This window comes from Pseudovibrio sp. FO-BEG1, from assembly GCF_000236645.1.
GTDB lineage: Bacteria > Pseudomonadota > Alphaproteobacteria > Rhizobiales > Stappiaceae > Pseudovibrio.
In genome coordinates this window covers 4,772,216-4,989,571 of sequence record NC_016642.1, presented here as the reverse complement: position 1 = coordinate 4,989,571, position 217,356 = coordinate 4,772,216, and the positions used below count along the sequence as shown (strand labels likewise).

The following is a 217,356-nucleotide window of genomic DNA, read 5'->3' as shown; positions in this document are numbered from 1 at the left end:
CGCCTTACTGATCCTAACCAAACTCCGAATACCAGGAAGTACTGCAGGGCAGACACACAGTGGGTGCTAACGTCCATTGTGGAGAGGGAAACAACCCTGACCGCCAGTTAAGGTCCCTAAGTTATGGCTAAGTGGGAAAGGATGTAGAGATCCCAAAACAACCAGGATGTTGGCTTAGAAGCAGCCATCATTTAAAGAAAGCGTAACAGCTCACTGGTCTAAATAAGGGTCTCCGCGCCGAAAATGTACCGGGGCTAAAGCCATACACCGAAACTGCGGGTGCGTCTTATGACGCGCGGTAGCGGAGCGTTCTGTAAGCTGATGAAGGTGGACCCGTGAGGGCTGCTGGAGGTATCAGAAGTGCGAATGCTGACATGAGTAACGATAAAGAGGGTGAGAGACCCTCTCGCCGAAAGTCCAAGGGTTCCTGCGCAACGCTAATCGGCGCAGGGTTAGCCGGCCCCTAAGGCGAGGCCGAAAGGCGTAGTCGATGGGAACGGGGTTAATATTCCCCGGCCAGTGGGTAGTGACGGATGCCGTGTATCGTATCTCCTTATTGGATTGGAGATGCGGTGAAGGTGTTCCTGGAAATAGCTCCCACGCTAAGACCGTACCCGAAACCGACACAGGTGGACAGGTAGAGTATACCAAGGCGCTTGAGAGAACTGTGCTGAAGGAACTCGGCAAATTGCTCCCGTAAGTTCGCGAGAAGGGAGCCCGGTACGAAGGCAACTTTGTATCGGGGGCACAGAATAGGGGGTTGCGACTGTTTATCAAAAACACAGGGCTCTGCGAAGCCGCAAGGCGACGTATAGGGTCTGACGCCTGCCCGGTGCTGGAAGGTTAAGAGGAGGTGTGCAAGCACCGAATTGAAGCCCCAGTAAACGGCGGCCGTAACTATAACGGTCCTAAGGTAGCGAAATTCCTTGTCGGGTAAGTTCCGACCTGCACGAATGGCGTAACGACTTCCCCGCTGTCTCCAGCACAGACTCAGTGAAATTGAATTCCCCGTGAAGATGCGGGGTTCCTGCGGTCAGACGGAAAGACCCCGTGCACCTTTACTACAGCTTCACACTGGTATTCGTGATGACATGTGTAGGATAGGTGGTAGGCGTTGAACCCCGGGCGCCAGCTCGGGTGGAGCCATCCTTGAAATACCACCCTTGTCCTCATGGATATCTAACCGCGGTACTACAATATCCGGGACCGTGTGTGGCGGGTAGTTTGACTGGGGCGGTCGCCTCCCAAATGGTAACGGAGGCGCGCGAAGGTAGGCTCAGAGCGGTCGGAAATCGCTCGTTGAGTGCAATGGCATAAGCCTGCCTGACTGCGAGACTGACAAGTCGAGCAGAGACGAAAGTCGGTCATAGTGATCCGGTGGTCCCTCGTGGAAGGGCCATCGCTCAACGGATAAAAGGTACGCCGGGGATAACAGGCTGATGATGCCCAAGAGTCCATATCGACGGCATTGTTTGGCACCTCGATGTCGGCTCATCGCATCCTGGGGCTGGAGCAGGTCCCAAGGGTTTGGCTGTTCGCCAATTAAAGCGGTACGTGAGCTGGGTTCAGAACGTCGCGAGACAGTTCGGTCCCTATCTGCCGTGGGTGTAGGAAATTTGAGAGGATCTGTCCCTAGTACGAGAGGACCGGGATGGACGTACCTCTGGTGGACCTGTTGTGGCGCCAGCCGCATTGCAGGGTAGCTATGTACGGAATGGATAACCGCTGAAGGCATCTAAGCGGGAAACCAACCTCAAAACTAGATATCCCTTGAGAGCCGTGGAAGACCACCACGTCGATAGGAGGCATGTGGAAGGGTGGTAACATCCGAAGCTGAGCCTTACTAATAGCTCGATCGATCTTGATCACTCCCATTAAGCTATAATCATAAAAACTGCTAAAACGCAGAGCTTGAAAAAAACAAAACAGACCAGTTCATATGTGACTTATTCCTGCCCGGTGGCTATGGCGGGGCGCCCCCACCCGATCCCATCCCGAACTCGGAAGTGAAACGCCCCTGCGCCAATGGTACTTCGTCTTAAGACGCGGGAGAGTAGGGCGCCGCCGGGCATGAATAAGACACACAACTCCTCAAAATCAAACAGAACACAAAATCACACAAAAGCCCCCGATGCACACCGCGCGGGGGCTTTTGTGCGTTTGAAGGTGGATGCTGTAAGCCGGGGCTTCGCGTCATAAATCTGATGCGGCGGAAAATGTAAGTTCTAAAGCCCTCAAAACAAAGCACTCCCTCGCAGAGAAACTGGCTGCGATTGCAACTTACTGTCAGTCAAACGCCAAATTGATGATGGCGTCAGCTACCAACCCGCACTCATATTTCTCTTTCTTCAGTTGTCAAAGAACCCGGACTTGTCCGTCTGCGTTGTTGCATGTCTGGAGCATGAGGCATGTTTTGGTCGTGGTCTATTCCCGTAATGTTCTCCTTGAGACTTTGGTGCTGGGGAGTTGTGGGCTGGATTTGAGCTTCGGTTTGCGATTGGCGTGAAGTTGGGGCTTGAGGTGGAGTTGGTTTGAGCGTTTGGTGGGATGGCTGGATGTTGGGAAAAGTGGATGTTTGGTGGTTGAGAGGTGGGCCTTTTAGAGATTGGCGGCTTTGCGTTCTTATGTGCGTTGGTTTGAAAGATTTGCGTTCAGATAGCGTTGTTGGGTTGAAGCTGGGGCTAAGCAGTGATCTTTGGGAGTGCTGGTGGGGCTTATCGGTTACGGGGACAACTCAGAAGGTGACGCCATAAGAAATGGTACTAGGTGAGGACCGCTGCAACGAGATATCACCGCTCCACGGAGGTCTCTGAGAGATGGCCTTCTGTAGGCCCTCGGGGATACGGAGGGAATATCTCTTATGCGAAGTGAATGCAGCTGCTGATCACGCAAGCTCGGCTGAAGTTGGCTCAAACACGATAGCAGGCCAACTTATCCCTCTTGCAACCCACGCACTTGCGACACTGCCTACTCAGAGTTATCCCCTTTGATCCGGCAACCAGAGCGCACCCGTCGGTGATGTATTCCTAGTCATCCTCTACCGCATCTGCGGAGGTCAACTGTGGCATGGGGGCTCTCAATAAGTGCGCTTTGCTCCAGTTGTGCGTTGAGCAGATCCCGGCGTAGTCAACGCTTGGGACGATGCTGTAAAGCAAGGTGGGGATGGACTTGTCGTAGGTGATCGACAAGTTATGGTCCCTGCGGATGGTAACCATATAGGTGCTCGTACCGCTGCTCTGAACGACCTGCCATCAGCGCATGTGGAACAGGTCGACCCAACCCTCGGGAAGCTGATAGGCGCTCACTGCAAGCTGGGTCCAAAGATAAAGCTCTGAAACAGGCAGAGGGTTCTGAAGGGCAAGTTCGATGTATTTGAACAGGCTGATGTTGTTACGGGTGCAGGCGAGGTTCTTGTGCCAGCTAACGTCGCTCATGATCTCTTCCCGCAGCCTGTCGGGAAACAGGGCGATTTTGCTGTCCGAATAGCATGCTAGCTTGTGAGAACTGGTTTGTTGAACGGCTGATACTTCAATATCTGCCAGATGCCAGATGCCAGATGCCAGATGCCAGATGCCAGATGCCAGATGCCAGATGCCAGCACCGAGCTCCCCATCCTTATCTAAATGGGCACCGTGAAGTCAGATCATGTTAGCCGTGAGGAAGATGCTTCCGGAAATGATGGTTACCAGCAGCAGTTTGTCGGTGAGGAGGAGCTGTGTGTGTCGGAAGGTCAAGTAGGCGGTTGGGGCTATGGTGGCTGGGAGGAGGAGTTTGTAGTGGGTCTGGAGGAAGGTGGTGACTGGTTGCCAGTAAGGATGTAGGGCTTCTAGGCCTTTGGTGCTCAGGGCGCCGTAGAGGCAGAATTGGCCTACGCCTAGGAGGACGCCACCTGTTGTTGCTGGCAGGAAGCGAGAGGCGGGGATGTTGCTGGCGCCGCTGAGAAAAGGTGTGATCCAGGCCAGTGGTCCAAGGATGCGGGCGGAGATGATGAACGGGACTGCGTGCTTTTGCAGGGCAGTGCGGGCCTTGTGCCATGCGCGGCGTCGCTTCAAGGGTTTGAGAAAGCGCAGAATGGCTCGAGTGCCGTACACTCTGCCGAGTATGTAGCTTGTGATGTCTGCCAGTAATGCGGCGATCATAACCACTATGATCGGCCAGGGATCGCCAGAGGTTGCATAGAGGGCTCCGGCTGCGAGGAATGCGATTTCGCCAAAGACAAAGAAGCTTGGGCCGATGAGAGCATCACCGAAGGTAATGGCTGCCAACAGGGCATAGCTGAGGGGCCCGTTGAAGGTGGTGACAAGATCCTGCATGACTTACGTGTTGCTGTAGTGGCCGAACTCGTAGGAGACTTCGTTTTTGTAAAGTTCGCCTTTGAAGAAGCGCAGCATGTTGGCTTTGAGATAGGTCCAGCCCGTTCGCAGGATGCCATCCTGATTGAGGCGGCGCGGATTGAACATGAAGCGGGGCTTGATGATTTGCCCCGAGAACCGGCCAGTTTTCTGAGCTTTGAGGACGTAGTTGCAGTCTTCGCAAAGCTTCAGCTTTTCATCGAAACCACCAATGGCTTCGTGGGTTTGCGGTGTTGAGAACAGGCATGCGCCGACTGCGGTTGGGAAGAAACGTCGGCTGAGGGCTATGCCGAGGTTCATCAGTTCATAGCCGATCACCTGTTTGGCTGGCAGGCGATAGCTGGACATGAGGACGATGCCGATGTCGAGGCTGCGATACTCCAGCTCCCACATGGATTCAGCCAGAAAGTTTGGTGGCAGTCGGGTATCTGCATCCAGAAACAAGATGCGGCGGCCTTTGGCCTGCGCTGCACCCGTGTTGCGGCCTAGGCTGACACCGCGCTTTTCCATTTGCACGATACGATAGTGCTTGAAGTTTTTGGCATGGTGCTTTGACAGAGGCACCGTGTTGTCTGTGCTGGCACTGTCCACATGGATGATCTCGAAGTTCTGCCATGTTTGCAGGTTCAGATCTGCCAGCAGACGCGGGAGGTGGTGTTCCTCATTCAAGGTGATGATGACAATTGAGAGATCGATCGTGGTCATGAGCGTGCCTTCCAAGCCTTTCTGAGCATTGGTTTGCGCGGTCAAACTGAAGAGCACCTGAACCTGATTTCGAAACTCTTTGCCTTTGGTGGTTAAAAGGGAGGTCAGGTTCTTTGGATGGAGGTTTGTGATGACTCTGTTTGATCATAATACGCAGGCACTGGAAGAGTGGCGGGGTGGGGTGATGACCCAGATGCGGGTTTCAGCGGTCAATGGATCTCGTCAGCTTTGTATTTTTGACCAGTGGTGTGAGCCGGGAAGTGGGGCGCCGCGGCACTTGCATGCGGTTGAAGAACTGCTGGAGGTGATTGAGGGCACTGCGGAGATCACCTGCGGAAATGAAACCCATGTTGCCATGACCAATCAGAGTGTTTTGATCCCTGCCGGGTGTTTGCATGGGTTTCAGAATATTGGAGAAGGCAAGCTGCACGTTCGGGCGACTTTGGCAGCACCGATTTTTGAGGCCAGTTATGAGAATAGCACGGAGGTTTCCCGGCGCTGGGTGCCGGATGGGAAATCGTGATCAGCTCAGCTCTCTGGAGGCAAGTTCAATAGATTTGGCCGTAATTCTGCTTTAGTCGTTATTTCTGCGTATCTTTGTCCGAAAACCAGTTTCCACTTTTCGGAGATACACTTTAGCTTGCTGAGACCTTATGTGAGCTGCAGGATGCTGGGAGGCTTTATCTGCCTGGCTCACACATAAAAGAATATCCGGAAAGCGGGGGAACAGGATGTTTGCCAAAGAACACATCAAGTATGAGCCGGTGGATCTGCCGGACCGTATGGACCTGAGCGATGAACAGATGCTTGAGGCTGTGAAAGCCTTTTATGACAAGATGAAGCGTCGCCATACGGTGCGGGACTTTTCTGACCGCCCTGTCGTCCGTGAAGTGATTGAAGAATGCATCCGCACTGCGGGGACCGCGCCTTCCGGTGCAAACCATCAGCCATGGCATTTTGTGGCGATCTCTCAACCTGACTTCAAGAAGCGTATTCGTGATGCGGCGGAAGAAGAAGAGCGCCGGTTTTATGATGGCGGAGCTGGTGATGAATGGATCAAGGCGTTGGAGCCGATTGGGACCAATGACCATAAACCTCATCTGGAAGAAGCGCCGTGGCTGATCGTGGTGTTTGCGCAGCGCTGGGGCCAGTTTGAGGATGGCACGCGCTACAAGAACTATTACGTGCCTGAAAGTACTGGTATTGCCTGTGGCTTCCTGCTGACCGCGCTGCACCATGCCGGATTGGTTTCACTGACCCACACGCCGAACCCGATGAAGTTTCTTAACGGCATGCTGGATCGTCCGGACTCTGAAAAGCCGATCATGATTATTGCGGTGGGACATCCGGCAGAAGATGCAAAGGTGCCTTCGGTTGCGAAACTGAAGAAGCCGCTCTCGGAAATCCTGACGGTTGCTGATTAGAGCTTCAGGTTCTTCAGCCGCAGGGAGTTCATGACCACGCAGAAGGATGAAAGGCTCATGGCCAGCGCTGCGATCATGGGTGAGAGCAGGGCTCCGGTGAAGGGGTAGAGAATGCCTGCTGCGATGGGAACACCTGCAGAATTATAGACAAACGCCAGGAACAGGTTCTGGCGGATGTTGCGCAGTGAACCGATGGCGAGCTTGCGGGCACGGACGATGCCGGTGAGGTCGCCATTGAGCAGGGTGATGCCTGCGCTTTCAACGGCGACGTCGGCGCCTGTTCCCATGGCCAGACCCACATCCGCGGAGGCCAGAGCCGGTGCGTCGTTGACGCCGTCACCTGCCATGGCCACCATGGCGCTGGAGGTGTGGAGCTGATCGATCAGGGTTTTCTTGTCTTCCGGCAGGGCTTCTGCTTTGAACTCATCAATGCCCACAGTGGCAGCCACGGTTTTGGCTGTGAGGGCGTTGTCTCCCGTTGCCATGATGACTTTGATGCCTGCCTCATGCAGCTGCTTGATGGCTTTACTTGCGTTCTCTTTGATCGGATCAGAGATGGCGATGAGGCCGATGACTTTCTCTTTGTTCGAGATGTAGATGCTGGTGTTGCCCGTCTCGCTGAGGGATTGATGCTTTTGCTTCATCTCTTCGGAGATCTTGTCGGTCAGGCCGAAGATGGCCGGGTTGCCGATGGCGTAGACGTTGTCGTCTACCTTTGCGCTGACGCCTTTGCCGGTGTGCGCCTCAAAGTCATCTGAGTTGGAGAGCGCCATACCTCTGTAATTAGCCGCGTTGACGATGGCTTCTGCCAGCGGGTGTTCTGAGCCTTTTTCAATGGAGGCGGCGACGTGGAGCAGCTGGTCTTCGGTGTACTCCTCCGAGAACGCATGGATTGAGGTGACGGTTGGTTTGCCTTCCGTGATGGTGCCGGTCTTGTCGACGATGAGGGTGTCGACTTTGGACATGAGCTCCAGAGCGGTGGCGTCTTTGATAAGGACGCCGGCCTGTGCACCTCTGCCGCTGGCGGTCATGATGGACATGGGGGTGGCGAGACCCAGTGCGCACGGGCAGGCGATGATGAGCACGGAGACGGCGACGATGATGGCGTAGGAGAGGGATGGCGCCGGGCCGACGATGAGCCAGATGAAGAAAGACAGGATCGAGATGCCAACGACTGTTGGGACGAAGTAGGCGGAGACCTTGTCTGCCATGCCTTGAATGGGCGCGCGGGAGCGTTGTGCGGAGGAGACCATGGCGACGATCTTGGAGAGCATGGTATCAGCGCCGACGTTGATAGCCTCGATGATGAGCGTGCCGTTTTTGTTGAGTGTGCCGCCGGTGACGGTGTCGTCGACGTTCTTCTCAAGGGCGATGGGTTCGCCGGTGATCATGCTTTCGTCCACGTAAGACTGGCCGTCTATGACGCGGGAGTCGACGGGGATGGCCTCGCCGGGGCGGACGCGGAGCTTGTCGCCGGTCATGATGTTTTCAAGCGGGGCGTCGTACTCGGTGCCGTCGTCGAGGACGCGGCGGGCGGTTTTGGGGGCGAGGTCCAAGAGGGCGCGGATGGCGTCACCGGTGCGCTCGCGGGCGCGCAGTTCCAGCACCTGCCCCATGAAGATCAGCGCGACGATGACGGCAGCGGCCTCATAGTAGACGGGTGGGTGACCGGTGGCGGCACGGATGCCCGGGGGGAACAGGCCGGGCAGGAACGTGGCGACGAGGGAGTAGAGATAGGCTGCCCCGACACCGAGGGTGATCAGGGTCCACATATTGAGGTTCCATGTGGTGATGGATTTGATGCCGCGCTTGAATAAAGGAACGCCTGCCCAGAGGACAACTGGAGAGGCCAGGACGAACTCGACATAGATGGCAGTTGGTTCGCCGATCCACTCGCGGAAAGGAAGGCCGATGAAAGGGCCCATAGTGATGGCGAGGAGTGGGATTGCGAGGACCGCGCTGAGCCAGAAACGGCGGGTGAAGTCAACGAGTTCGTGGCTGGGCTCATCACTGCTGGTGACGGTCATGGGCTCCAGTGCCATGCCGCAGATGGAGCACTCACCGGGGCCTTTCTGGACGATCTGCGGGTGCATAGGGCAGGTGTAGTCGATGTCCTGCGCGTTGGCGTCCTGCTGCTTTTTGCTGTTGCCACTTGCGTAGAAGTAGGGATCGCCCTCGAACTTACGGGAGCATTTTTCGGAGCAGAAGTGGTAGGACTTTCCAGCGAAGTCAGCGGCAAGGGTTTCAGCGGTGACGGTGACCTGCATACCGCAGACCGGGTCTTGTTCTGTGGTACCGGAGGTGGGTGTGTTTGATGCCTCGTCCATCGGTCAAAAGGCTCCCTGATCCAACAAGCTCGCGTTTCACCAGCGCAGATCATAAGCCTTTGCCCTGCCTGAAAGGATTAATGCCTAGTGAGAACTCGCAGCATCCCTAGGCAGAGCTTAATGGGATCGATTGGATTTGGCTCAAACTGCCCAAGCCGGGTGTCAGGCAGCGATTGTGAGGCGTTCTGTGAGAGCTTCCGGGAAGGCCAGTTCATGCCGTGCACGCCATTCTGAGGTGACGTAGTTGATGATGAGGCTCTTGCGTGGAGCGCTGATCTCACGCTTCTCAAAGCCGTGCCAGGAGTCATCGGAGGGGATGAAGAACATGGCCCGGTTGGGAGACCATGGTGTGTTGGAGTGGAAGGTCTCTTTATCGGAGTACAAAGAGGTGCCCCATTCTTCACCGAAGGCTTCTGAAAGGTAGATCATCAGGGTGAACTTCTTGGCGCCAATGTCGGTGTGTGGTTCTAGCCAGAAACCTTCCTGATCGCATGTATACTCGATGCGCAGGTAGGTACCTGTGAGATCCACTCCGCATTTCTCATAGAACAGCTCGATCATTTGCGGGGCCTGAAAGGCGGAGGCGAACTCCTGCTCAGCTTCAAACTTCATGAAGCTGTCGCTGTGCAGATATTGGCGCAGCTTGTTGTTGGTCGCCCGTTGGCCTTCGCTGTAGTCCATCTCACGTATGCAAGTGGGTAAGCTTTGAAAGTCCGTCAGAATGGGCTGGGGCAGCAGGTTGTCTGCTGTCCAGTGCAAAAACGGGGCTTTGTGAGGTGTTGCTTGGCGAAGTGCATGAAAGATGGACGCGCTGATGAGGCTTGCTGAGTTTGGGCGATTCATAAAGTCCTCCTCCTGCGCTGCCGTGCTTTTGTTGCATGGGCGTTACTGCAGGTGGTTGTTGGCTTGGAACAGGCGGGAGGTACTTAATGCCAGCTTAGGGGCTGAACAATGTCGGCTTGCAATCGTCGAAAATGCCCAATGAAAAACAGCAGTTCGTTTTAACGCGAATTTGAGCGTAATTGGTGCAGTTGAAAGCTCATCCACGCAAGAAGTTACGTTGCTTACTCGTCTCATTTGCACCCCTGAATTGCAGTAATGTTGAATGCAGCTCACATACCGTATGGTGATCTCGTTGTTTTGATAATTTGTATCTTTTTGCAGCGTTAAGGGGAGCTCCCCGATGAGAGTACGTGGTTCTGTTCCATTTTTGAAAACAGTGATTGGTGCCATGCTGGCATGTCTGGTTGCTAATCCCGCGAGTGCCGATGGCGCTAATTATTGGATTGACGAGTCGACAGATTTTACTGGTAATGGCTGTCAAAATTCCGACTTGAACGATGTTACGTCAAGCCTACGCAGCGAGCTTAACAATCGGGGGTGGACGGGTACACGCTGGTCCAATGCAAACGCTTGGCCTGAAGATTTCATTGAGCAGAACTTAGGTGGGATTGACCACGTTGCCGGGGATGCACGCACATTGTCCGTCTATGCCGGGCATGGTTGGCGAGCGCTTATTCAATTCGGTTTTCAGCGCAATGGTGTTTGCACGGTCAGTTTTCCGAACTCTACGCGACTTGGCACTCAAGGCGGTGACGAGGCCGTTTATGCGATGTGGGTTACAAGTTGCACGGTCAACCTGGACAGCCTGTCGAGCCATTTCGACCAAGCGATCCGGCAGACCTTTGGGTATCACAACTCGCCATCGGTCAAAGATGACCAGCCTCGTGACTTTTTCCGTGAAACGGATGATCTGAGAAATGAACGCGCCTGGATTGAAGAGATGGAAGATCGGCCTGGCTGGTTTACCGGTGACAACTCCCCAATCGCTCTCACTTTTGGTCTGTCGCCGAACCATTGTGATTGGGTGCAGGATACTGCGAAGTTGCGCGATCAGACACTTCTTTATCAGGCTCCAAGCCCGGATACTCACTACTGCTACCTGATGTTTGACAATGGCCAAAGTGGTTGCTGAGGGGGGGTGAGATGTTGATGAGACGTATTTCTTTGTCCGTTGTCGCCTTGGCTGCTCTGACCTTAACGGCGACTGCCCAGCAAGAACAGAAGCGTATTGATAACAGGAATACAGCGCCGCTGCTTCGGGAACGGAACGAACAATACAAGGCCCCGGCATTTGAGGTTGGGCTGGAGCTTCCGGTGATCCGGATGACCTGGCGCGATGATCGTGACGCCCAACAAGTGATCGATGCAACCGAAGCTGCGATAGCGCTCATGCTTGACGGGTACCGTTCTGAAAAGATGGACGCCGCACTGAAGGAAGTGCTTTATGGAGACGAGGCTGGCACGTGGGCACGTGTGCCCGCAGCCCCTCGGATCCTCGCCCGGTATGACGCAGATTTTGATGAAATTCGGCTAATTAATGAAGAGATTGACGTGATCCGTGAACCTCTTGGACGGATCAGCGTGGATGAAGCAGTTGCCCGAGCCAACAAGGTGATCGACGCGTTATCGGAGCAGGGGATCCTGACCCGTCGCCTCTATAGCAATGCAGCGATTCAGATCGGCTACCGCCGCGTTGGTAGTGGCTCGCGGAAAGCACAGCCAGGTCGCAGTCAGATCCTAGAGTACCGCGTTACTTATCGACCACGGATTGAGGGTGTCGAACTGGCTAATGCTGGGGTTCGTGTGGGTGTCATGGCCAACGGCCAAATTGGGTCGATGCGGTTTGGCGGTGTGACACCTCTGGTCAAGTTCACCGATGAGAAGGTTGAGCCAGAGGAAGATGGCAAGCGCCTGCCAGTGGAAATCGATCCTAACCGTCTTACTGTGCGGTTCTACCAGACGCTTAGCGCCAACGTGTCACCGCAAGTGGCCTGGAGCCGGGTGATGTACGCCATGCCTGATGGTGAACGTAGTGCCTTGCTTGAACCGATGTTAGTGGTTTCTTTCTCTGAAGGTACGACCACGGACAAGGGACAGCGTGTTAGTAGCCGGCGCAGAATTCTCGGTTTCTCTCTGGTGGATGAGAAGGCAAAGCCATTCGACTTTACCGCGCCGACTCCTGTGAAAAGCAATGAACCCAAACGCAGCAAGTAGGTGCATTCAAGCGCCTATTTCCTCTCACAGTTTGATCAGTCGTTCTGGGACTGAACCATCTTCAGGTGTGGTTCCATGATCGTGGCGAATTTGCGGATGATTTTTTCGACGTAGGCGGGGTCGCTGTGGAACTCTTGCTGGAAGATCATGCCGCGGATGAAGGAGCGCCAGATGAGGAGGGTGAGGGTCATGTCCTCTTCCGCTGCTTTGTCCAGACCCGGAGGCAGGAAGAACTGGTTGAGCTGGTCGTTCCAGTCTTCCAGCTTTGGCGAGATGCGCTGTGACAGTGCTTTATCGGTGCGCGTTGCCATGATGATTTCAGAGAATGCCCGGCCTTCCGGTGTGTCGATGATGTTTCGCCAATAAGTCACGAGAGCATCTGCCAGTGTGCCACCCTCAGCTTGCGTGATCTGTGCGAACGGGAAGGAGCTTGGGCTTTCCTGCTGGTAGTGGCGCAGAATTCTTGAGAGCAGAAAGTCCACCGTACCAATGACCAGATCTTCCTTTGAGGGGAAGTGGTGCATCAGCGCACCGCGGCTGACATCAACGCCTTCCAGCACCCGGTTGATGGAAGTTTCCGCATAGCCAAGCCGGTCGAGGCAATCGATGGTCGACTTAATGAGGGCCTTGCGTGTGTTTTCACCGCGCTGCTTCTTCATGTCCAACTTGCTTACCATGATCAACCTTAGCCTTAAGACGGGGTTCTTGCTGAAATACTTGACGTATTGGGAAGGAGTATATACCGTACGTTTGGTATGTAAAAGAGGTTTCCGTCAAAATGACCATGAAAAACACGGAAAATCAAAGCTCTAGTAAACGTAAGCAGCCCATTCGCATTGGGGGTGCTTGCGGGTTTTGGGGTGACTCCAACGCGTCTACGGGGCAATTGTTGCGCGCTGGCGGGCTCGATTACATCGTCTATGACTATCTGGCAGAGATCACTCTTTCCATCATGGCAAGGGCGCGTCAGAAGTCTCCTGATCTTGGATATGCGACGGATTTTGTTGAGCAGGTGCTTGGGCTCAATCTGAAAACGATCGCGGCTTCCAAGACAAAGATTTTAAGCAATGCAGGCGGCGTGAACCCGGAGAGTTGCGCTGCCAAGATCCGTGAGTTGATTGCTGCACAGAAGCTGGATCTGAAAGTTGCTGTTGTGACCGGTGATGACCTGCTGGCGGAAGCCTCTGCCTATAAAGAGGCCGGTGTCACTGAGATGTTCTCCGGTGAAGCCTTCCCGAAAGCGGAGAAGGTTGCTTCCATCAACGCCTATCTTGGTGCGCAGCCCGTTGTTGCTGCTTTGGGGGCGGGTGCAGATATTGTGATTACGGGTCGATGCGCTGACAGTGCGTTGACGCTTGCGGCTTGTGCGCATGCTTTTGGCTGGGACTGGGCGGATTATGATCGCCTCTCAGCCGGTAGCCTTGTTGGGCATTTGCTGGAGTGTGGAACGCAAGTGACTGGCGGCAACTTTACTGACTGGCGGGATGTGCCAGATGTGAAGAAGATCGGTTATCCGATTGCGACTGTCTATGAAGATGGCAGCTGCGATCTGAGTAAGCCTGAAGGCAGCGGTGGCCTTGTGAGTGTTGGCACGGTTGCGGAACAGTTGGTTTATGAGATCGGCAATCCGCAAGCTTACCTGCTGCCAGATGTAACCTGCGATTTTTCCCAGGTAATGATTGAGGCGAAGACCTCTGAGAGTGTGCATGTTTCTGGTGCGAAAGGGCGTGCTGCGCCTGAGAGCCTGAAGGTTTCTGCCACGTGGGCGGATGGGTTCCGCATCGGATTGATGGTGCCATATGTGGGCTTTGATGCAGGTGAGAAAGCGAAGGTTTTTGCTGACCTTGCCCTTGGCCGCGCTGAGACAGTTATGAAGAAACTTGGTGCGCCCGGCTATCAGGAAGTTTCCGTTGAGATCGTGGGGGCAGGATCTCAGATAGGGGAAGCCCCTGTCAGCCGGGGCACTTACGAAGAAGTTGTTTTGAAGATCGCCGCACGGCACGTGGACCAGCGGGCAGCTGGTTTGTTGCTGCGGGAGCTGACCGGCCTTGGCCTTTCTGTTGCGCCGGGCATGACGACCTTTAACGGCGGACGGCCTAAGCCTTCTCCTGTTGTGCGGTTGTTCTCTTTCCTTGTTGAGCAGTCTGCCGTGTCTCCCAAAGTTTCGCTGGAAGGTGAGACTGTGGCGTTTGAGCAGGTTGTTGCAGCAGAGGCTGCCGCCTCAGTTGAAGCTGCTGAAGTTTCGGGTGCGCCTGCTTCAGATGACGCGCTTACAGAAGTGCCATTGATCAAGCTTGCTTATGCCCGCAGCGGTGACAAGGGCGATAAGGCAAACATTGGCGTTATCGCGCGAAAAGCAGAGTGGCTGCCATGGATTGTAGCGGCTTTGAGTGAAGAGGCGGTTGCCAAAACCTTTGCGCATTTCAATCCGGGCAAGGTGGCCCGTTTCTATCTGCCGGGCTGTCATGCACTCAACTTCCTGATTGATGATGTGCTGGGCGGTGGTGGCATTGCCAGCTTGCGGCTGGACCCGCAGGCGAAGGCCTATAGCCAGATCCTGTTGAGGCACAGTGTTTCCGTTCCGCACTCCATCGCGCAGGAGGTGATGTGATGACTGATGCACCAACCACGGATGCTGTGCTGGTTGCGCAGCAAGATGGCTGGATGACTATCACGTTGAACCAGCCGGAAAAACGGAATCCGCTGACTGGCGAAGTGATTGCTGAAATCTCTAAGGTTCTGCGGGATGTGCAGGATGACCGCAGCGTGCGTGGCATTACGTTCACCGGTGCTGGTGGTGTGTTCTGTGCTGGTGGTGATCTGAAGTCCTTCCAGCAGATCATGGCTGGTGGTGATGAGGCTGAAGCCATCGCGCAGAAGATCAGTCTGGAAGCTGCCGCGTTTTTTGGAATGATCGCTCATCAGCCACAAGTGACCATTGCTTTGGTGGAGGGCGCAGCCATGGCTGGCGGCCTGGGCATGGCGTGTGCCTGTGATTTTGTGGTGGCCACGCAAGATGCCAAGTTTGCTTTTACTGAGACGCGGATTGGTTTGCCGCCGGCTCAGATTGCTCAGTACGTGACCAAGCGGCTGGGCTACCAGAAAGCCAAGAAAATGCTCGTGTTGGGGAGCAAACTGACCGGTGACGAGGCCTTTGACATCGGTCTGGTGGATCAGGCTGTTGCCAGTCAGGCAGAGCTTGAAGCAGCAGAAGCTGAGATAAAACAACAGGTTCTGGCCTGTGCGCCGGGTGCTGTTGCAGCCACGAAGAAGGTGGTTGAAGAGACGCGTTTCCTTGAACAGGAGGAATTGCGCCAGAGTGCAGCTGCCTATTTTGCGAGAGCAATTGTTGGGGACGAGGGACAGGAAGGTGTGAAGTCGTTTTTGCAGAAACGCAAACCGTCCTGGGCTCCATAAGTCGCCCCTCAAATTTAGGGGTATGCGTTTACCCGATAACAGATGTTCGAATGCGGTGAAGGAAGAAGAAATGCAGGGTATGCTCATATGCGTATGAGCTGATTATAATGCCGAAGTCTATCGCGCAAAAAAGATAGTGCTGGAAGCAGCGGGGAGGCTGAACCAGCACATCAGAGGAGGGAACATGGGTACACAGTACGCACTGCCAATTGAAATGCTGCAAAAATGGGCCACAGAGAAACCAAACTCGGTTTATCTGCGACAGCCTGTGAACCGGCAGTTCATCGAGTTCACCTGGAAGGAGTGTTACGACACGGTCCGGCGAATGGCTGCTGCGCTCCAATCAATGGGTTTCCAACCGGGAGACCGGATTGGTATTCTCTCCAAAAACTGCGCTGAATGGTTTCTGGCTGACTTTGCAATTCAGGCTGCCGGTTACATCTCTACGCCGATCTATTACACCGCCTCAGCAGATACGATCAGCTACATCATTGACCATGCGGACATCAAAGCTGTGTTCATGGGCAAGCTGGATGACTTTGCGCCGAGTGAGCAGGGTATCCGTGATGGTGTGATGAAAATTGCGCTTCCCTATAAAACGATAGATTGCGAGTACAGCTGGACGGAGCTGCTGAAACAGAATGAGCCGCTGCCAGAAGACCAGCTTGCTAAGCCGGATCTGGATGAGCTGTTTTCCATTGTTTACACCTCTGGTTCCACCGGGAATCCGAAAGGGGTAGAAGTCTCCTGGCGCAACATTGCTTATGGGGCATGGTCTCCAACCCAGTCTCTTGAGCTGGGCCGTGAAGAGCGTCTGATTTCCTATCTGCCGCTGGCTCATATCACCGAGCGTGCGCTCATTGAGCATGTGAGCCTTTATGCTGGTGTGGTGGTGAGCTTTGTGGAGTCGCTGGATACGTTTGCAGAAGATTTGCGTGCTGCTGAAGTGACCATGTTCATTTCTGTGCCGCGGCTCTGGATGAAGTTCCAGTCTGGGATTTTGGCCAAGGTGCCGCAGAAGAAGCTGGACCGGCTTTTGAGCATTCCGATCCTGAGCTGGTACGTGAAGCGGAAGATCCGCGCGCAGCTTGGTTTGACCAATGCGAAGCTGATCGGCAGTGGATCTGCGCCGATCTCCAAGGCCGTGCTGGAATGGTATCAGAAGCTGGGCATCAACATTACTGAAGGGTGGGGCATGACCGAGACGGCTGGTCTTGCGTCCTCGCACTTCCCATTCCGTGCGGACAAGGTTGGTACCATCGGTACGCCGCTTGCGGGGCTGGAGATTAAGATCACCGATGAGGGGGAGCTGCTTATTCGTGGGGATTCCGTCACCAAGGGTTACTACAAAGACCCTGAGATGACTGCGGAGACCATTGAAGAAGGTGGCTGGTTCCATACAGGTGACAAGGTGGAACAGGATGCTGATGGGTTCTTGCGCATTACAGGCCGTGTGAAGGAGATCTTCAAATCCTCCAAGGGCAAGTACATCGCGCCGGTGCCGATTGAGGCGATGCTGTTTGACAATACCTATGTGGAGCAGGCCTGCGTGATGGGGTCTGAGTTGGCTCAGCCTGTTGCTGTGGTGTTCCTCTCCTCCGAGATTACTCATGGTCTGTCGCGTGAAGAGGTTCGCACGAGCCTTGAAGAGACCTATCACAGCATCAATCGTTCCGTTGAGAGCCATCTGAAGCTGAGCTCGATCATTGTCGCCAACGACATGTGGACCATCGAGAACGGTTATCTGACCCCAACCATGAAGATCAAGCGGACGCGTCTGGAAGATCGCTATCAGGACGTGGTGCACTCCATGCCGGATCGTCCTGTGGTCTGGGAAGATGAATGCGGAGCCGAGGCAACTGCTCCGGCCTGAAAGGATGATGATGGTTTGGGGTGACATGGTCACCTCGGCCGGGATTTTCTGAGGTGAGAACCTCTGTATGACTAAGCCGCGCTTGTGGCAGGGAGACTTTTGGAATGAGCAATGAACCGTCCCGTTACGCATCAGTTCTGCGAGATGGGTTGTTTGATGGGCAAACTGTGATTGTGACTGGGGGAGGCAGTGGCATTGGTCGCTGCATCGCCCACGAACTTGCCGCGCTGGGTGCCCATACCGTTCTCCTTGGCCGCAAGCAGGCAAAGCTGGATGCGGTGGCTGATGAAATTCGTGAGGATGGCGGAGACGTTTCCACCCATTCTCTGGACATCCGCAATGAAGACGCTGTTGCGGAAACTGTTTCAAACATCGTTGCAGAACGTGGTGTGATCCATGGTCTGGTGAACAATGCTGGCGGGCAGTATCCAAGCCCGGCGGCGGCGATCAAGAAGAAGGGCTTTGATGCGGTTGTTGAGACCAATGTGACCGGCGGGTTTCTGATGGCGCGTGAGGTTTACAATCAGGGCATGCGCAAGAGCAAAGGCGGTGCCATTGTCAACATCGTTGCGGATATGTGGCGCGGTATGCCGGGTATGGCGCACTCTGGTGTGGCGCGGGCTGGCATGCAGAACCTGACCATGACGCTGGCCGTTGAATGGGCGGAAGCTGGTGTGCGCGTGAATGCTGTGGCTCCGGGCTGGATCGCGTCGTCCGGCTTTGACACGTATGATGAGAACTTCATCAAGCACATGTTTGCGCGGATGTCTGAGAACAATCTGGCGCGCCGTCTGGGCACTGAGGCTGAGGTGGCGTCTGTGGTGAACTTCCTGCTGTCTCCGGGTGCTGCGTTTATCACTGGCCAGTGCATTGGCGTGGATGGTGGTGCGCCGCTCTGGACTAATCTGATGCCGGTTGGCGACAATGCAAACATGAAGGAATACCAAGGCTTTCATCGCTATGAGAAGCCGAAGGCCCTTAAAGCTTGGGAGAAAGACAAATGCCCAAGTTAACCTCCGCCGTCGATAGCGGCAGTGCCGCGTTTGCCCAGAACAAAGCCTTCATGGAAGCTCTGATTGAGGAGTTCCGTGGATATGAGGCTAAGGTTCGTGAGAACTCGGAGAGCAAGCGTGGGAAGTTTGAGAAACGTGGTCAGTTGCTGCCACGTGATCGTGTGAGCTTGCTGCTGGACCGCGGTGCGCCGTTCATGGAAATCTCCACGCTCGCTGGGCTGAAGATGCATGATGACGATGGCAAGAAGAACGCCGCAGGTGGCGGTTCGATTGCTGGCATCGGCTATGTGGCAGGCAAGCGCTGTCTTATCGTGGCGACAGACTCTGCCATTAAGGGCGGTTCCATTTCTCCGATGGGTTTGAAGAAGACGCTTCGCCTGCAGGAGATTGCCAAGAAACAGAAGCTGCCGATTGTTGCGCTGACGGAAAGTGCGGGCGCGAACCTTATGTACCAGTCCGAGCTGTTTGTTGAAGGTGGCCGGGCGTTTGCCAATCAGGCGCGTTTGTCTGCGGCAGGCATTCCGCAGGTGACGGTGGTGCATGGGTCCTCAACAGCTGGCGGTGCGTATATGCCGGGGCTGTCGGACTACACGGTTGTTGTTCGTGGCAAGACGAAGATCTTTCTGGCTGGCCCTCCGCTGCTGAAGGCGGCGACGGGTGAAGTTGCGTCGGATGAAGAGCTGGGTGGTGCAGAGCTGCATTACAATACAGCTGGTACGGCGGAATACATGGCGGAAGATGATGCGCATGGCGTTGAGACCGCGCGTGAAATCGTCGACCATCTGCCATGGGAAGCCCCGTTGGAAGCTGAGGGCGGCAAGCAGCCCTTTTATGATGCTGAGGATTTGCTTGGGATCGTGCCGGAAGACACCAAGAAACCATACGATGTACGCGAGATCATCGCGCGTATCACGGACGGGTCCGACTTCCTTGATTTTAAGAAGGAATTTGGCGGTTCCACGGTTTGTGGTCATGCGCGCATTGATGGGCAAGCTGTTGGCATTCTTGGCAATAACGGTCCGATTGATCCGCAAGGTGCGGTGAAGGCGGCGCAGTTCATTCAGCTGTGTTGCCAGAGCAATACGCCACTGCTGTTTCTGATGAACACCACTGGGTATCTGGTGGGCCGGGATGCAGAGACGAGCGGTATCGTCAAGCATGGGTCCAAGATGATCCAGGCGGTTGCCAATGCCACGGTTCCTAAAGTGACCATTGTTGTTGGTGGTGCCTGGGGTGCCGGTAACTACGGCATGTGTGGCCGTGGGTTTGATCCTGATTTCATCTTCTCATGGCCCTCTGCCAAGGTTGGTGTGATGGGGCCAGAGCAAGCGGCGACGGTGATGAAGATTATCACCGAAGAGAAGTTTGCGAAGATGGGACAGCAGATCCCTGATGGCATGACCGATCAGATGGCGCAGAAGATCATCGACCAGATGTCACCGGAGACAACAGCGCTGTTTGCGACAGCGCGGCTTTGGGATGATGGGATCATTGACCCTAGAGATACGCGCCGCGTTGTCTCAATGGCCCTATCTGTTTGTGCAGATGCCAAGAAACGTCAGCTTAATCCAACAGCATTCGGAGTTGCGCGCGGCTAGGGAGAGCTGCGCATTACGGCTCCCGGAACACAGTTCAACATGAGGGTTTCACGATGGAATATACTGAAGAACATCGGAAAATGAAAAGTGCGGTGGTCAAGTTCGTCGAGGCCGAAATCAACCCGCATGTTCAGGAATGGGAAGAGGCTGGAATCTTCCCGGCTCATGAGCTTTTCAAGAAGATGGGTGATCTCGGTTTTCTTGGCGTCAACAAGCCGGAAGAGTATGGCGGGATGGGCCTGGATTACTCTTATCAGGCCATGACCATTGAAGCGCTGGGCGCGTGTGCCTGCGGTGGTGTGCCAATGGCGATTGGCGTGCAGACCGATATGGCAACCCCGGCACTCTCCCGGTTTGGTTCCGATGAGTTGCGCCGCGAATTTCTGACCCCGGCGATTGCTGGTGACATGGTGGCCTGTGTTGGTGTGTCTGAAGCCCATGCGGGGTCTGATGTGGCGAACATCAAGACCACAGCGCGTAAGGATGGTGATGACTACGTCATCACCGGATCCAAGATGTGGATCACCAACTCCACGCAGGCGGACTACATGTGCATGCTGGCAAACACCAGTGATGGGCATAAGCACCAGAACAAGTCTCTGATCATCGTGCCGATGGACAGTGCAGGCATCACCAAGTCGGATCGCCTGAACAAGCTGGGTCAGCGCTCCTCCGATACGGCGCAAATTTTCTTTGATGATGTGCGTGTTCCTCAACGCAATCTGATTGGTACTGAGGGGGCTGGTTTCATGTACCAGATGCTTCAGTTCCAGGAAGAGCGCCTGTGGTGTGCGCTGTCGCTGATTGACGGTATGGACCGCATCATTCAGATGACGGAAGATTATTGCCGTGAGCGTGCTGCGTTCAACCAGAGCATTCTGGACTTCCAAGTGGTTCACTTCCGCCTGTCAGAGCTGCGGACTGAGGTTGAGCTGCTGCGTGCGCTTTCTGAGAAGTGCGTTGAATCCATGGTGCGCGGTGAGAATGTGACCCGCCTTGCTTCCATGGCGAAGCTGAAGGCTGGCCGTCTGTCTCGTGAACTGGCGGACTCCTGTCTGCAGTTCTGGGGCGGCATGGGTTACATGTGGGACAGCCCTGTGAGCCAGTTCCTGCGTGATAGTCGCCTGACCTCCATTGGTGGCGGTGCAGATGAAGTGATGCTCTCCATCATCTCCAAGCTGGATGGCACTTTGCCAAACCCAAAGAAGAACCGTGCAATGCAGAAGGAAGCAGCTGAATAAGCTGCCTCCTCGGCCATTATTTGAAAGGCGTATCCTTATCCGAAAACCGGTTCCCACTTTTCGGGGATACGCTCCATTTTGGCAGTGTGAAGGGAATTTTCGATGTTTGATAGCGTCCTGGTCGCCAATCGGGGGGAGATTGCTCGCCGAGTGTTCCGCACTGCGCGGCAAAAGGGCTATCGGAGTATTGCTGTTTATTCCGAGGCTGATGCAACCGCTCCGCATGTTGAAGACGCTGATATTGCGGCGTGTATTGGCGGTGCGACACCAGCTGACTCTTACCTCAAGATTGAAGCTATCTTGGAAGCGGCCCGCAAAACCGGCGCACAGGCTGTGCATCCGGGCTACGGGTTTCTTGCGGAGAATGCGGAATTTGCGCGGGCTTGTGCGGAAGCTGGGCTGGTGTTCATTGGTCCGCCTGCAGAAGCCATTGAGCTGATGGGCTCCAAGCGGCTTTCCAAGCTGCGGATGATTGAGGCAGGCGTGCCATGCGTGCCGGGCTATTCCGGGTCTGATCAGTCGACCGATACATTGGCGGCGGAAGCTGCGCGCATTGGTGTACCGTTGATGATCAAGGCGTCTGCCGGTGGCGGTGGGCGTGGTCTGCGCTTGGTTGAAGACCTGACTGGGCTCGAAGACAAGCTGGCGGCTGCGGCTTCTGAAGCTGAGAATGCATTTGGCAATGGCGAGCTTATTTTAGAAAAGGCCGTCATCAATCCACGCCATGTGGAGATACAGGTGTTTGCCGACAATCACGGCCACGTGGTGTATCTGGGTGAGCGTGATTGCTCTGTGCAGCGTCGGCACCAGAAGGTGGTTGAGGAAGCGCCGGGACCATCTGTGACACCGGAGATCCGGGCTGCGATGGGGCAGGCTGCTGTGGATGCGGCGCGGGCCATTGGCTATCGCGGGGCAGGCACGGTTGAGTTTCTGCTGGCTGAGGATGGCAGTTTCTACTTCATGGAGATGAACACCCGCTTGCAGGTGGAGCATCCGGTGACGGAAGAGATTACCGGCCAGGATCTGGTCGCCTGGCAGCTGGATGTAGCGGCTGGCAAACCTCTGCCACTGGAGCAAGATGAGATTTCCTTCAGCGGTCACGCCATGGAGCTTCGCCTCTATGCAGAAGATGCGGATGCAGGTTTTCTGCCGCAGACAGGGACTGTGCTGGCGTGGAACGGCAATGAGCTTTCTTTGCGCGTTGATAGTGCCATTGAGCAGGGCAGCGAGATTTCATCCTATTACGATCCGATGATTGCCAAGCTGATTGCGCATGGCAGTGACCGGGACGAAGCACGCCGCAAATTGTTGCGCGGGTTGGATGAGCTGGTTCTGCAGGGATTGGTGCACAACGGCGCGTTTCTGAAGAGCGTGTTGCAGGACGAAGTATTTGCGGCTGGCAATGCAACGACTGCTTTCTTGAATGATCGCGAGCTTGGATCGGTTGCGGCAGATGCCACACGAGAGTTGATGCGTGACCTCGCTGTGCATCTGTTTGCCCGCAGCAAAGGCCAGAACCGCTGGACCACAGCAACGCCCTTACCCGTGAAAATCAAGCTTGATGGCGAAGAGACTTCAGCGCGTGAGGATCTGACTGTCCTCAGTGGCGGTGACAGTGGTGCCATTATCTTTGAAGCGGATGGTGTTCGGCGCTCTGCCTTTGTGAGTGAGGCTCCTGAGGGTGGTCTCTGGATTTCATTGGAAGGGCAGACGCAGTTCTTTGAAGAGCAAAGCTTCAGCACCAAGAAGGACGATAGTTCAGCCGCTGGCAGCTCCATTATTGCTCCTATGCCGGGTGCCGTTGTGGCGTTGAAGACAGAGCAGGGCGCGCAGGTTTCCAAAGGGGATGTGCTGCTGGTTCTGGAAGCGATGAAGATGCAGCATGAGCTGACAGCTCCCCGTGATGGCGTTGTTGCTGAGCTTGGAACGCAGGAAGGCGCGCAGGTGAACAGCCGTGATGTGCTGGTTCGTCTGGAAGATGAAACCGCCTGATTGAGTTGATGGAATCCGCTTTTGAAGGCGGTGGAGAATATGATGAGTTTGAACCTTCCTGACTTCGGATTGAAGCGTAAGTCCACCATGTTCACTGAGGAGCATGAAGCGTTTCGCGATGTGCTTTCCCGCTTCATTGCCAAGGAGATTTCGCCTTACGTCTCCCAATGGGACGAAGCTAACGAGTTTCCGCGTGAGCTTTACAAAAAGGCGGCGGATGTTGGGTTGCTCGGCATCATGTTCCCTGAAGAGTACGGCGGGACGGGCATTGATTATCCGCTGTCTTATCTATCGGCTGTTGAGCTTGGGCGTGCAGGAAGTGGTGGCATCAATGCGGGTTTGATGAGCCACACCATTGGCACGCCTCCGATTGCCCATCTTGGCTCTGATGAGTTGAAGGCACGGGTGATCCCTTCTGTGCTGGCAGGTGAGAAGATTTCTGCTCTGGCGATTACTGAGCCGGGTGGTGGGTCTGATGTGCAGAACCTGAAGACCGTGGCACGCCGTGAGAATGGGCATTATGTGCTGAACGGGGAGAAGACCTTCATAACCTCCGGTATGCGGGCGGACTACTATACGGTTGCTGTGCGGACGGGTGAAACAGGCATGGGCGGTATTTCGCTGATGCTGGTTGAGAAGGGCATGGAAGGTTTTACTCAGACACCTTTGCACAAAATGGGATGGTGGGCTTCTGACACCGCAACGCTGCATTTTGATAATGTGAAGGTTCCCGTAGAGAACTTAATTGGCGGGGAGAACGCCGGGTTCATGGGCATCATGATGAACTTCAACAATGAGCGCTTGTTCCTTGCGTCTGCCTGTTACGGTCACATGCTGGGTGTGTTTGAAGAGGCGCTGGACTGGGCACAGCAGCGTGAAACGTTTGGGAAGCCGCTCATTCACCGGCAGGTTATCCGGCACAAGTTCGTTGATATGGCGATGAAGATGCAGGCTGTTCGGGCTGTGTTGGAAGAACTGGCGCAGCGGTTGCAGCTGGGAGAAAGCCCGATCACTGAGATCTGTATGGCGAAGAACCTGGCAACGAGCACACTGGAATATGTGGCCAACGAGTGCCTTCAAATCCTGGGTGGTGCAGGTTACATGCGCGGAACCAAGGTTGAGCGCATCTACCGTGAGACCAAGGTGATGACCATCGGTGGCGGTTCTTCTGAGATCATGAAGGATCTGGCCAGCCGGCAGATGGGTATCTAAGAGCAGTTTTGTCGCAATGAAAAAGCCCCGCTCAATGGCGGGGCTTTTGTTGTTGTGGTTAGGCTTTTTCTTCGGTCGCGACCGATTTGGCAATCTCGTTTGGCGTTGCGCCGGAGATGCCCAGCTCTCCAAGGAGACTGTCGACCAGTGGTGCCTGAGAACGGTATCTCAGAGCTGAGTTGACTAGCTGATCGGAGAGGCCTGCGGAAGATCCTTCTGCCGGTGCTCCATTCGCAACCGGAGCAGCGCCATTTAGGCCATCGACCTGAAGGATCTTGATCTCGTCGATGTTTTCCATCGGCTTCACGCTTGCGCCGATGACCTGCGGCAGAGCTTCGATCAGTGCCAGTTTGACCTGCATCTGGATCTGCTCAGGAGACAGCAGGTTCGCCGCTTCGTTGAGGATGCGCTTACCTTCTGCTTCCACTGCGAGGCGAAGTTTGTCTGCTTCTGCGCGTGTGGTGACAGCATCAGCTTCCGCGTTTGCCGCGATACGGATCTGGTCCGCGTTACCGCTTGCTTTCAGGCGGACGGCTTCTGCGTGGTCTTCCGCTGCCTGCTTTTCAGCTTCCGCACCAACGGTGACGGAGATTGCAGCACGTTCCGCTTCCTGAGCTGCAACAACCAGCTCAACCTGCTTCTGACGTTCCGCCACTTCGATTTCGCGGGCGGTGACAACCTGTTCTTCTGCCTTGATGGCAACAGCACGGGCTTCGTTTGCAGCAGCATCCGCTGTTGAGAGTGCTTTGGACTTTTCAGAGACCGCGATGGAGCGATCCTGCTGGGTCAGCTCAATGACCTTTTCCTTCTCAATGCGAGTTTCTTCCAGAGCGCGATCCTTGAGGATTTCCTGCTCTTTCACCTGACGTTCAGATGCGATAGATGCCTGCTTGATTTCCAGATTGGATGTGATCTCGGCTTGCTCTGCATCGCGGCGGCGTTCTGCCTGTTCGGTGGCGATCAGGGCCTGCTGTTTGGCGCGGCGGATTTCAAGATCGCGCTGCTGTTCCAGACGGGCGTACTCTTCTTCACGGGAGATATCGAGCTTCTGCTGTTCGGCATCCAGGTTTTTACGCTGGATCTGAACTTCGGTGTCCTGCTCGATGTCGTTCCGCTTTCTGCGGCGCTCTTCGATTTCCTGTGTAAGCTTGGTTAGACCCTCCGCGTCGAACGCGTTGTTCGGGTTGAAGTATTCCATGCGGGTCTGGTCGAGACCGGTCAGGGAAACGGACTCCAACTCCAGACCGTTTTTCAGCAGGTCTTCGGAAACAGCTGCCTGAACTTTCTGCACGAAGGAGACGCGTTGCTCGTGGAGTTCTTCCATTGCCATTTCTGCGGCCACAGCACGCAGGGCATCAACGAACTTACCTTCGATGAGATGCTTCAGGTCTTCCGGGTGCATAGTCCGCACACCGAGGGTCTGAGCAGCGTTTGCGATGGACTCGATGGTTGGCTGAACACGCAAGTAGAACTCGGCCACCACGTCGACGCGCATGCGGTCGCGGGTGATGAGGGCTGCTTCGTCAGCGCGACGGACTTCCAGACGCAAGGTGTTCATGTTGACGTTGATGATATCATGGAGCACCGGCAGGACGATTGCGCCGCCGTTCATGATGACTTTCTGGCCGCCAAAACCAGTCCGTACGAAGGCAACCTCTTTTGAGGAGCGGGTATAAAGGCGTGAAAAGACAATACCGATTGCAAGAAGTGCAACGAGGATAACACCGGCGAGTACGAGCAGCTCCATAAAGCTGGTAGACGTAGCTACGACCGCGTTTTGAGTATCTGAAAACATATTTGACCTCAAACTGAGAGATTAGTTTGTAAGCGTGTCTTGGCGAGGTGATAAATTTGCGTGTGGGTTAGGAATTGCTGTGAAAAGGGAATCTTTTAAGCCGACAAGCAAGACTTCGTCTCCCTGCATTAATGTTGTGTCTGGCTGGTCTGGAATGACCTGCACATAATGGCGTGTGCCGAAGCTATCCGTGACGCGGGCTTCTGCCTGCAGTGCCTTGGTCGCATTGCCAAGTGTCAGGACTGCAACTTCGCCAATCAAGGCGTCTCTGGAGCGGGCGTCCGTCTCTTCCTTGGGCATGACGCGACTAATGGCGTGACCGGTTTTTGCCGTAAACCAGAAGCTGACAATGACTGTCGGGATCAGCGCCATCCAGAATGGTAGTGTTGCACCAGCGATAGATGCGGCGGCATATTGGACAAGAATGCCTGTGATGCCGAAGCTGGTGAGCAGGATGATCAGCAGAACAATGAACGGAACCTTGCCCACTGCCAGCCATGCCAGGAACCCTTCGATAGGGCCAAGGCCTGCGGCATCGACTGAGACATCGGCGTCGATGTCTGCATCTATATCGAGGTCAGCGTCGACCTCCAGATCTGGCAGAGCGTCATCTACAAGACCTGATAAAGATAGTCCGAAGATCATGCCGACAACTTCGAGCAGTGCCAGAGCAAGCATTACGAAGATGGCGAGTGTGAAGAGATAAGTCTCACCCGAAAAAATAAGTTCTGCCAATTCATCCCCCAATGAACATAATGGTTTTTGTTGCTGTTATTCCAGTTCAGCTTCCAAGGCTGCGAGGCGTTCTTCCACACGGTGATCGCGTGCCATCTGGTCCAGTTTTGCCAGTTTGGCATCGTCTGCCATAGAACCAGAGTTTGCTACGCCCGGAACGCCGGTTGCTGCCTTCATTGCCCGTTCGAAAGCAGAGTTGGCGTTGTCGACGGCGCTGTTCAGTTTGCGATCTGATCCACCATCTGTGGTTGTGCTTTGTGATGCTGCCGCATTTTTCTGCGCAATGTAAGCATCTAATTGGTCTGACATTTCGCGTTTACGGCCCTGAAGCGCGAGAATGGAGTTGTTGAGCTCCAGCTCTTCATCGCCAGCGTCCGCAATGGTCTTTTCGAGTACCGGAATCTGGGCTTCCAGATCCATCTGGCGGGCAACTGCTGCGCGTGCGAGATCTTTCTCTCCAGCGCGCAGGGCTATGGCGATTTTCTCTGAGAGTTCCTCGTGGGATTTGTTGGTCTCAGCAAGGCGCTGGCTTGCGACGTGCTTTTTGACTGCGGTTTTGCCAAGGGCATCGCGGACATCCTCAACGGCGCTGTCGAGTTCGCGAATGGCCTGTTTCATCACCAAGTCTGGCGCTGTGCTTTCGACAGCATCAACGATCGAGTTTGCAGTTCCGGAGACCAGACGACCTACGCGAGATAAAAGAGATTCAGACATAAAATCCTCCAATTCTATGGCGTATCTTTCTCCGAAAACCGGGTTCCACTTTTCGGAGATACGCTGATTACTTCGAGTTCAAACGGGTGCGCAAAAGGTCGGTGGAGCTGCGCATATCATCGACAAGCTCTTTGAAAAGCTCTGGGTTTTGAAGGCGTGGGTTACGTCTCAAACCTGCTTGGAGCACCAGTTCAATGAGCTCAAAAAAGTCTTCCGTAATAGCGGCTTCTGCTTCTTTCAGATCCGTATCACCAGCTTTACCGGCCAGTTCTCCCAGAAGAAGCGGAAGACGATCTGTCAGCAGTCGTAGTACGTCTGACTGACGGTCGCTCTGGTCCAGCATGTCACTTGCTGGTTTCACCAGTTTCCGCGCTGCGAAGGTATGGGTGCCATCCCCCAAGGATGCGAAGCTGCTTTCCGGGGCAGCTATGAGAGCTCTGATTTTGTCGCTTGGCGTTTTGGCGTCCGGAAAGTTCAACCGGGCCAAGCGCTCCGACTCCTCTTGCGTTAATCGCACACTTAGCGAAATGGATCTGGATGGCATGTTGCACCTTTGCATTACAAATGTATTTCTAATGTAATTGCAATTTGTGATTGTTCAAGAGGTAAAGCTAAAATTTTTTCGAGTGACAGGGAATGACATTGGCCAAACTGTCAGGATCTACCTGTGGTTTTGGTAAATGAACTCCGAAATCTCACAGGTCGGCGTAAAGCGGGTCTTCTTAGGGAATAAGTGGTCTTTGTGACTTGGAGCTCTGAGATGGCGAAAGCGCGAACTGGTGGATGTGATTGTGGGCGTGGTGAGGAGAGCCGGGAGGGCGATGTCTGGGATGAGCCGGAACGTTTGCAGGTGCGCAGAACTCTGATCCCGGAGGGGGATAACACCGCGTTTGAGCGCATTATGGGTGTTTCCGATATCTTCCCAATCAACTACCTGAGCAGAGGTGTTGCAGCAGCGCGGGCGGTTTGCAAGGTTCAACTTTATCGGGGAGGGCGTATCCCGGCAGGGGCGGGATCTGGCTTTCTTGTTGGGCCGAACCTGTTGTTGACCAACAATCATGTGATCCGGTCCCGGAACTCTGCTGCGTTGGCCAAAGCCATTTTCCGCTATGAGATGAGCGAGGATTTCTCGCTGGACAGGACAGCAGAGTTTTCGATCACTGACGAGCTTTTCTTCACCAGCCCCAGCAATCAGTTGGACTTCAGTTTTGTCTCTGTTGAGGGGGATAATGAGGGGAAAGTGGCTCTGGCGGACTTTGGGTTCCTGAGGCTGCTGCCTCAGTCCGGTAAGGCGGTGAAGGGTGAGCCGGTTTCAATCATTCACCATCCCAATGGTGGGCTGAAGAGCCTTTCGCTTCGTAATAGCAGCATCCTGAGTGCACATGAGCAGTTCATTACGTATACCAGTGATACTTTGCCGGGATCGTCAGGTGCGCCGGTGCTGAATGACCAATGGCTGCCAGTGGCGCTGCACCATCGCAGCATTCCGCATCCGTCACATCGCAACAAGTGGATTGCCAATCGGGGCATCCGGATCAGTGCTATTCTTGCCAACCTGAAGCTGCATGCGTCAAAGCGCAACACCGACGCTGTGAGGATTGCTGAGCTGCTAGAGCTGTAATTGCACAGCAAGATCAGTGCACTAACCAAAGTGTTATGTTGATATACGTAGTTCAAAGTGACTAATGGGCAAAACGCATATATCAATCCCATTTTTTCAGAATGCTGATAGATAGGCGACCATAAATAGAAGAATAAATCTACATGATAGATCGATGAAAAGATCCGGCGTTATAACCAAAACATTTATGGGACTTCTGGGCAGCGTACTCTTCGGTGGCGCGGCTGTTGCACAAGTGTGTCCAACCGCTGACACGATGAAAACCGGCATGGTCCTGATCAATAGCAGTATTCCTGCACGGCTGTTTGTTCGGCTTGATAATAACGGGCAGATCACAGAGCTGCATTTGAACGAGCGGTATGTGGTCGTGCGCGACCAGATCCATGTTCACGAGCGGGGATTGTTTCTCTCCTACGAACGCGGTTCCCATATCAATCGCACCTATGTGCCTGATGTTCCGTTTTCCGAGTTCTTTCCGCTGGAAGTGGGTAAGACCTGGACGGCATCTGTCGATGTGTTTGAAAATGAAGACCTTGTGCGCAGGGATGTGCCCTACAAGTTCTCCGTTGGTGAACCGGGCAGACTACAGGTTGGCAGCTGCGCATATGATGTACTTGATGTGACGCTGGAAACTGTCGGCACTGAGGGCGAGGATATCGTCACCAAATATGCTTACAGCCCTGAGTTGGGAACCATCTTGAGAGGGGAAGGCCAGCATCTATGGACATCTGAAGATGGTGTCATGCAGTTTGATGAATTGCGGGTCGTCCGCAACAAGTTGGTGCAGTGATGAAAGGGGAGACTCGTGCCTCCCCTTGAAGAAATTTATGCCAACACTTCGCGGCTGATCAGTTCCTTCATGATCTCTGAAGTACCGCCGTAGATGCGCTGAACGCGGGCGTCTACGAAGGCGCGGGAAACGCCGTATTCTCTCATGTAGCCGTAACCACCATGGAGCTGGAGGCAGCCGTCGACGACGCGGCCCTGCATTTCCGTTGTGCCGAGTTTCGCCATGCTGACGGTGGTGTTATCGAGCTTGCCTTCCAGGAACAGGCGACAGCATTCATCAACGAACGCGCGGTGAACGCGGACGTCTGTAGCCATCTCTGCCATTTTGAAGCGGGTGTTCTGAAGGGTTGCGACCGGGCGACCGAATGCCTGACGTTCTTTGACGTAATCAGCGGTCATTGCCAGCACGCCTTCAGCGCCTGCAACTGCGCCAACTGCGAGGGTAAGCCGTTCGCGTGGCAGCTCGTTCATCATGATGTGGAAGCCGGTGTCCAGCTTGCCGAGGCAGGCACTGGCCGGGACGCGGAGGTCTTCGAAAAACAGCTCAGATGTGTCTGAGGAATGCAGGCCGATCTTGTCCAGGTTCTGGCCGCGCTTGAAGCCTGGGTTGTCTGCATCGACGAGGAAAAGGCTGGTTCCCTTGGAGCCGGAGACGTCCAGATTTGTGCGGGCCACAACGATCACAACATCGGCATGCTGGCCGTTGGTGATGAAGATTTTGCTGCCGTTGATGATGTAGTCATCGCCATCTTTGCGGGCGATCGTGCGGATGCCCTGAAGGTCAGAACCGGCTGCTGGTTCGGTCATTGCGATGGCGCCGACGCATTCGCCGCTGACCATTTTCGGCAGGTACTTTTTCTTCTGCTCTTCACTGCCGTGATTGAGGATATAAGGGGCAACAATGTCGGAGTGCACGCTCAGGGACACGCCCAGACCGGAGCAGTTGGCACGGGTGAACTCTTCAATGATGACCATGGAGAACAGGAAGTTGGTGCCGAACCCGCCATATTCTTCGGGGGTGTCTACGGAGAGCAGGCCTTGCTCACCCATCTTGTTCCAGATGTCACGTGGGAAGATATCTGCCTTCTCCCATTCGTCGTAGTGCGGGAGAATCTCTGCTTCGATGAACCGCTTTACATTATCGCGAAAAAGCTCAAGTTCACCCTTCAGGTCTTCGTCAATCATATCCATCCCTTTGTATTTCCAAGTGAAACGACAGGATCCCCACGTCATCTCCCAACAGCGATCCAGGGTCGTTTCTTTACGTATACGGCAAGCCTAAGGGAGGGGATCAATCAGCGCAACTGGCGATGAGTATTAGGTGATTGGCATAATTGCTGTTGGTAGCGACTTGACACTCAGAATTCGGCTTATATATTAGAAATAACTAAATTAGAAAAATATATTATTTTTGATCGTGGTGTTGCGCACCCTTCGGTCAAATTCTCCATCAACCGAACTTTCCTCTGCAGGGGAAAGCACGAGTATAAAACATGACTGAGTTTACCCCATATGCCTCGTTAGCCGGAGGCGTTTTAATCGGCTTGTCTACGGTCATCCTGCTGCTCGCCAATGGGCGTATCGCAGGGATTAGCGGTATTTACAGCCGCTTGTTTGAGCCGGGTACGCTTGCCAATGGCAAGTCGGCCTGGGTGCATGGTGAGAAGGGCTGGCAGCTGTCGTTTGTTGTCGGGATTGTTCTTGCGCCTCTGCTGCTTATGGCAGCAGGTTTTGAGATTGAGCGGGTGTTTACAGGAGACCTGACGCTGATTGCGGTTGCGGGGGCTCTTGTGGGCTTTGGCTCGGTGTTCGGTAGCGGATGCACGAGTGGACATGGGGTTTGCGGATTGTCGCGCCTGTCTGTTCGCTCTCTGGCTGCGACGATCACCTTCATGTCTGTCGGCATTGCAGTTGTGTTTGTTCTGCGCCACGTGGTGGGGGGATAACATGCAACGGATTATCGCTGGATTATTCGCCGGTCTGACCTTTGGGGCTGGTCTGGTTATTGCGGGAATGAGCAACCCTTTGAAGGTGCAAAACTTCCTTGATGTGTTTGGAAACTGGGACCCAAGTCTCGCCTTTGTGATGGGCGGTGCCATTCTGGTGGCGGCTCCGTTCTTCCGTCTGGCGCGCTTTCTGCCGCGCCCGTTTGTGGCAGATGATTTCCGGATCCCGACGTTTCAGCAGATCGATAAACGGCTGATTTTCGGGTCAGCCACGTTTGGTGCGGGATGGGGATTAATCGGTTTGTGTCCGGGGCCTGCACTGGTTTCAGTTTCGTTGTTGTCGCCTCAGGCGATCGTGTTTGTTTTATGTATGACGGGAGGGATGCTCTTTGCGAAGTTCGTTGCCAATCTCTCGATGCGAAGAGCCCTCAAACAGGCCTGATCTGTCATGCATTTCTTAGATAAATCATAGATTTAAAGCGGAGAAGGTTATGAGCAGCTATCCTGTGCAGATGGACCAGAAGGTGGAAATCAAGGACTTCTTTGATCCGGTGTCAAACACGATCACCTATGTGGTGACAGATCCGGAAACAAAGGCATGTGCGGTTGTCGACAGTGTGATGGATATCGACTATCCCGCTGGCCGCATCAGCTTTGAGCATGCCGATGAAATCATTGAGTACATCCGCTCTAATGGCCTGAAGCTGGAATGGCTGCTTGAAACCCATGTACATGCGGATCACCTGTCTGCAGCGCCGTATATTCAGGAGAAGCTGGGCGGCAAGATTGGTATTGGTGAACAGGTGACAGTTGTTCAGGGCGTGTTTGGCAAGGTGTTTAATGCTGGCACTGAGTTTGCCCGTGATGGCAGCCAGTTCGACAAGCTGTTCCAGGACGGGGATACCTATCAGATCGGGAATCTGAAGTGCTTTGCGATGCATACGCCGGGCCATACGCCAGCGTGCATGGTGCATGTGATTGGTGATGCGGCGTTTGTGGGGGATACCTTGTTTATGCCGGACAGCGGCACTGCGCGTGCTGACTTCCCGGGTGGGGATGCTTCTGTGCTGTATGACTCCATCCATAAGGTGTTGAGTTTGCCGGATGAAATGCGTTTGTTCATGTGCCACGACTATGGCGCAAACGGGCGTGATATTCTGTTTGAAACAACCGTTGGCGCTGAGAAAAAAGAGAACATTCATGTAGGTAATAGTACTAGTCGTGAAAAGTTCGTCGAAATGCGCGAAGCTCGGGATGCAACGCTTGATATGCCTAACCTGATTGTGCCGAGCATTCAGGTGAATATGCGGGCCGGTCGTTTGCCTGAGGCAGAAAACGAAACCGGTCAAACCTACTTGAAAGTGCCAGTTAATGTTCTCTAGTCTACTTCAGAAAATTTCAGGCGGCGGCGGTGGTCAGCTGCGTGCGCGTCAACTTGCCGAGGATTACTGGGTTGCCGGGCAGCTCTATCCGGAGGACATGGAGAAGGCGCGTGAGCAGGGTTTCCGGTCTATCGTCTGTAACCGTCCTGATGATGAAGCGCCGAACCAACCGACTTATCTGGAGGTTTCTGGTGCTGCTGAGGAACAGGGGCTGGAGCACATTTACATTCCGATTGGACCGGGGACAGATTTCGCAGAGGCTGGCCAGGAGCTGATCGATTTTCTTGCGGAAGCTCCAAGACCTGTTTTGGCATATTGCCGGAGTGGGAACCGGTCTACCATGCTGTGGCGCTCCATTAATATGTAAGCGTTGCCAAGCAGTTAGATTTGAAGATGCCAGTGAGGGAGACCTTGCTGGCATTTTTGTTGAATGAGGAGGATTGAAAGCGTCTGAGGGGGATAAGCCTCAGACATTGAGAGCGATCACGCCCAGTGCGATCAGCGTGATGATGGTGGCTGTGATGCGTACGCCGAGGTAGTTTCGCGACGTGATTTCCAGGTTCTGAAGATAGAAATCAACAAACAGCATGCCTGAGAAGAGGATGATAAGTCCGAGGATGAAGATGATCGGCGCGGTAAACAGGAACAGGCACCAGCCGGAAAGTGCGACAAAGTTGCTCCATAGCAGCAGCCAGGCGCGTCTTGGGTGAGGGGCGATGAAGAACATGCCCCATTGGCTTCCGGCCATGAAGGAGAGGATGACAAGGGCATAGAGACTGACCGCGATGACCGTTGCGCCAACCACCGGTAGAAACGAGTAACCCACTGATAAACCTATAGCTCCGGCGATAAATGGAATGGTTCCGGCCAGAGCGAGGCAAGCATAGAGCACGGGGAGTTCTCGGTTCATCAGGTTTTAGTCCAGCTCATTTCTACTCCTGATAAAGGCTAGCGGTTAAGGCTGAAGGTAGTCCTGATACGAAGTTGCTCTTTTGAATGAACTGCTCAATACCTAAAGGCAGTTTGCGATAAAACTGCTTTAGGCCTTGTTTTTGCGTATCTTAATCCGAAAACCGGTTCCCACTTTTCGGAGATACGCAGAAAGGGCACCACCTGACGGTCATAACCAACGAAAGTGCTCACCATGCAGCAAGAGATACTCACCACAGCCAGACTGATTGCAGAGGAGGTTGGTGCTTATGCTCTTGAGGTGTTTCATGACCGAGACAAGCTGCAGATTGGCAGCAAGGGCTTGTTGGATTACGTGAGCGAAGCGGACTGTGAGGTTGAGCGGCGTATCAAGCAAGCGCTGTCAGAGGCCTTCCCGGAGCATGGGTTCAAAGGGGAAGAAACCGGCGGAGTGCTGGAGCCACCGTGCTGGGTTATTGACCCGATTGATGGCACGACCAATTACCTTTATGGCCGGCCAGACTTTTGTATTTCCATGGCTTTTGTTGACGAGCAGGGACCAGCTGTTGGCGTTATTCATGCGCCTTTTCACCGGCGGACGATTTATGCCGCGCGGGGGATTGGGGCGTTTGAGGATGGCAAGAAATTAAGACCCCGGCAGGCTTGTGATCATGAGCTGGTGGTAAATCTGTGCTTCAATTACAAGCAAGAGAATAACCTCGATTTCCTCAATAAGGTCAATCAGTTGGTGGCTGAGCAGCATCAGATCCGGATTTGCGGATCTGCGGCCTGGGCATTGTGTCAGGCGGCGACGGGGCAGGTGGATGGCTGTTACAACGGCTGCGTGAACAGTTGGGATGTGTTGGCCGGGCAGCTCATCTGTGCTGAGGCTGGTCTTGAGGTTGGGCCTTACGTTTATGAGCGCGGTAGCGTCTTCGCTTATCCGAAGGGTTCAGTGCTTTCAGATATTCTGGTGCCGTACCTTTGAAGCTCAACGGGCAGAGCGGGGATATCTGCTTTTGCGTTGTTTTGTGCGTTCGTTTGCGTTCTTAGCGTTTTTTCTGCGTTGTTAAGGGCTGATGGTCTCGTGGCACCACCAATGCCCCTCCGCTAGCTTTCCAGCAAAAGTTATTCCCCTCGCACCTGGCCGGGTTAGGTTGGTTTGAGCGATGCTTTCCGGCGGTGTTCTTTCTGCATCATGTAGAGGGCAGAGAAGATGATGGTGGCTGCTCCAATGAGGGTGAAGGCATCTGGCAGCTCTGAGAAGAGGACAAGTCCGAGCAGGGCGGCGTAGATGAGGGAGAAGTACTCCGTGCTGCTGACAAGGCTGGCCTCGCCCAGTCTGAGCGCTTTGATGCCGATCCATTGGCCCAGTGTGGCGATGAGGGCCATGGAGATGAGCAGGACGAAGCCGAAGAGGTCTGGTGTCTTCCAGAGCCAGAACATGGGCAGGCCCGCCATGAGACCGACAAAGACGGCTTGATAGCCGAGCAATGTGGCTGTGCTTTCTGTCTGTGAGAGTTTGCGGACACACACGACAGCAACGGCAGCGCCCAACGCCCCGGCAAGGGGGACAAGGGCATAGAGGCTGGCAAGGCCATCAAAGCCCGGGCGGACAACGATCAGCACGCCAAGGAAACCGAGGGCGATGCCGAGCACGCGGGTTTTTGTGGTGGCTTCCCCCAGGAACAGGGAGGCGAGAAGAGCGACAAAGAAGACCTTGGCGAAGGCGAGCGTGGTTGCGGTGGTGAGAGGCAGCAGGGCAACGGCCCAGATGCCAGTGGAGAGGGCAACAAAAGCACCGCCTAACCGCAGTGCGTGGGGCAGTGGGTGCTGAGTTTTGAACCCATGGGGGAAGGTTTTGAGCAGCACTGGCAAAGCAGAGGCAAACACAATGCATTGCCTGACAAACAGGATTTGCAGCACGTGATACTCAATAACCGCGATCTTGGCGAGCGCTGACACGAGCGTGAACAGCGCAGCAGAAAGAAGGCCCCAAAGGACCCCTTTGATGTTGTTTGACATGGGAGAACCGCCAAGATATGAATTTGGTAACTTGGTACCATGTTACCAGATTCGTTTGTGACGTAAACCATCCAGTGAGCGAGGAGTTGTCATGGCACGACGTAAGATTGAACGGGTGCAGACCGGCGTGCGGTTGGAAAAGCGGGTGCTGAAGGTGCTGAAAGCCGTGGCTGCTCATCATGAGATGGGGCTGGGGGATCTGCTTGAGGGCATCGTGCTGCACAGCTTTGAAGGCAAGGCACCATTTGGCCCGGATACACTGGCCTTCATCGCCAGCATGCGCGAGGCCTATGGGCTCGACCTAACAGCTGAAGACAGCCACAAGCTGATTGAAGCGGAAGACTGACGCTTCTTTGAGAGGTTCAGCGGTATGCGGGAGGCGTCTTGATCGCTCTGCGCTGAATAGAATGCAGCACACTCCCGGTTCGACCGGGAGTGTGCATCGTGTGGTGGTTACTTGTTCAGGAACGGACGCAGTTGCTGTTCCAGCGCTTCTGCGTTGTTGAAGTGTGGGAAGTGGGCGGCTTCTTCGATTTCAACCAGCTGTGCGTTTGGGATGGCTTGTTCGTAAAGCTCTGAGACGGCGAGTGGCTGGAAGTCCTTGCTGCCGTGGATGATCAGCGTGTCGGCGGTGATGTTGCCCATGTGTGCGCTCCAGTCATGGCGTCTGCCAAGGCCGAAGAACTGGGCGCGGGTGTACCAACTGCCGAAAAGATCCGGTGAGACTGGCGGAGCGCCTTCGATGGTGTCGCCAGTTGCCTTGATGAAGAACGGCAGGAAGTCTGCATCCAGCTGTTGGAGGCTGGCTTCATCTTCCTTGAAGATTTGCATGAGGTCGAGATAGCGACGCTGCCATTTATCGTAGGCTTTGTGGTCGCGCTCTGGCAGGCGTTCGCGGACATTCTCAAACAGGCCCTTGTTGCCAGAAGGGAAGACGAGCAGGTCTGCCGGATTAAGCAGGATCAGCTTGTCGACGTTCTCCGGAAACTCCGCGGCATAGAGCGATGCGAGTAGGGCGCCGTAAGAGTGTCCCATGAGGATGAGCTTGTCATCGCCCAGCAGTTTGCGGATGCGTTCGATATCTGCCAGCTGTTGGCTGATGCCGAGGGTGTTTTCCAGCAGCTGGATCTTTGTCCATGAACTGTCTTCTGCCGGGAAACGGTCGAAGGGGCGTGTGGAGCGGCCTACGCCGCGCTGGTCATAGTAATTGACGCGGTATTCATCTGAGAGCAGGTCAAAGCCTGGTGCGCTCTCCATTGTTGGAATGCCAGGCCCGCCGTGCACGAAGAGGATGTTGCGGCCTTCACCAGTTGAGAAGTGCTTGAGCTTCACGCCCGGAGAGACTTCCCAGAAGTCATCAAAAATGCCGACAGGCGTCAGGTCTGTGCGCTGGGCAACGGTGCCGAGTTTGAACATCGGCTGTTGCATCATCCACCAGACAAAGGCGCCACCACCGGCGAAAAGCAAGCCAACCAGAATAACGATAAAGAGAAGCATCTTTTTGCCGCTTACCCTCATAAAACCACTCCTTCATTGCAGCGGAGCCCAATGAATCATATGTGCACCTATCCGGTCTATAGCGGAGACAACGTGCACGGTGAAAAATGTCGTTTCAGGACTGTACTCAACTGAATTTCTTCATGCTTCGCATTTCTTGCGGAATTTCGCTCATGAATGCGTTTTGTAGCTTTTGTTCTGAAATGCGGGCTTGTCTGACATAATTGTGCGTCAGGCGCGTCTGGAATGACTTAGAATTATATTTTCTTGCGCTTGCCTACGAAAAATCTCGTATTTCGCTTGCGATCTATGGTTGAAGAGTGTTTTCTAATTCGCGTGAATATTTTTTGTTCACTTCATCACACCAGCCGCGCGTCCGCTTAGCTTTTTTCAGTGACTGCACCGGCTTTTCTTAGTGTTTGGGGCAGACGATTTTATGGCGCGTGCGTGTTGTAGAGCTTCCTGCTTCTCTTTTATTTTTCCGGGGGGCTTATGACGCTTCTTTCTTCCATTACCAAACTGGCGACGGCTGCAGCCATTGTTGGCAGCGCGGCGCTGTTTTCTGGTCAGGCTCTGGCGCAGGATCTCAAGTTCTTCACCATCGGCACAGGTGGTACGGCTTACACCTACTATCCGGTTGGCGGTATGATCGCCAATGCGATCTCCAATCCTCCGGGTTCCCGCGCCTGTGATGCAGGTGGTTCCTGTGGTGTGCCGGGCCTGATTGCTTCTGCGGTTTCTTCCCGCGGTTCCGTTGATAACGTGAACGCGATCAACTCCGGTCTGCGTAACTCCGGTTTCGCGCAGTCTGATGTGGCGTACTGGGCGTTTTCCGGTACTGGCACCATGGAAGGCAAGGAGCCTATGAAGGATCTGCGTTCCATCGCGGCGCTGTTCCCTGAGCACATCCACCTTGTTGCAAAAGCTGACAGCGGCATCAACTCCGTTGCTGATCTGAAGGGCAAGCGCGTGTCTTTGGATGAGCCGGGTTCAGGCACATACACCGACGCGAACCTGATTCTCGCTGCTTATGGCCTTTCCACTTCCGACATCACTGCTGAAGCGCTGAAAGGTTCTGCGGCTGCGGAAGCTCTGCGTAATGGCAAGGTGGATGCGTTCTTCGTGGTGGCTGGTTTCCCAACCGGTGCGGTGGTTGAACTAGCGTCTGCGGAAGACATCAAGATCGTTCCAATCACTGGCCCTGAAGCAGAAGGTCTGGTTGAGAAGTACGGCTTCTTTGCAAGCTCTGACATTCCGGCGGGTGCATACCAGGGTGTTGATGCCACAACCACTTTGACCGTTGGTGCGCAGTGGATCACCAGTGCGAAGGAAGATGATGAGCTGATCTACAACATCACCAAGGCGCTTTGGAACGACAAGACCCGCAAGCTGCTGGATGTTGGCCATGCGAAGGGCAAAACCATCACCATGGAAACTGCAATGGACGGCCTTGGCGTGCCGCTGCATCCGGGTGCTGAGCGTTTCTACAAAGAAGCTGGCTTGCTGAAGTAAGCTGAGACCTTCTTTGAGAATTTTGTGGTGCCCGGTAGACCTCTGCCGGGCGCTGCTGTTTTCAATCTAAAAGAAACGCAGGGCTGATGTCTCACAATACGACAGATCAAACCCTTGAGGATCTGGAACGCAAATACGATCCGGATCTAACCTTCAGAGCGGCTGGGCCAGTGCTGGCTGTTGTTATAACAGCGGCACTCGTTGCCATGTCGCTCTACCATTATTATGCGTCCGGCTTTGGGCTTATTCGGGAGCTTGTCCATCGCGGCATTCACCTCTCGTTTGTGCTGGGGCTGGTGTTTGTTCTTTTTAGTTTTATCAAGAGCACGAGCAGCCAACCGGCGCCGTCTGCTTGGTGGCGTCCCAGTGGTGTGCATCTGTGGGATGTTGTGCTGGCGGTGATGGCTGTGGCTGCGGCAATGTATTTACCGTTGTTGCCAGCTGAGGCGGTCGCCTCCCGCGTTGGGGCACCTGCGCCGATTGATGTGTTTATGGGCACGGTGTTGCTGGTGCTGGTGCTGGAAGCTGCGCGCCGATCCGTTGGGCCGACCCTGCCGCTTATTGCGCTGATCTTTATCGGTTATGCCGTGTTTGGCATGTTTGCACCGGGGGCGTTGAAGCATCCGGGGGCGAGCTGGACGGGGCTGATCAATCACCTTTACATGACGAACCAGGGCATTTACGGCATCGCCATCGGGGTGGTGGCCAAGTATGTGTTCCTCTTTGTTTTGTTTGGAGTTTTAGCCACTCGCATTGGCCTTGGGCAGCTGTTTATTGATCTGGCTTCTGTGATTGCCGGGCGTTACGCAGGCGGGCCTGCCAAGGTTGCGATCTTCTCCTCCGCTATGCTGGGTACGATCTCCGGCAGTTCCATTGCCAACACGGTGACCACGGGTTCGCTGACCATACCGGCCATGAAAAAAGTTGGCTATCCGCCGCATTTTGCTGGCGCGGTTGAGGCGACGGCATCAACAGGTGGGCAGATTACGCCGCCGATTATGGGGGCTGCTGCCTTCATCATGGTGGAGTTTCTGGAGATCCCATACCGTGAGGTTTTGCTGGCAGCGATGTTCCCGGCACTGCTGCATTATTTCGGCATCTTCGTGATGGTGCATCTGGAAGCCAAGCGGCTTGGGCTGCGTGGTCTTTCTGCGGATGAGCTGCCGAAAGCGCTGTTGGTGATGAAGCAGCATTGGCTCTCGGTCATTCCGCTGGGCATTCTGGTCTATCTGATTGTCTCCGGCAAAACGCCGGACTTTGCAGCGGTTTGGGGCATCACGGCCTGTGTGGTTGTTGGCTTCCTGAACCCGCATAACCGGATGGGCCTCAAGGATCTGATTGAGTCTCTGGCGACGGGTGCAAAGTACTCGCTGGCCGTTGGTGCGGCTGCGGCGGCGGTGGGCATCATCGTTGGTGTGGTGACGCTAACGGGCACTGGCTTCCGGCTGTCATTTGTGGTGACGCAGGCGGCGTCTGATCTGGGTGGGTTTATTGCCTCCGGTATGCTTGCAGAATACGTAACGCAGAATGCATTGACGCTGTTCTTCACCCTGCTGTTTACGGCCATTGCCTGCATCATCATGGGGGCGGGCATTCCGACAACGGCGACCTACATCATTCTGGTTTCCATTGCAGCACCGGCTCTTGGCCTGTTGGGCGTTCAGCCGCTCGTGGCGCACTTCTTCGTGTTCTATTACGGTGTGCTGGCGGATGTGACGCCACCTGTAGCATTGGCAGCGTATGCAGGGGCTGGCATTGCAGGGGCGAACCCGTTCAAGACCGGTAACACCGCGTTCCGTCTTGGTATCGCGAAGGCCTTGGTGCCGTTTGTGTTTGTCTACTCACCAGCCTTGCTGTTGGTGACGCCTGAGTTCACCTGGTACGACTTCCTGATCACCCTTTCCGGTGCCATGGTTGGCATTGGTCTGCTGGGTGTTGCGTTCTCTGGCTACATGCTGGCCGGGCTGAACAAGCTGGAGCGATACTGGACAGCTTTCGCAGCCATGTTCTTCGTGGCTCCGGGCATACAAACCATGGCGATTGGCGGGGTGTTGATGCTACCGGTTATCGTGCGGCAAATGCTCGCCCGCAAGAACCAACAGTTGGTGATGCAAGACGCTTAGTGCTGGTGATTGTTTTGTGAGAATAACCTTGCCGGATGAATGGGTTCGGCAGGGTGGTATTGAGGAATGGTTTGAGTGACTGAGAGTGATACGAAGAGTTTGCTTGGGGTGAGCCTTCCCCAGCTGGCGTTGCGGGCGACGAGTGGCGAGATGGTGGATGTTTCGGCGTTGCCCGGCATTACTGTTATCTATGCGTATCCGAGAACAAGTCCTCCTGATGAGGGACCAATCGAAGGGTGGGATCTGATACCGGGCGCGCGCGGATGCACGCCTCAGTCCTGTGCGTTTCGGGATCACTTCAGTGAGCTGAAGGATGCTGGTGCGCAAGCGGTGTTCGGGCTTTCGACTCAATCAACTGTGTTTCAGAGAGAAGCGGCCGAGCGTTTGCATCTGCCGTTTGCTCTTCTTTCTGATGAAGATCTGGCCCTGACCAAGGCGATGGAGCTGCCGACCTTTGAAGCGGGTGGCATGGTTCTGCTTAAACGGCTGACCATGATCCTTAAAGATGGGGTGGTTGAGCACATCATGTATCCGGTGAGCGATCCGGCGAAAAATGCTGAAGATGTGATTGCTTATCTGAAGCAGGCTGAGTGATAAACCCCGCCGGATGCACCAATCCGGCGGGGTGTTTTGTTTATGCGGCTTCGGTTGCCTCCTCCGGGTAGGCCTCTTTGATGCGGTTGGCGTAGGCGACAAGGTTGGGGAACTGCTCGACGGTTTTTCTCCAGCCCGAGAATGGCAGATTGGAGAGAGCACAGAGGATCTGGGCACCAACGGCGGCATCAGCAAAGCACGGGCGATCGCCGAGCAGGTATGGCTTGTCACCGAGCTGGGTAGAGATGGCTTGCAGATCTGCACGGCCCAGTGCGAGGCGCTCTTCCCATGTGTGCTGGCCGTAGCCGTGGTTGTTGACTTTGGTGATGACGCTTTTGCGGGACTCGTTCGCAAGGGCGCTGCGCATTTCCGGTGGCAGAATGCCGAAGAACTGATCTTCGATGACAGCGAAGTTCTCATCCGGCAGCCAGCGGGTGCAGACGGTCACGAAGTAAAGAGAATGCTCTGCCATGCGCATGAAAGCGTGGGCGACAGCCAGCTCTGCCTCAGAATAACCGCCTGAGAAATCAGCGTTATAGTTGATCACCAAATGCCGTCTGATGAACTCGGAATCAGCAATAAGTTCCTCCTGATCCTTCATCACGGGCAGCTTGCCTTTTGGCGCGGTCTGTAGTGCTGCCGGGCCTTCCAGAACGTCATAGGATAGACCTGCCATTGCGAGCAGGATATCTACCTTCAGGCAAAATGGGCTTGCACTGACACCGTCGAGTTTAGCGCTGAATTTGTGATGTGTGAGCATTTGCTTTCTCCGCTTGTGTTTGCTGGGGGATTGGTAGCAAGGTGCTCCTGACAGCATGGTGTCAGGAGTGTTTGGCTTCTGACAAATTTCTGGAGGATTTCATGCGCAGGGCAGATCGGTTGCTGCAGATCGTGCAGTTGCTGCGGCGTCATCGGGGGCCGGTGACCGGGGATGTGATGGCAGAGGAACTAGAGGTTTCTGTGCGCACGCTCTATCGCGATATCGTCAGCCTGCAATCAACCGGAGTGCCGATCCGCGGAGAAGCGGGTGTCGGCTATGTGCTGGATGAGGGCTATGATCTGCCGCCGCTGATGTTCAACAGTGATGAGCTGGAAGCGGTGATGATGGGTCTGCGCCATGTGCAGGTGCGTGGGGATGAGCAGCTTATCCGCACGGCCAGTGACGTGATTGCCAAGATCGCAGCGGTGCTTTCTCCAGAAGCGCGGGATGAGTTTATTGAAGCACCGCTGTATGCGCCGGACTTTGGGGTGGAGCCTATTCCCACAGCGCGTATTGAACTGAAGGATGTTCGGCAGGCCATTCGCGGGCAGAACAAGTTGCGGCTTACTTACGAAGATGCGCAGGGGGAGATGAGTGAGCGACTCATATGGCCGTTGAGCCTGACGTTCTTTGCGCAGTCTCGAATGATCGTGGCGTGGTGTGAGCTGCGCAAGGACTTCCGGGCCTTCCGGACAGACCGTGTCACCCACATGGAGGTGCTGGAAGACCGCTACCGCGAAAACCGTGTCACCCTACGTGATCGCTGGTGGAAGCTGGAACTGGCACGACGGGAGAAAGAGGCGGCGGAGAAGGCTGCGAAAGAAGGCTTGCCTGTTGCAACGAGTTAGTGTGAGCCCTATCAATACTATATGTATTTTTTCATTCTCACTCTACTCGTCGTATCCTTGATTTCAGCCGGAATTTCAGAGGGAATTTTTCTTCGGTTCAAAGCTGACGACTACTTTGAAAATAGGCAATCCGCACACATCTTTCATTTTCTAGTTGCAATGCTAGCTGGATTTGCTGCGATGTATTATGCGTTATGGGATTACCATCAGGCTGCTGCTGATGAGCCACGAGCTTTCCAATACCTAGGGTACATCGTCAGTCTACCTACCGGCATTTTGGCGTATGCCGTTTGCAACCTCTTCTATGAGTTCTTCCGGTATGTGAGAGGAGCGTGAATATGTGCTGAGATATGCACCTTAAGGTTGTGTTTGGCCGTTTTGTAAGTGAGAATGATTGCGTTTTGAAATTGCTTTTTTGAACGCGTGCGAGACTCGCTTTGCATTATATGATCTGGGACAGTCTTCTTTTGCTCGTTACCGCCTTCGCTTTCACGGGGTTTGCTGAGCTGCTTATTATTGGGCGTAATGCTGAGGGATACTTCCGGTTTAATAAACTGGCGCGCGTGCTGTTGTTTGCTGGTGCGATGGCCGTATCGTTTGCGACGACGCTTTGGGTGCTACTCAGTTATGGCTTCGCTGATCCCGTTATGTACAGGGCAAATGGATACATGGCATTTGTTGCAGTTGTTTCCAGCTCGTTTCTCTCATACTTGGCGCTCTATCTGATCTATAAGTTTGTCGAAGATATCTTCAACTAAACAGCGACTTATCAGAGGTATTCAGCACTCATTGCTTCCTTGATTTTTCTGAGTATCTTCAGCTGCTCGTCGTGGGGTGGGCTGGGTCTATCCTGAAAAGTAAGGTCCTCATTGAGGATGTAGCGGCGGGAGGTGATGTCGGTTTTCTCAAACATCGGGACCAGATGTGCGTGGGCGTGGGGGATGTCTCCGCCGGTGAAGAGGAACGCTACTCTTTCTACTCCCGTGATTTGCTTAAGTGCTTTGGCAAGGCGTTGGCCGAGTTCCATGATGTTGGTCGCAAGTTCGAGCGGCAGGTCATCAAAGTAGTCGTAATGCTCCAGTGGGATGATCTGAGTATGACCGGGACGGATTGGGCCATTGTCGAGAAAGGCCATGATCTTGTCATCGCGGTAGACCTCAAAAACGCGATAATGCTTCTGAGCTATTTTGCAAAACGAGCAATCCGTTTGTTCGGTCATCCTTACTCCGCTACCACTGCTGTGCCGTGAGAAACTGTGTCTCCGGGGAACTGGATCACGGTGTCGTTCTGGGTCAGGCCGGAGTGGACTTCGGCCATGTCTTGATTGAAGGCACCGATTGTGAGGAGTTGGAGGTGGGCTTTGCCGTCGACGACTTTGAAGGTGGCCCAGTCGTTACCTTCCCGGAAGAGTGCTGTCATGGGAATGCGCAGGACGTTTTGTCCGTGCCAGGTTTCGATGGCGGCGCGCAAGTGGAAGCCGTGGCCGAGTTCCAGTGCTGGGGTGTCCAGATCCAGAATAGCGTTGACGCGCTGCTCTTCGATGCCAAGGGCTGAGACCTTGGTGAAGCCAGCCGGATCAATGCGGCGGACGGTTGCCTTCAGCGTGTTGCCGCCCCAGTCGACCAGCGTTGCTTTTGCCCCTTCAGCGATTTTCACGGCCTCGGTGGAGAGCAGGTCCACGACCACTTCGATATCCGCAGGATCACCCAGTTCCATCAGGAGTGCGCCGGACTGGATGGTTTGCTCGCTTTCAACGGCCAGATTGAGGACTACACCATTGATCGGGGAGATCATGCGCACGGCCAGTTCCTCTGAGCGTTCAGGATCCTGAGCAATGTGCGGTTCGATCAGACGGGCTTTAGCGCTTGCAAGGTCGCTATTGCGTTGGGCGATCTGAGCTTCTGCGCTTTGGATTTTGGCGGCTTTCAGAGTGACGTCAATTTCCACGCGCTCCAGCTGAGCATCTGAGATGGTTTTAGAGCGGTTGAGGCGCTGGGCGCGGATGAGCTCTGACTTGGCCAATTTGTGCTCTGCCTTGGCGGAGGCGAGCTGAGCTTCTGCCAGTGTGATGGCGGCTTTGGCGGTTTCAACACCGGCCAGTGCTTCTGCCTTGGTGCGGGCATTCATGAACGGGGTGGTGAGCGGGTTGATGGTGGCAACGGTGGTTTCACCACGGGATACCTTATCGCCAACTTCCAGCAGGGAACGATCCACCCGTCCAGCGATTGGGGCGGAGATTTTGTAGATCTCCTTCACGCGGGTTTTGCCGTCTTCTTCCACGGTAACCACCAGATCGCCGCGGGTGACCTTAGCGGTTTCAACGGAGATTGGCTTTTCCTGCAAGGCCCAGCCGAAGAGGAGGAGAACGACCAGAGCGATAGCGATGTAAGCGCCTCGTTTGACGTATTTACCGTTCATTCCTATTCCCTCGTTTTTAAGGTTTTGATGAGATCAAGTTTGCCCACACGGCGGCGCACGATGAGTGCGCAGGCCAATGCGGCTGTGAGAATGACAAAGCTGGCGATGGCGTAGGTGCTTGGCAGCACCACAAGCGGTACGCGGAAGAGATCGCTGGCGAAGCCCTGTATCATGCCCGCTGCCATGCCGTAGCCGATGAGCCAGCCCATGGGCTGAGCCAGAAGGACGATCATTGCCATTTCCACCAGAATGACATGGAAGACTTCCTGTTTGGAGAAGCCAATAACGCGGAGGCTGGCGAGCTCGCGGCCCCGCTCGGACAGCTGAATGCGGGCGGCGTTGTAGACCACGCCAAAGGCCACGATGACGGCGATGGTGATGTAGGCCACCAGCATGGAGGTGAAGCTCTGATCCATGAGCTCGCGGAATTTCTCGCGGGAGAGCATCTGCATGGCGATGCCGCCAAGGCCCGGCGTTTCCTTCACGGCGTCGTAAAGGTCATCCAGCCGCGTGCGGTCAATGTTGATGGCCAGATCAGAGATGCGTGGACCTGTTGGGACGAGGGCGTTCAGTGCGTCAATGTGCATGGAGGCGGAGATGCCCATGTAGCTGGTGACGGTGCCGGACACGCGAACCTGACGTTCAACGGAGTTGTGCTTGGTAAGCTCTACGGTGACCATCTCCCCCGGCTTAACGCCCAGCTGGTTGGCGAGATGGGTTGGCAGCATGAGGCCCGTGCGGGGCATCTGGATAGCACGTTCATCAAGGTCCAGAATGCGAGAGAGGTTGGCGTTGGTTGGGCGGCCTGTGATGGCGACGCGCTTTTCCTTTGGACCGAAGCGCAGGATGACGGGTTCTTGTCTATAGGCTTCTGCAGTGAGCACGCCGGGCAGGCGCAGGATATCATCGAGCACACTGGGGGCTTTGTCGTCGGCGAGTGTCAGGCGGGCATCTGCGGTTTCTGCTTTGTTGAAAGCCACGTTGATCATGTGGTCCATGGAGTTGGTCAGGAACAATGCAGAGACGAGCAGGGCCAATGAGAAGGAGACGCCAAGGCTGGTGAGCAGGCTGCGCACCGGATTGTGCATGAGATGGCGCAGGCCCATGGTGCTGAGCTGGGATAGGATGCGTACACGTCTGGACTTGAGTGAGAGGAAACTGCGAAACCGCGGTGGTGCTGGTGGGCGCATAGCCACAGCAGGCGGCAGGCGCGCGGCCTTCATGATGGAGGAGAACGCGCCACCCAGAGCTGCGGCCAGTGAGATGACGGCTGCGATGAGATACAGATCCGGGCTTTCATCGAAGACGAGGAATGGGAACGAGAAGTACTGCGCATACATCTGTGTCATCAGGCGGCCCATGTAGTTGCCTGCAATGGAGCCTATGCCGACGCCGAGGAAAGCAACGATGGAAACCAGTTTGGCGTAGTGACCGGCAACGGACCATGAAGAGTATCCGCAGGCTTTCAGCAGTCCGATCTGTTCCCGTTCCAGAGCGATCAGGCGAGACAGGATCATGTTGACCAGAAAAGCGGAGACCAACAGGAATATGGGAGGGAGCACCTTCGCCATGGCAGAGAGCTGGGTGAGTTCTGCATCCAGAAACGCGTGAGATTGCTGGTCTTTGCGTTTGTATGCGCCGGTGCCGCCATAGGGTTTCAGAAGGCGATCGAGCTTTTCCAGAACGCAAGGTGTGCAGGCCCCTCTGAGCAGTCTCAGGGAGATGTCGTTGGCGGCGTTCTTCATGTCGAACAGGCCTTCCATGGCGGATTGGGCCATGAAGAAGACAGCGAAGCGGCGGTCATCGGGAACCAGATCTCCCGGGCCTAGGGCGTAGATGAACTCAGGCGAGAGGATGATGCCGGTGATTTCGAGGTTAAGCTTTTTGCCGTTCAGGGTGGCGCTGAATGTGTCTCCGGGGGTGAGGCCGTGTGCTTTGGCGAAGCGTGAGTCGAGCGCGACCTCGTTGGTGCGGGAGCCTTCCGGCAAGCGGCCAGCTCTCAGATAGAGGCGGTTGACGGCTGGCTTTCTGCCGGAGGGCAGGGAAAGGGCGATACCGGCAGCGGGTTCTGCCATCTGCGGGATGTCGAGAATGGCGGAGCGAACGATGCGCATTTCAACGGCTGCTACACCATCAATGGCGGCGATGCGGTCTTTCAGGTGGTCCGGTGCGCGGACGGCTTGCGCAAAGATGTGGCCGAAGCGGTATTGATCGTAATAGGTTTTCTGGGTTTCGCTGAGAGAACGGTAGGCTCCCTGGGCGAGGATCAGCGTCATCACTCCGCAGGCCATGACCAAAGCAATCGCGAGGACTTGTGCCCACAGGCGTTTCAAGTCGCGGATGACTTTCCGGTCAAGGACAGGCAGAGCTACCATGCAACCTCCGAGGGCTGCTTTGGGGTCTCATTTTCGTGCGTGCTCTCAATGGCGCCGTCTTTGAAGACGTAGACACGGTTTGCCATTTGCTGGATGGCCGTGTTGTGCGTGATGATGGCCGTTGTGGTGCCGAGCTCTTTGTTGATGCGCTGCAACGCTTCCAGCACCAATGTGCCGGTTTTGGTATCGAGCGCGCCGGTGGGCTCATCACAGAGCAGGACTTCCGGTCGCTTGGCGATGGCACGGGCGATGGCAACACGCTGCTGTTCACCGCCGGACATTTCTGCTGGGAAGTGGGAGGAGCGTTTGCCTAGGCCGACCAGTTCCAACGCCTCCTGCGGGTCTATCGGGTTCTTGGCGATCTCGGTTGTCAGCGCCACGTTTTCCCATGCGTTGAGGCTGGGAATGAGGTTGTAGAACTGGAAGACGAAGCCAACGTAGTCGCGTCGGTAGCGGGTCAGCTCGCTCTCGCTGAAGTCGGTGAGGTTCTTGCCCATGAAGGAGACTGTGCCGGAGGTGGCATTGTCCAGCCCGCCGAGAATGTTCAGGAAGGTGGATTTGCCGGAGCCGGATGGTCCGAGCAGCACAACCATTTCGCCTTCAAAGAGTGTCATGGAGACACCGCGAAGTGCGTGCACCTCAACCTCGTTGGTGACATAGGTTTTGGTGGTGTTTTCAGCGATGAATACTGGCGTTGGCATAGGGGCCCCAACCTGAATGTGCAGCTACATTACACTATAGCCTCAAACTCAAGTTGTATGGCAATGATCCCACTCAAGGAATTGAGTAAATTCCCTAGGTCAGCTGCCGTTGCGTGGCGGAGCGCCTACAGATTTGCGGAAAATCAGTTCAGGGTGCCAGAGGCATTGCAGCTCTTTAATGTCTGCGCCTTTGAGGTAGTTCATCGCCATGATTGCGATCTCGCGGCCTGCATCGCGCAGCGGTGAGCGAGTGACCGTCAGTGGCGGGTCCATATCCGCTGCTTGTGCAAGTGGTACGTTATCATCGTGCGCAACAATGGAGACTTCTGAGCCGATCTTGATGCCAAGTTCATTGCAGGCTCTGTAAGCACCTTTTGCCATGACCACGCTTGAGCAGAGCAGGGCGGTTGGGCGATCTTCCAGCTGCAGGATCTCCATGGCGAAGGTGTAGCCGTTCTCCTCAGACATGGCGCCAGCGCGCACGTAGTCGGGGTTTGGAGTAACGCCTCGTTCCTTCAGTGCATCCTGCCAGCCATTGAAGCGGTCAATGGCGTAGACGCGGTTAGGATGACCGTTGAGGATTGCGATCTTGTCGTGGCCCATCTCCAGCAGCATCTTTGCTGGCTCATGGAAGACGCCATAGTTGTCGATGTCGATGTAGGAATAGCTGTCGCAAGTGGCGGTTCGGCCATGCACGATGAATGGCATGTTGAGGTCTTGCAGAAGACGGATGCGCTCTTCGCTGAGGTCCACGTTGGACAGGATCACCAGATCGACGGTGCCTTTTTCTGCAAAGCGGCGGTAGACGTCCACTTCCTCGCTCTGAGAGGAGGAGATCATGATGTCGTAGTCCAGCTCGGATGCCTTTTCCGAAAGACCTGTCAGAAACTCGATGAAGTGTGGATCGAGGAACATGTTCATGTCAGTTGGGAAGGCGATGCCGATGACGCTGGAGCGGCCTGTTGCCAGACGGCGCGCGTTGACATTGGGACGATAGCCATAGGTCTTCGCTGCTTCAGCTACCCGGTTTCGGGTGGCAAGCGACACATCAGAATACCCGTTGAGGGCTCTGCTGACTGTGGTTTGTGAAAGACCGAGATGATTGGCTAACGTCTTAAGATTCATAATTATTCAATGGCTCAAACTTGCTATGCGCCGCGTTTATAGCCCCTTTTTCTCCCGCATGCTTGTGAGAAATGTAGACCATAAACTTCAGGAAAATCCAGTGAGACCTTTGTCTTTTCCAAAGCGCTTTGGGTCCGATGCCGGAGTCAGTGGAAAACTGATATTTTTCAGAGATGCAGTAAAATACCACATATGGGGTGCTCTAAACTTAGGAGAATTCAGCTATTTTGCAAGTGTTGCATCGCAAAATTGGGCCTTTGGCGGGCAGGGTCACAAATGTTCCTACGGATTTTTACTATTGACTTAGACCGGTGAGTAAACTTTGCTGGTCTCAAAGCGCTTTGGGAATCTTTCAATAGATTGCCAGTGTTTGGGGAGCCCTTCGCTCTGGAGGGTTAATTACTGGCCGGACAACGATTGGGAATTCGTTGAATGAGGGCCAAGGACGAAACAGGGAGGCGTCCCATTATGGGTATCCGTCGTACATTATTAGGTTCTGCTGTTGCACTTGCTGGTATGGCTGGCGTTGCGGGTTATGCAATGGCTGCTGAAGTTACTGTTGTTTGCGGCAGTGTTGGGCAGGGCGCTAAGCTTTGTAAGGGCGCAGCAACTGAGTGGGCCAAGGAAACCGGCAACACCGTCAAGTTCTTCGCTGCACCTGCATCTTCTACCGAGCAGCTGGCTCTTTACCAGCAGATCCTGAGCTCTGGTTCCTCCGATATCGACGTCTTCCAGATTGACGTTATCTGGCCTGGTATTCTTGGAAGTCACCTGATCGATCTGAAGCCATACTCCAATGGCGCAGAAGACATGCACTTCCAGCCAATCGTTGCGAACAACACCTACAAAGGCAAGCTGGTTGCTATGCCTTGGTATACCGACGCTGGCCTGCTGTTCTACCGCAAAGACCTGCTTGAAAAGCACGGCGAAAAAGCTCCTGAAACCTGGGGTGATCTGACCGCGACTGCGAAGAAAATCCAGGATGCTGAACGCGCAGCTGGCAACGACAAAATGTGGGGCTTCGTTTATCAGGCGAAGGCTTACGAAGGTCTGACCTGTGACGCTCTTGAGTGGGTTGACAGCTTCGGCGGTGGCGATGTTGTAAATGCAGACGGCGACATCACCATCAACAACGAAAAAGCTGCAAAAGCTCTTAAACTGGCAGCTAGCTGGACCGGTTCAATCGCACCTGCTGGTGTTCTTTCCTATCAGGAAGAAGATGCACGCGGTGTGTTCCAGTCCGGTAATGCGGTGTTCATGCGTAACTGGCCTTATGCATGGTCTCTTGGTCAGGCTGATGACTCCCCGATCAAAGACAAAATCGGTGTGATGGCTCTGCCTAAAGGTGGGGAAGACGGAAAGCAGACCGGTACTCTTGGTGGCTGGCAGCTTGCTGTTTCCAAGTACTCCAAAGCGCCTGAAGCAGCTGCAAGTCTCGTTATGCACCTGACCAGCAAAAAGAGCCAGAAGCAGCGCGCTATCGAAGGTTCTTACAACCCAACCATTGCTGATCTGTACACCGATGCAGACGTGCTGGCAGCAAGCCCATTCATGGGTCAGCTGAAAGACACCTTCACCAACGCCGTGGCACGTCCATCCCGTGCAACTGGCTCTAACTACAATAAAGTTTCCAACGCATTCTACAATGCAGTGCATGATGTGCTTTCCGGTAAAACCGAAGCAGAAGCATCCCTTGCGAAACTTGAAAAGAACCTGAAACGCATCAAGCGTAAAGGCTGGTAAGTCTCCTCCCTAGACTTGCGATCTGTGTTGCGGCCTCCCGATGGCCGCAACACTGAACCGAGCTCCGGGGTGGTTCCTTGGAGTTTCCCTGAAATAAAGAAACCAAGGATCAGAGGATGACCCTTGCTCTGCAGCAGGATGGTACTGCCACACGTAAGGCAAAACGCTCTAATCTGAGTTCTGCCAGATTACGCGCCGCGTGGCTTTTTCTCGCCCCCATGATGATCGCATTGGCCGCTGTTGCAGGCTGGCCGTTGCTCCGCACCATCTGGTTGGGTTTTACCGACGCAAACCTTATAGATCTCAGTGAATCCCAGTTCATCGGCTTTGAGAACTATCTCGCCTTTTATGATGGGGAAGCCTATGGCGTTCTTGTTGATGCCGAGTGGTGGAATGCGGTTTGGAATACACTCTGGTTCTCTGTCATTTCTGTTGGTCTTGAAACCCTGTTCGGGCTCATCATTGCGCTGATCCTGAATGCGGAATTCAAGGGACGCGGCCTTGTGCGTGCTGCTGTTCTGATCCCATGGGCGATCCCGACAATTGTTTCCGCCAAGATGTGGGGCTGGATGCTTCACGACCAGTTTGGCGTGATCAACGAAATTCTCCTCGGTGTTGGCATTCTGTCTGAGCCTGTTGCCTGGACCGCTGATCCTTCCACCGCGATGTGGGCTGTGATCATGGTGGATGTGTGGAAGACCACACCATTCATGGCACTGCTGACCCTTGCTGCGCTGCAGATGTTGCCCGGCGATATCTATGAAGCAGCCCGCGTGGACGGCATCAATCCGATCCGCGTGTTCTTCAAAGTGACGTTGCCGCTGATCCGTCCAGCGATCATTGTTGCGGTGATTTTCCGCAGTCTTGATGCGCTGCGTGTGTTTGATTTGATTTATGTTCTGACGTCTAACTCCACCTCGACCATGTCCATGTCTGTCTATGCAAGGCAGCAACTGGTGGACTTCCAGGAGGTTGGCTATGGTTCCGCAGCTGCAACGCTGCTGTTCATTGTGATTGCCTTGTTGACGACCATTACTGTGGTGGCAGGCGGATTGAAATCCGGTGAAGGAGATCAGGCATGAACCGTCAAATTAAAACCTTTGTGTTCTATGCGCTGGTTGTCGGAGTTGTTCTCTTCTCTGTCTTTCCGTTCTACTACGCGATCATAACCAGTTTCAGAAGCGGGCAGGAGCTGTTCAATCCGTCTGTGTTCCCGACCAGCTTCAGTATTGGCAACTACTTCTCGATCTTTAAAGAGCAGCCGTTTGGTTTGAACATTCTGAACTCGGTGATCGTGGCGACATCCGTTGTGATCTTGTCGCTGATCATTGCGGTGACAGCATCTTATGCGCTGGCACGCATCCACTTCCGTGGTCGTGGCCTGCTGCTGATGACTATTCTGTCTGTCTCCATGTTCCCGCAGGTGGCAATCCTTTCCGGCATGTACGAGCTGATCCGCTCCATGGGGCTTTATAACTCCCTGCCGGGTCTGATTATTCCAAACACCGTGCTGACGCTGCCGTTTACCGTGTGGGTGCTGACCACCTTCATGAAGGAGCTGCCAAAGGAACTGGAAGAGGCTGCTGTTGTTGATGGTGCTTCTCCGCTGACCATTGTGCGCCGGATCTTCCTGCCGCTGATGTGGCCAGCCATGGTGACCACCGGTCTGCTTGCTTTCATCGGTGCGTGGAACGAGTTCCTGTTCGCGCTCACCTTTACTCTATCCAACGAAGTTCGCACCGTGCCAGTGGCGATTGCCCTGATGTCCGGCGCAACTGAATACGAGCTGCCATGGGGCAACATCATGGCTGCTTCTGTACTAGTGACCGTTCCGATCGTGGTCTTAGTGCTGGTGTTTCAACGAAAAATCGTCGCTGGTCTTACTGCTGGTGCGGTTAAAGGATAACTGGAATGAACCTCTCTACCCCAATAAACGAAAACACAAGCCATCGAGTTCTGGCGAACGATCCGGATTGGTGGCGGGGCGCAGTCATTTATCAAATCTATCCGCGCTCCTTCGCTGATAGCAACGGTGATGGCATTGGTGACCTTCCAGGAATTACCGAGAAGCTGGATTACATCTCTGATCTTGGTGCCGATGCGATCTGGATTTCGCCTTTCATGAAGTCGCCGATGGATGATTTTGGCTATGACGTTTCTGATTATGAAGACGTTGATCCAATGTTCGGCTCTCTGGACGACTTTAAAGAGCTGATTGCCAAAGCGCATGGCAAGGGCATTCGTGTGCTGATCGATCTGGTGATCTCGCACACCTCTGATCAGCATGAGTGGTTTGTTGAAAGCCGGAGCAATAAGACCAACAGCAAGTCTGACTGGTATGTGTGGGCTGATCCGAAGGCTGATGGGTCTCCGCCAAACAACTGGTTGTCCATCTTTGGTGGTTCTGCTTGGCAGTGGGATAGCCGTCGTTGTCAGTACTACCTGCACAACTTCCTGCGCTCCCAGCCGGACCTAAACTTCCATTGCGAAGAAGTGCAGCAGGCTGTTCTGGATGCAGCGCGCTTCTGGCTGAAGCTGGGTGTTGACGGGTTCCGTCTTGATACTGTGAACTTCTACGTTCACGACAAGCAACTGCGTGACAACCCTCCTTATCCGGATCCAGATAGCCTTGCGGATGTGACCGGTGTGAACCCTTATGCGTTCCAGGATCACAAGTTCGATAAGTCTCAGCCTGAGAACCTGAAGTTCCTTGAGCGTCTGCGTGAGGTGATGAATGAGTTCCCGAACACCACCACAGTTGGTGAGATCGGTGCGGGGCACGAAGCCAGCGAGATCATGAAGCAGTACACCTCAGGTGATGGTCGTCTGCACATGGCTTACAGCTTCGATCTGCTTTCCAATACGCCAACCGCGAAGTACGTGCGTGAGCGTGTGACCAATCTGCAGAACATCGTGACTGAGGGCTGGCCTAGCTGGGCGATGTCCAACCACGATGTGAAGCGTATGGGCTCTCGTTTGCCAGAGGATGTTGATCCTCAGGTGGCAACTCCGGCTCTGCTGGCTCTGAGTGCTTCACTGCGTGGTAGCCCTTGCATCTATCAGGGTGAGGAGCTTGGCTTCAACGAGGCTGATGTTGCTTTTGAAGATCTTCAGGATCCGTATGGCATTGAGTTCTGGCCTGAGTATAAGGGGCGTGATGGTTGTCGTACGCCCATTGCCTGGTCCAAGGACGGTGGTTTCACCACTGGCAAGCCTTGGCTGCCAATGGCGCAGGATCATCTGGATCACAGTGCTGAAGCTCAGGTGGGCGATGAGGCTTCTCCAATGCGCCGGACTGCGAAGTACCTGCATTGGCGCAAGGACCAAAAGGTTCTGCAGAAGGGCTCTCTGGACTTTGTTGATCTGGGTGAAGATGTGCTGGCATTTGAGCGTGAGCATGATGGAGAGAAAGTGCTCTGCGTCTTCAACCTGACAAATGATGATATGCGTGTTGCTCTGGGAGCTTACAGCTCTGCTGCGTTGCTGGAGGGGCATGGATTTAGTGCGGAAATGGACGGCGAGGCACTCAACCTGCCTGCATGGCAAGTGGCTTACTTGCAAATCTCAAAGAACTAAGCTGAGGGCAACACCATGGCAGATGTAACACTTAAGGGTATCGTCAAGGACTTCGGGTCAACCCGCATCATCCACGGCGTTGATTTGCAGATCAAAGATCGTGAACTGATCGTGTTTGTCGGACCATCCGGCTGCGGTAAGTCGACTTTGCTGCGCCTGATTGCCGGGCTTGAAGATATCACTGATGGTGAAATGTTCATTGATGGAGACCTGGTGAACCAGCGCACTCCTAAGGAACGCAAGATTGCCATGGTGTTCCAGAGCTATGCTCTTTATCCGCACATGAGTGTTTATGAGAATATGGCGTTTGGCCTTGAGCTCTCCAAGCATTCTAAAGAGGATATCAAAGAGAAGGTGATGGAGGCAGCTCGTATTCTTGAGCTGACTCCGTTGCTGGAACGTAAGCCAAAGCAGTTGTCCGGTGGTCAACGTCAGCGTGTGGCGATTGGCCGTGCGATTGTTCGTAACCCGAAGGTCTTCCTGTTCGACGAGCCTCTGTCCAACCTTGATGCGGCGCTGCGTGTGCAGATGCGTATCGAGATTGCCAAGCTGCATCAGGACATGGATGCCACCATGGTGTACGTGACACACGATCAGGTGGAAGCAATGACGCTTGCTGATCGGATTGTGGTGCTGAATGCGGGCCGCATTGAGCAGGTTGGTAGCCCGCTAGAGCTGTATCACCGTCCACGCAACAAGTTCGTGGCTGGCTTCATCGGATCGCCAAAGATGAATTTCATTGAGGCTCAGGTGACAGGTGTTGCTGAAGATGGTGTTGAGCTGTCTGTTGTTGGCTCCGCGCCGGTGAAAGTTGCTGTTGACCCGTCCTGTGTTGCTGTCGGCGATAAGGTGGAGTTCGGCATTCGTCCTGAGCATATGGTGAGTGGCGGCGAAGGCGAGCTGACCGGTAAGGTGGAAGTCATCGAAGAGCTTGGTGAGAGCCACTTCTTGCATGTGCGCCTGACGGATGGTTCTCTGGTGACCGTTCAGGGTAAGGGTGATGCGCAGGCGAAGGCTGGCGAGAGCTGTCAAGTGAAGCTGGAATGCGGTCATTCGCACGTGTTTGGCGGTGACGGATTCGCGATTTCCAAATTGGGGACGTTAGGTCAGCAAGAAAAGGTCGCAACTCTTGAGAGTGTTTGATAAATAAAATTTCTCACAGGCTCAGTCCAATTTGGCATTTTGTTCCAGTGCCGCACCTTGTGTGCGGCACTTGTCGTTTGAGGAGTCGCCAGCGCATCCTTAAAACGATTAAATAGCTGATTTTTTTAGGCTGAATCAGGTCTGATCATACCAATTGACTACTCCGTTAGGGGAGGTTGGATTACTGGCAGAAACCGCAAGGTTAGTCTTTCAGGATCAAGCGAAGATTGAGCTCCTGCATGGTATTCTTGGGCTGAGCTCAACCAAGGGTACTTGTTCCCTTTCCTAAAAAATGAAAGAATTTAATCAGTGATTGCACTTATGCGCGATTACAATTCTTTTTGCCTTTGCCAGTCCAACGATGCGAAGGCCTTTTATAAATAGGGGAGCATTTTTAAATGCAATTTAAGCGTAGTCTTCTCTCGCTCGCGCTTGCTGCAAGCGTGGCGATGCCAATTTCCGGCGCTATCATCACTGAGGCAGGTGCTGCAACACCACCTAACATGCTCATCATTGCTGGCCGTATCGACGACCTCATCTCTCTTGACCCGCAAGAGATGTTTGAGTTCTCCGGCACAGACATGGCGAACAACATCTACGACAAGCTGGTTATGCTGGACCCATCCGACCTTTCTAAAGGTTATGGCCCAGGTCTGGCTGAGAGCTGGGAGATCTCCGAGGATGGCAAGACCTTTACCTTCAAAATGCGTGAAGGCATCAAGTTCCACTCCGGCAACCCTGTAACTGCAAAGGACGCTGAGTTCAGTATCCGCCGTGCAGTTGCTCTGAAAAAGACACCTTCCTTCATTCTTACTCAGTTCGGTTTCACCGCTGAGAACATGAATGACACCATCAAGGCTGTTGATGCGAAAACCTTCCAGATCACCACAGACAAGAAGTACGCTCCTTCTTTCGTACTGAACTGCTTCACCGCTGCAATCGCTTCCATCGTTGACTCCGAGCTGGTTAAGTCCAACGAAGTTGACGGTGACTGGGGTAACGGCTGGCTGAAAACCAACTCTGCTGGTTCTGGCGCATTCAAGCTGCAGAACTGGAAGCCAAATGAGTCTTACTCTCTGACAGCTGTTCCAGGCTACTGGCGTGGTGAAGTTGCGATGAAGCGCGTTATCGTGCGTCACGTGATGGAATCTGCTTCTCAGCGTCTGATGCTGGAAAAAGGCGACGTTGATATTGCTCGTCATCTGTCTCCAGAAGACATTGCATCCATCTCCACCAACGAAGACCTCAAGGTTGAGGACACTCTTCGCGGTCGTCTGATGTACATCTCCTTCAACCAGAAAGATAAGGCTCTGTCCCATCCGAAGGTTGCGGAAGCTCTGAAGTACCTGGTTGACTATAAAGGTATGACCGGATCCTTCCTGAAAGGTCAGTACACCATTCAGCAGGCGTTCCTGCCACAGACCTACATGGGTGAGTTAAAAGACACTCCTTACTCCCTGAACGTTGAAAAAGCGAAAGCTCTGCTGGATGAAGCTGGTTATGCTGATGGCTTCGACGTTGAGTTCATCGTTCGTAATGCAACAGAGCGTCTCGAAATTGCTCAGAGCTTGCAGAACACCTTCGGTCAGGCTGGCATCAACGCGAAGATCTCAACCGGTACTGGTAAGCAGATCCTCGGTCGTTACCGTGCTCGTGACTTCCAGATCTACGTAGGTGCATGGGGTCCGGACTATCCAGATCCACACACAAACGCTGACACCTTCGCGAACAACCCTGACAACCGCGATGAAGCAAAACTGACAGGTAAACTGGCATGGCGTAACGCTTATCCAGCAAAAGACCTGACTGTTCTGACTGATCTGGCTGTGCAGGAAAGTGACCGTGAGAAGCGTGCTCGCATGTACGTTGAAGCTCAGAAGACCTTCCAGAAAGAAGCTCCATTTGCAGTTATGTTCCAGAAAATCGAACAGAACTCCATGCGTGCAAACGTATCTGGCTTCAATCCGGGTGGCGCGATCACAAGCGTATTCTACTGGCCTGTTAAAAAATAAGATTGGCTGATACAAAATGAGCATCGCTGACTCTACAGCGACTGTGGCGCGGCGAGGGACTTCCTCGCCGCTCTACAAAATTTTGAAAGGTTTGATCGCTGGCCTTTTCTCCATCACCCTCACCATGGTGGGGCTGCTTTTCGTAACCTTTATCATTGCGCGCGTTATGCCCGTCGATCCGGTTCTTGCGGTTGTCGGTGAGCGTGCTTCCCAAGAAATTTATGAGGCAGCCTACAAGGCCATGGGTCTCGACCAGCCACTGATTGTGCAGTTCTGGCTGTTCCTGAAACAGGTGGCTATGGGTGACTTCGGGATGTCGACGCTGACAGCGCGGCCCGTAGTTGAAGATGTTGCCCGTGTATTCCCGGCAACCCTTGAGCTTGCAACCCTGGCGACGATTGCCGGTGTGGGCCTAGGTGTGCCGATGGGTGTGATTGCAGCTGTGAATGAAGGCCGGTGGCCTGACCAGCTGATCCGCCTTGTTGGATTGTTTGGCTACTCCATGCCGATCTTCTGGTTCGGTCTGATGGGCCTGCTGATTTTCTACGGCATTCTGGGTTGGGTTGGTGGCCCAGGCCGTATTGATATCTACTATGAAGATATTGTTCCTGTCGTTTCAGGGATGATCCTGATTGATAGCCTGCTTGCCGGTGAGATCGAGATCTTCTGGAATGCGGTGAGCCACATCATCCTGCCTGCCAGCATTCTTGGCTATTATTCCATCGCCTACATTTCACGCATGACTCGGTCTTTCATGCTTGAGCAGTTCTCTCAGGAGTACATTACAACTGCGCGCGTGAAGGGTGTTTCTGAGACTGCTGTGATCTGGCGTCATGCTTTGCCGAACGTGATGATACCGCTGATTACCGTTATTGCGCTTTCCTATGCGAACCTGCTGGAAGGGTCTGTGCTGACTGAGATCATCTTCTCCTGGCCGGGGCTGGGCAACTACATCACCAACGCTCTGCTTTCTGCGGATATGAACGCGGTTCTGGGTGGAACGGTTGTGGTTGGTGCGATCTTTGTTGGTCTCAACCTCTTCTCTGACTTTATGTACAAAGTGGTGGATCCGAGGGCACGATGACAACAGCACCTGTAAAATCAAACGTGCCTGAGAAGACTGGTTTGAAGGCATGGCTCACCTCTGATGCACCTGAATCGCGCGGTCATGCGCGTGCTGTGCAGCTGTATCTGGGGTGGCTGAAACTCTACGAAAACAAACTCGCTTTCCTTGGCTTCCTGATCATTCTTGGTCTGGTGCTGATGGCTGTCTTCGCGCCGCTGCTGGCGACCGCTGAGCCGAATGCACAGGATTTGAGTAAGCGCCTGCTGTCACCGGGGACAGATGGGTATCTGCTAGGTACGGATGAACTGGGTCGTGACATTTACAGCCGGCTTGTTTATGGCTCCCGTATCACTCTCTTGATTGTAGGCATTGTTGCCTTCACCGCACCGGTCTTCGGTTTGCTGATTGGTACAGTGGCTGGTTATCTGGGTGGTTGGGTTGATCAGGTGCTGATGCGCTTGGTGGACATCTTCCTTGCCTTCCCACGCCTTGTTTTGGCGTTGGCGTTTGTTGCTGCGATTGGCGCAGGTATTGAGAGTGCCATTATCGCGATCAGCCTGACAGCCTGGCCTCCTTACGCCCGTATTGCACGTGCTGAAACTCTGACCATTCGTAATGCGGACTACATCAGTGCTGTGCGCTTGCAGGGTGCGGGTGTCATGCACATCATCGTTGGTCATGTGTGGCCGCTGTGTTTGTCCTCCATCATCGTGCGTGTGACACTGGATATGGCTGGGATCATTCTGACGGCTGCTGGTCTTGGCTTCCTTGGTCTTGGTGCTCAACCGCCAGAGCCAGAGTGGGGTGCGATGATCTCTGCTGGCCGTAAGTTTGTTCTGGACCAGTGGTGGGTTGCTGCCATGCCGGGTATGGCGATCTTTATCGTGTCTTTGGGCTTCAACCTGCTGGGTGATGGTCTGCGCGATATTCTTGATCCGAAGAAAAGCCAGAGCTGAGGGAGAGGGCCATGAGTGATACGCTTTTAAGCGTTGAGGACCTTTGGGTTCGCTTCCCAACCCGCAATGGTACCGTTGATGCTGTGCGGGGAATTTCATTCTCTGTCGGGCGTGAGCGCGTTGGCATTGTGGGTGAGAGTGGTTCTGGTAAATCCATGACCGGCCGCAGTATTCTGCGTCTCATCCGTTCTCCGGGGCAGATGGAAGCCAAGTCCATCCTGTTCAATGGTGAGAACCTGCTGGACTATTCTGAGAAGCAGATGCGCAAGATCCGTGGACACCAGATCTCCATGGTGATGCAGGACCCGAAGTTCTCGCTGAACCCGGTTCACACCGTTGGTAAGCAGATTTGTGAGGCTTTGCGCCTTCACACCAAGGCGTCTCGCCGTGAAGCTCGTCAGGGTGCGTTGGAGATGCTGGAAGCGGTGCAGATCCGCAATCCCGAGCGTGTGTTTGACAGCTACCCGCATGAGCTTTCAGGCGGAATGGGCCAGCGTGTGATGATCGCGATGATGCTGATCACCGATCCCAAACTGCTGATTGCTGATGAACCGACTTCTGCATTGGATGTGACCGTTCAGATGAAGGTGCTGGCGATTATGGACAAGCTGGTGCAGGAGCGCGGTATGGGGCTGATCTTTATCAGTCACGACCTGAACCTTGTCTCGTCTTTCTGTGACCGCATCATCATCATGTATGCAGGCCGTATTGTTGAGACCTGTAAGGCCAGTGAGCTGCATAAAGCAACGCATCCTTATACTCGTGGGTTGCTGAACGCTTTGCCGCGCATTGAGGAGCCTAAGGGACGTCTTGAAGCGCTGCAGCGTCAGGGCAGTTGGAAGCAGGAGGCCAGTGTCGATGCAAGGGTCTGATAGTGCTGTGATGGAACGTAAGCCATGGGTTGCGGAAGCAACGAATGATGCGCGCCTCGAAATCAAGAATCTCAATGTTTACTTCGGTGATGGCCCGGATCGCTTTCAGGCCGTCAAGAATGTGAGCCTCAAGGTTCAGCAGGGCGGTAGCTTCGGTATCGTTGGTGAATCTGGCTCAGGTAAATCAACTGTTCTGCGCGCTGTGTGCGGACTGGTTGAGAGCTGGGATGGTGAGATCGATATTGATGGAGCCCCTGTCTCTCACAAGCGTGACAAGGCCTTTGCGCGTAAGATTCAGATGGTGTTTCAGGATCCTTACGCATCGCTACATCCGCGTCATACGGTTGATCGAGTTTTGTCAGAACCACTGAAATTACATGGGTTTGATGATATTGATGGCCGTGTGCTTCGTGCGTTGGATGACGTGGGGCTGGGCGCTGATTTCCGCTTCCGTTATCCGCATCAGCTTTCTGGTGGTCAGCGGCAACGTGTGGCGGTTGCACGGGCTTTGATGCTGGAGCCGGAGATCTTGTTGTTGGATGAACCAACCTCAGCGTTGGACGTGTCCGTGCAGGCAGAGATCCTGAACCTGTTCGCGGATCTACGCAAAGAGCATAACCTGACTTATGTGATGGTGACGCACGACTTGGCTGTTGTGGCTCATATGTGTGATGAGATCGCGGTTATGCAGCATGGTGAAGTGGTTGAGGTGATGGATGTTGAGGCTATGCGCCAATCCAAACCAGAGACTGCGTACACTCAGGAACTGCTGAAGGCCTCTATGGGATATGATGCTGAGTTCTTTGGAGACAGCTGATCTGCCAATGAGTTAGATGACTTTCGAAAGCCCTGCCATCTTGGTGGGGCTTTTGTTGTTCTGGGGCAGGAACTCTACTAGGATCGCCTTATTGCTTTTGAGATTATGAGCTGCGGAGCCGCAGATGAAATACTTTTATGGTGTTCTTTGTATTTTGGGATTTCTGCTGCCCTACGGGGCATTTATGCCATGGCTGCTTGAAAATGGCCCGGATCTGTCACTGCTTTTAGCAGAGGCTTTTTTCAGGTGAGATTTCTGCATTTGCCTGGCTGGATGTTGTGGTTTCTGCTGTGGTTTTGACCGGCTTCATCTTTGCCGAAGGGCAACGACTTGGAATGAAGTTTCTTTGGCTGCCGATTCTTTCCGTGTTCACCGTTGGTGTGTCACTCGGCCTGCCATTGTTCTTGCTGCTGCGGGAATTACACGTTGAAAAAACATCGAAAACAGGTGCGGTTAGCGGAAAAAACGTAGCGCGTATATGATAGTTGGAACTCATGTGCAGAAAATAGACTACGCCAATGAGTTCACTGTGAATTTCTTAATGTTTTCTGCTATAAACAAGCCGCTTAATCCTACGAGTTCATGAGCTGAAACACTCGCAGATTAGCTTGGGTGTTTCTAATTTATCTACGGTGTCTTCTTTGAGAAGTCTTGACGAAAATCTTATTTCGCATATTCCTCCGTTCCGAAAGCTGGAACGCGTTGATATTAGAGAGATTTTGGACGCAGCAACGCCAAAGCGTTTCAGTGCGGGTCAAGCTATCTTTGAAGAGCATGAGCCAGCAGAGCGGTTCTTTCTGCTTCTCGATGGCCATGTGCGGGTTATTCGTACCACGGCAGCTGGTGATCAGGTGATTGCACGCCACATCGTCAGCGGCGAGCTGATGGGCATTGCGCCTGCAATCGGGCGCACTACTTACCCTGCAAGTGCTGTCGCTATTGATGATTGTCTTGTGCTGTTCTGGCCTACGAACCTCTGGCAGACGTTTGTAGCGAAGTATGATGGCTTTGCCACGGAGACCTACAAAACCGTCGGTGAGCGCATCTCAGAGGCCAACAACCACATTCTGGAGCTGGCGACCCAGCAGGTTGAGCAGCGTGTTGCACGTGCGCTTCTGCGTCTGGCTATTCAAAGCCATCGTGACACGGAAGAGGGTATGGAAATCGATTTTCCGCTTACCCGTCAAAATATCTCCGAGATGACAGGCACAACTCTCTACACCGTGAGTCGTTTGCTAAGTGCTTGGGAGAAGCAGGGAATTGTAACCAGCGGTCGTAAAAAGGTTGTTGTGACAGACCTCGGCAAGCTGAAGACTCTGGCTGATTTGGACCCTATGGGTGACTCCTAAGCCGGGTAGGGTACTCACGCGTGTGGTACTAGGCATAAGTACCAGTATTCTCGATTTTGTATCTAATTGTTTTATTTGAATTATTTCTTACATATCCGGTAATTACCGAATAGGTTGTTCTAGCACAAACTTCGCCACTGGCGTCAATTTTATCATCTTCGGGACCGTAACCACGATAGGATTCCGTAGATGTCAGAATTCCTTACAAAATCGCGGGCACGAAATATTTTTTATGGGGGATCCTTATTCTTCATAGGCATATTTGCCGTGCTCTCAATCGACAGCCACCTTTACGTCGTGAATGAATCGACTGCTAAGGCTCCGCTTACGGACGAAGTCGTCCTTGGTAAGCACGTTTGGGAAAAGCATTCTTGCATCAACTGTCACACACTGCATGGTGAAGGTGCTTACTTCGCACCGGAAGTTGGCAACGTGATGACACGTTGGGGTGTTCTGGATGATCCAGATGATGCTGCTGAAACTCTTGGCTCATGGATGGAATCTCAACCTAGCGGCATCGAAGGGCGTCGTCAGATGCCATACTTCAAGCTGACAGAAGAAGAAGTCCGCGGCCTCTCAGAATTCTTGCGTTGGGCTGACAAGACCAACACGCAAGACTGGCCACCGAACGACGCTGGTTAAGGGGTGGTATTATGAAATACAGTTCTCAAAAAGTTGCGTATGCTTACTTCGTAGCTGCGCTTGGACTATTTGCAATCCAGGTTCTCGTCGGTTTGATCGGCGGCTGGATTTACGTTTCACCTAACTTCCTTTCGGAGTTGCTGCCGTTCAACATCGTTCGCATGTTGCACACCAACGCGCTGGTCGTCTGGCTTCTGCTCGGCTTCTTCGGTGCGGCTTACTTCATCATTCCTGAAGAGAGTGAGCGGGAAATCCATTCCGTAAAACTCGCTTACATCCAGTTGCTTATTCTGGTTGTTGGTACTCTGGGTGCTGTTGTCAGCTATATCTTCGGCATTCACGAAGGTCGTGAGTTCCTTGAGCAGCCGCTCTGGGTTAAAGTCGGCATTCTTGTTGCTGCACTGATCTTCCTGTTCAACATCTCCATGACTGTGCTGAAAGGTCGTAAGACTGCAATCACCAACATCCTGGTGATCGGTCTGTGGGCTCTTTCCCTGCTGTGGCTGTTTGCATTCTACAACCCTGCAAACCTCAGCCTGGACAAAATGTACTGGTGGTATGTTGTTCACCTTTGGGTGGAAGGTACCTGGGAACTCGTGATGGCTTCCATCCTTGGCTTCCTGATGCTGAAACTCACCGGTGTTGACCGCGAAGTTATCGAGAAATGGCTCTACATCATCGTAGCAACCGCTCTGTTCTCCGGTATTCTTGGTACAGGTCACCACTACTACTGGATTGGCTTGCCTGGCTACTGGCAGTGGATTGGTTCCATCTTCTCAACTCTGGAAGTTATTCCATTCTTCCTGATGATGACCTTCTCCTTCGTCATGGTCTGGAAGGGTCGTAAGAACCATCCAAACAAAGCAGCTCTGCTGTGGTCTCTGGGTTCCGCAACTGTCGCGTTCTTCGGCGCTGGCGTATGGGGCTTCCTGCATACTCTGCACGGTGTGAACTTCTACTCACACGGTACTCAGATCACTGCAGCGCATGGTCACCTTGCCTTCTTCGGCGCATACGTTGCTCTGAACCTTGCAGTATTCACCTACGCAATGCCAATGCTGAAGGGTCGTAACCCATACAACCAGGTTATCAATATGGGCAGCTTCTGGCTCATGACCGGTGGTATGTCCTTCATGACCTTCGTGCTGACATTTGCTGGTACCATCCAGACACACATGCAGCGTGTTGTTGGTGAAGACTTTATGACCGTTCAGGATCAGCTGACAGTGTTCTACATCATGCGCTTCGGTGCTGGTGCAGCTGTTGTCCTCGGTGCAATCCTGTTCATCTACTCCGTGCTCGTACCACGGAAGGAACTGTTCACCGAGACATCTGGTTCCAAACCAGTAACCGGAAGCAACCCTGAAGCCCAAGCAGTTCTGGAAGGTGGTCGTTAATGACTGTACAGAACCACGTTTTTGATGTGCCCTATTATCAGCCAATCGCCGATGAATGTGCATTATTTGAAACGGCTTTTAACAAAGGTCTGCCCCTTCTTTTGAAGGGGCCGACGGGCTGCGGCAAAACCCGCTTTGTGGAACACATGGCCGCGAAGCTGGGTCGTCCGATCTACACCGTGGCTTGCCACGATGATCTTTCCGCAGCAGACTTGATTGGTCGTTACCTGCTCAAAGGCGGCGTGACTGAGTGGGTTGATGGCCCGCTGACCCGCGCTGTTCGTGAAGGTGCGATCTGCTATCTTGATGAAGTGATTGAAGCACGGAAAGACGTTGCGGTTGTTCTGCACCCGCTGACCGATAACCGTCGTCGTCTCATCATCGAGAGAACTGGCGAAGAGCTGCAAGCTCCTCCGAACTTTATGCTCGTTGCCAGCTATAACCCCGGCTATCAGAACGTTCTGAAGCAGATGAAGCCTTCCACACGGCAGCGCTTCCTCTCAACCACCTTCGATTTCCCTGATGCGGAAACTGAAATTCAGGTTGTTGCTAAAGAAAGCGGACTTGATGTTGAGCGTACCAAGAACCTGGTTCGTCTCGCCGGCCATATCCGTGGTCTTTCCAGCCTGGATCTGGAAGAGGGTGTTTCAACCCGCTTGCTGATCTATGCAGCATCCCTGATTGCTGGTGGTATGCCAGTCGACAAAGCACTGCAATACTCTGTTGTTGAACCGCTGAGTGATGAACCTGATGTTCAGGTTGCGCTTCGTGATTTGATCGCAGTTGTTTACGGGTGAGCCTGATGAAAGAGCAAATACTGGAGTTTTTAGAGCCTGAAGAAGCCGTAGGTAATCTGTGGCATGACTATGCTTCAAGCCTGGGTGCTCCAGTGCACTACGAAGATATGGAGGTCGAGCTGGCTAAGCTTCGTACCTCCGTGCAAGTGGTGTTTCGCGGGTTAGGTGGTGAAGCGAAAGTCGAGATCAGTCAAGCTCCGGCGACCGCTTCAACCTACCGTATGCCCGTCAAACGCAAACTGGGTAACGCGGCTGAGACTATTTTTCTCTCCGAGTTTGATGGTGAGCGTTTAAGACTTCCGCCGGTTCTCGGTGTTTTCCCAAGTGCGGAGATGAACCGCGCGCATTACATCTGGCTTGCTGCTTTTGCGGCCAACTGTGATGTTCAGAAAATGCCGGAAGATCCATTGCAGGCGGATGTTCAGGCGTTGGCTTTGGCCAAGCAAGCTATTGAGCGTGTTTGGGAAAAGTGCAGCGGCCTGCAGAAGTTCTTTCGTGAATCCTGCGAGTTTTTGTTGCAAACTCGTAAGCGTCCAAGTCTTCCTGAATGGGAAGCTGCGGTTGAAGCTATTGTTCTGGAATTGCTTGGTGGACCGCGTGCGGTGACCAGCACAAGTGCAACTATTCGCAAGGCGATGGAATGTGTAGATGAGCGTTGGAAGCTGCAAGCTCCACGTGGATATTGCACCTTTGCGCCTGTGCCGATCTGGGTTTCCAGTGAGTTGGTCAACGGTGAACGGGGTGAAGAGCGCTCAGACGAACAGGCTCCGCCAACACCGCAAGGTGCCAACGCGACGTCGAAACGCAAAGCGAAACGTGAGAAGCGTGAGCAGGCGGATCGAAAAGACAGTTTTATTCTGCACCGGTTTGAGGCGATCCTCTCCTGGGTAGAAAGCATGAACCTCAATCGCAGTACTGACGATGATGAAGAGGAAAATGCGCAGAAAGCAGCTGATGATCAGGACTACATCAGCCTTTCTAAAAATCAGCGGAAAGCCGCGACGCGATTGCGTTTGCATCTGGATTTGTCTCCGGAAGATGCAGATCACGAACGCCTTTCCGACAAATACACTTATCCTGAATGGGATCACCGACAGCGCAAGTTTTTGGAAGATCACTGCCGCGTTCTTGAGAAAGACGCCGAGCCTGATTACGAAAGCGTGCTGCTGACAGATGCCTATCACAGACGCCGTATCCGGCAGGTGAAACGTCAATTTGAAGCTTTGCGTCCGAAGCGGATCATGCAGATGCGTCAGGCGGAAGGTTCTGAGCTGGATCTGGATGCGCTGGTCACTGCGCAAGTGGATCTGAAGGCATCCGGTTATGCGTCCGATCGGATCTTCCAGGATGCCCGCGCTGTTGAGCGTGATCTTTCCGTTGCGATGTTGCTTGATACATCCCGCTCCACCGAGAGTGCGGTTGGTGATTCTAGCGTGATCGAAATTGCTGGCGCTGCTTTGGCTGCATTGTCTGGCGGTATTGATGCAAGTGGCGATCATCTTGGCGTCTGGGGTTTTTCGTCCTTGAAACGAGACCGCGTTTTCATGAACAAAGCCAAAGGCTTCGATGAGCCGATGACTGACGAGGTGATTGCGAAGATTGGTGGTCTCAAGCCTTGTTATTACACGCGTCTGGGTGCTGCGATCCGGCATACAACCGCGCAGCTTGCCTTGCAGCAAACACAGCGGAAGCTTTTGCTTGTACTAACAGATGGAAAGCCAAACGACCTGGATCACTATGAAGGCATTCACGGCATTGAAGACAGCCACATGGCTGTTCGTGAAGCGCGTCGCCAAGGCATGGCCGTTCATGGTGTGATTGTTGATGAGGATGGGCAGGACTGGTTTGCCCGGATCTTCGGCAAGGGTGGTTACACATTGTTCCCAAATCCGGAGCGTCTTACTCGCGCGCTACCTGATATCTACAGAAGCCTGACAAGGGAGTATTAGATTATGAAGCTTTTCTATATGGTTATGGGCTTTATGGCGGGTCTGCTGCCTTTGTCCGCAATGTCGGCGGTTTCCGGGTATCAGCGCCCTGTGCCTCAGCCGCAAAGTGCGACCGCTGAACTCTGGTTTTTGCTGGCAACAGTTATGCTTGTTGTTTCACTTTATGTCGTTCACAGGGTCGTTAAAGGCAGATGACTGAAGACGAACTCCGCAATCGCATCAGCGTAAGAAGGCTGGCGCTCTATCTTTACCCGTTGGGTATTGGAGCAGTTGGCATCAACCTCTTCTTTTTGTCGCTGATCTTCTCATGGGTTGGGCTGCCAGTTATGTCGCCCTATCTCGCGATGGCTGGAGGTGTTGTGTTCGGCTATCCATTTGCATATCCCTTCGCGAAGCATATCCGATACCTGATGGATAAATCGGACGGATTGCTGGACTGATTGAACAGTTCAGTGAAGGTTGAATCTCAGCGCGGCCTCTTCAGGTCGCGCTTTTTTTGTGAGAAGTGGTCACTGCGTTGATCTGATTGACAATTCTGTCAATTCAGGACTGCTGATTATTATGCCAGCATAGTGCTGATTTGCTGGAGTTGTTTTGCGTTCCTTCTGGCCTGGACTTCTGATTGAGAGAGGCAGCAGTTGCGAGCGTTTTCTGCCCGTACATTTTCGAAGGAACTGAGGTTGTGTTGCTGGCTGACAGCAGCATGCTTTGGGCTTTGCTCGGGATTTGGGGGAGAGGCTTACGCTCAATCGGGCCGCTGGCCTTTGGACTGGAACAGCTGGGAAACTGCGACTGGAGACTGGGGCGGATATCGCACCAAGCTCAATAACATGGGCATTGATCCAGAGCTGAACTACACGCATGACATCATGGCTAACCCGGTTGGTGGCGAACGGCAATCTTTGGCTTACGCTGGGGCGCTTGATGCCAGCGTCGATCTTGATCTTGAGACATTGCTGGGATTGAACGGAACCAGTTTCAGCTTGGGTTTGTACCAAGGTCTTGGACGTGATCTCTCCGGTGAAGACATCAATAACTTCTTCGATGTGGCGCAAATCTTCATTGGTGATGTGTTTGGCATTTCGCAGATGAATTTTCTGCAGACATTGGCCAATGATCGGATTGAGATTGCGCTTGGCCGATTGTCGGCTGGTACTGACTTTGCCTTCAGTGAAGCATTCCCGCTTTATGTGAACACGGCGGTCAACGGCAACCCGGCTCAGTTGCTTGAAAACGTACCTTCTTTTACGACACCTCCCTTCAGCCAGTGGGGAGTGCGAGGAACGGTTAAGCCGGAGGAGTTCCTGTATCTTTCGGTTGCCGCTTATAATGCTGATGTGAATGCTCAGGACAATGACACGCAAGGGCTGAACTTCAAGTTCAATCCCGAAGATGGCGTGCTGGCGATTGCTGAAGGTGGGGTGCTTGTTGGGCAGGAAAGTAATGGCCCATATCTTCCCGGGCGTTACATGATTGGTGGGTACTATGATACCAGCGATTACACCAGTTTTGTGGATCCAGATGACATCATTGAGGGGAACTGGGGGCTCTACTTCATTGCCAATCAAATGGTCTATGAAGAGCAAGAGGATCAGGGACTTAACGTCTGGGGTGTTTTCACGTTGGCCCCGCGTCAGAGCATTAACAGTTTCCCTTATGGAGTGAGCGGTGGCGCCTATTACAAAGGGCTGTTTGACAGCCGAGATAACGACATCACGGCAGGTGCACTTTACTTAGGCATCTATAGCGAGGACCTGCCCGGTCAGACCTTCGAACTCGTTTTCGAACTGAACCATCGTTTTCAGTTTAATCAGTGGTTCTATACGACGGTGGATGGCCAGTATGTTGTGAACCCAAATGGGCAGACGAACATCTCTGATGCATGGGTTGTTGGCCTCGAAATGTCCGTCGATTTCTAAGTAATTTCCCTGTGATTTTGAGTGTGATTTGGCCGTATCTGATAGTGCAAATCAGTTGCATAAAACATGTAGATTTACGGAAGAAAAAATACGCGGAAATCCACTGTAAACTTGGAGTTTTTGCGGCTCGGATAGCTGTTCTGCATGGGGGAGTGCTCTGCAGTGAAGCAGTACAAAATTTCAGCTTTAAAACAAAGGTATTCAAGCGCTGATTTTGTCTTATTGAGTGGAACGTACTGACTCTACATCAGAATTCTCTAAATTAGTTTGGTTTGATGTAATTTGAAATATGGACGAAAGCTAAATCATCACGGAAATGTGAGATGTAAACTCAAGTTAATTTTAAATCTTGAGTTTTCTGTACTAGTATTTCTCAAGCTTTCAAATTGATTGCAATCAAAATGTAAAAGTAATCTCGTTGATATATTTTTCTCAGTTCAGTTGAGAAGTTGATTCTATCATGCAGGCGCAGATGGAGAGGCGGCATTTTCTTGGCATATCCAAGTATGCGGAGGATAAACCGTGTCCACCCTACAGTATTAGCATAGATAAATTTTCGGATGCTTGCACCGGTTGCGGCGATTGTGTTTCTGCGTGCCCTGAAAAGATCCTTCTCATTTCTGAACGGAGCAGATTGGCTGTTGTCGATTTCGGCATGGGATCCTGCACGTTTTGTGAGGAATGTGTCGACGCCTGCAGGGAGGGAGCGTTGGTCAAGACTGATGGGGCTCCCTGGGCGATGAAAGCTACCATCGGTTCCAACTGCCTCTCTTTTCAAAAGATCGCGTGCCGGGCCTGCGCAGACTTTTGTGAGATGAGGGCAATCCGGTTTCATCTTGGCCTTGGCGGCCAGCAAATTCCTGATTTGGACAGTGAAGCCTGTACCGGCTGCGGTGCCTGCCTTGTTGCCTGTCCCAATGGATCCATCGAAATGCGTGAAATTAAACTCCAAGAGGAGGTTCTATGAACATTTGCGGCGTTCTTGTGACCTGCGAGCCGGGCAAGACCCAAGAGGTTTCCGAAGCAATCACAGCCCTTCCGGGCGTGGAAGTTCATATCACCAATGAAGAAACAAGGCAGCTCGTTGTCACAGTGGAAGACACGGATGAGACCTTTGCTGATCAGCAAGTGGTCGAGCTCCACCGGACACCAGGCGTTGTTTCTGCAGCACTTACTTACCATCAATTCGAACCAAACACCGACCCTGACTTGAAGGCGGCCTAACGGGAGGCAAACCATGTCAATCACGGCATCTCGCAGAGATATAATTAAGTCAGCAGCGGTTGCAGCAACTGCTTCTGCAGCTGGCATCGCTCTACCAAAGTCCGCCGAGGCTCAGGGAAAAGCCTCCGACATCCGCTGGGATAAGGCTGTCTGCCGCTTCTGCGGTACTGGCTGTTCACTCCTTGTTGGTGTGAAGGATGATCGCGTTGTGGCAACGCAGGGCGATCCTGATGCGCCTGTAAACCGTGGCCTGAACTGCATCAAAGGCTATTTCCTTTCCAAGATCATGTATGGTCAGGATCGCCTGAGAACACCTCTTCTGCGTAAGACTGGTGGCGTTTACGACAAGAATGGTGAGTTTGAGCCTGTTTCCTGGGATGAAGCCTTCACCGTTATGTCTGGCAAGTTCAAGGACGCGATCAAGAAGACTGGTCCGTCTGCGGTTGGTATGTTTGGCTCTGGTCAGTGGACCATCTGGGAAGGTTATGCTGCCTCCAAGTTTATGAAGGCAGGTCTGCGTTCCAATAACATCGATCCAAATGCGCGCCACTGTATGGCGTCTGCTGTGGCAGCGTTTATCCGTACATTCGGTATTGATGAGCCAATGGGCTGCTATGATGATCTGGAGCTAGCTGACACGTTCGTGCTGTGGGGCGCGAACATGGCAGAGATGCACCCAATCCTCTGGTCACGCCTGACAGATACACGCCTGACTAAGCCGGGCTGTGAAGTGCATGTTCTTTCCACTTTTGAGCATCGCAGCTTTGAACTTGCTGACAACGGTATGGTGTTCACACCACAGACCGACCTGGTGATCCTCAACTTCATCGCGAACTACATCATTGAGAATGATGCGGTGAACTGGGACTTCGTCAACAAGCACGTCAACATTACCAAGACTGCTACAGATATTGGCTATGGTCTGCGCCCAAATGATGAGCGCGAGACAAGTGCTGAAAACGCTGGCTCCGGCAAGATTTCTAAGATTGACTTTGAAGAATATAAGCAGCTCGTTTCCAAGTATACCCTTGAGTATGCAGAGGAAATGTCTGGTGTGCCTGCAGAGAAGCTTCTGAAACTGGCACAGGCATATGCTGATCCAAACCGGAAAGTTATGTCCCTCTGGACCATGGGCTTTAACCAGCACTCACGTGGTACATGGGTTAACAGCCTTTGCTATAACGTGCACCTGCTGACAGGTAAGATCTCCGAGCCAGGTAATGGTCCATTTTCTCTGACTGGTCAGCCATCTGCTTGTGGTACTGCACGCGAAGTTGGAACATTTGCGCACCGTCTGCCTGCAGACATGGTTGTCAAAAATCCAAAACACCGTGAGATTTGTGAAAAGGCTTGGGGCATTCCTGAAGGTACGATCCCTGGTAAGCCTGGTTACCACGCTGTTCTGCATCACCGGATGCTTAAAGATGGCAAGCTGAATGCCTATTGGGTTCAGTGCACCAACAACCTGCAAGCTGCTCCAAATATGAACGAGGAAGGCTGGCCGGGTTATCGGAACCCAGACAACTTCATCGTGGTGTCTGATCCGTATCCAACCGTTACTGCAATGGCTGCTGATCTCATTCTGCCAACTGCTATGTGGGCGGAAAAAGAAGGTGCTTACGGCAACGCGGAACGTCGTACTCAGTTCTGGCGTCAGCAGGTGAAGGCTCCGGGTGAAGCTATGTCAGATGTTTGGCAGGTTATGGAGTTCTCCAAGTACTTCAAGACAGAAGAAGTCTGGCCTGAAGAACTGCTTGCCAAGAAGCCAGAATTACGCGGCAAGACATTGTTTGAAGTGCTTTACGCAAATGGTGTTGTCGACAAGTTCCCGGTCTCTGAAGTTGCAGAAGGCTTCAACAACCATGAGTCTGAGGACTTTGGCTTCTACGTACAGAAAGGTTTGTTTGAGGAGTACGCTCAGTTTGGTCGCGGTCATGCGCACGATCTGGCTGACTTTGACACCTATCACAAGGCTCGCGGTCTGCGTTGGCCAGTGGTTGATGGCAAGGAAACACTCTATCGCTTCCGTGAAGGCTACGATCCTTATGTTCCAAAAGGAGAGGGCGTCCGCTTCTACGGTAAGCCAGATGGTCGTGCGAACATCATCTTTGCTCCTTACGAGCCGCCAGCAGAAATGCCTGACAAAGACTTCGATCTCTGGCTGTGCACCGGTCGTGTGCTTGAGCATTGGCACACAGGTTCTATGACCCGCCGTGTTCCTGAACTGTACAGAGCATTCCCTTCCGGCGTCGTGTTCATGCATCCGCAAGATGCGCGTGAGCGTGGTCTCCGCAGAGGGCAAGAAGTCACTGTATCTACCCGTCGTGGTGAAGTGCAGACACGCGTTGAAACCCGTGGCCGCAACAAGGTGCCTAAGGGCTTGGTCTACATGGCTTTCTTTGACGCAAGTCAGCTGACCAACAAACTCACGCTCGATGCCACTTGTCCGATCTCGAAAGAGACCGACTACAAGAAGTGCGCATGTAAGGTGGTAAGCGCTTAGAGCAACCCTCTGAGCAGCAATGGATAAGAACCATGTCTGATCTCAAAAAGACAGGCCTCAGCAGTGCAAAGCGTCGTCAGTTTCTTGGCGACGCAGCCCGCACGGCGTGTGGCTGTGCTGTTGCTGCGACGTTCCTGACGGTCTATCAGGCGCAGGCCAAGGCTTTGCCTGCCGACGCCATCAGACCGCCCGGGGCTCTTACTGAAGAAGAGTTTTTAAGTGCATGTGTGCGGTGCGGACTGTGTGTTCGTGACTGTCCTTATGACACTTTGAAGCTCGCCGAGCTTGGTGAAACTGGCCCGGCAACCGGAACACCATACTTTACAGCTCGTGATGTGCCTTGTGAGATGTGTGAGGACATTCCTTGTGTTGCTGCCTGTCCAACAGGGGCACTGGATCATTCTCTCACCGACATTGATGATGCTGATATGGGTGTGGCTGTCCTGATCGATCAGGAGAACTGCCTCAACTTCCTCGGTTTGCGTTGTGACGTTTGCTATCGGGTTTGTCCGCTGATTGATGAAGCGATCAAACTTGAGATGACGCCAAACACGCGAACGGGCAGCCATGCTGTCTTCTCGCCAACTGTCTATGCAGATGCCTGCACAGGCTGCGGTAAATGTGAGAAGGCGTGTGTTCTGCCAGAGTCTGCGATCAAGGTTCTTCCTCGCCGTATCGCCAGAGCTGAGAGTGCTGAGCACTACCGGCTTGGTTGGGAGGAAAAAGCCAAGGCAGGAAATGCGTTGGTGCCAGGTGTGATCGATCTGCCGGATCGTGTGCCGGATGCAGGTGCCTTCAAGCCCGAGTTCCAACCAGGGAAGGGGCAGTGATGACTACACATGCATTAGACGCCCAAAGCCTCAAGGAAAAGAAGCGGAGTTGGGTTCTGCGTAACCGCTTTCTGCTGCTTAGACGAAGCACTCAGTTGCTGGTTCTGGCTCTTTTCCTTGCTGGTCCCTGGGCCGGGATCTGGATTGTCAAAGGAACGCTGACGTCCAGCATGACGCTGAACATCCTTCCGCTGTCAGATCCGTTTTTGCTGTTGCAGACAATGGTGACGGGACACTGGCCTGAGCTGACCGGTTTGATCGGTCTGGCCATTGTAGTTGCTTCTTACGCTATGTTTGGTGGTCGGCTTTACTGCTCATGGGTCTGCCCCATGAATGTGGTGACTGACAGTGCAAACTGGCTGCATCGTAAGCTTGATCTGAAAAAGGGATGGCAACCGAAAAAGCATACCCGCTATTGGGTGCTGGCGATGACGCTGCTTGTCGCCGCCGGGTCTGGTTCTCTGGCTTATGAGCTGGTCAATCCGGTGACCCTGCTACACCGTGGGCTGGTGTTTGGCATGGGCTTCGCCTGGACTGCGGTTTTGATGGTGTTTCTGTTTGACACTTTCGTCTCCCGGCATGGCTGGTGCGGACATCTGTGCCCTATGGGTGCGGTGTATGGACTGCTCAATACCAAGAGCTTGCTGCGGATCTCTGCCAAGAACCGCGAAGCCTGTGATGACTGCATGGACTGCTTCGAGGTTTGCCCTGAGAACCATGTGATCTCGCCAGCTCTGCGAGGTAAAGGGGATGACACCCCTCTCATTCAACATCGGGACTGTACGTCTTGTGGTCGCTGTATCGACGTATGCGATCTGGACGTTTTCAGTTTCACCCATCGTTTCGATACTCAACTTATTCAACCTACTTCAATCGAACCGGGCCCCCGCGATCCGGTCGCGACCAAAGCTATGGGAGGTCACAAATGAAAACGGGAGTGCCTTGGAAGGCTATCACCATTATGGCGGTTTTGAACCTTACCGGCTTTGCTGCCTTGAACGCACATGCCGAGGGGGTAAAGTCCTTGCGGGGTGTACAGGTCGATGAGCCCGTGTTCGTAGAACCGATTGCTCGTCCTCAAAACACCCGGGTGAACCGCGAGTTTCGTCAGCAGCCACCGTTGGTGCCGCACAAGACTGAAGCCTATCAGGTGGACCTGAAGGTGAACCAGTGCCTGACTTGCCATGACTGGGCAAATGCAGGTGAGAAAAAAGCACCAACCCTTTCCATGACACACTATGCGGACCGTGAAGGGCGTCAGCTGGATCAGGTTGCTGGTACACGCTGGTTCTGCACGCAATGCCATGTTCCTCAGGTCGAAGCTGAGCCGCTCGTGGAGAATGAATTTACTCCGTCAAGCAAACGCTAGATGGCACTCTGACTGGAGGAACTAAATATGAGCAATCAAGGCGCAATTCCCAATAAAGATCAGGGGCCTGGCCTGATCAAACGGATCTGGCGTTTTCTGAGACACCCTGCTGCGACGATTTCTGCAGGTGCTCTGTTGCTGATTGGTGTCGTTGTTGGTGTGGCTTTTTGGGGTAGCTTCAACTGGTCCATGGAAATGACCAATACAGAAGAGTTCTGCATTGGCTGCCATGAGATGGAGGCAAACGTCTACGCGGAATACACTGAGACAGCGCATTACAACAATGCTTCAGGCGTACGGGCAACCTGTCCTGACTGTCATGTGCCTAAAGAGTGGGTGCATAAGGTGGTTCGGAAGGTGCAGGCAACCAGAGAGCTTTATCACAAAGCTTTGGGTTCCATTGATACCCCTGCGAAGTTTGAAGAGAAACGTCTTGAGTTAGCAACCAACGTATGGACTGCAATGAAGAAGACAGACAGCCGCGAATGCCGCAACTGTCACGAGTTCGATTCTATGGACTTTGTTCTTCAGGAAGGCCGCGCATCCGCTGCTCACTCTGATGCATTCAAGGAAGGCAAGACTTGTATTGATTGTCACCAGGGCATCGCACACAGCCTACCAGCAAACGCTCTGGAAGCTTACAAAGAGAAGGTTTCAGCTGTTTACGACTAAACATCGCATTTGCTGACGTCAGACAAGACAATTGGGAAAACCCACCTTCAAGCAACCTTGAGGGTGGGTTTTCTTTGTCTCATGCACTGTGAGATGAGCGAATCAGCATTCGGCCTTGGCAACTGAAATACAGGAAGGAAGCGCAGCATGGATGTGTTTGCTTGATCCAAATCAAAGGAGAAAGGGAGCAGTTATGTTGGATGTGATCAAAATGACACAAATATGAGCATTATATTCATATTTATTTTTGAATGGTCATTTTTACATTGATAGATATCTCTACTCAATAATATGAGTCATTAACTCATATTAAAAGGGTGTAGGGATGTCCAAGGGTTTTGTCTCCGGCTTGATGACCGGAATCTGCTATCTCGCACTGCAAACCGGTGCATATTCTCAAGAACAGAAAGAACCAGAAGAGCTCGGTCCGATCATCGTAACCGCTGCCCGCGGTGAACAAAGCCTCGACGAGGTCACACGCTCCGTCGCTGTCGTCGATAGCGAGCAGATTGAGCGTGCCTCCACGAACAGTGTGGCTGAGATTTTGCGTGATGTGCCGGGTGTTAAGATCATCGATAGTGGCGTGCCGGGAATGCAGCGTATCAGTATTCGAGGAGAGTCTTCTATTCGTAACGTTGTGCTGATTGATGGACAGGAGATCTCTGACCACACCTCTTATGGTCCGCTGTTTTTGATTGCGGCTGAAGATATTGAGCGGATTGAAGTTGTGAAAGGTCCAGGCTCCGTTCTTCATGGTTCTAAGGCAATTGGTGGTGTTGTAAACATCATCACCAAGAAAGGTGCAGATAGACCATTGGAGGTAGAGGTTGGCACGAAATTTAATTCCTCGACCAATGGCATAAGTGGTTTTGCTTCTGCTGCCGGTACGATCGATAAATGGGATTATCGAGTTTCTTTTTCACGAGCATATGATGGTGACAGGGAGACACCAGCTGGCACTTTAGACCCCAGCGCATCTTCGGAGCAAAGTGCGACCGCTTACATTGGATACCGCGGTGATCAACATAGTTTTAGCTTGAAAGCTGAGCGCTATGAGTTGGAAGCAGATGTTTACACCGGTGATCCGGATTTTCCTTTTGACTTGCCTAAGCGTGATCGCTCTAAGCTCTCTATTTTTTATGATTTTGAAGATGTGAATGAATACATCTCCAAGATACATCTTGATGGATTTTTCCAACAAATCGACCGTGTTGCTGAAAATGGCTACACGATTCCGGAAATTGCTTTCCCCCCTACCAATCCTCCCACCATCACTAAGATGAAGCAGCGTGACAATCATATCGAAAGTGAGCTGCAAACTTTGGGACTTAATGGTCAGGTGGATCTAGCACTTTTCAATAATGTTGTGACCTTGGTTGGTTTCCAAGCTGTTCAGGATCGTCTGGATCGACAAAGCTCTCAAACTGGCATGGACATTCCATTTCCACCAGGTCCACCGAACTTCCCAACACCAATCACTCCAACCAGTACTGATGATGAAGGAAAAGTAACAACACTTTCTGCGTTTGTACAAAATGAGTGGGATGTGACCGATGATCTGACACTCACTTCTGGCAGCCGTTATTATTTTGTGAAAACCGAGAACAAAGGATCAGCGGGCGATCGGGATGAAACTGATCAGGCTGTCGTGGGGGCTGTTGGCCTAAACTACACTGGCTTTGACGATTTCGCACTAAGAGCGAGTGTGGCCCAAGGATATGTGTATCCGACACTCATCCAGACTATGATTGGTACTAACTTTTCACCAGCTGGTATGGTTTTCTCCAATCCTGACTTGGAAGCGGAAACATCCGTGACTGCTGAGCTTGGTGGGCGTTACGATGACGGGCAGCTCATGTTGGACGCCGCTGTCTTTTATACTCAGGCAAAAGATTACATCACGACGGTTTCTTGTGACAATGTTGCCTGCCCAATAGGCTCACTGATGTATGATAACATTAATGAGGCACGGACTTGGGGGCTTGAGCTATCTGCTTCTTACAGAATTTCTGATTGGAGTTTGACACCATATGCGAACCTGACATTGATGCGTCGTCAGTTTGAAGAGGCTGATCTTACGACATTTCATACAAACACACCGTTAGTTTCTGGTTCTGTTGGTGTGAAGAAAGACTGGAGCCTCTCAAACGGAGTTGAAGCACACGCTGATATGTATGCCCGTTTTGCTAGCAAACACACCGATCTTGATCGCAGTAATGAGGTGGTCACAGAAGACGCCTTCGCAACTCTTAACCTAGCAGGTGGGTTCTCTTACGACTTTGATGATGAGCGTAAGTTGAAGGTAAATGCTGCGGTCGAGAACATTTTTGATCTTGAGTATAAGCCTTCTCTGGATGAATTGACTGCGCCAGGGCGGACCTTCAAGCTTTCTGCAAGCGTGATCTTCTAAGTCATTTAAGCCCTGTCGTGATTACGGCAGGGCTTTTTAGTAAGGAAACAACAAAATGAAAACTGTGCTTCTCATGTTTCTGCTGAGTTCAGTGGGGGCTGATGGGGAGGTTGGTGCCTCCTATGTTGAGAAAGACAGCCACGAAGAATGCCAGGAAGGCATTGTTGCTCTTAAAGAAATTCTCAGTGAGCCACGTTTCAAGATCCACTATGCTGGATGTCATGAAAGTACTGCAAATATCTCAGAGTTTGAGCATCCAGGGGCTGAAGACGAGGTTGATAAAGCGGAGAGGCTTGTGTATCTGAATGCGCTTCAAGATGGAAAACTCTTGGTTTCTCAAGCTGAGAGCCTTTCTCTCTGTGAAGCTCAGCTAGAGGGCTCTGACAGCTGGTGTGCTATCAGCACGCAGAAGTTATTGCCGTAACAAAGTGATCTATGCTTTGCTCTCCCTTAGAAGTTTTGCTTTTGGGGGGAGCACGCATGTCATCACATACTAAGATAGCCTGGATCATTGGAGCGACTTCAGGAATAGGTGAGGAGCTATGTAAGCTCTATGTTGCAGATGGCTGGAAAGTTGTGGCGAGTGGCCGACGTGCTGAGCGCCTTGAAACACTGACGAAGGCGCACAGCACAGTGAAAGCTTTACCAGTTGATGTAACCGATAAAGAGCAGATTGAGCATGCTGTTCAAAGACTAGAAACCGAAGACTTGCTGCCGGACCTTACAGTGTACTGCTCTGGCGTGTTCCATGTAGGCGGACTATCCACTTTGACGGAGGATGTATGTATCAACGCAATGGATACCAACTACTTTGGTGCTGTTCGTACCATCCATAATCTGTTTCCTCTACTGAAAGAGCGTGGCTCAGGCCAGATAGCAATCATTTCCTCATTGAGTGGATATGGGGGGCTGCCTTATGCGGCAAGTTACGGCCCAACAAAGGCTGCCTTGATCAATCTCTGTGAGGCGTTGAAGCCGAGCTTTGATCGGGCAAATCTTTCTCTGTCGGTGATCAATCCGGGCTTTGTTAAAACCGCAATGACGGAGAACAGCAGGTTGCCTATGCCGTTTATAATTGGGGCTGAAGGTGCGGCGCGGCGGATCAAGAAAGGTCTTGATCGAAAGAAGTTTGAGATCGCATTCCCATTCCCGCTGGTAACTGCGCTGAAACTGCTCCGATTTATGCCCTACTGGGCTTACTTCCGACTAGTTGGTTTGTCTGCAGGTAAAAGAGGGCGAAGCTGACCTGCCTTTAGGATGGCTGAAATTGCGGTGAGCCTTGGTGTTGAGGCTTCTCTACTGTTTGTGACATAGCGTGTTGCAGCTCAGGTATGAATGCCCAGATCTCGCGGTTAAGCTTGACCAGTTTTTCGATTGCCTTCCCCATTTGGGCGATACGCGCATCATCCAGTGCTTTGATTTCTCCAAGTTGAATTTGCCCATTTTTGCGCTGAATGCGCATTGAATGGGTGTGCGTTATCTCACCCTGCTGGTTTTGCCTGAAGGTTGCGTGACTGAACTCATTTCTCAGGCGCGTGCTTTCGTTGAAGATGCGCAGGATACGGCGAAGTTTCTTTTTGAGAGTGTCATCTTTGAGCTTTGCATCAGCCAGACGCTCGATCAGGTCTACGCGGGCCCTCGTTGTATTGAGTGTACCAAAGACCAGCGTTGCGGTGAGTTCATCTGTCTCCATCAGGTGTTGGAGGATGTATATGAACGTGCTCTCATTATTTGACCAACTGTAGTTGATGTTGCCAATCAAGGCGAACAGCAGGTTGCGCCTGCCTGCTTTGTTGGGGGCCAAGCGATCCAGCTCGTCAAAGTCAGGCGAATGAGGGATCTGTTCATCATCCATGGAGCTTACCCGTCTAAGAAGATACGTTGATGTGCATGGTCTCTATATTCTGACGTCAGGGTAGCAAAGCTGTAGGCTCATTGACAGGGGCTGTCAGATTGATTTTTGCTGGCGACTCCTAGGATGGGTGTAATGCATGCTTTCGTGAAGTATATGAAGCATCAAAAGGAGAAATGCTGGAATCTTGAGGGTTATAAATCTCAGTGAGGCCAAATAATCTTGAATTACCTGTGAAGAAATTTATGCGATCAGAAATACAAATTAAGTGCCGTATTGTGTCCTTAAATTGGAGTATTACGTTCTTTTATTAGTCGGCGAAGTATGGTTATGGATCCATAACTTTTACACTGAAACAGTGTTTGGGGCGTACTGTAATTTTACTGCATATTGCATGAGTTCTTGAAAACCTGTTTCCCGATCAGCTTGCTAGGCGATTTAGATGAGACTGGCATTATTGAGACCAATAAACATACCCCTGTGAGGGGTGCTCAATTAGTTTTCAGTGATATTTAAAACATTAATTTGCAAATACTAACGTTAACTAGCTATTAATATCCTAGATAATCATAGTAATTTCTATCTAGTTCAATTGAATGTATTGTTTGTTTTTACCCAATATTACTCTTGGTTTGTCTGATTTTTAGGCCGTGTTATAGCTTCCGCCGCTTCCGTGAGGAATTTTCTTTCTTGTCTTTGCTGGAGCTTTGTTTGAAGGAATGGAGTCAATTCGTTTTAGCAAGAGCATTTAGTTAGTAATTAGAGCGGAAACCCAGAACCAAAGCATTTTATCGGTTCCTTCGCTTTCTGAAGCCGAAATCATGTTTATCGTGCAGATACCTTGTTTGTGCGGGCTGGACCCTTGCGCCTAAAATTCGGAGTTTTCCGGGTATGCGAGCCATATGCTCTCTTTGGTCCCAGATCGAAACGCTGAACCGAAAAGACAGCCTTCAAATCATGGAATGAAACATTTTTTCAATCCTCAGGGGAACCTGTGGCAACCAGCTGACGTAAATGATCGGCTTTTTGCAGGGCAGTTCTCCGAATATTTGGAGACGATATGTCTGGTTATAATCCATTTAGTGATGGCACCGATACACGTATCCGCGCGGAGCAGGATAACACGCTCGGTGATAAGGACGTTGTTGAGCACAACGGTGATAGTAGTGCTGAGGTCCTTAATGACGGTTCGTTAGATCAAAGCATTGAAGTGAACCGTACTGATGATGTTCGGACCTATGCTCAGGCCGGCGATGGTATTCAAGATATCAATGCTGCTCTTAAGATCGGCGACGACCTAACCATTGATGCTAGTTCGGCTGCATCTGCTAATGGTAAAGGTGTTGCGCTTGCCTTTGATCAGGGTATTGCAACTGGTGCGAACCAACAAAGCAACGATGTTTCTGGCAGCGTAACTGGCGGTAACTTTGATGCCTCTTCAGTTGGTGGTGATGGAACTGGTGTGAATGCACACCAAACTGGTGCAGCTGCAGAAGACAATGACACCGATACTTTTCTTCGCGCCAACCAATCAAACTATGCAAACGATCTTGATACACTGGACAATGTAACCGTCACGAATGATGGTGATCTTGAACAGCGTGTCAAAGTTAAAGGTGGTGACGCAGATTCCGGTAACGGCATCATTGGTGCTGGTCCTACTGACATTGCTGGTTCTAATGTTGGCGTAGGCGATGATGAAAGTATCACTGGCTCTACTGCTGCTCAGGCAGATGCTTCTGGTCTTGCACGTAGTTTCAACCAGACACTGCAAACTGGTAACAACGAGCAGGGCAACAATGTCGATCTCTCGATCACCGGTTCTGACGTAGATGTCTCAGGTGCTGGTGGTTCCGGTGCAGAAGCTGTTGTTGGTGGTGCGGACGTCACCTCTGGTAACTCAGACACAAACACTCGCGCTCGTGTCACACAGTCAAATGAGCTGAATGACGGCGTTGGCGGTGGTTTTGGTGGCGGCAACATTGACGGTGCCATTGCAAATCCTGAGGTTGCGAACCTTGATGACTCTCATCAGGTTGTAAAATCTAAAGCTGGTGAAGCAACCAGTGAAGATGGCATTAACTCCATAGACCAGATCGGCACTTCCGCTTCTGTTGGTGGTGATGGCAGTGTAAATGGTAGTGCCGCTGCTTCAGCATCTGCAAGTGCTGTCGGCGTTGGTTTCCAGCAAGATATCTCTGCTGGCAGCAATGCACAGACCAACTCTGCTAGTCTTGGTATCACCGGCACTGGTGTCGGACAGGCTACTTCCGGTGAAGATGACGCGACTGCGGATATCAAGGTTGCTGCAGATGATGGCTTCATGGAATCTGAAACTGGTACGAATGCGAGATTCAACCAGTCTAACGATGCCTATGATGGCGATGCGATAATTGAGCCGAGCCTTCATAACGATGGTCATGCCAATCAGAAAATTGAAGCCTTCGGCAATGATGCTATTGCTGGTGACGGCATTGATATGAATGGTGGCCGTCTTGGTGCGACACATGTTGTTGATGATGGTTCTATCACCGGTTCTACGCTTGCTAAATCTGATGCATTGGGTGTTGCTGCAAGCTTTGAGCAGAAGGTTAGCACGGGTGGCAATGCGCAGAGCAATGCATCTGACCTGGATGTAACTGGGGCAAACCAAGTTACTGCTTCTGCTGGTGAAGATGGTGCTGCCGCTTCTTTGAATGCAGATGATCCATCTGTTTACGGTGAACATCAGACAGGCACTCGTACATCAAGCGATCAGACTAATGCTCTTGGTGATCAAGACGACATTGATGATGCGAATGTCTGGAATGAGCATGAAAGCACACAAACTGTTGATGTAGATGGTGGCACTTCAAGTGCTGGTAACGGTATCTCGTTTGATTCCGGTACTTCTGCCGCGGTTCACAGCAACTTTGATATGAGCGGTTCGGCTGCGGCCTCTGCGAATGCTCAAGGTGTTGCTCAGTCCTTCACACAGTCCCTGACATCTGGTGGTAATGCGCAAAGCAACTCCGCTGAAGTCTCTGTGACAGGCGCTGAAATGACTGCATCTATGGCGGGTGAAGACGGTGCTGGTGATGACACAGGACCAGTTTCACTTCTTGCTGGCAGTGGTAACACCAATACAAATACCAACTCCAATCAGTCTCAAGACAATGAGATGTATGATGGAGATTCCCTATTTAGTCCTGATGTCCTCAATACTGGTGGGGCAGATGCAGTGCAGACTGTCACCGTTGATGGTGGCAATGCGACTGCAGGCAACGGTATTGAAGCTTTAGGTGGAAACCTTGGTCCAGACACCGTCGGTGATGATAGCTCCATCTCCGGTAGCGCATCTGCAAATGCAAACGGTACGGGTGCTGCAATCAACTTTGGGCAGACGCTCAAAACTGGTGGCAATGCTCAATCTAACTCTGTTGATGTAGACGTTGTTGGTGGCAATAAAGCACTTGCATCTGCGGGTGAAAGTGGAGCTGTTGCTGGATCAAATACTGATACTCCAGTTGATCACGACACCACAACTACCTCATGGAGTGAGCAAAGCAATCAGCTCGGTGATGTAGATAATATTAGTCGTGCTGACGTAGCTAACTGGGGCCATAGCACTCAAACTGTTGATGTCGACGGTGGAACTGCGTCTTCTGGAGCTGGCATTGTTCAGACTGGTGGAAGTTCTACCAACATCGATGGCAATGAAAGCATCTCAGGCTCTAGTTCGGCTTCTGCAGATGCGACCGGTGTTGCTCAATCCTTCACGCAGACACAAGTGACAGGTGGTAATGCTCAAAGCAACTCCGCATCTGTCTCTGTTACTGGCGCTGATGTGAACGTTGCTTCAGCAGGTCAAGACAATGCAGAAGTGAATGGTACTTGGGCTGGAACCACGAACACGGATAGCTTCTCAGGTGGCCTCCAGGGTAACACTGCATACGATGGTGACACCATCCGGGATAGCGATGTTCGCAACCACCACGATTCCGTTCAGGACGTAACTGCTACTGGTGGCACAGCAACTGCAGGTGATGGCATTGAATCTACCAGCGGTGGTCAGATTGGTGCTCAGGGTGCTCCTGGCGTTGAAGAAGATAGCACCATTAGTGGCCTTTCAAGTGCTGGTGCTGATGCGACTGCTGCAGCTGCCTCGTTTGAACAGGTTCTGAGCACTGGTGGTAATGGGCAGGGTAACTCTTACGATGCGAGCATCGTAGGTGCGAACTCAGGCGTTGCTGCATCTGGTGAAGACAATGCAACTCTTGGCCAGTTTGGCCAGGCTGCTGCGGCAGGTCAAGCTGATACTGATACTGCTGCTGGTGCCTGGCAGGAAAACACGCTCGGTGACAATGATGAGTTGCTTGGCCCGGACGTTGAGAACCATGACCTAGTTGATCAGGATGTTTCCGCTACTGGTGGTACAGCCACAAGTGGTGCTGGCATTAGTGTTGCTGGGTTTGGTGGCGACGTTGGAGCAGCGCGTGTTGGTGACGACTCATCTATCACTGGTGTCACCCAAGCGACAGCGGATGCATCAGCATCTGCGTCTTCCATGAACCAGAAACTGTTTTCTGGTGGTAACTCGCAGGGTAATGATCTTGATCTGAGTGTGACCGGTGGAAGTAGCAATGTGCAGTCTGCAGGTGAAGATTCAAACGTAACGTTTGCATCTGTGGCTGGTACTGGTCCGGCTGATAATGGTGGAGTGGATTCTACTGACTCTCTCCTAGGCGGATATCAGAGCAATACTCTTTATGATGGTGATGAAGTTTCTTATGCAGATGTTGAGAACCATCATGAAGTTTATCAGGATGTAACCGCCACTGGTGGTTCTGCGAGTGCTGGTGTTGGTTCTGGTGGGATTGATGGCACCGATGTGAAAGGTGCATTGAATGTTGGAGATAACGCATCTCTCACCGGTAAAGCGTTGTCATCAGCTGATGCTGTTGCAGAAGCTTCTGCCTTCAATCAGGTAGTCTCTACAGGTGGCAATGCTCAGGTTAACTCTGCTGATGTTGACATTGTTGGAGACAACAAGAATGTCATCTCTGTTGGGGATGACAGTGAAGGTGGAGCTGACAACTCAGTTCGCTCCGGCACCATTGCTGGAAACGCTGATAGTCTTGCTTTGTTCTCACAAAACAACACAGCGGGTGACAATGATCTCATAGATGAGATGGATGTTAAGAACTGGGAAGACGTTAACCAGACTGTGACTGCGGTTGGTGGCGATGCTCAATCTGGTGACGGCATTACTGATCCTGTGAGCACCTTTGTTGCCAATGGTTCCGTTGGTGATGATTACACCGTAACTGCGGAAGCTGTTGCTTCTGCCGACGCTACTGCGAAGACATCTGCCTTCAACCAGAGCCTGTATTCAGGTGGTAACAAGCAGGTCAACTCAACTGAGCTGGATGTTACTGGTCAGAACGACACTCTGCTCTTTACTGGTGAAGATGACGGTCTGGGTGCTTTGGACATCACTCCATCTGGTAGCCCAGATGTTGCCGGTGGCTTCTTCGGTACGCTGGACTCCAACGGTACTGACACCATCTTCGGTGCTGAGCAGGCAAATGCATTGTATGATCAGGATGTGATCACCAATGTCGAAGTTCACAATCATGGCACACTTAATCAGACGGTGACTGCTGATGGTGGTGAGGCGATCTCTGCAGATGGTATCCATGATGCAGAAAGCCTCTTCGACTTCGGTACAGGTGATGACTACAGCGTGACGGCTTCTACGGCTGCGACTGCTGATGCTCTGGGTGTGGCGAATGCCTTTAACCAGACGATCGTCATGGGTGCGAACGTTCAGGCCAATGCTGTTGATGTCAACGTTGTTGGCGGTTCTTCAACCGTGAACGTTGTTGGCGAAGACGACCTTGCATAAACAGATCTAAACAAGACCTGCGCGGAGCAATTCGCGCAGGTCATTTTATATATCCATATGAAATTGTTAGGATATTTTATGCTGTCGCAGGCTATAAATGAATTAAGCTGGCACTTTATCGGCTATATGAAGATCTTTGATAGTATCGCTACAGCCGAACAGAGCTTTGACGAAGCCTGGTTTGCTCAAGACACTATTGTTATTACCCCAGTGGAAGTTGTTTATTCTCGCGGAGATACCGCTGAGCTTCCCTATGAGAAATTCTATAATCTTCCGTCATTGCTGCCAGAGGTTGGCGCAGTCTCTCAGGCTCGTCTCCCATATTCGGTTGAGACGCTTGTAAATGCTTCGGACTTTACGCTGCCTTCTGAAGGTGTGTTTTTTGAAGATGGTGGTGAAACAGATCTGCCGCAAAATGGCGACGTTGGACAGTCTCTCGATTACACCTATACAATCACCTTCACCTATCGTGATATTTATGCTCCTGACATCGAAATCAACCTTGCTCAAGAGAATGCCCTGACAGATGACGATCTGTTGCTGTCCAAGAGCGAGTTTGGTGATGATATTCCAGAGAGCAATGCCGATGAGGTGTTAGAACAGCTTCTGGATGCTGCCAATGAAATAGAGCTCGATACTCTTGATCAGATTTTTGAGGAGGAGGATGCTCAAAGTGCAGCTGATGCTATCGGTGAGGCACTGGTTCAACGTGCTGAAAATGATGCACCGAACCCATCATTCACCAGCGGTGACAACATCGGTGAGCTGCCTGAAGAAGAGCAAGATAATGATGAGAGCTCTGATGATGACGAAAATGACAGCAGCTATGTGACGACTGGCGATAATGAGGCCGTGAACGTGGCTTCAATTGTGGATCTGAGTGAGCTGAAGTGTTCGACCGTTGTGATGGGAGATTACTACGCTACAAACTCGATTATTCAGAGTAACCTTTATTATGGACCAACTGAGCAACCTACCGATGTCGTTAATGGGCAAGGCCTCTCCGACACGGTTGTCTACAACGATGCCAATGTGAGTTCAGAAGGGGAGTATCTGATCTCCTCTCACGTGTCCTACGATAATCCAGACTACTCGTTCACCGTCGATGTGGTGAGTGGCAACTTCTACGATTTGAATATTGTAAGCCAGAAAAACTATCTGTCAGATGATGATTGCGTGTCCTATCAGCTGAACAACAACGGCTACTATGTTCAAACTGGTGACAACACCCAGGTGAATGCAGCGCAGTTGATTGATAGCATTCAAAATTATGACGTCATTGTCGTGCTGGGCAACTATTACGACGTCAACTACATCAGCCAGAAAAACATCCTTCTTGATACCGATTACGTCGATACAACAGGTACTTCGATTAACGGTACGGGGCGGCACAATGTTCTGACCAATGAAGGCACCATTAAGAACATTGGTGGTGGGTCGCTGATGAAACCCATGACTTCTGAGGTTCATGGTTTGGTTGACGCAATGGATGGTCGGGCTGGTGAACATGAGTACACCGCTTCTTCGGCGACAGGCGGTTTGCCAATTCTGCCCAGTACTGATCTGAAAGTCCTTTATATCACAGGCGATTACTATCAGATCAATGCAATTGAACAGATCAATGTTCTTTCAGATGCTGATTACGTGAAGATCCATAAGGAATCTGAAGATAGCGGAGTGCTGACGCAGACGATCAATGGTGAAGTTGTTGAGGCTGATGAGGATGGTTATCTGGATTCGTCGAGCAACAAGACAAGCAATAAAGCAACCATCATCGATTACGACAGTCAGTCGGGTTTTCAATATTTAGATGGCGAATACTCAGAGGAAGACATTGTCATAAAAGTCAATATCGTAGTCTCTGAAGAGGAAGATCTCGAAACAGCATTGAATGGAAATACTGATCTGGTTTCGGAGGTTGTTGCGTTTACTGGCAATGACGTTGGTAGTGAAGCCGGATCATCTCCCGCATTTGTTCCTTACGCGGGTGAGAGTGACTTGGTCTCAGATATAATTGTTTGATTTTAATGTATTTTTATAGAGAGAATGTATGTTTAAAGCTCGAGAGACTAAGAATAATAGCCGACAGCGTGGAGGGCACGCGAGCAAAACATTGCAGGTGGATGGCATTTCGCAGCAACCTGCACATGGAGAAAAGCTCGCTGGCCAAAAAGGCAATTTTGCCTCCAGAAAAAATGGCGGCCCTTATGAGGATATTGATTTTCGAAAGTTGATGCAAAATGGTCTGGCACGGGCGAAGATAAACCTGTTGTATGTCGGGTTCTTCTCCTTCTGTGCCAGCCTTCTGATCCTTTCCGTTCCTATTTATTTGTTCCAGATTTCTGACCGTGTGTTGACCAGCCGAAGTGTCGATACACTTGTTATGCTTACTGCTATCGTCATCGGCCTTGTGTTGGCTCATGTGCTGCTGGATATGTTCCGCCGCTTTATGCTTATGCGGGTTGCTGTGGATGTTGAGACGCGACTCGGTGGGCCTGTGCTCAGTGCAGCGGCAAGGGCGTCTCATAATGGTAGTAGTCAGGAGTTTCAGGCTCTTTCTGACTTGCAGCAGTTGCGGAGTTTTTTGACGGGTTCCGTGCTTCTGACCATGATGGATGCACCTGTGGCTCCGATCTATCTGCTCGTCGTTTACATGGTGCACCCGCAACTTGGAATGATCGTCACAACGACTATTTTGCTGCTGCTCGTTCTTGCGCGGATCAATCAGCGATTAACCGCTGTTCCATTTGGAAAGGCCAATGCATTTTCCTCCCGTGCAAACCTGCAGGCAGAAGCGATGGCGCGGAATGCTCAGGTAATGAACGCAATGGGAATGATTCCTGAAGGTGTGATTATTTGGGGCAAGGAGACGGCTGAATCGTTGAAGGCTCAGATATTGGGGCAGGATCGAAATGTCTTGATTTCAGCTGTATCCAAGTTCATTCGCTTGTCTACTCAGATCACGATGCTTGGTTGGGGCGCGTGGCTTGCGCTTTCTAACGAAATTACTGGCGGGATGATCATTGCAGCGTCCATTATTGGTGGTCGTGCTCTAGCTCCTGTTGAAGGCATTATTGATGGCTGGAAGAGCTATGTGGGAGCGAAGAACGCGTATGGGCGCATCCAGAAACTGCTGCATACCTCTCCGCTCAATGTGCATCGGCTCCGGTTACCAAATCCTGCTGGCCGACTAAGTGTTGAGCGGCTGCTGTTCGTGCCGCCCCCAAACAAGCGGGTGATCCTGAATGGTATTTCGTTCCAGCTCTCTCCAGGAGATTCTCTGGCTGTTGTTGGTGCATCTGGTTCCGGGAAGAGTACGCTAGGAAAAATGTTGGTTGGATCTCTCATCCCAACAGCAGGCAATGTTCGCCTTGATATGATGGATTTGAGGAACTGGGATAGTCGGCAGCTCGGTGAGAATATCGGTTACTTGCCGCAGGATGTTCAGCTCTTTCCGGGCACGATCAAAGAGAATATTGCACGAATGAACAGAGAAGCCAAAGATGAGGACGTCTTTAAGGCCGCTCAAATGGCAGATATTCATGAGATGGTCTCGCAGTTTTCTCAGGGCTATGAGACGCAAGTTGCCATGGATGGAGCGCCACTTTCTGGCGGGCAGCGGCAGCGGATTGGTTTGGCTCGGGCATTCTATAATAACCCTCGTTTGTTGGTGTTGGATGAGCCAAACTCCAATCTGGACACCATCGGGGAACATGCTCTGGCAGAAGCTCTCGGGCGTGCCAAGCAAGACGGAATGACTGTCATTGCTATTACACAGAGGCCTGCGCTGCTGCGCTGTGTCGATAAGATCATGATGCTCAAAGATGGGACTGTGGCGGCATTTGGCAGCCGTGATGAAGTGATGCCTTTGATTATAGGAAAACGGCCAGGCATTTCACAGCATCAAAACGCCCCGGGGCATAACCTTCCGGCAGCGCAACCAGCTGAATAGTTTAAGCTTTTGATATTTGGTGATTTTAATGTCTACTAGAGCACTTATACTTGATGGGAGCTGGTATGAGGATGTGCCTCGCACAACTCGCTCTCCCATATTGGCTAGTTTAATCATTATTGCGCTTACCTTTGCCGGATTTGGTTATTGGGCTTCCAGCGCTCCCATGGCAGGTGCTGTGGTTGCATCCGGCTCTTTTGTTGCTACAGGTCAGAACAAGATTGTCCAGCACTTTGAAGGTGGGATCATCAAAGAGATCCTCGTAAAAGAAGGGGATGTGGTTTCTGCTGGTGATGTTCTGGTGAAACTGGATGAAACCGCTGCTGAAGCAAATCTGGAGCGGCTGGTGATCCGGCAAGCACGTTTGCAAGCTATTCAGGCGCGCCTAACACAAGAAGCCAAAGGGCATAAGACGCTGGTTCTTCCTGAGATGCTTACAAGCACAGCGCACGATCCGAAAATCAAAAGTATCATCTTGAGCCAGTCACTGACCTTTAAAGCCAGAACGAGAAAGCTGCAGAGTGAGATTGATATTCTTGCGCAGGGTATCGATGCTCTGAAGGAACGCATACAGGGTGGTCAATCTCAGTTGGTTGCTGTGAAGCAGCAGATGGAGTTGTTCCAGGAAGAGCTGGATGCCAAGAAGAAGATTTTGGGTAAGGGATTGATCCGAAAATCAGATGTGTTGCGTATTGAGCGTTCGCTTGCGAACCTGAAAGGTGAAGAAGGACGCATCCTTGCTGAGATTGGAGATGCGACTGAGCGGATTGCACGAGCGCGTGCTCAGATTGTTAAAGTGGAGAATGAAGCCTCCCAAACAGCAGTCGGTGAGCTGCAGGTTGTTAATGCGGATCTTGATGATGTGAGTGAGCAGATACGGGCGGCGCAAGATGTCTTACAGCGTGTTGAGATTGTTGCTCCTGTACGCGGCATTGTCGTTCGGATGCGTTATCACACTGCTGGGGGTGTTGTAGAGAGCGGGAAGGACCTGATGGAGATCCTACCTCTGCAAGATGAGTTGATCATTGAGGCTTCCATCCAGACTACGGAGATCGACAATGTGAAGGAAGGGCAGAAGGCTATGGTGCGGCTGACAGCCTTAAACCAGCGCATTACGCCAATGCTGGATGCCAAAGTCATTTATGTCTCAGCAGATGCCTTACGAAATGAAGATCCGATGAGCAGTGTGGGGGACGTTTACAAAGCGCGGGTGCAATTGGATCGTGAGAAAATCCCCGGGCATCTGAACTTCAAGGCAACTCCCGGTATGCCTGCTGAAGTGTACATCACGACGAGAGACCGAACCTTTTTTGATTATCTCATGGAGCCTGTGCGTGACAGTATGGCCAGAGCCTTCAGGGAGCCATAAAACCTGAAGTGGTACAGGCCAGTTCGTTAAGCCCATTTAATGATTGGCGCTTTCTACCGGGTTATACTTCTTGGCAGAAAGTTTAATGTTTGAAAGTCTCTTCTAAGAATGATTCAAAGGAAAATAAAAGAGTTTGGGTGACTTTTTTAGTCAGACTCAGTCTTGTTACTAGAATCTTATTTGCTCGGTTGTGCTGGGGTGCAAGCTTTAGGCGAGTGTGTGTGGATCTATATTCACAACTGTTCAGTGTAATTTGAAGAAAATTTTTTATTGTGTTTTCAATGTTTCAGTAACTAATTGAAGACCCAACTGTTTTGTCGTGCAAAACCTCGCAAACTACCGCTTACGTTAGCTTTATTCCGTTGATGAAGGAAATTAAAGGGTCTGTGCACTGACGGTGGACGAACCGTGTATGCCTATAGGTAAATAGAACCATTAGTTTGATACTAGGCATTTAATGATAACTATTTGGCATTTCTTAACACTGTCTCCTTAAGCGAAGATAACCATGGGGTGAATTTGTTCAACTGCTGCGGGTATTTGATACCTTCGGCAGTTAGGCTCGTGGTGGTAGCTGCATGACAACAATCGTTATTGTCGATGACAGAGCAATTAATAGAAGTATCTTTGAGAAGCTTGCACTCGCTGTAGATGCATCTGTCAAAGTACAATGTTTTGCCTCGCCGATTGATGCTCTCGACTATATGGAGAGCAACGTCCCCGACTTAATCATTACCGATTACAGCATGCCAGAGATGGATGGGGCTGACCTGACGCAGAAGGTGCGCGCGCTGGAGCATTGCAGTGATGTGCCGATTGTCGTCATTACGGTCTTTACAGACCGCTCGTTCCGCATTCGTGCTTTGGAAGCAGGCGCAACTGATTTCTTGCAGAGCCCGGTTGATCACAATGAGTTTGTAAGCCGAGCGCGAAATCTGCTTGCTCTGCGAGAAGAGCAGAATGCAGTTAAGCGACATGCGCGTTTTCTTGAGCAAGAGTTGGTCAACGTAGAACAGCAGAGCAAGGAAGCTCTGAGGGATTCTCGTGAGCAGCTGGCTCAGGTTATCGACAGCGTTCCTGCAATGATCACCACCAGTACGCGGGATGGCCTTTGCGCTTTCTCCAATGCAGCATGGGCCCGGTTCCTGAACTCAACAACTGCTGAGCTTGTTGGTGAGGACACCTATGGGAAGTTCGATAAGTTTACCCGTGAGCGGAATCGTCGACTGGACCGCAAGGTGTTTATTACTGGTAGGGCATTGCCACCTTACGAGATTGAGCAGCGTAACCATGCGGGGGACATCTTCCATTTCATCGTTACCAAAAGCCCTTTGCTGGATGTGGAAGGAAACACGACGCATGTGGTGACGACTGCGACCAACATTTCTGATCGCAAGCGTGCGGAAGCTCATTTGCTGCATATTGCGCACCATGATGCTCTGACTGGTTTGCCAAACAGGACCATGCTTGGTGAGCGGATTGATGAAGAAATCTTCCAGTGTCGCAACAGCGGACGTAGCTTTGCGCTGCATTTCATCGATCTGGACCGCTTCAAATCCATCAATGATGCATTGGGTCACCGCACAGGTGATCGCTTGCTGGAGGTGCTCGCAGAGCGTTTGCTGCGCTGTGTAGATGGTTCTGACTTGGTTGCACGGCTGGGTGGTGATGAGTTTGCCATTCTTCAGACTGATTTGAAGAGCTCTGAGGAAGCCATGCGCTTTGCTCAGCATCTGGTGAGTGTGGTGGAAGAACCGTTCCACATCAGCGGGAAAGAGCTTCAAACCAGCGCCAGTGTCGGGATTACGAAATATCCGGAAGACGGCTTGAACAGTGAAGAACTGTTGCGCTGTGCGGATATGGCTATGTATCAGTCTAAGGCTGATGGCGGGAACACGTTCCATTTGTTCTCAACCAAGATGGATCATCACGTCAAAGAGACTGTCGCGCTGGAAGCTGAACTGCGGAATGCGATTGAGCATGATCAGTTGGAGCTGTTTTATCAGCCGCAGATTGATTTGCGGACTAACGAGATTGTTGGGGCCGAAGCTCTGCTGCGCTGGAACCGTCCTGACTATGGTGTAGTGGCGCCGAATGTTTTCCTTGGTACAGCTGAAGAAGTTGGTCTCATCTTGCCGATCGGGGAGTGGGTGATTTTTGCCGCGTGTCAGCAGGCGAAAAAGTGGATGGATATGGGGCTTGAAACGCCGCGTATTGCCGTCAACATCTCGCCAACGCAGTTCCGCAAGCAGAATGTGCCGCAGCTTTTGAGGGATGCGTTGGTTTCTTGCAGCTTGCCAGCTGACAAACTTGAAATCGAGATCACTGAAAATATCGTGCTGCATGGCTCAGACGCCACAGTGCGCGATCTACGTGAGATCCGCGAGATGGGGATCGCGATCTCCATTGATGACTTCGGAACAGGTTATTCTTCACTTGCATATCTGAGCAGATACTCCGTTGACTGTCTGAAGATCGATCGCTGCTTCACGCGCGATATGATGACGGACCCGAACAACACCGTAATCATTAAGGCAATTGTCGGTCTCGGTAAGAGCCTTGATCTCTCCATCATTGCTGAAGGTGTCGAGACACGTGAACAGGCAGAGTATCTGACGGATGCTGGTTGTGAGATGGCGCAGGGTTATCTGTTTGGCAAGCCTGTGCCTGCTGAAGATTTTGCTCGTCTGTTGGAGGAGCAATCCTCAAATTTGCAAGGACATAGCCAGCAACGAGCTCTGGCGGGGGCGGAGTTTGAGCTATGAACGATAACAGAAAAGTAAAGCTGCAAATGCTTCCATTGGGCAAACTGAAAGAGCTGTATTCCCGCATCACTCAGCTGGGTGGTGGTGAAGGTGAAATGTCTCTGAACCGGTTTATGTTCACACTGCTGATAACCCCGTATCTGGCATCGAACATCACCTTTGGCAGTGCCGAAAACTTCCAGACCAACGTTATCATGACTACCTTTGCATTGGGCTCCGTGGCACTGCTCGCGCACTTGCTTTACTCGAAGCAAGTCAGCTCATTGCGGCGGGTTCTGGCAATTTTCCTGGATGTGGGAGCCGTTTCTGCTGGCCTTTATGCAGGTGGTGAGTATCTCTCCATTCTGTTCCCAATTTATCTTTGGGTGATTTTCGGCAATGGATTCCGGTTCGGACTGGATTATCTTGCGTTGGCCACGATCGCTTCTGTGAGTGGATTTGCAGTGGTGCTGACGACGCCATATTGGCAAGGTGAGTTTATCCTTGGACTTGGTTTGCTGGGGTGTCTGGTGGTGGTGCCGCTATACGCCAGCAAGCTTATTCGCTCGATGACCGCTGCGCAGCAAGCAGCTGAAGCTGCCAATAAGGCAAAAACTCAGTTCTTGACTGCTGTGAGCCACGAACTGCGGACGCCGCTCAATGCGATCATCGGTATGGGTGATCTTATTCAGGATACCAAGTTGGATCCTGAGCAGCGGGATATGGCTAAGACCATCCAGTACTCTGGCAGCTCACTGCTTTCCATGATCAATGGCATTCTTGACTTCAGCCGGATCGAAAGCGGACGCATGATCGTCAATCGGACGGTCTTTGATATGAACTCGATCCTGCGTGAAGTGACACAGATTGTTCAAGGGCAAGCGCGCGGCAAAGGCTTGATTATTTCGCGCTACGTAGACAGTAAGTTACCCCCGTTCCTCGTAGGTGATGCGCGTCATATCCGTGAAGTGCTGTTGAATATTGCCGGCAATGCGGTCAAGTTTACCGAAGAGGGCTCTGTTTCCATTAGTGCAATTTGCAAGGAAATGGATGGCGGTAAAGTCAGTTTGTTGCTGGAGGTGAAAGATACCGGCATTGGTATCTCTGAGGATGCTCAAGGTCGCATTTTTGAGCGCTTTACTCAGGCCGATGAAAGTATCGTTGATCGCTTTGGTGGTACAGGTCTCGGTCTTTCCATTGTGCGTGAAGTTGTTCGCGCAATGGGCGGTGAAGTTAAGGTAACCAGCCAGCCTGGGCAGGGAAGTACGTTCAGCATTGAGCTTGAAGTTGGTCGTGCTGTTGGTGATGAGACTACACTTCTTGAAGTGGCTGATGGTGCTGTTGCAATTGTCTCTAAACGCAAAGATCTGCGAGATGTATGCGCTGAGTCTCTGGTCGCGTGTGGTATTGAGCCTGAGTGCTTTGAAACAGTCGGTAGTGCCTTTAGTTCGTTGCGGCAGCAGACGTCTACTGATGGCGGTAAGATTGTTCTGTTCGTTGGTGAAGATGTTTTGGCTGCGACCTCTGACAGCCTGCATTATGCGTTGAAGTCAACCGGGCAACATCACAACGTCAATCTTATTCCGATGTACTCTTCTGCTTCGGAAAAAGAGTGTGAGGATGTGTTCCAGCCGAGCATTGTGTCTTCCATCAAAGTCCCCGTTACTACTCAGTCCGTTGCATGGGCTTTGAGAGCGGCTGGTGCTGAAGACGCTAAGTCTGGCATGGAGCTGAAGGAAGAGCTTCAGGCTTACTTCAGTCGCTACATCGGCCTTAACATTCTTGTTGCTGAAGACAACAAAACCAACCAGCGTGTGATTGAGAAAATCTTGCAGAAGGGCGGGCACACCTGCACGCTCGTCAGTAATGGTGAGCTGGCGCTGGATGAGCTTGAAGAGAACTCCTACGATCTTGCGATCATGGATATCAATATGCCAGTTCTGAATGGCATTGAGACCATCAAGCTGCATCGTATTACAGAGCTTGGGCAGGATCGCTTGCCTATCATTGCATTGACGGCAGACGCAAGCCGTGCTGCAGCTCGTAATGCACAGGAAGCTGGTGCTGATGCGTGTGCAACGAAGCCAATTGAACCGCAGAAACTTCTGACATTGATTGATGATGTGATTGCTGAAAGCGGTGTTTACGAGAACATCACGCGCAGGCAAATCGCCAACAGTCAGGTGACTTCCATCTCGGAGCATCCGCGTTTCTCTTCTGAAGTGTCTTCAGGGATTGACTATGGAAGCCTGTCTCAGCTGAGAACGCTTGGTGGTCTGGACTTTGTGATTGGGGTGATCGAGGATTATCTGAAGGACACCACGCAACTGCATCGCGATATCAAAGCTGCTTATGAGGCTGGCAATACTGAGCTATTCCGTGCAAGTGCACATGCCCTGCGGTCTGCTTCAGTCAATCTTGGGGCGACTGAAGTTGCCAAACTAAGTGATGACATGGAGAACATGCCTCCACACCAGATCCATGTTCTGGGTGAAGACATGGTGCGAAAGCTGTCCGGTAAGGTGAAGCGAGATCATGATAATCTTAGTCGCTACCTGCAGCAGCTCAAGCAGGAAGGGCATAACCCTGTCAACCGCTTGAGCACTTTGGATTTTTCTTAGAGCTAAGCTCTAGAAAGCTTGTTTGCGAACGGATGGAGTGCCGAGACGGTCCTGAGCTTTTGTCAGGCGTTCCATCTTTTTCAGGTCCTGATCGGACAAAGACAGTGCGGCATCTACCCAAATCTCAACCACGTCAATCAGCTCTTCATAGCTCACTGGTTGCACGGTGCGACCTGCACGGTAGATTGCTGAATGAGCGGTGTGTTTGCGTGAGTTTTTGGTGATGTACTGCTGAACTGCGAACGGTGCTTGGCCTTCTTCAACCACTTCATGGACAATGCCCATTTCGTGAAGCTCTTCTGCTGAGTACAAGCGGCCGCTCATGAGCATCTTCTCAGCGACGCGACCATCCACCATGCGAGACAGGAAGCTATAGGCACCCATACCCGGGAACAGGTTGAACAAAACCTCTGGCAAGCCGAACTTCGCCTGCTTTTCTGCGATGATGACGTCACAAGAGAGGGCTGTTTCAAAGCCACCACCCAAAGCATCACCCTGGATCATGCCGATGGTAATGATTGGAAGATTGGAAGAGACAGCGTTGCGGTATACAACGTCAATGCAATCAACTGCATATCTGTGAAGCTTCTCACGATTCTTTTCGCGGATCAGCTGAATGAAGAGATTGAGATCTCCACCCAGATTGTAAACGCCCGGAATACGTGAAGCGACGACCTTAAAGTTGATCGGACATGGATCTGCTGGCTGATAGGTCTCGAAGAGGCGCTTCATCACGGCCTGAGACTGGGCCAGTTCACCCAATAGCTCTGGCGTGAAGCAAGGACGACCTTCGCTCTTCATGTAAAGCCAGAGTGCTTTGTTGGTTTCGTCAAACTCCAGATCAACCCAATTCAACTGAACTGATGCAAATTGCTGTGCAATTGAAACAGTTGAGACATCCATTGCTGGATGCGCATTGGACTTCAGGGATGGCTTCGTGGTTCCACTAAAGGAAGGAAAGTTGGATCTATGCCCCGTTAGATCAGACATCTCAGCCCCTACAAATTTTGGTCTACGCGTTTACAGTGGTTATGGCACACCCCAGATCAGTCTATTTTTTGTTTCCGACTGTATTATGTGCAATCAAACATGGTAAATAATATATTAATGCTAATATGTATGTCGAGTAAAAAAGTTTCCACACTGCTTAGGTAAAGTAGTTACCTAGCGGCATTGTGGCTAAAATTTTAGCTTTATTGTTAACCATAAATATTAACTGTTAGATTAGCGAAAGTTATATCTATGATTACTTAAGAGCTGAAGTGGGGGTTACCAATAGGTAATGCGATGTTAAGCTGAAGTTTGTAGTAAACAATTCAGTTGGAAGCGGAATTTGCTTAATGAGATACAAGCATAAGTAGTTATGGATTTCTGTAAAATTAAAGCGTTACTTAAATCTAAATATAAAACATAAAATGTGACCTGTTTACACATTGCTATGGGCTGAGAAAACTTACCTTCTGTTTTAGTTTTGCATGAGGCATAGAGATCTATTCTAAACTGCGCTTGAGTTTAAACTGGGAAACTGGATTTGGGTTGATTACCTAAAGTGGTAAAAATTTTGCTACTATCTTAAAAATACTTTTTATTACAGGTGCTTAATTGCATTTTATGTGTTTGATGCATGTTATGTCGTGGCTACTCTAAAGAATTGCGATTTGTAAGATTAAAACTGTTCTTCTAAGGTTTTTTGCCTAAAAAATCGGCAATTTCATCTAGGTGGACTTTTCCCAAGCCCTTGGTTGAAATTTGGGTGTGAAGTGGGGGAAAACTGCTGAAACGTGCTGAGTTTGAGGTGATAACCAGCAAAAATGTATGATGAATCGATTTCGCGCAGGCAAGAAAAAGGCCGCTCTGGGGGTAAGTAGAGCGGCCTTAGATTTTAATTATGCACCTTTAGGAGCGTCAAATGCTGTTACGGTTGGTGCGTCTCCTTCCAGCTTAGCGATGTCTACAAGACAGGTGTTTGCGATGGTTGCCTGAGACAGTTTTGAGGCGCCTTTGTCGATGGTCAGAACGTTAGCGTGACCATACTTACAGCGGGAGCCGATCTTGCCTGGCTCTTCCGGATCGTACCAACCGCCTTCGCGCAGACGAATGACACCCTTACGCAGGTCTCCTGTTACGTATGCGCCCGCGAGTGTCTCACCGCGTTCGTTGAAGACACGAACCACATCACCGGTTTTAATACCGCGTGAAGATGCATCTTCCTCAGATATCCAAACTGGCTCGCGATCTGCGATGGTGTAGTTGTCGCGGGTGGAGATGTTGTTGGTCTGAGAGTGAATGCGCTCCACTGGGTGCGGTGAAAGCATGTGTAGAGGATACTGTTTGGCTTTCTCAGAACCAAGCCATTCAGCTGGTTCGATCCAGGTTGCGTGGCCTTTACAGTCGTCGTAGCCCATGTCCGCAACAGTCTTGGAATAGATCTCGATGAGACCAGATGGTGTGCCCAATGGTTCAAGGAGAGGGTCTTCGCGGAACTCGCCGTGACGGGTGTACTGTATTGCTTCATCCGTTGTTGGGAACTCGACGTAGCTTGTTGGGTTGGACCAGAACTCATCAAAGTCTGGCATTTCAAGGTTCTTGGCTTTGCCCTGTGCCAGTGCTTTGCCATAGAGTTCGCGTAGCCAGTCTTCTTCAGATTTGCCTTCGAGGTACTTGTCACCAAAGCCAAGCTTGTCTGCGATGCCCTGATAAATGTCGAGATCGTTCTTGGATTCAAACTGAGGTTCAACAACCTGGTGCATCGGGAAGAGGTACTTGCCGGAAGCGCCGCCACCCATTTCCATGTCGTTGCGTTCAAATGCAGTGGTTGCAGGCAGAACGATATCAGCGAACTTGGCGGATGCAGTCCAGAAGATGTCCTGAACGATGATGGTTTCAGGGCGCTGCCATGCTTTGAGCATACGGTTACGATCTTGCTGGTGGCTGAGCGGGTTGCCGCCTGTCCAGTAGATCAGCTTGAATTCAGGATAGGTGTACTTGCGGCCATTGTGGTCGATGGTCTCGCCCGGGTTGAGGAGTGCGTCCGTAATACGAGCCACAGGCATTGCAGGAGGCATGTTTTCTGGTGCTTTGCCGCCAGACAGGCCCGGGACGATTGCGTTGTTTGCGGATGGTACGCCTGCACACTCGTAGTGCCATGAATAGCCGAAGCCGCCACCCGGTTTGCCGATCTGGCCAAGCATTGCTGCGAGGGTGACCATCATCCAGTGCGGTTGCTCACCGTGGTCAGCACGCTGCATGGACCAGCCGCCCATGATCATGGTTGTGCCGTTTGCCATCTGAGCTGCGATGTCGCGGATATCGCTTGCCGGTAGCTCGGAGAGTTCAGAGGCCCATTCAGGTGTTTTCTCAATGCCGTCTGTTTCGCCGAGCACATAGGCTTTGAGTTCTTCATAGCCAACAGCAAATTCAGAGAGGAAGTCTTCGTCTACTTTCTCTGTTTTGATTAACTCATGAGCGATTGCCAGCATGGTTGCAGTGTCAGAACCGGGGCGTGGCGCATACCATTTGGCGTTAAGATGCTTTGCGGACTCGGTCATCAGTGGATCGATGGAGATGACATTCTTGCCTGCGTCACGCAGCTGGTCCAGATAAGTGAAGCCTTTGTGATCTGGAATGACCCAACCCATGTTGAGGGTTTCCTGCGGGTTACAGCCCCAAAGAATGATGTTGTCTGTGTGCTCCAGAACGGTCTCGTAACTGGACATCTGAGCGTACACTTCCGGGTTACCCATGATGTGGGTCATGATGACCTGAGCTGCACCAGTAGAGTAATCACCCACGCCTTTTGTGTAGCCACCGTTCATGTTGAGAAGGCGATAGAGGCCTGCGCGGCAGTTGTGGAAGCGACCAACACTCTTCCAGCCCGGAGAACCGCCATAAATTGCTGCAGGGCCAAAAGTGTCACGCACGCGGTTCAGTTCTTTTGCAACCAGTTCGAATACCTGATCCCAGGTTACGCGTACGAACTCGCATTTACCGCGGTCTTCCGTGTTGGCCTGAGGGCCGTTTTCAAGGAAACCACGGCGGACCATTGGGTACTTGATGCGGCTTGGTGAGTATACAAGCTCAGGAGTGTTGGCGATGTTTGATGTTGGGCGAATGTCGTGTTCGAAAGGTTTTGCTTCAACAAAGCGACCATCCTTTACAACAGCACGGAACAGCCCCCAGTGCGCGCCGTTGAGCACTTCCTTAGTTCCAGCTGCTGCAGCATGAGCAACCTTCATCAGAAGTGGTGAGCCCATGAATGCAATGGCAGAGGTGCTGAGCAGCGTAGACAGAAAGCGTCTACGTGTCATCCCTTTGGTTGGGCTTGTGTTTTCGGTGATCGTGTTATTTTGAGTGGACATGATGTCCCTCCAATTTCCCAGTTTTATGTGTTTAGTGCAGGGTGCTAAGGTCGCGCTCGATCAGAGCGCGGAGTAAGTTGGCGCAAGCAAGATAAAAGCCATCGTTGTCGTAGGATGAGCAGTCCTCGCTGAAACCTTGCGAGAAGGTTTTCAGGTGCGTTTGCAGGAAGGCTTTCAGTTCAGCCTGCTGTGTTGGTTGCAATGCCAGTTCGGAGCAGAAGCTCAGCATGGCTGCGATGTGGTCAGCAGGCTCGGAGAAATTTTGATGGGGAGCCAGCTGGTGCTTGCGATAGGTTGTTTCTATTTCTGCAACACAGGCATGGCTGAGAGAAGTTTTCTCGGTGGCGTAGTAAGAGGCGTACGGTGGGGCGGATTTGCGACCACCGGCACCGAGGAACAGGCTTGAGAAGATAACACGCAGATCCATGATTGCAGAGGCATCGTGACTGCGTTGATCCAGATTGAACTTCAACAGATCAACAGCATCTTTCAAATCAACTTCGCATTGAAGATCATCCAATAACTGGCGGAGTTCTCCGGAGGTTGCTGACTGCAGGAAGGCGGTATCCACTTCTGTTCCGAAAACACCTGCAAGGAAGCGATAGGTTGCGGCTCTTGAGAGATTTTCTGTGGTGATGTCCGTTAGATCATACATGGCATATTCCTTAGACAGAGACGGGAGTGACAGGGCGGCTAGTGTTGGCCTTTGCCGCCCGTGTCCTGTGCGTTGAGCTGCAGGTATTTTTGAAGAAGGCGCTGTTCGTCTTTGCTGAGTGCGGTGTAGCGCACCATTGATTTCAGAACGCCAATCCATTGGTTTGCCAGGAAGTGGCTAGGTGATGGCGCGTTGTGACAAACTGAGCAGGAGTTCTCGTAAAGCTCACCGGAGTAAGACCAAAGGGCATCTGCGTCCGAGATCATGTCTTTCTTGTCCATGAAGCCGGTGAAGCTGACTTCAGTCCAATCCTGACCTGTGCTTTCGAGAGTGATGGTCTCACCGCGCTTAACCATTGGCACTGCTGTTTTACCGAGGGCTGTGTTGAAGATTCGCTGGCCCTTCATTGCATAGATGATTTTCTCTGCACCCTTCTGGCTCCAGCCGCTCACTTTCACTTTGACACGCTCACCACTTGCATCGACAGGTTCAACTGTGGTGGCAGGGAGGATGCGACCTGCTGCTTTGCTGTCATCTTCGTTGAGGTAGATGTTTGCTGTTGCCAGAGTGGTGAGATGATCTGCGTTGTAGCTGACAGTTCTGGACTGTTCTTTCAACATCTCGAATGCTTGCTTGGAAGCCGCTGAAAGATCAGGAAGTTTGTGCGCGATGCCTTTGTGACAATCGATGCAGGTGCTGCCTTCTTTGATGGCTTTTGGGTGCATCTTTTGTGCTTTTTCGCGCTGGCCATCGATCTTCATCGTGTCGAAGGCATGGCAGTTGCGGCACTCGCGGGAGTCCGTTTCCTTCATGGCATGCCAAACGTTCTTGGCAAGGCGCAGACGATTGGCTTCAAACTTCTCCGGTGTGTCGATCGAAGGATCAATGAACTTATGATAGAGCTCGTTTGTTGCCTGAATTTTGCGGATGACCTTAGGCCCCCACTCACGTGGGACGTGGCAGTCCGGGCATTCTGCTCTTATGCCTGAGTTGTTCTGGTAGTGAACTGAGGTTTTGTATTCTTCATAAACTGGTTGCATCTCGTGGCAGGAGACACAGAACTCCAGATTGTTGGTGACTTCCATTGCTGTGTTGAAGCCGCCCCAGAAGATGATGCCCCCGATACCACCTATGATGATGAGAACCGCGAGAGGAAGTGGACTTGCCGTCCACATGCGTTGCCAGAGCTTTTTAATCATTATTGTTGTTCCTGAGTGCCCTACAGGAAAATGTGATCCTGCTGTCGGATTGGTCGCATTCCCAGCGACTGATTTATCTCTATGGTAGCGGGCGGATATGAACTGGGTTCTGGCTTGCTATGAACAGACCGAAAGAAATTGTAAGAATTTGTAAGATCCTGATGGCGGCTCTTGTTGGGGTGTTTCTAACGGGGTATGCGCATGCAGAAACTTGGTCTGCAGTGACATGGGAGAAGCTGCTGGATTTCACTTCACCGCGGAAAAGCATTTCTTATGAGCCGCTTAAGCAGGCTGAAAAGGCCTGGAGCATCTGTGCGCTCTATCCGCATCTGAAGGATTCATACTGGCTTAGCGTCAATTACGGGATGGTCAAACAAGCCAAGAAACTGAACATCAATCTGCGTGTTTATGAGGCAGGTGGCTATTATCAGCTGGAGCAGCAGCGCAAGCAGTTGCAGGCCTGCGCGGACAGCAAGCCGGATGCAATTCTGCTGGGCACAGTTTCCTTTGAAGGACATCACGATCTGTTAGAGGAGATTGCAAAAGATACGCCGGTTATTGCGCTAGTGAACAACATACGTAGCGACTTCATTGCGGCTGCGACTGGTGTTGATTGGGACGAAATGGGGCGCCGAACAGCGCAGGTGATTACAAAGAGGCACCCTGCTGGAACGGCTTCAGTAAATGTGAGTTGGTTTCCTGGTGCTGGGAAGCCGGGGATCTCTTCAACCAAGTTGAGTGCCTTCAAATCAGAGCTGACAAAGTCCTCCGCCAATCTGCTGAAAACACGCTACGGAGATACAGGCAAACTGATCCAGCTTTCGCTGATTGAAGAAGAGTTGGAAGGTGGAACTGCTCCAGATTATCTGATTGGAACTGGAGTTTCGGCAGAAGCGGCAATTGGCGCACTTAAAGTTCGTGGACTTTCAGAGGATATTGAGGTTGTTTCCGGTTATCTAACCCATGGCGTGTTTCGTGGCATCAAGCGTGGCAAAATCATTGCTTCGCCCACTGATCAACCGGTCATGCAGGGCATGATGGCCATCGATCAAAGCATTCGTCTTTTGGAAGGCAAGCCATATCTCAAGCACTATGCACCAGAGATTTTGATGGTGACGAAAGACAACATTGCTGAAATCGATTTGGAATGTGCATTGTCTCCGGCGTCTTTCAGTCCGACTTACACGGTGGAAGCGCAACGCAATGCAGAAACTAAGAGCAACTAGGTGATCCGTTGAATACTCGCAAAACCCGCATACTCGTTGTTGAAGACGAAGCGATCTCTCGCAAGAAGCTGGTTGCCTATCTGCAAACCGAAGGTTTTGATGTGCTGGAGGCTGCTGATGCTGGTCAAATGCATCAAGCGCTAGAAGAGTTTACGATTGATCTGGTGTTGCTGGATATCAACCTGCCGGATGATGATGGGATCAATCTGGCAAGAGCATTACGTGCACAGTCAGATATCGGGATTATTCTGGTAACTGGCCGGACAGATGAGATTGACCGGATTATCGGGATTGAGGTTGGGGCAGATGATTACATTACAAAGCCCTATAATCCCAGAGAGTTGCTGGCGCGGGTGAAAGCTCTTTTACGTCGATCCGGGCAGGTGCAGCCTTCCAAGGATGAAGCCCATGCGCATCGGTTTGGCCGTTGGACGTTGAACCTGATGAAGAGGGAGTTAGTTGCTGAAGGTGAGGAAGGTGTTGCTCTTACACGAGGAGAGTTTCAGCTGCTCAACACCTTTACATCCAAGCCGGGTACTGTTTTGAGCAGAGATTACCTGATGGATCATATCAGCCATCGCAGTTGGTCACCGAATGACCGCTCGATTGATGTGTTGGTCGGGCGGCTTCGCAAGATCCTTGAGGATAATCCGCGCAAACCAACCATGATCCTGACGTCTCACGGAGAGGGCTATATCTTCGCTGAGAGTGTTGAGGCTTTGTAGCTCGCAAGAGCGTTTATGGCTCTGTCTAGAGCATCAGAGAGACCTTCTGGTAGTCGCTTTGCGGCTTCAACATTAGCAGATAACTCTCGCAGTTCCTGAAGACCCAAGCTGGCGGCAGCGCTCTTCAAGGCGTGCGCTGCTTTCTTTTGTTGTTCAGGTGTTTGAGCGGAAAGTACGTTGCACAGCAACTGTTTGGATTCCACTTCAAAGAGCTCAATGATTTCTGCCACAGCAGCTTCCCCGAGCATTTCGACATCTTGATCCAGTGTTTCTAGATCAAGCACTTGAGTGTGGTTTGTGGCTGCTTGGGAAGGTGCGCATTGTTGGGCGCGAGCTTTGCCATCTCTCTGTAGGACGGAGCGCAAGATCTGGTGAAGCTCTGCTTGTTCAAATGGCTTGGCGAGGAAGCCATCCATGCCTGCTTCTTTGCATTTGTCAGCGTCCACTCCGATGACATGAGCGGTAGTTGCAATAATTGGAGTGCTTGCAAGTGTCGTATCTGCAAGCTTGCGGATTTGTCGTGTCGCTTCAAGGCCATCCATCTCTGGCATGCTGACGTCCATCAGCACCAAGTCTGGCCGTTCACGTTGCAGTTGGTCGAGAGCTTCCAGTCCGTTATGGGCTTCGAACACGGACATACCCAGTTTGATCAGCATGCTGCGAAGAATAAAGCGATTGGTTTCAATGTCTTCGGCAATCAGAACGTTTGCAGCGGGAAGGGTTTCCTGCTCTGAAATCACTGGGCTTTCTGCTTTGTAATCGCAAGTTTCCATGGGGAGTGTGAAGGTGAATGTGCTGCCTATGTGAAGTTCACTATCAACTGAAACTGTTCCTTGCATTCCCTTTATCAGCTTATCGCAGATTGCCAGGCCAAGGCCGGTTCCACCATAGCGGCGGCTGGTTGAATCTTCAGCTTGCGAGAACGCATCGAACAGAGAGGAAATTTTGTCTTTTGGAATGCCGATGCCACTGTCTATTACTGAGAAACTCAGCTCTGATTGTTTTTTGCTTGCAGTGACTTGCAGTTGGATGCCGCCGACCTCCGTAAACTTGATTGCATTGCTGAGGAGGTTGGAGAGCACTTGATAGAGGCGGGCTGGATCACCAAGGCTGCCATCAGGCACATTGTCTGCCACATGATAGGTGAGGCTCAGGTCTTTCTCCTGTGCCAGAGGGGTGAACAGTGTAATCAGACGCTCGATGACTGTGTGTACGGAGAATGGGATTTGCTCGAAGGTGAGCTGGCCTGCTTCAATCTTTGAGTAATCCAGTATGTCATTGAGAATACAGAGAAGTACGTTGCCGGACTCTGCAATGGTGCTTGTCAGACGTTGTTGCTCGGTGTTGAGCTGAGTGTCTTTCAGGAGTGAGGTGGTGCCCAGAATACCGTTCATAGGTGTTCTGATTTCATGGCTCATAGTAGCGAGGAAGGTGGACTTGGCACGGTTGGCTTCTTCGGCTTGCTTGCGTGCTTTTTCCAGTCGGATAGCTTCTTCTTCGAGTTGCTGGTTGACTTCCACCAGCTTCTCCGTGCGGTCTTCAACGAGTTGCTCCAACTCATTCTGATAGCGTTGAAGCTCTTGATTTACCTTCACTTGTTGTTCTTCGAGCTGACCTCGCACAACGGCCGTCTGGCGGAACACCTCAAGGGTTTTAGCCATGGTGTGTAGCTCGTCGGAGCCGTAGTCGTTTATGGTAGAGGATAGGTTGCCCGACGCCAGAGTTGCCATGCCTTCGTGGAGGCGGGAGAGGCGTTTGAGAAGATTGCCCTGAACGTAGAAGTACACGACTGCGAATGTGACAAGCAAAGAGATCGCAGCCAGTGCAACAAGTGTGATCTGGCCCGCTGTGATGGCGAGTCCAGAGTCTTTGATGGCTTGGTTGATCCAGTCCTGAGAGGAAGCCGTAATGCGCTCAACGGCTGCTGTCAGCTCGGTACTATGTTCCGCTGCTTCCTTCGTAAGTGCTTCAACTTGCTTATCTAATCGCACTAGTTGCTCACGAAAGGCAAACACATCAGCACCAGATGAACCAGTGGATTCGACCTGTAGTTCCTGAAGAAGCTGTGTTGCCTCTGACTGCCTTCCGGGATCGCTTGCAAAGCGGAGGCGGCGTTCGATAATCCGCCAGGATTGCGCGAGGTCTTGCTTGAGTTGACTGATCTTTGCGATGTCTAACTCACGGGCAACGGTGTTGAGCTTGTGTGTGAGCAGAATGGAGAGCAGGCGGAGCTCTGTCATACGCTCCAACTGGTCCAAATTGTCTTCTGCAATGCCGTCCAAAGCGGCTAGAAGTTGTTCTTCTTCCTGCGTTTCTTCGACCAGGTCATAGGTGCGGACGATCGCTGCCATCGAGCGGGTGTACGCGTTCTCGACCAGCGTTCGGGAGATTTGCGTTAATCTGTCCGAAGTTGTGAGCGCTTTTGTAAAAGATGCGTTGAAATGTGCTGAAACACGCACGCGCTCGGCCATCAGCACCTCTTGCTTCATGGTCACATCGAACAGTGCGCTGGCTGCGATATTCACCTCATTAAGCTGCGGGCCGAGTATCTCGCGCTGGGTGAGATGGGTGATTTTATCCTGAATGCTGGATTGAGCCTGAGAGAGGCGTCGGCTTTGCTGAGCGAGCTCTTCCAGATTTTGAACGCGAGCGAGAGAAGGTAGGGAGGAGACGACGGCTTTGCTGGTTTCGCTGATCTCTTGTGCGAGGAGGAGGTTGGGAAGGGCTTCTTGCGTGATGCGGTCATTAGCGTCTTCAACGGCGCTGAAGCCGAGCCAGCCGGTGCTGGCGGAGAGCAGCATACATAAAACGATGGCGCCAAACGCCAGTAAAAGCCGTCCTCTGATGCCCATCGCAATCATCGAGTCATCCACCTGTTCCTCATCATTCCTGACTATCTGTGAGGAGGGGATAAGGGCAACTCTCTACATAGCCGCAAGACAACATGTCTCAGGGGGAGAGCTTGTCCCAATACTCGGGTATGGTCTCCTCATGCCTTGCGCCCTACCTTTTTCGGAAATCAATGAGTTCCTTTGAAGGGAGAGCGAGAGATGAGGGTGCGGTTGGTGTTGGGGGATCAGCTGAGTTTGTCGCTTTCCAGTTTGCGGGACGCGGAGCCGGGTGTGGATGTGATTTTGATGGCGGAGGTGCGTGAAGAGGCAACGTATGTCCGTCATCATAAGAAGAAGATTGCGTTTCTGTTTTCGGCCATGCGGCACTTTGCAGAGGAACTGAAATCACTCGGACATCGCGTTGTTTACAGGCGGTACGACTGTGCTGAGAACACGGGCAGCTTGTTTGGGGAAGTTCTTCGTCTGACGAAGGAAGAAGCTGTCTCCGGTGTCATTGTGACAAAGCCGGGAGAGTATCGACTGCTGCATGATATGAAGAGTTGGCAGGAGCGGCTGGGTGTTCCGGTGGAACTGAGGGAGGATGACCGATTTCTTTGCAGCTCTGATGAGTTCCAGCGCTGGGCCTCTGGTCGCAAGAATTTGCGGTTGGAGTACTTTTACCGGGATATGCGGCGCCAACATGCGGTTTTGATGGAAGGTGACAAACCGCTGGGTGGCCAGTGGAACTTTGATCACGATAATCGCAAGAGTGCTCCGGATGCACTGGAGGTGCCTGCGCCCTTTGCGGCTGAGCCAGATGAAGTCACGACAGAAGTTTTGGCCCTGGTGGATGAGGCGTTTCCGGATCATTTTGGAGACCTACAGCCCTTCTTTTTTGCGGTTTCCCGTGAAGATGCGTTGAAGGTGTTGGATCAGTTTGTTGCTGAGCGACTTGGCAAGTTTGGTGATTATCAGGATGCGATGGTTCAGGGGGAGCCCTGGATGTTTCACAGTCACATCAGTTTCTATCTCAATTGCGGCTTGTTGCTGCCGATGGAGTGTGTGAGGGCAGCGGAACGTGCTTACTTTGAAGGGCGTGCGCCGTTGAACTCCGTTGAGGGCTTTATTCGCCAGATTGTCGGATGGCGTGAGTTTATCCGGGGGATCTACTGGCTCAATATGCCCGAGTATGCAGAGCTGAACTTCTTTGATGCCTCACGAAATCTTCCAGAGTTTTATTGGAGCGGTGAGACTCAGATGAACTGCCTGCGCCAGTGTATTGCGGAGACCAAATCCAATGCCTATGCGCATCACATCCAGCGTTTGATGGTGATTGGGAATTTTTCGCTGCTTGCCGGGTTAACGCCCAAACAAGTGAGTGGATGGTATCTTGCTGTTTATGCAGATGCTTATGAGTGGGTGGAGTTGCCCAATGTGAGCGGTATGATCTTGTTTGCAGATGGCGGCATTTTTGCCTCCAAACCCTATGCAGCCAGCGGTGCTTATATCAACCGCATGTCCAATTATTGCCAGCATTGCTGTTACTCCGTCTCTGCCAAGACCGGAGAGAAGGCTTGTCCTTTCAATTATCTTTACTGGAACTTTCTGGAGAAGAACCAGGAGAAGCTGCGAGGAAATCCGCGGGTTTCGATGATCTATCGCAGCTGGGATAAAATGAGCGACGCGAAGAGGGACCAGATTAAGCAGGATAGCCAACGGTTCTTTGCTGAGCTGGACGCGCCGCAGGCGTGATCTGAAAACTGTTGGGTAGCGTAAGAGCAGACAGAGAGGGCGTTATGGCAGAACATCAAAAGCTTGTCTGGATTATTGGAGCGAGTTCCGGCATCGGAGCCAGTCTTGCTCAGCTTTATGCGCAGTCTGGTTGGCGTGTTGCGGTGAGTGCGCGAAACGAGCAGAAGCTTAAAGAGCTTGCTCAGGATGCAGTTCAGTTCGACGTAGTCCCGCTGGATGTGACTGACAGTGGACAGGTTACCGCCGTGATCCAGCAGTTTCACGATGCAGGGAAGCTGCCTGATCTGACAGTGTATTGTTCTGGCCTTTATTATCCCGGCGGTATTGATGTGCTGACGGAAGAGCACTCCGTGGCATCTATGGATACCAACTATTTTGGTGCCGTTCGTGTGATTGAAAGGCTGTTTCCTTTGCTGAAGGAACAAGGTAGCGGGCACATTGCGATCATCAGCTCCCTTAGTGGTTATTGTGGTCTTCCAGAGGCTGCATGTTATGGGCCGACGAAAGCAGCGCTGATCAATCTTTGTGAGAGCCTGAAGCCCGATTTTGATCGGGTTGGACTTGAACTCTCATTGGTGAACCCCGGTTTTGTGAAAACGCCAATGACGGACAAGAACACGTTCGATATGCCGTTTCTTCTTACACCCGAACAAGCGGCCAAGGATATCTATGAGGGGCTTCAGCGAAAGTCGTTTGAAGTCTACTTCCCGTTCCGTCTGGGTGCCATCATGAAAGTGCTTCGGATGTTGCCTTACGCTCTCTACTTTCCCGTCATGAGAAGGATGAGTAAGAGATGACCGAGAGAGCTGAACTGGAGAGTACTGCCCGGCAGTATGCGCTTTTCTTTGAAAACGTCACGCCAGAGCGCATCAAAGAAGTTCATGAGCTCATCAGTGATGATGTGCACTTCATCGATCCATTTAATGATGTGAAAGGTCGTGAGAACTTTGAGAAGGTCTTTCACAAGATGTACGAGGATGTTCAGGAGCCTCGGTTCAAGATCCTCGATCTGGCGTGGTCTGGCGACCTGTGCTTTATGCGATGGGATTTTACCTGTAAGCAAAAGCATCTGGGGAACTGGAGCGTGCGGGGACTCACTGAGGTGCATTTTGATGCGCAAGGCAAGGTGAGTGCGCATTACGATTATTGGGATGCATCGCGGCACTTTTATCGCAAACTGCCGATTGTTGGGGCGATGATCAAATGGATTGCGGGCAGAGCTGCTATCTGAGGGATGAGTTGGGCCGGTGTGGCCCAACTTTTTTGGCTATTAAGCTGGCTTCTTAATCTGAAACAGACCTACATTGATAGTGCCTTGGGCAAAGCCTGCTTCGCAATAAGCGAGATAGTAATGCCACATGCGCTTGAAGCGACTGTCGTATCCAAGCTTTGAGATTTCCGACCAGTTTTGGAAGAACGCTTTTCTCCATCGAACCAGAGTCTGCTCATAGTCGGCGCCAAAGAACTCGCGGGTGATCAGTTCCAGTTTTTGCTCTTCTATCTTCCGTGCCATTTCGCGAGCTGAAGGAAGCAGCCCTCCCGGGAAAATGTAGCGCTGAATGAAGTCAACGTTTTTGCGGTAGGTGTGGAACTTGTCATCAGCAATCAGGATTGCCTGAATAACGGCTGTTCCACCGGGCTTCAGTCTGGACTTCAGCTTTTCGAAGTAGCTGTTCCAGTTTTCCTCTCCGACTGCTTCAATCATCTCGATAGAGACGATGGCGTCGTATTGGCCGTCGGTCTCTCTATAATCTTTCAGCTCAAAAGAAGCGTTGCCGTTTGTTTGTTGGGACTGAAGGCGAGACTGGGCAAACTTCAGTTGCTCCTGTGACAGTGTGATGCCGTGAACGTTTCGTCCGGATTGGCAGGCATGTTCTGCAAACCCGCCCCAGCCACAGCCGATCTCGAGGATCTTTTGATCTGGCTTGGTGTCGGTCAGTTGCAAAACTCGATCGTATTTTCTGCGCTGGGCCTCATGCAAGGGCTCATGCTGTTGCAGTTTGTAGGCAGAAGAATAAGTCATGGTTTCGTCCAGCCAATGGCTGTAGAAATCATTGCCCAGGTCGTAATGGAACGCGATGTTGCGTTTGCTGCCTGCAAGTGTGTTTGCATTTGCCAGATGGCGCAGGCGTGCGAGGGCTCGTGAGAAAATACCGCGTTTTGTGACAGACTGCATGATGTGTTGGTTCGCAACCAGTAAATCAAACAGGGAGCGAAGATCACTGCACCGCCAGTCTTCTTCCAAATACCCTTCGGCAAGAGCCAGAGAGTTTCCGGAGAGAAGCCGCCACAACAGGCGGGTGCGTAGGATCTTTACGGTGACGATGGGGCCGTGATTGGCTTGGTTTCCATAGGTCAGTAACTGGCCGTTGGGCAGAACAACACCGAGATGTCCTTCTTTGAGTTTGCTGAGCATAGGATCCAGCAGGGACTTCCAAAGTCTGGAGGTCAGGTTGAGATCCGTCATACTGGCGCCTGCCAATGGACTGAGGGAGGAGTTGTCTCTGAGTGTCATGGGTGTCTCCCTGAGTTTGCTTTGATTTTTTTGAGTGCAGGGCCTTGCTTATGCATGCCTGTTACGATGGAAGCGGGTGGAGTAGGGCGCTTGTAAAACTTGGCGCCTTTGATCCAGAGCTTGAGCGCTTCATAATGGATCAATCCCAATATCTTGGCGGAGTTCTGGAAGTAGCGCAGCCCGATTGCCAAGAGGCGGGCTGTTGTTGCGGGTTGCTCCTTGCCCTGAAAACTTGCCGTGAGTACGGGTGCGCTTTCCTGAGTGAGGCGGATAATGAGTGAAACATCATCTGCCGGAGGGCGCGCTATGAAGTGATAGTGGCCGGAGAGTTCCAGAAATGGAGAGACATGGAAGTTTTTTGGGCATGAGTGCCGGAACACTGGCTGAATGCCTTGAGCTTCAGATGTATCGATCTCGACGGCGTAGTGATGCATGTCTCCAAAGGTGTTTCTGACCTGATACAGGATCGCTTGAAGCTTCTCCTTGGAGTAGCAGTAGAACACACTGATTGGATTGAAGGCTCGTCCCAAAAATCTGGGGTAAGTGAGCAGTTGGATCTTGTCCGGGAGGGCGTCGATCTTTGCCTGCTTCAGGACTGCTTCTACATATCTCCGCAGGTCTTTATGGCCGCTCTCCATGTGATCTGATGGGTGGAAGCTGAAGAGGTTGAACCGGCCAACGGATAAAAGCGACGACATCTGATCTATGTCCTGCAATCGGTCGATGTCGATTGAGAAGGACAGAGCCTTGTAGCTCAGCTTGTGTTTGATCTTGTCATGACGACAGTGCACGACATCGCCCAGATAAATTCTGAGCGGTGCGTTTTCTGCTTTATGCTGTCGTCTGGTCAGGATCATTCCGCAGCCTCCTGCTGGCCGCCAAACTGCCAATCCTCAGGTAAGCCAATGCGACCGTTCGGATTATTGCAATCCCATGGGCGCTTCACATCTCCAAGTGCTTCGGCCACAGCGAGGCCGGACTGAAGTCCATCCTCGTGGAAGCCGTAACCGAGATATGCGCCACAGAACCAGGTTCTTCGCTCGCCCTGTATCTGCCAGAGTTGCTTTTGCGCGGTGAGCGCTGTCTGATCAAACACAGGGTGCGCGTAGTGGAAGGTGCGCAATATGGACCCGGCTGCTGGCTGATGGTTGGGGTTGAGGGTGACAAACACATCTTCAGTGGTGTTCAGCTGTTGAAGTGCGTTCATCCAATAGGTCACACAAAGGGCGTTGTTGCCCATTTGTGAGCCGATGAAGTTCCATGCTGACCACGTTGTTTTGCGCTTTGGCATGAGCGATTTATCGCGGTGCAAGATGGCGATGTTGCGCTGATAACGAATTGAGCCAAGGATCTTTCGCTCTGCGTTGGATGCATTGCCTTCCGCATTGAGAATTGCCAGCGCCTGATCTGAGTGACAGGCAAAGACCACGTGATCGTAAGTGTCGACCTGGCCATTTCTGGAGAAGATGGTCACAGATCCGGGCTTACGCTGCACATCTGAGATATTGGCATTCAGGATAATCTTGCCGGAAATCTCTGCGGCCAGTTTCTCCACGTAGTTGCGAGAGCCACCTGTCACCGTACGCCATTGTGGTCGGTCCTTCAGTTGGAGGAGACCGTGGTTGTTACAAAAGCCAATGAAGGTCTGGAATGGGAATGCAAGCAATTGTGCTGGCGGCATAGACCAGATCGCCGCTCCCATTGGGAGCAGGTGGTCGTTGATGAACGTTTCTGAGTAGTTGTTTTGAGATAGGTAGCTGCCGAGTGTGGTTGTCTCGTACTCTGCTTTTGCAGCATCTTCTGGGGCGTCTTTATAGAAGCGCAGGGTTTCAGCGATCATGCGCAGGAAAGATGGCCGTAGAAGATTGGTCTTTTGAGCGAACAGCCCTTTCAATCCTGAACCAGAGTATTCTTGCTGTCCCTCATTGAGGGAGACCGCAAACGACATTTCAGTAGGATTGGTGTCGACGTTGATATGGTCGTAGAGAGCAGTGAGGTTTGGGTAGGTGCGCTCGTTGTAGACAATGAAGCCAGTGTCTACAGGGACCTCGACATTATTGATCACAGGGTACTGCGTGTTGGCATGACCACCGAGGCGATCGTCCTTCTCATAGATGTCTACCTGATGCTTTTGGGAAAGAAGCCAGGCGGCTGAAAGGCCAGAAATTCCGCTCCCAATCACTGCTATTTTCATTGCTTTCGTCCAATCTAAAGTTTCTCTTTTTAGGAGCGCTGATTGGAAATGGATCACCCTAGGCAGGAAAAAGTGATCCAAATGACAAACTGTTTGGTAAAAAGACGTGTGATACAATTCGGCGGTTTGCAGAGCGATGGTTACGATGCAACTTAAAAGTAATGATGGTGAGAGTGAAAACTGCCTGACCTCTGCGGAGTTAAGCGCCTTGCTTCAGTCGCTGGGCGAGCACCGTTCGCGGGATGTGTTTAGGCAATTGTTCGAGTTCTTTGCTCCACGCCTGAAAACGTACTTTCTTAAAGGTGGAGCAACAGCAGAGCTTTCCGAAGAGCTTATTCAGGAAACCTTTGTCATTGTCTGGCGCAAAGCCGAGATGTTCGACAGCCGGAAGGCCTCTGCATCGACCTGGATTTACACCATCGCCCGTAACCTGCGGATTGATCGGTTTCGTAAAGAGCGGCGGTATCTTTACAAAGACGATCAGTTTTTTGCCAATGAGTTGGTTGGTGAGGGATCGCAGCTGGATGACCATCATCAATCGCAATTGAGTGAACAGGTAGAGAAAGTGCTTCCACTCTTGCCGGCAGAGCAATCAAAGATAATTAAACTGGCCTTCTATGAAGATGCCAGTCACTCAAAAATCGCCCAGCATCTGGAACTTCCACTGGGTACTGTTAAGTCCCGAATGAGACTTGCTTTAGCGCGACTACGGAAACTTTTGGAAGGGGTGGAACTATGATCAACCATCACCTCAGCGATGAAATTCTTTGGGCCTATGCGACAGGTTCGCTGCCTGCCGGACATGCCCTGCTGGTTTCCTGTCATCTGGAGCTTTGTGAGGGATGTAAAGGTCGCCTTGCTGAAGCTGAAGCGCTCGCAGGGGCTATGTTGCAGACAACAGAGCAGCAAAAGCCGTCCGACGATATGTTTGACCTGCTGATGGCGCGTGTAGAAGATGAGCCTGCCGTTCCCGCTGCTGCCTACATTGCCGAGCCGAGAGCTGAGAAGGGCGTTCCGTCAGCCCTCTGGGATGTGCTTGGTCATGGCTTTAACGACATCAAGTGGAAGATGGTTGGCCCGGGTATCCGCCAGTTCATCTTGCCGATTAAGCCAAGTGAAGGTGAAAGTGCGCGCTTGCTGAAGCTGTCTCCCGGCTTCGTCACCCCGGAGCATTCACACCATGGCTCAGAGATGACGCTTGTCCTGCAAGGCTCCTTCAGCGATGAGACCGGCCGTTACAAGATCGGTGATGTTCAGGAAGCTGACGAACACGTGCATCACCAGCCCGTCGCCGACACAGAAGAAGACTGCATCTGCCTCGCCGTAACAGACGCCCCCCTCGAATTCAAAGGCTTTCTCCCCAAACTGTTGCAGCCGTTGTTCCGGATTTGATTTTGAGTTGGAGGCGTCTGGTTTGTTCAGTCGCCTCCGTCCCTTTCCGCCGGAAGACCTGAGAAATTTTCATAAGAAAGAATAGGCATAGCGCTTTGTTTTAGGTGGGAATATGGTGTGGGGCCTGCTGCATGGAGCGCCGATGTTTTACCTCAGGTTTGTCCTCGCCGTTGTTGCGTTCTCTCCTCTTGTTTTTCTTTTGAGCTGCTCCAGCGATAAGGTGGAAGAGATGCAAGCGCCTTTGAGTGACGTGTCAAAGTGGGGCGTTCAGCTTCAGGATATTGAGATCAAGAAAATCCATCAGTCTGACCTTGATCTGGTGGTGATTGACTACTCCAAGGATGGCACTGCGCTGGGGCGTTTTTCCCGTTATGAAGTGGCTAAAACCAAGCAGAAGCCTGATGGATCGCGTCGGCTTGTGCTTGCTTATCTGAGCATTGGTGAAGCTGAGGATTATCGCGATTACTGGAAGGATAGCTGGCAGGCAAATCCGCCGGGCTGGCTTGGTGATGAGAACCCGAACTGGCCTGGCAATTACACCGTCAAGTTCTGGCAGCCTGAGTGGCAAGGGCTGATCATGGCCTACCTCAAGCATATCATTTCAGCTGGTTATGACGGCGTGTATCTGGATGGCGTTGATGTGTTCCAGCGGTACAAAGACCGGATGGATGCGCAGGCGAATATGGTTGAGTTTGTTGGGAAAGTTTCCCGGCTGGCGAAGGCGCAGGCTCCCGGATTTATTGTTGTTTCCCAGAATGGCGAGGAGCTTCTGAAGTATCCCGAATATCGTGGTGAGATCGATGGCATCAGCAAGGAAGATTTGCTTTATGGCGCTTATCATGATGGAGCACGAAATGGCTCTCAGCTGATCGATTGGAGTTGGGGTTTTCTGAAAGAGGGGCGTGATGATGGTCTTTCGGTGTTTGTTATCGAATACCTTGAGGAGGCCGACAAACGCCAACGTGCACGACTAGAGCTAGATGAGCTTGGCGTGATTTCCCTCTTCACACGCAGACCACTCGATACATTGGTCGCCTTTTAGCGCAGTGCCTCATACCAGCTGTTAGGCCGCAAGGAGAGACGTGCCTGAAAGAAGATGTGCTGGTCTAGCCTGCCAAATGCATTTTGAAGTGTAGCTACTGCGAGGAAACTGGCAGATAGGCAGGCAACGAAATAGCCAAACCCCAAATACTCAGCTGGCAGGTATAGCGTGGCATAGGTGCAGACTGCGTTGAGCAGCAGAAATGCCAGTTGCAGCAGCATGTTCTCCATATTTCGATTGATGAAAATGAGTGTGGTTGATGCCGCAAAAAACACGAATTGAAAGAGAACACTGGCAGTGGCAATGCGAATGATCGCAGCTTGCCGATACTCGAAGTTCAGGTACTCGACGACCAGTGGTGAAAACAAGATCAACAGTGCGCATAAGCCCAACTGGATTAAGGTGAGGCGGCTAAGGGTGTAGATTGCTTCTGTCTTCAGTTCCTGTGATTTGGCGCGAATGTCAAATAGTGTGCCGTGGCCGGTGATCGTTCGGATGTAAGACCTGAAGTTGCGGAAGAAGTTCGTTTCCTCCTCGATCAGGAAGAGAGCGAGCGGTGGGATGAGGATGAGCTGAGCGATAAAAATAGAGCTGTCGTAGGCAGGAGCATGTCGCAAGCCGCTTGGAAGCAACTGCCCTTCATGACTTTGCCAGATGATGATCTTATCCACCCACAAGGCGCTGATGTTGAAAGTCGCAGCCAAAGCTAGTGGCCAATAGCGTTTGAGAGCGCCAGTCAGATACTCCCGGGTCTCTTTGAAAATGTAGCTGGATGCTGGGAACGTGAAGAGGACTTGGATGGATAGCCATATGAAACAGAGCAGGAAGCCGAGACTGAAAGCCAGCAGTAAGTGAAGCTTGCTGGGATGGTGGGCGGTGCTGTAGATGACCAATGATATCGTCAATAGCAGCCCTGTTGCGAAGGAAAGGCTTACGCTTTTGTAGTTTTGAAGGCTGGAACTGAAGCCCAGTGCGATCCAAAGAAGATTGGCAATGATGCAAGAGATGATAATCGCCAGCAGTTCTATGAGTGGAACGTTCAGCAGCACGAACAGAATTGGGGCAGCTACAATGGCAGTCAGGATGGTGGAGGCGTAGAGGGCGCTCAGGTAATGCTGTGGGATGAGGTGGAACTTTCCGAAGTAGATGGCGTCTGAAGCCATTCTGATTGCAAGGATCAGAACAGGTGCGCTCGTCAGCAACGAAATCCCCAAAATGTAAATCAGCTTGGTTCTGAAACCGGTCAGCACGGGCAGGCCGAGTTTCTGCTCTGTCAGGAGTGAGATGAACAGAATGCAGAAAATGAACATGAGCCATGGGCCAGCGATAACCATGCTTGCGTGAAAGATCGCTCGCATATGGGATGTCATGTCGCCTTTGTGTGTTAGTCGCTGCAGCTCAAAGCCTATGCCTGCCATCTGAAATCTCCGGAAAAGGGTTGGTATTGGGCTTTAAGCGAACAGTCGGCTTTCTTGCTCTGCTGCCTTGTTAAAATTGCGGGTGTACAAGTCTCTGTAGGAGCTGAGGGCCTGATGCTCGTTGTAATCCCGCTCAATGCGCTTGCGCAGCTGTGCACCGAATTGCTGGCGTAAGTTGTGATCTTTCAGCAGTTTGGCCATGGCCTTTGCGGTAGCAAAGGGGGAGACTAACTCTGTGATGATGCCGCCGGAGCCAAGCGGGGCCGGGTCATCTGAGCGCCCTTCGAGAACTTCCCGGCAAGAGCCGACATCTGTGGCAACACAAGGAATGCCTGCTGCGCCTGCCTCCAGAAGGACAAGAGGTTGGGCTTCGCTGAGGCTGGTTAAAGCGACAAGATCGATAGAGGGCAAATACTCAGCGATGTTGACTGGGCCTGTGAAGGTGATTGTCTCTTCAAGTTGCAGCTGAGAGATGAGCGTTTTGCATTCCTCAAAGTACGCTGGTTCTTCATCGATTGGGCCAAGAATGAGCGCTTCCACACTTGGAAGCTCTTCTTGAAGCAAAGCAACTGCGTGGATGAAGCTCTTCACATCTTTGATTGCAACAACCCGCCCGATGAGAGCAACCGTAGGTCTGTGGTTGTCCTGCTTTGCGGGTATGGTGCTGAACTTGTTGAGATCTATCCCGTTTGGGATCACTTGCATCTTGCTCTGGCATGCGCCTTGAGAGAGCTGCATCAGCTGGTTGTCTTTGTAGAGGGTCGTGATGTCTGAACAGCAGTTGTAGCAACACCGAGCGAAGGATTCGAAGGCCGTAATCCATAAATCACGAAGGTCCAGCCTGGGGTCATCCAGCGAGAAGCCTTTGTTGATGCTGTCTTCAATCCAATCGGCGAGCAGGATCTCGATCCGGCGCTCGTTGGTGTAGATGCCATGCTCAGTGATGATGGCCGGTGCACCGGTGCTTACGGCTGCTCTTGCTGCGAACAGGCCAGCATAGCCGGTTGAGATTGTGTGGTAGGCTTTGGCTTTGGGAATTGGAGCTTTGAGTACAGCGAACAACCCGCCAAACAGTGTGTACCAGGCCCAAAAGAAATGATGGAACGATGTCTCCGGTAGGATCTCCTCGTACATCTGGCAAATGACATTCCACGTGAGATCAGAGTTCGTCAGCTGATTTATTGTCCAAGGACGAGAGGCAGAGTTCACCAAACGGTCTAGATCGTAAAGCCTTGCTTTGCTGCCATTCTTAAGGAAGGCCCGAAGTTCACGTGAGATTTCGTTGATGCTGGCTGAGCCATAATCAGGAGCAGGTTGAGGATCGTGAATATCGAAGAGGGCGAGCTCCTGATACTCGATGACGTTAGAGGGGAGTTTGTATTTAGGAGTGCCGTTTTGAGAGCTGGAAAGCACGGCGACCACTGAAAAGGTCAGATCAGGCAGTCCGGAGATAAGCCAATTGATCCAAGAGGATACACCACCAGCCACATAAGGGTAGCAGCCCTCAACGATTATGCAGACATCTGCCGTGGGATTGGAACGCATGTTACTCACCATTTCAGTTGATCAGAGCGTGCTCTCGTGCGGGCAAAACGGCTCTTTTGTTGAGCTTGGCAGAAATTCTCTGGTTCAGTGCAGTGGCTTCAGGGTCTTTGATCCGAACCAGTGGCTTAAGGCAGAGTTGGGCTTCTTTCAGTGCACCCTTTTGAATGAGGCGGTCGGCGCGTAAGACGGTTAAAGCTCTTTCTGCTTCCGGTCGGACATCAGTTTTCAGCAGTTTGCGCAAAGTTGCGGTGACTTGATCGCGTTGGGATTTATCGATGAGCTGTGAGAGGCCTGCTGCTTTTAACCGGGAGATGGCTTCTCGTCGGTGCTCTGTAGTGGCGTCTTCAGGAAAGATGACTGAGTTGGAGATGTCATCCTGAAAGCGTTGTTTGAGTTTGGTGTAGACAGCCGCTGCCTGCACGCGGATCTCTGGCTTATCATTCTTGAGAGCAGCCTGAAGAAACTCCAGCAGCTCCGGTTTGTATTTGAGTGTGATAATGGAGAGTGCGCGTTTGATTTCCTGTGTGTTGTCAGAGGAGAAGATCTTCTGGAAGGGTTTTAGAGAGCCGTTGGTCATGTCCAATGAGCGATTGCTCATGATTTTGCTGAAGATATCCTGCTGCTGAGGAGCGGATGGTTCACCAAATGCGAGTGTTTTATGCCAATCAGCTAAGTGAGCGTCAGGTTTGCGCTTTTCCAACTGCATGAGGACAGAGGCGATTACGCCTCCCAATGGCCCGAGTAAGGCAAACAAAAAAATGCAGAAATCCAACAGTGCGAACGCTGGGCTGCGGGCGTTTCTCAGCATCAGTTTGCAAAGCAGTGCGGAGAGGCAATGGAAGCCGATTGCGGGGAGAACTAAGCTTTGCTGCCCTCTGATCTGCCAGATGAACCACATCTCAATGAGTGTTGCAGTTGCGATGACTACCGGCAGCAGGAAGATAGAGAGGCTGAAAGGAGCAGCTTTGGCTGCTTTCTCCGTGATGACAGGATCAGACATTTACAGCACCGTGTTATCGAGTCTGTTGCTCTTAGGCGGTGTGTTTATTGAGTAAAGTGAGATGAGATTGTCCGGCGCCTTTTCAGCGTTGTGGCTTGCAAGGCTTTGGGTGAGTGACTTGCCGATTGTTTCCAAGAAGATCGTGGTGTCTTCTTCCAATATGTGCTGTTCAAGCTGGTGGAAGATGATGGCGCCCTGCAAGACCTCGTGATCCGGCTTTGGATTGGTCACGTCGGAAGCCTTCAGCAACAGGACTAGACTGCCTTTAGGAGTGTGCGTGATGACTTGCTGGGTATTCCCGGTGATTTCGGTCATTTCCAGATGATTGATCAACCATGTTTGCTCTTGCTGCGCGCTGGGAGATGTCACTCCTGAGGAAGTTGCGATGTTGGAGTGCACTAGATCCAGATGATCGTTGGTGTAGCTGAAGAGGCTGAACTTTGTGGCTCCAATCAGATTGCCGAGTGCAATGTCCAGCTGCTTGGGATTACTCTTCAGATTCAGTGTGCTCAACCTGTCGATGCTTTTGAAAACACTCACGGGGCTTGTTGTCTCCATGGAGGCGATGCGGCTTTGCAGGTTTTCTGCTTCCATGGTTAGCGTGGTGCAGTAGTCTGAGATTGTGTCCCGCTGTCCAAGCGCTTGTGTCAGCTGGTTTTGAAGGCGCTGGTTTTTGCGCAGGAGGGAGGTTCTGAACTCGCCGAAGATGATCGCGGTGAGGAGCCAAAGGGTTGGTTCCAGGCCTGTGGTCGTGAAGTACTCAAAGAAGTTCTGCCCGCCGATGGGCTGCGGAGGCACGTACCAAAGCGTGAGGGCGAGGGCGGTTAATGCAGAGAGAATACCGGAGCGGGTTCCGAAGATGCTGCTTGCGATGATGATTGGGATCCAGAGCGGACTGGGGGAGATGCTCCAGATTAGTAACTCGGGATGCATGGAGGTCAGAACTGGAAATGGTGCGAAGAGCACTGCGATTTCCAGCAGATGAAAACGCTTTTCCGGTGCTGACTTTTTCTTCTTAGTTGGTCGCACATCGCTTGAAAAATACTGATCCGAATACATCGTGAATAAATATTCCTATTGTAAAAATATGCAGTATAGTCGGAAGTTTAAATCTCTGTTCGTGGCCGGAAATATTTACTTGCTGTTTTATTTATATTCAACTCTATGGAAAGTGAGGGTATTAGGTTCCGGGTTGGATTTGGAATGATTTGTTTGCAATAAGTATTCAGTCTTAACTTAATTATTGGTGTCTTCCGGATGTGTGAAGTGCGTAGCAATTGTTCTTTATATCCCTTCCATATTGAAGGTATCTGGCAATTGTTTTTAGCTAGAATTACTAGGCAGCTTGGCGCCCTTATTTTGTACGGTTTCGGTGTGCTTGGCTTTGTATGTTTCATCAATAATTCGCAGGCCGCGATGGTGAAACGTGAGATCATCGGGATCTACGACAGCCTTCGAGAAGCTGAGCCATCTGCAACGGCGATACATAACTTCCTAGAAATGCCTCTGAACCATCTCGGGTATTCGATCCGCTATCTGGATGTGAATGCTGGTTTGCCTGAGGTGGGAGACTTAGAGAATGCAGCGGCGGTGGTCACGTGGTTTCAGGGGGCCTTAACTGATCCTCATCGGTATTTCGTATGGGCAGAGGAACAAGCTCGTGCTGGGCGACGGTTTCTGGTGTTTGGAGAGACCGGAATCAAGAATCTTCAGGATGATCGCGTTGTTCTGAACTCGTTTCTGGACTATTTGGGTCTGCGATTTGAGATTGGATTTGTTCTGCTGACGAGTGGATCATCAGATCTCCAGCTGCACTCAAAGCTGATGGAGTTCGAACGGCCGTTCTACAAGATCCTGCCAGGGTACTCACTGGTCTCACAGATTTCTGCGAATGGTCTATCCGTTGCTTCTGTTCGCCTGCCAGAACGGCTTGGTGCAGAACGAACGCAGCTGGCGTTTATCGGGGCAGGGGGGGCTTATGTTCAATCTGGCTTTGCGATTGCCAGGGATGATGTGCTTAATCGCCATAAGTGGTTGATTGATCCCATCGGATTTCTGCAGCGCGCTCTTGAGCGAAGCTTGTTTCCAATCCCAGATACTTCCACGCTGATGGGGCGGCGGATTTACTTTTCTCATATTGATGGAGATGGCTGGAACAACGTCTCTTACGCAGCCAAGTATCGGGACAAGCAGGTGCTTTCGGGTGAGGTCATGCTGCGGGAGCTGATCGAACCTTATCCTGATCTTCCGGTGACTTATGGTCTTGTGACTGCCGATGTCGACAAGAGTGAAGGTGGGGATGACCGGGGTGTTGGTCTTGTGAGGGAGTTGTTCGCCCTTCCTCAGGTGGAAGTGGCAAGCCACACACATTCGCATCCGTTTCATTGGGCTTTTTATAGGGACTACGACCGTGAGAAAGAGCTGGCTCTCATAGAGGAAAAAAACGTTGCCAAGACTCCAGCAACTGAAGGACCTGTGAGTTGGTTATCCCGCCGGTTCTTTGGTGAAAGCGGCAAATCATCCTTCAAAAAATATCTGGCTCAGAACGTGGCGATGCCGCGTTATTACATGCGCAAGCCCTTTTCGCTGATTGGCGAGATAGGTGGTTCGCTGCAACAGGCAGAGCGTTATGCGCCAAAGGGCAAACAGGCGAAGCTGTTTTTGTGGTCAGGGGATACGCAGCCCTTTGAAGAGGCGCTTGCCTATGCGCGTGAGCTGGGCGTTTACAACATGAATGGCGGTGATACGCGGTTTGATCGGGACTGGCCGTCTCTCAGCTATGTTGCGCCATTATCGCGGCAAGTGGGGGCTGAGCGGCAGATCTATGCGGTTGCGAGTAACGAGAACACGTATACGAACGACTGGACTGGACCGTTCTATGGGTTTTCTCAGTTACATCAGACCGTTGATAATACTGAGAGCCCGATCCGGTTAAGGCCTTACAATGTCTATTACCACACCTACTCAGCGGAGCATGATGCGTCATTGCGGGCTGTGAAGAAGCATCTGGATCGGGCGCGGGACGGGGTGTATCTGCCGATTTTTGCTTCGCAGTATGCAGCAATTGCGAACAGCTTCTTTGATGTGAAGCTTTATCAGACAAGTGAGCGAAGCTGGCTGGTTCTGAACCGAGGCAGTTTGCAAACATTTCGATTTGATGACGCAGAGCAATGGCAGGTTGATCTGTCAAAGAGCGCTGGTGTGATTGGTTCGAAGCACTATCAGACGTCTTTGTATGTCTCGCTTGATCCTTCCGCGCGTGTTCCAGAGATTGTGCTCGCGAAGAGAGACGCGGCCAGTGCGGTGTCTGTTGCCAGCATCTCTGAGGCGCGGTGGCAGGTTTATGATTGGCGGGCTGAGCCTTGCCACATCAGGTTTCGCAGCTTTGGGTTTGGTGTTGGTGAGTTTCAGTTCCATGGGCTTTCTGCACTTTCCTACCGCTTGGAAGTGAAGCGTGGGGAGATTGTCCTGTTGAGTGATGAGGTCCAAGCTTCACAGGCCGGAGATTTGCATCTCGATCTTCCTGTTTCTGGTATGGAATCACTTGATATCTCTATGGTCTGCAGAAACTCGGTGTCGACAGCGCACATGATTGAAATGGAGGAGCGGCGATGATCCGTTTCCTCAAATACCTGTCGCTTTATTTGCTGTTTTTGGGTGTGGGGTATGCGCTTGTGCCGGGGCAAACTGAGAAAGTTGCCGTGCAAATTAAAGAGCGGAAGTACTTTAAAGCCCGTGAGGACTTGCTGAAGTCTTTTGACCAGACAAACAGCAGCCCCGAGGAGCTGCTTCAACTTGCTGAGATTGCCGAGCAACTGGGCTTTGTTGAAGAGATGCACCAGATGCACGAGGCTTATGTCCAGCAATCTCCTGATGATCTTTGGGTACTGAGAAAGATCGAACTCTATCACCGCTTATCTGGAGATTTCCGAGGCTATGTTGAGAGTTTGAAGGCTGTTGCACGGTTGAGCACAGAACCAGAGGATCGTGACAAACTGCTTTCAACACTGCGGTTTGAGGGGCTTTATGAGGAAGAACTTGCTGAGCTTACGTACTATGGAGGCAAAGGGCTTTTGAAACCCGTGCAGCTTGGACGGCTTGGCATGTTGCACTTTCAAGGGGAGAGGATGGAGGAGGCTGCTGTTGCTCTTGCGCAGCTTCACCAAAGTGCTCCGTTAACGCCAAAGTACTGGCCTGTGCGCCTGGCCTATTTTCATAGCCTGCTGGAAATCGGTGACTTTTTGCAGGCTGAGAGTGTGGCTGTCAGCTTGCGTGAGACCAACGAGCCGTGGGCTGATTATGATTTTCGCAGTGAGTTTCTGCGTTATGGGCGCGATGAGTACATGCGGGAAGTGGAGATTCCTGAAGAAGTTGCCAATATTTTGTCTTGTGTCCTCAAACCCAAGGTGGGCAGTGCAGACTGCCCTTGACCTACTGAGCTTACCCATTCTGGCTGATGCTTTTGTACATGCATCAGCCGGTATTATTGGTGTTTTGAATGCTCTCAGCTATGCGCTGCCGCGGATGACGAGTTGGGGTTCTACGACGACGGACATTTCCTTTTGGGAGGGATCGGCGAGGCGGGCTTCCAGGGTGCTCATGAGGTTCTGGACGATCTCGTCGATAGGGTTTGTTGCAGCTGTGAGGTCGAAGCAGGGCCAGGCGGCCATGGGCATATTGTCGGAGCCGACCACCGCCACATCCTCCGGTACACGCAGGTTCAAAAGAGATTTTGCTGCGTTCAGAGCTCCAAGTGCCGCTGCGTCTGATACACAATAAAAACCATCTGGCGGGTTATCACTTTGTAGCAGTTTGAGTGCAGATTGCATTCCGCTTTCGAAGTCGAATCTAGTCTGTGAAATACTGTGTGGTTGTAGTCCTGCAGCTTGCAAGGCTTCAAGGTATCCTTCACGACGACCAGTGTCTGCAGTGATGCCTTCGATGCCGCCGATATAGGCGATTTTCTTACATCCACGTTTGATCAAATGTTCGGTGCCGAGCTGACCGCCGCGTTTGTAATTGAGCCAGACGCAGTCTGCCCCTTTCACGGTAGGGCCTAGTCCGGTGTAGATCAGCGGCACGTGCATTTGCTTGCTGTTTTCGATCACCTGAAGATCAACTGTGCCAGCCCGGACGATTGCGGCTGCAACCGGATACATGAGTGCTTTGCCCAGTGTTTCTGCAATGTTTTCTTCTTCTTCTGAACGAATTTGAAGCGCCCATTTTCCGCGTTTTTGCAGTTCAGTTGAGAGGCGGTTGAAGAAGTCTTTGTCGTACATGCCATCGGTGTTTCCGAACACGACGGCGACGAGATCTGACTCCTGTTTGATGAGGGAGCGTGCAAGTGCATTTGGTCGATAGCCCATCTCAGCTGCGACCTTGAGGATGTGATCACGAGTCGCTTTGTTGAGGCGATTCTCTGCTGTGAACGCACGGGAAACAGCAGAGGCAGAAACGCCAGCAGCACGTGCAACATCTTTACCTGTCAGTCTTTTCATAGCTTCTTACTATCTAGGATGATTGTCATTTTACCTTCAAAGAAGTCCCTTACAAGACCTCTATTGCAATCGATTGCCAAAACTCATAGCATAACGCTTTGGTTGCTTAAAGGGGGGCAAGTTTCCGGAATGGTTGGCGTAGGAATCGAAATCGAAAAGCTGTGTGTTGGTTACGACAAGAACCGTGTTCTTCATGACATCGATCTTGAAATCAACTCATCCGAGTTTGTTGCGTTGTTGGGTTCATCCGGCTGCGGAAAGACAACTCTTCTGAAAAGTCTCTCCGGTTTCATCAAGCCCATGTCCGGGCAGATCCGCGTCAACGGAAGCGATGTTGCACAATTGCCGCCAGAGCAGCGAAACATGGCTATGGTGTTCCAAAGTTATGCGCTTTGGCCACACATGACGGTTCGCCAGAATGTGGGATATGGCCTGAAACTCCGTGGCATGTCCAAGGAGCAGATCAATCGTAAGGTCGATGAACTTCTTGTTCTGCTTGGCCTTGCTGATTTTGGTGATCGCAAAGTGCCAAACCTGTCTGGTGGTCAGCGTCAGCGTGTGGCGCTTGGGCGTGCGCTTGCTGTTGATTCCCCAATCCTGTTGTTAGATGAGCCGCTTTCCAACCTTGATGCGCGCATTCGTTTGTCGATGCGCCATGAGATCCGCTCTTTGCAACAACGTATGGGTTTGACAGCCGTGCATGTGACCCATGACCGGGAAGAGGCCATGGTGATGGCAGACCGCATTGTCATTTTGAATGCGGGGCATATTGCGCAAGTGGGAACGCCTCTGGAAGTTTATGAGCAGCCAAAGTCCAATTTTGTGGCGACCTTTATGGGCGCTGAAAACGAAATTGCCCTCAATGTTGAGCGTGCGAATGGAACTTTGTGCATATCAGAGCAGGAGGCCGTCAGGGCTGCCAGCTTAAGCGTTTCAAACGAGATTGGTGATGGAGGTGTGAACTGGCAGGCGATAGCTGCCGGATCTGTTCGGGGGCGTTTCCGCTCCAGTGCAGCGCATCTGCTTGCCGATGGAACCGTACCTGAGGGGCATTTGGCTCTGGCCGGTAGGGTGACACAACTCAGCTATCCGGGGGGGGTATTTCGCTACGAAATAGAAAGCGCCGGGCAGCTCTACATGATCGACGATCCTTGTCGGTATGCAGTTGGCGATGCAGTGACGATCTGCGTGCCAGCTGGTGGGCTTCACCTTTATTCCGAGGCGGCCTGACACCTTTAACGTGAACAGAACTTTTTATCTCAACGATCTTAACCCAGGAATTTGAGTGATGACACTTAAGTCAGTTCTAACAGGCGCAATCTCAGGTGCTGTGATTGCTGTATCTTTGCCTGCGTCAGCTGAAACTCAGTTGAACGTGATTACCGGCGGTTCCCAGAATATGGTCGAGTACGTGACCGATTATCTGGGTCCTCTTTTTGAAGAAAAATATCCAGGCGTGAAAGTTCGCGTCACAGGCACCGGCCCGGGAGATGCCGGTTCCCAGAAAATTCTTGAGAAGCTTGAAGCTCAGTCTGCTGCTGGCAAAGAGCAGTGGGACATCGATGTGATTGTTGCGGCCCAGAAGAAGACTGGTGAGATGAAGGAAATGGGCCTGCTGGCTGACTTCCGCGGTAACATCGAAACCGGCAAAATGGTGACCCGTGAAACTGCTGAAAACGCACTCGGCGTTTACGTCGGCGGCTACGTGATGCCTATGTTCCATAGCCAGACCGCGATTGCGTATAACCCAGCATTGGTTCCTAACCCACCAGAGTCCTACGACGAGCTGCGTGAGTGGGTGAAGAAGTATCCAAAACAGTTTGGCTACAACGGCATCAAGAACGGTATGTCCGGCGTCGCGTTTGTGACTGGCTGGATGTACACCTATGCTGGCGACACCAAGACCCTGCAGAGTGGTCCATATGATGCGGCTAAGAAAGAGACATGGGCGCAGGCATATGCTGATCTGAAAGCCTTCAACGAGAACGTGACGTTCACTCCGGGCAATGCTGGTACGCTGGACATGCTCAACCGTGGCGAGATCGTGATGGGCCCGGTTTGGGTTGATATGTTCTACTCCTGGCAGGGTGATGGCCGTATTCCACCAAACCTGAAACTGAAGCTGATTGCTCCTGGTATGCCGGGACAGCCTTACTATTACGCAACCCCTGCGAAGGCTGCGAACAAAGAGCTGGCTGAAAAGTTCATCGAACTGGCAACCAGCCCAGCTGTGCAGGCGGAAGGCATTGTAAACCGCTTCAACTGGTATCCAGGCATTGATGCTGACCATGTGAAGGGCTCTCTGGATGAAAAAGTCTGGAGTAAGCTGTTCACCGACGTCACTCCTCTGGAACTGGCTCAGAAAGGTCAGCCGTTCCCAATCGGTCCTTACTTTGATGACATCAAAGAAGGCTACGAGAAGCAGGTCGCTAACTAAGCACTTTTGAAAGAAACCGGGAGGGACACTCGTCTCTCCCGGCTTGTTTGGTTTTGGGAAGAGGTGGTGTCCATGAGCGGACAAAGTATGTCAGTTGGGCCTGGTCGGATGGGAGCAATCTTGCTGGTTGCACCCGCATTGTTGATGATCGGCTTTTTGTTTGTTTATCCCTTTGGTTATTCTGTGGTTTCAGCTTTCACAGACAATGGCGAAGGCAGCTGGCATATCGCCAATTTTACCAAGGCCGTTGAGTTCTATTCCAAAGATATTCTGTTCACGATTGTGATCGTCAGTCTGTCGACAGTGATCATCGGCATTCTGGCTGTTGCGATCGCGGGTTATCTGACACTGGGTGAAAACAAGACTGCTGTTGCTATTCTGAAATGGCTGTACCGCTGGCCGCTGTTCATTCCGTTTATTGTGAGTGCGCAGTTAATGCGTACGTTTTTGGCGAAGAACGGGATGATGAACAACATCTTGACCAGCTCCGGCATCATCGAACCGCTGGCCGCGCAGAGTTATCTGGACTGGCGCGGGATCGTGATCACCTTCGTATGGAAGCAGACACCGTTTGTGGCCCTGCTCGTTGCCGGTGCGATGGCTTCTATCGATCGCACCACCATTGATGCAGGACGGATCTTTGGGGCGTCTCGACTGCGTATTCTGATTGAGCTGGTGGTTCCTCAGATTGCGACCACGCTGATGGTTGGCCTGATCCTGTCCTATGTAGTGATGCTGTCTGTGCTTTCTGTGCCGTTGATGATCAACGCGCAATCGCCAACCATGCTGACCGTTGATATGGCGTGGCGGATCAACTCTTACGGCGATTATGGCGTCGCCAACGCATTGGGCATCATGTCCTATCTGTTTACCGGGGTGGTTGCGTGGTTCTATCTGCGCCAGAGCCTCAAAGATAAAGGGGCATAAGATGGTTCAGGCTACTCTTTCTTCCAACTGGGTGCGGATGACCACACGTGTGCTCACCATGAGCCTGCTGGCATTTGCGATTTTTGGCCCGATCACCAACATGCTGCTATGGGCTGTGGCTGAGGTTTGGTACTTCCCCTACAAACTGCCACTGGAATACGGCTTCTCCTTCTGGGAGCGTGTTTTCCGTCCGGAGGGCAATGCAACGGAAGCCCTGTTTTCCAGCATTTGGATCGCTTTGCTGACCGTGGTTGTCAGTCTGGCGATTGCTATTCCGGCAGGCTATGCGTTGGCACGGGGCAAGATGCCGTTCCGCTATCTCATCATGCTGTTGTTCCTTCTTCCTCAGGCTTTCCCAGCTGTGGCGGTGCACATGAACGTTGCACGAATTTTCTACGGTTTGGATCTGACGGGCACTGTTATGGGCGTTGTGCTGGTTCACGCCAGTCAGGGGCTGGTGTTTGCTGTCTGGATTGCAACGGCGGCTTTTGCTGCGGTTGATGGAGAGCTGGAAGCGGCTGCGCGGAACATGGGGGCAGGGCGCTGGCGGACTTTTATTGACGTGACCTTGCCCCTCGCACTGCCGGGCATTATGGCCAGTGCGATATTCGTGTTTCTGATCTCCATGGATGAGTTTACCGGAACCTATTTTGTTGGTGCTCCGGATGTGGTGACGCTGCCTATGCTTCTGTTCACCTCCAGCATGGAAGGCAACTACCAAATCGCCTCCATCTCCTCTCTCATCCTGCTCGTGCCATCAGTCGGCTTCATGCTGTTTATCGAGCGCTTCCTGAAAGCAGATGTGCTGGCGAAGGTGGGGAGCTGAGTTAGCTTTTTCTGAGACAGGGATAGAGACATGTTTGAGAGCGGCGGCCTTATTGTTAGGTCGCCGTTTTTGCATGTGGTGGTTGCTTTGAATGATATAGTCTATTTAAATCATGTAGTTGCGTGATAACCGGCTTGTTACTGGGGCTATGGAATGTTCGGGGGATGTATCCTTCATAGGTGTATTCGGATGTTTCTGCTTTTCTCGTTGTTCAACCGCCTCTTAAGTTTGATCGGCTACGATCGAAAGCTCTTCCAGGTTTTGTGATGGAATACAGGCAGGGCTGAGTGATGCCGATGGAAATGAATGCGCTGCTTGTTCTTCTCATTGAAGACGACATGGATCTGGCTGCGACGGTTGGTGACTACCTTTCCTTTGAAAATATTGAGTGTGACTATGCCTTCAATGGGCAAGTGGGTCTCGATAGTGCGCTGAAAAATCAATACGATTTGATCTTGCTGGACCTCACCCTTCCTAAAGTGGATGGGCTGACAGTGTGTGAGCAGCTGCGGGCGCAGAATGTGACGTGCCCGATCCTGATGCTGACTGCCCGCGATGCTGTGAGTGATCGAGTGGCTGGGTTTGAAGCTGGTGCAGATGACTATCTGATTAAACCTTTTGCGTTTCCTGAGTTGGCTGTTCGTATCCGGGCGTTGGTGCGCCGGAGCAAAGGGCACTCCACGAGTGTGACCATTGGGGATCTGGAAGTGAACCTGAGTGCGCGGCAAGCGAGCAGGGCAGGGAGGAAGCTGAAGCTTTCACCGACTGGTTGGGTCCTGCTGGAACAGCTGGTGCGCAGCACACCGAATGTGTTGAGCAAGCAGGAGTTGGAGCGGGCTGTGTGGGGAGATCAGGTGCCTGCCAGTGACAGCCTTAAAGTGCACCTTTATAAGCTGCGTCGCCAGTTGCAGCGTCCTTATGAAACACAGTTGCTGCATACTGTTGCCGGGCACGGTTTTGCTCTGCGGACCTGAGGTTGATTGGTGATGTTGTTTTTCTGGCGCAAAAAGAAGAAAGCCAAGACGCTTAAACGAGAGCTGCGATACTGGCTGCTCGCTTTTGTCGGTATGCTCGTGCTGGTTTACAGCGTTGGTCTGTTTTCCTACATGATCGCGGGTCTGGAGCTGTCGAACAAGCTTGAGTTAAAAGGCTTTATACATGCCTATGAACGAGCACTGCAAAATCAGCCAGAGCGTGAGCCTCCAGATGAGAGCAGGATCTTCTCAACTTTCAATTATGATGAGCTGCCTCCAAAGGTAAAAGAGGCTTTTCCGAAAGATAAGATTGTACTTGGAGATCCTGAGGTTGAACCTATTGGAGGTGTTGGGGATCGGCCAGAGGCTGTCGTCTTTTTTCTGGCTGATCGGATTGCTGATGGGAGGACGCTTTACGTTCTCCGTATGTTGAAACTGAATAAAGAGCTGGAAAATCAAGGGCGCATAAACTTCAACCTGCTTGAGCGGACTATGTATGTCGGCGGGGCGATCATCCTGGTACTGGTGTTTTTGCTGTCGCAGTTCATCAATCGGCGGATTAACAGGCGTATCGCGGCTTTGCAGCAATGGGCGGATACCTTGAATGAGACGAGTGCGGTCGAGCAACGTCCTGACTTCCATTATGATGAGCTGAACAAAATTGGTGATCATCTGAGCAATGCTGCGCGGCGGCTTGGCCGGTTTGTTGAGCGGGAACACTCATTTTTGCGGCATGCCAGCCATGAGCTGCGGACGCCAATTACCATCATCTCCGGCAATGCCAGTGTTATGGAGAAGATTGCAACGGATGATAAGCAACGGAAGGTTACCGAACGGATTAAGCGGGCCAGCCATTCCATGCAGACGATTGTTGCAACGCTACTCTGGCTTGGGCGCGAGCAGGAACCTAATCCTGATTTAGAGAAGATTGATTTGGCCGAGCTTCTTGAAGAGGTGATTGAGGATCACAGATATTTGCTCTGCGGTAAGGACGTTGAACTTCACGTTGACCTTCCTGAGACTGTCGTTGATGCTCCACGCGTACCGCTGTGTATTGTTGCAGCGAACATGGTGCGCAATGCGTTTCAGCACACGCAGCAGGGGCCAATTGAGATTTCGATCAGTGCTAGAGATATCCTCATCCGCAATCAATCAGCAGAACTTTCAGAACAGGAAAGTGAGATTGTGTTTGAAGAGAGCTACGGTGTTGGGCTCTCGCTCATCAAACGGATTGCACGTCGGTTGAACTGGGAGTTCCAGATGGAGCAAGTGGGCGAGCGTGTTACGACGCGATTGGTTTTTTAGTTGGCGTCCGTCCGGTAATCGAAATTGTAATTATCTATATATTGTAGCTATTTACATCGTTACCTAGCGATAATCGCTAATGTGTCATTTCTCCCCTAAGAATTTATAGGGGATAGGACATGCGGTCTTTATCGCACAAACTCATTCTTGCTGCATCGGGCGTTTTGCTGGTAAGCTGCACCACCAGTCTCAGTCCTGAACGGACTACATTTACGGAAGAGATGGCAGTTGGTCAGACGCCAACAGAGTGGAGCCAGAAAGGTTCTTCTCACGGGCAGGCTCTTTCGTCTTTGCTTGCTTTGAGCAGTGATAAGAAACTGAACAAGCATGTTGATGCGGTGCTGGCGAACAACATCTCGCTTCGCCAGTCTGTGCTCGATTTGCAGAAAGCTGAGCTGGAGCGCGATAAAGCTTCTGGTACGCTCTGGCCGACACTGACATTCAACAGTCAAGCAGATCGCCAACGTGTGAAATCTACCCAAGGCTCGTCCTATCAGAACTCCGTAGGCGGAGACCTCACAGTCCAGTGGGAGGCGGATCTTTGGGGGAAGCTCTCTGACCGAGCATATGCTTCTGACCGGACCTTGAGGGCCAGTGCTCATGACCTTATGGCTGCGCGAGCTTCTCTGGCTGCACAGGCTATGCGGAACTGGGTTCAGCTCACGGCTCTGGAGAAACTAGCCAATCTGGATCGATCCCGCATTTCCAGCCTGCGCAACACAGAGCAGATCATTTCCGATCAGTTCACGCGCGGTATTGGCGAGCTGAGTGATCTGGAAGCGGCGCGTTCTGCGACGGCCAATGCGCAATCTGATCTGGCTGATCGGACTGTTCAGATCGATCAGTTGAAGCGGCAGATGCAGGTTGCGGCCAGCCAGATGCCAAACACTCATTTTAAGACTGGTAGCTTGCTCCCCAACGTCAAGCTGCCTAAGGGCGCCATGCCTGCCACCACTCTCGGGCGGCGGCCAGATCTTTTAGCTGCTTATGAGCGGGCCGCAGCTGCGGACCTGCAGCATAAAGCCAGCTACAAGGATCTGCTGCCAACCTTTTCAGTCAACTTCACTGCAAGCGATCAATCCGCAAGCCTTGCAGATCTGTTGAACAGTGGACCGGCATGGCGTCTCCTTGGCTCTTTGTCTGCGCCCATTCTGGATGGTGGCAATCGCCGATTGACGGCAAAGCAGGCTGATCTGGACGCGGCCCGTCTCTGGCTATCCTATCGACAGACTTTGCTGACTGCGGTGATGGAAGTTGAGAACGGGCTTCAGAACGAAACCATCTTGCGCAAACGTGAGCAGATCCTGACCCGTGCTCTAAACCACTCCCAAAGCAACTATGAGCAATACGAGCGGCGGTATCGTGATGGCCTGACGGACATCGTGACCTTGCTCTCTGCGGAACGGGATGCGTTTGCTGCCCGTCAGGCGGTGGTGAACATTCGCAGCAGCAGAATGCAGAACCGTGTTGATCTGGCTGTTGCTTTCGGCATCGGGCTTTAAGCAGGCGTCTTCTTTCTCCCTCAATCAAACAAGCAGTTCCCAATATGCGTACCACCCTTCGACCCAAACTGGCTCGTAGAGCAGCCTTTGCGAAAGTTACTCTGGTTGCCAGCCTCTCAGTCTTTGCTGTTCTGGCAGAATTGGCCAACCCTCACACCGTCGCTGCACAGGATGCCAGTGCTCCAACATTGCCGCGACCGCTCGTATCTGTCGTGCAACGAGAGGCGCAGCCTGAAGCTGTTCAGTTTACGGTTTTCGGAGCTGTGAGTGCTCACTACCAGCAGAAGCTGACCAGCGAAGTGACCGGGAGAGTGTTGCGACTTTCAAAGCAGCTTGAGCCGGGCTTGGCGCTCAAGAAGGGGGATGTGCTGGCTGAGATTGAGGACAGTAGTTATCGCGCAGCGCTTGCAACTGCAGAAGAGAGTGTCGCCAGTTCTGAGCTTTCTCTTTTACAGGAGGAACAGCGCGGGAAGCAGGCTGAGCTTGATTGGCAGCGAGCCAATATCAAAGGCCGTGAGGCCTCACCTCTTGTTTTGCGTCAACCATTTTTGAAGCTGGAACAGCTGAAATTGAAGGCCGCTGAAGCCAACTTGGTCGAAGCTCAGCGGAACCTGCAAAACACCCAAATTGTTGCTCCGTTTGATGCTGTTGTTATCTCCCGCAGTGTTGCGCCTTCCAGCTACATCACAGCAGGCACGGAAGTTGCTGAGATCTACTCTACGGATGCGCTTGAGGTTGAGGTGTCTCTGACGCCAGTGCAATGGCAGTTGTTGCTCACCGAAAACGGCAGCTCTTTGGATGTGGGCGATATCTCTGTGCAGGTGCTCAATGGGGCTGGTGTACAGTGGCCTGCCAAAATTACGTCTGTCGGCCCAATAGCTAATGCGCAAACGCGTCAACAGTCTTTGCGGTTGCAGGTGGAGCCACGCAATGACCAAGGCACTGTGATGCGCCCGGGCACTTTTGTTAGCGTTGTACTCACAGGGCGGAAAATTCCGGATGTTGTGATGGTTCCAGCCTCCGCCATCACCTCTCAAGGATATGTCTGGACAGTTTCCCGGGACAGCAAGCTGGAACGCCACGCAGTGTCGCCTTTGTTTACTCGCGGTGATGATGTGGCGCTGGACGTGAATGCTTTCCCTGCTCATGGAGCATGGGAGATCGTGGTGAACCCGATCAGCCGATATCTGCCGCAGCAGATTGTTACCACTCAGCCTGCGGAGTAAGTCATGCAACAGAACACTCATAAAGGCTGGATTGCCTGGTTCGCGCACAATCCGGTGGCTGCAAACCTGCTGATGGTCTGCATCATTGTTGCCGGTGTCTACACAGCAATGAACATTCGAACCGAGGGTTTTCCGGGGTTTGAGGCCAATCAGGTTACGATCTCTGTCGAGTATAAATCAGGTGCTGCGCAGGAAACTGAGCGTGGTGTGACGGAAAAGATCGAGCGTGCTTTGACGGGTACTGAGGGCATCAAGAAAGTCACCAGCACATCTACGGCAAGCAACTCCACGATCATCATTGAAAAGTCCTCGGGAACTGATCTTGATAAGCTGCTTTCTGATGTGAAGACGAAGGTGGATGCTGTGTCTCTGCCGTCAGCAGCCGAGAAGCCGGTTGTGGTTCGGGCAGAAGAGATTGAAGATGCTATTCAGGTCGAGATCTTTGGTGATGCTGATCCTGATGTTTTGGATACGGTTGCGCGTCGGATTAAAGACCGGCTGCTAGAAGATCAACTTATCCCGTCTGTTACCATCAGTGGTGAGCGCACTCAGGAAATTTCCATTGAAGTGCAGGAAGATGCGTTACAGCGATATCAACTCAGCTTCTCTGAGCTTGTCCGTCAGGTTGGCAACTTCTCTCTCATCTCGCAACAGGGCAGTCTGAAAAATGAGAATGGCCGCATCCTGATCAAAGCCGATAAACAAGGTTACTTCCTGCAGGATTTTGAGAGCATTCCTGTGATCACGCTGACGGATGGCACCGTGGTTAGGTTGCAGGATGTTGCCAGAATTACAGATGCCTATACAGATGACCGCTCTATCTATCTCTATCAGGGACAGCCTGCCAGAAAGCTGAGTGTTCAGCTGATCGGTAAAGCCAGCCTTATTCCCGCAGCCGTCCGTGCTCGCGAGATCATCAATGAAGTGCAAGCAGAAGGTAGTTTGCCGACCAATATTCAGTTCGATTTCTGGGAGGATGAGAGCGAGAATATCTCTGACCGTCTTTCCCTGATGTTGAAAAACGGGCTCATGGGGATGGGGCTTGTGCTTGTTACCCTCGCGCTTTTCCTCAACCTGCGTACGGCCTTCTGGGTGGCCATGGGATTGCCGATTGCCTTTGCCGGTGCGCTTGCGCTTATGGGGGATGGCTTCTGGGGCATGACGCTCAACGAGCTGACGACCTTTGGATTTATCATTGCGCTTGGTATTGTCGTTGATGATGCGATTGTTGTGGCGGAGAGTGCGCACAGCGTCACTGAGAAAGAAGGGGATGGCATTGATAATGTCATCAAAGGGGTGAAGCTGGTTGCGACACCTGCGATCTTTGGTGTGCTGACAACGATTGCTGCATTCTATCCCATCACATTGGTGACCGGGCGTTTGGCCGAGATCTTCTCCGTGTTTGCTTGGGTGGTGGTTTTCTGCCTCGTCTTCTCGATCATCGAGTCCAAGTTCATTCTGCCTGCGCACCTGGCGCATCTCAAACACAATGCAAAGCCAAACAATCCGCTTTCTCGTGGATGGAAGGTGATCCAGAATGGCGTAAGTGCCGGATTGGAGCGGTTCAAGCAGAGTGTTTATCGTCCAATGGTCAAGCTCAGCCTGAGAATGCGGTACTTATCTGCTTTGGGCTTTGTGGTGCTTTTTGTGGCTGTGGTCTACATGGTGCCGTCTGGTATCGTGCGCGTGGTGTTCTTCCCGGAAATCCCTCGTCAGATTGTGACTGCGACTTACAAAGGTGAGCCTGATCTTGGGTATGGCCGCTTGTTTGCTGAGGCGAACCGTATTGAAGCTGCCGCACATAAGCTGAAGGCGCAGCTTGATGCGGAGAGTGACACCGATGTCTCTCCAATCACTGGCATCGAGATGCAAGCCAGTGATGATGGCACTGTGACGGTTCTTGCTATTGCAACGCCGCCGCTAGAGCGCAACATTACCTCCAACGAGATTGCCGAGCGTTGGCGCAAGCTTGTTGGGCCGGTTGAGGGGGCTCAAACCATCAAGTTTGCCGCTGATGACTTTGACTTTGCGGACTTTCGCGTTGAACTGCTGCTTGACGATGTTGATCAGCTGATTGCGGCAAGCCAATACGTGGAAGATATGCTGGCGACGCAGGCAGGTGTTTTGTCTGTAACCAATGACTTCCGGGCTGTGCGTGGTCGCCTTAACATTGAGCTGACGGACTATGGCCGCTCTGTTGGTCTTACGACCTCCGCTATTTCCGAGCAGGTGTTTCAGGCTATTGGCGGCGCGGAGATTCAGGAGTTCCAGCGTAATCAGCAAGAAGTGAAGGTGCGGGTACGTTATCCGGAGGCTCAGCGGAGCTCAGCTGCGGCTCTGCAAACGCTCTATGTTCGCACGCCTGCTGGTGATCCGATCCTTTTGTCTTCCGTTGCCAATCTGCATTCCGATCTGACCGTTGATGAGATCTATCGCAGCTCCCGCAAGCGTGTTGCGACGTTGGATGCTCAGATCAACAAAGATGAAATCTCGGCAGATACGCTGGTCACCTACTTCAACGAAGAGCTTTTGCCTCAGCTGCAGGCAAAGTTTCCGGGTGTTGCTGTTGACTTTGGCGGCGAGGTTGAGCAGCAGCGGGAAGCGATTGGTGGTTTGATCACGGCTTTCGGGATCACGATCATCGCGATCTACGTTCTGCTTGCGGTGCCGTTGAAGTCCTACATGCAGCCGATCGTGGTTATGATCGCCATTCCGTTTGGCATTACAGGTGCAATCATGGGGCACTGGGTTGTTGGAATTCCGGTCTCAATCCTCAGTATAAACGGCATTCTTGCCCTAAGCGGGATTGTGGTGAATGACAGTCTACTGCTTGTCTCTGCGTTCAATGATAACCGCGCGAAAGGTATGCCAATCCGACAAGCTCTGGTGGCTGCTGGAACCCAGCGCATGCGGGCTGTGATCCTGACTTCGACAACAACCTTTGCCGGACTGGCTCCGATGATCTTTGAGACTGCGGAACAGGCTCAGTTCCTCATTCCAGCAGCCGTTTCTCTTGGCTTCGGCATCCTCTTCGCAACCCTGATCACCCTCTTCCTGATCCCAACCTTCATGATGATCCTCGAGGACTTCAGCCGGTTGAAAGCGGTTGTATTGGGAATTGCATCGCTCAAGATGGAGGATACGGGTGCACCGGAGGTAACTGCAGCGGGGGAGTGATGAGAGAGATGGCTTCTTCTTGCTCAAATTAGAGAGAGATGAGGCTGCCTGATTTAAGTAGATCAATGCAAGCAAACGGTGGAAGCTGTTTGCTTGCATTTGCTTTTAGTGGCAGACCCATGAGGTTGCTCGTGGAGTTTGTTTTGAAAGACAAGCCAGCTTTTGCGTCATGTGCAAATTAAACTCATCCATGAATGATGAGTAAGTAATTGTCTATTCTGTTTGGATTACGATGTTTGATGACGCTTTTAATCCGAGCATAAGAACCGTGGGCAAAGTCCCGCCTCAGGAACAGAACATGCTGAATAAAGCCATTAATGTGCTCTCGTTTGCTGTAGCTTACAGCACGTTGGTCGTCTCAAGTGAAGCTGCGTCTGGGCAAGATGGTGGTGCTCAGGACGAGCTTTCCGAAAAGCCCAAAACTGAGCTTATTCTGATGGATCATCCCTTGGTGGATACGATTTGGGATTTGAGAACGGGCAAACAGATTTCACAGGATGCTTTTTGGAAACTTGCGGTTACCCAGGATCATCTGTTGGTTGGCGAGAAGCATGATAATCCGCGTCACCACGAGATTCAGGTGGAAGCAGTGCATCAAATGGGAGTTGCTGGCAGAAAGCCGCTGATTGTTATGGAGATGGTCGATCCAAAGCATCAACAGTGGTTGAAGGAGTTGAAGCCTGAGGATGTTTCCGGGCTCTCTGATAAGCTGGAATGGGAGAAGCGCGGCTGGCCTGCGTGGAGCATGTACGAGCCGATTTTTAAAGAAGCTGCATTCTATGGCATGACCATAGCTCCTGGCGCTCCAGAACGTGAGCTTCTTATTAAAGTCGGGACGGGGGGCGTGCCGTCTGAAGATGTTTCCAAAGATCTGATGTGGAGCCAGAAATTCAGTAAAAAACAGCATGAGAGTTTGCTGGATGAGTTAGAGCGGTCTCATTGTGGTGTTGTACCACGTAATAGCCTGGAGCCGCTGGTTGAGATGCAACGCCTAAAAGATGCTTCGATGGGACTGCCTATGCGCTCGGCTATGAAAACCGAGCGAGGGTCTGTCTTGATTGCTGGTACGGGCCACACACGCAAAGATCGTGGTGTGCCATGGTGGCTTGATAGGAATGACAGTCGCTTAAGCCTTGCTGCTGTCGAGGTTAGTTCCGATAATTACCAGTTAAGTGATTACAGCCTCGCCGATGTTAATCGGTTCGACTACGTCTGGTTCACTGGCAGAGTGGAAAGCGTTGATCCTTGTGAAAAATACGCAGAGCAGCTGAAAACGATGGGAAAGAAGCATACTCATAAGGAGTAGTGTTTGGGTTTGGTCGCGAGCTGAGAGCGTTGAGAACATGCAATGAGCCGTAAAGAGACGTTTTCCTGCATAACCGATACAATTTGAATTGACATGTCTGATTTATACAACTCTAGATAGTGGAGTTTTATCAGTTCAAAATTTGGTTATGGAATGAAGTATACACGTTCGTTTGTGGTTGGTTTGTGTTTGTTGATTGCAGGTTGTCAGACTGTGACGGTTCAACAAGTCCAGACAGATAAAAAGCCCACAGTTGCACATAAGAAGCTTCTGATTGAGGCGGTAAAAGAGCATTTCTACGATCCTTACAGCATCAGGGATGCTGAACTTTCCAACTTGCTGCGTTTTCCAAATAGGAGCACCGGTTACTGCGGTCGCTTGAACGCAAAAAATGCGGTTGGCGGGTATTCTGGGCGCCAGTATGTTGAAGTTGGGATCAGGGGCGGTTTGATTGTTTCCTATCACCCTAACAGCTACTGGTGCAAGGCACAGCAAAACCACATTAAATGGAATAGATTCCGCGAGCTCGAGAAACTCTAAGGGCTTTATCAATACTAAGAGGTGCGCGGTGTGTGCACCTCTGATCCAATCTCAGTAAGTTTGAGTTGGATAAGCTGAATAAACAAAAGACAGCCTGCTATTGCTTTTCTGCTTGGTTGCTGAGTTTGCGCTGGGGAGCTTCTGAAGCTTGGGGACTTACTGCCGAAGCTGAGAAGGTGGTTTGGCACAAGTGATCTAGATACTGCAGGATGCCTAAAACAAAAAAACACTTTAGGGCGCCTTGCCGTCTCAATCTTCAATTGAAGAGGGATGGAAGCGAAGGAGGGGCTTGAACCCTCGCCAAGCGGATTTTGCTTCCTATGGAAAGCTATGTTGCGGTTTTGAGTGATTGGAAACGCTAAGAGGCTCATAAATTGGTGTCGATTTAGTAGTTAAAGCATTTCGCTGGCATTTTTTATCTGTTTGCGCCATGCTTCGTTACTGTGGCAAACCTTTCGAGGTAGGTTTGCCTCCACCCATATTGCCAGAGCTACTAGCATGGGATGACCATTGCCATATAGTGGCAGACCGTCTGGCCCATCGCATTCGGGCTTCTCAATTAAGGGTATAAATGCGTCTACGAGTAAGAGGCTTGCTTCGCGCATTGTATTTTTAGTAAAACCTAATGTACGGTATTCGTCCAGAAAGGTGCCCTTATCAAACGTGTCCAGTAGCTTAGGTGGGAAATCTTTTAGTTTCTCTTCTGAATGAGCTAAAGCTTCGGCTAGGGGATGAGCGTTTATCCTCTTCGCCATGCGTTTTGCTGCTCCGATCATGCGCCAGTTTTCGCCAAATGGGGTCCTGTCGAGAGAGCCTAAGTGGAGAATTCCCCATACAAGACGCCAGAGCACCCATGGGTCAATAATTTCTGGCAGTAAATGTCGATTATCTGTGCCGGGGATGTGCAGGTACCCTACGGTCTCCAGTACAAAAAGATACTCTTGGGCATTTTTACCATCGTAGGTCCAGAATTTTTCGTCATTAGGAGATATCGGGCATTTTTGCAGCAAGTGAGCTTCCTCCTGAATGATGTTTATTGTGGAAGCCTATAATGATAAAGAGTACTCGGCTATGGCCAGATTTGAGAGGGAGGGTCACAAAGCAAAAAAGACACCTTGCGGTGCCTTGTCTTCTCAATCTTCTTTTGAAGAGATATGGTAGCGAGGGAGGGACTTGAACCCCCGACACGCGGATTATGATTCCGCTGCTCTAACCAACTGAGCTACCCCGCCATCCGGTGCGCTATGTTGCGGTGGTGACCGCCGCGCTGTGAGGGGGTGTATAAGGCCCCAGACGGGTGTCGTCAAGCGTTCTTAGCTAAGTTTTGTGGAAATATGCCTTCTTGTGAAAAACTCCATGAAAACCTAGGGTTAATGCCGATTTCATCGAGGTTTGTCTGCCAGTTGTGACTTGGAGTTGCGAAAATAATCGAAAATCTTTCCAACCCAATTTTCCTCAAATGGATTTCTTAGGCTGTGATTGCTCAGAAGAGGGGAACTGAAGGCTGACCGATGTTGTTATGGGGACAATAAAAAACGCCCCACAAGGTGTTTATACCAAGCGAGGCGTCTGTTTTGTAATTGGCTTGCAGGCTAACTTGCTGGGAAACCTGCTGCTTCCCAGCTCTTGCCGAGCAGGGCTTTTAGAGCGGCTTCTGCGCCTTCCTGTTTCTCGGCACGCTGAATCCAGCCGCCGCCAAGGACGCGAGCTTCTTGTCCTTCTTTATCGAAGAAGACACAAGCCTGGCCTGGAGCGACTCCCATTTCACCCGCGACGAGCTCTACCTGAATGTTCTCACCATTCTTACGTAGCACTGCTTCGGTTGGTGGGCGAGTGGAGCGCACTTTGGCGTAAACTGTGATGCCTTCTTCTGGCAGGTCGTCCAGAGCTCCCGGGCCAATCCAGTTGACTTCGCGCAGCAACAGATTGTGTGTTGCTAGGGCTTCTTTGGGACCGACAATCACACGGCGGCCATCAGCATCCAGATGGACAACATAGAGCGGGTCGCCTGTTGCAACACCGATGCCGCGGCGTTGACCGATGGTGTAATGAATAATGCCGTTGTGCTTGCCCAGAACACGGCCATCCACGTGCACGATGTCACCTGGTTCTGCTGCATGCGGGCGCAGTTTGGCGATGACATCGGTGTAACGACCTTGCGGTACAAAGCAGATGTCCTGACTGTCATGCTTATCGGCGATTGCCAGATCAAACTCTCGGGCCAGTTCACGTACTTCCGGTTTTGTCATGCCGCCAAGAGGGAAGCGCAGGAAGTCTAGCTGTTCCTGTGTGGTGGCAAACAGGAAGTAGCTCTGGTCACGGTCCAGATCGACAGGGCGGAACATGGCAAGCTGGTTGCCTTCCATACCTGTGCGAACATAGTGGCCAGTGACGAGCACATCCGCACCTAGATCCTTGGCTGTTTCCAGTAGGTCTTTGAACTTGACGGTCTGGTTACAGGTGACACAAGGAATTGGAGTTTCGCCGTTGATGTAACTGTCGGCGAAGCGTTCGATCACTTGCTCTTTAAAGCGGGACTCATAATCCAGAACGTAATGTGGGATGCCAAGCTTTTCTGCAACACGGCGGGCATCGTGGATGTCCTGCCCTGCGCAGCAAGCGCCCTTGCGTTGGATTGCTTCGCCATGATCGTAAAGCTGCAGTGTGACGCCAACGACATCATAGCCTTCGCGCTTCATCAGTCCGGCAACGACTGATGAATCTACGCCGCCTGACATGGCAACAACCACCCGTGTGTCTTCCGGGCGGCCGGGCAGGCCAAGACTGTTTAGCATTCCAAGTACCTCATCCTGTAGGCGCGTTTGAAAAGAGAGCCATATCTATAATGCAACGAGCAGAATTCAAGCTTGGGAGACATTGAAATCCGAAGTGCAGATTAGTTTCTTTTGCTTGCTTAGTGCTTGTTGCGCTTTGGCGATGGCTAAGCGCAAACTCTCATTTTTAAACGCTTCGCATGCGTACGCTTTGAGCGTGTTAGTTGGCGGGAATATACCTAAAACTCGACGGAAGGCCAATCTTTTTGATTGAGGCATTTTGCAGGCTGGGCATTTGTTGCCGGGAGGCGGCAAATAAGTCGGTGCTATTTGGTTGTCTGTGTAAGATTGATTTGGCTTATCTTGTTGTAATTAATGGGTAATTTGGATTTATATAACTGGCCTGCTATTTGCATATCTGCGCGCAAGATATCTTTGTCATCGCTTTTGACGATACGTGCTGCGTAGTTTGAGGAATATATGTCGCAACCTGCCTTGCTGAGTTTGAATAGCCCAGTTCAGCCGCAAACACCTGTTGGACCTGCTTTGGGGCAGGGTGGTAATGCGCTGCTTGGCGAAGGTGTGCTTGGCCAAAATGCGGATCTTTTTTCCAACCTTCTGGCGAAGGCTTCTGAAGGCGATGGAGCTGCTGCAACGACAGTAGATCTGTTTTCAGGTGCCTTGAACGCTGGTGGAGACCTACCTGTTCTCAATCCAGAACTTGTTCAGCAAGAGGCTGGAGAAGATGACGTTGCTGGTTTGGCCGCAGATCTTTCGGTTTCTGCGACTGCACAGGTTTCGGCTGCTTCTGAAAATCTGAGCGTGATTGCTGGTGTTCAGGGGACGGGCGCCGGGCAAACTATAGCCGCTGGTGTTGTAGCGCCAGTCGCTGATGGTACGAAGGCTCCGTTTGTACCACTGCCGCAGAACGTGACTGGAAAATCTTCTGGAAGTGGTGAGCAAGGTAGTGGTGTTAAGGCGGTAGGAAATGCTTCGGCACCAGCTGTTGACGCACAGCAGGTTGCTGAGGTTGTTGCTCCAATCACGAGGGGGGAGCAAATTGCTCCGCTTGCGAATGAGAATATGCAGGATGTTGAGCTGGCAGCTGCAACGCTTAAAGAGCGTGATGGGCAGATCTTGCCGCTTGGCTCCAACGGGGATGTTGAGGCTGCTCGTTCTATAGCTGTTAAAGCTGAGAATGCTGGAGTGACTGGGCAGCAGGATGCAGCAAGTTCTCGTGGCGCAGCTGCTACTCCTCAAGAGACTGTTGCGAGTGACACCGTAAAGCCTGCTGAAGTGCGTGTTGCACAAACCGATGCAACTACTAGCCCTGTTGTATTGCCGAAGACTGATGCAACGGCAAATGTTGACCTAAAGCTTGTGGCCCGTGCAGCAGATGCGGTGAGTGCTCGTCGTAGCAACGGTGAACAAGCGCAAACTACAGCCGCTACCAGTGCATCCTCACAGTCTTCAGAGGCTGTCGATGGGAACGTGCAACAGCGGCGGGAACTGGACCGGGTTGAAGCGCCAAAAGTGCTTGGACCTCATCCTAGTGTGAAGGCTGAAGGTGCAGTAACATCCGAGGAGACTGTTCAACCAACTGCAAAAGTAGCGGCTGATGCAGTGTCTGAACTGGCAAAAGCTGCGGATGTTAAGAGCATGAAGGTGCAGAATGAACCTGCGCAAGCTCAGCCAGTATTCTCAAAAGACCATTCTCAGTCTGCAGTTACCACTGATGATGCTCTAGTCGAGAGTGATGTGCAGGATCAGGAGCCAGTTCTTGTCCGACGTGCAGATCGGTCTGGACCGGGTTTTGTTGGAAGTCAACAGCGTGCAGCGCAGCCAGTATCTCAGGAGGGGGATGGTCAGATCATCTTCCCTAATGTGACAGCAAAAGCTGAGGCTGCTGTGAAAGACGGTGAACAGCTGGCTCAGGTGCAGAAAGCAACAAGTGAACCAGTGCAGCAGGGTGCTGAAAGCAACGTCCGCGTTGCTGAACAGTCCAGCCGAACTGCTTCTGTCGCCACTGCGGTGTCTCCATTGACTGCCAATAATAAAGTCGCTGGTGGCTCTACCCAGAATGCCTTTGTTGCAGAAGGGGCAGCAGAAACTACAACGGGTTTTGAGGTAGAAGAGCAGGTGAGTGTTCAAGGTAAGGCTGTTGAGCAGACTGCATCTACTAATAAGAAGAGTGGAAGTGCGCCGGTTGTTGTTCAGGTGAAGGTGCAACAAACTCCTGAACAAGGAGCTGCTCCTACGACATTTGGTTGGGGACTTGCAGCCGGACCGTTGGATGGGTCTGAGGCTGAGCTGGATTGGGAAAGCTCCGAGGCGATCTCCAGCACAACATCTCGTTCTGAAAATGCCTTCCGCTCTGTGGGGTCGCTGCCAACAGCTACTCTGAGAAATGTGGCTAACTCCGTTTGGCCGGAGATAGCTCGTCAGGTGAGTGGTGGTGTGAACCGGTTTGAGATCAGGCTTGATCCGAAAGAGTTGGGTTCTGTCGACGTATCTATTGAATTTGGCAAGGATGGACGTGTTCGTGCGCACCTGATTGCTGAGCGTCCAGAAACGCTTGAACTTTTGCAGAAAGATCAGCGTGGGTTGGAGAAAGCGCTTCAAGAAGCTGGCATTGATGCTGATAAGAGTTCGCTTCGCTTTTCTTTAGGACATCGGGAAGGTGGCTCTCAGGATGCTCACCAGCAGGATGGTCGTGACCCGCTCACTGCTCAACTGGACAGAGCTTCTGATGACTCAGATTTGCCGGACGAGACCTATCTCGCTGCAAACAAAGTAATCAATAATTCCCGCGCTGGTGGCGTGGATATTTCGGTTTGATGCCGTTTTGAGGAAATAGACGATGACTACTATTAACGCACTGACACCGAATGCGGGTTCCTCAGGCTCAAGCGCTCAGAACAGCATCAATGCCAACTTTGATCTGTTCATCTCTTTGCTCACCACACAGATCCAAAACCAGGATCCGCTGGAGCCACTCGATTCGTCCGAGTACACGAATCAGCTCGTTCAATACACGATGGTTGAGCAACAAGTTGCAACAACAGAGAAATTAGATGAGCAGCTCACTCAGCTCAAAACGCAAAGTGCGAGTCAGTTCGTAAACTATATCGGTAAGGAAGTGACTGCTCAGAGTGCGACAGCTCAGCTCAAGGATGGCAAGGCATCCTGGAATCTTGATGCTGTTTCTGCTGGTAAGGCAACTGTTTCAGTCAAGAATAGTGAAGGCTCGACAATCTACGAAAAAGAGATTGATCTCGAGCAGGGTGATAATACTTTTGAATGGGATGGTGTCTCTTCAGCTGGCACAAAAGCTGAGGATGGTGCTTATTCCATTGATATTATTACGAAGGATGCCAACGGTGAGCCTTTCGCTGTACAGACTGAAGTGAAGGGCACTGTGGATGCCGTGGACTTCAGCACAGGTGACATTATTTTGCACATGGGCGATCTAAAAATTCCGGTGGGTGAAGTCACTGGAGTCAAAGGAGTTCTCTAGTAGTTAATATCCACTAAGATTCCCGGTTATGAATCTTACCAAAAGATTGATGGGGGCTTAGCCAAATTTTAAGCGCCTTGTTCTAGTCTCATGCTCAGCTTGGTCATGGTTTGTGTGAGAGTAGAATGACCGAACATATTCGTTCACGAGTAAAATACGTCATCGGTCCCGATGGGAGCCCTTTGACGATAGCGGATCTTCCACCCACTTCTACGAAGCGGTGGGTTATCAGGAGAAAAGCTGAAGTGGTTGCGGCTGTGCGTGGAGGCTTGTTGTCTCTGGATGAAGCCTGTAACCGGTACACTTTGACTGTTGAAGAGTTTCTGTCATGGCAGAACTCGATCGATCGTCATGGGTTAGCCGGGTTACGCGCTACACGCGTTCAGGACTATCGCAGCAACTAGTAAGCTTCAGGCAAATAAAAGGCGTGATGCCCGAACAGGTTTGAGGTTCTGAAAAGGCCGGCTGTTATAGCCGGCCTTTTTGTATGTGGTAGCCACATTTTGTACATTTTTAAGCATTAACCATGATGTCTTAACTGCTTCGGCAAAATCTGCCGAACAGGCCGCCCAAGATTCATTCGAGTCTTCAAAAGGCTAGTCAAAGGCCTTTCCTGCGATATTCCACAATGCTTCTTTGTGGGTAGAGTTCCCGTTTACCGATTATTAGGGCTTTGTTAACCTTTTGTTAACTTTAAGGCGGGCAATTTTTACCTACCAGCAAATCAGGGGCAAATCACACCGTATTCCAAGGTGTTGAGAGTATTGCTGGTGCTTTTTGAATGAGCGATTAAAAAGTACGGGGCGGCAACTGTGAGTGGAATCCTTGACTTCTTGAAAGGACTTGGGCCCGCGCGTTTGGCAGCGATGGGCGCGATGGCTGCTCTGTTGATCGGCCTGTTCAGCTTTATCATTGTACGCGCGACTGCACCGCAGATGGTGCCACTCTTTACAGACCTTACTCTTGAAGATGCGGCGGCTATTGTCAGCCAGGTTGAATCTCAGGGTGTTTCCTATGAGCTGGGTGTGAATGGTCGCAGCGTTCTTGTGCCTCAGGAAAATGTACATCGTCTTCGTATGACGCTTGCTGAAGCTGGCCTGCCATCTGGTGGTGGTGTTGGCTACGAGATCTTTGACAAGACCGATACTCTTGGCGCGACGAGCTTTGTGCAGAACCTGAACCGGACACGCGCTCTTGAAGGTGAGCTTTCCAGAACAATCAGAAGCATTGGCCGAATTGCATCCGCGCGCGTTCATCTGGTGATCCCTGAAAAACAACTGTTCCAACGGGACCGTGAACCGCCAACAGCTTCTATTGCTATTAAAGTGCAGGGGTCTCTGACCAATGGTCAGATCCGCGCTATCCAGCATCTGGTTGCGACTGCGGTTGAAGGGCTGGAGCCTTCTTATGTTTCTATCGTCGATGAGCGCGGCACACTGCTTGCAAGCGGAACCGGCGATAAAGAAGGTCTTGCTGGCGGTTCTTCTCTGGACGAGCGACGTTTGACTATGGAGTCCCGCCTGCGGCAACAGGTTGAAGAGATCCTAAATAACGTCGTTGGAACAGGCCGCGCGCGGGTGCGGGTTGCTGCGGAAATCAACTATAACCGCAAAACTGAAACGCAGGAGCTGTTTGATCCTGATGGGCAGGTGCTGCGTTCTTCTCAAAGTAAAGAAGAAAATGCGTCCTCCACGAATGGAGAAGACACTGTTTCTGTTGGTAATCAGCTGCCAAATGCAGATGAAGAAAATAGCACATCAAATATCAAAGATTCCTCCAATGTTTCTGAAGAGATCTTGAATTATGAGATTTCCAAGAGCACGGTGACGGAGATCTATGAGGCCGGTGGTTTAGAGCGCTTGTCTGTAGCGGTTCTGGTTGATGGTACTTACACCACCAGTGAAGATGGAACGCAGACTTATCAGCCACGCAGCAGAGAAGAGCTGGAACAGATTGCTACTCTCGTGCGTACTGCAGTTGGTTTCAGCAAGCACCGTGGTGACACCGTTGAAGTGGTGAATATGCGGTTCGTTGAAGCACCTCTATCAGACTTTGCTGATGGTGAAGGTGGGCTGTTTGACTTCACTCGCGCTGATATCATGAAGTTTGCAGAACTGGGTGTTCTGTTCGTGATCACCGTTCTGCTGCTGATCTTTGCAGTGTCTCCGCTGATGAAGCGTATCCTTGCCAAGGATGAAGAGCCTGAAGCAGCTCTTGAAGGTAGCGGTGTACAGATGCTGCCGGATGGTACACTGGTTACGGAAAGCCCTGCGCAGGTTGAAGGCATTGTGGGAGAGATGGAGGCGGTTCCAACTGAAATCCCAACGGCTGAGTGGATTGAAGATGCCAAGATGCAGGCAGCTCTCCACCAGAGCTCGATTAAGCAGATAAGTGAAATGATTGAAGATTCTCCAAGCGAAGCGGTCAACATCGTTCGCGGTTGGCTGAACGAGGCCGCATAAGATGAGTGAGGAGATTGGCGCACACGAGATCACAGAAACGGCTTTAGCTGTCACCTCTGAAGTGGCAGAACGAGAGCTTGGCGGAGCAGAACGGGCAGCCGTTCTGCTTTTGGCGCTTGGGCAGGAGTACGGCAAAGCGATCTGGGACGGACTTGACGAGATTGAAGTCCGTCAGGTTTCCAGCGCTATGGCGAGCCTTGGCCCTGTGACGCCGACCATGCTGGAAGAGCTGTTTGTTGACTTTCTGAAGCGTCTTTCAACCCGTGGTGCGCTGAACGGTAACGTGGATGTAACTGAGCGGTTGCTGAACTCGTTCCTGCCTTCTGATCGTGTTGCGATCATCATGGAAGAGATCCGCGGTCCTGCTGGTCGTAACATGTGGGAGAAGCTCTCCAATGTTCCGGAAAACGTGCTGGCGAACTACCTGAAGAATGAGTATCCGCAGACTATTGCGGTGGTTCTTTCCAAAATCCAGAGTGATCATGCTGCCCGCGTTCTGGCGCTGCTCAATGAAGAGCTGGCATTGGATGTTGTGAATCGCATGCTGCGCATGGAATCCATTCAGAAGGACATTCTGGAAAAGGTTGAACAGACACTGCGTATTGAGTTCATGTCGAACCTGTCTCAGACCAGTCGTCGTGATAGCCATGAGATGATGGCAGATATCTTCAACAACTTCGACAGACAAACAGAAGGTCGCTTCTTGGCTGCGCTTGAAGAAGATAGCCGCGAGTCTGCTGAGCGGATCCGAAATCTGATGTTCACCTTCGAGGACTTGCTCAAGCTGGATTCTGGCGCCTGTCAGACCTTGCTGCGCAATGTTGAGAAGGATCAGCTGGCGATGGCGCTGAAAGGCGCTTCTGAGACTGCTGTGGCGTTCTTTACGGCCAACATGTCAGCCCGTGCTGCGAAGATGCTGCAGGAAGACATGGACAACATGGGACCAGTTCGCCTTCGCGAGGTGGATGAAGCGCAGAACGGTCTTGTGTTGAAAGCAAAAGATCTGGCTGCTGCTGGCGAAATCACCATCAACAAGAAGAAAGGGGAGGACGAGCTTGTCTACTAATCTTTCCTCTTTTCTGCAGTTTCAGGAGGCATGCTGATGGTTACAGTTATGCCTCAGGGCGCAGTTCGTCAGCGTTTTCTGTTTGATACCAAATCCATCGATGAGGTTGAAGCTGCTGCTGTTGTAGAAGATGCGCCTCCGCCGGAGCCAACGATTACGGTTGCTGAGCACCAGCAGATTTTGAAGGCGGCGGAAGAAGCAGCCTTCGCTCGTGGTGAGATGCAGGCCCGTCAGGCGATTGCTGAGCAGCAGAAGCTGAGCGCTCAGGAAGAGCTCATTGTTCTGAGAGAGCGACTGGAAGTGGCGCTGGGTGATCTTGAGAACCAGCTTCGTGCACAAGAGCAGAACCTTGTGAGCATGTGCTTTTTGATTGCGCGCCGGCTTTGCAGCCATCTGATCGCACGTGAGCCTTTGGCTGAAGTGGTGGCGCTGCTGTCTGAGTGTCTAGCACCGCTGCGCAAGATCCCTCAGATCCTCATTGAAGTGCCGACGGAAGATACGCACGCATTGGAAGAGATGGTTGAAGGTCTTGTGCTGAACAGCAGCTTTGAAGGCAAAGTGCATGTTGTGAAGTCTGAGAGCATGTCTCGCGGTGATTGCCGGATTGAATGGCCGGATGGTGGAATTATTCGTGATCGTCGCAAGACGGTTGAGCATATTGAACAAGTCATAAAATCTCACTTTGACGCCCGTGAGCGGGCCAGTCGGGCTGAGTGATTTTAGTTTTTGCCTATGATTGGAACGGTTTGAGGCCGGTGCCGGATCAGAAAGGTTGATTATGAGCAGTGATGAACAGGGCATGGTGCTGGACCAACACCAGAGTACCCAGCGCGCTGGAACGGATGAAGAAGGCGGGGCCGGTGTAAAGGCTGCCGAGGATCTGGAAGCTGTTTTTGACGTTCCCGTGCAGCTGGCGGCTGTGCTTGGGCACACAAAGATGAAGGTGTCTGACCTTCTGCATCTGGATACCGGAATTGTTATGGAGCTTGACCGGAAGGTTGGTGAGGCCATAGACGTTTACGTGAATAACAGGCTTATTGCTCGCGGCGAAGTTGTGCTGGTGGAAGATAAGCTTGGTGTCACCATGACCGAAATTATCAAGGCGGATAAGTAAGGGGCATGGGGCGTAGTGGAAAGGAACTGACATGCGGCTCTTGATCGTTGGAACGCTTGGCGGCCAGCTGACGACCGCAACCAAGATCGCTATGGAGCGTGGGGCGTCTGTTACTCATGCGCCAGGCACTCCTGAGGCTATGAAAGTTTTGCGCTCCGGTCAGGGTGCAGATCTTCTCATGGTGGATGTCAACGAAGACATTGGCCAGCTGGTTGAGCTGACAGAGCGCGAACGTATCCATGTGCCACTCGTCGCATGCGGGTTGGGAACGGATGCGCGCGCCGCGGTTTCTGCTATCCGGGCTGGTGCGAAAGAATACATTCCGCTGCCTCCGGATCCAGAGCTGATTGCTGCTGTTCTGGCTGCTGTTACCGAAGAGCGCGAAGATCTGATCTATCGCGACGCGGCTATGGCAAGCGTGATCAAGTTGGCTGAGCAAGTGGCGCCTTCTGATGCGTCTGTGCTGATCACCGGTGAATCCGGTAGTGGTAAGGAAGTGATTTCCCGCTTCCTGCACAGCAAGTCCAACCGCGCTGATAAGCCGTTCATCTCTATCAACTGTGCTGCCATTCCTGAGCACCTTCTGGAATCCGAGCTGTTCGGTCACGAGAAGGGCGCGTTTACAGGCGCTGTTGCACGCCGTGTTGGTAAGTTTGAAGAGGCCAATGGCGGCACGTTGATGCTGGATGAGATTTCCGAAATGGATGTCCGTCTTCAAGCCAAGTTGCTGCGCGCCATTCAGGAGCGGGTGATTGATCGTGTTGGCGGTAGCCGTCCTGTGCCGGTTGATATTCGAATTATCGCGACGTCCAACCGTGATCTGGCAGAGGAAGTGCGTGCTGGCACGTTCCGCGAGGATTTGCTGTATCGCTTGAATGTGGTGAACCTAAAGCTTCCTGCACTGCGGGAGCGACCTGCGGACATTCTGGAGCTGGCAAGCCACTTCGTCGAGATCTATGCGAAGGCCAATGGTACCAAGCCACTGCCAATCTCTCAGGAAGGACGTCAGTTGCTGCTGGCGAACCAATGGAAAGGGAACGTGCGCGAGCTGGAAAACACCATGCACCGCGCTGTCCTACTCTCCTCTGGTGCTGAGATTGACGCTGATGCGATCCGTATGCCGGATGGGTCTCCGATTGCCATGGGCGCTGGCCAACAGACGGCTGCGCGCGCGGCGCATGCGGCGGAAGCAGCTTCGCGCAATATGGTCGGGCGTACAGTCGCTGATGTGGAGCGCGATCTCATTCTGGATACGCTGGATCATTGTCTGGGCAACCGTACCCATGCAGCTAAGATCCTCGGTATTTCGATCCGTACATTGCGTAACAAGCTGAACCTTTACACCAAAGAAGGTGTTGAAGTTCCGGGCCCGGGCGAAGCGCGCGCCGGCACTGCAGACGCGTAAGAACGGGTAGGGCACGAGAATGTCTGAAGAGACAAACACACAAGCAGCTCAAGGGGGAGGCAACAGCACTCCTGCGGCTGCTGGCGTGCCCGGATTAGGTGCTGCTGGTAACACCACCTTTTTCCGAGACCTTTGGCTTGCCATAAAACAGGGCGACTTGGGTCTTGCAGCAGGTGTGATGGTCATCCTTGTGATGCTCATCGTTCCGATGCCTGCGATGCTTCTGGACATGTTCCTTGCGATCTCGATCATCTTTTCTGTGATGATCCTGATGGTGGGCTTGTTCATTCAAAAGCCCTTGGAATTCTCTGCATTCCCAACTGTTTTGCTGATTGCGACCATGTTGCGACTGGCACTGAATATGGCGTCGACGCGACTGATCCTGTCGCATGGCCATGAGGGGGCAGATGCTGCTGGTAATGTGATTGCTGCGTTCGGCAGCTTTGTTATGGGCGGTAATTTCGTTATCGGGATCATCGTCTTCGCGATTCTCGTGATTGTGAACTTCATCGTTATTACAAAGGGTTCCGGGCGTATTGCTGAGGTTTCTGCCCGCTTTACGCTGGATGCGATGCCCGGTAAGCAGATGGCGATTGATGCGGATCTGGGTGCAGGTCTGATCGATGAAGAAACAGCGCGCACCCGCCGGAAGGAACTGGAAGCAGAATCCACCTTCTTTGGCTCCATGGATGGTGCTTCCAAGTTTGTCCGTGGTGACGCGATTGCAGGCCTGATGATCACGTTCATCAACGTGATTGGTGGCATTGTTATCGGGGTGATGCAGCAGAATCTGACTTTTGCGCAGGCTGCTGAAAACTACACGCTGCTGACAATTGGCGATGGTCTGGTTTCTCAGATCCCGGCGCTTATCGTTTCTACCGCTGCGGGTATTCTGGTTTCCAAAGCAGGTGTTGAAGGCGCAGCGGACAAGGCGCTCGTCACTCAGTTTACGGGCTATCCAAAAGCACTTGGCATGTCCGCGTTTGTTATGGTGGTTCTGTCGTTCCTGCCAGGGATGCCGATGATCCCGTTTTTGGCTCTTGCTGGTGCCGCTGGTTACATGGCACGGCAGGCGAGTAAGCGGCAGGCGATTGAGAAGGCAGAGGAAGTGGCTGCTCAGGTTGAAGCTGAAGCGCCGGAAGAGCCTCAGGAAGCGCCAATCTCTGACAGCCTGAAGATGGACGTGCTACGCATTGAGCTGGGCTATGCGCTGCTGCCGATCATCAATGGCCGTAACAAGCAGGAAACGGATCAGGTTACCGAGCAGATTAAGGCTCTTCGCCGCCAGATTGCCTCTGACATGGGCGTGATTATGCCATCCGTGCGTATTCTGGATAACATCCAGCTGGGCGCGAATGACTACATGATCAAGGTGAAGGAAGTGGATGCCGGTGGCGGTTCGCTGTTCCCGAACCAGTTCATGGTGATGGACCCTGCCGGTGGGCAGGTGCGTTTGCCGGGAACACATACCACTGAGCCAACTTTCGGTCTGCCAGCGACCTGGGTGGAAGCGCAGTATCGTGAAGAGGCGAACCTGCTGGGTTACACGGTTGTTGATCCGGCGACAGTGATCTCTACGCACCTGACAGAAACAATCAAGTCACACATTTCCGAGTTGCTCACCTATGCTGATGTTCAGGTTCTGCTGAAGAAACTGGATGAGGAGCAGTCGAAGCTGGTTGAGGACATCGTTCCAACCCAGATTTCCATCTCCGGTATTCAGCGTGTGCTTCAGGCGCTGCTGGAAGAGCGGATTTCTATTCGCGACCTTGGCACCATTTTGGAAGGTATCGCGGAAGCTATTGGTTCTACGCGTAACCCGAATGCGATTGCTGAGCATGTGCGCACGCGTCTGGCTCGTCAGATCTGTGCAGCCAATCAGGCACCGGGTGGGTATCTGCCACTGATCAGCCTGAGTCCTCAGTGGGAATCTGCATTCCTTGAGAGCATTATCGGGGATGGTGATGACCGCCAGCTGGCGATGGCACCGTCCAAGCTGCAGGAGTTTGTTGGTCTGGTGCGCGATGCCTATGATGCTGCGGCCAATCAGGGTGAAGTGCCTGTTCTCTTGTGTTCTGCACAGTCCCGTCCGTTCGTTCGCTCTATCGTTGAACGCTTCAGAGCGCATACGTTTGTGATGAGCCAGAATGAAGTTCATCCGCGGGCACGCCTGAAAACGGTGGCAACCATCTAGGATCTCAAGTGTTTCGTGAGATCGGCACACTTGCGGCCTTCATATCTTCCCGTTACCCAAAGAGCGTTGTTTATTCCTAATTTGAGAGAGTGACATGGCGCATATTCAACTGGACCTTGATGGATACACAGACTTGCCGGAAGGCAAAATCGCAACTGTTGTGACGCATCTGGAGATGTTGGAGAAACCTGCGCTCAAACCGATTGACCGCCCTGATCTGTCGCTTCAACAGGCAGATAAGATCGATCCTGAGACGTATCGCAAGCTCTTCAGGCGTGTTGGTGAGCCGTGGTTATGGTTTGCTCGTCTCGTCATGAATGATGAAGAGCTAGAAGCGACACTCAACAAGCCGACCAATGAGTTCTACTTTGCGATGAAGGATGGTGAACCTGTTGGCATGGTGGAGCTGAACGTTGCCAAGGAAGATGAAGTCACTCTGAGCTACTTCGGCCTTGTGCCGGAGGCTGTTGGCGGTGGTGCCGGGCGTTGGCTGATGAATCATGCCATTGCACGAGCCTTCTCCCGTCCAACGGTCAAGCGCTTCTGGCTGCATACTTGCACAGGGGATAGCCCACAGGCGCTGCAGTTTTATATTCGCAGCGGATTTAAGCCGTTCAAACGCGCAATTGAAGTGGCTGATGATCCGCGTATGCTTGGCGTTTTAGACCCGGCCAGTGCGCCTCACGTTCCGTTTTTGTCATAGGGCAGAACAGGTTGCTGCATCGCCGTTTTGAAGGCTGTTGGTGCGCTGGTATCAACTTGCGATGATTTGCTGGCACAACCTGTGTGTTGTGCCGCAGAGTCTGCGCAGGCTTGGTATTGGAAAACTGCCCCAAAACGGGACAGTTAGTGAGGTTTCATTAGAGTTTTATCTAGGATGTGTTAGTTTCCTTTTACCATGTACCTTTGATTAATCGTGGAAGATGTGTGAGGGCTGCACTTTACATGATTGGTTGTACGTAGGTTGGGGTGCGGTTGAAACGGGGTGAGTTCAGCCGGATATTCGGGAGCTGCCATGTCTGAGCTACATGACAACGTTGTGCCTCATGAGAAGGTACGGTCACTGAGAGATAGCATTCGCAAAGTTCGTGTTGCGGAGATGGAACGGACTGACGTTGTTGTGAGCCTGCAAGAGAGCGAGAAGGCCCGCCTTGAACTGCTCAGCGAAGAGCTGATTGATGTGTTCAAGGAAGTTCCTGAAGATGATGATCAGTTTTCCTTCCAGATTGTTCCGGGTACTCAGCCACGTCTCTGGATCGATATGACCAGCCATGTGCTAATGGGCCGTGACCGCCATTCCTATCGCTTTGTGAAGGAAACCCGTCTGGGCCGTATGGTTCTGCTGGAAACTGCTGATATCGACGATATGGCGGACTGCATTACTGAGTACATTGCAGAGCGGATCATCGAGAAAGAGCGGGCGCTGGAAGCTGACTGGATGCTGAACCGCATTCGCCAGCAGGATGTGCCCAGTGGCAAAAAGCTGGATCAGCTGAAGCAGGACTCATCAGGCAAAGCAATTGCAGCCAAGCCAAACAAGGCAAGGGATATGTTTATCCTGTTCTGCGGATTGCTGATGGGCGCGGTTATTGGTGCTGTTGGCCTTGTCGCGCTGGCTCTTTATGCCAACCCGTTTGCCGGGTAACGCTTTTATGAGAGGCACCTAAATCAGTTTTCGTATCTTTATCCGAAGACCGTTTTCACTGTTCGGAGATACGAGGCAGATGCCTCTCTTTTGCTAATTCTCTGATTGCTTTCAGGCGGCTTGTCTCAGGCCGGGAATAGACAGGTCGTGTTGTGCGATGTGATGCACACCTTCGTTCGCTGTCGTAAAGCCGCGTTCTTCCATAATGCAAGACCAGCCACTGCCATCCTTTTCAATGGTGAAGAGGTTGTAGCGGGCAGGCGGCTTGTGACTGCTGAGGCCATTGGAAGCCGATGGAACACAGATAACTGGCACTGGGCCTTCTGGTCCATTGATCTCCATGCGGGTGGCGCGGTGGGTGTGGCCGTGCAGGATCAGCTCAGCGCCGTGCTCTGCAATGATGTTGCGGAAGCGGCTGGAGCCAACGAGGCGCTTGTACCAGGAAGTTGCGTTGCGCACCGGCGGATGGTGCAGCATAACAACGCGGAAATCGCCTCGTTCCTTCGCATGGCGCAGTTGATCAGCCAGCTCACGCAGCTGATTAGCGCTGATGTGGCCGGTTGCCATGAATGGGCCAGTTGCCTTGGCCGTTGAAAGACCGATGATGGTGACGTTGTCGCGTCTGCGCACAAATGGGAAGTGCGGATCAGTGCCCAGTGGAGGTGTGAGCCCCAGATCTGGATCACTCTGCATGTAAGGACGCCAGGCGCCATACGCTTGCTTGAGCGCGCCTGGAACATAGGCATCGTGATTGCCGGGTGTCAGGGAGAGGTTTTCCGGAGAGCCTACGGTTGCGAGCCAGTCTTTGGCTCCAGCAACCTCTTTAGGCAGTGCGATATTGACCAGATCTCCGCAAAGAGCGATGTGATCTGGCTGCTGAGCATGAATATCGCGTATCAGCGCATCCAGATAGGAGTTGGTCATTGCGTGGGCGCGGTTGCGCCGCCAATTTATATAACCAAGAATGCGCTTTGAAACTAGCTGGACGGGCTGTACGTCCGGCAACGGGCCCAGATGTGGGTCAGATATGTGTACAAGCTTAAACATAGCCTGCGCATCATCGCTGCATTGCGCCTGAGGTCAAGGAATTTTCCTTAATTCGGAGAATTACCCTCAAGCGCCTTTAACAGATCTGCAACGCTGAACTCGAATTTGCCTTAAAGGCAAGAAGATGGACGCAGAACAGCATTGTCGTGGGTGTTTGCAGTGTTTACTGCTGGTGCCCAATGGAAGCGTTTTGTACGACGGAAGCGTGCGAGAACTTTAGTAAGCATGACGTATTTCTCCTGCGATTTGGGAAACGCGGATTAGGTGTCTATTATAAGTAGGTGATGGGGCCGCCCTGATTAATTTTTGGGCGTATGCTTATTCTTTGATCTCTTTCTACGCCTATCCTGTGGGTTGTGTAGTGTTAGTTTTGCAAGGGTGGTATGCACTTTTTGCATGAATGATATTTCAGATTTTTATCTTGTAATATCAGAGAGTTATAATGAATTTGAGGCTGTGCGTGGCGAGCTTTAAAACGCGAATAATCAATATACTCGTGCAATTGGTCGCACTTTTGAGTCGCGGCATGACGCTAGGAGCGCGCGTTGCGGCATTTGACGATGAAAACCGTGTCCTTCTCGTGCGTCATCAGTACTTGCCGGGCTGGTATTTTCCCGGTGGCGGAGTTGATTCCGGAGAGACCATGGCGGAGGCTGCGCGCCGTGAGTTGGCGGAAGAAACCGGCTATGGCTGCGGGTCAGATGTGACGCTTGTTTCCATGCATCTCAACAAGGGTGGAACTGGCCGCGATCATGTGGGGCTCTTCAAAGTGAGGCTCACGGAGCAGGATCCGAACTGGAAAAGACCTTCCATGGAAATCTCTGATCTACAGCTGTTTGCGTTGGATGCACTGCCTGATGATATCAGCCCGGCGACGCAACGTCGGCTGCAGGAAATGGCGGGTGAGGCTGAGCCTAATCCGTATTGGTAGTTGTTTTTCAAAGGCCTAGCTGAAGCTGGTCTACGACTAACGAATACGCATCTGCACTTAGTTTTGTGCTTTACGACAGAAAATTTGCGTGTTACGTAAGCAGGTGAAATTATATTTCGTGTGCTCTCGCATGCGATGAACCGAGAAACTGGGGTACAGGCCTTATGGCAATTTGCTGGGAACAGCGACGACGAATGAACGCGCGGGACATGCTCTCGCGTGGTGCTTCGTGCCGTCCTTTCCTCAGTGTGCTCCCAACATCGGTCTAACTGCCCGAGCCACACGGATCGACGGTCTTCCTCCTTCGATTTGTGGTGTGTAAAATGACAGTTTCAAAATGGCTGGTGCGGCAGGAAACCCCAGCAGATTTTCTCGAGATAGAGCAGATGCAAGCCGAGGCCTTTGGCCCTGCGCGGTTTGAGCGGACAGCGTTCAAAATCCGGGATGGGGTGCAGCAGGCTTCACATTTGTGCTTTGTTGGCGAGCAGAACGGTGAGATTGCCGGGTCTGTGAAACTTACCCCGATTATGATTGGCACTCAGAAGAGCATGTTGCTTGGGCCGTTGACTGTGAAGGCTACCTTCAAAGGGCAGGGGCTTGGACGGTTGCTGTTGAAGAGCGTTGCTGAGGAAGCCAAGGCGCAGGGCGTTCAGTCGATTCTGTTGGTGGGAGATCATCCCTACTACGGGCCGCATGGCTATGAGCAGGTGCCACATGGGCAGATCACTCTGCCGGGGCCTGTTGATCCGGACCGGTTGCTTGTTCTGATGTTGCAGGATGAAGCGATGCCAGTTGGTCATGTTTCTGGTGGGCATGCAAAGCCAGCACTGGTGGCAAGCAAGCAGAACGATGGGCAACTGCTGGATATGATGCAGGGCTCCCTTGCTATGGCGACTTAATCCGCGCCATAGCCACACTCATTTCTAAATACCATTTTCCCAAAAACACTTCGTTTTAGCGTCCTTCGCGGTACCAGGTGAAGGATAGCAGCCCCAGTAGTAATGCGAGGCCGAGGAAGCCGATCAACAGTGGGTAGCGGTCTATTCCGTTCAGGATGCTTGCATCTGTTCGTTTGATGCCGATCCAGCCGCTGCCGTGATACTGGGTAGAGGCTCGCTGTGCGATGACGTTAGGCAGGGATAAAGATGCTCCATCATCGCCGCCAATCCGCAGCGCTGTGCCACCTGTTTGTGTGTTGATGCCGGAGAGCTTGTCAGGCGTGGAGACGACTTCCAGAAACTCTCGCGGATTCGGTGGGCCAACATTGATGAGTGCGGTGTGTGCGCCATCGGTGGCGGAGTAGAGGCCGAGCTCTTCTGCCTTGACGGAGGCTATCCAGTGACCGGAGTTGTCTTTGGTCAACTCCAGTTGTTCCGTTTTGCCAGAGGGCGTTGTGAGCGTAACCGGGTCGACCAGATTGGCAAGGGTCTGGCGTTCTGTGATGAGGGTTGAGCCGCGCAGGGACATGCGCAGGGCTTCTTCTTCCAGATCGGGTTCTTTCATGAGCCAGTGCGCCAGTCTGCGCAGAAGCGGAACATGTGGGCCGCCGCCTTCGTAACCTCTGGCCCACAGCCAGACGTGATCGGAGAGCAGGGCAGCTACGCGGCCTTTGCCAACGCGGCTGAGGACGAGTAAAGGTTTATCGCCCAGCGCGGTCATGATGGGCTGGCCTTCCTGAACATTTGCCCCAACAAGACGGAACCATTTGCTCCATTGTGGTGGTGTCTGGCCTGCTCCCGGCAGATCACGGGTGACTGGATGGCGCAGGCCGAGTTCAGATACATTGGCGTGGAACGGCTCTTCGAAGATTTCTCCGGTTGGAGCTGCCGGAAGCACGCGGCCCAGCGGGGTTCGGAAGATGCTGTTGACCTCAGCGTAGTCCGGTCCACCTGCGATGAGCACTGCACCGCCGTCATTCACATATCTTGCGATGTTATCGAAATAGAGCAAGGGCAGCACGCCGCGGCGCTCGTAGCGGTCGAAAATGATGAGGTCGAACTCGTCGATCTTGACGGAGAACAGCTCGCGGGTTGGGAAGGCGATCAGAGACAGTTGATTGATCGGTGTGCCGTCCTGCTTTTCCGGTGGGCGCAGGATTGTGAAATGGACGAGATCAACAGAAGCATCTGATTTAAGCAGGTTACGCCATGTGCGTTCACCGGCATGAGGAGAGCCGGAGACCAGCAGGACGCGCAGGTTTTCGCGTACGCCATCTATGGTGACGAGGGTGCGGTTGTTGAGTGGGGTCAGCTCCCCTTCAAGGGCTTCTACCTCAAATTCATAGATGTTCTGGCCGCCATGCTCGATTTCAACGGCGATTTCTGCAGGGTAACCGGAGGAGATGAACTGTTTGGAGAGGATGTCGCCATTGCGGCGGACGGTTATCTCTGCGCGATTGCCGTAAGGCTGCAGAGAGCCTTCTTCCACCAACTCAAGCTGAACCACCTGTGTTGAGCCAACCAGTCCAAAGCGTGGGGCCTTGGCGACCTTCAGGCGACGGTCAAACTCGCCCTCGCGACCTGTGATGAGGGCGTGGACAGGAGCTGAGAAGCCGAGTTTCTCTGCGGTTGCCGGGATATCGTGGATTTGACCGTCGGTGATGACGATCGCTCCGGCGATCCTTTCTGGTGGAACGTCGGCGAGTTCATTGGAGATGGCGGTGAATGCGCGGGTGCCATCACCTGTTTCCATGGAGGTATCATTGAGCGAAACCTGCCGTAGATCTATTCCATCGAGAGCTTGCAGCTGAGCGACGATCTCTTCTCTAGCGGCTTCTGTCAGCTTGGCGCGGTTTTCCAGTTGCTGGCTTTGGCTGTTGTCAGAGACCACCACAACGGTGCTTGGCAGATATTCGCGATCTTCGCGCAGGACGGCGGGATTGAGCAGGGCCAGCACAAGCAGGGCGAGGGCAAGGGAACGGATGAGAGCGCCGCGCATGCCTACAAAGAGCAAGTAAGCACAGACCAGAGTTATGATCACTCCAAGCGCGATTATTGCCGGAAGGGGCAAAAGCGGATCGATGGAAAGAGACCATGTCATGTGTGTTGCTGTGCTCCGCGTTGAGTTGCTGGCTTGTTATTGGCCGATACGTTCCAGCAGCGCAGGGATGTGGACCTGATCTGCCTTGTAATTGCCCGTCATGGTGTACATGAGGATGTTGATGCCGACGCGTGCTGCCATTTCGCGCTGGTTGCCATCTGCCGGAATGGTTGGGTAAAGATAGTTGCCTTCCGGATCGATGGCCCAGGCTGCGGCGAAGTCATTGCCGCTGATCATAATGGGGGAGACGCCATCGCCTGCCCGCACCGGACGGCTGCCGTCAGATGTGGTGGCGCTGGCCTGTACCCACATGGGGCTTTGATTATAGCGACCTGGGAAGTCATCCAGAATGTAGAAGGTCTTTGTCAGCACGTGATCCTGAGGGACTGGTTCCAAGCTTGGAATATCCAACCCTCTGAGCAGTTGCTGCAGCTTGAGTTTGTTGGGCGAGTTTGATCCGGTGCCATAGGCATCGCGAGTGTCAAACAGGATAGTACCGCCGTTGCGCATATAAGCGCCGATGCGGGACATGGCCTCGGGGCTCGGCATTTGCATGGCAGCATCAATGGGCCAGTAGATGATTGGGAAGAAGGCCAGTTCATTTTCTTGCAGGTCGAGCCCTATCGGAGCTTCCGGTTCCAGTGCTGTGCGATCTGTTAGCAGGCGAGTGAGGCCGAACAGTCCGGCACGGCTGATCTCGTCCACCTCCGGCACGCCTGTCATCACATAGGCTAGGCGGGTGTCTAGTGAGGCATCCAGTGCGAAGAGCTCGTCGCTGTCCTGTGCGTGTCCTTTATCCGCGCCAGTCAGGCTCAGACTGGAGGCGAGGAGCAGAAGGATAGCTGCGTGGGTGATCTGGTTGCGGCGCAGTTTTCCGGACAGCCAGAGCAGGGCCAAGGTATCCAGCAGTGCCAGCAGGATGGCGATGGAGAAGAACCAACCGCGCAAGTCCAGAGGCTTTTCTGAAGGGTAATCGAGGATCGTGGCCATGGAGAGTGGCTTCAGGTCGAGCGGAACCAGATTGTCTTCATCTTCCATCAGGTTGAGTGCGCGCGCTGCATCCTCAGTGCCGTACAGGCCCGGAGGTGTTGTGCGTCCCGGATGAGTGGTTGCGAAGTTGCGTTCCAGAATGGGTTGGTGATTGGCTGATGGTGGGGTGAGTTTGCCGTAACCGTCCAGCATCTTGAGCAGCGGCAGAGCGGCAGCTGATGCTGTGCCATCGGCTTCCTCATCCGGATTGTAGACTGCGGTTGAGGAGATGCTTGTGATGGCACGCAGCATATCTACGAAGCCACCGGAAAGAGGTAGGTTGGACCACTTGGTGTCTGGGGTGACATGGAACAGCACGATGGTGCCGTTGCCGTGTTTCTTGGCGGTGACAAGCGGTGTGCCATCTTCCAGTGAGGCCCATGTTCTATCAGGCAGGTCAGCTGTTGGTTCGGCGAGAACCTGACGATTGACTGTCACGTCCTTCGGCAATGCAATTGCGCGGAAGGGGCTGTTTTCAGAAAATGACTTGAGTGCTTGAGGTTCTTTCCAAGAGAGGGAACCGCCCAGCTTGCGGTCACCGAGACGGAGGGCGACCGGGATCAGCGAGTCCTGCTTTTCTGGAAGCTGTGGGCCTGCGAAGCGGATCAGAGTACCACCCTTGGAAACCCAGTTTGCGATGTCTGCTTCCGTGTTCTTGGGTAGAGTGCCAACTTCAGCCAGAACGAGGACGGAGATGCCCTTGTCGAAATAGTCTGAGATGGCTGTCGAGATATCCGTGCTTTTTGCGGGCGGCAGGTCTGCAAATGGAGAGAGGGCGCGCTCCAGATAGTAAAGTGGTGATAGCAGAGGTTGGGAGCGGTCTGCGAAGCCTCCTGCAAAGAGGCCGACTTTACGGCGGCGCCATTTTTCATCCACCAGCACTGTGCTGCCTGCACTGGATTTGCCAAGAATGGCGAGCTTGGTGATGTCGTTGCGCAGCTCAGATGGGAGTTCCAGTGCAATTTCGGCACTGTTCTGGCCTGCCTTCAGCTCAACGGTTTGCTCTGCAATGGCGCGCTGTTTGCGGTCATAGGCGCGGACTGTCAGCGTTTCGGCCAAGGGGGCTGGGTGGCGCAGGACTGTGGCGGTCATCGCACCGGCTGTGTTCTGCAACTGTTTGAGTGCGTAAACCGGGGTTTCTGATCGGTAGATCAGGAAGGAGCTTTCGCTTACATCCGATGCTCTGGCAATGCTGGCCAGTCCTTTGGCAAAGCTGGTGGTGGAGGGCTCCTCCAGTGGAGAGGAGAACCAAAGGATTGCACCGGGTGGGTTTTGCTCTGCTTGTTTTTGTAGTGCCGGGATCAGCTCAGAACGGGCTGCCTGCCATCCTTGCGGTGTCAGGGCGCGGAGCTGATCGGCTACTTCCTGCGCACTAGAAAGGCGCATGGGCTGGGCAGGACCGTCTGCGGTGGTGACCAGCATGACGGTTCTGTTGTTTTGAGCAGCGCCATCCACCATCAGCTCGGCCATGCGGATCTGGCGTTCCCAATCCGCAGAAGCATCCCAGCCGTTGTCTACGATGAGCCAGAGCGGACCTGTTTTGGGCTGGGCGATATCCAGCGGTTTCCAGACAGGGCCAGCCATGGCGATGATGAGCACTGCGGCCAGCATCAAGCGGAGAAGGATCAGCCACCATGGTGTGTGCTGCGGTGTTTCTTCCTTATTGCGCAGGGAGAGCAGCAACCGTAAGGGCGGGAACTTGACGTGTGCGGGCTGTGGCGGTGTGGTGCGCAGAAGCCACCACAAAACGGGTAGGGCTGCGAGAGCTGCCAGAACCCAGGGAGCGGCAAAACCGATCGGGAGAAGAGACCCCATGGTTACAGACCTCCTCTCATCTTGTGTTCCGGTGCATCAGCCAAGCGGGAATGCAGCAACATGAGTGGTTCGACCGCTGGGCGGTCTGTGTGGTGCAGCGTGTAACTCCAACCGAACTTACGGGAGAGTGCGCTGATCTGGTCTTTATGGGCTGCCAGACGGTGCAAGTACTCCTGCTGCCACGTTTGTGCGCGGCCTGCTTTGAGTTGCTCGCCGTTCTCCGGGTCTTCAAATTGGGTCGGACCGTTGAAGGGAAAGGTTTCTTCAATGGGGTCCAGTAGCTGAACAAGGTGGCCTTTGGCGCCGGTGCTGGCTACGGTTGCCATCCATTCTTCCAGCTTTTCTGGCGGGTCCAGCAGATCAGAGAAGAGCACGACCTCTGAGAAGCGGCGAATGCCATCCGGATTGGGTAGGGTTGCCTCCGGGTTCTCATGAACCAGTGTTTCCGCAATGGTTTGCATAGCGTTTCGGCTGGCGAGGGGGCGGGTGAGGCCCGCAAGGCCAACGCGTTCGCCTGCTTCATTAAGGGCGTAGGTGAGGGCGAGCATGAGCAAAAGCGCCCGGTCTCTCTTGGAAGCGGATGCCTGTTTGCTTTGGAAGCGCATGGAGGCGGAAAGGTCTGCCCAGACCCAGATGGTTTGAGCGGCTTCCCACTCGCGCTCGCGTACATAAAGATTGTCGTCACGAGCAGAGCGGCGCCAGTCGACCTGCTGGGCGGCTTCGCCGGATAGGAAAGGGCGGAACTGCCAGAAGGTTTCGCCGGGGCCTGCGCGGCGGCGGCCATGCCAGCCAGCGGTGACGTTGGCTGCGATGCGCCTGGCCTCCACCAGCAATTCTGGCAAGGTATCAGCAAGGGATTGCGCTTCGCCTGTTAAGCCGAAGATGTTTTCCTGTCTGTCTTGAGGATCGGTCCTCGAAGATAACATATGCGATCCTGTCGGCTTGTTGTTAGGCGATGCGTTCTTTGATGTTTTTCAGCAGTTGCGGGATGGTTTTACCATCGGCACGTGCTGCGAAGGTGAGTGCCATGCGGTGCTGCAAGACAGGCTCGGCCAGCGCCATCACATCATCAATGCTTGGAGACAGGCGGCCATCGGCCAGAGCGCGGGCGCGGACTGTCAGCATCAGGGCCTGACTGGCGCGTGGGCCGGGGCCCCAGGCGATGTATTGGGCGAGGTCTTCAAAGCCATCAGCTTCACCAGGTCGGGCTGCGCGGACCAACTTCAGGATCGCATCCATAACGGTTTCACCCACGGGAATATGGCGCACGAGCTGCTGCATTTCTCTCAGCTCATCCAGCTGTAAGACCTGTTTGGATTTTGCTTCTGATGCGCCTGTGGTTTCCAGCAGGATGCGGCGCTCTGCGTCCATGTCCGGATAATGGACATCAATCTGCATGAGGAAGCGGTCGAGCTGGGCTTCTGGTAGCGGGTAAGTGCCTTCCTGTTCAAGCGGGTTCTGAGTGGCCAGTACGTGGAAGGGGGCAGGCAGGTCATGATGATGGCCTGCGATTGTGACATGGTATTCCTGCATGGATTGCAGAAGGGCGGACTGGGTTCGCGGGCTGGCTCGGTTGATTTCATCTGCCATCAACAGCTGGGCGAAGACCGGACCGGGAATGAAGCGGAAAGAGCGTTTGCCGTCCGGGGCTTCCTCCATCACCTCAGAGCCGAGAATATCGGAGGGCATCAGGTCTGGTGTGAACTGGATGCGGCTGGAATCGAGGCCCAACACTGTGCCGAGTGTTTCCACCAGCTTGGTTTTTGCAAGGCCGGGAACGCCCACCAGCAGGCCGTGGCCGCCGGAAAGGATTGTTACCAGCGTGCGCTCAACGACGCTTTCCTGACCAAATATGGAACGGGCGATTTCCTCTTTTGCCTTTTGGATTTTTTCGCAGGCCGCTTCTGTGCGGGCGACTATATCCTCTGGTTTTGGGGGCATGCCTGTCATATTGGTGTTCATCGCTGCTCTCTTTTCGTCGCGCGTTACAACCCTGCCTAGCTCACCTTTGCATCATACTCGGTTTTAAAAATGGCGATCCCTAGCAAATTTTTAGGCCTGTACATTTCATCGGTTCAATGACAGCGCAGGCAGACGTGCTGTGTGCGGCGGGTGGGCCAGTTTCAAAGTTTTCATATGATTGGGGTCAGAGCATCCCAGGGTTTACATTCTTGTTTGAAGCTACCCTAACGGTATTTTTGTGAACAGTTGGTGAGTCTTGAGGCGGAGAATACCTTTTTCCCTGAGATTTGAGAGTCCCGTAAGACTTGAGAGTTCTGGGAGCATTGCGTGCATGAAATGAGGCGGTGGAAGGCATTCAGATCTTGCGAGGAGGGGCTTATCGCAAAGGTATAACTTGGCGTGGGCTTGTGGTGAGGGTAGCGTTAGAGCTTCTGTGACACCATATTACCCCCATAATGGTGCAGATGTACTGGTAGAATGACCGTGGTGACTGAACTTAAAGAAAAGAGCATTCCGGAAATCAAGGAGATGCCGAAAGGTCTTCAGGCTTTGATTTCGCGTGCGGGAAAATCCAAGAGCTTACCGCCGATCCATTTGTGGAACCCGGATTTCTGCGGAGATCTGGATATGCAGATCAAGCGGGATGGCTCCTGGTACTACATGGGCACGCCTATTCAGCGCGAGGCTCTGGTGCATTTGTTCTCAACAGTGTTGAAGCAGGAAGAAGACGGTAAGTACTACCTGGTCACGCCAGTTGAGAAGATTGGTCTGACTGTCGAAGATGCGCCATTTGTAGCCGTGGAGATGGATATTCACCAGCAGGACGGACAGCAGGTGATTACCATTCGGACCAACTGTGGTGATGTTGTTGAGGCTGGACCTGAGCATCCGCTGCGCTTTGTGCAGAGGCAGGAAGATGGCGGGCTAAAGCCTTACATTCTTGTTCGTGACCGGCTGGAAGCGTTGTTTGCACGCACACTGGTGCATGAGCTTGCTCCGCATTTGCAGGAGCGGGAAAGCCCGGAGGGACGGGTTGTTGGCATCGAAAGCCATGGTGAGTTCTTTGTGGTGGACACCGTGCAGAACCTTGGATTTTAGAAAGACACATTAGGACGGCGCATAATCTTGTCTGAGTTTACAGCAGAAAATTTCAGATCCCGGGTTCTGGATCGGTTGCATATTGAAGAACACGAACCCGGCGGAGATCATGTTTTGAATCCAAGTATCAAAGATTATGGTGAAAATTTAGAGAAGATAAAACATGCTGCTGTTTTGGTTGGTGTTGTCGATAGAGGATTAGAGGCTACTGTTCTTCTAACCCAACGAACAGCTCACCTTCGTCAACATGCAGGGCAGATAGCTTTTCCTGGTGGGAAAATAGATGAGGGTGATGATGGGCCAATAGGGGCAGCATTGCGCGAAGCAAATGAAGAAGTTGGTTTAAATGCAGCTCAAGTAGAAATTATGGGGGACTTAGGACGTTACTATACTGGTTCTGGATATTGTGTAGTGCCTGTTTTAGCTTTAGTTACTCCTCCATTGCTCCTCTCTCCTAATCCAGCCGAAGTAGATGAAGTTTTTGAAGTGCCTTTATCATTCCTGATGAAACCTGAGAACCATCATAAAAAAAGCGGAGAGTTTCGAGGCCATACACGTTACTATTATGCTATGCCATTTGAGCACTATAACATTTGGGGTGCTACAGCGGGTATATTACGGATGCTTTATAATAGGGTTTATGCCTGATGATACGAATGCTCCTGACACATGGGTTGTTGTTCTTTGTTCCTTTCATTGCCTACGCCGTGTGGGTGATGGTTGTGCGCAAAGCAAAGAGTGACAAGCGGTTTCGCGATGGCCCGATGTTGTGGTTGAGCATCACGGGCATCGCCCTTGTTATCGCCAGTCTGGTGCTGCTTGCTGAAACAGGCCACGCACCGCTTGGGTCACAATACCGGCCTGGGCAGATTATTGATGGCGAGTTTGTTCCGGGTGGATACGAGACACCTCAGAAATGACCAAATTACAACAAAGAGGCTGGCTGGATAGCTCTGCTGTTCAGCGTGCTTTTGACGTTCTGGAACAGGACGGCGATGTGGCGCGTGCAGTTGGTGGAACCGTGCGCAACTCCCTGCTGGGTGAAGTGGTGGATGACGTTGATATCGCCTGCACTGCTTTGCCGGATGTGGTTCTGGCCAGAGCGGATGCTGCTGGTGCGAAGGCGATCCCGACTGGCGTTGATCATGGCACTGTGACTCTGGTGATTGAGAGCCAGCCAATTGAAGTGACGTGCCTGCGTGAAGACGTGGAGACCCATGGCCGCCACGCGACGGTTAAGTTCGGGCGTGATTGGGTGAAGGACGCGCAGCGGCGCGACTTTACCATGAATGCGCTTTACGTGGATCGGTATGGTGAGCTGTTTGATCCGCTGGGCGGGTTAGATGACTGCCTCAACCGGCATCTGCGGTTTATTGGAGATGCACGGGCGCGTATTCGTGAGGACTACCTTCGTATTTTGAGGTTCTTTCGTTTCTTTGCCACGTATGGGCAAGGAGAGATCAATGCTGATGGCTATGCGGCCTGTGTTGAGCTGAAGGAGGGGCTGTCGCATCTTTCCAAAGAACGGATCACCAAGGAAGTCTTGAGAACGCTTGGCGCGCCTCGTGTTTTGGATGCTTTGGGGTTGATGGAACAGGGCGGTATCTTGCAGCTTATTCTGGGTGAGGACGCTGCGAGTGCGCGTCTTGCACGGTTGCTTGAGCTGGAAGGATTGCCGGAAGCGGCGGATGAGCCAGTGCTGCGGCTTGGCGGTGTTGCGGGAGCAGTGGTTTCGCAGCATCTACGGCTTTCTAATGCGCAGAAGAAGCGGATTGAGGTTGCTGCTGAGATTGCAAAGGCTTTGCGTGTCTCCGGCCATCAAACGCAGGAGCTGAAGGCACTGCTGGTTGCGCATGGAACTGTTGCGGTTGTTGATGGTGTTTTGACGGCGTTGATGAACGGTGATCTGCAGGATGAGGCCGTGCTGAGAGAGCTGTTGGCGTTTGCGCAGGACTGGGAAATCCCGAGCTTTCCGCTGACTGGCAAGATGATGATTGCTGGTGGTATTCCTGCCGGGCCAGAGATGGGTGCTGCCATGAAGCTGGCGCAACAAATTTGGGCTTCTGCTGATTATCAATGCTCTGCTGAGGAGCTGATGACGAAGGTGAAAGCGGCCGTTGAAGATAAGGCGGGCTGACCATGAGCGTGAAGCTGCGTGGTCATCATCTGCTTTGTGTGCTCACGTTCATTGGGCATGGCTACTCGCCTGCGTTTTCCAAGAACTACAAGGCTGTGGTGAAGCGGTTGAATGCTGGGGAACCGGTTGAACTGGTGGACGGGCCGGATGAGATCTGCGCGACTTTGATCCGCGAGGAGACTGAGCCGCATTGCTTCAATTGCAGTGTAGTGGAACGGGACAAGGCAGCGGTGAAGCTTGCCTCCCAGATCCTGGGATCTGAGCTGCATGTGGGGGATGAGCTGGTGTTGAACTCGCGCCTGATCGGCAAAATGCGGGAGGCATATGCTGAGGGGAATTTCAGAAAAGCCTGCGAAAACTGCGAGTGGGTGCAGTTTTGTGCTGAAATTGCCTCATCTGGCTACGAAAAAGTTCTGCTGCGCAATCCAAAACATCACTGAAGCGGTTTGCTTTTGTTTTGAGGGACTTAAACAGCCTCAGAACTTCTCAGCAGCGCGTATTGTCCTCTGAAATCTGGATTCTACTTTTCGCGAATACGCTTTGGTCTTCAAATTTTAACAGAATGCCCCCATATGGGGTGCAACATGAGTTTACGGGCAGGTTTAGGGGTTACATGCTTGCATTGAATAAGTTTCCAAGGTTTCTCACCTTGCTGGTGTTTTCGATCGGTCTGATCTTTGTGACTGCGGATTTTGCTGAGGCGAAGCGCGGGTTTAGTTTTGGTAGCCGGGGCTCTCGCAGCTACTCTGCGCCGAAGGCAACCAAGACTGCGCCGAAGACAGCTCCGGTTCAGCGGACCATGACACCAAACAACGGCACCAACACTGGTGCTCAGCAGTCGAATGCTGCGGCGGCTTCCAAGGCAGCTGCTGGTCAGCAGCGTCGTGGCTTCTTCGGTGGTGGTTTCCTCGGCTCCATGCTGGGTGGTCTGGCACTGGGTGGTTTGCTCGGCATGCTGTTCGGCACCGGCTTTGGCGGAATGGCCGGGTTCTTCGGTCTGATTGTTCAGGCGCTTCTGATCGGTGGCGGTATCATGTTGCTGATGCGTTTCCTGCGGAGCCGTCAACAGCCGCAAGCTGCTGGCGCTTATGGGCATCATCAGCAGCAGGCACAGCAGAGCCAGCCGTTCACCTTTAACGATGCAGGTGCGCAGGATGCGCCGCGTCGCTCAGGTTCCTCCGGCATTCCAAACACCGGTTTCGGTGGTGGTCAGGCGCCTCAGTTTGAAGAACAGCCTGTGTTCTCAACTGAAGCTGATGACGAAATTGGTCTGACTGCGGATGACTTTGATGCGTTTGAAGCGCTGCTGACAACCGTCTGGACTGCCTATGGTTCCGAGGACTATGGCAAGATCCGCGAGATCGCGACGCCTGAAATCATGGGCTACTTCGCAGAGGAGCTGGGCAAAGCGGCTTCCAACGGTCTGATCAACGAAGTGCGCGACATCAAGTTGCTGCAGGGTGATCTGACTGAAGCATGGCGTGAAGGCGACAAGGACTATGCGTCTGTCGCAATGCGTTATGAGTCCATTGATGTGATGCGTGAGCGTGCAACCAATAAGGTTGTTGAAGGCAATGCTGATGTGCCGGAAGAGCGGACTGAGATCTGGACCTTTATTCGCGGAGCTGGCGAAAACTGGCAACTCTCTGCGATCCAGCAAGCTAGCTAATCACAGCAGACATTATGCAATAGGAAAGGGGCCTCAAAGGCCCCTTTCTTTTTATGTGGTTCGATGGGTTGTGTGCTTATTAGACTGTGACAGAAAGCTTTACATCGATGTTGTTGCGTGTTGCGTTTGAGTAAGGGCAGACCTCATGGGCTGCTGCGACCAGTTCTTCCGCTTTGGCTTTGTCCATGCCCGGTACGGTGACAGCCAGTGCAATCTCCAGACCGAAGCCGCCTTCAGAGCGTGGGCCAATGCCAACTGTTGATTCAACATTCACGTCTGCTGGCAAAGTCACGCCGGACTGCTGAGACGCTACAAACTTCATAGCTCCGATGAAACATGCGGCATAACCTGCAGCAAACAGCTGCTCAGGGTTGTTGCCTTCTCCACCTGCGCCGCCCAGCTCTTTGGGCGTTGCAAGTGTCAGTTCCAGAGCACCGTCCTTTGTTTTTGCAGTGCCATCACGGCCACCAGTGGCAACTGCGCTTGTCTCATAAAGAACGTCTACTGGCATTTTGTATTCCTCATTGTTGTTATGTATCGTGCACGATTAAATCTTGTACGATATAGTTAAGAAGAAATGTAGGGTGCTGTCAATCAAAACGTGAATTAATCGTGTGCGATTTAGTTTGACGGCTTTTGTCTTGATGGGTAGAACGGGGAAAGAGGATGTTACTCAGGACTGGAATACGGTGATGGCCGAGAAGAAATCAGAAGAATTTCAAGGCTTTGGTTTAGATCAGCATTTGTGCTTTGCCATCTATAAAGCAAATCATGCATTCAACCGCTTCTATAAGCCGGTGATGAAGAAGCTTGGTGTCACCTATCCGCAGTACATCACTTTGCTTGCTCTTTTGGAAAAAGATCATCAGCGCGTTTCTGAGCTGGGGGAGCGTTTGTTCCTTGATTCGAACACGTTGACACCTTTGCTGAAACGTCTGGAAGAGATGGGATACATTGCCCGCACACGCTCCAAGGAAGATGAGCGTCAGGTGATCGTGAGCCTGACCAAAGAGGGACGGGGCCTGAGTGATGGCGTGATTGACGTTCAGCACTGCGCGTTTTCCAATCTGGATGTGCCCGTGGAGACAATCCGGCAGCTGGTTGGACAGCTCAACGGCATTCAGGAGATGCTGACTGAGGCCAAAGACAAGGTTTCCAGCTAGGTCGGAGGTCCGTTGGGCAGCATATCCTTTTCAAAAGGATCGCGGCCATGCTGGTCAAACAGGCAGCACAGCTCCTGCACTTCTTCTTTTAGCAAGACAAACTGGGAAAAGCCGACGAGCTCTCCATCTATGTGAATTGGAGAGACGGTGACCAGAATGGTGGTGGTTCCGTATGGGTTGGCCACGTAGCGCACCGGGTCTTTGCGGCCATCTCTGAACAGCTGCAACATGGCATCAAACCGCGGGTTGGTGATGGACCGGCGGTGATTTTCCTTCACGTTGTGCCCGATGTGGCGTGGTTGGCGATCCAGATTATCCGAAGCCCATTTGTTGTAGTAGAGCAGCTTGCCGTCTTTATCGATGATGGTGACGCCGATGCCTGCTTCTTCCAGCAGGCGATCCGCCCAGCCTGACAGCTTCCATGCTTCCAAAATGCGTTGATCGGTGACTTCGGGCAGTTCGTTATTATTGTCAGTCATGCCTGCTTACTCGCTGTTCGCTGGAACTCTAGCGAAGGCGAGTAAGCAATTGCTTTCAGAAATAGGCGGGTTTTCGCGGACTTAAGAAAACGCAGCTGCCGCTTTGAACTTGCGTTGGCGCGCCCAGAGAATGCCCAGGGAACCCGCTGTCATGATAACCCCAGCCAGAATGGTGACTGGGTTCGGTACAGCCTGGGGCAGGTAGTCGGCTTTGTCTGCGATCAGCTCAAACAGCAGAGATGTGAATGGCAGAGCGGCGATGGTGGCGACATAGTTCTGACTGCCGACCAGATTGATGGCCTGCATGGACAGGAACATGGAGACACCGCGCAGGGTGATGCCAACGGCAATCGCTGCCAGCCACATGGTTGGGCTCCAGACCTGCGTGAGGTCAATAAGGGGCAGGTTGCTTGTCCAGTCTGTAGCGCTCTGTGTGGCTGGTCCATCTGTGAAGAGAGAGAGGCCAGCAAGGCTGATGAGCATGATAAGGGCGCTGGCGACCAGCATAACGCCGCTGAGGGAGGCGCGCTCCTGCAGGTCATCACCCTGATTTTGCGGGTGGAACTCTGCGATAACCACTGAGGCGACCACGGCGAACTCAGAGAACACCATCAGGTAGACGGCTGGGTTGGAGTAGGTACCTTCCAGCGTGGAGATGAGCAGGACAACGCCCAGAATGATGATGATGTGGCCGGGAATTTCCAGAAAGGATGGCAAGCGGAAGAACAGGACTGCAAAGACCAGTGCTGAAAATGGCACGGAGACGAGGCCGAAGAAACCTGCGTTTGCGGCGCTGATGTAAAGCAATGAGGCTGTGAAGCAGGCTGCGGAGAGCACGCGGGCAATGCCGTACGCCCATGTGTAGGGGCTCTTGAGCGCTTCCATGGTGGCGCCCAGTTTGCGGCTGATGGCGATGAGGAACAGGCCGCCAAACATCAGCTGGATGATGGTGAAGATCCACGGGTCGAGGTTGTAAGCGAGCAGCAGGCCCTTGCTTATGACAATAAGAAACGCCCAGCTTACCATGGTGGCAAGGCAGACAATCAAACCTTTGGGGGTCAAACTCAGTACTCCTCTCCGACGAACTCGCCGGTGATTTTCAGGCCATCAATTCCGGTCTGGCCGTTTTCTTTATAAATGCGCCTTGGGTATGCCCCTGCATGATTGGCAATATGATCAGCAAGTTGTTCAGAATGGGTTACGAGCCAAATCTGGCTGCGCTCTGAGGCTTTGGCAATAACTTTGGCGAGCGGTTCCAGCAGGTCGGGGTGTAGGCTGGCTTCCGGTTCGTTGAGGGCAATGAAGGAGGGCAGGCGGTAGGACAGCATGGCGCCGAGCAAGGCGAGATACTGCAATGTGCCGTCTGACAGTTCCTGAGACGGGAAGGGGCGGCGTATTTCTGGGGTTTGCAGTGCGAAGCGGCAATCCTGCCCATTGGCTTCAATGATCAGTTTGCTGTCCGGGAAGGCGTCGTCGACTGCGTCCTGCAGGAAGAAGGTGTCCTTCTGGATTTCCTTCAGAGTGGCAAATACTGCGGCCAGATCGCTGCCGTCTGAGGAGAGTGTCGGCGTGGTGACATTGGGGCTTGGGCGGCGGAGCAGGCTGTCCCGGTCACTGCGGAATGTATGGTAGAACCGCCAGTCTGTTATGGCGCGGCGTACCAGATCCAGCTCAGGAAACTGGCTGCCATCGCGGATGCTGGCGAGAGCGGTTTCGGAAGGGAGCAGCTCGTTGTCGTAAGTGACTTTGCCGCCTTTGCTGGATCTTAAAAACGCACTTGGGCCTTTGCGCTGCATCAGCACGACTGGCTTCTTGCCTGTCAGGAGCGTGAGTTCTTCGTCTCTGACCATGGTTTCAAAAGGTAGGGCGGGGTCTGAGATTGGGTTGGGCAGGCCCAGCTCAATCCGGTAGGACAGATCCCCCAGATCCGCACGCAGGATGATGCGCTTCTTTTCGTGGGTCTTGAGGTCGCCCGCCCACATGACACTGTCCACCCCACCTTCCTCTGAGACGGCGCGGGTGATGCGGCCCAGTGCAGCCTGCTGGAGCAGCTCCAGAGACTTGTAAAGGTTCGTTTTGCCAACGCCGTTGTTGCCGACAAACACGTTGACGGCGCCAACTCGCATGAAGAGCTTATGTACGGACCGGTAGTTCTCTATGCCGATCGCGGAAAGAGGGGGCATGGCCATGAGGTGAAACTTTTTTGATATATCTTCGGTAAGTATGGTTGAGAATAAGCAGGTTGGATTGGGATTGTAAATTGAACCCGAAAGTTCATGCACCGGAAATTCACGTTTTGTTCGCCTGTGGTTGAGGTAACTCTTTACTTCAAGGTTGGGTTGTTCAAACTGCTTGGTGTCTTCGTTTGTTGCGTTCTTCTTTCAGGAAACCGCAAGGGTTTTCGGAACTGCGCTTTGGAGGAGAGTTTCGATGTCTGCTCAAGATTCTGACAGCATGCGGCAGGAATCCGATAGTTTTGGTGTGTTGGATGTTCCGGTTGGCAAGTACTGGGGCGCGCAGACCGCACGTTCCCTGATCAACTTTCCTATTGGCCGAGAGCATTTGCCGCCTGCGCTGATCCATGCGTTGGGTGCGGTGAAGCTGGCGGCTGCCAAAGTGAACATGGAAGAGGGGCGCTTGCCGGAGGATCTGGGCAAAGCCATTTGTCAGGCAGCGACTGAGGTGATCTCCGGCAAGCTGGATGCGCATTTTCCGCTGGTGATCTGGCAGACGGGCTCAGGCACACAATCGAATATGAACACCAATGAGGTGATTGCGAACCGGGCTATTGAGCTGCTCGGCGGGCAGATTGGCAGCAAGTCTCCTGTCCACCCCAATGACCATGTGAATATGGGGCAGTCCTCCAACGATACGTTCCCGACAGCGATGCATATTGCAGCGGCTTGTGAGATCAACAAGGTGCTGTTGCCTGCGCTGGTTCATCTGCATGACACGCTGGAAGCCAAGGTCGCAGCGTTTTCTGACATCGTGAAAATTGGACGCACGCATACGCAGGATGCAACGCCTCTGACACTGGGGCAGGAGTTCTCAGGTTATGTGGCGCAGCTGGAGTATTCCAAGGAGCGCATTGAGCAAAGCCTTGTGGGGCTTTATCGCCTTGCTCAGGGCGGCACGGCTGTTGGGACAGGGCTTAACTCAACCCCAGAGTTTGCCAGTGCGTTTGCCACCCATGTGAGTGAGGTGACGGGCCTGCCGTTTGTGACGGCAACGAACAAATTCGAGGCGCTGGCAACCCATGATGCGGCAGTGTTCGCTCATGGTGCGCTGAACACGCTGGCGTGCTCGCTGATGAAGATTGCCAATGACATTCGCTTCCTTGCCTCTGGTCCGCGTTCCGGTCTTGGTGAGATTAGCCTGCCTGCCAATGAGCCGGGGTCTTCCATCATGCCGGGCAAGGTGAACCCGACCCAGTGTGAGGCCGTGACCATGGTCTGTGCGCAGGTGATGGGCAATCAGACGGCGGTGAGCGTGGCTGGTGCAACAGGGCATTTCGAGCTGAACGTGTTCAAGCCCGTGATTGCCAACAGTCTGCTGCAGTCCATCGAGTTGCTGGCGGATTGCATGGTGAGCTTTGCAGACCGCTGTGTGGTTGGCATTGAGCCGAACCTTGATCGTATTGAGGAGCTGATGGAGCGGTCGTTGATGCTGGTGACAGCACTGGCGCCGACAATTGGCTATGACAAGGCAACCGAGATTGCCAAGTCAGCGCACAAGAATGGCACGACCCTGAAAGAAGAAGCGCTTCGGCTGGGCTATGTGACTGCCGAAGAGTTTGACCGGGTGGTGCGACCTGAAAAGATGGTCAGGCCGGGATAGGGCGCGCTGAGCCCATCATGATATCTAGCGTTTGCGCCAGGCAGGCCTTTGTGTCTGCCTGATCCAGCTGTTCTGCACCAATCAGCGTGGCGTAGAGGATCTGGGCGTTGATTTTGGCGTGCTTGCGGGTTTGAGGCACCTGAGAGAACAGGCTCTCGACATACTCCAGACGGCGGCGGTCGATCTTGGTGGTGTAGGCACGGGCAAGCTCATCAAACTGGGCCCAGTTTCGCAGGGCGTTTGAGACACCGTTGGCGCCGTATTCTTCTGAGACCTCACTTGCTGCAATCTCAATCAGATCATAGAGGCGCTGTTTCGGGTCCGGGCTGCCAGCATCCACCTGCGCGATGATTTGCTGGGTGGCGAGCTCTTCCCAATGGTCCAGCATAGCTGTTTTGAGGGCGGCTACATCCTTGAAGTGCCAGTAGAACGAGCCTTTGCTGACCTTCAACTTTCGTGCCAGCACTTCTGCCTTGAGGCCTTGCGGGCCGTCAGAGGCCAAAGAGCGAAAGCCGCCTTTGATCCAATCAAGCGCTGTGAGTTTGGTTTTCTCCGTCATATTTTCACCATACGCTACCGTATTGACAAGATCCAGCAATAATGTACCGTACGCTACCGTATGGAATCAGAAATGAGAGAACTCCAATGAATAAGTGGCTGATGGCTTCCGGAATACTGTCTTTACTGCTGGTGTTGGTGCATGTGTTTCTGGGTGGTCCAGAGATCCATGATCCTGTATTGGGCAGTGATCTTCATCCTGTGGTGATCGCGGTGCTTTCGGTGGTCTGGCACGGGATCACGGTGGTGATGCTGGTCAACGGTGTGTTGCTGCTGGCTGCGGCCTTCAAGAGTGAGTTGGCGGCGGGTGTTGCCTGGGTGGTGATCGGGCAATATGGCGGATTCACCCTGCTGTTTATCGCTTACGGCCTCTCTCAGCTGGGTAACCTGATGGACATGCCGCAATGGATCTCCTTTATCATCATCGCTGGCTGTGTGGCGATGGGCTTGCGCAAGGTGGGCCGCGCACCTGCTTTGCAAAGGGCTGCTGCCTGAGTGGTTGAGACCGGCGACGCCTAAAGCTTCTGCGTGTTGACATTTTGCAGAAATCGCCTTTATTGTCAGCGCAGGTCGGCAGTTCCCAAGGCGTCGCTGCCCCGAAAGGGGAGCTAAACCTGCCATTCACTTCGAGAGTAATCGACATTCTTGTCCGATGCCGCTTCGCAAGTCAGCGACCACGAAAAGTAAAATGCGGCTCGAGAGGATTTTTCAATGTCGAGAGTCCCGGTCCCTCTTCGTTCGCCTGATATCTCCACGTTTGCGCGCAGTGTTGCCCGCCAGATGAAGTCACGCGGTGATGCTCCTTCTCATGTGGAGCTGATGAACATGCTCGCCAAAGCGGCGGGCTTTCAAAACTTCCAACATTTAAGAGCATCGCATTCCGCTGGACGCCGCCTTGATACGGAGCCGGTTGTTGAGACGGTGGATCATCGGTTGGTTGAGCGTGGGCTGAACCAGTTTGACAAGGCGGGGCGGCTGGTCAGCTGGCCGTCACGTCGGCAGGTTCAGGTGCTTTGTCTTTGGCAGTTGTGGTCCCTTATTCCGGCTGGTGCATCGCTTCGGGAGAAGGAGATCAACACTGTGCTCAATGACGCTCATTGTTTTGCAGACCCCGCGTTGCTGAGACGCGAGCTGTTTAGCCTTGGGCTGCTGCATCGTAATCGGGATGGTTCCGATTACAGGCGGCAAGAGCAGCAACCACCACTGGAGGCGCGTGATCTGATTAAGCGTTTGAAGGGGAGACGTTTGGAAAGTGAAAGCGGCAGCTCTGCCATGTCGTTCATCGTGCGACCGAGCACTTAGCTTGGCTTTCACTGCCATTTAGACAGGAGGCTTCCCGACTTTTGGGCCGGGGAGCCTCTTTCGTTTTCTGGCTTATGGCCACTTTACCACTGGTGGCATGGAGGACAGGATGGAGGAGACGTTTCCGCCTGTCTTGAGGCCGAAGATGGTGCCGCGGTCGTAGAGGAGGTTGAACTCCACGTAGCGGCCACGACGGACCAGCTGTTCTTCGCGCTGCTCCACTGTCCATGGGGTCAGGAAGTTTTTGCGCACCAGCTTTGGGTAGATGTCGAGGAACGCGTTGCCAACGGATTTGGTGAAGGCAAGGTCTGCGTTCCAGTCACCGGTGTTGTGGCGGTCGTAGAAGATGCCGCCGATGCCGCGCGCTTCTTTGCGGTGAGGCAGATAGAAGTACTCGTCGCACCACTTCTTGAAGTGATCGTAGTCTGCGCCCGGATGATCAACACACGCTGCCTTCATGGCCTCGTGGAACTCAACGGTGTCCGGGTCTTCCTGTGTGCGGCGTGCGCTGAGCACTGGGGTGAGGTCTGCTCCACCGCCAAACCACTGCTTGGTGGTGACCACCATACGGGTGTTCATATGCACTGCCGGTACATTTGGGTTGTGCATGTGGGCGATCAGGGAGATGCCGGAAGCCCAGAACCGTGGGTCTTCGCTGGCACCTGGGATCTGGTCGCGGAACTCTGGAGAGAACTCGCCGTGTACGGTGGACACGTGGACGCCAACCTTCTCGAACACACGGCCGTGCATCAAAGACATGACACCGCCGCCGCCATGGCCGCCGCTGTGGTCTGTGCGCTCCCATGGTGTGCGTTCAAAGCGTCCGGCTGGCTGGTCTGCGAGTGGGCCGTCCTGCTCGCCAACTTCTTCTTCCAGCTGCTCAAACGCGGCGCAGATGTTATCGCGCAGCTGAGTGAACCACGCAGAGGCTTCTTTCTTCTTGTCTTCCAGATCTGCCGGAAGCGTGTTCTGTGTGTCGCTCATCGTCCCTCCTAGAGCGCTAAATCTTCTTTGTTGCTCTGTTTAATGGAGTGCGCCTGCGAAGTACAGGAGAGGTGGGTGCTGTTATTGCGGCTGAGTGAGGATGACGGGATACTTTTCCGGCTGCACATAGTTGCCGTCGCATTCCGGTTTGGCGCGAAACTCAAGAAGGTGCGGGTAGCCATCTGGTGTGAAGCGGTGGACCTCATAGGTTCCGCAATCGCCCAAACCACGGCCTTTCATGAAGCTGGTCAGATCGCCGGTCTTGATGTCCCAAACGCCATTGAAGACCACATGCGGATCATCGTTGTCTTCGTTCTGAGGGCGTTTGAAGCTCAGCAGCTCGGCGTCCTGTGGTTTGTGGGTGTCTACTCGCACATAAACATGGGCTTCATTGTACGGACTTATGGAGCAGGCGAACTCCAGCACTTCGATGTTCTTGCTGAACTGAAGGCGGTAGTTGCCCATTGTGTCGTAAGCCTGCTTCCAATCGCAGGGATAGGCCTGATCCAACAGACCCAGATAGCGGTTCAGGATTTTGGGGTCGTTTTCTCTCACAGGCTCAATGGGCTCTGCCAGAGTTGGGTTTGCCAGCAGGCTGGTGGTGAGGAGGGCAGCAGCCAGTGCTGGGTACAGGGTTTTGGACATGGCGGCTTTCCTCTTTGATAGCGTGGTTTTGCCTGAGGATGCCGTTTTCGGATTACGCTTGCCTAAAAACTCTTGGTTTACTGCGGGCTACCAGTTCCAGACGTGCTTTAACGATCTGTTTGGCTGGCGTTACATGGCTGGGTAGATCAACGGGTAATCGGTGGGTTCGCGGAACTTGCCGTCGCAGTTTCGCTTGGCGCGGTACTCTATGAGTTCCAGATAGCCATCTGATGTGAAGCGGTGGACTTCGAAAGAGCCGCAATCTGAGAGGCCGCGGTCTACGGTGAAGCTGGTGAGTGCGCCGCGGTTGAGATCCCAGAAGCTGTTAAAGAGGATGTACTTGCTGGTGACCGGTTGCCCCTTGGGTCGACGCAGTGCGATGAGCTGTGCTGGTTGCTTGCTGCCCTTGATCCGGCGGATGTAGAGGTTCGCCAGATTATGCAGGCCCACGGTGCAGGAGAACTCCAGCACCTGAATGCCATTGCTAAGATCGTAGAGGTTATACCCGCTTCGTGTGTGTGCATCATGCCAGTCACAGGGGTATATCTGGTTGAGCAGGTGCAGGTGCCGGTCCAATTCTGCCTTGTCGTGCAGGTTGGGATAAAGTACCGGCTCTATCGGAGCGCCTGCCAAAGCGGGCAGGGGGATAACGAGAAAAAGTGCAACAGAGAATAGATGAGCAATTTTTCTCGAGACACTCTGAAACATTGCAAAATAAACCTAAACAGCGCAAAGCAACGCAATAAATAACGCACCTAGTTTAGGTTGTATTTTATTCAAAAACAATCTGTTTGACGAAGGGCTTCGCCCAGTACCATTCCGGTGGAAACCGCCATGTTGAGGGAGCGCATGCCGTTCTTCATGGGAATCAGCAGTCTGGAATCGGCGAGCTGGTGGATTTCTTCAGGTACACCAGAGCTTTCGCGGCCCATCAGGATCAGGTCGTCTTTTTTGAAGGCGAACTGGGTGTAAGGGCGGGTTCCCTTGGTCGTCATGAGGATAAGTCGGCGCTTTTCCGCCAATTGCCATTCACGAAAACTCTCCCAATCCATATGGCGTTGGAGTTTCGCGCGCTCGATGTAATCCATGCCTGCCCGTTTAAGTGCATGATCTGACAGCGGGAAGCCTGCTGGTTCGATCAGGTGCACCGTTACATCCATGCAGGCGGCCAAGCGCAATAGGGTGCCGGTGTTCTGCGGAATGTCTGGCTGATAAAGGGCAATATCTGGCATGGCGCAGTGTGCTCGCTGTAAGATTTTCGTGAGGGGCTTATGGAAGCATCTCTTGGGCATCTAGAGGAACCCGGTGAAAATCTCCAGAAAAATCATAGAGTTTGTTGATAGGTGACGCGTTTCGCTGGGTGAAACCTAATCAAATTCAAGAGGTTCCATAGGAATTCGTGATATATGTTGCGAAAAAGATACAGTACACCCTAAAGTGTTTTTCCGGAATTTTTGGGGCTAGGCATGTCTCCGCCTTTGTGAGTATAAGCATCTCGCACCGGCCGAGAGCCCTCTTCTTACTTGACGAGACTCTCCGAGTTGCTGATCGCCCGATCAGCTATTTTTAACGTTGGAACCAGGGAGACATACATGAATACTGAATTTGTGCTCGTGAACGCTAATGTTCTCCCGGCAGTAGGCGCATGCGCTATGCATCCCACTAACTGCATTGCATTTGCCGTTTCCGCTTAAGCGGCGGCTTTCCAACACTTTACTAGCTCGTATTTTCTTAATGTAGCCCTCTTTACGGACGAATTGCGTCTGCGGCTGCATGCATATGTTGTCGGAGTATCTCCAATGATTACGTCATTTATCTGGGCGCAGGTCGCGTCCCGTGACGGTTCTGCATCTCAAATTCCGGTCGACGGTGGCCGGTATGTGCGTTCGGCTCGGTCTGAAAAAGTAACTTTTTCTCAAAGCCTTATGCACGCATTCTGGTTCTTGATGATTAGTGCCGGAATCGCGTTTTTCACAATTGTTCCAACGCTTTACGCTGAGTTGGCTGCGGTTGAAATTGTGAAAGCAAACGGAACCTATGAAGCTGGCTCCCTGTTTAAGGGGCGCTTTGTTGACACTTTGGTTGGCGCTTTTGCTGTAGGTATCGGGATTGCCAGCGTTATCTGGAGCTTTTCCGGTTCTCCACGCGATAACCGTGATCCATACGAACGAGATGAGCGGCTGCAGTAAGCAGCCGTCATCCTCTTACCATGTTGACGTGGTAACGCAGCTCGCAAACCAAATATCTTAATTGGGATTTGTCATGTTCTCGTATTTTGAGAAGCTTATTGATCCATTTAAAATGGAAGAGATAGAGACTCCTCCAAGTAAGTTTTGGGGCTTTATCTGGTATTATACTAAGCCAGTTTCTTTATTGCTTATGATTATTGCTTTCTTTGCGGCAGGTATTGCTGTTTTGGAAGTGGTTATATTTACGTTCATGGGTGATCTTGTTAACTGGTTGGGAACTGAAGATCCAGAGACGTTCTTTGCTGATAACTGGGGCCATCTCATCTGGATGGGTGCGGTTCTACTTATTATTTCGCCCCTTACTTCAGCGGTATGGGAGATGTTCTTCCATCAGGGCCTCGTCGGGAACTATCCGATGTTGATCCGTTGGAAAGGGCACCGTCAGTTACTTCGTCAGAGCTTGAGCTTCTTCCATAATGACTTTGCGGGTCGTATCGCTAACAAGCTGATGCAGACTTCTTTGGCTGTCAGGGAAGTTATTACGCGTATTGTCGATATCTTTGTCTATGTGATTGTTTACTTCCTGGCTGCTCTTGCTGTGCTTGCAAGTGCGGACTGGCGCCTTGCGCTGCCGATGCTGGGTTGGTTGGCTTCCTACTTCCTGGTCATGTACATTTTCGTGCCGAAGCTGAAGCGGATCTCCAAGAAGCAGGCAGATGCGCGCTCTGTGATGACTGGCCATGTTGTTGATGCATATACGAATATCTCAACCGTAAAGCTGTTCTCGCATGCTTCTCGTGAAGAAGATTATGCCAAGGGCTCCATGAGCACGTTCATGAACACGGTGCATCGCCAGATGCGGAACGTGACCTTGCTGAACATCTGTCTGACCGTGATCAACAATCTGCTTTTGCTGACGCTTGGCGGTGTTTCCATCTGGCTCTGGAAGGGCGCATTGGTGACGACCGGCGATATCGCGATTGCTATTGGTCTGGCATTGCGCCTGCAAGGTATGTCTCAATGGATCCTCTGGGAAGTTGCTGGTCTGTTTGAGAATATCGGTACGGTTCAGGATGGACTGGGTATGCTTTCCAGACATACGGAAGTCACGGACAAGGACGATGCGAAGGAGCTTGTGGTCTCTGATGCGGAAATCCGCTTTGAAGATGTGAAGTTCCATTATGGCAAGGGCAGTGGTGTTCTTGAGAACCTGTCGCTGAACATCAAGCCGGGTGAGAAGATCGGCATTGTTGGTCGTTCCGGTGCTGGTAAGTCTACGCTGATGAACCTGTTGCTGCGCTTCCATGATCTGGAAGGTGGCCGGATTACCGTTGATGGTCAGGATATCTGTGCGGTGACACAGGAAAGTCTGCGCCAGCATATTGGGGTGGTGTCTCAGGATACATCCTTGCTGCACCGGACTATTCTGGAAAACATCACCTATGGCAAAGACGGTGCAACGTTTGAAGAGGCGCAGGAAGCGGCTCGCCGGGCGCATGCGCTGGAGTTTATCGAGGGACTGAAAGATCCAGAAGGGCGGACTGGCTTCGATACTCTGGTGGGTGAACGCGGTGTGAAACTGTCCGGTGGTCAGCGTCAGCGTGTGGCGATCGCACGTGTGCTGCTGAAGGATGCGCCGATCCTTGTTCTGGACGAAGCGACCTCTGCTTTGGACTCAGAAGTGGAAGCTGCAATCCAGGAAAGTCTGTTTGAATTGATGGAAGGTAAGACGGTTATTGCAATTGCCCACCGACTTTCCACAATTGCGGCAATGGATCGCCTGATTGTCATGGATCAAGGCAAGATTGTCGAAATGGGTACCCATGAGGAACTTTTGAAATCCGAAGGTATCTACGAGAACCTCTGGAACCACCAATCTGGCGGTTTCCTTGCACAAGTTGCCGCTGAATAGGGATTCTTGACAGGGAATCAAGCGGTTTAAACCAAAAGTGGTTCGGGGCGAAATTGCGTCTTCTGGTCCCCGAACCACTCGACTTTTGACTCATATTCTCGTGTCAAAAACTCAATTGTCCCTGTTTTTTGTCTCTTATGCCCAAATTGTCTGCGACAATAAGTCCCCAATTTTTTAACGAGTCTAGACAAGTGCGACCATTGGTGGCAGATAGCATCCGTCAATATAAGTGCGTATTTTGCGCATTTTCACCTACAGCTCTTTGTAGTGAGTAGATAGTGGTTGGTTTTACTAGCCGTGGGTACTGTCCTCTCAAGAGAGTTTTTAGGTGATCTCTTTCAATTTTGTTTCGAGAGGACGCGACCTTGGAACACACGGAAACGGCTGAACCGACACGCCGCGATTTTCTCTACATCGCGACCGGTGCCGTGGGCGCGGTCGGTGCGGGAGCTCTGGCTTGGCCCTTTATCCATCAGATGAACCCGGATGCATCTGCACTCGCTTTGGCTTCTATTGAAGTTGATGTTTCTGCGGTTGAAGTCGGGCAATCCATCACCGTAACTTGGCGTGGCAAGCCGGTCTTTATCCGTCAACGTACGGAGCAGGAGATCGCTGAAGCTGCAGCCGTTCCGCTTTCTGATCTGCCAGACCAGTTCGCACGTAACTCTAACCTAGAAGACGGTGCGGATGCGTCAGATGCAAACCGCGCAGCCGATGGCAAAGAAGCCTGGCTCGTCATGGTTGGTGTATGTACGCACCTTGGCTGTGTGCCACTTGGCCAGAAAAACGGCGACAACAAAGGTGAGTTCGGTGGTTGGTTCTGCCCATGCCATGGCTCTCACTACGACACCGCTGGTCGTATCCGTAAAGGCCCGGCTCCAGAGAATATGCTCGTGCCGCCTTACAAATTCACCACGGACGACACTGTCGTAATCGGCTGACGTGACCCCTTCAGGAGGCAGCTATGGCTGGTCATTCTACTTATGAACCGCAAAACGCTGGCGCCAAATGGCTTGAGCGTCGTTTGCCGGTTCTCTCCCTTGTTCATGGGAGCTTTGTCGCTTTTCCTACCCCGAAGAACCTGAACTACTGGTGGACCTTCGGTGGTATCGCATTCTTCATGCTGGTTGTGCAGCTGATCACCGGTATCGTTCTGGTGATGCACTACACCCCGCATGAAACTCTTGCGTTCCTCTCTGTTGAACACATCATGCGCGATGTGAACTACGGATGGCTTATCCGCTATCTGCACATGAACGGCGCATCCATGTTCTTCATTGCAGTTTACATCCACATCTTCCGTGGCCTGTACTACGGTTCCTACAAGGAACCACGTGAGATCGCCTGGATCCTTGGTGTTCTGCTGTTCCTGCTGATGATGGCAACTGCGTTCATGGGCTACGTGCTTCCATGGGGTCAGATGTCACTGTGGGGCGCGACGGTTATTACTAACCTGTTCTCCGCGATCCCGATTGTTGGCGACAGCATCACTACATGGCTCTGGGGTGGCTTCTCCGTTGGTAACCCAACTCTGAACCGCTTCTTCTCACTGCACTATCTGCTGCCATTCGTGATTGTTGGTATTGTGATCCTGCACATCTGGGCGTTCCACGTTGCTGGTAACAACAACCCAGTTGGTGTTGATCCAAAATCCGAGAAGGACACGATCCCATTCCATCCGTACTACACGATGAAGGATCTGTTCGCGATTGTTGTCTTCATGATCTTCTTCTCCTGGTTCGCATTCTACCTGCCGAACTACATGGGTCACCCAGACAACTACATCGAAGCAAACCCAATGGTAACGCCTGCACACATCGTGCCTGAATGGTACTTCCTGCCGTTCTACGCGATCCTGCGTGCGATCACTTTCGATATCGGCCCAATTCCTTCGAAGCTGGGTGGTGTTATCGCAATGTTTGGCGCGATCGCAGTGCTCTTCGTACTGCCATGGCTCGACACTTCCAAAGTTCGCTCTGCGCGTTTCCGTCCAGTTTACAAGTTCTTCTTCTGGCTGTTCGGTTTCACCTGTGTGATGCTTGGTTGGCTCGGTGCAATGCCTGCAGAACAGCCATACGTGGCTCTGGCTCAGGTCTTCACTGCACTGTACTTCGCTCACTTCCTGATCGTTCTGCCAGTTCTTGGGCTGATTGAAACGCCTCGGAAAGTTCCTGACTCAATCAACGATGCAGTGCTGGGTAAAACCGGCGAAGCGGCTTAAGGGCAGGGGATTTTAAAGATGAAAAATCTAATGTTCAAAAGCGCTCGCGCACTTGCTGTTGTTGCAGGTCTTGCAGTGGCAGGCCCAGCTCTGGCAGCTGGTGATGCTCCGCACGTTGAGAAGCAGCCTTGGTCTTTTGCTGGTCCTTTCGGTCAGTTTGACAAAGCGCAGCTGCAGCGTGGTTTCCAGGTGTACCAGGAAGTTTGTTCTTCCTGTCACGGTCTGAGCCTCGTTGCATTCCGTAACCTCGCTGAGGAAGGCGGACCTGGCTTCTCCGTTGATGAAGTTAAGGCTCTTGCAGCTGAATACTCCATCGTAGATGGTCCGGATGATGAAGGTGAAATGTTCGAGCGCGAAGGCAAGCCGTTCGACAAGTTCCCTTCTCCGTTCCCGAACGAGCAGGCAGCACGTGCTTCCAACAATGGTGCTTACCCACCAGATCTGTCTCTGATGGCTAAAGCCCGCGCAGTGACCCGTGGTTTCCCATGGTTCGTTCTGGATATTGCTACGCAGTATCAGGAAAACGGCCCGGATTACCTCTACGGCCTGCTGACTGGTTACCACGAAGCACCTGAGGGCGTTGAAGTTCCAGAAGGTCAGTACTACAACACCGGCTTCATCGCGGGTAAGACGCTTGCAATGGCGCCACCACTCTCTGATGAGTTGGTTGAGTACTCCGATGGTTCTCCAATGACTACTGATCAGTACGCTCGTGACGTTTCTGCATTCCTGATGTGGGCAGCTGAGCCTCACCTGGAAGCACGTAAGCGTATCGGCTTCGGCGTCATGGCATTCCTGATCCTGTTTGCATCTTTGCTGTACTTCACAAAGCGCAAGATCTGGAGCAATGTAGACCACTAAGGTCACATCGATACTTTCAAAAAGGGCTATCCTATTCGGGTAGCCCTTTTTTTTGGGGTTGGCGTCTGGATTTGATGTAGTGCCAACTTCACGTGACTGAATCAGGTAAAGTGCACTGAAACTGGCTATAAGCGGAGAGAGCGATATGCAGGCGGTTCTGGGTATTATCGGAGGTTCTGGCCTCTACAATATTCCTGGTTTTGAAAATGCTCGATGGGAGCGGATTGAAAGCCCATGGGGTGAGCCAAGCGATGATGTCTGTATTGGCGAGATTGATGGCCTGAAGGTTGTCTTCCTGCCGCGTCACGGTCGTGGCCACGTGCATTCTCCAACTGAGATCAACTACTGCGCAAACATTGACGTGCTCAAGCGTGCTGGTGTGACGGATCTAATCTCCGTCAGTGCTTGCGGTTCTTTGAAAGAAGAGTATGCGCCGGGAACATTCGTGCTGGTTGATCAGTTTATTGACCGGACGTTTGCCCGCGAGAAGAGCTTCTTCGGCACTGGCTGTGTGGCGCACGTTTCTGTGGCGGACCCAGTTTCACCGTTACTGGTGGATGTGGTGGAAGGTGCCTGTCAAGAAGAGGGCCTTACGTATAGCCGCGGTGGGACTTATCTGGCTATGGAAGGGCCGCAGTTTTCTTCTAAAGCTGAGAGCCATCTGTATCGTTCCTGGGGCTGTGACGTGATTGGCATGACGAACATGCCAGAAGCAAAGCTGGCCCGAGAAGCAGAAATCAGCTACTCAACGGTGGCAATGGTGACCGATTACGACAGCTGGCATGCTGATCATGGCAATGTCGATATCAATGCGATCATCAAGGTTCTGCATGAGAACGTGGAAAGCGCTCAGAAGCTTGTGCTGGCGGTGACCCGCAAACTGCCGAGAGAACATCAGCAATGCCCGATTGGCTCCAACACTGCGCTCGACTTTGCGATTATGACTGCTGAGGATAAACGAGATCCTGAGCTGCTTGCAAAGCTTGATGCTGTCGCTGGACGTGTGCTGAAAAAATAACTGATTACCTGAATGATCCTGAAGGCCCTGAGCGGAGGGCCTTTGACTGAAACAATGCAATTCAAAACGTGGAAATGACCATGACTGACACACTGAACACAATCTCAGAGGAGCTGATCGCGTCCATTCGCACGATCCCGGACTATCCGAAGGAAGGTATCCTGTTCCGCGATATCACGACGCTTCTGAGCGATCCTCGTGCGTTCCGCCGTGCGGTTGATGCACTGGTGCAGCCATGGGCTGGCTCCAAGATTGAGCAGGTTGCTGGTATTGAAGCGCGTGGCTTCATTCTGGGTGGTGCTGTAGCTCACCAGTTGTCTGCTGGTTTCCTGCCTGTGCGCAAAAAGGGTAAGCTGCCGTTCAAGACCATCGAGCAAGAGTATGAGCTTGAGTATGGCACGGACACCATTGAAATCCATTGTGATGCTGTGAAGCCGGGTGAGAAGGTTATTCTGGTGGATGACCTGATTGCGACCGGTGGTACGGCAGAAGCGGCTGTGAAGCTGCTGAGAAGTGCTGGTGCTGACATTGTGGCGGCTTGCTTCATTGTCGATTTGCCAGAACTGCAAGGACGTGCAAAACTGGAAGCTCTGGACGTTCCTGTCAGGACATTGGTGGAGTTTCCCGGTCATTGAATGACGCCTTTGTAGAGCAAGGCCCGCAGTTTTCTGAGGCCTTCAACCAAGATTTTGAATTGCTTTTGAAATGGCGCAGGGATGTGCGCCATTTCAAGCAAGACATGATTGATCGCGAAACCGTTGAAGAGCTTTTGCGATTAACTGATCTATCCCCAAGCGTCGGCAACAGTCAGCCATGGCGCTTTATCGAGGTAAGTCAGCCCTCAAACCGAGAGGCGGTGTATCTCAATTTCCAACAGGCAAATGCAGAGGCCCTGACAGGCTACAAGGGAGAGCGTGCGGAGAGCTATGCCGAGCTCAAGCTGCAGGGTTTGACCGATGCTCCGCTGCAGTTCGCCGTTTTTTGTGATCTTGAACCAACACAGGGAGCAGGGCTGGGACGGCAGACCATGCCGGAGACGCTGGCCTATTCTTGTGTTAGCGCAATTAACTGCCTTTGGCTTGCTGCTAGAGCGAAAGGCATTGGCGTTGGTTGGGTGTCTATTCTCAATCCAGATGGTGTCGGAAAGCTGTTTGGCGTTCCGGACAGCTGGAAGTTCGTAGCCTATCTGTGCATTGGCTACCCGGTTGAGAATAACCTGACGCCCGAACTTCAACGCACCGGCTGGCAGGCACGTACTGCCACTGAATTGCGAATGTTAAAAGATATTGATCTAGTTAGGCCAGAAGCCAAACAGGAGTCTTCTTCGTGTCAATCCAAGTAAGAGCAATTGAGCCAGAAGATCGAGAGCAGGTTGTTGAACTGCTCGTGAACCGGTGGACCAGTCCTGAGCAGTTGCTTGATGGCGAGATGGTGGATGCATCCAAGTTGCCGGGATACCTTGCTCTGGATGAAGGTCGTCTGGTTGGCATGATTACGCTGATCAAACGCGAGCAGGAATGGGAGATCCTTACTCTCGATTCGTTGCAGCGCTGGGGTGGTATCGGAACGCTTTTGCTGGATGCCTCTGTTGATGCCGCTCGTAAAGACGGTATTGGCCGCATCATGGTGCGTACTTCCAACGACAATCTGGATGCATTTCGGTTTTATCAGAGACGCAGCTTCCGTTTAGAGAAAGTCGTTCAGGGCGTCATCGATGAAGAACGTAAGTTAAAACCCGAAATACCAGTCACAGGTCTGCACGGAATACCGTTGCGTGATGAGGTGATTTTTGGTCGGGACATAACCGGGAATCGATCTTAGCTTTACTTTCAAACGGTCTTTGACTAACTTTGTGAAAGTTTAAATAAAATTGTAACTGAGGGTTGTGTTGTGATCGTCCGCATAATCGAATTGGTGCGACGCTATAGAACGATACGGCTCTCCTTACTGGCCACTGTCCTGGATTGCTCTGTCGACGAGATCCTGTATGCGGTAGATGGGCTGGAAAACAATGCTATCATGCGCGTGCGGGGCAACTCGCTGGTTTCCAATGAAGCCATCGCCGAGAGCGACATCAGCGTGCGCATGCATTCCCGCTTTGCAGAGAAGAACGCCGTTGGCAAACTGGCAGCCAGCCTGATCAAGGATGGCGACCGTCTTCTGATTGAAGCAGGGAGTACACTTTCCCTTTTTGCCAATCATCTGAAAGAGAAGAAAGACTTGTCCGTTGCGACCACCAGTCCGCTGATTGCTGAGAGCCTTGTGCGTCACAGCCGGGCGTGCAGCGTGGAGCTGATTGGGGGCAAGCTGGCTGCTCATACGACAGCGCTTCATGGTGAGGAGACCATGGCGCGCATTCGTGATCTGGAGGTTGATTGGACCATTCTGAGCCCCACCAGCATGTGCATTCACAAAGGGGCCTGCTATTTTCATAAGGTCGATGCTGAAACGAGCTTATTGATGCAGCGTAGTGCGAAGAAAACTATGATGCTCAGTGATAGTTCTAAGTTAGGTGTCCCCAGCCGCTACACTGCGCAAACAATGCAAGGTGTAGATGTCTTTATTACTGATAATAATGGAGAATTAGGTTTTGCTGAAATAGAGCATCATCTTAAAAAAGCTCGCGTTTTTCATGCGATTTCAGAAGATGCTGACAGCGAAGATTTCATTCTCTTGAATAGTTGATAAATTTTAATCTTTTTCGATAAAAATGAACGATGTTTACTACCGGAATAGTATCTTGGATCTAGGCCTACTTAGATGATTAATGACTTAATGGTGGACGTTCTGGCCAATCTGGTGAAACGCCACAGACGTATTTCTTTGACTGCTGCTGCAGATATTTTGGGAATGGACTTTGAAGAGCTTACAAGTCTGGCAAAGGTTTTGTCAGAGCGTGAAGAGTTTGAGCTCTTTGATAATTCAATATGTTTTTTAATGCCGCGAGATCAGGATGCTTATCGAGTAAGGCTGCGCAGCCATTACATTGAGAAGTATGCCATTGGACGTCTTGCTGCCTCTTTCATTCAGGAAGGCGACCACGTGGTCGTTGAATCCGGAAGTACCATGACCATTCTTGCGCAGCACCTTGCGCAAGTTGAGCAGATCAGGGTTTCGACCAACTCCTATGCAGTTGCCTCCATGATTATTGGAGCGGAGACAGCTGCGGATATTCATGTGATTGGTGGACACCTTTACACGGACGGGCAGGGGGCGTTGGGTCCGATTGCTCTGGATACGGTTGCTGGACTGAACGCAGACTGGGGGATCATTTGTCCCGTTGGTTTGTCTGCGGAAGGTGATCTCATGTACTACGTGGAGGAAGAAGCCAAGTTTGCACGGGCTGTGATGGCCTCCTGCAAGCGGACGATGGTTTTGTGTAACTCCAGCAAGATCGGCGTGCCAAGCCGCTTTGTGGCCAATTCCTGCGCTCAGGCGGATATGCTGATTGTCGACAGTGGTGTTGAGCCAAGCATTCTGGATAGCCTTGTTGCACAGGGCGTGAAGGACGTGCATGTGGCTGATGTGGAAGCGGAAGCCTCCAGCGAGATTGTATTGCTCGATATCTGATTTTATTTCTTTGTTTCTAAACTAAAAAAGGCGCTCGATTGAGCGCCTTTTGTGTTTGTTGCGATTCTGGGTCGCCGATTAGGTGTTGAACTTGAACAGCAGTACGTCGCCGTCCTGAACAATGTATTCCTTGCCTTCGTCGCGCGCCTTACCAGCTTCTTTTGCTGGGGTTTCACCACCAAGCTCAACGTAGTCGTTGTATGCGATGGTCTGCGCGCGGATGAAACCGCGTTCGAAGTCGGTGTGGATCACGCCAGCTGCCTGAGGTGCTTTTGTACCGGCAACGATGGTCCATGCGCGGGTCTCTTTTGGACCTGCTGTGAAGTAGGTGATCAGCTCCAGAAGGCCGTAACCTGCGCGGATCAGGCGGTCGAGGCCAGGCTCTTCCAGACCCATATCTGCCATGTACTCACGCTGCTCTTCGTCTTCCAGCTGAGCGATTTCAGCTTCGATTGCTGCGGAAATGACAACAGAGGCTGCGCCTTGCTCTTCCGCCATGGCCTGAACCTTTGCAGAGAGGCTGTTGCCTTTGTCTGCGGATTCTTCTTCCACGTTACACACGTAGAGAACTGGCTTGGAGGTGAGCAGGTTGAGCATTTTCAGCTGCTTGATTTCTTCTGGATCAGTCAGGCCGAGTGCACGTACTGGCTTGCCGTCCTGAAGGATCGCAAGAGCCTGTTCCATGATTGGCAGGGCTGCTTTTGCGTCTTTGTCGCCTGACTTCGCTTTTTTCTCGAGCGGCGCGATGCGCTTTTCGAGGCTTTCCATGTCAGAAACCATCAGTTCGGTTTCGACAGTTTCAGCGTCAGCGATTGGGTCGATCTTGCCATCCACGTGCGTGATGTCATCGTTCTCGAAGCAGCGCAGAACGTGTGCGATTGCGTCTACTTCGCGGATGTTTGCGAGGAACTGGTTGCCCAGACCTTCACCCTTGGATGCACCGCGTACCAGACCTGCAATGTCCACGAAGGTCAGACGGGTCGGGATGATTTCCTTGGACTGCGCAATTGCAGCGATCTTGGACTGACGTGGATCCGGAACAGCAACGTCACCGGTGTTCGGCTCAATGGTGCAGAACGGATAGTTCGCTGCCTGAGCTGCTGCTGTCTTGGTCAGAGCGTTGAAGAGGGTAGACTTACCAACGTTAGGCAAGCCGACGATGCCGCACTGAAAACCCATTTACTCTTGTCCTTTCGATCCAAATAGCTGCTCAAGCGCTGAGGCGAGCGGCCCTTTTTTGTTAGCTTCTTTGTCCTGATAGCCGGTTGCTTTAGGCGCTGGCTTTTTTTCTGGCTCAGGCTTGGCGGTGTCCTGCTTTTTCTTTGCAGCCGCGTCGCGTGAGCTTTCCTTTTTATAAGGTTTGCCAGAGCCTTCCGGGCGGGTTGCCAATGTCACCTTGTTGGCGAACTGGTTGTCCTGATGCTGAGCAAGGAGAGGGGCGTTGTCTGCGACAGCCTCTAAAAGAGGTTCCAGCCACTCCTGATCCGCTTTTGCAAAGTCACCCAATACCCACTGATGCACACGGTCCTTATGGCCTGGGTGGCCGATGCCGAGGCGAACACGGCGATAAGCATCTGTGATGTGTGCTGTGATAGAGCGCAGACCATTGTGGCCGCCATGACCACCGCCATTTTTCAGGCGGAACTTGGCAGGAGGCAGGTCCAGCTCGTCATAGAGCACGACAACATCTTGAGGGGTGAGTTTGTAGAAACGGAGTGCTTCGCCTACGGAACGACCGCTTTCGTTCATGTAGGTTGTTGGCTTCATGAGCAGGACTTTTTCGCCTGCCAATGTGCCTTCAGAAACATGTGCCTGAAAGCGAGCCCGCCATGGGCTGAATGAGCTATGGCGGCGATGAATTTCATCTGCCGCCATGAACCCGATATTGTGACGATTATTCTCGTATTTAGGGCCTGGATTACCGAGGCCGACAAACAGCTTCATAGGTATGGTTCCAAGCCCTGAATTCAGAGAATTACTCTTCGCCTTCACCTTCTTCAGAAGCTTCGTCAGCTTCTTTCAGACCTGCAGGAGCTGCAATGGTGGAGATGGTGAAGTCACGGTCTGTGATGGTTGGTGCGCAACCAGCTGGCAGCTTAACAGCAGAGATGTGCTGGGAAGAGCCGAGGTCTGCTTCAGCCAGATCAACTTCGATAGCTTCTGGGATAGCAGTTGCTGGAACAGTCATTTCAACAGTGTGACGAACAACGTTCAGAACACCACCGCGCTTCAGACCTGGGGAAGTTTCTTCGTTCAGGAACTTCACTGGGATTTCAACTGTCAGAGTAGCGTCTGCAGAAACGCGCAGGAAGTCAACGTGCATCAGGGTGTCTTTAACCGGATGCAGCTGGAAGTCTTTTGCGATTACAGAAGTTTTTTCGCCGTTCAGGTCGATTGTACCGACGTGAGACAGGAAACCGCCCTTATGAAGGGTCATGGTTGCTTCTTTAAGAGGCAGGTTGATGGATACTGCTTCTTTTTTGTCGCCGTAGATTACTGCTGGTACAAGACCTTCACGACGAGCTGCACGAGCGGCCCCCTTGCCGGCCCGTTCACGCACCTGTGCTTTCAGCTCATAGCTGTTTGCCATGGTGGAATCTCCTAGTTTGATAATAAAAGTAAGGCCGCGGGAGCGACAGAATTCTGCGCTCAACTACGGCCAACTTTGTACGCCTCCTCCAAGGGTGTCGACGTACGCGGCTCGTATAGCTGAACTTCCTTTAAAGAGCAAGAGCAACCGTAGAGCCTACGATAAGAAAAACCGGGGCGTACCCCGGCTTCTCAAAGCCTGTGATTAAAGCGAATTATGAATCGAACAAGCTGGAAACGGAACGTTCCTGCGATGTGCGGTTGATCGCTTCGCCCATCAGAGGGGCGATAGAAATGGTGCGGATGTTCGGAGCAGCCTGAACAGCAGCGGTTGGCTCGATGGAATCGGTGATCACCAGTTCCTTAAGCTTGGATGCGGAAACGCGTGCAACTGCGCCACCGGACAGCACGCCGTGCGTGATATAAGCGGTTACAGATTTTGCACCAGCGTTGAGCAGAGCATCCGCTGCGTTGCAGAGTGTTCCACCAGAGTCCACGATGTCGTCCACGAGGATACAGTCGTAGCCATTTACATCACCGATGATGTTCATGACTTCGGATTCTCCAGGCTTGTCGCGACGCTTATCAACGATGGACAGAGGAGCTTCGATGCGCTTTGCAAGTGCACGTGCGCGAACCACACCGCCAACATCCGGAGAAACAACCATGACGTTGGTTGTGTCGTAGCGCTCTTTGATGTCACGGGTCATCACAGGCGCGCCGTAGAGGTTGTCGGTTGGAATATCGAAGAAGCCCTGAATCTGGCCTGCATGCAGGTCGAGTGTGAGTACTCGGTCAGCACCGGCGTTGGTGATCAGATTGGCAACAAGTTTCGCAGAGACTGGCGTACGAGGCGCCGGCTTACGGTCCTGACGGGCGTAGCCAAAGTATGGAACCACTGCGGTAATACGACGTGCTGAGGAACGACGAAGCGCATCAATAATGATGAGCAGTTCCATCAGGTGGTCATTAGCCGGATAGCTTGTTGGCTGAATGACGAAGACGTCTTCACCGCGTACGTTCTCCTGGATTTCAACGTAGATTTCTTGGTCTGCAAAGCGGCGAACCTGGCACTTCGCCAATGGTACATCAAGATACTTTGAAATTTGCTCAGCCAGCGCGCGATTGGAGTTACCCGCGACGATTTTCATAACCCGCAAGTCCTTCTTGGGCTTTGATCTCACAACCCGACTTTCGCCGGTAGTGAGGTGGAAATTTGCGTCCCTTGGTGGAACCCGATTTCTTCTGGTAAGGCCCCCTGACGGGTCGCCTTGGGGCGCCTTTTAGCAACCTCGTCTTAAGCCGACAATAGCCAGAACGCACAGCAGCTCAGCTTTTTTGCAAAAGCTGAGCTGCATAATTGGGTATCTATTTGATTTTATTAGGTCACTTGCTGTGTAACCATGCTTCTAAAGAAGCAATAGTTCTTGAGGCAATTCTCTGCAGCGCGTCGCTGGAAACATCGTTCCAAGGGTCGCCAGAGTTGCCGCCTGTCTGCTCCTGGCCGTCAATTCTGTGAACGCGGTTGCCGTTTGCATCAATAATATCAAATACATAGAAGACGGTGGTGGTGTACTGGTCACCCGCTGCGGTCAAGAATCCTTTGACTCGGTAGGTTGCTGGCGCGCCAACGCGTCTGACGAGGTTGAGATTCGCTGCTGCTGCGCGATTCCCCAGTTCCTCAGAGAGATCGTCAGCAATGTTGCCAGGCAGGCCGGTCAGCTGTTCGAAGGCGAACGTTGCTTTGGCCGGAGATACAGCAGGAGGAGCAGACTTGGTTTCAATCATGTCCCCGATGCTGGACGGGGGAATAGGGTTTGCCGCACAGCCTGCAAGAATTGCCATAGCGGCAATGATTAATACCCGAGGTGAAAGTACGAGCTTCAGCATGTCAGTCCTTAAAGTCCATTCAAAGAATCAGCGAGGGGTGCCCCAGTAGATTCGTAAAGAATAATTATGGCAGTCTTTACCCTGCCTTCACAGGGAGGTCGAGAGAAAGCTGTGATAAGCTTTCTGGCCCATCTGCGTGTGTGATGTAAGTTTGGCCCAAAGTCATGGCAGTTTCGCTGTCGGAATCCATGATGATCATGTGCATAAACAACACCATGTTTTCCTGAATTTCATGTGCATTTTCTTTGAAGGCCATATATGGCGGCTCCATCCAGCTTGGTGTGAAGCGGGCACCAAGGGAATATCCGCAGGCATTGAGGCGATGTGGCATCAGGCCGCGATCATCCAGAATATGAGCGTGTGCGGCAAACAGATCGCCAAAGGTGTTGCCAACCTGCATGGCCTGTTCAACGGCAATCATCGCGTCTTTTGCGGCTTGATGAAGCTCCAGATGGCGCGGGGTTGGTTCACCCAGAATAACGGTGCGGATGGCGGCTGCGTGGTAGTGGCGGTAAACGCCTGCCCACTCCAACGTGAGCTGATCATTTTCTGAGAGCGATCTGCGGCCAGATTTGTAGCGACAGAGCAGGGCGTCCGGGCCGGAGCCGATGACGAATTCGTTGGCTGGGTAGTCGCCGCCGCCTTCGAAGATGGTACTTTGCATCTTTGCAAGGATGCGGCCTTCATCAGCTCCCGGCTTGATTTCGTCCATAGCAGCGAGAAAGGCCTGATCGGCAAGCTTGCCAGCGGTTCGAACGTATTCCAACTCGGTTGGTGATTTGACCAGACGGAGTTCCTTGATGATGTCGGAAGCGTCATCCACGTCTGCGAAAGAATGGAGAGACTCGTCGAGCAAGCGACCATTGGCAGCGGTGAGGCCGTGGGTGTCGTACTCCACACCGATGCGGGTGCCGAGCAGGTCGAGGTCAAATAGCAGTTCTTTCACCTGACCAACCGGAGATTTGCCGGCCACATCCATCCAGAGGCGGATGTCTTTGAGGTTGGAGGTGTTGCGGGCCTGTCTGAGGTCTGCTGAGCGGGTGAGTAGGATTGGTTCTTCGCCCGGGCGATAAATCAGGCACTGGAAGAAGCAATAGCCGAAGGTGTCGAAACCCGTCAGCCAGTACATGCTTTCCTGCGCGAAGATCAGCAGGCAGTCCAGATTGCGCTCTTTGAGTTTTGCGTCCAGAGCAGCACGGCGCTCAGCAAATTCTTCCGGTGAAAAGTGCAGGGCCATGGTTTTCTCCCAATCCATAGTTTGCAACGCAATCTGAAACAGAACTTACTCTTGCTCGCCCGCCAGCACAATCAGGCGGTTAACATGATAGTTGATATTTGGCGCCCGTAATCTGGTTCTTTGTTATGGGTGGTTCTTCGGTAGGAGAAGAACCTATCCGCATCTGCATAGGTACAGAGTTTCAGGTCGATGATCTCTTTCAGGCCCAGTTGGTCGAGCTGTGCTTTGATGAACGCTGGCAGGTCAAACATGCTGTGTAGTGGCTTTTCGGAAGGCACAAAGAAGCGTTGGTTGTCCTGAGATTGTTCGAGGAAGCGCAGGGCAAACTCTGGGCCGACCTCATAGGCTTTCTGAGAGATCATCGGGCCCATCACAGCCGTGATGTTGGCTGGATCTGCACCAAGTTGCTGCATGGCTTTTACGGTGTTTGGCAGGATGCCGTCTACTGCGCCTTTCCAGCCGGAATGGGCAGCGCCGATGACACCGTTGTCCGGATCAACAAACAGGATCGGGCCGCAGTCCGCAGTCAGAATGCCGATGGCGACACCGGGTGTGTTGGTGACAAGGGCGTCGGCGCGTTTGTCGTCTTCTTCAGCAAATGGGCCTGTTACACTCAGCACTTTGGTGGAGTGGATCTGGTAGGGTGTGACCAAATGCTCTGGCGTGGTGCCGAGCTTTTCGGCAACGCGGCGGCGGTTTTCCAGCACATCCTCGCGGTTGTCGCTGGAGCCAAGGCCCACGTTGAGGCCCTTGTAGATGCCGGAGGAGACACCGCCTTCGCGGGTGAAGAAGCCATGTGAGATGTGTTGCATTGCTTCAAGCTCTGGCACTTTAATCATTGGCTTCTCCCGCGTTTGACTGGTTTAATTCTGAAAAGGAATTGGTTGTTCTGAAGTGTTGGTGATGCAGAGGACTTTGAACAGGGTGCCCATCTGATCATCGGCGGCAAGGCGCTCTACATCCTTGCGGATCTGGTCTTGATCCAGCGTGGATTTGCCTGCACCAAGCTGGCCAGCGCGTTCCAGCAGACCGAGGCCGAGCAGGAACTGGCCTTGTCCGATTGGGCCGTGTGCGTTGGCGCCTTCAGCAGCGGCTGCGTTTGCCAGTGCCTGAAAGTTGACGTGCGCGGTCAGATCCGCTTCGCCGCAATGTTCCAGCGTGGAGACGTACTCGTGCTTCTTGAGGGCCTGAAAGGTGTCGCCGGTGGCAGTCTTGGCGTAACCGTAGTCGATCAGCAGTGCTGCGCCGCCATTGGTTTTGAGGCGGTGGCCGATCTGGGAAGCAATGGCATTGGAGGCTGGTGACAGTTCCAGCGTATCGCCGATCTTTGCCTGCAGGTTCGCTTTGGCGACGTCTGCTGGTGACAAAGTGCCTGAGCCGATGCCGAACGTGAGGTTGCCCTCATCATCCAATCCGACACAGCGTTCGCGCCAGCCGGTGTCTGTCAGCTGGTACTGATGGATTGGCAGGGCGTCGAACAGCTCGTTGGCGACGAGCAGTGTCGGGCCTTCCGGGATGGTTTCCAGCGTGTCGTGCCATTTGATGGAGTACGCCTTCAGCAGCTTGCGCTGTGCTTTGCGCAAGGATGGGCTGGTTTCGACCAGATGGATCTGAATGTTGGCGAGCATCTGCGGACGTAGTGAAATTACGCGCAGGATGTCTTTCATTAGCGTGCCACGGCCCGGACCCATTTCCACCAGATGAACTGGTCCTTTGAGGTCCTGTGATAACCACTGGTGCAGAAACCATGCGCCGATGAGTTCGCCGAACAGCTGAGAAATCTCGGGTGCTGTGGTGAAGTCACCTTTTGCGCCGAAGGGCTGCTGGCGCATGTAATAGCCGTGCTCAGGATCGGACAGGCACAACGCCATATACTCGGCAACAGTCATTGGACCATGATCCGCAATGCGCTTTTTGATTTTTTCCTGAAGAGGCGTGGATGCGGAACCGGTCATTTTGCTTCTTTGTTTTCCGTATTTCTTTTAAGTGCCCAAGCCACGATAACGATACCGATCAGTACCATTGGCAGACTCAGCAGCATACCCATGGTGAAGAAGCCGGATAGATAGCCAATGTGTGCATCCGGAACACGGTAGAACTCTACAAAGGTGCGCGCCAGACCGTATCCAATTGCGAAGCTGCCTGCGAGCACGCCGGGCTTTTGCAGCAGTTTGAAGCGGTGAGACAGCAGGCGCAGTATGAGGAACAACAGGGCTCCTTCCAGTGCTGCTTCGTAAAGCTGGCTTGGGTGTCTTGGTTCTGGTCCGCCATTGGGGAACACGACAGCCCACGGCACATCCGTGACGCGGCCCCAAAGTTCGGAGTTGATGAAGTTGGCGATGCGTCCGAAGAAGAGACCGATCGGTGCGGCAATGGCAGCAAGGTCAAACATGGTCCAGCCGGACAGGCCGCGGGCTCTGGAGTAGATGAACAGCACGACAATCATGCCCAGCAGACCGCCATGGAAGGCCATACCGCCTTGCCAGACTGCAAGGATCTCGGTCGGGTTCGCCAGATAGTAAGGCAGATTGTAGAACAGCACGTAGCCCAAACGACCACCCAGCACGATGCCGAGTGTTGCCCACATGACGAAGTCGTCGATGTCGGTTCCTGTTGGATGAGCTGTCTTGCCCCAAAGATTGGTGTTGCGCACGGTCACGACCATATAGCGCCATGCGAGAAGAATTCCGGCGATATATGCCAGCGCATACCAACGGATGGCCAGTGGTCCGAACTCAATCAGAACCGGATCAATCATCGGGAAAGGTATGGCTAGGAGCGGCATATAAGATCCTTTTGTTTTTGGAGCGTACCTGTCGTCAGAACTCTTAGGGCTGTTCGCATTTATGTTGAAACGCCTGACCTGCTTTCGCTCATATTCTGCGTATCTTTATCCGAAAAACGGTCCCCACTTTTTGGAGATACGCTGTAGATTTGAGCGGTATGTGGTCATTTGATTGCAACGGATCAAGCAACAGACGCCCCGAATGAGCGAGCATTCCGACAACTAGAGGATTTGGTCAAGAGGTTTGTCGCAGGTGTTCAACACAAGCTTTCGGCATTTTACTGACAGGTTCTTTAGGGTTCTGGGCGCAAAACGGCTCTCAACGCTTGAAAGTGGCGGGCCAGACCAATACTTGTTTGAGAGAGATAAATTTTAAGAGGACGCCATGAGCCAGTCTCCTAATCGCATGTTCGACGAGTTTGCTAAGCTGATGACCGATGCAGCTGGTGTTGCACAGGGTGCCAAGCGGGAAGTCGAAACCGCATTCCGAGCACAGATCGAGCGTTTCATGTCGGATATGGATCTGGTGTCCCGCGATGAGTTTGACACAGTCAAAGACATGGCGATCAAGGCACTGGATGACGTCGAAAAGCTGGAAGAGCGCCTTGCAGCGCCTGGAAAAGCGCCTTGCAGAGCAGGACGAAAAAGCTGCCCCTGAAGACAAGGCATAATGCCCGCTGAAAATTACATGTGAATATGCTGTGGGCGGCTTTGAGTCGTCCACAATTTTCGCAATGAACTGTCTGTTCCCCCTATAGGGGAATGTCCAAGTCTATCGGTATATTGGCAAAAAAGAGGATTCGATGTGTTGCATCAATAGTTCCCGTGAAACCTTCTTGGTGGAACTTCCTTTGTAGCGCATGCTTCTATCTAAAGAGCACGTAAGTGTCTGGTCCATGATCACTCAACCCGCGTCCGTCCGGAGTGGGTAGATAAACCATTCCTCAAACGGAAAGAGGACCGGAAATGAGCCTTATTGAGTTCGGCACGGAACGCCCCCTGAATCCGGTTGATACGATCGAAAACCTTGCAACCGGTAACGACTGGTCCTTTGAACGACTTGGTGATGATGAAATTTCCATTTCGGTTACAGGGACTTGGTGCGACTATCATGTAACCTTCTCGTGGATGGAAGAGTTGGAAGCGCTGCATATGGCAAGCGCATTCGATCTGAAAGTCCCAGCCCCCCGCAAAGATGAGATTGTCCGCCTGCTTGCGTTGATCAACGAGCAGCAATGGATGGGCCACTTTGATATCTGGGGCCGCGAAGGTGTTGTTATTTTCCGTCAGTCTTTGCTGTTGGCTGGCGGTGCAGAAGCCAATTCTTCTCAGATAGAAGTCCTATTCTCAAATTCTCTTGATTCATGTGAGCGGTACTATCAGTCGTTCCAGTTTGTCGTGTGGGCTGGCAAAACAGCACAGGAAGCGATGGAAACTGTAATGTTTGAAACTGCCGGTGATGCATGAAATTAATGAATGAACGTCCGCTTGTTCTTATTGGAGCAGGCAAAATGGGTGGTGCCATGCTGTCCGGCTGGATGAAGCAGGGTATGGCACCAGAACATGTGGTTGTTGTTGACCCCAACCCACCTGCAGAGACGATTGAAGCCATCCGAGCACATGATCTGATCTGGCACAAAAGCGTGCCTGACGATGTTGTTGCCGGTGTGCTTCTGCTCGCTATCAAGCCACAAATGATGGAAGAGGTGCTGCCGACGCTTAAAAGTCTGGCAGATGAGCAGAGCGTGGTGTTTTCGGTGGCTGCTGGTACGACCATCAAACGGTTTAAGGATAACTTTGGTGCCGGGCAGCCGGTGGTTCGCGTCATTCCAAACACGCCTTCTCAGGTGGGTCGTGGTGTGACTGCTGGTTATGCCTCTGATGAGGTTCAGGATACGCAAAAGGCATTGATGAGTTCTCTGCTGGAATCCATCGGCGTGTTTTACTGGGTGGAAGCTGAAGAGCAGATTGATCTGGCAACGGCTGTGAGTGGTTCTGGCCCTGCCTACGTATTCCACTTGGTCGAAGCGATGAGCGCAGCTGGGCAACGTTTAGGCCTGAATGCAGAGTTGGCGGAAGCGCTTGCAAGAGGGACAGTGGCCGGTTCTGGTGAACTGCTACATCAATCCTCTGAGGATGCGGATGTTTTGCGTGAGAACGTGACCTCGCCGGGCGGCACAACAGCTGCGGCGCTTTCTGTGCTGATGGGTGATGATGCCCTGACCAATCTGATGAGCGATGCGGTTGCGAAAGCTGCGCACCGGGCAACAGAACTTGCTGATTAAGGCAGCTTTGGCGGTGCTGGAAGATCGCTTTCAGCAAGTTTCAAAATTACTCGATATTGACGTAAAGCCTCGGTTACTAGACTGAGGCTTTTTCTTTGTACGTGGGCTGTTCCTGTGTGTATGATTAAGTGTTGATGCGTAGTTGGAGCACGTTGCGTTCATTTACATTCACGCCCCGCACTCTAACTTCTTTAATGAAGCGGGTTCTCTGAGGTTGGTCCTGACCAATCTAACGGAATGCGTTTCAGAGTGTTGGCCATACAGGAGCGTACCATGCCTACTGAGAAGACCCATCAGAAAGTCGTCGCGAGTTTCATTGAGCTGCTGGAGACGCACCGGATTGAAGAAATCACCTATGCGGCGATTGCGGACAATGCGGGTGTAAAGATCGAAGTGGTGCGTGCGTGCTGTAATGGCAAACTGGACCTGCTTGCTGCCTTCATGCGGGAGATTGATCAGAAGGTTTTGAAAGAGCGCGACCCTGATCTCATGGATGAGACCCCTCGGGACCGCCTGTTTGACGTGCTGATGTGTCGTCTGGATCTTATGGAGCCGCACAGAGAGGCCATCCGAAACCTACGCAGAACAGTTGTTAAAGATCCCGCTCTGGCCATGCACATGCATAAGCTGGTGACACGCTCCATGAAATGGATGCTGGTCGCTGCTGGAATTGAGGAGTTCGGCCTGCGCAATGTGGGCATGTCGAATGCGTTGGCGCTGGGCTTTGAGCGGTTGGTGCGGGTGTGGCTGGAAGATGATGCGCCTGGACATCCTAAAGTTATGGTTGCCGTTGATGATATGTTGGCAAACGGCGAAAAATGGATGGGCCGTGCTTGCCGGGTAGAGAAAGTGGCGGCACCCTTTATTGAAGGGCTGGGCCGTTTGTGTCAGAGGCCACTGCGCCCAAAAGGCCAGAGTACGCCTCCATCAGCTGCTGCAAATGGTGGGGCTGAAGCCAGCCCCTGATGCGGTTGGCAATTAATTTGAGTTACTGAGAAGAATATGGACCAAAAAGAAACTACTAAAACCATCGGTATTGATGATTTTTTGAATGTGGATGTGCGTGTTGGCACCGTTATTGAAGCAGTTGATTTTCCAGAGGCGCGTAAGCCTGCTTACAAGCTGAAGATTGATTTTGGTGATGACATTGGCGTCAAAAAGACGTCTGCACAGATCACTGCGCATTATACGCCTGAGACGCTGGTTGGTCGTCAGGTGGTTGCTGTTGTGAATTTCCCGCCGCGCCAGATCGGCCCCTTTATGTCTGAGGTTCTGACCCTTGGGCTGGCTGATGAAAACGGCGATATTGTTCTGCTGCATCCTGACAGCAAGGTGCCAAATGGCGGGCGGATGCACTGACCCTTTTGTGGTTGTTCGGGCAGGGAGATGAAAACTTATCCCCCTGCTGTATTTCTCCCGTAGTCTAAACCCATGCCTACGTAACGGGCTGCTGGCGGAGCGACCGTCAGTTTGTCGTAGGCTGGGCGGGGCTATCGGAAGAGGTAATGCAGCTTTCGCTGGTCCGGTGAACCGAACTTCAAACGTGGCCGCATGGTTTGAGGGGAAGGGCCCAGGACTATAGGGTATCACGCGGTGACAGGCGTTGATGCACCGGCAGGGATAACCTGCTTTTGCTGATGTGCTTGTCAGAGACGGAGGAACTGTCTGGGCAGGGAAACCTGACTGGATAAGCCACTGTCTTTCCGGGAAACCGGCTATCGTGCCTTATAGGCAAAAGAGGCGACGTTGTTCATCCCAAGAAAGCCCGGGCAAGGCGTGTAGCCAATGCCGAAGAAACATATCTAACAAGTAGCGCAGGTATTGCCTGCCGCCTTGCTCACCCCGATTAACTCGGGAACTCTTGCTTCACCACTGCATGGATTGCCATGTGGTGCTATTGGCATGTCTGCTTGCTTTTTGTTGATTAGATCGGGATACGAATGCGCACGCGCAGGCCGCCGAGAGGGGACTGGCGGAGGAAGATTTCACCGCCGTGGCTTCTGACGATATCCCGCGCAATAGCAAGACCCAGACCTGAGCCACCGCTATCCTGATTGCGGGCCGTATCCAGCCTATGGAACGGGCGGAAGACGTTCTCACGCTCTTCCCGCGGAATGCCAGGGCCATCATCATCGACCGTAATGATCAGCCAATCCGGGGTTCTGTTGCCTTTGATGCGCAGCGTCTTGCCGTATCGGGCGGCGTTGGAGATGACGTTCAGCAGACAACGTCGGAACGCACGGCCTTTGACGATGACGAGAGGATCGCCGTCGAAGGACGAGGATACATCCGCCCCAACAACTTCGGCCTCAACCTCCAGATCTTCCAGCATGAGCGAGATATCAACCGGGGCGGGGGGCTCATCGCCGTAACCCTTGGAGAAGGACAGATAGTCCTCCAACATCCGGTTCATCTCATCCACGTCTTTGCGCAGTGCATCAGCCTCAGGTGATTGAGGCAGCAGCGCAAGCTGTAAGCGGAAGCGGGTGAGAATGGTGCGCAGATCATGGCTAACACCAGCGAGCATGGTGGTGCGTTGGTCCACATGCCGCTCAATCCTGCGGCGCATATCAATGAACGCAAGTGCTGCACGGCGGACTTCCCGGGCCCCGTGAGGCCGGAAGTTGGAGACCTGCCGCCCCTTCCCAAATTCCTCTGCTGCATCGGCTAGTTGCTCGATGGGCCGGATCTGGTTCCGGAGGAACAGCACCGCAATGATGATCAGCACAAGGGACGTGGCCACCATCCACACGATGAAGATGTGCGAGTTGGAAGCATAGGTCTGACTGCGCCGTGCAATGATGCGAAGGGTTTTGTCTTCCAGCTGAATGCGGATCTCAACAAAGCGTGCCGCCCCAACAGTATCGATCCAGAATGGCTTGCCGATACGCGCTGCGATTTCGCGGGTCATGTATCGATCAACAAGATCAAAGAGAGGCTTTGGTTTTGGTGCTGGAAGCGGCTCTTTGGGGAGCACAGAGACTGACAGGCCCAGAGCTCCGGCACTGATCCGTTTGAGCGTCGCATAGTTATCGTCATGAGCATATGTTTCAGCCATGTCGACGACGGCGGCGATTTCTCTGACAACAGCTTCAGAGAGGCGCCGGGTCACGAGGTCGTAGTGGCGCTCCATGAAAACGAAAGCGAGGACTGATTGCAGGATGAGGAAAGGGATGACGATGATCAGAAGGGCGCGGACATACAGGCCTTTAGGAAGGCGGTAGTGCAGCCAGCTTGTCACCGCGAAGTAGGGCGTTAAAAGCGTTCTGACCCATTGCGGGAGTTTGAACCGGTCTGATAAGCCCATAGTCCTCTCACTGTTTGCATGTCTGCTGGCTGTTACTATGACAGCTAGTTGGTAATAAGCCGATAACCTATCCCACGCACAGTTTGCAGGTACAAGGGATTGCCGGGATCTTCCTCAATCTTTCTTCTCAAGCGGTTTACCTGAACATCGATTGTGCGCTCACCGAGAGAAGCATCTGCACCCACCAGATCAGTTCGTGCTACAGTTTGTCCTGGCTTTTCTGCAAAGGTGTTGAGGATCTGTTTCTCACGGTCAGTCAGGCGGACGTGTTCATCATTACGTTTCAGTTCACCGCGCTCGGCATTGTACTGGAATGGACCGAAAGACAGGACTTCCAGCTTCATCTTTGGTTTTGGGCCTCCCCGACGGAGGATGGCGGAAATTCTTAGGAGGAGTTCGCGTGGCTCGAAGGGTTTGGAAACGTAATCATCGACGCCAGCTTCCAGACCCTCAATACGGTCTTCGATTTCGGAGCGGGCAGTGAGCATGAGGATTGGGACAGCTTTGGAGCGGCGCAGGTCTTTGGCGAGCTCAATACCGCTTTCGCCCGGCATCATGACGTCGAGAATGAGGAGGTCGAACTCCAGACCGGATAACCTGCGGCGTGCTTCTTCTGCATCTTTGGCGACGGTGACGCGGAAGCCGTTTTCCCCGAGGAACCTGTTGAGGAGGTCACGGATACGACTGTCGTCATCAATCAGGAGTATGTGAGGTGCATCATCTTCCAGAAGAGCAGAGCGGGCCACGGTAATTCCTCAATCTGTTTGTTTGCCAATGAGACGGGCAACTTCGCTGCGATCGTTCTCATCGATCATAAGATATAAAAACTGGCGGACAATCTCATCACTGCCGTCGGGCATCAGGGAGATCGCCTTATTAATACGCTGCGACTGAAGTTTGGACAGCTGGGCACAAAATTCCGTACCCTTTTCAGTGGTATAAAGCAGGCGCTGGCGGCGGTCCAACGCTCCGGGTTCCTGACAAATGAAGTCTTCATCCACCAACTGTTTCAAAACGCGTCCCAGACTTTGCTTTGTAATCTTCAAAATATCGAGCAAGTCGGAGACTCTGATTCCCGGGTTTCTGTGCACAAAATGGAGAACACGGTGATGGGCACGGCCAAAACCCAGTTCATCAAGAAGCACATCCGGATCACCCGTAAAGTCGCGATAAGCGAAGAAAAACAGTTCAATAAGGTCAAACCGTGGTGAATCGCTGTCTTTTTTGTTCATTTCTTGTCCCGGATAACTGCCTATTTTTTAATCTCATAAAAAATACGTCAGCTATGTTGACTTATTTCAGAATGATAGTTACAAGTTACTCATCGCTGAAGAAAGGAAAGAACTCAACTGCGCTGTGTGCGCAATAGTTGAAAAATTAATTTCTTCATCGGTTTCACATCGTGGGTAGATATTGAACATCTGCAGTTGTAATGCGGCTGGTCGCTATACCTATCCTTTAAGAACTCATTGATTTAGCTAGAACACACCTTGACTGGCAAGGCCTTGCTTTGCCTGCACCGTGAATTGTTCGCCATATGGAGAAGAGAAATGGCGGGTATACCCTTTGATCAGCTGGAAGGCTCAATCTGGTTGGATGGAAAAATCATTCCTTGGTCAGAGGCCCAAGTGCACGTGCTCACGCACGGCTTGCACTACGGAAGCAGTGTGTTCGAAGGTCAGCGTGCGTATGGCGGCGAGATCTTCAAGCTGGAAGAGCACACCAAACGTCTGCATGCATCTGCTGAAGTTCTGGGTTTCACCATTCCGTGGACTGAAGAGCAAATCAACGATGCCTGTAAGCAGATGCTGGTTGAAAACAACCTGACCGACGCCTATCTGCGCCCCGTTGCATGGCGTGGTAGCGAGATGATGGGTATTTCAGCGCAGGCAAACACTATCCATCTGGCGATTGCTGCCTGGGAATGGCCAAGTTATTTCTCTCCTGAAGAGCGCCTGAAAGGTATCCGTCTTGACATGGCGGAGTATCGTCGCCCTGATCCTAAGACCGCGCCGTTCAAGTCCAAAGCTGCTGGTCTTTACATGATCTGCACTATTTCCAAGCATGCCGCTGAAGCAAAGGGTTACTCCGATGCTCTGATGCTGGACTGGCAGGGCCGTGTTGCTGAAGCGACTGGTGCAAACGTCTTCTTCATTAAAGACGGTGCGATCCATACGCCAATCGCGGATTGCTTCCTAGATGGCATCACACGCCGTACAGTGATTGATCTGGCGCGTGCCCGCGGTATCGAAGTGATCGAGCGCCGTATTATGCCTGAGGAAATGGAAGGCTTTGAACAGTGCTTCCTGACTGGTTCCGCTGCTGAAGTTACACCGGTTTCCGAGATCGGCCCTTACAGCTTCGTTCCGGGTGATATCACCAAGTTGATGATCGAGGATTACATGGCTGCCGTTCAGCCAGCTAAAGAAGAGCTGCTTGTCGCAAGCTAAGCTCTGAAGCTCAGAAATTTTAAAGCCCGCGGCTCGGTTGGAGCGGCGGGCTTTTTCGTTTTACTTGGTTGCGAACTGAGGTTGCTCGTGTTGCGGTTTGAAGAGTTTTCCGCTCTCGGTAATCAGAACGCAGATCAGTCCAAGGATTGAGAAGAGGGCCACGCCATAGACGAGTGGTAGCTCAGTCCCATCGTAGAGCTTGCCAATGCCTGCGCCGAGCAATGCGCCGATCAGGGTGGTGATGAAGCCGATCATGGCAGAGCCAGCGCCTGCAACGCGTCCCAATGGTTCCATGGCCATGGTGTTGAAGTTCGGGCCAATGAAGCCGAAGAAGAACATAGCCAGCGACTGAATGGCGATGAACGACACGATGGTCAGCGTACCGCTGTAAGCAATTGCTGCGGTCAACAGAGAGGTAGCTGTAAAGCCCAGCAGAGCCATGTGAGACATTTTTCTCAGGCCATACTTCTCCACCATCTGAGAGTTGAGATAGGAGGAGAGGGCCATAGCGATGGAGATCGCAGCGAAGACAATCGGGAACAAATCGGCGAGAGCGAAGCGTTCCATAAACACTTGTTGTGCTGAGTTGATGAACGCAAACAGGCAGGCAAAGACGAAGGTCATCGCCATCATGTAGCCAACGGTAACTCGAGTGGTTAGGGCCAGACGATAAGCGCTCAGGATCGACCGGGCTTCCAGCGGACGTTGATTTACAGGATCAAGGCTCTCTGGCAGGCGCATAAGGCACCACACCAGAAGGAGGACACCGAACATGGTCAGAGCTGCAAACACCCCCTGCCATGGTGCAAACCACAGAACGACCTGACCCAGGAATGGGGCTATGACAGGTGCAATCTGGAAAGCGACCATGACGAGGGACATCACCTTGCCCATCTGACGGCCACTGTACCAGTCTCTGATCATGGAGATAGAGGCAACCCTTGGGGCTGCCGCGCCAACGCCCTGCAGCGCACGGGCGGCGAGCATGTGCTCGTAGCTCATGGCAAACGTCGAGTACACTCCGCCTATGATGTAAAGGCTAAGGCCGATCAAAAGCGTGGTTCTTCGACCAATCGTATCCGAGAGCGGACCGAAAAAGAGGGAAGCACAAGCAAGACCAATCATGTAGGCCGTGATCACCAGCTGGCGATCATTGTCAGCGACAGACAATGCTTCGCTCATGGCTGGGAGAGCCGGAAGCATCATAGACGTCGCAACCGCGTTCAGCGCCATAAGCGCTGCAACAAGGCTGACAATTTCCCATAAGGAAAGCCCAGGATGAGGTACTCGCTCATGCTGCAGATCAGAAACTGCAGACATCAGAGACCTGTTTGTTGGGTGCAAAAAGGTAAGAGGCCGCGATTGCGACCTAATAAACTTAAATTAGCTTCTATTTGAACTGGCAAACATGGCTATGTCAAGGCAAGTGCCAGTCCATTGTTGCGTGATGCATGTTTATGAGATGCTGAAGTTATTTGGCTTTTTCTTCATTCCAGCGTGCTGCATCTGCATCATCTGCCGCTTTAGCTTCAACCCAGGTGCCTTCAGAAGCATCTTTAAGATGTTCCTTCTTCCAGAAAGGTGCCTGCGTTTTCAGGAAGTCCATCAGAAAGTCGGCGGCTTCAAATGCTGCACGACGGTGTGGGCTGGTTGCAATGACCAACACGATGTTCTCACCTGGTGGGATTTTGCCAAAACGGTGAATGATGGTGAGGCCGGTGATTGGCCAGCGATCCACGGCTTGCTGTGCAAACTTGGAGATCTGAGCCTCAGCCATCCCCGGGTAGTGCTCTAGCTCAAGGGCTTCGAGTGTGCCGCCTTCATCACGGCAAAGGCCTGTAAATGTGACGATTGCGCCAACATCCTTGCGGCCTTTAGTGAGGATTTCGGTCTCTGCCAGAACATCGAAATCCGCAGCCTGAACGCGGACTGTATACTCTGTGGTGCTGTTTGCCATGGTATTCGCAGACTTTCGGAATTGCTGGAAGAAGGAAAAGTGATCCTCAACCGCCTGTCATTGGCGGGAAGAATGCGACTTCTTCTGTTCCAGTCAGAACGTGGTCTTCCTCTACGTGTTCCTGGTCAACGGCAATACGAATGGTTTCTGGCTGCTCAAACGCGAAGGCATAGCCTTCATCGCGAGCTGCAAGCCAACTCATCAAATCACCAGTCGTTTTGACGTTTTCCGGAAGCTCAATGGTTTCCTCGGAGGTTCCAGTACGTTCACGCAGCCAAGCGAAATAACGAATTTTCATGAGATTGAGCCCCGGTCTTATATGGCTTCCTTAGAGCGGAAGCCTCGTCTTTTACAGGAATTAGTCTTCAATCAGATGGCCAATTCCAGCGCGGAAGTAGTCATAGCCCGTATATAGGGTCAAAATCGCTGCGACCCAAAGTAGCACGATGCCGGTTGAAGTGGTGTACGGGAAGATGACGTCCCCTGCCTGGCCTGCCAACAGAAAGCCAAGTGCAATAAGCTGGACTGTGGTTTTCCATTTAGCCAGTTTGGTCACGGGCACTGAAACACGAAGCTCAGCAAGGAACTCACGCAAGCCGGAAACAAGGATTTCTCGGCAGAGAATAATGATTGCTGCAAAGATGGACCAGTTTCCGATTGTCTGATCCCACGCCAACATAAGGAGGCAAACTGAAACAAGAAGCTTGTCAGCAATCGGGTCGAGCATACGGCCAAGGGCGGACTGTTGCTGCCAAATTCTGGCGAGATAACCGTCAAAGAAATCTGTGATGGCAGCTACGAAGAAGATACCTAATGCAATCCAACGTGCAGTGTGGGTCGGGAAATAGAAACACACAGCCAGAGCTGGCACAGCAGCAATGCGGCCGTAAGTAAGAATATTTGGAAGCGAAAATATAAGCTTACGGGACATATGGACCTTCAAGTTTACGCGGCTAACAAGCGCTCATACTCAGGGTGTGCACATCCAAGCGGGTCCTGTCAATTGTGGCCCGCGTATTTGTGCAGGACTTTGGGGGAGTATGTGGGATTATGTAAACATCCCGTCACCCATTTCCTTAATGATCTGCTTTGCCTTGCGCGAAGAGAACTCTTTTGCTTCATCTTCAGATGCATGTGTGTCTGCGCGGATGAAGACATGTTCTTTGGTCTCTTCACCAAACTGCTTGGTGATGCGGCCTGCGGTTTGCCACTGGCCACCACGGCGGGATGGCTCAGAATAGATCAGATAACCCTCGAACTCTTCTGCCTTTGCAGCTGGAGCTGAGTTTTCGTCTTTGTTGCCGCCAAACAGACGTGAGAAAAAGCCCATGGTAGTTCTCCCAGACTAAACGTGGTTTCAGTGGTCTACAGGTTCGCACAGGATGTCTGCGAGCGCATCCTTGTTTTCAGTTGGCTCGCCAAGTTTGCGCATGGACCAATGTTTTCTGCAGAGCGAGATGTAGGATTCCTCACCGCCGATGACAACCTGGTCGCCTTCTTCAACAATGTTGCCGCTCTCATCCATACGCGCCACCATGGTTGCTTTAGAGCCGCACCAGCATATGGTTCTGACTTCGCGAAGGATGTCTGCGATTGCAAGAAGCGCGGCACTGCCTGGGAACATCTTGCCCTGGAAATCGGTTCTAAGGCCATATGCCATCACAGGAATGCGGAGGTGATCAGCAACACGGGCGAGCTGCCAGACCTGCTCTTCCGTCAGGAACTGCGCTTCGTCGATAAAGACGGCGTTGATTTGCTGCTCTTTGAGCTGCTCTTCGATGCAGGCGAACAGATCGAGTTCGGTGTCGTAGATCAGAGCGTCTGATTTGAGGCCAATACGCGACGAGATTTCTCCGACCTTGGTGCGGTTGTCGAGTGCTGCTGTGAACAGCAGGCTGCGCATGCCACGTTCCTGATAGTTGTAGGAGGCCTGCAGCAGCAGAGTGGACTTACCAGCATTCATTGCGGAGAAATTGAAATATAGTTTTGCCATTGGCCCTTCGCGGCGCAGAGCGCCTCATCGCGTTCAATCTGATTAGGTCTTCATACATGGATTCGCGAGTGAGGCCAGAACCATGGGAGGTTACTCACAAGGTTCAGTGGCAAACTTTCAGCGGGAGGCGTATCCAGCTACCAAACTAGGTAATTCTCTCATGCAGGCGATGGAATGATCTGGCAGGACAGGGGAGCTGTTGTCGTGATGAAGAGGATTAAACCAGACGGATGTGGCGCCGATATTGTTTGCACCTGCGATGTCGTGTTCCAGTGAATCTCCGACATGAATGAGTTTGTCCGGGCTCATCCCGGCCATTGAGAGCATGGCATCGAAGAGGCGAGGGTCTGGTTTTCTGTAGGGGTATTCTTCTGCCATCACCACGAAGTCGAAGAGGTGGGAGATCCCTGCACTTTTTGGACAGGAGTTGCCGTTGGTGATTAGCGCTGTTTTGTAGTTTCGCTTTAGTGTCGCGAGTGTTTCTTTGACATGGGGATAGAAGTAGGGATCACCAAATCGGACTCTTTTGAAGATCTCCAATGCCTGCTCGGATAATTCCTTAGCATTGCTCAGTGGATTAAGGGCTTGTTCAAATGAGGCTCTTCGTATTTCTAACAATCGGATATTGTTGGGATCTGCGTCTTCCGCGAGCGACTGCCGTATCCTTTTAAGTCGCCTGGGTGTGATGGGTTTCTCTGAGTAGTGACTGAGAAAACTTGCAGTAGTGATCAGGGCTTCATCGAGAATGCGTTGAAAGTCAAAGAGGGTTTGGTCTGCGTCGAACGATATGAGCAATTCTCGTGGCATTCCAAGTTTCCCTCCGGATTAGTTCCTAGAAAGTTATTATAGCCTTACTTTAAGGTAATATGTGAAGTGTTGCGAAGATTGGAAAATGGTCTGAGCCGACGTCTTCGCCAATCATAAGGTCTTTGATGATTATTTTTTCAGAAGAGGTGATGTGATCGACTTTAGACCCCAACACCTTTCCAAGGAATGGATTGATAAAATATCGCGTGGTCTGCGGAACGAAGCTTGTGAATGTTGTTTTCAGCTTCAGGTCAGCAAGCAACTTCTGGAAGGTATCTGACCAGACCGGAGTGTTCCAGTCCCCTAAAACCATAATGGGTGTATCTGTCCGATGTTCCTGAATGTGCTTGGACACATAATCCACATAGGTCGTGCGTCCATTTAGTCTACGTTTGCTGCGCGGGCTCGCTGGGTGGATTGCGTAAAGCTGAATTTTTCGGCCATTAACATTGACATCTGCGCTCAAGAATTCACGGGGAATATAACCGTTGAACCCCAGCCCCGGTACAAGGTTGCGCTTTGAGTTCTCTAATGGGAACTTACTGAAGACTGTGAGATCGGTGTCTTTCTTTTCAGGGGGAAGGATAGCGTACTGATAGTTTTCTCTCAGGAATGCTTGGAGGCGCGGGGTTGCGCTCGCGGTTTCCTGAAACACGATCAGGTCGGGTTGGCGTTTTTCGATGAGTTCCTGCAGAGCTTCTTTTCCGAACTGCATATGCAGGAGGTTAAGGCTCATGACGTTGAAGCTCTTACTGTCCGGATGGTTTTCCAGAATAGCGGTGGGCTGTCTGACAAGGCGAATGCTGGTGACCATCCAGAAACTGGAGATGATCAAGCCAAGAAGGCACAGCAGATGAAGCCAATGCAGTCTTCTGGCCATCACTAGCCAGATCAGGAGACCGATAAAACCTGCAGCGATAAGTTGCGGGATGAAGAAAGCAGCTGCTTCGCTGAGAAGGTTGCCCGGTGCAACCAGAGAGAACAGAAGCAGGAAGGTGACAGCAAGCGTTCCGGCACGGACCAGATGAAGCAGTATTGGGGTATTTGGCTTCTTCTTTAAAAATACCCTGTCTGACCGCACTGACTTCACCTTTGGCTGTTAAATTTTATCGAGAATAGCGCAGAGTGGTTTTCTATTTGTAAAAACAATGCGTTATCCCGTGATTATTCGTGAAAGTGATTGTAAATCAGCTTGGCTATGCTTTCGGAGATACCAGAGACAGCTCTCAGATCGTCGATGCCTGCCTTTGAGACGGCTTTTGCCGTACCGAAATGACGGAGCAAAACGCGCTTTCTTGCCGGGCCGATGCCAGCGATTTCATCCAGTGGGTTGGCAACAATAGTTTTTTTGCGACGGGCTCTGTGAGAGCCGATGGCAAAGCGGTGGGCTTCATCTCGCATACGTTGGACGAAATACAGAACCGGGTCACGCTCTGGCAGCATGAAACTTTGCTCTCCAGTTACGAAGAACTTTTCGCGGCCTGCGTCGCGGTCCGGGCCTTTTGCGATGCCAACGAGTGGAATGTCGGTGATGCCCATTTCTTCCAGTGTTTCACGCACAGCGCTCAGCTGTCCTTTACCACCATCGATCAGAACCAGATCTGGCCATGCAGGGATGTCGGCGTTTGAAGGCGCGATGTCCTGCTCATCACTTTTGGTTTCCTGGCTCGCTTTGGATTGTGACTTGAAGCGAGCAGCCTGTTCGTAACCTTCCGGGTTTTCTTTCTGGAGGCGTGCAAAGCGGCGGGAGAGGACTTCTCGCATCATGCCGTAGTCATCGCCGGGGATCAGGTCTTCCGACTTGATGTTGAATTTTCTGTACTGGCCCTTTGCAAAGCCATCAGAACCAGCAACGATCATTCCACCAACCGCGTTGGTTCCCGAAATGTGAGAGTTATCGAAGACGTCGATGCGGCGCGGGGTACGGTCCAGTCCAAAGGCTTCTGCAACGCCTTTCAGGAGTTTCAACTGGCTTGAGGTTTCGGCAAGTCTCCGGCCTAGTGCGCCTTTGGCATTGGTGAGCGCATGTTCCACCAGCTCGCGTTTTTCTCCGCGTTTTGGTGTTGCGACTTCAACCTTGCGGTTTGCGCGGGCTGTCAGGGCTTCTGCCAGCAGATCTTGTTCTTCGAGGTCATGAGAAAGCAAGACCATACGCGGTGGTGGTTTGTCCTCGTAGAACTGGGAGAGGAAGCTCTCCAGAATTTCAGAGGGTTCGTAGCTTTTATCCGCCTTTGGGAAGTAAGCGCGGTTGCCCCAGTTCTGTCCTGTACGGAAGAAGAAGACCTGAACGCATGTCTGGCCACCCTCCTGATAGGTGGCGAAGACGTCAGCTTCTTCGATGCCTTGCGGGTTAATCCCCTGATGGCTCTGAACGTGAGAGAGCGCTGCAATACGGTCGCGATAGACTGCAGCTTGTTCAAAGTCGAGGTTCTCGGAGGCCTTTTCCATGGCCTGAGCGAGTTCCTGCTTGATGAGCTGGCTTTTCCCGGAGAGGAAGGACTTTGCTTCAGCCACAAGGCCTTTGTAGTCTTCTATCGAGATCTCGCCGGTGCATGGCGCTGCACAGCGTTTGATTTGATAGAGCAGGCAAGGGCGTGAGCGGTTGGAGTAGTAGCTGTCAGAGCAGTTGCGGATCAGGAACGCCTTCTGCATGGCGTTGATGGTGTCGTTTACTGCGCCTGCAGAGGCAAATGGGCCGAAGTAGTCACCCTTCCTAATGCGTGCGCCGCGATGTTTGATCAGGGCAGGTGCCTCATGATCAGCGCTGATCAGGATGTACGGGAAAGATTTGTCGTCCCGCAGAAGCACGTTGAAGCGAGGCCGTAACCGCTTGATCAAGTTTGCTTCCAGCAGCAGGGCTTCAGGCTCTGTGCGGGTTTCTACAAACTCCATGGCAGCAGTCGCCATGATCATCCGCATGATGCGGTTGGATTGTCCTTGCAGCCGCGTATAGCTGGTCACACGCTTTTTGAGTGAGCGGGCCTTACCGACGTAGAGGACTTCGCCGTCCTCATCAAACATACGGTAGACGCCAGGACCAAGTGGCAGGCGTTTGACGAAATCAGCGATGACTTCAACGCCTTTTACGCCCG

194 protein-coding genes, 1 tRNA gene and 2 rRNA genes (2 of these 197 only partly in view) are annotated in these 217,356 nt (G+C 52.5%); 124 read left to right on the top strand and 73 right to left on the bottom strand.

The window, feature by feature from the left end:
* Positions 1–1,869, top strand: a 23S ribosomal RNA gene (locus PSE_RS22405) (it extends 852 nt beyond the left edge of the window).
* Positions 1,870–1,955: 86 nt separating this feature from the next.
* Positions 1,956–2,070 (top strand): 5S ribosomal RNA (gene rrf / locus PSE_RS22400).
* Positions 2,071–3,026: 956 nt separating this feature from the next.
* Here rrf and PSE_RS27260 read toward each other — a convergent pair.
* The 4 genes from PSE_RS27260 to PSE_RS22385 all read right to left on the bottom strand — a co-directional run bounded on the left by PSE_RS27260 (position 3,027) and on the right by PSE_RS22385 (position 5,057).
* Complete coding sequence (locus PSE_RS27260) at positions 3,027–3,215, bottom strand: hypothetical protein (protein ID WP_148266189.1); 189 nt, start codon at positions 3,213–3,215, stop codon at positions 3,027–3,029.
* Positions 3,216–3,251: 36 nt separating this feature from the next.
* Positions 3,252–3,434 (bottom strand): hypothetical protein, encoded by a 183-nt coding sequence (locus tag PSE_RS22395; RefSeq protein WP_014286889.1) that lies wholly within the window; start codon positions 3,432–3,434, stop codon positions 3,252–3,254.
* A 204-nt stretch (positions 3,435–3,638) separates the two neighbouring features.
* Complete coding sequence (locus tag PSE_RS22390) at positions 3,639–4,313, bottom strand: DedA family protein (RefSeq protein ID WP_014286887.1); 675 nt, start codon at positions 4,311–4,313, stop codon at positions 3,639–3,641.
* Positions 4,314–4,316: 3 nt separating this feature from the next.
* The gene (locus tag PSE_RS22385) at positions 4,317–5,057 is read right to left on the bottom strand and encodes a glycosyltransferase (protein ID WP_041769136.1); all 741 of its coding nucleotides are present in this window, start codon (positions 5,055–5,057) and stop codon (positions 4,317–4,319) included.
* A 130-nt stretch (positions 5,058–5,187) separates the two neighbouring features.
* Between PSE_RS22385 and PSE_RS22380 the strand changes: the two genes are divergently transcribed.
* Both PSE_RS22380 and PSE_RS22375 read left to right on the top strand, forming a co-directional pair.
* A complete protein-coding gene (locus PSE_RS22380) occupies positions 5,188–5,580 on the top strand; it encodes a cupin domain-containing protein (RefSeq protein WP_014286885.1) in 393 nt (130 codons plus the stop codon).
* Positions 5,581–5,788: 208 nt separating this feature from the next.
* Entirely contained in the window at positions 5,789–6,481 is a 693-nt protein-coding gene (locus tag PSE_RS22375; RefSeq protein WP_014286884.1) for a nitroreductase family protein, read from the top strand.
* Here PSE_RS22375 and PSE_RS22370 read toward each other — a convergent pair.
* On the bottom strand, positions 6,478–8,808 hold the full coding sequence (locus PSE_RS22370) for a heavy metal translocating P-type ATPase (protein WP_051125954.1): 2,331 nt from the start codon (positions 8,806–8,808) through the stop codon (positions 6,478–6,480). The genes PSE_RS22375 and PSE_RS22370 overlap by 4 nt on opposite strands.
* A 162-nt stretch (positions 8,809–8,970) precedes the next feature.
* Positions 8,971–9,651: a 2OG-Fe(II) oxygenase gene (locus PSE_RS22365; protein WP_014286882.1), complete on the bottom strand. Its 681-nt coding sequence runs from the start codon at positions 9,649–9,651 to the stop codon at positions 8,971–8,973.
* Between the two features lie 340 nt (positions 9,652–9,991).
* Between PSE_RS22365 and PSE_RS22360 the strand changes: the two genes are divergently transcribed.
* The gene (locus tag PSE_RS22360) at positions 9,992–10,783 is read left to right on the top strand and encodes a DUF6345 domain-containing protein (RefSeq protein ID WP_014286880.1); all 792 of its coding nucleotides are present in this window, start codon (positions 9,992–9,994) and stop codon (positions 10,781–10,783) included.
* 17 nt (positions 10,784–10,800) lie between these two features.
* The gene (locus PSE_RS22355) at positions 10,801–11,865 is read left to right on the top strand and encodes a hypothetical protein (protein WP_148266187.1); all 1,065 of its coding nucleotides are present in this window, start codon (positions 10,801–10,803) and stop codon (positions 11,863–11,865) included.
* A gap of 35 nt (positions 11,866–11,900) precedes the next feature.
* On the opposite strand, the gene PSE_RS22350 is transcribed toward PSE_RS22355, so the two are convergent.
* On the bottom strand, positions 11,901–12,524 hold the full coding sequence (locus PSE_RS22350; protein ID WP_208998024.1) for a TetR/AcrR family transcriptional regulator: 624 nt from the start codon (positions 12,522–12,524) through the stop codon (positions 11,901–11,903).
* A 119-nt stretch (positions 12,525–12,643) separates the two neighbouring features.
* Between PSE_RS22350 and PSE_RS22345 the strand changes: the two genes are divergently transcribed.
* From PSE_RS22345 to PSE_RS22310, 8 genes are all read left to right on the top strand, one after another.
* The gene (locus tag PSE_RS22345) at positions 12,644–14,476 is read left to right on the top strand and encodes an acyclic terpene utilization AtuA family protein (protein ID WP_014286877.1); all 1,833 of its coding nucleotides are present in this window, start codon (positions 12,644–12,646) and stop codon (positions 14,474–14,476) included.
* Positions 14,476–15,282 (top strand): enoyl-CoA hydratase/isomerase family protein, encoded by an 807-nt coding sequence (locus PSE_RS22340; protein ID WP_014286876.1) that lies wholly within the window; start codon positions 14,476–14,478, stop codon positions 15,280–15,282. The genes PSE_RS22345 and PSE_RS22340 overlap by 1 nt, the downstream gene beginning before the upstream one ends.
* A 184-nt stretch (positions 15,283–15,466) precedes the next feature.
* Positions 15,467–17,155 (top strand): AMP-binding protein, encoded by a 1,689-nt coding sequence (locus tag PSE_RS22335; protein ID WP_041768760.1) that lies wholly within the window; start codon positions 15,467–15,469, stop codon positions 17,153–17,155.
* A gap of 104 nt (positions 17,156–17,259) precedes the next feature.
* Positions 17,260–18,168, top strand: a complete 909-nt coding sequence (locus tag PSE_RS22330; protein WP_014286874.1) for an SDR family oxidoreductase — start codon at positions 17,260–17,262, stop codon at positions 18,166–18,168.
* Positions 18,156–19,766 carry an acyl-CoA carboxylase subunit beta gene (locus PSE_RS22325; RefSeq protein ID WP_014286873.1) on the top strand — a complete coding sequence of 537 codons (1,611 nt, stop codon included), beginning with the start codon at positions 18,156–18,158 and terminating at the stop codon, positions 19,764–19,766. Before PSE_RS22330 ends, PSE_RS22325 begins: the two co-directional genes overlap by 13 nt.
* Positions 19,767–19,819: 53 nt before the next feature.
* Complete coding sequence (locus PSE_RS22320) at positions 19,820–21,007, top strand: acyl-CoA dehydrogenase family protein (protein WP_014286872.1); 1,188 nt, start codon at positions 19,820–19,822, stop codon at positions 21,005–21,007.
* A gap of 102 nt (positions 21,008–21,109) precedes the next feature.
* The gene (locus PSE_RS22315; protein WP_041768759.1) at positions 21,110–22,999 is read left to right on the top strand and encodes a biotin carboxylase N-terminal domain-containing protein; all 1,890 of its coding nucleotides are present in this window, start codon (positions 21,110–21,112) and stop codon (positions 22,997–22,999) included.
* Positions 23,000–23,038: 39 nt separating this feature from the next.
* Positions 23,039–24,211: an acyl-CoA dehydrogenase family protein gene (locus PSE_RS22310; RefSeq protein WP_051125951.1), complete on the top strand. Its 1,173-nt coding sequence runs from the start codon at positions 23,039–23,041 to the stop codon at positions 24,209–24,211.
* A 58-nt stretch (positions 24,212–24,269) separates the two neighbouring features.
* Here the strand turns inward: PSE_RS22310 and PSE_RS22305 are convergent, their stop codons facing one another.
* From PSE_RS22305 to PSE_RS22290, 4 genes are all read right to left on the bottom strand, one after another.
* Positions 24,270–26,006, bottom strand: coding sequence for a flotillin family protein (locus PSE_RS22305; RefSeq protein ID WP_008552805.1), 1,737 nt, complete (start codon positions 26,004–26,006; stop codon positions 24,270–24,272).
* A gap of 21 nt (positions 26,007–26,027) precedes the next feature.
* Positions 26,028–26,741, bottom strand: coding sequence for an OB-fold-containig protein (locus PSE_RS22300; RefSeq protein WP_051125950.1), 714 nt, complete (start codon positions 26,739–26,741; stop codon positions 26,028–26,030).
* Between the two features lie 36 nt (positions 26,742–26,777).
* Complete coding sequence (locus PSE_RS22295; protein ID WP_014286867.1) at positions 26,778–27,455, bottom strand: PspA/IM30 family protein; 678 nt, start codon at positions 27,453–27,455, stop codon at positions 26,778–26,780.
* Positions 27,456–27,522: 67 nt separating this feature from the next.
* Positions 27,523–27,942: a hypothetical protein gene (locus PSE_RS22290; RefSeq protein ID WP_208608772.1), complete on the bottom strand. Its 420-nt coding sequence runs from the start codon at positions 27,940–27,942 to the stop codon at positions 27,523–27,525.
* A 273-nt stretch (positions 27,943–28,215) separates the two neighbouring features.
* Here PSE_RS22290 and PSE_RS22285 point away from each other — a divergent pair, with 273 nt between their 5' ends.
* Together PSE_RS22285 and PSE_RS22280 are read left to right on the top strand one after the other, a co-directional pair.
* Positions 28,216–29,076 (top strand): serine protease, encoded by an 861-nt coding sequence (locus PSE_RS22285; protein ID WP_208998023.1) that lies wholly within the window; start codon positions 28,216–28,218, stop codon positions 29,074–29,076.
* A 154-nt stretch (positions 29,077–29,230) separates the two neighbouring features.
* The gene (locus PSE_RS22280) at positions 29,231–29,866 is read left to right on the top strand and encodes a hypothetical protein (protein ID WP_208608774.1); all 636 of its coding nucleotides are present in this window, start codon (positions 29,231–29,233) and stop codon (positions 29,864–29,866) included.
* Positions 29,867–29,901: 35 nt separating this feature from the next.
* Here PSE_RS22280 and PSE_RS22275 read toward each other — a convergent pair whose 3' ends face one another.
* Positions 29,902–31,050 (bottom strand): acyl-CoA dehydrogenase family protein, encoded by a 1,149-nt coding sequence (locus PSE_RS22275; RefSeq protein ID WP_008552877.1) that lies wholly within the window; start codon positions 31,048–31,050, stop codon positions 29,902–29,904.
* Positions 31,051–31,358: 308 nt separating this feature from the next.
* Here PSE_RS22275 and PSE_RS22270 point away from each other — a divergent pair, with 308 nt between their 5' ends.
* The 4 genes from PSE_RS22270 to PSE_RS22255 are packed head-to-tail and all read left to right on the top strand — an operon-like array spanning position 31,359 to position 33,560.
* Positions 31,359–31,811: a YeeE/YedE family protein gene (locus PSE_RS22270; protein WP_051125949.1), complete on the top strand. Its 453-nt coding sequence runs from the start codon at positions 31,359–31,361 to the stop codon at positions 31,809–31,811.
* A 1-nt stretch (position 31,812) separates the two neighbouring features.
* Positions 31,813–32,253, top strand: coding sequence for a DUF6691 family protein (locus PSE_RS22265; RefSeq protein ID WP_008552810.1), 441 nt, complete (start codon positions 31,813–31,815; stop codon positions 32,251–32,253).
* Between the two features lie 49 nt (positions 32,254–32,302).
* Positions 32,303–33,193, top strand: a complete 891-nt coding sequence (locus tag PSE_RS22260) for an MBL fold metallo-hydrolase (RefSeq protein ID WP_083841606.1) — start codon at positions 32,303–32,305, stop codon at positions 33,191–33,193.
* Positions 33,183–33,560 (top strand): TIGR01244 family sulfur transferase, encoded by a 378-nt coding sequence (locus tag PSE_RS22255; RefSeq protein ID WP_008552848.1) that lies wholly within the window; start codon positions 33,183–33,185, stop codon positions 33,558–33,560. The genes PSE_RS22260 and PSE_RS22255 overlap by 11 nt, the downstream gene beginning before the upstream one ends.
* Before the next feature lie 99 nt (positions 33,561–33,659).
* Here the strand turns inward: PSE_RS22255 and PSE_RS22250 are convergent, their stop codons facing one another.
* Positions 33,660–34,103: a DUF3429 domain-containing protein gene (locus tag PSE_RS22250; protein ID WP_075700705.1), complete on the bottom strand. Its 444-nt coding sequence runs from the start codon at positions 34,101–34,103 to the stop codon at positions 33,660–33,662.
* Positions 34,104–34,337: 234 nt separating this feature from the next.
* Here PSE_RS22250 and PSE_RS22245 point away from each other — a divergent pair, with 234 nt between their 5' ends.
* Positions 34,338–35,090, top strand: coding sequence for an inositol monophosphatase (locus tag PSE_RS22245; RefSeq protein WP_041769132.1), 753 nt, complete (start codon positions 34,338–34,340; stop codon positions 35,088–35,090).
* Positions 35,091–35,254: 164 nt separating this feature from the next.
* Here the strand turns inward: PSE_RS22245 and PSE_RS22240 are convergent, their stop codons facing one another.
* Positions 35,255–36,127: a DMT family transporter gene (locus PSE_RS22240; RefSeq protein ID WP_014286858.1), complete on the bottom strand. Its 873-nt coding sequence runs from the start codon at positions 36,125–36,127 to the stop codon at positions 35,255–35,257.
* A 91-nt stretch (positions 36,128–36,218) separates the two neighbouring features.
* Between PSE_RS22240 and PSE_RS22235 the strand changes: the two genes are divergently transcribed.
* Positions 36,219–36,473, top strand: a complete 255-nt coding sequence (locus tag PSE_RS22235) for a hypothetical protein (protein ID WP_008552915.1) — start codon at positions 36,219–36,221, stop codon at positions 36,471–36,473.
* A gap of 107 nt (positions 36,474–36,580) precedes the next feature.
* Here PSE_RS22235 and PSE_RS22230 read toward each other — a convergent pair whose 3' ends face one another.
* Positions 36,581–37,645 (bottom strand): alpha/beta fold hydrolase, encoded by a 1,065-nt coding sequence (locus PSE_RS22230; RefSeq protein WP_041768758.1) that lies wholly within the window; start codon positions 37,643–37,645, stop codon positions 36,581–36,583.
* Positions 37,646–38,116: 471 nt separating this feature from the next.
* On the opposite strand from PSE_RS22230, the gene PSE_RS22225 reads away from it, so the two are divergent.
* The 3 genes from PSE_RS22225 to PSE_RS22215 all read left to right on the top strand — a co-directional run bounded on the left by PSE_RS22225 (position 38,117) and on the right by PSE_RS22215 (position 41,853).
* Positions 38,117–39,136 carry a TAXI family TRAP transporter solute-binding subunit gene (locus tag PSE_RS22225; RefSeq protein WP_008552841.1) on the top strand — a complete coding sequence of 340 codons (1,020 nt, stop codon included), beginning with the start codon at positions 38,117–38,119 and terminating at the stop codon, positions 39,134–39,136.
* An 86-nt stretch (positions 39,137–39,222) separates the two neighbouring features.
* Entirely contained in the window at positions 39,223–41,259 is a 2,037-nt protein-coding gene (locus PSE_RS22220) for a TRAP transporter permease (protein ID WP_014286856.1), read from the top strand.
* A gap of 75 nt (positions 41,260–41,334) precedes the next feature.
* Positions 41,335–41,853: a peroxiredoxin gene (locus tag PSE_RS22215; protein WP_014286855.1), complete on the top strand. Its 519-nt coding sequence runs from the start codon at positions 41,335–41,337 to the stop codon at positions 41,851–41,853.
* A 40-nt stretch (positions 41,854–41,893) separates the two neighbouring features.
* Here the strand turns inward: PSE_RS22215 and PSE_RS22210 are convergent, their stop codons facing one another.
* Entirely contained in the window at positions 41,894–42,613 is a 720-nt protein-coding gene (locus tag PSE_RS22210; RefSeq protein ID WP_014286854.1) for a glutathione S-transferase family protein, read from the bottom strand.
* Between the two features lie 101 nt (positions 42,614–42,714).
* Between PSE_RS22210 and PSE_RS22205 the strand changes: the two genes are divergently transcribed.
* Both PSE_RS22205 and PSE_RS22195 read left to right on the top strand, forming a co-directional pair.
* On the top strand, positions 42,715–43,461 hold the full coding sequence (locus PSE_RS22205) for a YafY family protein (RefSeq protein WP_193384379.1): 747 nt from the start codon (positions 42,715–42,717) through the stop codon (positions 43,459–43,461).
* Positions 43,462–43,907: 446 nt separating this feature from the next.
* Positions 43,908–44,219 carry a hypothetical protein gene (locus PSE_RS22195; RefSeq protein WP_014286852.1) on the top strand — a complete coding sequence of 104 codons (312 nt, stop codon included), beginning with the start codon at positions 43,908–43,910 and terminating at the stop codon, positions 44,217–44,219.
* Between the two features lie 11 nt (positions 44,220–44,230).
* Here the strand turns inward: PSE_RS22195 and PSE_RS22190 are convergent, their stop codons facing one another.
* The 5 genes from PSE_RS22190 to PSE_RS22170 form a co-directional block, all read right to left on the bottom strand.
* Positions 44,231–44,680 (bottom strand): HIT family protein, encoded by a 450-nt coding sequence (locus PSE_RS22190; protein WP_041768756.1) that lies wholly within the window; start codon positions 44,678–44,680, stop codon positions 44,231–44,233.
* Between the two features lie 2 nt (positions 44,681–44,682).
* Positions 44,683–45,879 (bottom strand): efflux RND transporter periplasmic adaptor subunit, encoded by a 1,197-nt coding sequence (locus PSE_RS22185; protein ID WP_014286849.1) that lies wholly within the window; start codon positions 45,877–45,879, stop codon positions 44,683–44,685.
* 2 nt (positions 45,880–45,881) lie between these two features.
* The gene (locus tag PSE_RS22180) at positions 45,882–48,254 is read right to left on the bottom strand and encodes an ABC transporter permease (RefSeq protein ID WP_014286848.1); all 2,373 of its coding nucleotides are present in this window, start codon (positions 48,252–48,254) and stop codon (positions 45,882–45,884) included.
* Positions 48,248–48,955, bottom strand: coding sequence for an ABC transporter ATP-binding protein (locus PSE_RS22175; protein ID WP_014286847.1), 708 nt, complete (start codon positions 48,953–48,955; stop codon positions 48,248–48,250). Before PSE_RS22175 ends, PSE_RS22180 begins: the two co-directional genes overlap by 7 nt.
* A gap of 99 nt (positions 48,956–49,054) precedes the next feature.
* Positions 49,055–50,080: a substrate-binding domain-containing protein gene (locus PSE_RS22170; RefSeq protein ID WP_014286846.1), complete on the bottom strand. Its 1,026-nt coding sequence runs from the start codon at positions 50,078–50,080 to the stop codon at positions 49,055–49,057.
* 468 nt (positions 50,081–50,548) lie between these two features.
* Between PSE_RS22170 and PSE_RS22165 the strand changes: the two genes are divergently transcribed.
* The 30 genes from PSE_RS22165 (at position 50,549) to PSE_RS22025 (ending at position 80,571) form a co-directional block, all read left to right on the top strand.
* Entirely contained in the window at positions 50,549–51,823 is a 1,275-nt protein-coding gene (locus tag PSE_RS22165; protein ID WP_008552837.1) for an ABC transporter substrate-binding protein, read from the top strand.
* 116 nt (positions 51,824–51,939) lie between these two features.
* Positions 51,940–52,905: a carbohydrate ABC transporter permease gene (locus PSE_RS22160; protein WP_008552909.1), complete on the top strand. Its 966-nt coding sequence runs from the start codon at positions 51,940–51,942 to the stop codon at positions 52,903–52,905.
* On the top strand, positions 52,902–53,729 hold the full coding sequence (locus tag PSE_RS22155) for a carbohydrate ABC transporter permease (protein WP_008552832.1): 828 nt from the start codon (positions 52,902–52,904) through the stop codon (positions 53,727–53,729). Before PSE_RS22160 ends, PSE_RS22155 begins: the two co-directional genes overlap by 4 nt.
* Positions 53,730–53,734: 5 nt before the next feature.
* Positions 53,735–55,399, top strand: coding sequence for an alpha-glucosidase family protein (locus PSE_RS22150; protein ID WP_014286845.1), 1,665 nt, complete (start codon positions 53,735–53,737; stop codon positions 55,397–55,399).
* Between the two features lie 15 nt (positions 55,400–55,414).
* Positions 55,415–56,542 carry an ABC transporter ATP-binding protein gene (locus PSE_RS22145; RefSeq protein WP_014286844.1) on the top strand — a complete coding sequence of 376 codons (1,128 nt, stop codon included), beginning with the start codon at positions 55,415–55,417 and terminating at the stop codon, positions 56,540–56,542.
* A 398-nt stretch (positions 56,543–56,940) separates the two neighbouring features.
* Positions 56,941–58,554 carry an ABC transporter substrate-binding protein gene (locus PSE_RS22140; protein ID WP_014286843.1) on the top strand — a complete coding sequence of 538 codons (1,614 nt, stop codon included), beginning with the start codon at positions 56,941–56,943 and terminating at the stop codon, positions 58,552–58,554.
* Positions 58,555–58,570: 16 nt separating this feature from the next.
* Complete coding sequence (locus PSE_RS22135) at positions 58,571–59,638, top strand: ABC transporter permease (protein WP_008552824.1); 1,068 nt, start codon at positions 58,571–58,573, stop codon at positions 59,636–59,638.
* On the top strand, positions 59,635–60,576 hold the full coding sequence (locus tag PSE_RS22130) for an ABC transporter permease (protein WP_008552852.1): 942 nt from the start codon (positions 59,635–59,637) through the stop codon (positions 60,574–60,576). Before PSE_RS22135 ends, PSE_RS22130 begins: the two co-directional genes overlap by 4 nt.
* 11 nt (positions 60,577–60,587) lie before the next feature.
* Positions 60,588–61,448, top strand: coding sequence for an ABC transporter ATP-binding protein (locus PSE_RS22125; RefSeq protein ID WP_014286842.1), 861 nt, complete (start codon positions 60,588–60,590; stop codon positions 61,446–61,448).
* Positions 61,435–62,265, top strand: a complete 831-nt coding sequence (locus tag PSE_RS22120) for an ABC transporter ATP-binding protein (RefSeq protein ID WP_008552918.1) — start codon at positions 61,435–61,437, stop codon at positions 62,263–62,265. Before PSE_RS22125 ends, PSE_RS22120 begins: the two co-directional genes overlap by 14 nt.
* A gap of 124 nt (positions 62,266–62,389) precedes the next feature.
* Positions 62,390–62,515, top strand: a complete 126-nt coding sequence (locus tag PSE_RS27585; RefSeq protein ID WP_014286841.1) for a DUF2834 domain-containing protein — start codon at positions 62,390–62,392, stop codon at positions 62,513–62,515.
* A 28-nt stretch (positions 62,516–62,543) separates the two neighbouring features.
* Positions 62,544–62,747, top strand: coding sequence for a DUF2834 domain-containing protein (locus tag PSE_RS27580; RefSeq protein WP_014286840.1), 204 nt, complete (start codon positions 62,544–62,546; stop codon positions 62,745–62,747).
* A 150-nt stretch (positions 62,748–62,897) separates the two neighbouring features.
* Positions 62,898–63,614, top strand: a complete 717-nt coding sequence (locus PSE_RS22110; RefSeq protein ID WP_008552895.1) for a Crp/Fnr family transcriptional regulator — start codon at positions 62,898–62,900, stop codon at positions 63,612–63,614.
* A gap of 189 nt (positions 63,615–63,803) precedes the next feature.
* Complete coding sequence (locus tag PSE_RS22105; protein WP_037038179.1) at positions 63,804–64,256, top strand: cytochrome c; 453 nt, start codon at positions 63,804–63,806, stop codon at positions 64,254–64,256.
* Between the two features lie 11 nt (positions 64,257–64,267).
* Entirely contained in the window at positions 64,268–65,653 is a 1,386-nt protein-coding gene (locus PSE_RS22100; protein ID WP_008552859.1) for a cbb3-type cytochrome c oxidase subunit I, read from the top strand.
* Positions 65,653–66,450 (top strand): CbbQ/NirQ/NorQ/GpvN family protein, encoded by a 798-nt coding sequence (locus PSE_RS22095; protein ID WP_008552880.1) that lies wholly within the window; start codon positions 65,653–65,655, stop codon positions 66,448–66,450. The genes PSE_RS22100 and PSE_RS22095 overlap by 1 nt, the downstream gene beginning before the upstream one ends.
* 5 nt (positions 66,451–66,455) lie before the next feature.
* Complete coding sequence (locus PSE_RS22090; protein ID WP_193384378.1) at positions 66,456–68,399, top strand: nitric oxide reductase activation protein NorD; 1,944 nt, start codon at positions 66,456–66,458, stop codon at positions 68,397–68,399.
* Positions 68,400–68,402: 3 nt separating this feature from the next.
* Entirely contained in the window at positions 68,403–68,594 is a 192-nt protein-coding gene (locus PSE_RS22085) for a hypothetical protein (RefSeq protein ID WP_037038177.1), read from the top strand.
* Positions 68,591–68,839: a hypothetical protein gene (locus tag PSE_RS22080; RefSeq protein WP_008552875.1), complete on the top strand. Its 249-nt coding sequence runs from the start codon at positions 68,591–68,593 to the stop codon at positions 68,837–68,839. The genes PSE_RS22085 and PSE_RS22080 overlap by 4 nt, the downstream gene beginning before the upstream one ends.
* Positions 68,840–69,163: 324 nt before the next feature.
* Entirely contained in the window at positions 69,164–70,318 is a 1,155-nt protein-coding gene (locus tag PSE_RS22075; protein ID WP_014286837.1) for a carbohydrate porin, read from the top strand.
* A 460-nt stretch (positions 70,319–70,778) separates the two neighbouring features.
* Complete coding sequence (napF, locus tag PSE_RS27875) at positions 70,779–71,285, top strand: ferredoxin-type protein NapF (protein WP_051125948.1); 507 nt, start codon at positions 70,779–70,781, stop codon at positions 71,283–71,285.
* Entirely contained in the window at positions 71,282–71,542 is a 261-nt protein-coding gene (locus tag PSE_RS22065) for a chaperone NapD (RefSeq protein WP_014286835.1), read from the top strand. The genes napF and PSE_RS22065 overlap by 4 nt, the downstream gene beginning before the upstream one ends.
* A 13-nt stretch (positions 71,543–71,555) precedes the next feature.
* Positions 71,556–74,045 (top strand): nitrate reductase catalytic subunit NapA, encoded by a 2,490-nt coding sequence (napA, locus tag PSE_RS22060; RefSeq protein ID WP_014286834.1) that lies wholly within the window; start codon positions 71,556–71,558, stop codon positions 74,043–74,045.
* Between the two features lie 32 nt (positions 74,046–74,077).
* Positions 74,078–74,875 (top strand): ferredoxin-type protein NapG, encoded by a 798-nt coding sequence (gene napG, locus PSE_RS22055; RefSeq protein WP_014286833.1) that lies wholly within the window; start codon positions 74,078–74,080, stop codon positions 74,873–74,875.
* Positions 74,875–75,804 carry a quinol dehydrogenase ferredoxin subunit NapH gene (gene napH, locus PSE_RS22050; RefSeq protein WP_014286832.1) on the top strand — a complete coding sequence of 310 codons (930 nt, stop codon included), beginning with the start codon at positions 74,875–74,877 and terminating at the stop codon, positions 75,802–75,804. Before napG ends, napH begins: the two co-directional genes overlap by 1 nt.
* Complete coding sequence (locus PSE_RS22045; RefSeq protein WP_208608778.1) at positions 75,801–76,244, top strand: nitrate reductase cytochrome c-type subunit; 444 nt, start codon at positions 75,801–75,803, stop codon at positions 76,242–76,244. The genes napH and PSE_RS22045 overlap by 4 nt, the downstream gene beginning before the upstream one ends.
* Before the next feature lie 27 nt (positions 76,245–76,271).
* Positions 76,272–76,916, top strand: coding sequence for a NapC/NirT family cytochrome c (locus PSE_RS22040; protein ID WP_008552814.1), 645 nt, complete (start codon positions 76,272–76,274; stop codon positions 76,914–76,916).
* 325 nt (positions 76,917–77,241) lie between these two features.
* Complete coding sequence (locus tag PSE_RS22035; RefSeq protein ID WP_014286831.1) at positions 77,242–79,326, top strand: TonB-dependent receptor; 2,085 nt, start codon at positions 77,242–77,244, stop codon at positions 79,324–79,326.
* 55 nt (positions 79,327–79,381) lie between these two features.
* Complete coding sequence (locus tag PSE_RS22030; RefSeq protein WP_014286830.1) at positions 79,382–79,750, top strand: hypothetical protein; 369 nt, start codon at positions 79,382–79,384, stop codon at positions 79,748–79,750.
* 56 nt (positions 79,751–79,806) lie between these two features.
* On the top strand, positions 79,807–80,571 hold the full coding sequence (locus PSE_RS22025) for an SDR family oxidoreductase (protein WP_014286829.1): 765 nt from the start codon (positions 79,807–79,809) through the stop codon (positions 80,569–80,571).
* A gap of 7 nt (positions 80,572–80,578) precedes the next feature.
* On the opposite strand, the gene PSE_RS22020 is transcribed toward PSE_RS22025, so the two are convergent.
* On the bottom strand, positions 80,579–81,181 hold the full coding sequence (locus PSE_RS22020) for a hypothetical protein (protein WP_014286828.1): 603 nt from the start codon (positions 81,179–81,181) through the stop codon (positions 80,579–80,581).
* Positions 81,182–82,238: 1,057 nt separating this feature from the next.
* Between PSE_RS22020 and PSE_RS22015 the strand changes: the two genes are divergently transcribed.
* From PSE_RS22015 to PSE_RS21990, 6 genes are all read left to right on the top strand, one after another.
* Positions 82,239–87,065: a hypothetical protein gene (locus tag PSE_RS22015; protein ID WP_014286827.1), complete on the top strand. Its 4,827-nt coding sequence runs from the start codon at positions 82,239–82,241 to the stop codon at positions 87,063–87,065.
* Between the two features lie 78 nt (positions 87,066–87,143).
* Positions 87,144–89,087, top strand: coding sequence for a hypothetical protein (locus PSE_RS22010; protein ID WP_014286826.1), 1,944 nt, complete (start codon positions 87,144–87,146; stop codon positions 89,085–89,087).
* Positions 89,088–89,178: 91 nt separating this feature from the next.
* Positions 89,179–91,017 (top strand): type I secretion system permease/ATPase, encoded by a 1,839-nt coding sequence (locus tag PSE_RS22005; protein WP_014286825.1) that lies wholly within the window; start codon positions 89,179–89,181, stop codon positions 91,015–91,017.
* Positions 91,018–91,045: 28 nt separating this feature from the next.
* Complete coding sequence (locus PSE_RS22000) at positions 91,046–92,386, top strand: HlyD family type I secretion periplasmic adaptor subunit (RefSeq protein ID WP_208998020.1); 1,341 nt, start codon at positions 91,046–91,048, stop codon at positions 92,384–92,386.
* 578 nt (positions 92,387–92,964) lie between these two features.
* Positions 92,965–95,151 (top strand): EAL domain-containing protein, encoded by a 2,187-nt coding sequence (locus PSE_RS21995; protein ID WP_014286823.1) that lies wholly within the window; start codon positions 92,965–92,967, stop codon positions 95,149–95,151.
* Positions 95,148–97,751: a hybrid sensor histidine kinase/response regulator gene (locus tag PSE_RS21990; RefSeq protein WP_014286822.1), complete on the top strand. Its 2,604-nt coding sequence runs from the start codon at positions 95,148–95,150 to the stop codon at positions 97,749–97,751. The genes PSE_RS21995 and PSE_RS21990 overlap by 4 nt, the downstream gene beginning before the upstream one ends.
* 9 nt (positions 97,752–97,760) lie before the next feature.
* Here the strand turns inward: PSE_RS21990 and PSE_RS21985 are convergent, their stop codons facing one another.
* The 4 genes from PSE_RS21985 to PSE_RS21970 all read right to left on the bottom strand — a co-directional run bounded on the left by PSE_RS21985 (position 97,761) and on the right by PSE_RS21970 (position 103,963).
* Complete coding sequence (locus PSE_RS21985) at positions 97,761–98,741, bottom strand: crotonase/enoyl-CoA hydratase family protein (RefSeq protein WP_014286821.1); 981 nt, start codon at positions 98,739–98,741, stop codon at positions 97,761–97,763.
* Positions 98,742–99,637: 896 nt separating this feature from the next.
* Positions 99,638–102,109, bottom strand: a complete 2,472-nt coding sequence (gene torA, locus PSE_RS21980; RefSeq protein WP_014286820.1) for a trimethylamine-N-oxide reductase TorA — start codon at positions 102,107–102,109, stop codon at positions 99,638–99,640.
* 31 nt (positions 102,110–102,140) lie between these two features.
* The gene (locus PSE_RS21975) at positions 102,141–102,764 is read right to left on the bottom strand and encodes a molecular chaperone (protein WP_014286819.1); all 624 of its coding nucleotides are present in this window, start codon (positions 102,762–102,764) and stop codon (positions 102,141–102,143) included.
* 38 nt (positions 102,765–102,802) lie between these two features.
* Positions 102,803–103,963: a NapC/NirT family cytochrome c gene (locus tag PSE_RS21970; RefSeq protein WP_014286818.1), complete on the bottom strand. Its 1,161-nt coding sequence runs from the start codon at positions 103,961–103,963 to the stop codon at positions 102,803–102,805.
* 119 nt (positions 103,964–104,082) lie between these two features.
* On the opposite strand from PSE_RS21970, the gene torT reads away from it, so the two are divergent.
* On the top strand, positions 104,083–105,189 hold the full coding sequence (torT, locus tag PSE_RS21965) for a TMAO reductase system periplasmic protein TorT (protein WP_014286817.1): 1,107 nt from the start codon (positions 104,083–104,085) through the stop codon (positions 105,187–105,189).
* An 8-nt stretch (positions 105,190–105,197) separates the two neighbouring features.
* Entirely contained in the window at positions 105,198–105,914 is a 717-nt protein-coding gene (locus PSE_RS21960; protein ID WP_051125947.1) for a response regulator, read from the top strand.
* Here the strand turns inward: PSE_RS21960 and torS are convergent.
* The gene (gene torS, locus PSE_RS21955; RefSeq protein WP_208998019.1) at positions 105,881–108,787 is read right to left on the bottom strand and encodes a TMAO reductase system sensor histidine kinase/response regulator TorS; all 2,907 of its coding nucleotides are present in this window, start codon (positions 108,785–108,787) and stop codon (positions 105,881–105,883) included. The two genes, PSE_RS21960 and torS, sit on opposite strands and share 34 nt — an antisense overlap.
* A 177-nt stretch (positions 108,788–108,964) precedes the next feature.
* Between torS and PSE_RS21950 the strand changes: the two genes are divergently transcribed.
* The 3 genes from PSE_RS21950 to PSE_RS21940 are packed head-to-tail and all read left to right on the top strand — an operon-like array spanning position 108,965 to position 111,728.
* Complete coding sequence (locus PSE_RS21950; RefSeq protein WP_041768754.1) at positions 108,965–110,497, top strand: cryptochrome/photolyase family protein; 1,533 nt, start codon at positions 108,965–108,967, stop codon at positions 110,495–110,497.
* 44 nt (positions 110,498–110,541) lie between these two features.
* On the top strand, positions 110,542–111,294 hold the full coding sequence (locus PSE_RS21945; protein WP_014286814.1) for an SDR family oxidoreductase: 753 nt from the start codon (positions 110,542–110,544) through the stop codon (positions 111,292–111,294).
* Positions 111,291–111,728, top strand: a complete 438-nt coding sequence (locus PSE_RS21940) for a nuclear transport factor 2 family protein (protein WP_014286813.1) — start codon at positions 111,291–111,293, stop codon at positions 111,726–111,728. The genes PSE_RS21945 and PSE_RS21940 overlap by 4 nt, the downstream gene beginning before the upstream one ends.
* A 39-nt stretch (positions 111,729–111,767) precedes the next feature.
* On the opposite strand, the gene PSE_RS21935 is transcribed toward PSE_RS21940, so the two are convergent.
* Genes PSE_RS21935 through PSE_RS21925 form a run of 3 tightly spaced genes read right to left on the bottom strand, consistent with a single transcriptional unit; the run spans position 111,768 to position 115,206 of the window.
* A complete protein-coding gene (locus PSE_RS21935) occupies positions 111,768–113,012 on the bottom strand; it encodes a cyclopropane-fatty-acyl-phospholipid synthase family protein (RefSeq protein WP_014286812.1) in 1,245 nt (414 codons plus the stop codon).
* A complete protein-coding gene (locus PSE_RS21930; protein WP_014286811.1) occupies positions 113,009–113,869 on the bottom strand; it encodes a DUF1365 domain-containing protein in 861 nt (286 codons plus the stop codon). Before PSE_RS21930 ends, PSE_RS21935 begins: the two co-directional genes overlap by 4 nt.
* Entirely contained in the window at positions 113,866–115,206 is a 1,341-nt protein-coding gene (locus PSE_RS21925) for an NAD(P)/FAD-dependent oxidoreductase (protein ID WP_014286810.1), read from the bottom strand. The genes PSE_RS21930 and PSE_RS21925 overlap by 4 nt, the downstream gene beginning before the upstream one ends.
* A 145-nt stretch (positions 115,207–115,351) precedes the next feature.
* Here PSE_RS21925 and PSE_RS21920 point away from each other — a divergent pair, with 145 nt between their 5' ends.
* The 3 genes from PSE_RS21920 to PSE_RS21910 all read left to right on the top strand — a co-directional run bounded on the left by PSE_RS21920 (position 115,352) and on the right by PSE_RS21910 (position 117,640).
* Positions 115,352–115,945: a sigma-70 family RNA polymerase sigma factor gene (locus PSE_RS21920; RefSeq protein ID WP_014286809.1), complete on the top strand. Its 594-nt coding sequence runs from the start codon at positions 115,352–115,354 to the stop codon at positions 115,943–115,945.
* Positions 115,942–116,598: a ChrR family anti-sigma-E factor gene (locus tag PSE_RS21915; RefSeq protein ID WP_014286808.1), complete on the top strand. Its 657-nt coding sequence runs from the start codon at positions 115,942–115,944 to the stop codon at positions 116,596–116,598. The genes PSE_RS21920 and PSE_RS21915 overlap by 4 nt, the downstream gene beginning before the upstream one ends.
* Before the next feature lie 142 nt (positions 116,599–116,740).
* Entirely contained in the window at positions 116,741–117,640 is a 900-nt protein-coding gene (locus tag PSE_RS21910) for an MJ1477/TM1410 family putative glycoside hydrolase (RefSeq protein WP_208998018.1), read from the top strand.
* On the opposite strand, the gene pelG is transcribed toward PSE_RS21910, so the two are convergent.
* From pelG to PSE_RS21890, 4 genes are read right to left on the bottom strand one after another with little or no spacing between them, the layout of a single operon-like run.
* Positions 117,637–119,058 (bottom strand): exopolysaccharide Pel transporter PelG, encoded by a 1,422-nt coding sequence (gene pelG / locus PSE_RS21905; protein WP_014286806.1) that lies wholly within the window; start codon positions 119,056–119,058, stop codon positions 117,637–117,639. The two genes, PSE_RS21910 and pelG, sit on opposite strands and share 4 nt — an antisense overlap.
* Positions 119,059–119,091: 33 nt before the next feature.
* Positions 119,092–120,603: a GT4 family glycosyltransferase PelF gene (gene pelF, locus PSE_RS21900; protein ID WP_208998017.1), complete on the bottom strand. Its 1,512-nt coding sequence runs from the start codon at positions 120,601–120,603 to the stop codon at positions 119,092–119,094.
* A gap of 13 nt (positions 120,604–120,616) precedes the next feature.
* Positions 120,617–121,603 (bottom strand): hypothetical protein, encoded by a 987-nt coding sequence (locus PSE_RS21895; protein WP_014286804.1) that lies wholly within the window; start codon positions 121,601–121,603, stop codon positions 120,617–120,619.
* Positions 121,604–122,662, bottom strand: coding sequence for a hypothetical protein (locus PSE_RS21890; RefSeq protein ID WP_041768753.1), 1,059 nt, complete (start codon positions 122,660–122,662; stop codon positions 121,604–121,606).
* 357 nt (positions 122,663–123,019) lie between these two features.
* Here PSE_RS21890 and PSE_RS21885 point away from each other — a divergent pair, with 357 nt between their 5' ends.
* Both PSE_RS21885 and PSE_RS21880 read left to right on the top strand, forming a co-directional pair.
* The gene (locus PSE_RS21885; RefSeq protein WP_051125946.1) at positions 123,020–125,218 is read left to right on the top strand and encodes a hypothetical protein; all 2,199 of its coding nucleotides are present in this window, start codon (positions 123,020–123,022) and stop codon (positions 125,216–125,218) included.
* Positions 125,215–126,033: a M48 family metallopeptidase gene (locus tag PSE_RS21880; RefSeq protein ID WP_014286801.1), complete on the top strand. Its 819-nt coding sequence runs from the start codon at positions 125,215–125,217 to the stop codon at positions 126,031–126,033. The genes PSE_RS21885 and PSE_RS21880 overlap by 4 nt, the downstream gene beginning before the upstream one ends.
* A 78-nt stretch (positions 126,034–126,111) precedes the next feature.
* Here the strand turns inward: PSE_RS21880 and PSE_RS21875 are convergent, their stop codons facing one another.
* The gene (locus tag PSE_RS21875) at positions 126,112–127,101 is read right to left on the bottom strand and encodes a LacI family DNA-binding transcriptional regulator (RefSeq protein ID WP_014286800.1); all 990 of its coding nucleotides are present in this window, start codon (positions 127,099–127,101) and stop codon (positions 126,112–126,114) included.
* A gap of 129 nt (positions 127,102–127,230) precedes the next feature.
* Between PSE_RS21875 and PSE_RS21870 the strand changes: the two genes are divergently transcribed.
* The 11 genes from PSE_RS21870 to PSE_RS26785 all read left to right on the top strand — a co-directional run bounded on the left by PSE_RS21870 (position 127,231) and on the right by PSE_RS26785 (position 141,321).
* The gene (locus PSE_RS21870) at positions 127,231–128,331 is read left to right on the top strand and encodes an ABC transporter ATP-binding protein (RefSeq protein ID WP_014286799.1); all 1,101 of its coding nucleotides are present in this window, start codon (positions 127,231–127,233) and stop codon (positions 128,329–128,331) included.
* A 58-nt stretch (positions 128,332–128,389) separates the two neighbouring features.
* Entirely contained in the window at positions 128,390–129,538 is a 1,149-nt protein-coding gene (locus PSE_RS21865) for an extracellular solute-binding protein (RefSeq protein WP_014286798.1), read from the top strand.
* Between the two features lie 108 nt (positions 129,539–129,646).
* Positions 129,647–130,465, top strand: coding sequence for an ABC transporter permease (locus PSE_RS21860; RefSeq protein ID WP_014286797.1), 819 nt, complete (start codon positions 129,647–129,649; stop codon positions 130,463–130,465).
* Position 130,466: 1 nt separating this feature from the next.
* On the top strand, positions 130,467–131,291 hold the full coding sequence (locus PSE_RS21855; protein WP_014286796.1) for an ABC transporter permease: 825 nt from the start codon (positions 130,467–130,469) through the stop codon (positions 131,289–131,291).
* Positions 131,292–131,581: 290 nt separating this feature from the next.
* On the top strand, positions 131,582–132,265 hold the full coding sequence (locus PSE_RS21850; protein ID WP_008548044.1) for a response regulator transcription factor: 684 nt from the start codon (positions 131,582–131,584) through the stop codon (positions 132,263–132,265).
* A gap of 12 nt (positions 132,266–132,277) precedes the next feature.
* A complete protein-coding gene (locus PSE_RS21845; RefSeq protein WP_008547859.1) occupies positions 132,278–133,570 on the top strand; it encodes a HAMP domain-containing sensor histidine kinase in 1,293 nt (430 codons plus the stop codon).
* Positions 133,571–133,689: 119 nt separating this feature from the next.
* A complete protein-coding gene (locus tag PSE_RS21840; protein ID WP_014286794.1) occupies positions 133,690–135,072 on the top strand; it encodes a TolC family protein in 1,383 nt (460 codons plus the stop codon).
* A gap of 44 nt (positions 135,073–135,116) precedes the next feature.
* Entirely contained in the window at positions 135,117–136,298 is a 1,182-nt protein-coding gene (locus PSE_RS21835; RefSeq protein WP_008547747.1) for an efflux RND transporter periplasmic adaptor subunit, read from the top strand.
* 3 nt (positions 136,299–136,301) lie between these two features.
* Positions 136,302–139,475, top strand: coding sequence for an efflux RND transporter permease subunit (locus tag PSE_RS21830; RefSeq protein ID WP_014286793.1), 3,174 nt, complete (start codon positions 136,302–136,304; stop codon positions 139,473–139,475).
* A gap of 232 nt (positions 139,476–139,707) precedes the next feature.
* Entirely contained in the window at positions 139,708–140,781 is a 1,074-nt protein-coding gene (locus PSE_RS21825) for a ChaN family lipoprotein (protein ID WP_041768752.1), read from the top strand.
* 153 nt (positions 140,782–140,934) lie between these two features.
* Positions 140,935–141,321 (top strand): hypothetical protein, encoded by a 387-nt coding sequence (locus PSE_RS26785; RefSeq protein ID WP_014286790.1) that lies wholly within the window; start codon positions 140,935–140,937, stop codon positions 141,319–141,321.
* A 392-nt stretch (positions 141,322–141,713) separates the two neighbouring features.
* Here the strand turns inward: PSE_RS26785 and PSE_RS21815 are convergent, their stop codons facing one another.
* The 3 genes from PSE_RS21815 to mnmA form a co-directional block, all read right to left on the bottom strand.
* The gene (locus PSE_RS21815) at positions 141,714–142,331 is read right to left on the bottom strand and encodes a hypothetical protein (RefSeq protein ID WP_041768751.1); all 618 of its coding nucleotides are present in this window, start codon (positions 142,329–142,331) and stop codon (positions 141,714–141,716) included.
* A gap of 145 nt (positions 142,332–142,476) precedes the next feature.
* Positions 142,477–142,553 (bottom strand) — tRNA-Met (locus PSE_RS21810).
* A 360-nt stretch (positions 142,554–142,913) separates the two neighbouring features.
* Positions 142,914–144,116 carry a tRNA 2-thiouridine(34) synthase MnmA gene (gene mnmA, locus PSE_RS21805; protein ID WP_008548118.1) on the bottom strand — a complete coding sequence of 401 codons (1,203 nt, stop codon included), beginning with the start codon at positions 144,114–144,116 and terminating at the stop codon, positions 142,914–142,916.
* A 459-nt stretch (positions 144,117–144,575) separates the two neighbouring features.
* On the opposite strand from mnmA, the gene PSE_RS21800 reads away from it, so the two are divergent.
* From PSE_RS21800 to PSE_RS21755, 11 genes are all read left to right on the top strand, one after another.
* Positions 144,576–146,933 carry a flagellar hook-length control protein FliK gene (locus PSE_RS21800; RefSeq protein WP_014286787.1) on the top strand — a complete coding sequence of 786 codons (2,358 nt, stop codon included), beginning with the start codon at positions 144,576–144,578 and terminating at the stop codon, positions 146,931–146,933.
* A 22-nt stretch (positions 146,934–146,955) separates the two neighbouring features.
* Positions 146,956–147,612 carry a flagellar hook assembly protein FlgD gene (locus tag PSE_RS21795; RefSeq protein ID WP_014286786.1) on the top strand — a complete coding sequence of 219 codons (657 nt, stop codon included), beginning with the start codon at positions 146,956–146,958 and terminating at the stop codon, positions 147,610–147,612.
* A 125-nt stretch (positions 147,613–147,737) separates the two neighbouring features.
* Positions 147,738–148,016, top strand: coding sequence for a DUF1153 domain-containing protein (locus PSE_RS27080; RefSeq protein ID WP_054784903.1), 279 nt, complete (start codon positions 147,738–147,740; stop codon positions 148,014–148,016).
* 408 nt (positions 148,017–148,424) lie between these two features.
* A complete protein-coding gene (fliF, locus tag PSE_RS21790) occupies positions 148,425–150,074 on the top strand; it encodes a flagellar basal-body MS-ring/collar protein FliF (protein WP_083841605.1) in 1,650 nt (549 codons plus the stop codon).
* Between the two features lies 1 nt (position 150,075).
* The gene (locus PSE_RS21785) at positions 150,076–151,140 is read left to right on the top strand and encodes a flagellar motor switch protein FliG (protein ID WP_008547484.1); all 1,065 of its coding nucleotides are present in this window, start codon (positions 150,076–150,078) and stop codon (positions 151,138–151,140) included.
* Between the two features lie 36 nt (positions 151,141–151,176).
* Positions 151,177–151,857, top strand: a complete 681-nt coding sequence (locus tag PSE_RS21780) for a FliH/SctL family protein (protein ID WP_128647449.1) — start codon at positions 151,177–151,179, stop codon at positions 151,855–151,857.
* A gap of 61 nt (positions 151,858–151,918) precedes the next feature.
* The gene (fliN, locus tag PSE_RS21775; RefSeq protein ID WP_041768750.1) at positions 151,919–152,254 is read left to right on the top strand and encodes a flagellar motor switch protein FliN; all 336 of its coding nucleotides are present in this window, start codon (positions 151,919–151,921) and stop codon (positions 152,252–152,254) included.
* 31 nt (positions 152,255–152,285) lie between these two features.
* Complete coding sequence (locus tag PSE_RS21770; RefSeq protein WP_008547472.1) at positions 152,286–153,659, top strand: sigma-54 dependent transcriptional regulator; 1,374 nt, start codon at positions 152,286–152,288, stop codon at positions 153,657–153,659.
* A 19-nt stretch (positions 153,660–153,678) separates the two neighbouring features.
* The gene (gene flhA, locus PSE_RS21765) at positions 153,679–155,853 is read left to right on the top strand and encodes a flagellar biosynthesis protein FlhA (RefSeq protein ID WP_014286780.1); all 2,175 of its coding nucleotides are present in this window, start codon (positions 153,679–153,681) and stop codon (positions 155,851–155,853) included.
* A gap of 94 nt (positions 155,854–155,947) precedes the next feature.
* Positions 155,948–156,556, top strand: coding sequence for a GNAT family N-acetyltransferase (locus PSE_RS21760; protein WP_014286779.1), 609 nt, complete (start codon positions 155,948–155,950; stop codon positions 156,554–156,556).
* A gap of 312 nt (positions 156,557–156,868) precedes the next feature.
* Entirely contained in the window at positions 156,869–157,498 is a 630-nt protein-coding gene (locus PSE_RS21755) for a hypothetical protein (protein WP_014286778.1), read from the top strand.
* 111 nt (positions 157,499–157,609) lie between these two features.
* Here PSE_RS21755 and PSE_RS21750 read toward each other — a convergent pair whose 3' ends face one another.
* Positions 157,610–158,545, bottom strand: coding sequence for a metallophosphoesterase (locus PSE_RS21750; protein WP_083841604.1), 936 nt, complete (start codon positions 158,543–158,545; stop codon positions 157,610–157,612).
* Positions 158,546–159,071: 526 nt separating this feature from the next.
* Between PSE_RS21750 and PSE_RS21745 the strand changes: the two genes are divergently transcribed.
* Together PSE_RS21745 and PSE_RS21740 are read left to right on the top strand one after the other, a co-directional pair.
* Positions 159,072–159,476 (top strand): NUDIX domain-containing protein, encoded by a 405-nt coding sequence (locus PSE_RS21745; protein ID WP_014286776.1) that lies wholly within the window; start codon positions 159,072–159,074, stop codon positions 159,474–159,476.
* 323 nt (positions 159,477–159,799) lie between these two features.
* Positions 159,800–160,375 carry a GNAT family N-acetyltransferase gene (locus PSE_RS21740; protein ID WP_014286775.1) on the top strand — a complete coding sequence of 192 codons (576 nt, stop codon included), beginning with the start codon at positions 159,800–159,802 and terminating at the stop codon, positions 160,373–160,375.
* A 55-nt stretch (positions 160,376–160,430) separates the two neighbouring features.
* Here the strand turns inward: PSE_RS21740 and PSE_RS21735 are convergent, their stop codons facing one another.
* Genes PSE_RS21735 through PSE_RS21720 form a run of 4 tightly spaced genes read right to left on the bottom strand, consistent with a single transcriptional unit; the run spans position 160,431 to position 167,321 of the window.
* A complete protein-coding gene (locus PSE_RS21735) occupies positions 160,431–162,515 on the bottom strand; it encodes a membrane protein (RefSeq protein ID WP_014286774.1) in 2,085 nt (694 codons plus the stop codon).
* 36 nt (positions 162,516–162,551) lie between these two features.
* Positions 162,552–165,359: a DUF4159 domain-containing protein gene (locus tag PSE_RS21730; protein WP_014286773.1), complete on the bottom strand. Its 2,808-nt coding sequence runs from the start codon at positions 165,357–165,359 to the stop codon at positions 162,552–162,554.
* A gap of 2 nt (positions 165,360–165,361) precedes the next feature.
* A complete protein-coding gene (locus PSE_RS21725; protein WP_014286772.1) occupies positions 165,362–166,285 on the bottom strand; it encodes a DUF58 domain-containing protein in 924 nt (307 codons plus the stop codon).
* Between the two features lie 22 nt (positions 166,286–166,307).
* Positions 166,308–167,321, bottom strand: coding sequence for a MoxR family ATPase (locus PSE_RS21720; protein WP_008548042.1), 1,014 nt, complete (start codon positions 167,319–167,321; stop codon positions 166,308–166,310).
* A gap of 477 nt (positions 167,322–167,798) precedes the next feature.
* On the opposite strand from PSE_RS21720, the gene PSE_RS21715 reads away from it, so the two are divergent.
* The 6 genes from PSE_RS21715 (at position 167,799) to PSE_RS21690 (ending at position 172,225) form a co-directional block, all read left to right on the top strand.
* Entirely contained in the window at positions 167,799–168,419 is a 621-nt protein-coding gene (locus PSE_RS21715) for a DUF1285 domain-containing protein (RefSeq protein WP_014286771.1), read from the top strand.
* A gap of 27 nt (positions 168,420–168,446) precedes the next feature.
* Positions 168,447–169,067, top strand: a complete 621-nt coding sequence (locus PSE_RS21710; protein WP_014286770.1) for a CoA pyrophosphatase — start codon at positions 168,447–168,449, stop codon at positions 169,065–169,067.
* Positions 169,067–169,339: a DUF6111 family protein gene (locus tag PSE_RS21705; protein WP_208608786.1), complete on the top strand. Its 273-nt coding sequence runs from the start codon at positions 169,067–169,069 to the stop codon at positions 169,337–169,339. The genes PSE_RS21710 and PSE_RS21705 overlap by 1 nt, the downstream gene beginning before the upstream one ends.
* Entirely contained in the window at positions 169,336–170,556 is a 1,221-nt protein-coding gene (locus PSE_RS21700) for a CCA tRNA nucleotidyltransferase (RefSeq protein ID WP_014286769.1), read from the top strand. Before PSE_RS21705 ends, PSE_RS21700 begins: the two co-directional genes overlap by 4 nt.
* Positions 170,557–170,558: 2 nt before the next feature.
* Positions 170,559–170,996 carry a DUF1284 domain-containing protein gene (locus PSE_RS21695; RefSeq protein WP_014286768.1) on the top strand — a complete coding sequence of 146 codons (438 nt, stop codon included), beginning with the start codon at positions 170,559–170,561 and terminating at the stop codon, positions 170,994–170,996.
* A gap of 173 nt (positions 170,997–171,169) precedes the next feature.
* Positions 171,170–172,225, top strand: a complete 1,056-nt coding sequence (locus tag PSE_RS21690; protein WP_014286767.1) for a Tim44 domain-containing protein — start codon at positions 171,170–171,172, stop codon at positions 172,223–172,225.
* A gap of 79 nt (positions 172,226–172,304) precedes the next feature.
* Here the strand turns inward: PSE_RS21690 and PSE_RS21685 are convergent, their stop codons facing one another.
* Complete coding sequence (locus PSE_RS21685; RefSeq protein ID WP_014286766.1) at positions 172,305–172,736, bottom strand: organic hydroperoxide resistance protein; 432 nt, start codon at positions 172,734–172,736, stop codon at positions 172,305–172,307.
* Between the two features lie 181 nt (positions 172,737–172,917).
* Here PSE_RS21685 and PSE_RS21680 point away from each other — a divergent pair, with 181 nt between their 5' ends.
* A complete protein-coding gene (locus PSE_RS21680; protein ID WP_208998016.1) occupies positions 172,918–173,388 on the top strand; it encodes a MarR family winged helix-turn-helix transcriptional regulator in 471 nt (156 codons plus the stop codon).
* Here PSE_RS21680 and PSE_RS21675 read toward each other — a convergent pair.
* The 3 genes from PSE_RS21675 to PSE_RS21665 form a co-directional block, all read right to left on the bottom strand.
* Positions 173,385–173,867, bottom strand: coding sequence for a PAS domain-containing protein (locus tag PSE_RS21675; RefSeq protein ID WP_014286764.1), 483 nt, complete (start codon positions 173,865–173,867; stop codon positions 173,385–173,387). The two genes, PSE_RS21680 and PSE_RS21675, sit on opposite strands and share 4 nt — an antisense overlap.
* A gap of 81 nt (positions 173,868–173,948) precedes the next feature.
* On the bottom strand, positions 173,949–174,929 hold the full coding sequence (locus PSE_RS21670; protein WP_083841603.1) for an EamA family transporter: 981 nt from the start codon (positions 174,927–174,929) through the stop codon (positions 173,949–173,951).
* 2 nt (positions 174,930–174,931) lie between these two features.
* Positions 174,932–176,056 (bottom strand): AAA family ATPase, encoded by a 1,125-nt coding sequence (locus PSE_RS21665; RefSeq protein WP_014286762.1) that lies wholly within the window; start codon positions 176,054–176,056, stop codon positions 174,932–174,934.
* A 241-nt stretch (positions 176,057–176,297) separates the two neighbouring features.
* Between PSE_RS21665 and fumC the strand changes: the two genes are divergently transcribed.
* Positions 176,298–177,704, top strand: a complete 1,407-nt coding sequence (gene fumC / locus PSE_RS21660) for a class II fumarate hydratase (protein WP_008547491.1) — start codon at positions 176,298–176,300, stop codon at positions 177,702–177,704.
* Here fumC and PSE_RS21655 read toward each other — a convergent pair.
* Positions 177,691–178,263, bottom strand: a complete 573-nt coding sequence (locus PSE_RS21655) for a TetR/AcrR family transcriptional regulator (protein WP_014286760.1) — start codon at positions 178,261–178,263, stop codon at positions 177,691–177,693. The two genes, fumC and PSE_RS21655, sit on opposite strands and share 14 nt — an antisense overlap.
* 86 nt (positions 178,264–178,349) lie before the next feature.
* Here PSE_RS21655 and PSE_RS21650 point away from each other — a divergent pair, with 86 nt between their 5' ends.
* The gene (locus tag PSE_RS21650) at positions 178,350–178,757 is read left to right on the top strand and encodes a hypothetical protein (protein WP_014286759.1); all 408 of its coding nucleotides are present in this window, start codon (positions 178,350–178,352) and stop codon (positions 178,755–178,757) included.
* A 216-nt stretch (positions 178,758–178,973) separates the two neighbouring features.
* Positions 178,974–179,564: a DUF2087 domain-containing protein gene (locus PSE_RS21645; protein ID WP_208982167.1), complete on the top strand. Its 591-nt coding sequence runs from the start codon at positions 178,974–178,976 to the stop codon at positions 179,562–179,564.
* A gap of 72 nt (positions 179,565–179,636) precedes the next feature.
* On the opposite strand, the gene hemF is transcribed toward PSE_RS21645, so the two are convergent.
* The 4 genes from hemF to PSE_RS21625 all read right to left on the bottom strand — a co-directional run bounded on the left by hemF (position 179,637) and on the right by PSE_RS21625 (position 182,425).
* A complete protein-coding gene (gene hemF, locus PSE_RS21640; RefSeq protein WP_014286758.1) occupies positions 179,637–180,548 on the bottom strand; it encodes an oxygen-dependent coproporphyrinogen oxidase in 912 nt (303 codons plus the stop codon).
* An 81-nt stretch (positions 180,549–180,629) separates the two neighbouring features.
* Entirely contained in the window at positions 180,630–181,193 is a 564-nt protein-coding gene (locus PSE_RS21635) for a DUF1176 domain-containing protein (RefSeq protein WP_014286757.1), read from the bottom strand.
* A 129-nt stretch (positions 181,194–181,322) separates the two neighbouring features.
* Positions 181,323–181,901, bottom strand: coding sequence for a DUF1176 domain-containing protein (locus PSE_RS21630; RefSeq protein WP_014286755.1), 579 nt, complete (start codon positions 181,899–181,901; stop codon positions 181,323–181,325).
* A gap of 68 nt (positions 181,902–181,969) precedes the next feature.
* Entirely contained in the window at positions 181,970–182,425 is a 456-nt protein-coding gene (locus PSE_RS21625; RefSeq protein WP_008547433.1) for a tRNA (cytidine(34)-2'-O)-methyltransferase, read from the bottom strand.
* A gap of 567 nt (positions 182,426–182,992) precedes the next feature.
* Here PSE_RS21625 and PSE_RS21620 point away from each other — a divergent pair.
* The 11 genes from PSE_RS21620 (at position 182,993) to PSE_RS21570 (ending at position 192,964) form a co-directional block, all read left to right on the top strand.
* Positions 182,993–183,382: a hypothetical protein gene (locus PSE_RS21620; RefSeq protein ID WP_008547746.1), complete on the top strand. Its 390-nt coding sequence runs from the start codon at positions 182,993–182,995 to the stop codon at positions 183,380–183,382.
* A gap of 73 nt (positions 183,383–183,455) precedes the next feature.
* Positions 183,456–185,294 (top strand): ABC transporter ATP-binding protein, encoded by a 1,839-nt coding sequence (locus PSE_RS21615; protein ID WP_008547933.1) that lies wholly within the window; start codon positions 183,456–183,458, stop codon positions 185,292–185,294.
* Between the two features lie 365 nt (positions 185,295–185,659).
* Positions 185,660–186,235, top strand: a complete 576-nt coding sequence (petA, locus tag PSE_RS21610) for a ubiquinol-cytochrome c reductase iron-sulfur subunit (protein ID WP_008547658.1) — start codon at positions 185,660–185,662, stop codon at positions 186,233–186,235.
* A 23-nt stretch (positions 186,236–186,258) separates the two neighbouring features.
* Positions 186,259–187,515 carry a cytochrome b/b6 gene (locus PSE_RS21605; RefSeq protein ID WP_008547360.1) on the top strand — a complete coding sequence of 419 codons (1,257 nt, stop codon included), beginning with the start codon at positions 186,259–186,261 and terminating at the stop codon, positions 187,513–187,515.
* Positions 187,516–187,533: 18 nt separating this feature from the next.
* The gene (locus PSE_RS21600; protein WP_008547549.1) at positions 187,534–188,376 is read left to right on the top strand and encodes a cytochrome c1; all 843 of its coding nucleotides are present in this window, start codon (positions 187,534–187,536) and stop codon (positions 188,374–188,376) included.
* Between the two features lie 145 nt (positions 188,377–188,521).
* Positions 188,522–189,394 carry an S-methyl-5'-thioadenosine phosphorylase gene (locus PSE_RS21595; protein WP_014286753.1) on the top strand — a complete coding sequence of 291 codons (873 nt, stop codon included), beginning with the start codon at positions 188,522–188,524 and terminating at the stop codon, positions 189,392–189,394.
* Between the two features lie 80 nt (positions 189,395–189,474).
* Positions 189,475–190,029, top strand: a complete 555-nt coding sequence (locus PSE_RS21590) for an adenine phosphoribosyltransferase (protein WP_037036260.1) — start codon at positions 189,475–189,477, stop codon at positions 190,027–190,029.
* The gene (bluB, locus tag PSE_RS21585; protein ID WP_041768749.1) at positions 190,026–190,736 is read left to right on the top strand and encodes a 5,6-dimethylbenzimidazole synthase; all 711 of its coding nucleotides are present in this window, start codon (positions 190,026–190,028) and stop codon (positions 190,734–190,736) included. Before PSE_RS21590 ends, bluB begins: the two co-directional genes overlap by 4 nt.
* The gene (locus PSE_RS21580) at positions 190,721–191,215 is read left to right on the top strand and encodes a GNAT family N-acetyltransferase (protein ID WP_014286750.1); all 495 of its coding nucleotides are present in this window, start codon (positions 190,721–190,723) and stop codon (positions 191,213–191,215) included. The genes bluB and PSE_RS21580 overlap by 16 nt, the downstream gene beginning before the upstream one ends.
* Before the next feature lie 69 nt (positions 191,216–191,284).
* Positions 191,285–192,079 (top strand): DeoR/GlpR family DNA-binding transcription regulator, encoded by a 795-nt coding sequence (locus PSE_RS21575; RefSeq protein ID WP_041768748.1) that lies wholly within the window; start codon positions 191,285–191,287, stop codon positions 192,077–192,079.
* A gap of 75 nt (positions 192,080–192,154) precedes the next feature.
* The gene (locus PSE_RS21570) at positions 192,155–192,964 is read left to right on the top strand and encodes a DeoR/GlpR family DNA-binding transcription regulator (protein WP_208982168.1); all 810 of its coding nucleotides are present in this window, start codon (positions 192,155–192,157) and stop codon (positions 192,962–192,964) included.
* A 78-nt stretch (positions 192,965–193,042) separates the two neighbouring features.
* Here the strand turns inward: PSE_RS21570 and ychF are convergent, their stop codons facing one another.
* The 9 genes from ychF to lgt all read right to left on the bottom strand — a co-directional run bounded on the left by ychF (position 193,043) and on the right by lgt (position 201,465).
* Positions 193,043–194,143, bottom strand: coding sequence for a redox-regulated ATPase YchF (ychF, locus tag PSE_RS21565; RefSeq protein ID WP_014286748.1), 1,101 nt, complete (start codon positions 194,141–194,143; stop codon positions 193,043–193,045).
* Positions 194,144–194,908 carry an aminoacyl-tRNA hydrolase gene (pth, locus tag PSE_RS21560; protein ID WP_014286747.1) on the bottom strand — a complete coding sequence of 255 codons (765 nt, stop codon included), beginning with the start codon at positions 194,906–194,908 and terminating at the stop codon, positions 194,144–194,146.
* A gap of 31 nt (positions 194,909–194,939) precedes the next feature.
* Positions 194,940–195,554, bottom strand: coding sequence for a 50S ribosomal protein L25/general stress protein Ctc (locus tag PSE_RS21555; RefSeq protein ID WP_008548139.1), 615 nt, complete (start codon positions 195,552–195,554; stop codon positions 194,940–194,942).
* A 214-nt stretch (positions 195,555–195,768) separates the two neighbouring features.
* A complete protein-coding gene (locus tag PSE_RS21550) occupies positions 195,769–196,704 on the bottom strand; it encodes a ribose-phosphate pyrophosphokinase (protein WP_008547515.1) in 936 nt (311 codons plus the stop codon).
* 235 nt (positions 196,705–196,939) lie between these two features.
* Positions 196,940–197,443 (bottom strand): hypothetical protein, encoded by a 504-nt coding sequence (locus PSE_RS21545; RefSeq protein WP_041768747.1) that lies wholly within the window; start codon positions 197,441–197,443, stop codon positions 196,940–196,942.
* Positions 197,444–197,519: 76 nt separating this feature from the next.
* Positions 197,520–198,680 carry a Xaa-Pro peptidase family protein gene (locus tag PSE_RS21540; protein WP_193384376.1) on the bottom strand — a complete coding sequence of 387 codons (1,161 nt, stop codon included), beginning with the start codon at positions 198,678–198,680 and terminating at the stop codon, positions 197,520–197,522.
* Between the two features lie 71 nt (positions 198,681–198,751).
* On the bottom strand, positions 198,752–199,519 hold the full coding sequence (pgeF, locus tag PSE_RS21535) for a peptidoglycan editing factor PgeF (RefSeq protein ID WP_014286744.1): 768 nt from the start codon (positions 199,517–199,519) through the stop codon (positions 198,752–198,754).
* Positions 199,520–199,543: 24 nt separating this feature from the next.
* The gene (locus PSE_RS21530) at positions 199,544–200,635 is read right to left on the bottom strand and encodes a class I SAM-dependent methyltransferase (RefSeq protein WP_014286743.1); all 1,092 of its coding nucleotides are present in this window, start codon (positions 200,633–200,635) and stop codon (positions 199,544–199,546) included.
* The gene (lgt, locus tag PSE_RS21525; RefSeq protein ID WP_041768746.1) at positions 200,632–201,465 is read right to left on the bottom strand and encodes a prolipoprotein diacylglyceryl transferase; all 834 of its coding nucleotides are present in this window, start codon (positions 201,463–201,465) and stop codon (positions 200,632–200,634) included. The genes PSE_RS21530 and lgt overlap by 4 nt, the downstream gene beginning before the upstream one ends.
* A gap of 385 nt (positions 201,466–201,850) precedes the next feature.
* On the opposite strand from lgt, the gene PSE_RS21520 reads away from it, so the two are divergent.
* The 5 genes from PSE_RS21520 to PSE_RS21500 all read left to right on the top strand — a co-directional run bounded on the left by PSE_RS21520 (position 201,851) and on the right by PSE_RS21500 (position 205,109).
* Positions 201,851–202,123 carry an accessory factor UbiK family protein gene (locus PSE_RS21520; RefSeq protein WP_014286740.1) on the top strand — a complete coding sequence of 91 codons (273 nt, stop codon included), beginning with the start codon at positions 201,851–201,853 and terminating at the stop codon, positions 202,121–202,123.
* A 308-nt stretch (positions 202,124–202,431) separates the two neighbouring features.
* A complete protein-coding gene (locus PSE_RS21515) occupies positions 202,432–202,932 on the top strand; it encodes a YbjN domain-containing protein (protein ID WP_014286739.1) in 501 nt (166 codons plus the stop codon).
* A 5-nt stretch (positions 202,933–202,937) separates the two neighbouring features.
* Positions 202,938–203,750 (top strand): pyrroline-5-carboxylate reductase, encoded by an 813-nt coding sequence (gene proC / locus PSE_RS21510; protein WP_014286738.1) that lies wholly within the window; start codon positions 202,938–202,940, stop codon positions 203,748–203,750.
* Positions 203,751–204,023: 273 nt separating this feature from the next.
* On the top strand, positions 204,024–204,716 hold the full coding sequence (locus PSE_RS21505; protein WP_008547577.1) for a hypothetical protein: 693 nt from the start codon (positions 204,024–204,026) through the stop codon (positions 204,714–204,716).
* A gap of 36 nt (positions 204,717–204,752) precedes the next feature.
* Positions 204,753–205,109, top strand: a complete 357-nt coding sequence (locus PSE_RS21500; RefSeq protein ID WP_014286737.1) for a tRNA-binding protein — start codon at positions 204,753–204,755, stop codon at positions 205,107–205,109.
* 565 nt (positions 205,110–205,674) lie between these two features.
* Here the strand turns inward: PSE_RS21500 and PSE_RS21495 are convergent.
* From PSE_RS21495 to PSE_RS21485, 3 genes are read right to left on the bottom strand one after another with little or no spacing between them, the layout of a single operon-like run.
* Positions 205,675–207,057, bottom strand: coding sequence for an ATP-binding protein (locus tag PSE_RS21495; RefSeq protein WP_014286736.1), 1,383 nt, complete (start codon positions 207,055–207,057; stop codon positions 205,675–205,677).
* A 44-nt stretch (positions 207,058–207,101) separates the two neighbouring features.
* A complete protein-coding gene (locus PSE_RS21490; RefSeq protein WP_008547432.1) occupies positions 207,102–207,803 on the bottom strand; it encodes a response regulator in 702 nt (233 codons plus the stop codon).
* Between the two features lie 9 nt (positions 207,804–207,812).
* Entirely contained in the window at positions 207,813–208,289 is a 477-nt protein-coding gene (locus PSE_RS21485; protein WP_008548140.1) for a MarR family winged helix-turn-helix transcriptional regulator, read from the bottom strand.
* Between the two features lie 318 nt (positions 208,290–208,607).
* Between PSE_RS21485 and PSE_RS21480 the strand changes: the two genes are divergently transcribed.
* Positions 208,608–209,507: a branched-chain amino acid aminotransferase gene (locus PSE_RS21480; RefSeq protein ID WP_008548062.1), complete on the top strand. Its 900-nt coding sequence runs from the start codon at positions 208,608–208,610 to the stop codon at positions 209,505–209,507.
* 60 nt (positions 209,508–209,567) lie between these two features.
* Here PSE_RS21480 and PSE_RS21475 read toward each other — a convergent pair whose 3' ends face one another.
* The 9 genes from PSE_RS21475 to uvrC form a co-directional block, all read right to left on the bottom strand.
* Positions 209,568–210,827, bottom strand: coding sequence for a multidrug effflux MFS transporter (locus PSE_RS21475; RefSeq protein ID WP_014286734.1), 1,260 nt, complete (start codon positions 210,825–210,827; stop codon positions 209,568–209,570).
* 151 nt (positions 210,828–210,978) lie between these two features.
* Positions 210,979–211,464 carry a molybdenum cofactor biosynthesis protein MoaE gene (locus tag PSE_RS21470; RefSeq protein WP_014286733.1) on the bottom strand — a complete coding sequence of 162 codons (486 nt, stop codon included), beginning with the start codon at positions 211,462–211,464 and terminating at the stop codon, positions 210,979–210,981.
* A gap of 46 nt (positions 211,465–211,510) precedes the next feature.
* Positions 211,511–211,762, bottom strand: a complete 252-nt coding sequence (gene moaD / locus PSE_RS21465) for a molybdopterin converting factor subunit 1 (protein WP_014286732.1) — start codon at positions 211,760–211,762, stop codon at positions 211,511–211,513.
* 60 nt (positions 211,763–211,822) lie between these two features.
* A complete protein-coding gene (gene pgsA, locus PSE_RS21460; RefSeq protein ID WP_008547678.1) occupies positions 211,823–212,395 on the bottom strand; it encodes a CDP-diacylglycerol--glycerol-3-phosphate 3-phosphatidyltransferase in 573 nt (190 codons plus the stop codon).
* Between the two features lie 117 nt (positions 212,396–212,512).
* Entirely contained in the window at positions 212,513–212,794 is a 282-nt protein-coding gene (locus PSE_RS21455) for an HlyU family transcriptional regulator (protein ID WP_014286731.1), read from the bottom strand.
* Between the two features lie 27 nt (positions 212,795–212,821).
* The gene (locus PSE_RS21450) at positions 212,822–213,457 is read right to left on the bottom strand and encodes a thymidine kinase (protein WP_014286730.1); all 636 of its coding nucleotides are present in this window, start codon (positions 213,455–213,457) and stop codon (positions 212,822–212,824) included.
* A 117-nt stretch (positions 213,458–213,574) separates the two neighbouring features.
* A complete protein-coding gene (locus PSE_RS21445; RefSeq protein WP_014286729.1) occupies positions 213,575–214,264 on the bottom strand; it encodes an HAD family hydrolase in 690 nt (229 codons plus the stop codon).
* Positions 214,265–214,313: 49 nt separating this feature from the next.
* Positions 214,314–215,345 carry an endonuclease/exonuclease/phosphatase family protein gene (locus tag PSE_RS21440; RefSeq protein WP_014286728.1) on the bottom strand — a complete coding sequence of 344 codons (1,032 nt, stop codon included), beginning with the start codon at positions 215,343–215,345 and terminating at the stop codon, positions 214,314–214,316.
* An 83-nt stretch (positions 215,346–215,428) separates the two neighbouring features.
* On the bottom strand, positions 215,429–217,356 hold the 3' portion of the coding sequence (uvrC, locus tag PSE_RS21435) for an excinuclease ABC subunit UvrC (RefSeq protein ID WP_014286727.1). Its footprint extends 106 nt past the window's final position; 1,928 of the gene's 2,034 nt are visible here — the last part of the coding sequence; its start codon lies beyond the right edge, outside the window — the gene reads right to left on this strand; it ends in the stop codon at positions 215,429–215,431.

Coding starts and splice junctions, on each gene's coding strand:
- PSE_RS21990 (WP_014286822.1), top strand. CDS start 95,148: ATGAACGATAACAGAAAAGTAAAGCTGCAAATGCTTCCATTGGGCAAA.
- PSE_RS22395 (WP_014286889.1), bottom strand. CDS start 3,434: ATGAGCGACGTTAGCTGGCACAAGAACCTCGCCTGCACCCGTAACAAC.
- PSE_RS21930 (WP_014286811.1), bottom strand. CDS start 113,869: ATGATCCTGACCAGACGACAGCATAAAGCAGAAAACGCACCGCTCAGA.
- PSE_RS21840 (WP_014286794.1), top strand. CDS start 133,690: ATGCGGTCTTTATCGCACAAACTCATTCTTGCTGCATCGGGCGTTTTG.
- PSE_RS22130 (WP_008552852.1), top strand. CDS start 59,635: ATGACAACAGCACCTGTAAAATCAAACGTGCCTGAGAAGACTGGTTTG.
- PSE_RS21650 (WP_014286759.1), top strand. CDS start 178,350: ATGAATAAGTGGCTGATGGCTTCCGGAATACTGTCTTTACTGCTGGTG.
- PSE_RS22065 (WP_014286835.1), top strand. CDS start 71,282: ATGAACATTTGCGGCGTTCTTGTGACCTGCGAGCCGGGCAAGACCCAA.
- PSE_RS21875 (WP_014286800.1), bottom strand. CDS start 127,101: ATGAAAAGACTGACAGGTAAAGATGTTGCACGTGCTGCTGGCGTTTCT.
- PSE_RS22045 (WP_208608778.1), top strand. CDS start 75,801: ATGAAAACGGGAGTGCCTTGGAAGGCTATCACCATTATGGCGGTTTTG.
- PSE_RS22035 (WP_014286831.1), top strand. CDS start 77,242: ATGTCCAAGGGTTTTGTCTCCGGCTTGATGACCGGAATCTGCTATCTC.
- PSE_RS21950 (WP_041768754.1), top strand. CDS start 108,965: ATGAGGGTGCGGTTGGTGTTGGGGGATCAGCTGAGTTTGTCGCTTTCC.
- PSE_RS21845 (WP_008547859.1), top strand. CDS start 132,278: ATGTTGTTTTTCTGGCGCAAAAAGAAGAAAGCCAAGACGCTTAAACGA.
- PSE_RS21625 (WP_008547433.1), bottom strand. CDS start 182,425: ATGCCAGATATTGCCCTTTATCAGCCAGACATTCCGCAGAACACCGGC.
- PSE_RS21635 (WP_014286757.1), bottom strand. CDS start 181,193: ATGTCCAAAACCCTGTACCCAGCACTGGCTGCTGCCCTCCTCACCACC.
- PSE_RS22325 (WP_014286873.1), top strand. CDS start 18,156: ATGCCCAAGTTAACCTCCGCCGTCGATAGCGGCAGTGCCGCGTTTGCC.
- PSE_RS22085 (WP_037038177.1), top strand. CDS start 68,403: ATGAAGCTTTTCTATATGGTTATGGGCTTTATGGCGGGTCTGCTGCCT.
- PSE_RS21835 (WP_008547747.1), top strand. CDS start 135,117: ATGCGTACCACCCTTCGACCCAAACTGGCTCGTAGAGCAGCCTTTGCG.
- PSE_RS21705 (WP_208608786.1), top strand. CDS start 169,067: ATGATACGAATGCTCCTGACACATGGGTTGTTGTTCTTTGTTCCTTTC.
- moaD (WP_014286732.1), bottom strand. CDS start 211,762: ATGAAAATTCGTTATTTCGCTTGGCTGCGTGAACGTACTGGAACCTCC.
- torA (WP_014286820.1), bottom strand. CDS start 102,109: ATGTCCACTCAAAATAACACGATCACCGAAAACACAAGCCCAACCAAA.
- PSE_RS21715 (WP_014286771.1), top strand. CDS start 167,799: ATGACCGTGGTGACTGAACTTAAAGAAAAGAGCATTCCGGAAATCAAG.
- PSE_RS21595 (WP_014286753.1), top strand. CDS start 188,522: ATGCAGGCGGTTCTGGGTATTATCGGAGGTTCTGGCCTCTACAATATT.
- PSE_RS21740 (WP_014286775.1), top strand. CDS start 159,800: ATGACAGTTTCAAAATGGCTGGTGCGGCAGGAAACCCCAGCAGATTTT.
- PSE_RS21485 (WP_008548140.1), bottom strand. CDS start 208,289: ATGAACAAAAAAGACAGCGATTCACCACGGTTTGACCTTATTGAACTG.
- fliN (WP_041768750.1), top strand. CDS start 151,919: ATGAGCAGTGATGAACAGGGCATGGTGCTGGACCAACACCAGAGTACC.
- PSE_RS21915 (WP_014286808.1), top strand. CDS start 115,942: ATGATCAACCATCACCTCAGCGATGAAATTCTTTGGGCCTATGCGACA.
- PSE_RS22360 (WP_014286880.1), top strand. CDS start 9,992: ATGAGAGTACGTGGTTCTGTTCCATTTTTGAAAACAGTGATTGGTGCC.
- mnmA (WP_008548118.1), bottom strand. CDS start 144,116: ATGCTAAACAGTCTTGGCCTGCCCGGCCGCCCGGAAGACACACGGGTG.
- PSE_RS22380 (WP_014286885.1), top strand. CDS start 5,188: ATGACTCTGTTTGATCATAATACGCAGGCACTGGAAGAGTGGCGGGGT.
- PSE_RS27585 (WP_014286841.1), top strand. CDS start 62,390: ATGAAATACTTTTATGGTGTTCTTTGTATTTTGGGATTTCTGCTGCCC.
- napF (WP_051125948.1), top strand. CDS start 70,779: ATGCAGGCGCAGATGGAGAGGCGGCATTTTCTTGGCATATCCAAGTAT.
- PSE_RS21920 (WP_014286809.1), top strand. CDS start 115,352: ATGCAACTTAAAAGTAATGATGGTGAGAGTGAAAACTGCCTGACCTCT.
- PSE_RS21500 (WP_014286737.1), top strand. CDS start 204,753: ATGGACCAAAAAGAAACTACTAAAACCATCGGTATTGATGATTTTTTG.
- PSE_RS22165 (WP_008552837.1), top strand. CDS start 50,549: ATGGGTATCCGTCGTACATTATTAGGTTCTGCTGTTGCACTTGCTGGT.
- PSE_RS21860 (WP_014286797.1), top strand. CDS start 129,647: ATGGGAGCAATCTTGCTGGTTGCACCCGCATTGTTGATGATCGGCTTT.
- PSE_RS21995 (WP_014286823.1), top strand. CDS start 92,965: ATGACAACAATCGTTATTGTCGATGACAGAGCAATTAATAGAAGTATC.
- PSE_RS21695 (WP_014286768.1), top strand. CDS start 170,559: ATGAGCGTGAAGCTGCGTGGTCATCATCTGCTTTGTGTGCTCACGTTC.
- PSE_RS22390 (WP_014286887.1), bottom strand. CDS start 4,313: ATGCAGGATCTTGTCACCACCTTCAACGGGCCCCTCAGCTATGCCCTG.
- PSE_RS21800 (WP_014286787.1), top strand. CDS start 144,576: ATGTCGCAACCTGCCTTGCTGAGTTTGAATAGCCCAGTTCAGCCGCAA.
- PSE_RS22245 (WP_041769132.1), top strand. CDS start 34,338: ATGCAGCAAGAGATACTCACCACAGCCAGACTGATTGCAGAGGAGGTT.
- PSE_RS21745 (WP_014286776.1), top strand. CDS start 159,072: ATGACGCTAGGAGCGCGCGTTGCGGCATTTGACGATGAAAACCGTGTC.
- PSE_RS22250 (WP_075700705.1), bottom strand. CDS start 34,103: ATGAACCGAGAACTCCCCGTGCTCTATGCTTGCCTCGCTCTGGCCGGA.
- flhA (WP_014286780.1), top strand. CDS start 153,679: ATGTCTGAAGAGACAAACACACAAGCAGCTCAAGGGGGAGGCAACAGC.
- PSE_RS22150 (WP_014286845.1), top strand. CDS start 53,735: ATGAACCTCTCTACCCCAATAAACGAAAACACAAGCCATCGAGTTCTG.
- PSE_RS22135 (WP_008552824.1), top strand. CDS start 58,571: ATGAGCATCGCTGACTCTACAGCGACTGTGGCGCGGCGAGGGACTTCC.
- PSE_RS22365 (WP_014286882.1), bottom strand. CDS start 9,651: ATGAATCGCCCAAACTCAGCAAGCCTCATCAGCGCGTCCATCTTTCAT.
- PSE_RS22180 (WP_014286848.1), bottom strand. CDS start 48,254: ATGGTAGCTCTGCCTGTCCTTGACCGGAAAGTCATCCGCGACTTGAAA.
- PSE_RS22275 (WP_008552877.1), bottom strand. CDS start 31,050: ATGATTGACGAAGACCTGAAGGGTGAACTTGAGCTTTTTCGCGATAAT.
- PSE_RS22315 (WP_041768759.1), top strand. CDS start 21,110: ATGTTTGATAGCGTCCTGGTCGCCAATCGGGGGGAGATTGCTCGCCGA.
- PSE_RS22335 (WP_041768760.1), top strand. CDS start 15,467: ATGGGTACACAGTACGCACTGCCAATTGAAATGCTGCAAAAATGGGCC.
- PSE_RS26785 (WP_014286790.1), top strand. CDS start 140,935: ATGAAGTATACACGTTCGTTTGTGGTTGGTTTGTGTTTGTTGATTGCA.
- PSE_RS22020 (WP_014286828.1), bottom strand. CDS start 81,181: ATGGATGATGAACAGATCCCTCATTCGCCTGACTTTGACGAGCTGGAT.
- PSE_RS21570 (WP_208982168.1), top strand. CDS start 192,155: ATGATTAATGACTTAATGGTGGACGTTCTGGCCAATCTGGTGAAACGC.
- PSE_RS22025 (WP_014286829.1), top strand. CDS start 79,807: ATGTCATCACATACTAAGATAGCCTGGATCATTGGAGCGACTTCAGGA.
- PSE_RS21590 (WP_037036260.1), top strand. CDS start 189,475: ATGACTGACACACTGAACACAATCTCAGAGGAGCTGATCGCGTCCATT.
- PSE_RS21890 (WP_041768753.1), bottom strand. CDS start 122,662: ATGTATTCGGATCAGTATTTTTCAAGCGATGTGCGACCAACTAAGAAG.
- pgsA (WP_008547678.1), bottom strand. CDS start 212,395: ATGTCCCGTAAGCTTATATTTTCGCTTCCAAATATTCTTACTTACGGC.
- PSE_RS21975 (WP_014286819.1), bottom strand. CDS start 102,764: ATGTATGATCTAACGGACATCACCACAGAAAATCTCTCAAGAGCCGCA.
- PSE_RS21730 (WP_014286773.1), bottom strand. CDS start 165,359: ATGGGGTCTCTTCTCCCGATCGGTTTTGCCGCTCCCTGGGTTCTGGCA.
- ychF (WP_014286748.1), bottom strand. CDS start 194,143: ATGGGTTTTCAGTGCGGCATCGTCGGCTTGCCTAACGTTGGTAAGTCT.
- PSE_RS21925 (WP_014286810.1), bottom strand. CDS start 115,206: ATGAAAATAGCAGTGATTGGGAGCGGAATTTCTGGCCTTTCAGCCGCC.
- PSE_RS22155 (WP_008552832.1), top strand. CDS start 52,902: ATGAACCGTCAAATTAAAACCTTTGTGTTCTATGCGCTGGTTGTCGGA.
- PSE_RS22145 (WP_014286844.1), top strand. CDS start 55,415: ATGGCAGATGTAACACTTAAGGGTATCGTCAAGGACTTCGGGTCAACC.
- PSE_RS21770 (WP_008547472.1), top strand. CDS start 152,286: ATGCGGCTCTTGATCGTTGGAACGCTTGGCGGCCAGCTGACGACCGCA.
- napG (WP_014286833.1), top strand. CDS start 74,078: ATGTCTGATCTCAAAAAGACAGGCCTCAGCAGTGCAAAGCGTCGTCAG.
- PSE_RS21600 (WP_008547549.1), top strand. CDS start 187,534: ATGAAAAATCTAATGTTCAAAAGCGCTCGCGCACTTGCTGTTGTTGCA.
- PSE_RS22255 (WP_008552848.1), top strand. CDS start 33,183: ATGTTCTCTAGTCTACTTCAGAAAATTTCAGGCGGCGGCGGTGGTCAG.
- PSE_RS22175 (WP_014286847.1), bottom strand. CDS start 48,955: ATGCCAACGCCAGTATTCATCGCTGAAAACACCACCAAAACCTATGTC.
- PSE_RS21505 (WP_008547577.1), top strand. CDS start 204,024: ATGCCTACTGAGAAGACCCATCAGAAAGTCGTCGCGAGTTTCATTGAG.
- PSE_RS21545 (WP_041768747.1), bottom strand. CDS start 197,443: ATGCTGAAGCTCGTACTTTCACCTCGGGTATTAATCATTGCCGCTATG.
- PSE_RS22000 (WP_208998020.1), top strand. CDS start 91,046: ATGTCTACTAGAGCACTTATACTTGATGGGAGCTGGTATGAGGATGTG.
- PSE_RS21750 (WP_083841604.1), bottom strand. CDS start 158,545: ATGTTTAAGCTTGTACACATATCTGACCCACATCTGGGCCCGTTGCCG.
- PSE_RS22355 (WP_148266187.1), top strand. CDS start 10,801: ATGAGACGTATTTCTTTGTCCGTTGTCGCCTTGGCTGCTCTGACCTTA.
- PSE_RS22100 (WP_008552859.1), top strand. CDS start 64,268: ATGAAATACAGTTCTCAAAAAGTTGCGTATGCTTACTTCGTAGCTGCG.
- PSE_RS22385 (WP_041769136.1), bottom strand. CDS start 5,057: ATGACCACGATCGATCTCTCAATTGTCATCATCACCTTGAATGAGGAA.
- PSE_RS22170 (WP_014286846.1), bottom strand. CDS start 50,080: ATGAATCTTAAGACGTTAGCCAATCATCTCGGTCTTTCACAAACCACA.
- PSE_RS22240 (WP_014286858.1), bottom strand. CDS start 36,127: ATGTCAAACAACATCAAAGGGGTCCTTTGGGGCCTTCTTTCTGCTGCG.
- PSE_RS21685 (WP_014286766.1), bottom strand. CDS start 172,736: ATGCCAGTAGACGTTCTTTATGAGACAAGCGCAGTTGCCACTGGTGGC.
- PSE_RS21945 (WP_014286814.1), top strand. CDS start 110,542: ATGGCAGAACATCAAAAGCTTGTCTGGATTATTGGAGCGAGTTCCGGC.
- PSE_RS22105 (WP_037038179.1), top strand. CDS start 63,804: ATGTCAGAATTCCTTACAAAATCGCGGGCACGAAATATTTTTTATGGG.
- PSE_RS22125 (WP_014286842.1), top strand. CDS start 60,588: ATGAGTGATACGCTTTTAAGCGTTGAGGACCTTTGGGTTCGCTTCCCA.
- PSE_RS21675 (WP_014286764.1), bottom strand. CDS start 173,867: ATGACTGACAATAATAACGAACTGCCCGAAGTCACCGATCAACGCATT.
- PSE_RS21470 (WP_014286733.1), bottom strand. CDS start 211,464: ATGGCAAACAGCACCACAGAGTATACAGTCCGCGTTCAGGCTGCGGAT.
- hemF (WP_014286758.1), bottom strand. CDS start 180,548: ATGAGCGACACACAGAACACGCTTCCGGCAGATCTGGAAGACAAGAAG.
- PSE_RS21885 (WP_051125946.1), top strand. CDS start 123,020: ATGGTGAAACGTGAGATCATCGGGATCTACGACAGCCTTCGAGAAGCT.
- napH (WP_014286832.1), top strand. CDS start 74,875: ATGACTACACATGCATTAGACGCCCAAAGCCTCAAGGAAAAGAAGCGG.
- PSE_RS22040 (WP_008552814.1), top strand. CDS start 76,272: ATGAGCAATCAAGGCGCAATTCCCAATAAAGATCAGGGGCCTGGCCTG.
- PSE_RS22120 (WP_008552918.1), top strand. CDS start 61,435: ATGCAAGGGTCTGATAGTGCTGTGATGGAACGTAAGCCATGGGTTGCG.
- PSE_RS21540 (WP_193384376.1), bottom strand. CDS start 198,680: ATGGCCCTGCACTTTTCACCGGAAGAATTTGCTGAGCGCCGTGCTGCT.
- PSE_RS21780 (WP_128647449.1), top strand. CDS start 151,177: ATGGTTACAGTTATGCCTCAGGGCGCAGTTCGTCAGCGTTTTCTGTTT.
- pgeF (WP_014286744.1), bottom strand. CDS start 199,519: ATGATTAAAGTGCCAGAGCTTGAAGCAATGCAACACATCTCACATGGC.
- PSE_RS21720 (WP_008548042.1), bottom strand. CDS start 167,321: ATGAACACCAATATGACAGGCATGCCCCCAAAACCAGAGGATATAGTC.
- PSE_RS21630 (WP_014286755.1), bottom strand. CDS start 181,901: ATGTTTCAGAGTGTCTCGAGAAAAATTGCTCATCTATTCTCTGTTGCA.
- PSE_RS21665 (WP_014286762.1), bottom strand. CDS start 176,056: ATGGCCATGCCCCCTCTTTCCGCGATCGGCATAGAGAACTACCGGTCC.
- PSE_RS22235 (WP_008552915.1), top strand. CDS start 36,219: ATGGCACGACGTAAGATTGAACGGGTGCAGACCGGCGTGCGGTTGGAA.
- PSE_RS22310 (WP_051125951.1), top strand. CDS start 23,039: ATGATGAGTTTGAACCTTCCTGACTTCGGATTGAAGCGTAAGTCCACC.
- PSE_RS22190 (WP_041768756.1), bottom strand. CDS start 44,680: ATGACCGAACAAACGGATTGCTCGTTTTGCAAAATAGCTCAGAAGCAT.
- PSE_RS22350 (WP_208998024.1), bottom strand. CDS start 12,524: ATGAAGAAGCAGCGCGGTGAAAACACACGCAAGGCCCTCATTAAGTCG.
- PSE_RS22160 (WP_008552909.1), top strand. CDS start 51,940: ATGACCCTTGCTCTGCAGCAGGATGGTACTGCCACACGTAAGGCAAAA.
- PSE_RS21690 (WP_014286767.1), top strand. CDS start 171,170: ATGCTTGCATTGAATAAGTTTCCAAGGTTTCTCACCTTGCTGGTGTTT.
- PSE_RS22230 (WP_041768758.1), bottom strand. CDS start 37,645: ATGAGGGTAAGCGGCAAAAAGATGCTTCTCTTTATCGTTATTCTGGTT.
- PSE_RS22195 (WP_014286852.1), top strand. CDS start 43,908: ATGATCTGGGACAGTCTTCTTTTGCTCGTTACCGCCTTCGCTTTCACG.
- PSE_RS21495 (WP_014286736.1), bottom strand. CDS start 207,057: ATGGGCTTATCAGACCGGTTCAAACTCCCGCAATGGGTCAGAACGCTT.
- PSE_RS22090 (WP_193384378.1), top strand. CDS start 66,456: ATGAAAGAGCAAATACTGGAGTTTTTAGAGCCTGAAGAAGCCGTAGGT.
- PSE_RS22280 (WP_208608774.1), top strand. CDS start 29,231: ATGAAAAGATCCGGCGTTATAACCAAAACATTTATGGGACTTCTGGGC.
- PSE_RS21880 (WP_014286801.1), top strand. CDS start 125,215: ATGATCCGTTTCCTCAAATACCTGTCGCTTTATTTGCTGTTTTTGGGT.
- pelF (WP_208998017.1), bottom strand. CDS start 120,603: ATGCGTTCCAATCCCACGGCAGATGTCTGCATAATCGTTGAGGGCTGC.
- PSE_RS21895 (WP_014286804.1), bottom strand. CDS start 121,603: ATGTCTGATCCTGTCATCACGGAGAAAGCAGCCAAAGCTGCTCCTTTC.
- PSE_RS21795 (WP_014286786.1), top strand. CDS start 146,956: ATGACTACTATTAACGCACTGACACCGAATGCGGGTTCCTCAGGCTCA.
- PSE_RS21520 (WP_014286740.1), top strand. CDS start 201,851: ATGAGCCAGTCTCCTAATCGCATGTTCGACGAGTTTGCTAAGCTGATG.
- PSE_RS22030 (WP_014286830.1), top strand. CDS start 79,382: ATGAAAACTGTGCTTCTCATGTTTCTGCTGAGTTCAGTGGGGGCTGAT.
- pelG (WP_014286806.1), bottom strand. CDS start 119,058: ATGGCAGGCATAGGCTTTGAGCTGCAGCGACTAACACACAAAGGCGAC.
- PSE_RS21865 (WP_014286798.1), top strand. CDS start 128,390: ATGACACTTAAGTCAGTTCTAACAGGCGCAATCTCAGGTGCTGTGATT.
- PSE_RS22370 (WP_051125954.1), bottom strand. CDS start 8,808: ATGGACGAGGCATCAAACACACCCACCTCCGGTACCACAGAACAAGAC.
- PSE_RS21655 (WP_014286760.1), bottom strand. CDS start 178,263: ATGACGGAGAAAACCAAACTCACAGCGCTTGATTGGATCAAAGGCGGC.
- PSE_RS22140 (WP_014286843.1), top strand. CDS start 56,941: ATGCAATTTAAGCGTAGTCTTCTCTCGCTCGCGCTTGCTGCAAGCGTG.
- PSE_RS22015 (WP_014286827.1), top strand. CDS start 82,239: ATGTCTGGTTATAATCCATTTAGTGATGGCACCGATACACGTATCCGC.
- torT (WP_014286817.1), top strand. CDS start 104,083: ATGAACAGACCGAAAGAAATTGTAAGAATTTGTAAGATCCTGATGGCG.
- fumC (WP_008547491.1), top strand. CDS start 176,298: ATGTCTGCTCAAGATTCTGACAGCATGCGGCAGGAATCCGATAGTTTT.
- PSE_RS21760 (WP_014286779.1), top strand. CDS start 155,948: ATGGCGCATATTCAACTGGACCTTGATGGATACACAGACTTGCCGGAA.
- PSE_RS21700 (WP_014286769.1), top strand. CDS start 169,336: ATGACCAAATTACAACAAAGAGGCTGGCTGGATAGCTCTGCTGTTCAG.
- PSE_RS21825 (WP_041768752.1), top strand. CDS start 139,708: ATGTTTGATGACGCTTTTAATCCGAGCATAAGAACCGTGGGCAAAGTC.
- pth (WP_014286747.1), bottom strand. CDS start 194,908: ATGAAGCTGTTTGTCGGCCTCGGTAATCCAGGCCCTAAATACGAGAAT.
- PSE_RS22220 (WP_014286856.1), top strand. CDS start 39,223: ATGTCTCACAATACGACAGATCAAACCCTTGAGGATCTGGAACGCAAA.
- PSE_RS22185 (WP_014286849.1), bottom strand. CDS start 45,879: ATGAACGGTAAATACGTCAAACGAGGCGCTTACATCGCTATCGCTCTG.
- PSE_RS21785 (WP_008547484.1), top strand. CDS start 150,076: ATGAGTGAGGAGATTGGCGCACACGAGATCACAGAAACGGCTTTAGCT.
- PSE_RS21935 (WP_014286812.1), bottom strand. CDS start 113,012: ATGACACTCAGAGACAACTCCTCCCTCAGTCCATTGGCAGGCGCCAGT.
- PSE_RS21970 (WP_014286818.1), bottom strand. CDS start 103,963: ATGATTAAAAAGCTCTGGCAACGCATGTGGACGGCAAGTCCACTTCCT.
- PSE_RS21725 (WP_014286772.1), bottom strand. CDS start 166,285: ATGTTATCTTCGAGGACCGATCCTCAAGACAGACAGGAAAACATCTTC.
- PSE_RS21450 (WP_014286730.1), bottom strand. CDS start 213,457: ATGGCAAAACTATATTTCAATTTCTCCGCAATGAATGCTGGTAAGTCC.
- PSE_RS22225 (WP_008552841.1), top strand. CDS start 38,117: ATGACGCTTCTTTCTTCCATTACCAAACTGGCGACGGCTGCAGCCATT.
- PSE_RS21755 (WP_014286778.1), top strand. CDS start 156,869: ATGTCTGAGCTACATGACAACGTTGTGCCTCATGAGAAGGTACGGTCA.
- PSE_RS22260 (WP_083841606.1), top strand. CDS start 32,303: ATGAGCAGCTATCCTGTGCAGATGGACCAGAAGGTGGAAATCAAGGAC.
- PSE_RS21645 (WP_208982167.1), top strand. CDS start 178,974: ATGTCGAGAGTCCCGGTCCCTCTTCGTTCGCCTGATATCTCCACGTTT.
- PSE_RS21870 (WP_014286799.1), top strand. CDS start 127,231: ATGGTTGGCGTAGGAATCGAAATCGAAAAGCTGTGTGTTGGTTACGAC.
- PSE_RS21985 (WP_014286821.1), bottom strand. CDS start 98,741: ATGTCTGATCTAACGGGGCATAGATCCAACTTTCCTTCCTTTAGTGGA.
- PSE_RS22345 (WP_014286877.1), top strand. CDS start 12,644: ATGACCATGAAAAACACGGAAAATCAAAGCTCTAGTAAACGTAAGCAG.
- PSE_RS22340 (WP_014286876.1), top strand. CDS start 14,476: ATGACTGATGCACCAACCACGGATGCTGTGCTGGTTGCGCAGCAAGAT.
- PSE_RS22265 (WP_008552810.1), top strand. CDS start 31,813: ATGCAACGGATTATCGCTGGATTATTCGCCGGTCTGACCTTTGGGGCT.
- PSE_RS21550 (WP_008547515.1), bottom strand. CDS start 196,704: ATGAAAATCGTCGCGGGTAACTCCAATCGCGCGCTGGCTGAGCAAATT.
- napA (WP_014286834.1), top strand. CDS start 71,556: ATGTCAATCACGGCATCTCGCAGAGATATAATTAAGTCAGCAGCGGTT.
- PSE_RS21830 (WP_014286793.1), top strand. CDS start 136,302: ATGCAACAGAACACTCATAAAGGCTGGATTGCCTGGTTCGCGCACAAT.
- PSE_RS21605 (WP_008547360.1), top strand. CDS start 186,259: ATGGCTGGTCATTCTACTTATGAACCGCAAAACGCTGGCGCCAAATGG.
- PSE_RS21850 (WP_008548044.1), top strand. CDS start 131,582: ATGCCGATGGAAATGAATGCGCTGCTTGTTCTTCTCATTGAAGACGAC.
- PSE_RS21855 (WP_014286796.1), top strand. CDS start 130,467: ATGGTTCAGGCTACTCTTTCTTCCAACTGGGTGCGGATGACCACACGT.
- PSE_RS21515 (WP_014286739.1), top strand. CDS start 202,432: ATGAGCCTTATTGAGTTCGGCACGGAACGCCCCCTGAATCCGGTTGAT.
- PSE_RS22270 (WP_051125949.1), top strand. CDS start 31,359: ATGACTGAGTTTACCCCATATGCCTCGTTAGCCGGAGGCGTTTTAATC.
- lgt (WP_041768746.1), bottom strand. CDS start 201,465: ATGCCGCTCCTAGCCATACCTTTCCCGATGATTGATCCGGTTCTGATT.
- PSE_RS22205 (WP_193384379.1), top strand. CDS start 42,715: ATGCGCAGGGCAGATCGGTTGCTGCAGATCGTGCAGTTGCTGCGGCGT.
- PSE_RS27080 (WP_054784903.1), top strand. CDS start 147,738: ATGACCGAACATATTCGTTCACGAGTAAAATACGTCATCGGTCCCGAT.
- PSE_RS21480 (WP_008548062.1), top strand. CDS start 208,608: ATGGCGGGTATACCCTTTGATCAGCTGGAAGGCTCAATCTGGTTGGAT.
- PSE_RS22095 (WP_008552880.1), top strand. CDS start 65,653: ATGACTGTACAGAACCACGTTTTTGATGTGCCCTATTATCAGCCAATC.
- PSE_RS21910 (WP_208998018.1), top strand. CDS start 116,741: ATGTTTTACCTCAGGTTTGTCCTCGCCGTTGTTGCGTTCTCTCCTCTT.
- PSE_RS22305 (WP_008552805.1), bottom strand. CDS start 26,006: ATGTTTTCAGATACTCAAAACGCGGTCGTAGCTACGTCTACCAGCTTT.
- PSE_RS21475 (WP_014286734.1), bottom strand. CDS start 210,827: ATGTCTGCAGTTTCTGATCTGCAGCATGAGCGAGTACCTCATCCTGGG.
- PSE_RS21555 (WP_008548139.1), bottom strand. CDS start 195,554: ATGGCAAACAGCTATGAGCTGAAAGCACAGGTGCGTGAACGGGCCGGC.
- PSE_RS27260 (WP_148266189.1), bottom strand. CDS start 3,215: ATGGTTACCATCCGCAGGGACCATAACTTGTCGATCACCTACGACAAG.
- PSE_RS21455 (WP_014286731.1), bottom strand. CDS start 212,794: ATGGGCTTTTTCTCACGTCTGTTTGGCGGCAACAAAGACGAAAACTCA.
- PSE_RS22010 (WP_014286826.1), top strand. CDS start 87,144: ATGCTGTCGCAGGCTATAAATGAATTAAGCTGGCACTTTATCGGCTAT.
- PSE_RS22375 (WP_014286884.1), top strand. CDS start 5,789: ATGTTTGCCAAAGAACACATCAAGTATGAGCCGGTGGATCTGCCGGAC.
- PSE_RS21620 (WP_008547746.1), top strand. CDS start 182,993: ATGATTACGTCATTTATCTGGGCGCAGGTCGCGTCCCGTGACGGTTCT.
- PSE_RS22295 (WP_014286867.1), bottom strand. CDS start 27,455: ATGTCTGAATCTCTTTTATCTCGCGTAGGTCGTCTGGTCTCCGGAACT.
- PSE_RS21445 (WP_014286729.1), bottom strand. CDS start 214,264: ATGCCACGAGAATTGCTCATATCGTTCGACGCAGACCAAACCCTCTTT.
- PSE_RS21735 (WP_014286774.1), bottom strand. CDS start 162,515: ATGACATGGTCTCTTTCCATCGATCCGCTTTTGCCCCTTCCGGCAATA.
- PSE_RS21940 (WP_014286813.1), top strand. CDS start 111,291: ATGACCGAGAGAGCTGAACTGGAGAGTACTGCCCGGCAGTATGCGCTT.
- PSE_RS21615 (WP_008547933.1), top strand. CDS start 183,456: ATGTTCTCGTATTTTGAGAAGCTTATTGATCCATTTAAAATGGAAGAG.
- PSE_RS21680 (WP_208998016.1), top strand. CDS start 172,918: ATGGCCGAGAAGAAATCAGAAGAATTTCAAGGCTTTGGTTTAGATCAG.
- PSE_RS21530 (WP_014286743.1), bottom strand. CDS start 200,635: ATGACCGGTTCCGCATCCACGCCTCTTCAGGAAAAAATCAAAAAGCGC.
- PSE_RS22320 (WP_014286872.1), top strand. CDS start 19,820: ATGGAATATACTGAAGAACATCGGAAAATGAAAAGTGCGGTGGTCAAG.
- PSE_RS22210 (WP_014286854.1), bottom strand. CDS start 42,613: ATGCTCACACATCACAAATTCAGCGCTAAACTCGACGGTGTCAGTGCA.
- PSE_RS22080 (WP_008552875.1), top strand. CDS start 68,591: ATGACTGAAGACGAACTCCGCAATCGCATCAGCGTAAGAAGGCTGGCG.
- PSE_RS22285 (WP_208998023.1), top strand. CDS start 28,216: ATGGCGAAAGCGCGAACTGGTGGATGTGATTGTGGGCGTGGTGAGGAG.
- PSE_RS22330 (WP_014286874.1), top strand. CDS start 17,260: ATGAGCAATGAACCGTCCCGTTACGCATCAGTTCTGCGAGATGGGTTG.
- proC (WP_014286738.1), top strand. CDS start 202,938: ATGAATGAACGTCCGCTTGTTCTTATTGGAGCAGGCAAAATGGGTGGT.